Origin of the sequence: Halobacillus sp. ACCC02827, from assembly GCF_030291935.1 — a bacterium.
Classification (GTDB): domain Bacteria; phylum Bacillota; class Bacilli; order Bacillales; family Halobacillaceae; genus Halobacillus.
The window spans coordinates 460,009-690,694 of the sequence record NZ_CP128168.1 but is presented as its reverse complement, the minus strand read 5'-3'; the positions used below and the strand labels follow the sequence as shown (position 1 = coordinate 690,694).

At 47.7% G+C, this 230,686-nt stretch carries 199 protein-coding genes, 1 pseudogene and 8 riboswitches (2 of these 208 running past the window's edge); of the genes and pseudogenes, 47 read left to right on the top strand and 153 right to left on the bottom strand.

Going from position 1 to position 230,686, the window contains the following annotated elements; all coding sequences use genetic code 11:
• The 9 genes from QRD89_RS03485 to mmuP all read right to left on the bottom strand — a co-directional run.
• Window positions 1-975, bottom strand: partial view of a YhgE/Pip domain-containing protein gene (locus tag QRD89_RS03485; RefSeq protein ID WP_286096336.1) — the 5' end (the start) only. The gene continues 1,254 nt to the left of window position 1, outside the view; the window shows 975 of its 2,229 coding nt (coding positions 1-975); the start codon lies at window positions 973-975; the stop codon falls past the left edge of the window.
• Between the two features lie 25 nt (window positions 976-1,000).
• Complete coding sequence (locus QRD89_RS03480) at window positions 1,001-1,441, bottom strand: MarR family winged helix-turn-helix transcriptional regulator (protein ID WP_286096335.1); 441 nt, start codon at window positions 1,439-1,441, stop codon at window positions 1,001-1,003.
• A gap of 159 nt (window positions 1,442-1,600) precedes the next feature.
• Complete coding sequence (locus tag QRD89_RS03475) at window positions 1,601-2,029, bottom strand: MarR family winged helix-turn-helix transcriptional regulator (protein WP_008633915.1); 429 nt, start codon at window positions 2,027-2,029, stop codon at window positions 1,601-1,603.
• A gap of 162 nt (window positions 2,030-2,191) precedes the next feature.
• Window positions 2,192-3,604: an NAD-dependent succinate-semialdehyde dehydrogenase gene (locus QRD89_RS03470; RefSeq protein WP_008633916.1), complete on the bottom strand. Its 1,413-nt coding sequence runs from the start codon at window positions 3,602-3,604 to the stop codon at window positions 2,192-2,194.
• Between the two features lie 15 nt (window positions 3,605-3,619).
• Entirely contained in the window at window positions 3,620-5,011 is a 1,392-nt protein-coding gene (locus QRD89_RS03465; protein ID WP_008633918.1) for an APC family permease, read from the bottom strand.
• Window positions 5,012-5,029: 18 nt separating this feature from the next.
• Window positions 5,030-6,388: a 4-aminobutyrate--2-oxoglutarate transaminase gene (gene gabT / locus QRD89_RS03460; protein ID WP_286096334.1), complete on the bottom strand. Its 1,359-nt coding sequence runs from the start codon at window positions 6,386-6,388 to the stop codon at window positions 5,030-5,032.
• A 19-nt stretch (window positions 6,389-6,407) separates the two neighbouring features.
• Complete coding sequence (locus tag QRD89_RS03455) at window positions 6,408-7,058, bottom strand: GntR family transcriptional regulator (protein WP_008633921.1); 651 nt, start codon at window positions 7,056-7,058, stop codon at window positions 6,408-6,410.
• 187 nt (window positions 7,059-7,245) lie between these two features.
• Complete coding sequence (mmuM, locus tag QRD89_RS03450; protein ID WP_286096333.1) at window positions 7,246-8,196, bottom strand: homocysteine S-methyltransferase; 951 nt, start codon at window positions 8,194-8,196, stop codon at window positions 7,246-7,248.
• Entirely contained in the window at window positions 8,162-9,568 is a 1,407-nt protein-coding gene (mmuP, locus tag QRD89_RS03445) for an S-methylmethionine permease (protein ID WP_008633923.1), read from the bottom strand. The genes mmuM and mmuP overlap by 35 nt, the downstream gene beginning before the upstream one ends.
• An 89-nt stretch (window positions 9,569-9,657) precedes the next feature.
• Window positions 9,658-9,767: riboswitch (SAM riboswitch) on the bottom strand.
• Window positions 9,768-9,969: 202 nt separating this feature from the next.
• Here mmuP and QRD89_RS03440 point away from each other — a divergent pair.
• From QRD89_RS03440 to QRD89_RS03425, 4 genes are read left to right on the top strand one after another with little or no spacing between them, the layout of a single operon-like run.
• The gene (locus tag QRD89_RS03440; protein WP_286096332.1) at window positions 9,970-10,605 is read left to right on the top strand and encodes a hypothetical protein; all 636 of its coding nucleotides are present in this window, start codon (window positions 9,970-9,972) and stop codon (window positions 10,603-10,605) included.
• 17 nt (window positions 10,606-10,622) lie between these two features.
• Entirely contained in the window at window positions 10,623-11,171 is a 549-nt protein-coding gene (locus tag QRD89_RS03435; protein WP_026578693.1) for a DUF4247 domain-containing protein, read from the top strand.
• A 23-nt stretch (window positions 11,172-11,194) separates the two neighbouring features.
• Window positions 11,195-11,617, top strand: coding sequence for a DUF350 domain-containing protein (locus tag QRD89_RS03430; protein ID WP_008633930.1), 423 nt, complete (start codon window positions 11,195-11,197; stop codon window positions 11,615-11,617).
• A 22-nt stretch (window positions 11,618-11,639) separates the two neighbouring features.
• The gene (locus QRD89_RS03425; RefSeq protein WP_286096331.1) at window positions 11,640-13,175 is read left to right on the top strand and encodes a polyamine aminopropyltransferase; all 1,536 of its coding nucleotides are present in this window, start codon (window positions 11,640-11,642) and stop codon (window positions 13,173-13,175) included.
• Window positions 13,176-13,217: 42 nt separating this feature from the next.
• On the opposite strand, the gene QRD89_RS03420 is transcribed toward QRD89_RS03425, so the two are convergent.
• The 4 genes from QRD89_RS03420 to QRD89_RS03405 all read right to left on the bottom strand — a co-directional run bounded on the left by QRD89_RS03420 (window position 13,218) and on the right by QRD89_RS03405 (window position 18,241).
• The gene (locus QRD89_RS03420) at window positions 13,218-14,732 is read right to left on the bottom strand and encodes an alkaline phosphatase (protein ID WP_502875647.1); all 1,515 of its coding nucleotides are present in this window, start codon (window positions 14,730-14,732) and stop codon (window positions 13,218-13,220) included.
• Between the two features lie 140 nt (window positions 14,733-14,872).
• The gene (locus QRD89_RS03415) at window positions 14,873-16,312 is read right to left on the bottom strand and encodes a protein adenylyltransferase SelO (protein ID WP_286096330.1); all 1,440 of its coding nucleotides are present in this window, start codon (window positions 16,310-16,312) and stop codon (window positions 14,873-14,875) included.
• A gap of 102 nt (window positions 16,313-16,414) precedes the next feature.
• Entirely contained in the window at window positions 16,415-17,257 is an 843-nt protein-coding gene (locus tag QRD89_RS03410; protein WP_008633940.1) for an aldo/keto reductase, read from the bottom strand.
• A 90-nt stretch (window positions 17,258-17,347) separates the two neighbouring features.
• Complete coding sequence (locus QRD89_RS03405; RefSeq protein ID WP_062515456.1) at window positions 17,348-18,241, bottom strand: LysR family transcriptional regulator; 894 nt, start codon at window positions 18,239-18,241, stop codon at window positions 17,348-17,350.
• A gap of 110 nt (window positions 18,242-18,351) precedes the next feature.
• Between QRD89_RS03405 and QRD89_RS03400 the strand changes: the two genes are divergently transcribed.
• A complete protein-coding gene (locus QRD89_RS03400; protein WP_286096329.1) occupies window positions 18,352-18,903 on the top strand; it encodes a flavodoxin family protein in 552 nt (183 codons plus the stop codon).
• Between the two features lie 76 nt (window positions 18,904-18,979).
• Here the strand turns inward: QRD89_RS03400 and QRD89_RS03395 are convergent, their stop codons facing one another.
• The 5 genes from QRD89_RS03395 to QRD89_RS03375 all read right to left on the bottom strand — a co-directional run bounded on the left by QRD89_RS03395 (window position 18,980) and on the right by QRD89_RS03375 (window position 24,415).
• Window positions 18,980-19,951 carry an ABC transporter ATP-binding protein gene (locus QRD89_RS03395; RefSeq protein WP_286096328.1) on the bottom strand — a complete coding sequence of 324 codons (972 nt, stop codon included), beginning with the start codon at window positions 19,949-19,951 and terminating at the stop codon, window positions 18,980-18,982.
• Window positions 19,948-20,919 (bottom strand): ABC transporter ATP-binding protein, encoded by a 972-nt coding sequence (locus tag QRD89_RS03390; protein WP_286096327.1) that lies wholly within the window; start codon window positions 20,917-20,919, stop codon window positions 19,948-19,950. The genes QRD89_RS03395 and QRD89_RS03390 overlap by 4 nt, the downstream gene beginning before the upstream one ends.
• Before the next feature lie 13 nt (window positions 20,920-20,932).
• Entirely contained in the window at window positions 20,933-21,811 is an 879-nt protein-coding gene (locus QRD89_RS03385) for an ABC transporter permease subunit (protein ID WP_286096326.1), read from the bottom strand.
• Window positions 21,811-22,740, bottom strand: coding sequence for a nickel ABC transporter permease (gene nikB, locus QRD89_RS03380; RefSeq protein ID WP_286096325.1), 930 nt, complete (start codon window positions 22,738-22,740; stop codon window positions 21,811-21,813). Before nikB ends, QRD89_RS03385 begins: the two co-directional genes overlap by 1 nt.
• Window positions 22,741-22,819: 79 nt before the next feature.
• On the bottom strand, window positions 22,820-24,415 hold the full coding sequence (locus tag QRD89_RS03375) for a glutathione ABC transporter substrate-binding protein (RefSeq protein ID WP_026578700.1): 1,596 nt from the start codon (window positions 24,413-24,415) through the stop codon (window positions 22,820-22,822).
• A 167-nt stretch (window positions 24,416-24,582) separates the two neighbouring features.
• Here QRD89_RS03375 and QRD89_RS03370 point away from each other — a divergent pair, with 167 nt between their 5' ends.
• The gene (locus tag QRD89_RS03370; RefSeq protein WP_026578701.1) at window positions 24,583-25,326 is read left to right on the top strand and encodes a gamma-glutamyl-gamma-aminobutyrate hydrolase family protein; all 744 of its coding nucleotides are present in this window, start codon (window positions 24,583-24,585) and stop codon (window positions 25,324-25,326) included.
• Window positions 25,327-25,373: 47 nt separating this feature from the next.
• On the opposite strand, the gene QRD89_RS03365 is transcribed toward QRD89_RS03370, so the two are convergent.
• From QRD89_RS03365 to QRD89_RS03335, 7 genes are all read right to left on the bottom strand, one after another.
• Window positions 25,374-26,783, bottom strand: coding sequence for a DHA2 family efflux MFS transporter permease subunit (locus tag QRD89_RS03365; RefSeq protein WP_026578702.1), 1,410 nt, complete (start codon window positions 26,781-26,783; stop codon window positions 25,374-25,376).
• A 33-nt stretch (window positions 26,784-26,816) separates the two neighbouring features.
• Window positions 26,817-27,401 carry a TetR/AcrR family transcriptional regulator gene (locus QRD89_RS03360; protein WP_008633966.1) on the bottom strand — a complete coding sequence of 195 codons (585 nt, stop codon included), beginning with the start codon at window positions 27,399-27,401 and terminating at the stop codon, window positions 26,817-26,819.
• A gap of 98 nt (window positions 27,402-27,499) precedes the next feature.
• A complete protein-coding gene (locus QRD89_RS03355; protein ID WP_286096324.1) occupies window positions 27,500-28,447 on the bottom strand; it encodes a nucleoside hydrolase in 948 nt (315 codons plus the stop codon).
• An 83-nt stretch (window positions 28,448-28,530) separates the two neighbouring features.
• Entirely contained in the window at window positions 28,531-29,439 is a 909-nt protein-coding gene (locus tag QRD89_RS03350; protein ID WP_286096323.1) for a branched-chain amino acid transaminase, read from the bottom strand.
• Between the two features lie 126 nt (window positions 29,440-29,565).
• A complete protein-coding gene (locus QRD89_RS03345; RefSeq protein WP_008633973.1) occupies window positions 29,566-30,381 on the bottom strand; it encodes a GGDEF domain-containing protein in 816 nt (271 codons plus the stop codon).
• 133 nt (window positions 30,382-30,514) lie between these two features.
• Window positions 30,515-31,366, bottom strand: a complete 852-nt coding sequence (locus QRD89_RS03340; RefSeq protein WP_008633974.1) for an amidohydrolase family protein — start codon at window positions 31,364-31,366, stop codon at window positions 30,515-30,517.
• Entirely contained in the window at window positions 31,353-34,439 is a 3,087-nt protein-coding gene (locus QRD89_RS03335) for a GNAT family N-acetyltransferase (protein WP_286096322.1), read from the bottom strand. Before QRD89_RS03335 ends, QRD89_RS03340 begins: the two co-directional genes overlap by 14 nt.
• 150 nt (window positions 34,440-34,589) lie before the next feature.
• Here QRD89_RS03335 and QRD89_RS03330 point away from each other — a divergent pair, with 150 nt between their 5' ends.
• Entirely contained in the window at window positions 34,590-34,967 is a 378-nt protein-coding gene (locus QRD89_RS03330) for a hotdog family protein (RefSeq protein WP_008633978.1), read from the top strand.
• Between the two features lie 26 nt (window positions 34,968-34,993).
• On the opposite strand, the gene QRD89_RS03325 is transcribed toward QRD89_RS03330, so the two are convergent.
• From QRD89_RS03325 to QRD89_RS03295, 7 genes are all read right to left on the bottom strand, one after another.
• On the bottom strand, window positions 34,994-35,458 hold the full coding sequence (locus QRD89_RS03325; protein WP_008633981.1) for a divergent PAP2 family protein: 465 nt from the start codon (window positions 35,456-35,458) through the stop codon (window positions 34,994-34,996).
• Window positions 35,459-35,576: 118 nt separating this feature from the next.
• A complete protein-coding gene (locus QRD89_RS03320) occupies window positions 35,577-37,169 on the bottom strand; it encodes a glycoside hydrolase family 32 protein (protein ID WP_286096321.1) in 1,593 nt (530 codons plus the stop codon).
• Window positions 37,170-37,256: 87 nt separating this feature from the next.
• Window positions 37,257-39,833 (bottom strand): glycoside hydrolase family 68 protein, encoded by a 2,577-nt coding sequence (locus QRD89_RS03315; RefSeq protein ID WP_286096320.1) that lies wholly within the window; start codon window positions 39,831-39,833, stop codon window positions 37,257-37,259.
• 359 nt (window positions 39,834-40,192) lie between these two features.
• Window positions 40,193-41,200, bottom strand: coding sequence for a FecCD family ABC transporter permease (locus QRD89_RS03310; RefSeq protein WP_062515469.1), 1,008 nt, complete (start codon window positions 41,198-41,200; stop codon window positions 40,193-40,195).
• Window positions 41,197-42,213: a FecCD family ABC transporter permease gene (locus QRD89_RS03305; protein WP_026578708.1), complete on the bottom strand. Its 1,017-nt coding sequence runs from the start codon at window positions 42,211-42,213 to the stop codon at window positions 41,197-41,199. The genes QRD89_RS03310 and QRD89_RS03305 overlap by 4 nt, the downstream gene beginning before the upstream one ends.
• A 65-nt stretch (window positions 42,214-42,278) precedes the next feature.
• Window positions 42,279-43,214, bottom strand: a complete 936-nt coding sequence (locus tag QRD89_RS03300) for an ABC transporter substrate-binding protein (protein ID WP_286096319.1) — start codon at window positions 43,212-43,214, stop codon at window positions 42,279-42,281.
• A 142-nt stretch (window positions 43,215-43,356) separates the two neighbouring features.
• Window positions 43,357-44,850, bottom strand: a complete 1,494-nt coding sequence (locus tag QRD89_RS03295) for an FAD-binding domain-containing protein (RefSeq protein WP_286096318.1) — start codon at window positions 44,848-44,850, stop codon at window positions 43,357-43,359.
• A 169-nt stretch (window positions 44,851-45,019) separates the two neighbouring features.
• Window positions 45,020-45,123: riboswitch (SAM riboswitch) on the top strand.
• 54 nt (window positions 45,124-45,177) lie between these two features.
• Window positions 45,178-45,361: riboswitch (cobalamin riboswitch) on the top strand.
• A 146-nt stretch (window positions 45,362-45,507) separates the two neighbouring features.
• On the opposite strand from QRD89_RS03295, the gene metE reads away from it, so the two are divergent.
• Complete coding sequence (gene metE, locus QRD89_RS03290) at window positions 45,508-47,808, top strand: 5-methyltetrahydropteroyltriglutamate--homocysteine S-methyltransferase (protein WP_286096317.1); 2,301 nt, start codon at window positions 45,508-45,510, stop codon at window positions 47,806-47,808.
• A 46-nt stretch (window positions 47,809-47,854) separates the two neighbouring features.
• Here metE and QRD89_RS03285 read toward each other — a convergent pair whose 3' ends face one another.
• Window positions 47,855-49,384: a cryptochrome/photolyase family protein gene (locus QRD89_RS03285; protein ID WP_286096316.1), complete on the bottom strand. Its 1,530-nt coding sequence runs from the start codon at window positions 49,382-49,384 to the stop codon at window positions 47,855-47,857.
• An 83-nt stretch (window positions 49,385-49,467) separates the two neighbouring features.
• Window positions 49,468-49,605 carry a hypothetical protein gene (locus QRD89_RS03280; protein ID WP_008633998.1) on the bottom strand — a complete coding sequence of 46 codons (138 nt, stop codon included), beginning with the start codon at window positions 49,603-49,605 and terminating at the stop codon, window positions 49,468-49,470.
• 171 nt (window positions 49,606-49,776) lie between these two features.
• On the opposite strand from QRD89_RS03280, the gene QRD89_RS03275 reads away from it, so the two are divergent.
• The 3 genes from QRD89_RS03275 to QRD89_RS03265 are packed head-to-tail and all read left to right on the top strand — an operon-like array spanning window position 49,777 to window position 52,087.
• Window positions 49,777-50,208, top strand: coding sequence for a type IV pilus modification PilV family protein (locus QRD89_RS03275; protein WP_008634000.1), 432 nt, complete (start codon window positions 49,777-49,779; stop codon window positions 50,206-50,208).
• Window positions 50,205-50,627, top strand: a complete 423-nt coding sequence (locus tag QRD89_RS03270) for a prepilin-type N-terminal cleavage/methylation domain-containing protein (RefSeq protein ID WP_286096315.1) — start codon at window positions 50,205-50,207, stop codon at window positions 50,625-50,627. Before QRD89_RS03275 ends, QRD89_RS03270 begins: the two co-directional genes overlap by 4 nt.
• Before the next feature lie 5 nt (window positions 50,628-50,632).
• Window positions 50,633-52,087: a DUF7305 domain-containing protein gene (locus QRD89_RS03265; protein WP_286096314.1), complete on the top strand. Its 1,455-nt coding sequence runs from the start codon at window positions 50,633-50,635 to the stop codon at window positions 52,085-52,087.
• Window positions 52,088-52,164: 77 nt separating this feature from the next.
• On the opposite strand, the gene QRD89_RS03260 is transcribed toward QRD89_RS03265, so the two are convergent.
• Window positions 52,165-54,420 carry an ATP-dependent helicase gene (locus tag QRD89_RS03260; protein WP_286096313.1) on the bottom strand — a complete coding sequence of 752 codons (2,256 nt, stop codon included), beginning with the start codon at window positions 54,418-54,420 and terminating at the stop codon, window positions 52,165-52,167.
• Window positions 54,421-54,582: 162 nt separating this feature from the next.
• Between QRD89_RS03260 and QRD89_RS03255 the strand changes: the two genes are divergently transcribed.
• The 5 genes from QRD89_RS03255 (at window position 54,583) to QRD89_RS03235 (ending at window position 59,808) form a co-directional block, all read left to right on the top strand.
• Window positions 54,583-56,082: a spore germination protein gene (locus QRD89_RS03255; RefSeq protein ID WP_062515483.1), complete on the top strand. Its 1,500-nt coding sequence runs from the start codon at window positions 54,583-54,585 to the stop codon at window positions 56,080-56,082.
• Window positions 56,079-57,278 carry a Ger(x)C family spore germination protein gene (locus tag QRD89_RS03250; protein WP_286096312.1) on the top strand — a complete coding sequence of 400 codons (1,200 nt, stop codon included), beginning with the start codon at window positions 56,079-56,081 and terminating at the stop codon, window positions 57,276-57,278. Before QRD89_RS03255 ends, QRD89_RS03250 begins: the two co-directional genes overlap by 4 nt.
• Window positions 57,262-57,429 carry a hypothetical protein gene (locus tag QRD89_RS03245; RefSeq protein ID WP_161484932.1) on the top strand — a complete coding sequence of 56 codons (168 nt, stop codon included), beginning with the start codon at window positions 57,262-57,264 and terminating at the stop codon, window positions 57,427-57,429. Before QRD89_RS03250 ends, QRD89_RS03245 begins: the two co-directional genes overlap by 17 nt.
• Window positions 57,429-58,538: a GerAB/ArcD/ProY family transporter gene (locus QRD89_RS03240; protein WP_286096311.1), complete on the top strand. Its 1,110-nt coding sequence runs from the start codon at window positions 57,429-57,431 to the stop codon at window positions 58,536-58,538. Before QRD89_RS03245 ends, QRD89_RS03240 begins: the two co-directional genes overlap by 1 nt.
• A 100-nt stretch (window positions 58,539-58,638) precedes the next feature.
• On the top strand, window positions 58,639-59,808 hold the full coding sequence (locus QRD89_RS03235; RefSeq protein ID WP_062515488.1) for a DUF4317 domain-containing protein: 1,170 nt from the start codon (window positions 58,639-58,641) through the stop codon (window positions 59,806-59,808).
• Window positions 59,809-59,849: 41 nt separating this feature from the next.
• Here the strand turns inward: QRD89_RS03235 and QRD89_RS03230 are convergent, their stop codons facing one another.
• Window positions 59,850-60,566 carry an ATPase gene (locus QRD89_RS03230; RefSeq protein WP_286096310.1) on the bottom strand — a complete coding sequence of 239 codons (717 nt, stop codon included), beginning with the start codon at window positions 60,564-60,566 and terminating at the stop codon, window positions 59,850-59,852.
• Window positions 60,567-60,709: 143 nt separating this feature from the next.
• Here QRD89_RS03230 and QRD89_RS03225 point away from each other — a divergent pair, with 143 nt between their 5' ends.
• On the top strand, window positions 60,710-61,885 hold the full coding sequence (locus QRD89_RS03225; protein ID WP_286096309.1) for an iron-containing alcohol dehydrogenase: 1,176 nt from the start codon (window positions 60,710-60,712) through the stop codon (window positions 61,883-61,885).
• Window positions 61,886-61,980: 95 nt separating this feature from the next.
• Here the strand turns inward: QRD89_RS03225 and QRD89_RS03220 are convergent, their stop codons facing one another.
• Window positions 61,981-63,282: an aldehyde dehydrogenase gene (locus QRD89_RS03220; RefSeq protein WP_353477949.1), complete on the bottom strand. Its 1,302-nt coding sequence runs from the start codon at window positions 63,280-63,282 to the stop codon at window positions 61,981-61,983.
• Window positions 63,283-63,754: 472 nt separating this feature from the next.
• Here QRD89_RS03220 and katG point away from each other — a divergent pair, with 472 nt between their 5' ends.
• From katG to yxiS, 5 genes are all read left to right on the top strand, one after another.
• Window positions 63,755-65,986 carry a catalase/peroxidase HPI gene (gene katG / locus QRD89_RS03215; protein ID WP_286096307.1) on the top strand — a complete coding sequence of 744 codons (2,232 nt, stop codon included), beginning with the start codon at window positions 63,755-63,757 and terminating at the stop codon, window positions 65,984-65,986.
• A gap of 126 nt (window positions 65,987-66,112) precedes the next feature.
• Entirely contained in the window at window positions 66,113-67,012 is a 900-nt protein-coding gene (locus tag QRD89_RS03210) for an ABC transporter ATP-binding protein (RefSeq protein WP_286096306.1), read from the top strand.
• A gap of 13 nt (window positions 67,013-67,025) precedes the next feature.
• Window positions 67,026-67,793, top strand: coding sequence for an ABC transporter permease (locus QRD89_RS03205; RefSeq protein WP_008637704.1), 768 nt, complete (start codon window positions 67,026-67,028; stop codon window positions 67,791-67,793).
• 95 nt (window positions 67,794-67,888) lie between these two features.
• Window positions 67,889-69,085: an MFS transporter gene (locus QRD89_RS03200; RefSeq protein WP_353477948.1), complete on the top strand. Its 1,197-nt coding sequence runs from the start codon at window positions 67,889-67,891 to the stop codon at window positions 69,083-69,085.
• Between the two features lie 164 nt (window positions 69,086-69,249).
• On the top strand, window positions 69,250-69,492 hold the full coding sequence (yxiS, locus tag QRD89_RS03195) for a protein YxiS (protein WP_369815276.1): 243 nt from the start codon (window positions 69,250-69,252) through the stop codon (window positions 69,490-69,492).
• A gap of 1,025 nt (window positions 69,493-70,517) precedes the next feature.
• Here yxiS and QRD89_RS03190 read toward each other — a convergent pair.
• Window positions 70,518-70,958, bottom strand: a complete 441-nt coding sequence (locus QRD89_RS03190) for a hypothetical protein (protein ID WP_286096304.1) — start codon at window positions 70,956-70,958, stop codon at window positions 70,518-70,520.
• Between the two features lie 42 nt (window positions 70,959-71,000).
• Window positions 71,001-71,648 carry a DUF6037 family protein gene (locus QRD89_RS03185; RefSeq protein WP_201029325.1) on the bottom strand — a complete coding sequence of 216 codons (648 nt, stop codon included), beginning with the start codon at window positions 71,646-71,648 and terminating at the stop codon, window positions 71,001-71,003.
• A 636-nt stretch (window positions 71,649-72,284) separates the two neighbouring features.
• Here QRD89_RS03185 and QRD89_RS03180 point away from each other — a divergent pair.
• A complete protein-coding gene (locus QRD89_RS03180) occupies window positions 72,285-72,572 on the top strand; it encodes a hypothetical protein (RefSeq protein ID WP_062515510.1) in 288 nt (95 codons plus the stop codon).
• 20 nt (window positions 72,573-72,592) lie between these two features.
• Here the strand turns inward: QRD89_RS03180 and rlmD are convergent, their stop codons facing one another.
• The 16 genes from rlmD to QRD89_RS03100 all read right to left on the bottom strand — a co-directional run bounded on the left by rlmD (window position 72,593) and on the right by QRD89_RS03100 (window position 93,264).
• Window positions 72,593-73,978 carry a 23S rRNA (uracil(1939)-C(5))-methyltransferase RlmD gene (rlmD, locus tag QRD89_RS03175; protein WP_286096852.1) on the bottom strand — a complete coding sequence of 462 codons (1,386 nt, stop codon included), beginning with the start codon at window positions 73,976-73,978 and terminating at the stop codon, window positions 72,593-72,595.
• Between the two features lie 381 nt (window positions 73,979-74,359).
• Window positions 74,360-75,265 (bottom strand): diacylglycerol kinase, encoded by a 906-nt coding sequence (locus tag QRD89_RS03170; RefSeq protein ID WP_008640224.1) that lies wholly within the window; start codon window positions 75,263-75,265, stop codon window positions 74,360-74,362.
• A 152-nt stretch (window positions 75,266-75,417) separates the two neighbouring features.
• Window positions 75,418-76,848, bottom strand: a complete 1,431-nt coding sequence (gene gatB, locus QRD89_RS03165; RefSeq protein WP_286096303.1) for an Asp-tRNA(Asn)/Glu-tRNA(Gln) amidotransferase subunit GatB — start codon at window positions 76,846-76,848, stop codon at window positions 75,418-75,420.
• Window positions 76,848-78,317 (bottom strand): Asp-tRNA(Asn)/Glu-tRNA(Gln) amidotransferase subunit GatA, encoded by a 1,470-nt coding sequence (gene gatA, locus QRD89_RS03160; protein ID WP_008640228.1) that lies wholly within the window; start codon window positions 78,315-78,317, stop codon window positions 76,848-76,850. The genes gatB and gatA overlap by 1 nt, the downstream gene beginning before the upstream one ends.
• 12 nt (window positions 78,318-78,329) lie before the next feature.
• On the bottom strand, window positions 78,330-78,620 hold the full coding sequence (gatC, locus tag QRD89_RS03155) for an Asp-tRNA(Asn)/Glu-tRNA(Gln) amidotransferase subunit GatC (RefSeq protein ID WP_008640230.1): 291 nt from the start codon (window positions 78,618-78,620) through the stop codon (window positions 78,330-78,332).
• Between the two features lie 180 nt (window positions 78,621-78,800).
• On the bottom strand, window positions 78,801-80,312 hold the full coding sequence (gene putP / locus QRD89_RS03150; protein WP_286096302.1) for a sodium/proline symporter PutP: 1,512 nt from the start codon (window positions 80,310-80,312) through the stop codon (window positions 78,801-78,803).
• A 494-nt stretch (window positions 80,313-80,806) separates the two neighbouring features.
• Entirely contained in the window at window positions 80,807-82,357 is a 1,551-nt protein-coding gene (pruA, locus tag QRD89_RS03145; protein WP_026578736.1) for an L-glutamate gamma-semialdehyde dehydrogenase, read from the bottom strand.
• 163 nt (window positions 82,358-82,520) lie between these two features.
• On the bottom strand, window positions 82,521-83,666 hold the full coding sequence (locus tag QRD89_RS03140) for a CamS family sex pheromone protein (RefSeq protein WP_008636356.1): 1,146 nt from the start codon (window positions 83,664-83,666) through the stop codon (window positions 82,521-82,523).
• A 61-nt stretch (window positions 83,667-83,727) separates the two neighbouring features.
• Window positions 83,728-85,728, bottom strand: a complete 2,001-nt coding sequence (ligA, locus tag QRD89_RS03135; protein WP_008636357.1) for an NAD-dependent DNA ligase LigA — start codon at window positions 85,726-85,728, stop codon at window positions 83,728-83,730.
• Between the two features lie 13 nt (window positions 85,729-85,741).
• On the bottom strand, window positions 85,742-87,979 hold the full coding sequence (pcrA, locus tag QRD89_RS03130; protein ID WP_286096301.1) for a DNA helicase PcrA: 2,238 nt from the start codon (window positions 87,977-87,979) through the stop codon (window positions 85,742-85,744).
• A 16-nt stretch (window positions 87,980-87,995) separates the two neighbouring features.
• Window positions 87,996-88,685: a heptaprenylglyceryl phosphate synthase gene (gene pcrB, locus QRD89_RS03125; protein WP_286096300.1), complete on the bottom strand. Its 690-nt coding sequence runs from the start codon at window positions 88,683-88,685 to the stop codon at window positions 87,996-87,998.
• 253 nt (window positions 88,686-88,938) lie between these two features.
• The gene (locus QRD89_RS03120; RefSeq protein ID WP_153017444.1) at window positions 88,939-89,535 is read right to left on the bottom strand and encodes a YitT family protein; all 597 of its coding nucleotides are present in this window, start codon (window positions 89,533-89,535) and stop codon (window positions 88,939-88,941) included.
• 71 nt (window positions 89,536-89,606) lie between these two features.
• A complete protein-coding gene (locus QRD89_RS03115; RefSeq protein WP_008636376.1) occupies window positions 89,607-90,089 on the bottom strand; it encodes a GNAT family N-acetyltransferase in 483 nt (160 codons plus the stop codon).
• A 60-nt stretch (window positions 90,090-90,149) separates the two neighbouring features.
• Window positions 90,150-90,452, bottom strand: a complete 303-nt coding sequence (locus QRD89_RS03110; protein WP_008636379.1) for a YerC/YecD family TrpR-related protein — start codon at window positions 90,450-90,452, stop codon at window positions 90,150-90,152.
• 14 nt (window positions 90,453-90,466) lie between these two features.
• The gene (locus tag QRD89_RS03105; RefSeq protein WP_286096299.1) at window positions 90,467-91,480 is read right to left on the bottom strand and encodes a DUF3048 domain-containing protein; all 1,014 of its coding nucleotides are present in this window, start codon (window positions 91,478-91,480) and stop codon (window positions 90,467-90,469) included.
• A 38-nt stretch (window positions 91,481-91,518) separates the two neighbouring features.
• Window positions 91,519-93,264 carry an adenine deaminase C-terminal domain-containing protein gene (locus tag QRD89_RS03100; protein ID WP_286096298.1) on the bottom strand — a complete coding sequence of 582 codons (1,746 nt, stop codon included), beginning with the start codon at window positions 93,262-93,264 and terminating at the stop codon, window positions 91,519-91,521.
• A gap of 74 nt (window positions 93,265-93,338) precedes the next feature.
• Here QRD89_RS03100 and QRD89_RS03095 point away from each other — a divergent pair, with 74 nt between their 5' ends.
• Together QRD89_RS03095 and QRD89_RS19215 are read left to right on the top strand one after the other, a co-directional pair.
• A complete protein-coding gene (locus tag QRD89_RS03095) occupies window positions 93,339-93,584 on the top strand; it encodes a YgaP family membrane protein (RefSeq protein ID WP_008633540.1) in 246 nt (81 codons plus the stop codon).
• Between the two features lie 59 nt (window positions 93,585-93,643).
• Complete coding sequence (locus QRD89_RS19215) at window positions 93,644-93,751, top strand: EYxxD motif small membrane protein (protein WP_353477930.1); 108 nt, start codon at window positions 93,644-93,646, stop codon at window positions 93,749-93,751.
• Here the strand turns inward: QRD89_RS19215 and purD are convergent.
• The 14 genes from purD to QRD89_RS03025 all read right to left on the bottom strand — a co-directional run bounded on the left by purD (window position 93,716) and on the right by QRD89_RS03025 (window position 107,385).
• Window positions 93,716-94,990 carry a phosphoribosylamine--glycine ligase gene (purD, locus tag QRD89_RS03090; protein WP_008633543.1) on the bottom strand — a complete coding sequence of 425 codons (1,275 nt, stop codon included), beginning with the start codon at window positions 94,988-94,990 and terminating at the stop codon, window positions 93,716-93,718. The two genes, QRD89_RS19215 and purD, sit on opposite strands and share 36 nt — an antisense overlap.
• A 22-nt stretch (window positions 94,991-95,012) precedes the next feature.
• Window positions 95,013-96,545, bottom strand: coding sequence for a bifunctional phosphoribosylaminoimidazolecarboxamide formyltransferase/IMP cyclohydrolase (gene purH, locus QRD89_RS03085; protein WP_286096297.1), 1,533 nt, complete (start codon window positions 96,543-96,545; stop codon window positions 95,013-95,015).
• Window positions 96,542-97,120, bottom strand: coding sequence for a phosphoribosylglycinamide formyltransferase (gene purN / locus QRD89_RS03080; protein WP_008633546.1), 579 nt, complete (start codon window positions 97,118-97,120; stop codon window positions 96,542-96,544). The genes purH and purN overlap by 4 nt, the downstream gene beginning before the upstream one ends.
• Window positions 97,117-98,127, bottom strand: a complete 1,011-nt coding sequence (gene purM, locus QRD89_RS03075) for a phosphoribosylformylglycinamidine cyclo-ligase (RefSeq protein ID WP_286096296.1) — start codon at window positions 98,125-98,127, stop codon at window positions 97,117-97,119. Before purM ends, purN begins: the two co-directional genes overlap by 4 nt.
• Window positions 98,128-98,145: 18 nt before the next feature.
• The gene (purF, locus tag QRD89_RS03070) at window positions 98,146-99,558 is read right to left on the bottom strand and encodes an amidophosphoribosyltransferase (RefSeq protein ID WP_008633552.1); all 1,413 of its coding nucleotides are present in this window, start codon (window positions 99,556-99,558) and stop codon (window positions 98,146-98,148) included.
• Window positions 99,534-101,762 (bottom strand): phosphoribosylformylglycinamidine synthase subunit PurL, encoded by a 2,229-nt coding sequence (gene purL / locus QRD89_RS03065; RefSeq protein WP_062515531.1) that lies wholly within the window; start codon window positions 101,760-101,762, stop codon window positions 99,534-99,536. The genes purF and purL overlap by 25 nt, the downstream gene beginning before the upstream one ends.
• Window positions 101,746-102,429: a phosphoribosylformylglycinamidine synthase subunit PurQ gene (gene purQ, locus QRD89_RS03060; protein ID WP_008633556.1), complete on the bottom strand. Its 684-nt coding sequence runs from the start codon at window positions 102,427-102,429 to the stop codon at window positions 101,746-101,748. Before purQ ends, purL begins: the two co-directional genes overlap by 17 nt.
• Before the next feature lies 1 nt (window position 102,430).
• Window positions 102,431-102,676, bottom strand: coding sequence for a phosphoribosylformylglycinamidine synthase subunit PurS (gene purS, locus QRD89_RS03055; RefSeq protein ID WP_008633557.1), 246 nt, complete (start codon window positions 102,674-102,676; stop codon window positions 102,431-102,433).
• On the bottom strand, window positions 102,664-103,386 hold the full coding sequence (gene purC, locus QRD89_RS03050) for a phosphoribosylaminoimidazolesuccinocarboxamide synthase (RefSeq protein WP_026578746.1): 723 nt from the start codon (window positions 103,384-103,386) through the stop codon (window positions 102,664-102,666). The genes purS and purC overlap by 13 nt, the downstream gene beginning before the upstream one ends.
• Before the next feature lie 66 nt (window positions 103,387-103,452).
• On the bottom strand, window positions 103,453-104,745 hold the full coding sequence (gene purB / locus QRD89_RS03045) for an adenylosuccinate lyase (protein ID WP_008633561.1): 1,293 nt from the start codon (window positions 104,743-104,745) through the stop codon (window positions 103,453-103,455).
• A gap of 18 nt (window positions 104,746-104,763) precedes the next feature.
• On the bottom strand, window positions 104,764-105,891 hold the full coding sequence (purK, locus tag QRD89_RS03040) for a 5-(carboxyamino)imidazole ribonucleotide synthase (RefSeq protein ID WP_286096295.1): 1,128 nt from the start codon (window positions 105,889-105,891) through the stop codon (window positions 104,764-104,766).
• On the bottom strand, window positions 105,881-106,372 hold the full coding sequence (purE, locus tag QRD89_RS03035) for a 5-(carboxyamino)imidazole ribonucleotide mutase (protein ID WP_026578748.1): 492 nt from the start codon (window positions 106,370-106,372) through the stop codon (window positions 105,881-105,883). Before purE ends, purK begins: the two co-directional genes overlap by 11 nt.
• 93 nt (window positions 106,373-106,465) lie before the next feature.
• A riboswitch (purine riboswitch) is annotated at window positions 106,466-106,566 on the bottom strand.
• An 80-nt stretch (window positions 106,567-106,646) separates the two neighbouring features.
• On the bottom strand, window positions 106,647-106,847 hold the full coding sequence (locus QRD89_RS03030) for an NETI motif-containing protein (protein WP_286096294.1): 201 nt from the start codon (window positions 106,845-106,847) through the stop codon (window positions 106,647-106,649).
• Window positions 106,816-107,385 carry a DUF2179 domain-containing protein gene (locus QRD89_RS03025; RefSeq protein ID WP_008633569.1) on the bottom strand — a complete coding sequence of 190 codons (570 nt, stop codon included), beginning with the start codon at window positions 107,383-107,385 and terminating at the stop codon, window positions 106,816-106,818. The genes QRD89_RS03030 and QRD89_RS03025 overlap by 32 nt, the downstream gene beginning before the upstream one ends.
• A gap of 143 nt (window positions 107,386-107,528) precedes the next feature.
• On the opposite strand from QRD89_RS03025, the gene QRD89_RS03020 reads away from it, so the two are divergent.
• Window positions 107,529-107,957, top strand: a complete 429-nt coding sequence (locus tag QRD89_RS03020) for an Hsp20/alpha crystallin family protein (protein WP_286096293.1) — start codon at window positions 107,529-107,531, stop codon at window positions 107,955-107,957.
• Between the two features lie 152 nt (window positions 107,958-108,109).
• On the opposite strand, the gene QRD89_RS03015 is transcribed toward QRD89_RS03020, so the two are convergent.
• The 15 genes from QRD89_RS03015 to QRD89_RS02945 all read right to left on the bottom strand — a co-directional run bounded on the left by QRD89_RS03015 (window position 108,110) and on the right by QRD89_RS02945 (window position 126,887).
• Complete coding sequence (locus tag QRD89_RS03015; RefSeq protein ID WP_026578750.1) at window positions 108,110-109,444, bottom strand: NCS2 family permease; 1,335 nt, start codon at window positions 109,442-109,444, stop codon at window positions 108,110-108,112.
• A gap of 158 nt (window positions 109,445-109,602) precedes the next feature.
• Window positions 109,603-109,705: riboswitch (purine riboswitch) on the bottom strand.
• Between the two features lie 78 nt (window positions 109,706-109,783).
• The gene (guaA, locus tag QRD89_RS03010; protein WP_008633576.1) at window positions 109,784-111,322 is read right to left on the bottom strand and encodes a glutamine-hydrolyzing GMP synthase; all 1,539 of its coding nucleotides are present in this window, start codon (window positions 111,320-111,322) and stop codon (window positions 109,784-109,786) included.
• Between the two features lie 116 nt (window positions 111,323-111,438).
• Window positions 111,439-111,540: riboswitch (purine riboswitch) on the bottom strand.
• A gap of 31 nt (window positions 111,541-111,571) precedes the next feature.
• Window positions 111,572-113,773 carry a transglutaminase TgpA family protein gene (locus tag QRD89_RS03005; protein WP_286096292.1) on the bottom strand — a complete coding sequence of 734 codons (2,202 nt, stop codon included), beginning with the start codon at window positions 113,771-113,773 and terminating at the stop codon, window positions 111,572-111,574.
• Window positions 113,770-115,035, bottom strand: coding sequence for a DUF58 domain-containing protein (locus tag QRD89_RS03000; RefSeq protein WP_286096291.1), 1,266 nt, complete (start codon window positions 115,033-115,035; stop codon window positions 113,770-113,772). The genes QRD89_RS03005 and QRD89_RS03000 overlap by 4 nt, the downstream gene beginning before the upstream one ends.
• Complete coding sequence (locus QRD89_RS02995; protein WP_008633584.1) at window positions 115,032-115,997, bottom strand: AAA family ATPase; 966 nt, start codon at window positions 115,995-115,997, stop codon at window positions 115,032-115,034. Before QRD89_RS02995 ends, QRD89_RS03000 begins: the two co-directional genes overlap by 4 nt.
• A gap of 316 nt (window positions 115,998-116,313) precedes the next feature.
• On the bottom strand, window positions 116,314-117,054 hold the full coding sequence (locus QRD89_RS02990; RefSeq protein ID WP_286096290.1) for a cytidylyltransferase domain-containing protein: 741 nt from the start codon (window positions 117,052-117,054) through the stop codon (window positions 116,314-116,316).
• Between the two features lie 13 nt (window positions 117,055-117,067).
• Window positions 117,068-118,117 carry a pseudaminic acid synthase gene (gene pseI / locus QRD89_RS02985; protein ID WP_008633590.1) on the bottom strand — a complete coding sequence of 350 codons (1,050 nt, stop codon included), beginning with the start codon at window positions 118,115-118,117 and terminating at the stop codon, window positions 117,068-117,070.
• On the bottom strand, window positions 118,108-118,626 hold the full coding sequence (gene pseH / locus QRD89_RS02980; protein WP_286096289.1) for a UDP-4-amino-4,6-dideoxy-N-acetyl-beta-L-altrosamine N-acetyltransferase: 519 nt from the start codon (window positions 118,624-118,626) through the stop codon (window positions 118,108-118,110). The genes pseI and pseH overlap by 10 nt, the downstream gene beginning before the upstream one ends.
• A complete protein-coding gene (gene pseG, locus QRD89_RS02975) occupies window positions 118,619-119,665 on the bottom strand; it encodes a UDP-2,4-diacetamido-2,4,6-trideoxy-beta-L-altropyranose hydrolase (RefSeq protein WP_008633592.1) in 1,047 nt (348 codons plus the stop codon). Before pseG ends, pseH begins: the two co-directional genes overlap by 8 nt.
• Window positions 119,662-120,819, bottom strand: coding sequence for a UDP-4-amino-4,6-dideoxy-N-acetyl-beta-L-altrosamine transaminase (gene pseC / locus QRD89_RS02970; protein WP_286096851.1), 1,158 nt, complete (start codon window positions 120,817-120,819; stop codon window positions 119,662-119,664). The genes pseG and pseC overlap by 4 nt, the downstream gene beginning before the upstream one ends.
• A gap of 59 nt (window positions 120,820-120,878) precedes the next feature.
• On the bottom strand, window positions 120,879-121,823 hold the full coding sequence (locus tag QRD89_RS02965) for a dTDP-glucose 4,6-dehydratase (protein WP_008633594.1): 945 nt from the start codon (window positions 121,821-121,823) through the stop codon (window positions 120,879-120,881).
• Between the two features lie 72 nt (window positions 121,824-121,895).
• Window positions 121,896-123,371, bottom strand: a complete 1,476-nt coding sequence (locus tag QRD89_RS02960; protein WP_286096288.1) for a hypothetical protein — start codon at window positions 123,369-123,371, stop codon at window positions 121,896-121,898.
• Between the two features lie 22 nt (window positions 123,372-123,393).
• Window positions 123,394-124,398: a UDP-N-acetylglucosamine 4,6-dehydratase family protein gene (locus tag QRD89_RS02955; protein WP_008633596.1), complete on the bottom strand. Its 1,005-nt coding sequence runs from the start codon at window positions 124,396-124,398 to the stop codon at window positions 123,394-123,396.
• A gap of 179 nt (window positions 124,399-124,577) precedes the next feature.
• Window positions 124,578-125,816 carry a surface carbohydrate biosynthesis protein gene (locus QRD89_RS02950; RefSeq protein WP_286096287.1) on the bottom strand — a complete coding sequence of 413 codons (1,239 nt, stop codon included), beginning with the start codon at window positions 125,814-125,816 and terminating at the stop codon, window positions 124,578-124,580.
• Between the two features lie 87 nt (window positions 125,817-125,903).
• A complete protein-coding gene (locus tag QRD89_RS02945) occupies window positions 125,904-126,887 on the bottom strand; it encodes a ring-cleaving dioxygenase (RefSeq protein ID WP_286096286.1) in 984 nt (327 codons plus the stop codon).
• 236 nt (window positions 126,888-127,123) lie between these two features.
• On the opposite strand from QRD89_RS02945, the gene QRD89_RS02940 reads away from it, so the two are divergent.
• The gene (locus QRD89_RS02940; protein ID WP_286096285.1) at window positions 127,124-128,518 is read left to right on the top strand and encodes an L-cystine transporter; all 1,395 of its coding nucleotides are present in this window, start codon (window positions 127,124-127,126) and stop codon (window positions 128,516-128,518) included.
• A gap of 411 nt (window positions 128,519-128,929) precedes the next feature.
• Here QRD89_RS02940 and QRD89_RS02935 read toward each other — a convergent pair whose 3' ends face one another.
• The 5 genes from QRD89_RS02935 to QRD89_RS02915 form a co-directional block, all read right to left on the bottom strand.
• Window positions 128,930-130,111 carry an NAD(P)/FAD-dependent oxidoreductase gene (locus tag QRD89_RS02935; protein ID WP_008640430.1) on the bottom strand — a complete coding sequence of 394 codons (1,182 nt, stop codon included), beginning with the start codon at window positions 130,109-130,111 and terminating at the stop codon, window positions 128,930-128,932.
• Window positions 130,112-130,134: 23 nt separating this feature from the next.
• Window positions 130,135-130,560 (bottom strand): helical membrane plugin domain-containing protein, encoded by a 426-nt coding sequence (locus QRD89_RS02930; protein ID WP_008640429.1) that lies wholly within the window; start codon window positions 130,558-130,560, stop codon window positions 130,135-130,137.
• A 230-nt stretch (window positions 130,561-130,790) separates the two neighbouring features.
• Window positions 130,791-131,303 carry a GrpB family protein gene (locus tag QRD89_RS02925; RefSeq protein ID WP_286096284.1) on the bottom strand — a complete coding sequence of 171 codons (513 nt, stop codon included), beginning with the start codon at window positions 131,301-131,303 and terminating at the stop codon, window positions 130,791-130,793.
• Between the two features lie 75 nt (window positions 131,304-131,378).
• Entirely contained in the window at window positions 131,379-133,400 is a 2,022-nt protein-coding gene (locus QRD89_RS02920; protein WP_286096283.1) for a penicillin-binding transpeptidase domain-containing protein, read from the bottom strand.
• Window positions 133,401-133,537: 137 nt separating this feature from the next.
• Complete coding sequence (locus tag QRD89_RS02915; RefSeq protein WP_008636440.1) at window positions 133,538-133,909, bottom strand: VOC family protein; 372 nt, start codon at window positions 133,907-133,909, stop codon at window positions 133,538-133,540.
• 119 nt (window positions 133,910-134,028) lie between these two features.
• Between QRD89_RS02915 and QRD89_RS02910 the strand changes: the two genes are divergently transcribed.
• On the top strand, window positions 134,029-134,709 hold the full coding sequence (locus tag QRD89_RS02910; protein ID WP_286096282.1) for an alpha/beta fold hydrolase: 681 nt from the start codon (window positions 134,029-134,031) through the stop codon (window positions 134,707-134,709).
• Window position 134,710: 1 nt separating this feature from the next.
• Here the strand turns inward: QRD89_RS02910 and QRD89_RS02905 are convergent, their stop codons facing one another.
• From QRD89_RS02905 to QRD89_RS02875, 7 genes are all read right to left on the bottom strand, one after another.
• Entirely contained in the window at window positions 134,711-135,442 is a 732-nt protein-coding gene (locus QRD89_RS02905) for a ZIP family metal transporter (RefSeq protein WP_286096281.1), read from the bottom strand.
• 417 nt (window positions 135,443-135,859) lie between these two features.
• Window positions 135,860-136,312, bottom strand: coding sequence for a DUF6376 family protein (locus QRD89_RS02900; protein WP_008636432.1), 453 nt, complete (start codon window positions 136,310-136,312; stop codon window positions 135,860-135,862).
• Window positions 136,313-136,385: 73 nt separating this feature from the next.
• Window positions 136,386-137,117 (bottom strand): LytR/AlgR family response regulator transcription factor, encoded by a 732-nt coding sequence (locus QRD89_RS02895; RefSeq protein ID WP_286096850.1) that lies wholly within the window; start codon window positions 137,115-137,117, stop codon window positions 136,386-136,388.
• Window positions 137,117-138,430 (bottom strand): sensor histidine kinase, encoded by a 1,314-nt coding sequence (locus QRD89_RS02890; protein ID WP_286096280.1) that lies wholly within the window; start codon window positions 138,428-138,430, stop codon window positions 137,117-137,119. The genes QRD89_RS02895 and QRD89_RS02890 overlap by 1 nt, the downstream gene beginning before the upstream one ends.
• A gap of 145 nt (window positions 138,431-138,575) precedes the next feature.
• Entirely contained in the window at window positions 138,576-139,319 is a 744-nt protein-coding gene (locus QRD89_RS02885) for an ABC transporter permease (protein ID WP_286096279.1), read from the bottom strand.
• A gap of 11 nt (window positions 139,320-139,330) precedes the next feature.
• Window positions 139,331-140,050, bottom strand: a complete 720-nt coding sequence (locus tag QRD89_RS02880) for an ABC transporter ATP-binding protein (RefSeq protein WP_286096278.1) — start codon at window positions 140,048-140,050, stop codon at window positions 139,331-139,333.
• Window positions 140,051-140,247: 197 nt separating this feature from the next.
• Window positions 140,248-141,645 (bottom strand): CDP-glycerol glycerophosphotransferase family protein, encoded by a 1,398-nt coding sequence (locus QRD89_RS02875; RefSeq protein WP_062515559.1) that lies wholly within the window; start codon window positions 141,643-141,645, stop codon window positions 140,248-140,250.
• A 290-nt stretch (window positions 141,646-141,935) separates the two neighbouring features.
• Window positions 141,936-142,037, top strand: a riboswitch (purine riboswitch).
• 120 nt (window positions 142,038-142,157) lie between these two features.
• Here QRD89_RS02875 and QRD89_RS02870 point away from each other — a divergent pair.
• From QRD89_RS02870 to QRD89_RS02860, 3 genes are all read left to right on the top strand, one after another.
• On the top strand, window positions 142,158-142,745 hold the full coding sequence (locus QRD89_RS02870) for a xanthine phosphoribosyltransferase (RefSeq protein WP_062515561.1): 588 nt from the start codon (window positions 142,158-142,160) through the stop codon (window positions 142,743-142,745).
• The gene (locus tag QRD89_RS02865; RefSeq protein WP_008636428.1) at window positions 142,742-144,034 is read left to right on the top strand and encodes a nucleobase:cation symporter-2 family protein; all 1,293 of its coding nucleotides are present in this window, start codon (window positions 142,742-142,744) and stop codon (window positions 144,032-144,034) included. The genes QRD89_RS02870 and QRD89_RS02865 overlap by 4 nt, the downstream gene beginning before the upstream one ends.
• Before the next feature lie 86 nt (window positions 144,035-144,120).
• Complete coding sequence (locus QRD89_RS02860; protein WP_286096277.1) at window positions 144,121-144,588, top strand: GNAT family N-acetyltransferase; 468 nt, start codon at window positions 144,121-144,123, stop codon at window positions 144,586-144,588.
• Window positions 144,589-144,634: 46 nt separating this feature from the next.
• On the opposite strand, the gene QRD89_RS02855 is transcribed toward QRD89_RS02860, so the two are convergent.
• The 4 genes from QRD89_RS02855 to QRD89_RS02840 form a co-directional block, all read right to left on the bottom strand.
• Window positions 144,635-144,919 (bottom strand): hypothetical protein, encoded by a 285-nt coding sequence (locus tag QRD89_RS02855; RefSeq protein ID WP_152413366.1) that lies wholly within the window; start codon window positions 144,917-144,919, stop codon window positions 144,635-144,637.
• A gap of 100 nt (window positions 144,920-145,019) precedes the next feature.
• On the bottom strand, window positions 145,020-145,610 hold the full coding sequence (locus QRD89_RS02850) for a class I SAM-dependent methyltransferase (protein WP_026578766.1): 591 nt from the start codon (window positions 145,608-145,610) through the stop codon (window positions 145,020-145,022).
• 102 nt (window positions 145,611-145,712) lie between these two features.
• Window positions 145,713-147,113 carry a glycosyltransferase family protein gene (locus QRD89_RS02845; protein WP_286096276.1) on the bottom strand — a complete coding sequence of 467 codons (1,401 nt, stop codon included), beginning with the start codon at window positions 147,111-147,113 and terminating at the stop codon, window positions 145,713-145,715.
• Complete coding sequence (locus QRD89_RS02840; RefSeq protein WP_286096275.1) at window positions 147,106-148,569, bottom strand: CDP-glycerol glycerophosphotransferase family protein; 1,464 nt, start codon at window positions 148,567-148,569, stop codon at window positions 147,106-147,108. The genes QRD89_RS02845 and QRD89_RS02840 overlap by 8 nt, the downstream gene beginning before the upstream one ends.
• A gap of 457 nt (window positions 148,570-149,026) precedes the next feature.
• Here QRD89_RS02840 and QRD89_RS02835 point away from each other — a divergent pair, with 457 nt between their 5' ends.
• Window positions 149,027-149,533: a hypothetical protein gene (locus QRD89_RS02835; RefSeq protein ID WP_008636419.1), complete on the top strand. Its 507-nt coding sequence runs from the start codon at window positions 149,027-149,029 to the stop codon at window positions 149,531-149,533.
• Window positions 149,534-149,753: 220 nt separating this feature from the next.
• On the opposite strand, the gene QRD89_RS02830 is transcribed toward QRD89_RS02835, so the two are convergent.
• The 17 genes from QRD89_RS02830 to QRD89_RS02750 all read right to left on the bottom strand — a co-directional run bounded on the left by QRD89_RS02830 (window position 149,754) and on the right by QRD89_RS02750 (window position 171,232).
• Window positions 149,754-151,115, bottom strand: coding sequence for a GntP family permease (locus QRD89_RS02830; protein WP_008636418.1), 1,362 nt, complete (start codon window positions 151,113-151,115; stop codon window positions 149,754-149,756).
• A gap of 42 nt (window positions 151,116-151,157) precedes the next feature.
• A complete protein-coding gene (dgoD, locus tag QRD89_RS02825) occupies window positions 151,158-152,306 on the bottom strand; it encodes a galactonate dehydratase (RefSeq protein WP_286096274.1) in 1,149 nt (382 codons plus the stop codon).
• Window positions 152,303-152,947 carry a bifunctional 4-hydroxy-2-oxoglutarate aldolase/2-dehydro-3-deoxy-phosphogluconate aldolase gene (locus QRD89_RS02820; protein WP_008636416.1) on the bottom strand — a complete coding sequence of 215 codons (645 nt, stop codon included), beginning with the start codon at window positions 152,945-152,947 and terminating at the stop codon, window positions 152,303-152,305. The genes dgoD and QRD89_RS02820 overlap by 4 nt, the downstream gene beginning before the upstream one ends.
• A 14-nt stretch (window positions 152,948-152,961) precedes the next feature.
• Window positions 152,962-153,915: a sugar kinase gene (locus QRD89_RS02815; protein WP_008636415.1), complete on the bottom strand. Its 954-nt coding sequence runs from the start codon at window positions 153,913-153,915 to the stop codon at window positions 152,962-152,964.
• A 12-nt stretch (window positions 153,916-153,927) separates the two neighbouring features.
• Window positions 153,928-154,677: an IclR family transcriptional regulator gene (locus tag QRD89_RS02810; protein ID WP_286096273.1), complete on the bottom strand. Its 750-nt coding sequence runs from the start codon at window positions 154,675-154,677 to the stop codon at window positions 153,928-153,930.
• A gap of 179 nt (window positions 154,678-154,856) precedes the next feature.
• Window positions 154,857-156,182, bottom strand: a complete 1,326-nt coding sequence (locus QRD89_RS02805) for a copper amine oxidase (protein WP_286096272.1) — start codon at window positions 156,180-156,182, stop codon at window positions 154,857-154,859.
• 153 nt (window positions 156,183-156,335) lie between these two features.
• Window positions 156,336-157,454 (bottom strand): D-alanyl-D-alanine carboxypeptidase family protein, encoded by a 1,119-nt coding sequence (locus QRD89_RS02800; RefSeq protein WP_286096271.1) that lies wholly within the window; start codon window positions 157,452-157,454, stop codon window positions 156,336-156,338.
• A gap of 193 nt (window positions 157,455-157,647) precedes the next feature.
• Window positions 157,648-158,382: a TspO-related membrane protein gene (locus QRD89_RS02795; RefSeq protein WP_026578773.1), complete on the bottom strand. Its 735-nt coding sequence runs from the start codon at window positions 158,380-158,382 to the stop codon at window positions 157,648-157,650.
• 183 nt (window positions 158,383-158,565) lie between these two features.
• A complete protein-coding gene (locus tag QRD89_RS02790; RefSeq protein ID WP_008636410.1) occupies window positions 158,566-158,940 on the bottom strand; it encodes a nuclear transport factor 2 family protein in 375 nt (124 codons plus the stop codon).
• Window positions 158,941-159,070: 130 nt separating this feature from the next.
• Window positions 159,071-160,810: a glycoside hydrolase family 35 protein gene (locus QRD89_RS02785; protein ID WP_008636409.1), complete on the bottom strand. Its 1,740-nt coding sequence runs from the start codon at window positions 160,808-160,810 to the stop codon at window positions 159,071-159,073.
• Window positions 160,811-160,884: 74 nt separating this feature from the next.
• Window positions 160,885-163,986 carry a beta-galactosidase, LacZ type gene (gene lacZ, locus QRD89_RS02780; RefSeq protein WP_286096270.1) on the bottom strand — a complete coding sequence of 1,034 codons (3,102 nt, stop codon included), beginning with the start codon at window positions 163,984-163,986 and terminating at the stop codon, window positions 160,885-160,887.
• Window positions 163,987-164,016: 30 nt separating this feature from the next.
• Window positions 164,017-164,844: a carbohydrate ABC transporter permease gene (locus QRD89_RS02775; RefSeq protein WP_008636407.1), complete on the bottom strand. Its 828-nt coding sequence runs from the start codon at window positions 164,842-164,844 to the stop codon at window positions 164,017-164,019.
• Window positions 164,841-165,773, bottom strand: coding sequence for a carbohydrate ABC transporter permease (locus QRD89_RS02770; protein WP_008636406.1), 933 nt, complete (start codon window positions 165,771-165,773; stop codon window positions 164,841-164,843). Before QRD89_RS02770 ends, QRD89_RS02775 begins: the two co-directional genes overlap by 4 nt.
• Window positions 165,774-165,898: 125 nt before the next feature.
• Window positions 165,899-167,194: an ABC transporter substrate-binding protein gene (locus QRD89_RS02765; protein WP_008636405.1), complete on the bottom strand. Its 1,296-nt coding sequence runs from the start codon at window positions 167,192-167,194 to the stop codon at window positions 165,899-165,901.
• 123 nt (window positions 167,195-167,317) lie between these two features.
• Window positions 167,318-169,123, bottom strand: coding sequence for a cache domain-containing sensor histidine kinase (locus QRD89_RS02760; RefSeq protein WP_286096269.1), 1,806 nt, complete (start codon window positions 169,121-169,123; stop codon window positions 167,318-167,320).
• Between the two features lie 9 nt (window positions 169,124-169,132).
• The gene (locus QRD89_RS02755; protein ID WP_062515591.1) at window positions 169,133-170,674 is read right to left on the bottom strand and encodes a response regulator transcription factor; all 1,542 of its coding nucleotides are present in this window, start codon (window positions 170,672-170,674) and stop codon (window positions 169,133-169,135) included.
• 201 nt (window positions 170,675-170,875) lie between these two features.
• Window positions 170,876-171,232 (bottom strand): hypothetical protein, encoded by a 357-nt coding sequence (locus QRD89_RS02750; RefSeq protein WP_286096268.1) that lies wholly within the window; start codon window positions 171,230-171,232, stop codon window positions 170,876-170,878.
• A 223-nt stretch (window positions 171,233-171,455) separates the two neighbouring features.
• On the opposite strand from QRD89_RS02750, the gene QRD89_RS02745 reads away from it, so the two are divergent.
• Window positions 171,456-172,229: an alpha/beta hydrolase gene (locus QRD89_RS02745; protein WP_286096267.1), complete on the top strand. Its 774-nt coding sequence runs from the start codon at window positions 171,456-171,458 to the stop codon at window positions 172,227-172,229.
• Between the two features lie 43 nt (window positions 172,230-172,272).
• Here the strand turns inward: QRD89_RS02745 and QRD89_RS02740 are convergent, their stop codons facing one another.
• The 3 genes from QRD89_RS02740 to QRD89_RS02730 form a co-directional block, all read right to left on the bottom strand.
• Window positions 172,273-173,223, bottom strand: a complete 951-nt coding sequence (locus QRD89_RS02740; RefSeq protein WP_008636400.1) for a ribose-phosphate diphosphokinase — start codon at window positions 173,221-173,223, stop codon at window positions 172,273-172,275.
• A gap of 155 nt (window positions 173,224-173,378) precedes the next feature.
• The gene (locus QRD89_RS02735) at window positions 173,379-174,614 is read right to left on the bottom strand and encodes an MFS transporter (protein ID WP_286096266.1); all 1,236 of its coding nucleotides are present in this window, start codon (window positions 174,612-174,614) and stop codon (window positions 173,379-173,381) included.
• Complete coding sequence (locus QRD89_RS02730; RefSeq protein WP_286096265.1) at window positions 174,611-175,657, bottom strand: ArsR/SmtB family transcription factor; 1,047 nt, start codon at window positions 175,655-175,657, stop codon at window positions 174,611-174,613. Before QRD89_RS02730 ends, QRD89_RS02735 begins: the two co-directional genes overlap by 4 nt.
• 232 nt (window positions 175,658-175,889) lie before the next feature.
• Here QRD89_RS02730 and QRD89_RS02725 point away from each other — a divergent pair, with 232 nt between their 5' ends.
• Window positions 175,890-176,135, top strand: coding sequence for a hypothetical protein (locus QRD89_RS02725; protein WP_008636395.1), 246 nt, complete (start codon window positions 175,890-175,892; stop codon window positions 176,133-176,135).
• Window positions 176,136-176,235: 100 nt separating this feature from the next.
• Here QRD89_RS02725 and wrbA read toward each other — a convergent pair whose 3' ends face one another.
• From wrbA to QRD89_RS02700, 5 genes are all read right to left on the bottom strand, one after another.
• The gene (gene wrbA / locus QRD89_RS02720) at window positions 176,236-176,847 is read right to left on the bottom strand and encodes an NAD(P)H:quinone oxidoreductase (protein WP_026578777.1); all 612 of its coding nucleotides are present in this window, start codon (window positions 176,845-176,847) and stop codon (window positions 176,236-176,238) included.
• A gap of 172 nt (window positions 176,848-177,019) precedes the next feature.
• On the bottom strand, window positions 177,020-178,426 hold the full coding sequence (locus QRD89_RS02715; protein ID WP_286096264.1) for a HAMP domain-containing sensor histidine kinase: 1,407 nt from the start codon (window positions 178,424-178,426) through the stop codon (window positions 177,020-177,022).
• A complete protein-coding gene (locus tag QRD89_RS02710) occupies window positions 178,416-179,090 on the bottom strand; it encodes a response regulator transcription factor (RefSeq protein ID WP_026578778.1) in 675 nt (224 codons plus the stop codon). The genes QRD89_RS02715 and QRD89_RS02710 overlap by 11 nt, the downstream gene beginning before the upstream one ends.
• Before the next feature lie 142 nt (window positions 179,091-179,232).
• Complete coding sequence (locus QRD89_RS02705; RefSeq protein WP_286096263.1) at window positions 179,233-180,105, bottom strand: peptidylprolyl isomerase; 873 nt, start codon at window positions 180,103-180,105, stop codon at window positions 179,233-179,235.
• A 12-nt stretch (window positions 180,106-180,117) separates the two neighbouring features.
• Complete coding sequence (locus tag QRD89_RS02700; RefSeq protein ID WP_026578780.1) at window positions 180,118-181,281, bottom strand: S1C family serine protease; 1,164 nt, start codon at window positions 181,279-181,281, stop codon at window positions 180,118-180,120.
• Between the two features lie 315 nt (window positions 181,282-181,596).
• Here QRD89_RS02700 and glpT point away from each other — a divergent pair, with 315 nt between their 5' ends.
• Complete coding sequence (gene glpT / locus QRD89_RS02695; protein ID WP_062515616.1) at window positions 181,597-182,958, top strand: glycerol-3-phosphate transporter; 1,362 nt, start codon at window positions 181,597-181,599, stop codon at window positions 182,956-182,958.
• A gap of 82 nt (window positions 182,959-183,040) precedes the next feature.
• Here glpT and QRD89_RS02690 read toward each other — a convergent pair whose 3' ends face one another.
• From QRD89_RS02690 to QRD89_RS02635, 12 genes are all read right to left on the bottom strand, one after another.
• Window positions 183,041-183,568 (bottom strand): VOC family protein, encoded by a 528-nt coding sequence (locus QRD89_RS02690; RefSeq protein WP_286096262.1) that lies wholly within the window; start codon window positions 183,566-183,568, stop codon window positions 183,041-183,043.
• 81 nt (window positions 183,569-183,649) lie between these two features.
• Window positions 183,650-184,621 (bottom strand): Gfo/Idh/MocA family protein, encoded by a 972-nt coding sequence (locus QRD89_RS02685; protein ID WP_286096261.1) that lies wholly within the window; start codon window positions 184,619-184,621, stop codon window positions 183,650-183,652.
• Between the two features lies 1 nt (window position 184,622).
• Complete coding sequence (gene rpiA / locus QRD89_RS02680) at window positions 184,623-185,303, bottom strand: ribose 5-phosphate isomerase A (protein ID WP_286096260.1); 681 nt, start codon at window positions 185,301-185,303, stop codon at window positions 184,623-184,625.
• 4 nt (window positions 185,304-185,307) lie between these two features.
• A complete protein-coding gene (locus QRD89_RS02675; RefSeq protein WP_286096259.1) occupies window positions 185,308-186,285 on the bottom strand; it encodes a sugar-binding transcriptional regulator in 978 nt (325 codons plus the stop codon).
• Between the two features lie 74 nt (window positions 186,286-186,359).
• Complete coding sequence (locus QRD89_RS02670; RefSeq protein ID WP_286096258.1) at window positions 186,360-187,514, bottom strand: amidohydrolase; 1,155 nt, start codon at window positions 187,512-187,514, stop codon at window positions 186,360-186,362.
• Window positions 187,511-189,643: a helix-turn-helix domain-containing protein gene (locus QRD89_RS02665; RefSeq protein ID WP_026578785.1), complete on the bottom strand. Its 2,133-nt coding sequence runs from the start codon at window positions 189,641-189,643 to the stop codon at window positions 187,511-187,513. The genes QRD89_RS02670 and QRD89_RS02665 overlap by 4 nt, the downstream gene beginning before the upstream one ends.
• Window positions 189,644-189,693: 50 nt before the next feature.
• Window positions 189,694-190,362 carry a DUF1028 domain-containing protein gene (locus tag QRD89_RS02660; RefSeq protein WP_008634474.1) on the bottom strand — a complete coding sequence of 223 codons (669 nt, stop codon included), beginning with the start codon at window positions 190,360-190,362 and terminating at the stop codon, window positions 189,694-189,696.
• Between the two features lie 4 nt (window positions 190,363-190,366).
• Window positions 190,367-191,329 carry an ABC transporter ATP-binding protein gene (locus QRD89_RS02655; RefSeq protein ID WP_286096257.1) on the bottom strand — a complete coding sequence of 321 codons (963 nt, stop codon included), beginning with the start codon at window positions 191,327-191,329 and terminating at the stop codon, window positions 190,367-190,369.
• The gene (locus QRD89_RS02650; RefSeq protein WP_008634471.1) at window positions 191,280-192,305 is read right to left on the bottom strand and encodes an ABC transporter ATP-binding protein; all 1,026 of its coding nucleotides are present in this window, start codon (window positions 192,303-192,305) and stop codon (window positions 191,280-191,282) included. The genes QRD89_RS02655 and QRD89_RS02650 overlap by 50 nt, the downstream gene beginning before the upstream one ends.
• A gap of 11 nt (window positions 192,306-192,316) precedes the next feature.
• Complete coding sequence (locus QRD89_RS02645; RefSeq protein ID WP_026578789.1) at window positions 192,317-193,156, bottom strand: ABC transporter permease; 840 nt, start codon at window positions 193,154-193,156, stop codon at window positions 192,317-192,319.
• Window positions 193,157-193,171: 15 nt separating this feature from the next.
• A complete protein-coding gene (locus QRD89_RS02640) occupies window positions 193,172-194,113 on the bottom strand; it encodes an ABC transporter permease (RefSeq protein ID WP_008634467.1) in 942 nt (313 codons plus the stop codon).
• A 72-nt stretch (window positions 194,114-194,185) separates the two neighbouring features.
• Window positions 194,186-195,751 carry an ABC transporter substrate-binding protein gene (locus tag QRD89_RS02635; RefSeq protein ID WP_008634465.1) on the bottom strand — a complete coding sequence of 522 codons (1,566 nt, stop codon included), beginning with the start codon at window positions 195,749-195,751 and terminating at the stop codon, window positions 194,186-194,188.
• A gap of 234 nt (window positions 195,752-195,985) precedes the next feature.
• Between QRD89_RS02635 and QRD89_RS02630 the strand changes: the two genes are divergently transcribed.
• The 3 genes from QRD89_RS02630 (at window position 195,986) to QRD89_RS02620 (ending at window position 199,561) form a co-directional block, all read left to right on the top strand.
• Entirely contained in the window at window positions 195,986-196,879 is an 894-nt protein-coding gene (locus QRD89_RS02630) for a fructose bisphosphate aldolase (protein ID WP_286096256.1), read from the top strand.
• A 168-nt stretch (window positions 196,880-197,047) separates the two neighbouring features.
• Window positions 197,048-198,241 (top strand): cytochrome P450 family protein, encoded by a 1,194-nt coding sequence (locus tag QRD89_RS02625; RefSeq protein ID WP_286096255.1) that lies wholly within the window; start codon window positions 197,048-197,050, stop codon window positions 198,239-198,241.
• 102 nt (window positions 198,242-198,343) lie between these two features.
• Complete coding sequence (locus tag QRD89_RS02620; RefSeq protein ID WP_026578793.1) at window positions 198,344-199,561, top strand: DUF819 family protein; 1,218 nt, start codon at window positions 198,344-198,346, stop codon at window positions 199,559-199,561.
• A gap of 102 nt (window positions 199,562-199,663) precedes the next feature.
• Here the strand turns inward: QRD89_RS02620 and QRD89_RS02615 are convergent, their stop codons facing one another.
• The 3 genes from QRD89_RS02615 to QRD89_RS02605 form a co-directional block, all read right to left on the bottom strand.
• Complete coding sequence (locus QRD89_RS02615; protein ID WP_286096254.1) at window positions 199,664-200,617, bottom strand: ATP-dependent 6-phosphofructokinase; 954 nt, start codon at window positions 200,615-200,617, stop codon at window positions 199,664-199,666.
• A gap of 183 nt (window positions 200,618-200,800) precedes the next feature.
• Window positions 200,801-202,612 (bottom strand): YhgE/Pip domain-containing protein, encoded by a 1,812-nt coding sequence (locus tag QRD89_RS02610; RefSeq protein WP_286096253.1) that lies wholly within the window; start codon window positions 202,610-202,612, stop codon window positions 200,801-200,803.
• A gap of 3 nt (window positions 202,613-202,615) precedes the next feature.
• Window positions 202,616-204,556 (bottom strand): efflux RND transporter permease subunit, encoded by a 1,941-nt coding sequence (locus tag QRD89_RS02605; RefSeq protein ID WP_286096252.1) that lies wholly within the window; start codon window positions 204,554-204,556, stop codon window positions 202,616-202,618.
• Between the two features lie 274 nt (window positions 204,557-204,830).
• On the opposite strand from QRD89_RS02605, the gene QRD89_RS02600 reads away from it, so the two are divergent.
• Complete coding sequence (locus QRD89_RS02600; RefSeq protein WP_008634452.1) at window positions 204,831-205,397, top strand: TetR/AcrR family transcriptional regulator; 567 nt, start codon at window positions 204,831-204,833, stop codon at window positions 205,395-205,397.
• Window positions 205,398-205,465: 68 nt separating this feature from the next.
• Here the strand turns inward: QRD89_RS02600 and padC are convergent, their stop codons facing one another.
• The gene (padC, locus tag QRD89_RS02595) at window positions 205,466-205,966 is read right to left on the bottom strand and encodes a phenolic acid decarboxylase (RefSeq protein WP_286096251.1); all 501 of its coding nucleotides are present in this window, start codon (window positions 205,964-205,966) and stop codon (window positions 205,466-205,468) included.
• 116 nt (window positions 205,967-206,082) lie between these two features.
• Here padC and QRD89_RS02590 point away from each other — a divergent pair, with 116 nt between their 5' ends.
• Window positions 206,083-206,637, top strand: coding sequence for a PadR family transcriptional regulator (locus QRD89_RS02590; RefSeq protein ID WP_286096250.1), 555 nt, complete (start codon window positions 206,083-206,085; stop codon window positions 206,635-206,637).
• Window positions 206,638-206,682: 45 nt separating this feature from the next.
• Here the strand turns inward: QRD89_RS02590 and QRD89_RS02585 are convergent, their stop codons facing one another.
• The 8 genes from QRD89_RS02585 to QRD89_RS02550 form a co-directional block, all read right to left on the bottom strand.
• Entirely contained in the window at window positions 206,683-207,849 is a 1,167-nt protein-coding gene (locus QRD89_RS02585; RefSeq protein WP_008634447.1) for an FtsW/RodA/SpoVE family cell cycle protein, read from the bottom strand.
• Window positions 207,850-207,901: 52 nt separating this feature from the next.
• A complete protein-coding gene (locus tag QRD89_RS02580; protein WP_062515640.1) occupies window positions 207,902-208,537 on the bottom strand; it encodes a DUF1232 domain-containing protein in 636 nt (211 codons plus the stop codon).
• Window positions 208,538-208,614: 77 nt separating this feature from the next.
• Window positions 208,615-209,730 carry a putative lipid II flippase FtsW gene (ftsW, locus tag QRD89_RS02575; RefSeq protein ID WP_062515642.1) on the bottom strand — a complete coding sequence of 372 codons (1,116 nt, stop codon included), beginning with the start codon at window positions 209,728-209,730 and terminating at the stop codon, window positions 208,615-208,617.
• A 111-nt stretch (window positions 209,731-209,841) separates the two neighbouring features.
• Entirely contained in the window at window positions 209,842-210,831 is a 990-nt protein-coding gene (locus QRD89_RS02570) for a LacI family DNA-binding transcriptional regulator (RefSeq protein ID WP_008634438.1), read from the bottom strand.
• Between the two features lie 20 nt (window positions 210,832-210,851).
• A complete protein-coding gene (locus tag QRD89_RS02565) occupies window positions 210,852-211,640 on the bottom strand; it encodes an alpha/beta hydrolase (RefSeq protein WP_008634435.1) in 789 nt (262 codons plus the stop codon).
• Between the two features lie 24 nt (window positions 211,641-211,664).
• The gene (locus QRD89_RS02560) at window positions 211,665-212,486 is read right to left on the bottom strand and encodes a carbohydrate ABC transporter permease (RefSeq protein ID WP_008634433.1); all 822 of its coding nucleotides are present in this window, start codon (window positions 212,484-212,486) and stop codon (window positions 211,665-211,667) included.
• A gap of 11 nt (window positions 212,487-212,497) precedes the next feature.
• Window positions 212,498-213,382, bottom strand: coding sequence for a carbohydrate ABC transporter permease (locus QRD89_RS02555; protein ID WP_008634431.1), 885 nt, complete (start codon window positions 213,380-213,382; stop codon window positions 212,498-212,500).
• Window positions 213,383-213,489: 107 nt separating this feature from the next.
• Entirely contained in the window at window positions 213,490-214,734 is a 1,245-nt protein-coding gene (locus QRD89_RS02550; protein ID WP_286096249.1) for a sugar ABC transporter substrate-binding protein, read from the bottom strand.
• 277 nt (window positions 214,735-215,011) lie between these two features.
• Here QRD89_RS02550 and bglX point away from each other — a divergent pair, with 277 nt between their 5' ends.
• Together bglX and QRD89_RS02540 are read left to right on the top strand one after the other, a co-directional pair.
• Complete coding sequence (bglX, locus tag QRD89_RS02545) at window positions 215,012-217,192, top strand: beta-glucosidase BglX (RefSeq protein ID WP_286096248.1); 2,181 nt, start codon at window positions 215,012-215,014, stop codon at window positions 217,190-217,192.
• On the top strand, window positions 217,189-220,521 hold the full coding sequence (locus QRD89_RS02540; RefSeq protein ID WP_286096247.1) for a GH36-type glycosyl hydrolase domain-containing protein: 3,333 nt from the start codon (window positions 217,189-217,191) through the stop codon (window positions 220,519-220,521). The genes bglX and QRD89_RS02540 overlap by 4 nt, the downstream gene beginning before the upstream one ends.
• Window positions 220,522-220,559: 38 nt before the next feature.
• Here QRD89_RS02540 and QRD89_RS02535 read toward each other — a convergent pair whose 3' ends face one another.
• Window positions 220,560-222,341 carry an SLC13 family permease gene (locus QRD89_RS02535; protein ID WP_286096246.1) on the bottom strand — a complete coding sequence of 594 codons (1,782 nt, stop codon included), beginning with the start codon at window positions 222,339-222,341 and terminating at the stop codon, window positions 220,560-220,562.
• 274 nt (window positions 222,342-222,615) lie between these two features.
• On the opposite strand from QRD89_RS02535, the gene QRD89_RS02530 reads away from it, so the two are divergent.
• Window positions 222,616-223,089, top strand: coding sequence for a YusW family protein (locus QRD89_RS02530; protein ID WP_286096245.1), 474 nt, complete (start codon window positions 222,616-222,618; stop codon window positions 223,087-223,089).
• Between the two features lie 134 nt (window positions 223,090-223,223).
• Complete coding sequence (locus tag QRD89_RS02525) at window positions 223,224-224,030, top strand: AAC(3) family N-acetyltransferase (protein ID WP_286096244.1); 807 nt, start codon at window positions 223,224-223,226, stop codon at window positions 224,028-224,030.
• Window positions 224,031-224,075: 45 nt separating this feature from the next.
• On the opposite strand, the gene QRD89_RS02520 is transcribed toward QRD89_RS02525, so the two are convergent.
• The 3 genes from QRD89_RS02520 to QRD89_RS02510 all read right to left on the bottom strand — a co-directional run bounded on the left by QRD89_RS02520 (window position 224,076) and on the right by QRD89_RS02510 (window position 228,206).
• Entirely contained in the window at window positions 224,076-225,989 is a 1,914-nt protein-coding gene (locus QRD89_RS02520; RefSeq protein ID WP_286096243.1) for an LTA synthase family protein, read from the bottom strand.
• 245 nt (window positions 225,990-226,234) lie between these two features.
• The gene (locus tag QRD89_RS02515) at window positions 226,235-227,416 is read right to left on the bottom strand and encodes an alanyl-tRNA editing protein (RefSeq protein ID WP_286096242.1); all 1,182 of its coding nucleotides are present in this window, start codon (window positions 227,414-227,416) and stop codon (window positions 226,235-226,237) included.
• A gap of 139 nt (window positions 227,417-227,555) precedes the next feature.
• Window positions 227,556-228,206, bottom strand: coding sequence for an SDR family oxidoreductase (locus QRD89_RS02510; RefSeq protein WP_008634412.1), 651 nt, complete (start codon window positions 228,204-228,206; stop codon window positions 227,556-227,558).
• A gap of 165 nt (window positions 228,207-228,371) precedes the next feature.
• Window positions 228,372-228,568, top strand: a riboswitch (cobalamin riboswitch).
• A gap of 164 nt (window positions 228,569-228,732) precedes the next feature.
• Here QRD89_RS02510 and QRD89_RS02505 point away from each other — a divergent pair.
• The 3 genes and pseudogenes from QRD89_RS02505 to QRD89_RS02495 form a co-directional block, all read left to right on the top strand.
• A complete protein-coding gene (locus QRD89_RS02505) occupies window positions 228,733-228,933 on the top strand; it encodes a hypothetical protein (protein WP_286096241.1) in 201 nt (66 codons plus the stop codon).
• A gap of 38 nt (window positions 228,934-228,971) precedes the next feature.
• A pseudogene (mmgD, locus tag QRD89_RS02500) lies at window positions 228,972-230,088 on the top strand (citrate synthase).
• Between the two features lie 64 nt (window positions 230,089-230,152).
• Window positions 230,153-230,686 carry the start of a bifunctional 2-methylcitrate dehydratase/aconitate hydratase gene (locus QRD89_RS02495; RefSeq protein WP_286096240.1) on the top strand. It continues 909 nt past the right edge of the window, so only the first 534 of its 1,443 coding nucleotides appear in the window; its start codon is at window positions 230,153-230,155; its stop codon lies beyond the right edge, outside the window.

The window sequence follows — 230,686 nt, the reverse complement described above, 5'->3', positions numbered from 1 at the left end:
TTGCTTCAGAAGCTGCTCTACCTCATTCAGACGTTCCACGGATGCATCCGTCTGTTCACCGATTCGATCCTTGATGGCGTTGACCGTATCCAAATCCAAATCAATGGAGCGCACATCAGTAAGAAACGCATTTACATCCTCTGCTGTCTGCTGGGCAGCTTCGAGATCCTCTTGTACTTGTGGTGCCAGTTCATTTAGTCGTGCCTCTGCATCATCTATGAATCCTGTCGTTTCATCAATGGTGGAAATACCGTCTTTCGTCACTTTCGTGGCTTCCGGAAGCAGAGCCTGCACGTCATTAATGACGTCCACCGCACTTTTCGAATCTTCATAGGAACTGCTGATCATATCATGGATTTCCGGTAAATTCTCTTCCAGTTTAAACACATATTCTTCAAAGCGTTCAATATCCGGAAGGTCCTTCTCAAGCTCTACGCCTAAATCGTTGAACAGCTCTGCGATCGTGCCGTTCACTTCCGATATAAAATTACTTTTCACTTCTTCGACGATGACGCTGGCACCTTTTTCCGTAATTTTCGGTGCGATGGCGTTCACTTTCTCATTGACGTAATATTCGACTTCCGATTTCTCAGGGCTGTCACTGATAACCGTTCCAAGCTTCTCAGAGAAATTCTCGGGGATGACGATAACCGCGTAATAATCGCCGTACTCCAGCTTATCCATCGCCTCTTCTCTGTCATCAAAATGCCAGTCCATGCTGTCGTTATCCTTCAGGTTATCCACTACTTCCTGACCAACGTCAATATCGGTATCCCGGACAGTAGCTCCGGTATCCTCATTGACGATTCCGACAGGCAGCTGGTCCGTCTGGCTGTATGGGTCCCAGGATGCTTTAATGTTAAACCAGGCATATAAAGACGGTAGAACGATTAAGCCGCCGATCAGGATCATCGCGACCCAGTTCTTCGATATATTTTTCCAATCTCGGCTGAAAATGCGCCATATGTTCTTCATAAGGATGCTCCTATTCTCATTTCCGTTATTCTTCCCGCTCTTTTAACTTCTTTTTGACATGCTCGAACAAATGGATGAAAGTGGTGACGTCTTCATCCTTCACCCCCTCAAAAAGAAACGAAAAGCTGTCATAAATCAGTTCATCTGCACGGTATACAATCTCTTCCCCTTTTTCCGTAAGTTGTACGAGTTTGGAGCGCTTATCTTCCTTCGTTTCACTCCATTGAATCAGTTCCTTCTCCATCAACTTCTTTATCCGGTTCGAGATCGCACTTTTATGGACACCTTGTATGTTGCTCAGCCTCCCTGGCGTAAGAGCCGCTTCTACTTTGATGATTTTTAACGTTTGCAGTTGTTGGGAGGATACATTCTTCAAAGGTCCGCTCTCCTCCAGCTTTCTCAAATGTTCACTCGCACCGAAATACACTTCTATGAATAAGTCGATGACTTTCCTCGAATCAGGCATGTGTGTACTCCCTCCATAAAATAGTTCACACCTATAAACTAAAAATAGTTTACACCCATGAACTATTTGCGTCAATGATTTTATCGTCCACTGATCCAACTATTTTTATGCAAAAAAAAAACGACCGGATGGCCGTTCCTTTGAAAAACAGCTGCTTCCTCACTCGTCTATGCTCTGCTGCATTTTGAGGAGGAGCCTGTCCAGTTCATTCATCTCTGCTTCTGTCATCGTCTGATTGACAACCTCGTTAATTTCATCGGTAACTGCTGTGACTTTCGCTTCAAGCATCCGCCCGCTTTCCGTCAAGTGCAGCTCCAGAGAACGCATGTCGTCAATCCGAAAGCATCGTTCAATATAGCCTTTCTTCTCCAGACTGGAGGCCATTCTGGCAATGTTAGCCTTATCCTTACCTAAGTAATTGGCGATCTGATTCTGGGTCAACCCGTCTTCCTCCCAAAGAAGCATCATGATCAAATTCTGCTCCGGCGCCAGATTGTAAGGGGCGAGCTTCGCTTTTATGAAGCTTGTCAATTTTAAATCGGTTTGATGGAGTTTTATACTGATGTGGTTCTGAAAGCTACGTTTCATGGAGGCTTTTTACCTTTCTCACGTACGGTGGACGTTATTTTTCAAAAACATAATTATAGGCAGAAAGAATTCCATTGTCAAAGGTATTAATTGGATAACAGCCGAAGAAAAAAATAAATCTCGCAAATGATAAAACCGCCCCTTAGCAGGGACGGCTTTTTATCATAGTCCGATAGAGATATATTTCGTTTCTAAGTATTCTTCAATACCGAAGTGACCGCCTTCTCGACCGAGTCCGCTTTCCTTAAACCCGCCGAACGGTGCTTGAGCCGTAGATGGAAGTCCATCATTTAACCCGACAATACCATAGTCCAATTCCTCAGAAAGACGCATCGCTTTGGAGAAATTCTCTGTGTACAGATATCCGGCCAAACCGAATGGAGACTCGTTTGCACGGCGAATCGCATCTTCTTCATCAGAGAAAGAAGCGATTGGAAGCACAGGCCCGAACGTTTCCTCCTTCATACAGATCATGTCATCCGTCGTATGAACAAGCACGGTCGGTTCAACGAAATACCCCTTATCCGATTGCGAAGATCCGCCTGTTACAAGCGTTGCTCCATTATCCAGAGCATTCTGGATATGCTTATTGACCTTATCAAAACCGTCTTTATCAATAAGCGGACCGATGTCCGTATCAGGATCGAGGCCATCTCCCACATTCAGCTGCTCAACAGCAGTTTTCAATTTCTCTGTAAATTCATCCAATACAGATTCATGCACATAGAAACGGTTGGAGCAGACACAAGTTTGTCCAGCATTTCTGAATTTTGATGCCACTGCGCCTTCCACTGCCTTATCCAGATCCGCATCCGCAAGAACGACGAATGGAGCCTGACCGCCGAGTTCCAGTGAGATACGCTTCATCGTATCCGCCGACTTACGCATCAAGAGCTTTCCGACCTCTGTCGAGCCTGTGAAAGAAAGTTTACGTACGCGGGAATCAGATAACCATACATCGCTGATGGTCGCAGCATCTCCTGTAAGGATATTAATAATTCCTTCCGGCGCTCCCGCTTCCTGAGCCAGCTCCACCAGACGAATCGCAGTCAGAGGCGTCTGCTCTGCCGGTTTGATCAGGACGGTACAGCCTGCAGCGATTGCCGGCGCCACTTTTCTTGTAATCATAGCTGCCGGGAAGTTCCATGGCGTAATGGCTGCCATGACTCCGACCGGCTGTTTTTGGACAAGAATGCGCTTGTCCCTGCTCGAAGCGGGAATCGTTTCACCGTAGATACGCTTCCCTTCTTCTGCATACCAGGCAAGGAAGCTGTTCGCATAACCGATTTCACCGGCTGCTTCCTTCAGCGGCTTTCCCTGCTCTTTCGTCATGATTTCCGCTAACTCTTCTTTATGAGCTTCTATCAGTTGATGCCAGCGCATCAAAAATTCAGCACGCTCATAGGCGGTCGTCTTCTTCCATTTAAGAAAAGCAGCATGGGCGGCATCCACCGCCTCCTGCGCTTCTTTCTCTCCCGCATCCGGAACGTGATCGATCACTTCCAGTGTGTAAGGATTCGTTACTTCTATCGTCTTCTCTGAGGTCCATTCTTTCCCGTTCACAATAAGATTCAACTGGAATACCCCTTTCTAAAGTGCTTTCTTCTGAATAGTAGCATTTTTCTTTTCGTAAGTCCCACGATTCATCTGAATGAAGAAGTACGCACCGATAAGCGCCCAGCCGCCGACCATGATCCACTCATACGGCCAGATAAGAGCAGCAGGCATTCCAGGCAGGTACAAGACGATGAAACCAAGACTAAGTATTAAAGCTAAATACCCGAACACCGGAGATTTACCAGCGCGGAACGGACGCTCCATTTTCGGTTCTTTCTTCCTTAATAGAATAAAGGACATAGCGACAAGGAAGTAGGCGACAACAATGCCAAGGCCACCGGCATCGACAATCCAGACCAGGGCAGATCGCCCAAGGAGTGGAGCAAGCGCAGATAGAATACCGATGAACAGAACGGCGTTGGAAGGTGTTTTATATTTAGGGTGCAGTTTGCCGAACCATTGTGGTATCATTCCTGATTCAGCCATCGCATAAAGAACCCGGCTGCCGCCGATGACAAAGGAGTTCCAGCTCGTGACAATACCTGCTACACCACCGAGAATCAAGATTTGGGCGAAACGTTCAGATCCGAACAAAGCTGCCATCGAATCGGCAGAAGCAAGTTCTGAAACGGCAAGTTCTTCCGGACTCAGCGCAAGGCCTACACCGAGTGCGATCGCCAAATAAAATACAATGGCTGCAATGACAGATATAATAAGGAAGGAACCGATTTTCCGTCTGGGGAGGTTCGCTTCTTCTGCTACTTGAGGAATGACATCAAAACCGACAAATAAGAAAGGAACCATGACGAGCACAGTCATAATGCCACCCGCTCCACCTTCAAATAAAGGCGAAAGGTTGGAAGGTTCTCCGTAGGCAGCGGACCCGAAAATCAGCACAAGTCCGACAGCAACAATCATTAAGGTAAACACCGTCTGCAGAACCGCTGCCTGCTTTAGACCTATAAAGTTGATTGCTGTGATAATGACGGCTCCTAGTGAACCGATGAGTACCCAGTTCAGGTGCACGTCCCAACCGGCAATCGTCCATAGATAGCCGGCCTGGTAGTCAGGAAGCAGGTAGTCGATAACCGTCGGTAGTGCAACTGCTTCAAAAGTCGCTACCGAAATATATCCGAGCGTAATTGCCCACGAAGCAACGAACGATGCTTTCTTGCCAAGTGCCCTGTGGACATATTCGTGCTCGCCGCCTACTTTAGGCATCGCCGAAGCTAATTCCGCATAATTCAAGCCGACACAGATGACCAGGAATCCACCAATGATAAAGGCAATGACCGCCCCTAGCGAACCTGCTGACGTGATCCACGTACCTGAAAGAACGACCCATCCCCAGCCGAGCATCGCACCGAGAGCCAGAAACAACAGATCAAAGGACGATAATACCTTCTTTAATTTCTTATCTTCCATTAAGCATCCCCCCTTATTTTATACCGAAAATTCCGTCTTCTTTTCCAACACGGACTCCATTGCGTCACGCAGGATATCCAACCCTTCGTTCAATTCTTCATTCGTAATGACGAGCGGCATCAGGAAGCGGACGACATTTCCATAGACTCCTGCACCAAGTACCAGCAAACCGCTGTGTTGAGCTTTTGAAATAATTTCAGACGCAAGTGCTTTATCCGGTGTTTTCGACGTACGGTCTTTGACAATCTCTACAGCCACCATAGCTCCAAGACCGCGGATATCACCGATGCAGTCAAATTCTTCTGCAAGCTTGGTGAACCTGTCTTTAACCGTTGCACCAATTTCGACAGCACGCTCGTTCAAGCACTCTTCTTCAATGACATCAATCGCCGCAAGGGCTGCTTGACAGGCAACCGGGTTACCACTGTACGTACCTCCAAGTTCTCCCGGACCGGCAGCATCCATGACTTCCTGACGTCCAATGACTCCACTGATCGGCATACCGGCACCCAATGATTTCGAAACCGTGATCAAGTCCGGAGTAATACCAAAATGCTCAGAAGCAAAATAGCTGCCCGTTCTTCCGAATCCCGTCTGGATCTCATCTGCCACGAACAAAATACCGTGCTCCTCACAAAGCTGCTTGACCGCATGGACGAAACGCTTCGCCGGTACGATAAAGCCGCCTTCTCCCTGGACAGGTTCCATAAATACAGCAGCGATTGTTTCCGGTGCGACTTCTTTCAGGAAGAAATCATGGAACTGTTCGATCATGAAATCGATATAAGCCTCTTCTGACATTCCCTCAGGACGGCGGTAACTGTACGGGAAAGGAGCCTTGTACACTTCCGGTGCAAATGGACCGAATTCATATTTATACGGCTTTACTTTGCTCGTCATGGACATCGTCATCAGCGTACGCCCGTGGAACGCATTGGCAAATGTGACGATGGCTTGTCTGCCAGTATATTTTCGAGCAATCTTAACGGCATTTTCTACAGCTTCTGCACCACTGTTCTGCAAAAGCACCTTCTTCTTATGAGATCCAGGAGCAAGCTGTGTCAATTTTTCAGCAAGAGCGACGTACGGTTCATACATCATTACATTGAATCCGGTATGAATGAATTTTTCAATTTGATCATGGAGTGCCTCTTTTACTTTCGGGTGACAGTGGCCGACGTTGATCGTACCGATCGCACCTGCAAAGTCGATGAATGTATTACCGTCCACATCCGTGATTTTGGCTCCTTCCGCTTTCTGTGCAAATGTTGGAATGCCGTAGCTTACTGAATCAGGAATTACTTGATGACGGCGTTCCAGCAGCTCGCTCGCTTTTGGACCTGGGATGTTTGTTTGGATAGATACGTGCTTAGACATGTTTAACCACTCCTTTTAATTAATAGAAAACCGATGTTCGTTCAGACAAATCACTCAGTGTCGAGAGCAAATGGTTACGAATTGCTGCCTCCGCTGCTTCAGAATCCCTCTCCTGCAGATGTTCGAATATCACCCGATGTTCGGGAATTGATTTAACCTCATCCATTGGTGTCGAGTAAAATTCATCTCGGAGGATTAAATAACAGTCCGACCACTGATTCAACTTGTCGACTTCCTGTAGAAGGAATTCATTGCCGGATACCTCGGATAAGAACGTATGGATCAAACCATTGACCCGAAGGAATTCCTCGAAATTCTTGGACTTGTAGGTTTCCAGTTCATCGGAAAGTAGAATTTCAAGCTGTTCCAGATGAGCATCATCCAGATTAGGAACCGCAAGTCTCGCTGCATAAGTTTCTAAAACAATTCTCAGTTCAAAAACGTCCCGAAGCTCTTTGTTGGACGGTTTGTAAACAATCGCCCCCTTATTGGGAACCAGTTCTATCAATTTCTCACTTTCCAATCGCTTGAAAGCAGCTCTTATCGGAGTTCTGCTCATATTTAACTCTTTACTTACCCAATCTTCCGTAATTCGCTGTCCCGGAACAAGCCGTTTCAGCATAATGGCACGTTTCACCTTTTCATATGCTCTCTCTTCACTACTACTCATTTTGCATCCCACCATTGTATTCGAAGATTGTATACAATTTACTTCTAACAACATGTTATCTTAAAATTCACAAAGTTTCCACATAATTTTCTGAATTTAGTGATTATTGCATAAAAATTCATCTGCTTGTCTAGTGCTTTTTACACATAAAAAAAAGACCTTTCCAATCAGAAAGGCCTTTCTCTTTTTATCTATTCTGCCAGCGCCTTGCCAGCGATTGAATGTGATCAGGAGTCGTACGACAACAGCCACCGATAATCGTTGCCCCGGCTTCCACCCATCGATCCGACTGCTCATCGAAACGCTGGCAGGAGCGTTCCCCGTACCAGTCATTCGTGTCGGGATCGTATGTTTCTCCCGAATTCGGGTATAAAATAATCGGCTTATCTGTAAGAGCCCGGATATGGCCGACTGCCTCTGTCGCATCAGGAATCGGAGCACAGTTCACTCCGACTGCTACCACCTGCTCCCTCCCTTCGATCACATCTATACAACGTCTCCATTCCGTTCCATCGCTAATTTGGCTTCCATTCTTCAAGGAAAAGGAAAGCCACGCACTGGCGCCCGGATACTCGCCCAATAATTCCGTCAGTACTTTCGCCTCCTGGAGGGAAGGAATCGTTTCAAAGGCAAGCACGTCGGCACCCGCTTCGATGAGCGCTTCTATTCTGGGACGGTGAAATTCTTTCAGCCGCTCATCCGTGACACCATAGTTCCCGATATATTCTGAGCCGTCAGCAAGGTAGGCGCCATAAGGGCCAACCGAACCTGCAACGACAGGATAAGCTCTGTCATCCGCTTCCCTCCAGACATCCGAGCGTGCTTCCTGTGCCAGGCGAACGGTATCTTTAATTAATGTGCGCGCCTTATCTTCGTCGATCCCCCGCTGCTTAAACCCATCAATGGTTGCTTGATAACTAGCGGTGATGGCAATATCCGCACCATTACGGAAATAATCGGCATGAACCTTACGGATAGCATCCGGATTCTCAAGCAGCACACGGGCGGACCAAAGTGGATCATCAAGGTCGAAGCCGTATGTCTCCAATTCTGTCGCCAACGCCCCATCGAGAATAATCGTTTTTTTTGTTTCCAATAGTTGTTTAATAGGATTGCGCTTGTTGATTTTGTTCGACATGTTCTACTCTCCGTTTCTTCTTGGATTGTGACAGATAATACCCTGCATAACAAAGGATGATGAATGGAATTCCACAATACAGGGCGATCCGCTGTGTCGGATCAAAGGCGATTCCGATGCAGGCGGCAAGACAGAGCAGGAACGATGCGATCGGCACCAATGGATAAAGCGGCGCCCGGTATCCCAGGTCCTCCACCTTGTTCCCAGCTTTCACATAAGCCCGCCGGAAATTAAATTGAGCAAGACTGATGCTCATCCATACGATAACGACTGCAAGTCCTGAAATCGATACCAGCACGATATAGACGGTATCGGGCGCAATGATGCTGGACAACAGAGCCAGTCCCCCACCAAGCATGCTGAATAAGATGGCGTTCAGCGGAATGCCTTTCTTCGTCATTTTCGCGAATTTCGGAGAGATCGTCTTCCGATCCGCGAGAGACCATAGCATACGGGAGGAGGCATATAACCCTGAATTCGCTGCAGACAAAATAGCCGTGATGATGACAAAGTTCATGATATCTGCGGCAAATGGAACACCGACTCTTTCCAAAACGGCAACGAAAGGACTCTCAATGACTCCGGCTTCCGAACTCGGAAGCAGCGCGGAAAGCACAATAATTGTTCCTACAAAGAAAAGAATGAGCCGTACGAGCGTCGTCCGGATGGCTTTCGGGATTGTTTTCGCGGGATCGACCGTTTCTCCCGCCGCAATACCGATCAACTCTGTACCGGAGAATGCGAAGTTGACCGCCAGCATCGTCATTAAGATGGCGAAAGCCCCATTCGGAAACAAACCGGCTTCTGTGAAATTAGAAAAGAACGGAGCTGGTTCAGAATCTGCAAGCGGCACAATACCGAAAATTCCAGCCAGACCAAGTAGAATAAATAGAAAAATAGCGATGACTTTGACAGAAGAAAACCAAAACTCTGATTCTGCAAAAAACTTCACGGTGAATGCATTCAATCCGAAGATCAAAATCGCGAATAAAGCGCTCCATATCCATACACTTATATCCGGGAACCACCGCTGCATCATCAGTCCGGCAGCTGTGAATTCCGATCCCAGCGCCACTGTCCAGGTGAGCCAGTAAAGCCAGGCAACCGTAAACCCCGTTCCCGGACCGATATACTTCGCGGCATAACTGTGAAACGCACCAGTCTCCGGCATATGTACAGACAACTCACCAAGACAGAGCATCACTAAGTAAACGACCAACGCACCAATCAAATAGGCAAGCACCGTCCCGAATGGTCCTGCCTGCTGGATGGTGTATCCGGAACTGAGGAACAGCCCGGTTCCGATGACTCCACCGAGTGACAGCATCACAAGGTGGCGTGTTTTCATTTCTCTTTTGAAGTTCTGTTCCATTTTCTCTTCCCCTCCACTTTCTCTTCATCTAAAAATACATAAAAAAACGCACCCTGGAGCGGGTGCGTTTACCGACAAATAAAAGGAAGCTCCTATCTATCAGGGTTATTCAACACCCGCTGGAATTAGCACAGTGTCTGCATTCAGACCTGTTGCTGAGGCTTCAAAGGGCCAGTCCCTCCACCTCTCTGGATAAGAAATATGTATTTTTTAAATACTCTAACAACGCAAATAAAAAATGTCAACGCTGAATTTTATTCTTACGCTGCAACTTGAATGTTCCGAATATCCTCGAATTTTGTTGTTTCTAGATTCATAGGAACGTATAATGAGAGTGGTTAAAATGGATGAAATTGCCTTAACACTCACGTTCCGTTCCCTTTCTGAGGAGGTGATAGACAATGAAAACCTTCATAAAAATACTAAAAATATCAGGAATCGTCATCGGCTCCATATTCGCACTGCTCGTGCTCATTGGTATGTTCATGCCGGGAGAAATTGATGTCTATGGAGAAGGAGATTCAGAGAAACCCGACAACCTGACTGTATCAATGGATACCTACATCACAGATGAAGACTATGAGCCTACTGAAGTTGCTTTTCTCACTCATACGATAGCTGCGTTAAACGAGATCGACAATCAAAATTGGGGTGCTTTGGATGCCTATTTTTTGTATGAACGGGTTTATGAAACCGCTCTTCGTGACGTTTATATGAACAAAGAAGTCGATCCGGAGCACATCACAGATGTCCATTACACCGTACGGAACAAGCAATTTCAATCTTATTTGGATGAACAGCCGGTGAGCCCGCTCAGCATCGAAACCGATCACGGGGTGGAATGGGCGACCTTCCAATATGATGTGTGGGTAACCTTCTCCTTCGAATTGGAACGGGTCATCACGGATGATGAAGACCGGACATATACCGATCGCTTCGAGGTGCAGGGAGACTACCCTCCACATTGGCAGTCCAGTATGAAGGAAACACACTGGCGCTTGAATTCCTTAATGCTACGCCCTCTAGAAAATGAATAAAACAGGAGATGAAGAGTATGAAACTCAAATCCATCCCGGTTATTCTGCTCGGCCTGCTGTGTTTGACGGCATGCTCCAACGTAGTGGATGCAGTCGGGGATCAATACCCAATGGAGGATATCGTATACGATGATGTGGGCAACAAATCGGAAATCTTCCGCGCTTATGATCAGAAGCCGGAGAAAGTGGCAGCCGGCATCACCGACTCTGAAGAGGCCGTACATAAAGCCTCCAAAGACGGTCGTGATTTAATGCTCTACGACGATTACCTCGTGCAGGTCTATCAGGACACCCAGAAAGAAGAAGATACCATCATCGAAGTATCGGATAAAGAATTCGTCCGGAACAATTATGATAGTGATTTCTTTTCGGACTACGGCATAGAAGAGGAAGCAGAAGAGGTTTATGCTATGGACCTCGATAACCGCGGCGGCTTCTTTTATACAGGGTATATCGGCGGCAGCGGTGGAAGTTATGTGAAAAATGCCGGGAGCAGTCCATCCGTACGCCAGTCATCCAGCACATCCTCCGGTGTCCGCGGCGGCGGCCCCGGAGCAGGAAAATAACAAAAGAACAGGAGCGAAAAACCATGTTTGAATTCGATATTTCGGAAGTACTGAATGTTTATGACCTTCTATTGACCTTGCTGTATTGGATCGTCATGCTTGTCCTGGCAGGAATTTGTATGGCCATCTTTGAAAAATTCACCCCTTATAACGATAAAGAAGAGCTGCTGAAGGGCAACGTCGCTGTCGCTTCTCAGTTCGCCGGGAAGTTGATCGGTCTAGGTATCATTACAGAATCTTCTATTGCCCACAATTTAAGTATTTGGAGCGCCTCTATCTGGATCTTCATCGGCTTTCTGTTGATGATTGCCGGCTACTATTTGTTCGAGTGGATCACTCCGTTCAAAGCGGAAGAGGAAATAAAGAAAAACAACATCGCTGTCGGCCTTGTAGCGGCATCTGTCAGTATCTTCATCGGTTTTGCCGTAGCAGGAAGCATTACATAAGAAGAATAAAGGAGGACCAACCGTGAACGCACAAAAGTATCTTTATCTGTCATCAGGAATCGTTTCAATCTGCGGAATCGTCTTCCAAGTTCTTTATGGTGCTGCAGGCAGCTACTTATTCGGGGACAGCGTTCTTTATTACTGTATAACCATCGGGCTGTTCATGATGGCCATGGGAATCGGAGCAGCCCTGAGTGAAAAACTAAAGAACTGGCTCGTCACCCGCTTCGTTCAGGCAGAGTACTTGATCGCTCTCGTCGGGGGCTTTTCCGTCTTTGGATTGTTTTTTTTCACTGCTTACTTCGATGACGGCGTTGCCCAGATCTACTTGTACACCGTCATATCTTTAACCGGGTTTCTGACAGGTCTGGAGCTCCCGATCCTGATACGAAGGGTTCAGGAAATCCGTGAAGATATAAGTAAAAGCACAGCGAGGGTGCTGTTTTTTGATTATGCCGGCAGTCTGATCGGGTCCGTAGGATTCGCTCTCGTCCTGCGTCCTCTGCTCGGTCTGATCAATACTGCCTTTTTCATTGCCATGATCAATGCGATTGTCGCTCTGTTCATCACATTAAGGTTCCGAGAAGAGATGTCCAGGCCCAAAGTCCACCAAGCGGCCGGCTTCCTCATTCTCCTTCTGCTTGTCGCGGGATTCTTATTTGGAGAGAAGTATGCCAGTGTCTTTGAGCAGAAATCTTACGCAGACCCGATCGTTTACACAGAAGAAACAAAGTATCAGAAGATCATTTTGACCAAGGAACCGGGAGATGTACGGCTGTTCTTGAACGGACAGCTGCAGTTCGCAGAAAGTGACGAGTTCCGTTACCACGAAGCGCTCGTCCACATTCCGATGGCGCTTGCCGATCAAACGCGCTCGGTTCTGATTCTCGGTGGAGGCGATGGTCTTGCTGTCCGGGAAGTATTGAAGCATGAAGACGTGGAACAGATTACCCTGGTCGACCTCGACCCTGCCATGACGGACCTTGCCAACACCAACCATGAGCTGCTCCGACTGAATGAAGGTTCCTTGAAAGATAGCCGTGTTCAGGTCATTCATGAAGATGCCTTCCAATACTTGCGCGATTCTAAGGAGCTTTATGATGTTATCCTTGGCGATCTGCCGGATCCCAACGATGAAGGCCTCAACAAGCTGTACACGAAGGAGTTCTACTCCCTTGTACGGAACCACTTGTCACCAGGCGGGAAAGTGAGTATCCAATCAACGAGTCCGGTTTTTGCGACCAAAGTGTACTGGACCATTAACAAAACGGTACAAGCCACAGGCCTTGAAACCGCCAATTATCATCTAGACGTTCCAAGCTTCGGAAACTGGGGATTCACTCTGGCCTCCCGAGAGCCTATATCCATTGACAAGTTGGGTTTCGGTGGACTTGATTTAAAATTTCTCAATGAGGAAGTCGCCCCTTCTCTATTTGAGTTTGGTAATGACACGGACGAAGTCATTGAAGAGAAGGGAAAGACATTCGATATCCCCGTCAACAGTCTCAATCGTCCAAACCTGATACAGCTGTATCAGGAAGCATGGGAAAATTACTAAGATGCTGCAAAAAAGCCAGCCCGGGAGGCTGGCTTTTTTGATTCATGCTTTATTCATTTGACGTCTGCGAAACAACAGGATTCCACCGGCACCGGCTATTACAGCACCGATCACTATCCCCGCCGGATAAGCTGCACTTGTATCCGCAAGCTCTCCGCCTTCTTCTGCTTCAGAGGACTTATCCATGAGCTGGAAAATGTTTTTGGCATGATCTGTGTTATCTATTTGACCGGTGAACAAATCCGCACCGGGTCCATAGGCATAAACAGGAATGTCTTCTCCTGTATGGCCATCCGTCGTCCATCCAGTTCCAGATCTTTCGTTGAAGATAGCTTCAATACTGTTGTCTACTTCCGTCACTCGATCATCGCCGGATGCGGACTCTATCGCTTTCTCAACAGATGCGATTTCTTCTTCTGTCACATCAAACCCGATATTATCCTGCAGGGTCTTCTCCACGTCTGCTCCATCTTCCACGATTTGACGAGCCATATAGTCAGGCGTATGTTTCGCCGCTTTGACAGGTTCTGCATCCCAGTTGTAAGGACCACCTGCCCCTACTGTCATGCCTCCTGTAGAATGGTCGGCGGTCGTAATGACAAGCGTTTCCCCATCTTTCTGAGCGAACTCAATTGCTTTCTTATGAGCCTTTTCAAAGTCTTCCACTTCACTCATAGCCGCTACAATATCATTATCATGACCTGCCCAGTCTACTTGGCTTCCCTCCACCATCAGGAAAAACCCTTCGTCGTTTTTACCCAAAGTATCCAACGCTTTCGTCGTCATTTCAGCCAACGAAGGTTGTTCTTTAGGCCGGTCGATGGCATAATCCAACCCAACTGGTGCGAACAGGCCTAGAAGTTGGTCTCCATCCGCAGCTGCCAGCTCATCAGCTGTGGTTGCATAATCGTATCCATCCTTTTTGAATTCCTCTGTCAGATTACGGTCTTCCCGAGCAAAGAAGTCTGTTCCCCCGCCGAGCAGGACATCGACTTTATGTTCACCATTTATTTTTTCATCATAATAATCATCAGCAATTTCATTATAATTTTCCCGGGAAACGTTGTGAGCGGCATAAGCAGCCGGTGTCGCATGGTTAATTTGAGCCGTCGCTACAAGTCCAGTGGATTTACCAAGCTCCTTTGCTTCCTCCAACACCGTTTTGGTCTCCTTATGCTCCAAGTCAACGCCGATGGCACCGTGATAGGTTTTCACACCGGAAGACATAGCCGTACCGGCTGCGGCAGAATCGGTAATGCTTTCTTTTTCATCTTCTGCGCCTCCATCGTAGTACTTGTCCAATGACGATACATCATGCATTCCAACTAGATATGGATCGAAGAGATTACTTTCGACTTCCATCGTCTCTGGATTATCTTTCATATACCGATGGGCGGTAGTATACGAAGTACCCATTCCGTCACCAATCATCATAATGATATTCTTAGGCTTTTCAACCTTCTGTTCCTCAGCGTTTATGTAGTTGGCGGACGAACCAAAAACCATAGCCGACACCGCAGCTGCCATCATCCATTTATGCACTTGCTTGTTACCCATAGTACAACCCTCCATATGTATTGTTTTCCCATCCCCCATACTAGGGTTTGATTGTAAATAGAAAAATAACCGTCTGTTAAAACATCGTAAAAAAAAAGAAGCATGTAATTAACTACATGCTTCTTGCAATAGATACCTATTTACGTCCCACAAAAGGTCTGATAGGGTCCGGGCGGGACAGGGATCACAGCGTATTCGATTTGTTCCTCTGAATAAGCGTAGGGATCAGAAAGGAGACGGATGAGTTTCTTTACCGGACCGTAGTCCTCTTCCGATACGGCCGCAGCCAACGCTTCTTCTACAAGGTGGTTACGCGGAATAAGAGCGGGATTTGTCCGCTTCATCGTTTCATATGCTTCCGTCTTGGATGCTGCCTGGCTGTCCAGGCGAGCCTGCCACTGTTTATACCACTGCGTGAAAGCAGTGGTGTCACTCAAAGAGGACTCCTCCATCCTATCCTGTGTTAATAAGCGGAACGTTTCCGTGTAATCGGCTTTATTCTTCTCCATAATATCAAGCAGGTCCTCAATTAAAGGCTCATCCTGCTGCTGATTCTCAGTCAGTCCAAGCTTGGAGCGCATTCCATTGAGCCAATGCTCCTTAAACAGCGAGCCAAAACCACTGAGGATCTCCTGGAGCTCTTCGACTGCTGCTTCCTGCTTTTCGTCAAGGAGAGGAATCAATGTCTCTGCGAAACGGGCCAGGTTCCACATCGCGATAGCCGGTTGATTCTTATAGGCATACCGGCCGCTTGTATCAATCGAACTGAAAACGGTATCCGGATTATAAATATCGAGAAACGCACATGGACCATAATCCATTGTCTCTCCACTGATTGTCATATTATCCGTATTCATGACGCCGTGCACGAAACCGACGAGCTGCCACTGGGCAATCAGCTGCGCCTGTCTCCGGACCACCTCTCTATAGAAACCGAGGTAATCTCCTGCTTCCAACTCTGGAAAATGGCGCTCCGTCGCATACTGTACAAGCACTCGAAGATGTTCGGCATCTCCTTGTTTTGCTGCATACTGGAATGTACCCACGCGCAGATGGCTGGCTGCTACTCTTGTAAGTACAGCTCCGGGCCATTCTGTCTCCCTCTGCACCGTTTCACCAGTCGTAACAACAGCCAGGCTGCGGTTCGTAGGCACTCCCAGTCCATGCATCGCTTCACTGATCACATATTCCCTGAGCATTGGTCCAAGCGACGCCCGTCCGTCTCCTCTCCGGGAATAAGGAGTCGGGCCGGCCCCCTTCAATTGAATATCGCATCGCTCTCCACCCGGGGTCATCTGCTCCCCTAGAAGGACGGCTCGTCCGTCACCGAGCATGGTAAAATGACCGAATTGATGACCGGCATAAGCTTGGGCTATAGGTTGAGCACCCTCAGGTATCTCATTACCTGACAGCTGCTCTGCATGTATATCATGCAGTCCAAGAATTCCTGCCAGCGGTTCATTGTACAGGACCAACTGCGGGTCCGCCACCGGTGTCGGGGCCTGCCGGGCATAGAACACCCCGGGAAGTTTTGAGTAGCTGTTAAAAAGATTCCAACCTGCTTTATCGGAATGTGTCATGTTATCTCCTTTATAAGTGTGTCCTACGTTACTTATCATTCGTATGCCCATCCTAACATACCCCAATAAAAAAAGCGCACCCTTGGAGGTGCGCCTGTTTCCTTAAAACTCTTCATAGACAGCAGGATCCTGGTCGTTCATTCGACCATCCGGAACGGACAAGGAGGAAATCTTATTCATTTCCGTATCCGTCAGAGAAAAGTCGAAGATTGCACAGTTTTCCCGTTGACGCGCCGGTGAAGTTGAACGTGGAATCGCTATGGCCCCTAACTGGTAATGCCAGCGGAGGACGACCTGCGTCACCGATTTGTTATAATGGGAGGCGATTTCCTGTAACGTTTCTTCCTCCATCACTTTTCCGGCTCTTGCAAGCGGACTCCAGGATTGAGTCGCAATCGTATGCTCTTCATGGAATGCCCTTTGTTCTTCCTGATTAAAGAAAGGATGAAGTTCCACCTGATTGATACTAGGAAGCACTCCCGTTTCCTTCTTCAGACGTTCCAAATGTTCGGGCAGGAAGTTACAAACACCGATGGAGCGGACAAGCCCCCATCTCTTTGCATCAATCAACGCCTGCCAAGCTTCTACATACATGTCCTGCTTCGGGTTCGGCCAGTGAATCAAATAAAAGTCATAATAATCCAACCCCGCGCGGTAGAGGGATTCCTGGATTGTCGTGAGTGCTTTGTCATACTCGTGGTATCTGCCTGGAAGCTTGGAAGAAATCAAAAGCTGATCCCGCGATACAGAAGAGCGTCGGACAGCTTCTCCTACAGTTCCTTCATTTTCATAATTGTACGCACTGTCGAGCATCCGATAGCCTGCATGAATGGCGCTCCCGATTGCCTCCGCTCCCTTATTGCCGTTCAGTTCATATGTACCGAAACCAAGTGCCGGCACTTTCATTCCATCATTCAGTGTTATTTCAGGAAAGCCATTACTCATTACCATCTACTCCCTTCCATTTTAAACCACCATATCACCCACAAGAAAATATATCCAAAATAATGCATCCGTCTCTGCCGTTGAATGTGCTCAGGAAGTACAATAGATTTTTCTCGTTAAATCAATAAAACCGCTTAACGGAACTGACATCCACTTCTCTTTATGCCATGCTATCTGCGTGTATAGGGGAGGCATGTCCTTTGTCCAGGGAAGTTCGACCAACCGTCCCTCCCTGATTTCTTTCTCTACTACCATTTCTGGAAGTGCAGCCAGCCCCAAGCCCGCAACGGCACACTGCTTGATGGCTTCTATGCTCCCAAACTCCAACAGGTTGGACAAAGAATATCCGTCTTGGTGAAACGAGTGTTCCAACAGCTCCCGATAAGAGCAGCCTGACTCGGTCAACAGAAATGTTTCGTCTGCTAATTCATCCACTCCTACCTTCTTTTTCACAGACAAAGGATGATCTGCAGCAGCCACCACCATCAACTTTTCCTCCCGAAGGGCTTCGGTCACTAAGTGATCTGCTGATTTTTCTTGATCCAACAGAACGGCCACATCCAGCGTCCCGTTCCTTATTTCTTCCCTCACTCGCGCTTCGGAGTGGGCCGGCTTGAATATTACCTTCACTTCAGGGAAGTGTTTTCTGAAGGCAGACAGCACGGGAGGCAGGCGATAGGTGCACTGACTTTCCTGTGCACCTATGACGAGCGTCCTCTGTAATTTTTGCTCATCACCCACAACAGCCTTTGCTTCTGCATATATTCGGACAAGCTGATCCGCGTATTCCTTGAACCGATGCCCTGCGTCTGTCAGGAATAGTCTTCTTCCCAAACGCTCAAACAAAGGCTGACCCAGCTCCTCTTCCAATGCTTTTATCTGTGCCGTTACACTTGATTGAGCAAAATTAAGCTGCTTCGCCGTCTTTGTAAAATTCAGCATCTCAGCCGCTGTTATAAATGTCCGCAACTGCTTGAAATCCATCATCATTCTCCTTAATCATAAATTCCGATCGTTCCAATCATAATAATCCGTTTTTATGTTCAACACATTCATTATACACTGGAAACGGAATATACAAGGAGGGAAGTATTATGAAACTTGCCGTTATATACGGTGGAGGACGCAGGGAAGGAAATACCAGGTATTTAACAGAACGCATCATTGCCGGTATGAAGGTGGACCGGATGGAATTAGACGCTCACCATATTCTGCCGGTCATAGACGGACGTCACGCTGCAGAGGGATTTCCATCTGTACAAGATGATTATGATGGACTGATGAGACGTGTCATGGAAGCAGACATTCTACTCTTCGCCACCCCCATTTATTGGTACAGTATGACCGCTGCCATGAAGCTCTTCATTGATCGTTGGTCGCAGACGATGAGAGATCCGGCTTTCCGTGATTTCCGGACAAAAATGGCTGAGAAACAGGCATACGTCGTCGCTGTCGGAGGGGATTCTCCTCGCACGAAAGGTCTTCCAATGATCCAACAGTTCCAACATATCTTTGATTTTGTCGGTCTCCCCTTTGCTTCCTATCTAATCGGAGAAGCAAACAAGCCCGGCGAGATCACCACAGACAAGCAGGCACTCTATCAAGCGGATCTATGGAACAAAACGTTCAAACAGATTCTGAAGTAAACCATGATTTCTAAACAGATAAAACACACAAAAAAGACCGCCTGGATATTCTCCAGGCGGTCTTTTTGTTTTTGTATCATTGATCCAACAAGTGACAAGCAGCCGTTTGACCAGTTCCAGACGTCTGAAGCTCCGGAACCTCTGCCTTACAGCGATCAAAGGCAAATGGACACCTCGTATGGAAAGGACATCCGGAAGGTGGATTGGATGGACTCGGGAGGTCTCCCTCCAGAACGATCCGTTCCCGTTTCGCTTTCGGATCCGGTACCGGTACGGCAGACAGCAGCGCCTTCGTGTAGGGGTGCTGCGGGTTTTGGATGACCGCATCCCGCTCTCCTACCTCCACCAGTTTCCCTAAATACATGACGCCGATCCGATCGGAAATGAAGTCCACAACGCTTAAATCATGAGCGATGAACAAATAAGTCAAATCCAGTTCCTGCTGTAAATCCTTCATCAGGTTCAACACTTGCGATTGAATGGACACATCGAGTGCAGAAACCGGTTCATCCGCAATAATGAGCTTTGGATTGACGGCCAGAGCCCGGGCGATTCCAATCCGCTGACGCTGACCCCCACTGAACTCGTGCGGATAACGATCGGCGAATTTTCGGGACAAGCCGACCGTGTCCAACAATTCGTTTACTCTCGCATCGATGGCCGGTCCCTTAGCGAGCTGGTGAACGATCAATGGCTCACCAATAATTTCCCTTACCGTCATTCTTGGGTTCAACGAGGCATAGGGGTCTTGAAAAATCATTTGAAAGTCTTTGCGCGCCTGTTTCAGTTCGCCTCCCGAAAGCTGGTCCATCCGCTGTCCATCAAAGGTGACCGTGCCCTCCGTCGGGGAGAGCATCTGCATAATCATTCGTCCGGTCGTCGATTTGCCACAGCCGGATTCGCCGACAAGACCGAATGTCTCCCCTTTTTTAATATCGAAAGAGACTCCGTCCACCGCTTTTACCACTTGACGGGATTGCTTCCTGAAACCTTTCTGGCTTACGAAATGCTTTTTTAGTCCTTCTACCTGCAGTAAGGATTGATTCATGATGACACCTCCTCCTCATGAAGCCAGCAGCGATTCTCTCCGTTGAACAGAGGCGGCTCTTCTTTCCAGCACCGTTCAAAGGCGAAAGGACAGCGGTTAGCGAATTTACATCCCTCAGGCCGGTCCTCTACAGTAGGAACCTGGCCCTGGATAGAATCCAGCCGTTCTTTTCTTTCTCCAAGTTTCGGAATCGACCCGAGTAATCCTTGTGTGTACGGATGCTTAGGATTTTCAAAAATGTCGATGACGTTTCCCTGTTCTACGATTCTTCCTGCATACATGACGGCAACTCTGTCACACATTTCCGCAATGACACCAAGATCATGCGTAATGAACAAGATAGACGTATCGTGCTCTTTTCTCATGTTTCTCATCACATCGAGAATTTGAGCTTGAATCGTTACATCGAGCGCCGTCGTCGGTTCATCCGCAATCAGCACATCCGGATCACACGACATAGCCATGGCAATCATTACGCGCTGACGCATTCCTCCTGAGAGTTGATGGGGAAACTCCTTCATGATTTCCGCTGCTCTCGGAATACCGACCTGTTCCAGCATAGAAACAGCATGACGCTTCGCCTCCTGCTTCGTAAGAGACTGGTGTTCCAGAATCGCTTCCACTAATTGCTTGCCTATCTTCACAACAGGATTCAAGGAAGTCATCGGCTCTTGAAAAATCATCGACATACGGTTTCCACGCAGTTTACGTTTCTCCCTGGTGGATGCTTTCGCTACATCCTTCCCGTCAAAGAGTACTTCACCGCCGACAATCTCCCCCGGTGTATCTTCCAGCAGCTGCATAATGGATAAGGAGGTCACACTCTTACCGCTCCCGGACTCCCCGACAAGGCCGACGATTTCCCCCGGATACAGCGTAAGATCGATTCCTTCTACAGCTGGAATCATCTCTCCGTCCACCCGGAAGCTTGTGTGCAGCTGATTAATAGTTAAAATTGGCTCTGTCATTTCGTCTTCCTCCTTAATCACGGATTTTCGGGTCGAGCGCATCCCGTAATCCATCTCCTAAAAGATTGAAAGCAAGAACGGTCAAGAAAATTGCAAGCCCCGGAAAGAACGTGACATGCGGAGCATCATTCAGATAGTTACGCCCGTCACTAAGCATGGCTCCCCACTCCGGTGTGGAAGGATCAGCCCCAAGACCGAGAAAACTCAGCCCCGCAGCGATCAAGATTGCTGAACCGATCCGCATCGTGAAATATACAATCAGCGTCGAGACAGTCCCCGGGAAAATATGCTTCCAAATGATCCTCCAGCTGGATGCACCGATAGACTGCGTCGCCTCTACGTAAAGCGTCGATTTAATAGAGAGCGTGGTGCTCCGGAGGATCCTCGCAAAGACCGGCACACTGAAAATGGCTACAGCCATGACGACATTAAACAGCCCCGGTCCGAGAATAGCGATAATTCCAATGGCAAGCAGCATTCCCGGAAAAGCGAGCAGGACATCCATAATGCGCATAATGGCATTATCGATCCACTTACCGAAATAGCCGCTGATGATACCGAGAGCGGTACCGACAACTGCACCAATTAAAACAGAAGACAGTCCGACGGCTAATGATATTCTCGCTCCATGAAGAATCCGGCTGAAAATGTCTCGACCGAAATCGTCCGTTCCAGCAAGGTGATCCATGGACGGAGAAGACAACAGTTGATTATAATCCGGTTCATTGGGTTCATATGGAGCAATATACGGTCCTAAGATCGCAATAAGAAACAGGAATAAAAGGAAGATTCCCGCAAAAAAGGAAACCTTCTGTTTCTTAAATGATTTCCAAAACTGCCGGAAGGGCGTCACTCTTTGCTCCGTCTGCTGTTGTTCTGCTGATTCCACCATTATGCCCCCTCCTCATAACGAATTTTCGGATTCAAGAAACCGTACAAGAGATCTACAAGCAGGTTGATCAATAGAAATTCAAGAGAGAATAATAGAATTTCCGATTGAATGACCGGGTAATCTCTAGCAGTAATAGAGTTGATCAGAAGTCTTCCAAGCCCCGGCCAGCTGAAGATCGTCTCGGTTATAATGGATCCACTGAGCAGGAATCCGAATTGGAGTCCAGACATGGTCACTACGGGAATTAAGGCGTTTCTAAGTGCATGCCCATTAATGACTTTGAACTCTGACAGTCCTTTGGAACGGCCGGTACGGATATAGTCTTCTTTTAAAACATCCATCAGCGAGGACCGCGTAAACCTGGCGATAATGGCCGCCACCCCTGCTCCGAGTGTAATCGATGGAAGAATGTAAGATTCCAACCCTCCGATGCCGCCTGTTGGAAACCATCCGAGCTGGACAGAGAAGACTTGGATCAACATAAGTCCCAGCCAAAAGGAAGGGATGGATACACCGGAAACGGCAAGGAACATGGTGAGATGATCCTGCCAGCGATTACGTTTGACTGCTGAAACTACTCCAATAAGAAGGCCGAATAAGAGCGCCCAGAACATGCTGGCAAGCGTAAGAGTAAGTGTTGGACCAAAACGCTCCTTCAGCATATCCAGAACAGGTTCACCGCTGACGATCGAGGTGCCTAAATCTCCTTGGAACAGATTTGCCATATAGTTCAAATATTGTTGATAAAGGGGCGCATCAAGACCATATTTCACACGGATATTCTCGATTTCTTCCAAAGTGGCGTCCGCTCCGGCTATCAATCTGGCGGGATCCCCCGGTATCAAATGCACGAACAGAAATGCAATGACGGAAATGATGAAAAGCAGCGGAATCATACTGAGAATCCGCTTGATACTGTATTTAAGCATATTCTCCCTCCTTCATTTTTCGTTTCCTTCTCTTAATCAGTAAAGAGGCTGAGCGCTGTCCGCGCTCAACCTCTGGAAGTTATTCTGATACGATTTCAGCGTTTTTCAAGTCCAGGACTCCGGAAGATAACATAGTAATCCCCTTCACGTAATCCTGATGAGCATAGAGCAGGTCAGGAACCGCAAGGAATACCCAAGGTGCATCGTTCCAGATCATTTCCTGTGCCTCTGCATAATACTCTGCACGCTTATCATCATCGGCTGTATTTAATGCCTTCTGCAACAGCTCGTCTACCTGATCGTTCTTATAATAGGAAGTGTTATAAGACTCCGGCGGGAAAGATTCTGAGCTGAATAACGGACGAAGTCCCCAATCTGCATCGGCTGTTGAAGGAGACCATCCTCCGTTGTAAAGCTCGAGTTCCGTATCTTCCGGCTTCTCGACACCCCAGATGTTGTCTCCAAGTGTACCGCCTTCCATAGGGACGACGTTCAGCTTAATACCGACTTGGCTCAACTGCTGTTTATAGAACTGCATCATCTTCGTCTTGTCAGAACTTGTACCGCCCCAGATCGTCGTTTCAAATCCGTCCGGATAACCGGCTTCTGCAAGCAGCTCTTTCGCTTTCTCCGGATCATATTCATAGACTTCCTGACCAGAGTAGTGTTGTGTATCAGGTGCAATGGAAGACTCGGCAACAGTCGCATAGCCGTCATAGATGACATTGACATACGCTTCTTTGTCGATTGCATAGTTGATGGCTTGACGAACTTTTGGATCGTCAAACGGTTTCTTCATGGTATTCATAGAGAAATACTTAACGACAAGAGACGGCTTGTTCTCCACCGTTACACCTGCTTGATTCTCTAATGTATCCACCTGGCTTGTAGAAACAGGGAAGACGAAATCCGCTTCGCCTGTCTGAAGCATTGCGGAACGAGAGCCGCTTTCAGGAACCGGTTTGAATACAAGCTGGTCCACTTTAGGAACTTCCGGATCCCGGTAATCATCAAACTTCTCTACAGTCAGGTGATCCCCGCTCTTCCATTCTTTGAATTGGAACGGGCCTGTTCCTACAGGATTTCGGGCAATCTCCTCTTCGCTTTCTGAAATCGATTCCGGACTGATCATTGCTGCAGCCGGATGGGCGAAGTTGTTCGGCATGGCGCCGAACGGCTCTTTCAATGTAACTTTCACTTCGTATTCTCCGAGAACTTCTGTGCTGTCGACAAGCTCGAATAGAGAGCTTCTCCGCAACTGACTGTCAGGGTCGGCAAGCCGGTCGATATTCGCTTTGACCGCTTCCGCATTGAAAGGCGTACCGTCATGGAAAGTGATGCCTTCTTTCAGTTGGAAGGTAAACTCCGTAGAGTTCTCATTTGCTTCATAGCTTTCTGCTAATACCGGCACGATGTTCAGATCTTCATCGAACCCGAGCAACCCTTCGTACACAGCGGACTGAGCCGAATAGGACTGGTTGTCGTTCGTATCATGCGGATCCATGCTCGTAAAGTTTCCGTCTACGGCAATGGTCAAACCTTCTTCCTTAGAAGGCGCCTCCGCTTTTTTACTGCTGTCTGCTGTTCCATTCCCGTCTCCTTCTCCGTTACCGCATCCGGCGATAACAAGGACAAGGAGAAGGGAGAGAACCGGTAAAAAACGTGATAATTTCAATTTCTTTTCCCCTTTTCTCCGTTTTTTCTCTTGAATTCCTACTAACATCTTCCGTATAATTCGATAGTATGGAATCCATACCAGAATACTAGGATTTTAGTACAGAAAAATCTTTATGTCAAAGAAAATTTTATATAAATAGGAAGACAAAGGAGAAAAAATTACAAATGAGACCACTCATAGGCATATCAGGAAGTATTATAATCGACCAGGGCGGGCGGTTTCCAGGCTATGACCGCGCCTATGTTAACAACGATTACGTCCAGTCTGTCCTCCGCGCAGAAGGTATTCCATTCATCCTTCCCGTGCTGGAAGATGACGAAGCGGTTAAAGCACAGGCGCAGGCAATGGACGGCCTTATCCTTTCCGGGGGACACGATGTCCAGTCTCTTCTTTATCAGGAAGAGCCGTTACCGAAGCAGGGATCTCCCTTCCCTGAGCGGGACCATTCAGAGGGAGTGCTGGCAGTAGAAATGATCCGGCAGGGTAAACCTGTATTTGCCATCTGCAGAGGCGTGCAGCTTTTAAACGCTGTGTATGGAGGAAGTATGTATCAGGATACCTCCTATATGAAGGGAAATATTCTCAAACACGACCAGGTCCATACGCCCGCACAAGCGACGCATACAATACAAACAGAGCCGGAGAGCTTTATGCGTGAACACTTCGGTACAACGACGTTGACGAACTCCTTCCATCATCAAGCGATCAAAACGGTGGCGCCGGGATTTAAAGCAACCGCTTATGCGGCGGATGGCGTTATCGAAGCAATTGAAATGGAAGACACCACCGCTTTTGTCATCGGTGTACAATGGCACCCGGAAATGATGACAAAAAAACACGAGCGGATGCAGCGACTATTCGATCATTTTGTAAACCAAGCCTCCCTCACTAAACAACCGACACCGTAAATAAACGAAAAAATCCATACGCCAGGGCAGCGTATGGATTTTTTTCATTATACTTTGACACGTTTAATGAAGAAGGAAAGAATCAAACCTACTCCTGCAATAATCGTACCGAACCAGAAAGCACCTTGAACCCCTGAGGTGAAACCAAGGACCTGGTTCATCGGATCAGCCGGATTGTCGACCGTATTCATAAAACGGGCGGTTCCGGATGATAGAATAGAAATAGCAACCGCTGTTCCAATCGCACCGGAAACCTGCTGGAGCGTATTCATGATAGCTGTTCCATCCGGGTATAAATCAGCCGGCAGCTGGTTCAAACCATTGGTCTGAGCCGGCATCATAACCATGGAGACACCAATCATCATGACGATATGGAGGCCGATAATCCAAGCGGATGTCGTTTCCATATCGACAGTCGTAAACCCAAGCATTGCTGCGAGAATGATGACGAACCCTGGAATGACAAGGAACTTAGGACCGAACCGGTCGAATAATCCACCCATGATCGGAGAAATCAAACCATTGATAATTCCCCCAGGAAGCAGAAGCAGCCCTGCCGCAAACGTCGTCAATGCAAGGGAAGTCTGCAAATACAACGGAAGAAGAATCATAGATGATAGAATGACCATCATTGTAATGACAATAATAATCAAACCGACGGTGAACATCGGATAACGGAACGCACGCAAATCAAGGATCGGTTGTTCCAGTTTCAGTTGACGATGAATGAAGAATGCAAGCCCGATCGCTCCGACGATGAGCGGCAGGACAACGACCAAATGTCCCCATCCTTCGCTCGTGCTGCTGAAGCCATAGACGATTCCGCCGAATCCGAATGTAGAATAAACGATGGACAGAGCGTCAATTTTTGGCTTCGTTGGTTCTGTCACGTTCTGCATATAAACAAAACCGAACAAGAGCGCTGCGATTAATAGCGGCAGGGAGAACCAGAAAATCCAATGCCACGTGAAATTGTTAAGAATCAGTCCGGATAACGTCGGACCGACAGCAGGCGCAAACATGATCACCAACCCGATGACTCCCATAACTTTTCCGCGATTCTTCGGTGGAATGATGACAAGGATCGTGTTGAACATAAGCGGAAGCAGCAACGCCGTTCCAGCTGCCTGAACAACCCGTGCGATCATAAGAACTCCGAATACCGGGGCCAGTGCCGCAATTAATGTTCCTATAATCGACAGGATAAGAGATGCTGTGAAAAGCTGTCTCGTCGTAAACCATTGCAGGATCAAACCTGATATAGGAACAAGAATTCCTAGTGTCAACAGGTATCCAGTCGTTAACCAATGGACGGTCGTTTCCTGAATCCCGAATGTGGTAATTAAACTATTGAGCGCCATATTAAGCGCCGTTTCACTGAACAGCCCCACAAAGCCTGCGACCACAAGTGAAATAATGATCGGCATCGGCTTTATGGCCTGTTTTGAAGTATTCATTTCTTCCGATGCTGCTGCATCCATCTGCATTGCTTATCTCTCCTCTTTTTCTTTACTCAACAAATACGGCATTTGTCTGGCGATTGCTCGGAGCGGTTCTCCGTTAACCATCGTCTTCGCCAAAATAAACGCACCCTCAATCATGGCGTGGATGCTTATTCCCAAGTCTTCCGCACGCTCTTTACTGTAACCCGACGCTTCCAAAGCCTGCACATAGAAACGATTCCAATGTTGATAGGTCTGCTTGCATGCGAGCCTTAGGTTCTCATTGCAAATAGAAGTCTCTGAGGCAATCAGGCCGATGGGAACGCCCTCTCCAGGTTCCCCTCTTTCGAACATGTCGGCGATGTCCAGTATGTGCTGCTTCAAAGCTTCGCCGACATCCATTCCAGGCCTGAGGCTCTTCTCCAAGTCTTCCGCGACCGCAGTCCGCATCCGGGCAATGGCTTCCAATGCGATTTCTTCCTTCCCACCAGGGAAATGGTAGTACAAAGAACCTCTTGGAGCCCCACTTTCTTTTATGATCTGACTCAAACCTGTACCGTTATATCCTTGTATATGGAAAAGGTTGGATGATGTATTCAGAATGATTTCTTTCGTATCTGCATGCTTGCTCATTCTTACTCCTCCCTCAATAATTATGACGAACGGTCTATATAAATTTAATCGTATTTGAAGGCAAAGTCAATAAAAAAAGACCGTAACAAACGGTCATTTTAATTGATGGCTCTCAACACATCCACCAGCTGCTTTTTAAACCTTTTCCTGTCTACCTGTTCACAGACACGCACATTCGGTGCCTTTCCGGAACGATTGTTAATATCGACAAGGCTGTATCCCCTCGTGAGCTCTCCTTTTGTTTCTATATCCACAAAATATTTATGCGACTTCGTCATCAATCCTTCGTCGGCTGCAACCGCCATAAGCAACGTATCCGGATGAGTCGTTCCTGTTAATCGGTGCACTTCTTTATTGAATTTCTTGACGACTTCGTTTATCTGCACGAAGAAGTCCGCCCCCTTCGTACCAAGCGCCGCTATCTCCTCATGATCGGAATCATCCATGATAGAATACTCCAAGCACATATCCCAGCCGACCATTGTAATGGGTATGCCTGAGTGAAGAACAATGCGCGCAGCTTCAGGGTCCACCCAAAAATTATATTCTGCTGCTGCTGTAATATTCCCAAGAGAATTATTTGTTCCTCCCATTATGTACAAGTGCGGGATCGCTTTAATAATGCTCGGATCCTTCTTGATCGCCAACGCAATATTCGTTAACGGCGCAATCGCAAGCAGTTCAATCTCGCCGGGGGAACGCTTCACCCGCTCAATAATGAAATCGACGGCATGTCCTTCCTCCGGCCGCTGCTCCGCTTTCGGAAAGTGCGCCCCGCCCATTCCATCTTCGCCATGTACATCCTCTACGGTGCGGTGACCAGCCTCCCCGTTCATTAAAAGCGGCCTCTCGCATCCCTTATAAACAGGAACATAGCGTCCGCCTCCGGACACCTCGATCGTATACAACGCATTTTCCACTTCCTGATCGAAGTCTACATTTCCTCCTGTAATGGTGACCCCTTCCACTTGAAAATTGTGAAGAGCCGTAAGAATAGCAATCGTGTCGTCTCCGGCTGTGTCTGTATCAATAATTACTTTTCTCATGAACAGTCCCCCAAGGTTTTCTTCTATGTACAACCTTTATTGTACACCAAATCCCCCTGACTTTTTCCAAAAAGCCGGGGTTCTTATAGATAAATCGGTGTACAATAATGATCGTATCCGGGCATGTCATTGCGAACCACCGCTTCATACATACGCTGGACGGCCAATGTGATGGAACCGGGTTCCCCTGTCCCCACCCTTCGTCGATCCACTTCAACCACCGGCTTAATACCGATGGCTGTACCTGTAAAGAAAACTTCATCAGCCCGGTACAGCTCGGCTCTCGCCAAACTCTGCTCTTTTACCTTGATCCCCATCTCCTTCCATAAAATCTCCATAACCGTAGCACGTGTAATTCCCGGTAAGATGTCATCCGCAACAGGAGGCGTCCATACACAGTCCCCTTGAACCACAAATATATTCTCTGTCGCCCCTTCACTCACGTTTCCGTCTTTCGTCAAAAAAATCGCCTCATCATATCCATCTGCCAACGCTTGACTGACAGCAAGGGCTGAATTCAAGTATCCGGCCGTCGGCTTCGCCTGAGGGGGGATCATATTACTTCCAATCCTGTTCCAGGAAGAAACACAAGCTCTTAAAACCGGCTTCGGCTCATATTCCAAATAGCTTGTGAACACAGCCACTCGGTTGTTGACACCAGCTATATCTGGACGTAACATATCCGCCCCGTGGAAACAGAGCGGACGAATATAAACATCCTGTTTTACGTGATTAAGCACAAGCAGCTTCCTGACAATCGCGATCATTTCTGGTACGGCATATGGAATGGGAAGGAAGAGCAGTTTCCCGGATTTGTAAAAACGATCGATATGATCTGCCAACCGAAAAACATACAACTGCCGATGCTCCTCATTCCAAAAAGCCCGGATACCGTCAATGCATCCTAAACCATAATTCAGTCCTTTATTCCTGACATTCACCGTGGGAAGTGTCTCCTCTACAAAACGACCTTGATCAAACATAAATGGCATCTATCTCCACACCTTTACTATCAGCTCAGCAAAAGCCTGAGAATTGAAGTTGACGGATTAGTTTCAAGACATACTCTTCTTATATCTATCCTTTCCGGTCCTTTTTCAGAACCAGCCCCCCGCCTGTTATAAAGTCAGGATCTTTTGTACACTTTTTCCTTGTTTTACTTCATACATCAAATTGTCTGCTTCATTAATAACGGACAAGAGATCCTGCTCGCCTGCAGTGAAGCTGCACAATCCTATACTGACGTTTATACGCAGTTCTTGTTCATGAAAAAGGAGCGGTTCTTCCAAAGCAAGGTGGACCTTGCTGCGAACGTCATTCGTATCGGCATTCCCTTCATAAATGAGAATGAATTCATCTCCGCCGTACCGGTAAAGTGTACCTGCTTCATCCATAGTTTCGTGAAGAACAGCTACAAAATGTTTAAGAGCAGCATCCCCCGCCAAATGACCATGACGATCGTTGATTTGTTTGAAGTCATCCAAATCAAGAAAGAACAGGTGCATCCGTTCTCCTTTCTTAAGCTCCAATACATCTCTTTGGAGCGCTGAACGATTCAGAAGTCCTGTTAAATCGTCGGTCGTGACGAAACGCTGCGTCGTTTGAAGCGTATCCAACGTATCATTCACCCCGTTTGTGAATAACGCCAGTGACCCGGAGGAACGCATATGGGACCGTACGGACAGATCCCCTTCCTTGATAGATCGGAAAAGTCGTTTATGGTAATTCAAAAACCAGTGAATGAAGAAGTAGAATACAAAGAAATTGATTAAACCGAGCAGAAGGCCTGCTGTGATGGATGAGAATGTGAAGAACCATTGCAAATCCTGTGGAATCGGAATGACTTTGGGCATAAACTGCACAAACAGCCCTCCGATGATACAGCCGAGCACTAAGTAAAAAGCAAACATGATCCATAAATAGTTCCACTTCATCCTTTTCACCACCATGTCTTTATTCCTATATCGGCATCTTCCGAATAATATTATATACCCATGCCGGTTACAGAAGAAAACAATAAAAAGCACCTCCAAGCATATGGAGGTGCTTCCTATATTTTCAACGGAATCAAAACTGCCCGTTTAATTTAGGAAATAAACGCATGGCATTATTATAAAAGACGTTTTCTACATGAGCAGAAGGAAGAAAGGAACCGATGAATTCTGCGTACGGCTTCATCGGAGCGAGCGGCCAATCCGATCCGAACAACAGTTTCTCATAATGACCACAGTACGTAAGGGCGTGACGGACGTGGTCGAAATAATTATCTACCTGTTTCCCTGCAAGTACCGCTTTCGTGCCTACCACCCAGCCCGACAAATCCGCATACAAATTCGGATTCTTATAAACCAGTTCTGCCCCGGTCAGTACCCACGGATCACCAAGGTGAGCCATCATGAACTGGACATCTCTTCTCTGCACGGCCGTTTCATCAAGAGTCAGCGGGTGTGAGTATTTTAATAATCCTCTCTCTGAATACGTATCTCCTGTATGAAAAACTACCGGAACATCATAAGCCGCGGCCAGGTCATACACAGGTTGATAGACAGCGTCGTATGCATAGAAAGGATAATAGCCCAAATAGATTTTTATGCCAACCACGCGTGGTTCTTTCAAACGTTGTTCCAACTGGTCAAGAGCGGACGCATCGAGATGATAAGGATTTATCCCTGGACACTCCAAAACATTCGGAGGAAGCACTGGTTCCAAATCCAATGACATCGGCGTCTTTGTCCTGTGATCGGGAAACCCACCGGATTCTGATTCCGTCACCCCCATACCTATCGCATAGAGAGCATCGGCTTCTGCCATCTCTTTCTGTAGGCCGAGACCGGAATAATCGACATGGGAAAGCTCTTTTGCCGTTTGTTCAAAGCTCCGGATCGCTGAAAAGTGGATATGCGCATCAATAATCTGCATCGGCATTGTCCCTGAACGCTATTTTCGGAAACGAGGAACGATCTTTCGCTGCTATCTCCCCAAACATAAGCACAGAAGGATCGGTGGTCACCCTGCCCTTATCCGCCGCCCTCCAGCTCCTTTTCGCTGCTAATAGAAGCACCTCTTTATTCATATAAATATCCGCCCCTGACGCATCTTCCGGTATAACCATCGTCATCGAATTTCCAGTATCTTTCGAACCGATCCGTGCAATATCGGATACAGAGAGATCGAATTCCTCGACGCTTGCATAAAAGGTCTGCGGCGGACCATTCGTATCTATGACAGCATAACAGGAGTCCAGATTGTCCGATGGTTTCCAAAAGGATTCCATTGTCAGCTCATCTTCCGTAAATGTCCGACCAGAGTCTTGTTCTATATCGGCGTAGGCGGCTACCACCGGGACTTCCGGCAGTGTCAGCATATATTGATGAAGGGTGGTGCCCTTTCGCTCCTTATGCACCTGGAACGTAGTGCTTAAACAGATCCCTTCCCAAATGGATCCCTCCTGGTCTGTCCTCTTCACCTGCGTGACCCTTGTCTCTTCCTTTAATATTGAGAAAGGATTGACACCGCGCAGGCTGTAGCGCAGTCCCCCTCCCCATGGATTCCACCAGGACTTCGGCTCGGCTTGAGGATATTGGTGGTGAAGGAACTCCCGTCCATCCACAACCAAGGAGAAAATGCCTGGGAAATAAGCAGAAGATGCCTTATAAGCCAGGACACCATTCTGTACAGTCCACACGCCGTCCTTTTCCGACACTTCGACTTGCTTCGCTCCCTTGACCAGTTCCACTTTATGAAATTCCGTCTCCCTGCCTGACGCCTGATAGAATCCTTTCACCTCATAAATGCCCGCCTGACGTGTTTGAAAGGAGAGGTCAGCCTCGTGCCTCTGATCCGCTTTGTCTATGGGTCTGCTTGCTATCTCCTGCCGTCGCTCCACTCGGAACGTTCCATCCAAATAAGAGTTCATCCGGGACTGCAATGTATAAACGACGTCTCCTCCTACCATTGCTGTCGAGTCTGCCTTCATATCAAATAAAGGTACAATCGGCAGGATCTTCCCAGTGCTTCCTTCCGAATACCGGCGCCATTCAAGCCAATCCCGATCTGTCTGAATGCCTATTTGAAGAGGTCCGATCCGGCACGCCTCACCGGGATGCAGCACGTCCGTATAAGACTCCAAACTGAATTTCCAATCATCCTTTCTTCCCTTCCAATCATCGGACCAGGCATAGCCTGTCGTTTCTCCTGTCCGAGGAGAAGTGAACAACCAGTTCTCAGAAAGATCTTTTATCGGAAGGTCATCGACGAAAGGCACGAGAGAATCATCAGCGGTTAGGGCACCATCAGCTACCGGCATCACCAACCCTTCGAACTTTGGATACACAGGCTGGAGTAGAGAGACAGCCTCCTTGGCTTCCAGTCCTTCATTAATTAATTCGTGATAGACTTTCACCAATCCATCCCCATGTAAATGCATGTACACATTCATCCGCAGCCCTGTCATACTGTCGGATATCATCGTTGTTTTCAGGACGATGCATTCCGGAAGCTCAATGAACTCGACATCATGAATCATTTTTTTCGAGAATTCTTCTGTGTAAGGGAGTCCCAACTTTGGCGTCATCAGGACGACCGGCTCATTATCAGCGCCTGTCTTTCCGATTTCTACAATATGATTTCTGTTTTCCACTTTAAGGAAAAAAGGGCCGTTGTAGGCATACATATGTGTATCCGATTCCCCGCCGAATTTTGCCCCTTTTCCGGGAAAAGAAGCGTGGAGAAAGGAAGTGAACTTTAGACTTTCCCCATCAGGAGCTTCCATCGTCACATGGATGTTTCCTTCAAGACAGCCATTTCTTACAAGTCGGACAGGTACAGGAACAGAACAGCGGCCGTTCGCTTCCACAAACGTGCGGATTACCTTCTCCTCCCAGTCGATCAACGGCTGGTTCGGAAGGTGGATTGTCCAGTGGGAAGGCTCTTTCCATTCACTCTCTAAATCGAGATAAACGGTCTCTTCTTCCCCCGGCAGCCAATGGTCCTTAAGCGTCCGGACACGCACCCGGCCTGCTTTCACCGGAAAGAACCCCATCCGAAGCGGTGTCATACACCCATTTAATTCTATATCCATTCCGGCGACAGGGTGCGCCTGCCACGGGTTGGGAGCAACACCGGCCGCCTCGAAGTCGAGCGGGACCGTTTCTTTCCACTCATCACTCACCTGTACATCCTTCTGCCATCCTTGCCGGACAGAGGTATCCCCGGCTCCACGCAAATGAACGGTGAGAGGCTCCGGATCATAATTCCGAATCCGGTATGTAATCGAACTGTCTCCTCCCTCCAGAACTCGAAAATCAGAGGCAGTCATTTCCACCAGTAAACGCTCTGTTTCCACCAGTCTGATTTTTCGCCCCGTCCGCTCAAATTGGACCCGTACATACGAGCCGTCTGCTTCCCACTTATATTCATAGCACGTATGTTTTCCCTCTTCGATGCCATCAGGTCTTACCTCAATGAGACGACTGCTCGTTTCGTACCAATCGTTCTTCTCGAAAAAGGGCTTCAGCATCTCCAACTGGAGGATGGACGGGAGGAAGTTCATCAAGTGAGTCGTATCATCCCTGTCCTCCCAAAAGAAACCGCACTTCTTGTACAACGGGACAGCTTTCGTATTTCCGGGCCATGTAAATAAGTCCAGTCGAGGCCAGCCGTAGGCAACGGTTTGGTCGATAGCTTTCTTCAGCAGCATCTTACCGATCTTCTTCCCATGGTAATCGGGATGGACATTCAAGAGTGGGATATAGAGCGCTCCTTTGTCTTCTCTGTACTCGGATAGTCCGCAGTAACCGACGACTTCTTCCTCAATCACGGCAAGAAAAAGGTTGAGGTTCGAAGATTTCCCCTCTTTCTCCATCACATCTTCTTCCGTCGTTACAGCCGAATCTCCTCCCCATTCGTCTCTACTCTCATTCCACATCTTCGCAATCCCTGCGGCATAACGATCTTCATACTCCACGACTTTCACCTGATTTAGCGTCTGCATAACAGCATCCTCCATTTGGGAAAATTTACTTTTCTACCTATCAGTGTAGAAGTATCTAATAATAAAGTAAAGAATATTCCGTCAAATACACTTTTTAAACTGAATGGTGATTCATTGTATGGTAGACTATAGAGAAAAGGAGGCGGTCTTATGAAGATTGGAGACACATTCAGGAAAGAAAGAAGCTTTACGAAGGAGGAAGTGCTGGCTTTTGGTGAATTATCTAAAGACCAGGGAAGGCATCATCTGGAAGAGAACGAACAAGGACAGCTGATGGTCCACGGTTTACTGACTGCCAGCATCGGAACAGAAATCGGCGGCGACCTGAACTACATAGCGAGGAATATGGACAGCGAATTTCTGCGGCCCGTTTTCACAGGAGATCTCATTACGTGCGAAGTCATGGTGACAGATGTCGAAGTGCTTGACCAAAAGACAAGAGTGGCGATGTCGTCCGTTTATCGTAATCAAAAAGGAAAAGAAGTACTCGTGGGTTCCAGTAATGGAGTCATACTGAATCAGGCATAAAAAATAACAGCACGATATACGTGCTGTTATCCCTCAATTTTAGCGGAAGCGACACCAAGCAGAATGCCGAGGACAGCTCCTCCAAGCACCTCGACCGGCTGATGACCGAGGAGTTCCTTCAATTCTTTATCCCGTTCGACGAATTCAAGACTTGGGAAATCCCCGGAAAGCTGGGCGACGTTATCCTCGAGGTCATTGACAAGCTGGGCAATCTCTCCGGTATGACGCCTGATCCCTTGAGCATCATACATGACGATGACACCGAAGATTGTCGCGAGCGCCGTCTCCGTATGTCTCGAACCGCGGTTGGATGCGATATAAGAAGCAAGTGCCGCCACTCCGGCAGAGTGGGAACTCGGCATCCCCCCTGTCGTAGCGACCTGTTTCCAATCCCACTTCCCTGTCAGGCGCTTATGTGTCAATATCTTCAACCCTTGAGCAATTCCAATAGCTGAAAGGGCTGTAACGATTCCCCTGTTCATTTTCTGCATGATCGTCCTCCTTCACAAATACCACTCTTCTTTTCATTACCCGAAGCACAAAGTTTTATGCAGCAGACTCCCACTTTTTCATTAGAAAAGCCTGCTCCGGGGAGCAGGCTCTTTTGTTTCAGTGAATCGTATTCATTTCATAAATCTGCATGGATTTAATGGTGACCTCTCCATCTTTACTGTACATTTCCAATCCGTTGCTTTCCATGAACGGGAAGATCCGGTTCGTCATAACCTGCCGTCCGCCATTTGCGAATAGTTCCACAGAGGAACGATCGACAAACAAATGAAGCTTCACTTTTCCATCCTCTGCAGAAGAAGGAGCACGGTAAACCCCGGGGAAGTTCTCATGAAAGTCTGTTTTCCCTGAATCCGCACGGTCTGTGAATACAAGATCATTTTTCGCATCGTAACCGACGATAGTGCCTTCTTTCAAATCATCCGAGTTGCGGACCCGGAATCCAAACTCTCCAGCAGACCCGACTTCAAATTCCGCTACGATTTCATACGTCTGGGATTCTATATCAGACAGAGGTTTCGCTCCACCCAATGTCTCATCCGTCGTTTCGTATAAAAGATCCCCACGCAGCTGCTCCAATTCCGGAGCCGGCTGTTGGACAAGCTGCACCTCATCATTCTTATCTTTCGTAAGCGTCACTTCTCGAGGAATGGACATCGCTCCGCGCCACGGGTCGGTCGGAATATCTGCCGCATACTCCCAGTTGCTCATCCAGGCCATCCAAACGGTGCGGTCGTCCATGCCGTTAAAGGCTTGGGCAGCGTAAAAGTCCTTGCCGAAGTCAACCCAGTTAATGTCGTCCGTCTTCTCCTGACGAATGAACTCTTTCCCGTTAAAGTCACCGAGGAAGTACTGCCCTCCTGATCCACCGGCGATGCTGCCGGGATTCATATCCACCTGAAGGACCCAGCGGGTGTCCTCTTCGTTACCGTCGACGGGCAGCTCGAACAGTTCCGGGGTTTCCCAGACACCGTCCTGGGCGCCGACATTCCCGAACTCGCTCAGGTACTCCCAGTCCACCAGGTTTTTAGATCCATAGAACATCACTTTCTTGCCGGCGGCAAGCAGCATGATATACTGCTCTGATTCTTCGTGCCAAACGACCTTCGGATCACGGAAATCCTCTATACCAGGGTTCGGGACGACTGGATTCCCCTCGTACTTCGTCCATGTTCTGCCTTTATCCGTACTGTAGGCGATACGTTGATCCTGCACGTCTCCTGCACTGGTGTAAAAAGCGATTAAACCGCCTTCTCCATCCGGGAAAAGTCCACTCTTATTGTTTTCATCGGCGATAATACTGCCCGAGAAAATCATTCCATTCTCATCAGGCGTCATCGCCACTTCTTCTTCTTTCCAATGGACAAGGTCTTTACTTGTCGCATGGCCCCAGCTCATATTACCGAACTGGTCCCCCTCCGGATTGTACTGATAGAAAAGGTGGTATTCCCCTTCATAATAAACCATTCCATTCGGGTCATTCATCCAGTTCTCTGCCGGAGTGTAATGGAATTGAGGGCGGAATGATTGATCATATTCAGCAGGTATCTCCTGATTTCCAACTGGATTTTCCTGATTTTCCGATAGATCCTTGTTCCCCTCAGAGGAGATGTTGGCGATGAGATAGATGAGAAGGGCAATCAATAGAAGGACGATTCCTCCAAGTAAGGTGAATCGCATTTGTTTCGACATGTTAAACCTCCTGCCTTATTGTCAGACGTAACTTTAAATAAAGCCTCTCCACCTTAGTGAAGAGGCTCTATTTATGCTTTCAGACTGTTATCCGTTATGCTTTGGACCTTTTCCTTTGTGCTTCCCATTTCCTTTTTCATCCGAGATGACTCCAGGATCAAGGATGTCTTTGATTTTCGTCTTCTTACCACTCAACTGCAGCTCTACGGTCGGTGCCAAAGTCCCGCCGAAGTGATCGAACTGGTAAGCTTCGGACTGGCTGCCGATTTCATCGATGGTCAAGCCGTCCAAGTCCGCGAAGTTTGCGAAGCTGATGACTTTCCCGTCCGGCATTACGGTCCAGGAGTATGTCTGGTAAGGTTCATCTGCCGGGTTAGTCAACACGAGTCCACTTTCATTAAGCGGTTCGTAATCCCCTTGCAGGTCTTTGGCATAAAAGCCGTACAGGCCATCTTCTCCGCTGATTCCCGGAGCGAACTTATTCGTATGAGTGCTTGTGAACAAGTAATATTTTCCGCCTTTAACGACGATGTGCGGACGTTCCAGCTCCTGGTTGACCTCTTCTGCCTCCAGAAGTGGATCCTGTGCCTTGAATTCCGTTAATTCGTCGTTTTGTGCTTTAGCAATTCCGATGCTTCCGTTATAAAGAGTCGATTCGGACTGTTCTTTTCCGTCTTTCTCAGCGCGCTCTGCAGGAGTTCCACCGGAGTTCGCTTCAAAGAGAATATACTCTTCCTCTGTCTTAGGATCCTGGAAGAACCATGGATCACGGAAAGTATAAGCGATGTCTCCCTCTTCGGACTGTTCCATCGTCTGGTACGTTTCGCCATCCGGCTCGAGAATGACTTCATGGTCGGACCAGTTATCGAAAGAAATCTTTCCATATCTGGACTTGATATCTGCGGAAGCCGTCGCCAGTCTTTGCTCATACGACAATTTCTCTTCGCCTTTGCGTCCTGTCGCTGTATAGAACATGTGAAGCTCTCCGTCATCTACCATAGCAGAGCCGGCCCATTGACGGGAACCCAGTGCTTCACCGTCTTCAAAGACTTTACCGCCAAGCTCCCAGTCTCCTCCATCTTCACGATAGAAGAAACGGATTTCAGCAATGTCATGGCGCTTGCCAGGAAGGACATCCGCCGGTGCAGTCAGTGAGAAAATAATTTCCTTTCCATCGATTTTCGCAATGGATCCGTCACGTTCTCTCAGCGGCCATGTGTCCCAAATGTGAAGGTCCGGAGCGATTTTCTCTATTTCTTTCAAATCGATTTCGTCGACCGTGTTATCCTTGGTACGCTTGAATTTATCTGCGTCTTCAGCAGACCATTCCTGTGTCTGCTCTTTCTCTTCGTTCTCGTCTTCCTCTTTGTTATCCGGGTACTGGATCTGCCCGTCTTCCAATTCGCCAACGATCTTTGTTTCGTCACCATCCAGATCCAATTGCAATGTAGGAGCAAAGGATCCTCCTACTTGATCTTCTCCGTTCTCATCCTTGTATTCATTCACGAATGAAATGACGTTCTCATTCGGAAGAACGGCCCAGGAGTATGCTTGGAATGGGTCATCTTCCGGATTCGCTACAACCAAACCGTTGTCATTAAGCGGTTTGTAATCCCCACGCAGGGAGTCATTAACAAAACCGTAAAGTCCGTCCGGCCCTTCCAGTCCAGGAGCGAAGGTGAATTTGTGACTGATGGTAAACAAATAATAATTGCCGTCTTTATAAACTAAGTGTGGTCTTTCCAACTGTTGGTTTACACAATCTGCTTCCAACAGTGGAGGCAGCAGTTCAAAATCACTTAAATCTCCGTCATCAGCAACGGCGATTCCCACGTTCCCATTATAATCTTCCGCACCTTCCGGAACATCATGATTCTTCTGGAAGGATGTACTTCCGATATCTCCAGCTTCACATGCTTTTTCCGTACCTCCGGAATTTCCTTCGAACAACAGATATTCTTTGCCGGATTTCGGATCTTTGAAGAACCATGGATCACGGAAAGAGTAGATGATATCTCCTGTCTTCTGTTCCTGTGTTTCATAATACTTTCCATCTGCTTCCAGCAGAATTTCATGCTTTCCGGAAGGGTTCGCTTCCACCCCGTTCTCATCTGTGTCGAAAGTCAACGTCGTACGAGCCAACCTCTGCTCATATGTAGTTTCCTCATCAGACTTTCTTCCAGTTGCTGTGTAGAACAAGTTGACCTTTCCGTCTTTCTCCATCATTGCAGATCCAGCCCATTGGCGGGAGCCGTATGCTTTGTCAGGATCATAAGCAAGGCCGCCAAGTTTCCAATCCTTGCCGTCTTTAGAGTAGAAGTAACGGATCTTCGCAACATCGTGACGTCCGTTCCATGTATAATCTTTCGAAGCCGTCAAAGCAAAAATGATTTTGTAGCCGTCGATTTCAGCCAGTGAACCATCGCGGTTCCTCAACGGCCATGTATCCCAAATCCAATAATCTGGTGCTACGTCCTTGAAGTTATCAATATTTTCCGGTGTATTTTCAGGCGTATTCTTATAGTTTTGCGCCATTTCTCTTGTCCAGTTTGCTGTATCATCCTGCTCTTTGGCAGAGACCTCTGTCTGTAACCCCACGAACAGACCGAGAAGCATGGTCAAGATCACACCGACTTTCGAATATGTCATTCCTTGTGAATGCATTCGAACATCCCCTCCTCAATAATTCTCGAAAAAGTTTTTTTACGTCCTCATATTACGGATTGTAATATAGTTGCGCAAACCCCTAATCAAGACAGTCCGTATGGATTATGTCCGTTGACAAACCAAGGATGAAACCCTTTACTTTTCAATTGCAAACGGTTTTATGACAAAGTGAAAAAATTACCTGCGATCTACAATTGTAAAAAATTTATAGGGAATCGTTCACACATCACTGTCAGTTTGTGGATGTTATGTAACAAGAGGAGGAGGAGCTCGTTACATTGCGTCAAAACACCTGTTACATGATTGTAAAAAAACAGTCGGTAAAGAGGTTTTCACTCCTCTTCCGACTGCTTGTATCAACTTTCCTTCAACTCTCTTCGAATGAGATATAAGAAATATGGGACACCGATAATTGCCGTCAAAATACCAGCAGGAATTTCAATCGGCGGACGTATGGTCCTGCCTGCCGTATCTGCGACAACCAAAAGGATCGAGCCTAGTATCATGGATCCGGGAAGAAGATATTGGTGTCTTGATCCGAAGATCCCTCGTGCCATATGGGGAGCGACCAGACCGATAAAACCGATGGCGCCGATCGTTGCAACGGCCGCCCCTGCCAATGCCACTGCAAGTGTTAACAATAATAAACGCGTAGATCGGACGTTCATACCCAGACCGATAGACGCTTCTTCGTTCAGGCTGAGAATATCGAGCCTGCGATAAAGAAGGAGACAGGTTGGCAGCAGGACGGTCATCCAGGGAAGGAGACCATATACATCATCCCACCCTTTCCCCCATAAACTCCCGGCCAGCCACACAAGGGATTCATTCGCTTCCATCGGGTATTTTGTCAGAATATACTCTGTCAATGCCTGGAATCCCGCACCCAGACCTATTCCAATCAATGCAAGCGTTGCTGGGTTCATCCCGGATTTCCTGGCTAACGCTACAAGCAGGACGGCAACGAGCGCAGCTCCGAAAAATGCGGCTGCCGGCAGGAGACCGATCGGTGCCTGTGGGAGCAGTATAAGAACAATGACGGCGAATAAACCGGCACCATTTGTCAATCCGACGACGTCCGGCGAGATGAGCGGGTTGCGGATCACTCCTTGGAGAATTGCTCCGGAAACAGCAAGTCCTGCACCTCCCAAAACAGCGATAACCGTCCGAGGCATGCGAAGATTATTAATCAAAAAGGAGAGCTGTTGATTCTCTTCTGTCCAAATGGCCAACGTTTCTCCGGGTGTAACATATACCGTTCCGAATCCAAGAGATAAGAAGGCGATCCCTGCTAGCAGGATGGTAAGAAAGACAAGTATCGCCTTCGACTTATAATCCCGACTTCTTTGTTGTTTCCTGTTCATTGTTCCTCTCCTTTCCCGGCGTTGTTTCTTGCGAGATACAGGAAGAACGGAGTTCCGATCAGCGCTGTTACAATCCCTACAGGTGATTCATAAGGATACGCGACGTACCGTGAGACGACATCCGCATACAAAAGCAGCACCGCTCCGGCAAGCGCGGAAACCGGTATTAAAATCCGATGGTCCTCGCCAACCAGCTTCCTGGTAATGTGGGGAACCATCAGTCCGATGAATCCGATTGCGCCCGCCACCGCTACCGCAGATCCTGCGAGCAGGATGACGGCGATACTCGCTGTGATTCTAATCCGCTTCATTCCTTGTCCCAGCCCGATTGCCACTTCTTCTCCAAGTTGAAAGATCGACAGGGAGCGTGACAGAAGAAACGCTGCGACAAGACCGATGATCGACCATGGCAGGATCACGCGGACGTCTCCCCAGGATGCTCCGCTGATGGAACCGGACAGCCAGGAGAGTACATCGGATATCTCTTCATTGAAAATAATCAACCCTTTTGTCATGGAAGAGAACAGCAGGTGAACAGCCATACCTACAAGAGCAATCTTGACATTGGTCATCCCCCGGGAAGAAGAAAAGGAAAAGACGACGAAACCTCCGAACAAGGCACCTGCGAAGGCAAAATAAACGAGGTTTGTGCTTCCGATCGACGGAAGGAAAACGATGGAGGCCACAACGACAAGCGATGCTCCGGCGTTTACACCGAACACTTGTGGAGATGCCAGCGGATTTCTCGTAATCGCCTGCATAATGACACCTGCTACAGCCAGATTCGCTCCGAGCACGACGCTGAGTACCGCTCTCGGAAACCTGAGCGTCTGGAAAACGAGCAGCTCTTTCGTTTCCTCCCCCTGCCACCATTGCTTTATTATGGTTCCGGCATCAATTTTCGTAAGTCCAGTGAATAAACTGAGCGCTACTCCTCCAATCAAAAGGACAAGCAATAGCCCCACCGTCAGGCTGACTCTCTTTCCGGACGGGCGGTCATGGATACCTTCCATCTTCCATTCCTCCAATCTATACAAAGAAAAAAGCCAGACACAACATCTGGCTTTCCTCCCGCTGCCTATTTGTCATACAGGATTTCCGTCGCTTCATCTACAATCCGTTCCGCTGACTTTAAGCCTCGATAGCGCGTCCATAAAGCACGATCGACTTCGTAGATTTCTCCGTTCTTCACGGCCGTAATGTTGTTCCATAGCGGGTTCTGCTTCCACTCTTCCAGAAGCGCTTCATCTGCTTCCACCAGGAAGATGACATCCGGATCCCATTCCACCATCTGTTCCAGGGTGATTTTCACTGTCGGTTCCTTGGCATCTTTGATGGCGTTCGGAATACCGACCTGACTCAAGAGCTGGCCGTCAAAGGATTCCGCCCCGTGCGCACTCAAAGAATCAGAACGGAAGACGCCGAGCATAATTTCCCTGTCTTCGTCCGGATCGACTTCTGATTTATAGCTCTCAATCGTCTTCTTATGCTCCTCGAGACGTTCCTCTGCTTCCTTCTCTTTGCCTACAGCTTTACCGATTGTTGAGAACGATTCCAGATTCTCTTCATATGTAGAGTTCCTGCTCTTTAACACAATCGTCGGTGCAATTTCCTGCAGCTGATCGTATATCGCGGAGTGACGATTCTCATCGGCGATAATCAAGTCCGGCTGCAGCGAAGCGATCACTTCCAAACTTGGCTGCTGTCTAGTTCCGACAGATGTATAGTCGATTTTCTCACCAAGCAAACCTTCCACATCGTCATCGTTCTCATGAGCGATTCCAACCGGTGTCATACCAAGCTCCCATAAGCTGTCGACGAAGGAAAATTCGAGAGCAACTACACGCTCTGGAGTTCCTTCTATCTCCGTCTTTCCCAGCTGATGTTCAATCGTTCTTGTGTCTTCCTTCGAATCTCCTTGATCTTCCTGATTTGCGGATTCAGCGCCGCATCCAGCAAGAACAAAACCGGCGATACAAAAAATAGTAACTAACCAAAACTTCGTTGCTTTCACTTTGACTACCTCCAACTTCCAACATCTATAATGATAATCATTCTTAATTAACTTCGTTAATTGTAGCAGTAATTCCCACCGTTGAAAAGCTTCCTTAGGAAAATTTTTGAACAAAAAAGCGGCCGCTTTCTTAAAAGGCCGCTTAGAATAAATCAAAGGAAAGCTGCTCCGAATCCACCGTCTCTCTTTTCCTTACACCCTTGCGAGATCCATGTTTCCTAAGCTGTTTGCCAGCCTCGTCTTCAGCTGTTTGCGACTCCTTCACAGCCCATAAGGTATCCCGTGCTTTCTTCGTTGCTGCTTGGATATCGATCATGGGAGCCGGATATTCCAAGGAGGCAAACGAAGGAAGCTTCCATGGCTCGTGAATGAAAGACGCAGGAATGCCGCGAAGCTCCGGAATATAAGTCCGGATAAAAGCCCCGCCCGGGTCGTGGTCGAGTCCCTGTTTGACAGGATTATAGACTCGGATGGTATGGAAACCTGTCGTACCAGCCTGCATCTGCATTTGGCTGTAATGGATTCCCGGTTCATAATCGAGGAACAACCCCGCCAGTGCACGGGCCGGTTTTCGCCAATCCAGTCTTAATGTATGACAGGCAAAGGAAACGACCATCGCCCGGGAACGAAAATTGATCCAGCCAGTCTCATGAAGGGCACGCATGGCGGCATCGATCATCGGGAATCCGGTACTTCCTTGATACCAGCGGCGGAATGCTTCTTCATTCCATTCCTCGTACACTTGATCAAAAGCAGGATTCATCGACTCTTCCGCGATTGCGGGCTCATCCTCCAAACGCTGGATGAAATGGCAGTGCCAGTAAAGACGGGACAAGAAATTCTCCAGCTGCTTTCTTTCTCCGGCATCGCTGCATGCCCTGATCTTCATCCAAGTCTGCTGGACAACGAAGCGGAGGGATATGTTTCCCCAGGCAAGATATGGAGACAGACGACTTCCAGATCGTGCTGATTTCAGTGGTTTCGATATGTGATAAGAATAGGAATGGAAGCGTACCTTCAAAAAGCTGTCCAACGTCCGATGTGCTTCTTCCACTCCTCCCTTCTGTCCTTTATCAAGCGTCGAACCTCCGACATACAGCGAGTCCAATTGGTCCAGATTCAACGTCAACACGGATTCCTTTTCCGGGACGCACGGGATTTTTTCCGGTACAGGAAAGACCGGATGCTTCATGAACTGTTCCCAGCGCTCAGAAAATCCGTCCCTTGAGTTCAAGCCACGGAAGACTCCGAATGGTTGATCTTCTTTCATGGTTAACCCCTTTTGCTTCATCCACGACCTTACTCTCTGATCCCTTGAAAACGTGACCGGTGTTCCATTTTCTTCATGCGCATGCAGAGAAAACGGACCATATGTCTCGTATATCTCTTCCAGCACTGTTTCCATCTCCCCGACAGCGACGAATAACCGACCGCCTCTCTGCTTTAACTCCTTCTGCAGATCATGGAGGCTCTCTTTCACAAACTGATAATGGCGGGCAGACAGCTCCTGCCCCTGCCAGATGGAAGGTTCTGCAACGTAAAGCGGAAGCACCATGTCTCCCGACTGTACCGCATTATATAATGGTGCATGATCATGGAGACGAAGGTCCCGCTTGAACCAGACGACACGCAACAAAATAACCAGCTCCCGAGTAGTAATACCCTACATTCTACCTTTTCGATAGATTTTTTTCACCCGTTGATACTCGCCCCTCTCTATCCTTTTTCTAGAAAAAATTGTAGAAGAGCGGATTGACACCCTATTTTTCTCATGCTAGTATGCTTGTAATCAATCCAATAGCAATCTCTTATTCAGAGTGGTGGAGGGACTGGCCCTACGAAACCCGGCAACCGATCGATATGATTGTGGTGCTAATTCCAGCAGAGCAGATGCTCTGAAAGATAAGAGAGGTCCGTACAATCAGAACCTCTCATACAAGAGGTTCTTTTTTTATTATTCAACTGAATAATCTGTTCCACAGGTGCCGGGGTGTCCCCCGGCTTAAAAGGGAAGACCGGTGAAAATCCGGCACGGTCCCGCCACTGTAATTGGGAGCGGAGCTGCAGCAGCCACTATCATAGTCGATGGGAAGGCGCAGCCCGCCGTGATCATAAGTCAGGAGACCTGCCTCTGGAACCCGCACTAGGTCCTACGAGGAATAGGCAGGTGTTGACAACGGGATTCGTCTACCCTTTTTTCGACGTATCCTTCCCATGTCACTCCGTCGTCTCTCTTTGTAGGTAAGAGAGATTTTTTTATTGGATTGAAAAACAACTGCAGGAGGAATGGGAAATGAAACAAGCACGAAGTTCAGCAATTGGGTACCCGCGTATCGGGGAGAAACGGGAATGGAAGAAAGCTCTGGAGCGCTATTGGAAGAAAGATACGACAGAACAGGAGCTTGTGGAAGAACTGACTGCCCTCCGACACAAGGATTGGAAGAAACAAAAAGAAGCAGGGCTCGATTTGATTCCGGTCGGTGACTTCAGCTATTACGACCACGTTCTGGATACATCCATCATGTTCGGGATCATTCCCAAGCGTTTTCAGGATACGGAACCTACTTCACTGGAAACGTATTTCAACATCGCCCGTGGCACAGAATCAGCGGTAGCCTCCTCCATGACAAAATGGTTTAATACCAACTATCACTATATCGTCCCGGAAATTGAAAAGGATACAAAACCGGTGCTTCTGGAGAACAGGCCTCTCCGCTATTATAAAGAGGCGAAGGAGCAGCTCGGCATTGATGGAAAACCGGTGCTGCTAGGGCCTGTGACCTACTTGAAGCTTGCCAAGGGTTTTGATAAGCAGCCGTTCGAACAAGTGCTGCAGACACTGGTACCGCTCTACATACAAGTGCTTCAAGAATTGGCCGCAGAAGGAGCAGCTTGGGTTCAAATCGATGAGCCGATTCTTGTTACTGACTTATCGGAAGAAGACCTCCGCTTCGTTCAATCGGTTTATGAGACCATTTCTAAAGAAGTGAGCGGCATCAAGCTTTTGCTTCAAACATACTTTGAAGCGGTGGAAGCTTATGATTCCGTCATTCAACTTCCTGTAGATGGCATCGGCCTTGATTTCGTGGATGATAATGGCCAAACCCTGTCCCAGCTCGCTGAACACGGCTTTCCGAACGATAAAGTATTGGCGGCGGGAGTGATTAACGGCCGAAACATCTGGCGAAACGATTGGAAACACACATGGCAGATCACGGATGCTGTCAGAAAGATCGTGCCGGAAGACCGCTTGATTCTCCAGCCTTCCACCAGCCTGCTTCACGTGCCGGTGACGACCGAATCGGAAACGAAGCTGGCATCTGACCTGAAACAGGTCCTTGCCTTCGCTGATCAGAAACTGGAAGAAACGGTTCTTCTGACGAAGGGCGTCAATCAAGGAAAAGCAATCATCCTGCCGGAGGTGGAGAAACATTCCCGGAACTGGAGGTCCTTTGCGGATTCCGAAGGCCGCTCGAACGAGAACGTACAGCAGGAAGTAAAACGTTGGAAAGACAAACATCCGTCCCGTGCCTCCGAATTTTCCAATCGAAAGAAGGTACAGGAGGAAAAGTTCGCTCTGCCTCTGCTCCCGACAACGACGATCGGCAGCCTGCCCCAGACGACAGAAATCAGAAAGGCCCGCGCCAACTTCCGAAAAGGTGCATGGAGCGAAGAAACATACGATGCATTCGTAAAGGAAAGGACGGCCGAATGGATCGCCAACCAGGAAGAGGTCGGCCTCGACGTCCTTGTTCACGGCGAATTCGAGCGGAATGACATGGTAGAATATTTCGGTGAGAAGCTGAACGGTTTCGCCTTTACGGAATACGCCTGGGTGCAGTCCTACGGCTCCCGCTGTGTGAAGCCTCCCATTATATTCGGAGATGTATCTCTACCGGCTCCTATGACGGTGAAAGAGAGCGCTTATGCACAGTCATTGACCAACAAACCGGTCAAAGGGATGCTGACTGGGCCGATTACCATCCTGAATTGGTCATTCGTGCGGGAGGATATCCCTTTTGCAGAGGTTACGGAACAAATTGCTCTTGCTCTCCAAAAGGAAATCCGTGCTTTAGAAGACGCAGGCATTGGAATGATTCAAGTAGACGAGCCGGCACTACGTGAGGGGCTGCCGCTGAAATCCAATAAACAAGCGACGTACCTTGACCAATCTGTCCGCGCCTTTTTACTTGCGACCGCTGCAGCGGCAGATGAAACGCAAATCCATACGCACATGTGTTATTCGGAATTCGGCAGAATCATTGCCACGATTGACAAACTGGATGCGGACGTCATTTCCATTGAAACTGCCCGCAGCCATGGGGAACTGATTGAAGCTTTCGAAACGTTCGCATACGATAAAGGTATCGGACTCGGCGTTTACGACATTCACAGCCCGCGGATTCCAAGTGTGGAAGAAATGGAACAAAGCATCCGTCGTGCTCTGAAAGTGCTCGATCCACGCCAGTTCTGGATCAATCCCGACTGCGGATTAAAGACACGCGGGATCAAGGAAACACTTGCTTCCCTTCATCACATGCAGCAAGCTGCTCAAAACATACGCGAGCAGCAAAAGACAACCATTCACCAATAATATAGAAGAAACCAAACGGCACACCTTCCATCGGTGTGCCGTTTGGTTATGCCTCAAGTGTCCCTTTCGTCAGCTGCTGCTTAAGGGACGCTGCTTTCTTCTTAATTTCTTTTTTCTTCTCTTCCTCCCGCTTCTGCCATTGACTGTAGATCAATTTCATTCTTGGATTATCCTGCAGCTTATCGGCATGCCTGTCCAGGAAATCCCAATACATCGCGTTGAACGGACAGGCATCATCTTCTGTTTGATGCTTGACGTTAAACTCGCAATGCTTACAGTAATTACTCATTTTCTTAATGTAAGACCCTGAAGAAACATACGGCTTCGTCGACAGCAATCCTCCATCAGCATAAAGAGCCATGCCGAGCACATTCGGAAGGACAACCCAGTCATAGGCATCGACATACATTTCATTGAACCAATCCGATACCGCCTGCGGAGAGATACCGAACAAATTGGAGAAATTCCCGATGATCATCAACCGCTGGATATGATGGCCGTAACCTACATCGATCACAGGACGGATCGCTTGTTCCATGCATTTCATTTTCGGCTTTCCTGTATAAAAAAATGCCGGTAGTTCAGCCTCGTGACCGAGTTCGTTTACAGAAGCGTAGCCGGGCATTTTCTTCACATACACAGCACGCATATATTCCCGCCATCCTAGTATCTGGCGGATGAAGCCCTCCACGGCGTTCAGCGGTGCTTCCCCTGCAGCATAGGCAGCTTCTGCCTTTTCAATTACTTCCTCAGGATTCAGAAACCCTATATTAATAGAAGAAGAAAGCAGTGAATGGGACATGAACGGATCATCCACCAGCATGGCATCCTGATACGTTCCGAATGTCGGGAGCCGCTCATCGATGAATTGATTCAGCTTCTTCAACGCCTCCTTACGCGTCACCGGCCATGGAAATGCATCGAGATTCCCGGGGTTATCACCAAAATCCCGTTCCACTTCCTTTATCACCTGTTTCGTGATGTCATCCGTACGAAAGGTCCTTGGTTTCACAAAATCCGTATCTTCATCCGCAGGCTTCCGATTATCCTGGTCAAACGACCACCTGCCGCCGACAGGATTCCCATCTTCCATCAATATGTCTCTTTCTTTTCTTAACCTTCTATAGAAAGCGTCCTGCTTCCACGGCCCTTCGCCTTTCAGCCGGTCGACTGCTTCCTCTTCTGAGAGCAGGAACAGCGGCTTCTCGGAATGGTAATGAACCGCTACCTCGCCGTTTAGATTGTTTTCCCATTTCTTCAGCGCCCGCTTCATCCTGTGATCGGTTACGGTAGTTACGTGTACTTCATCCGGGTGGTAGCGCTCCCGGTGGCTTTCCCAAGCTTCCGTAAAAGATTCCGCTTTGCGGTAATCGACGGTGAAGCCTTTTTCCTCCAACTCTTCTGCGAAGTGGCGCATGCCGGAGAAGATCAGGACGAGCTTCTGTTTGTGGTAGGACTGCCAAAGGGAACGCGATTTCGCTTCAACCATCAGAATGACGTCGTTTTGCTTGTCCGCTTCGTTCAATAAAGGCAGCTGATGACACAGCTGATTTCCGAAAATCCACCTCGTCTTCATCTCATCACCTCTGAAAGATAAGTACCACAAAAGGTACGTTGTGAATCCTCCCATAAAAAAACCCCGTCACAACGACAGGGATTTCACTCTTTTTCCGACTGCATCCGCTCTGCAAGCAGCTGTTTCACTTCATTGTAGGACCGCCCGGATTCCGCATTAAGACGTTTGACTTTCTCGATGTCCGTTCCGGAGCTTGTTACAGATTTGTGTTCCTCCGACACCGCTCATCACCTCCTCCTGTTAATCTCCGCTGCTGTTCTCGATATTATACATGTAGAACAAAGACTATATGCCTGAATCTAAAGATCCAATGAAACAGATTAAAACCACTCACCAAAACAAAAATATGGTACTATACTCTTAAAAGTCTAATCAAAAAGGAGGCCGGGTAAATGAAGTGGAAAGCACTCCAATCAGAACGTGGTGTCACCCTTCTTGAAATCGTCGTCTCTATGACCATCCTATTCATCGTATTAATCGTTGCTTTCCCTTTGTTCACCCAATCTCAACGGTCCTCTTCCGTATCATCAAACATGCTAGATGCGACTTATATAGCACAGAAGAAGATGGAAGATGTTTATCACTTAAGTACATCGATTCCTTTCCAACAGGTAGAAACGGCGCTCGCCCCTATGAAGCGCATGGCGGAAACAGAAAAGACACTTCAAATGGAAGAAGCCGCTGACGGTTATTACATAGAGCTGACTTTGACGAAACCGGATGGCGGGCTGTCCACCATAATCGTGAAGGTATTCCAGAATTCCGACAAGCAGGATTTGGAAGCGCAGATGGAGACGATCTACCGATGGGAGACAGAGGCATGAAGTCCTTTTTTCGGAAAGAAGACGGTGTCACGCTTGTAGAACTGCTTGCAGCCTTGAGTCTGGCAGGCATCCTCCTCCTCTTGATCAGTAACATCTTCTTCACAAGCCAACATCAATATGAGGTGCAGACAAAACAGATCGATCATGAAGCAGATGTACGCTATGCGATGAATGCCATTACCAAGGCGGTTCGTAAAACCAACGAGGTAAGCATAACGGACGAGCGCTTGAAGACGGATTCGTCCACTTTTGAACTGAACGGTTCCGAATTGTTACAGGATGATTCCCTCCTGGCACAGAACATCGACTCTTTCAAACTGGAGAAAAACGGAGACCAGATCCGTATCACGATCGAGAGCACATCCAACGGACAAGGGAAAACGACCTCTTTGACAACCGCTCTGTATATAAGGGAGTAACCATTATGAATGGAAAACGATTTACCAATGAACAAGGAATGATCTTCGTGTTTGTCCTGATGGTTCTGATGATCCTTTCGATCCTCGGTTTGAGTCTGCTCGGCCTTGTTGCAGGCAATACCAAGATCAGCTCGACGGAGCGGGACCAGCAGTCTGTTTATTACATCGCGGAAGCAGGAGCGGTCCAGCGGCTGCAAGATATGGAGGAAGCCGTCGATTTATCGTACGCTGACGCTGATGACGAACGTTCTTTCTACGAAGTATTAGAAGAGAAGGTGCTGGGGACCGTCGATATTCAATCGTTCACACCTGCTTTTGGGAAACAGCCGGAAGCGGAAGTCACGATAACCAGGGACCAGGAAAATAACCCTGGAAGTTACCAAATCACATCGACAGGGAGGATTGGGGCGCGGACGAGGACAGTCACCCAGTCGGTTCACATCCAATGGCAGGAAAAAGGCGGCATGACCGTACCGAACGCGATGGCCGTCTTCACAGAAGAAACGATTACCTTATCCGGCGGAGCTCTTGTTGAAGGGAATATCGGAACGAATTCAGAAGCGGCAAACACCGTGTCCTTTAATGGTGGGGCGAGCGTAACCGGAGACATTTACGTTCCATCAGGCGCAGAAGATCAAGCAGTCAATGCTCCTGCCTATATGAATATTCCACCACCGATTCCGACTAATACGCACGTTCCGTTCGAGCTGCCCCCCTTCCCGGTCTATCCGGACTATCCGGTTCCTGATGACGAACGTCTTCAAAAGACCGAATGGAACGGCTATGACGTCATCAAGGACGGGAAGCTGAAAATCGACAACTATATTTCTGATGGATACACGCTCCATCTAACAAACGATATCCACTTCAAGGAAATCATCCTTAACAGCAACTACACGTTGACCATTGATGTCGGGGACACGGACAAAGCTATCGTCGTCGACCACCTGAACGTAAAGAACGGACATATAAACATAACCGGCACAGGGAAACTGACTTTATATGTGAAAGATGCGCTTACGATGGGTTCCGGCAGCACCATCAACGAAAATGGTTCCATTGAGCAGCTCGGTGTTTATGTCGCTGATTCCGACGAAGCCCGACGTATTAAACTGGCAGGAAGCCAGAAAATCTTCGGCTCTCTCTATGCGGAAACAGCGGATATAGAATTGACCGGAGGCGGCGGATTTCAGGGACATATTTTTACCGGAGGCGGAAGCTTCATCATTTCCGGGGGAGCGAGAGCTTACGCGTCCCTCCTCTATGCTCCTCATGCGGACTTCCGGATAACCGGCGGGGGTAAGGTCCTTGGTTCTATCTTATCGAAAACGTACCGTTCAGACGGAGGGGGGACGGTGGAATATCAACCGTTCGACATTCCCTCCATCCCGTTCGTACCGGATGGAGACAAGAAGACACCGGACGATCTCCTCACTGCCGGCCCTGTAAGGGAAGCTTAATAAAAAGAAAGAAGCAGAGATACTCCTCTCTGCTTCTTTCCTTTGCTGTCGAACGGTTAAGGTGAGTACAAGGAATCCTATTCTTTCTGCAGGAGCCCGTTCTCCAGACAGAAGGCAAGCATCAGCTCTTTATAACCAGCGCTATGAAACTCAATTCCGATCTGATCTCCTCCATAAGCCTTGATGATCCCTGTCCCGAATTTCTTATGAACAATCCGTCTGCCGATCTCGACCTCATCAAGCGTAAGCAGCCGCTCATCGGATAAGTCAACGTCCGCATGCTTCGGTCTCTTTTTAACAGTCGAACCCCCTGGCTGGATGATTCTGCGGACGTTCATGACGAAGAGCGATTCCGTCACGCGCTCGTTTCCTTTGTAGCTGTATGTCAGCAGCTGCAAGTCCTTCCGCGCTCTCGTCATCCCTACATAGAAGAGTCGGACCGCTTCTTCCATCGGCCCCTGATCCTGACTTCGGTACCGCTCCATGTCATCTTTGGAAGGCACGACCCCGTTGATCAAATCAATCATAAACACCTTGTCGAACTCCAGTCCCTTCGCGCTGTGAAAAGTAGTGAGCGTAAGCGGGCTTGTCTCTTTGTTGAACTTGGACGTTTGAATCAGATGCTCCAATTCTTTCAAGCGATCTGCGAAGCCCTTTAACGACCCGAGGCCCTGAGCAATTTCCTCCAGCGTATCGAGGATCCCGAACAACTGCTCCGCCTGAAACCCGAACTTCTCGACCATTTTCTGCAGGGCATGATCATAGCCGAGCTTTTCACGGATTGTCCGGATTGCTTTGTCCGGTTCCATTTCATTGATGGCGTGGAAATGTTTCTTCGCAAGCTTTAAATTCTTCTCCTGATAAGATGGGATATCGGTGTCAAGAAGCGTATCAAATATGGAACCGCTCCCTGTCCTCTTTAAGTAAGCAACCTGCTTCTTCGATATATATCCGTTAAATTTCGTATGAATCCGCTCCAACACATCGACACGTCCATCGTTGTAAGAAAATCGCAGGAAGTTGAGAATATCTTCGACGACCCAGTGTCTGAAGAACTTGGCGTCGATGTCCTTCATATAAAAGGAAACTCCTGCACGGTCCAGCTTATCCGCCAGTGGGACGGCGGAAGCGTTATTTCGGTACAAGACCGCGACCTCTTCGGCAGAGCCGCTTTTCCTGATTTCTTCCGTCACATAATTCAACTGCTCCTCATAGTTTTTCAACGCTTTAATTTCTACTGGTTTCCCGGAAGGATTCTCTGTGAACATTTCTTTCTGGAAACGGTTCTTGTTGCGCTTGATGAATTGATTGGAAGCTTGGACAATTTCTTTGGAGGAACGATAATTCTGTGCCATCGTCATGACCGTTCCTTCCGGATACGCCTTCTCAAATTGCAGCAGCTTCGTCACGTCAGACCCGCGCCACATGAAGATGGACTGGTCATCATCTGCTACGACACACAGATTGTTCTGCGGTTTTGCCAGAAGTTCGATGATTTCATGCTGCACGACCGAATTGTCCTGACTCTCGTCTGTTAAAAGGTAAGAAAACCTCTGCTGGTATTTCTTCAAGATGTCGTTCTCTTCCAACAGCAGTTGATAGCCGTAAGTCAGCATATCATCAAAGTCGAGCAGCCGTTTCTCTGCGCCTGTCTTCTTAAAACGTTCATACGCTAAGTAAATATCAGACGCATGCTTTACCGTACAGGCGACACTTTCCAGCTCCTTCCCTTCCACCATCCGGTTCTTAACGAAGCTGATATACGTCATAAGTTCATCCATTTCCTCCTCTGTAATCGCAGCCCCGTTCCGCTCTTCAAAGAGGCGCTTCAGAATGAATTTCTTATGAAGAGGAACGTCCGGGCCATCGAAGCCCTTCTTCCATTCTTCCTCGCTGACGCTTCCTTCGATCAATTGAAAGTCCTCGCCCCGCTTCCTGAGAACTTCGCGAACCACCTGATACGCAAAGCTGTGAATGGTTGAGAAATGGACTTTCTGATCCGTCATCCCGGAGAAGAATCGATCGAAACGCTCCGCCATGTCCCTCGCAGATGCTTTACTGAAGGTGACAGCAAGAATTTGTTCCGGTCTCACCCGCTTCTCCAGTAGTAAATAACCGATTTTCATATTAAGGGTCGTCGTTTTCCCTGCCCCTGGGGACGCAAGCAGAAGCAGCGGTCCGTTTGTGTGGGTCACCGCCTGTTTCTGGACATCATTTAAGCGGACGCCCGTCTGTTCTTCCATTCGTGTAAAGAAGTCCATGATCGTGTTCCTTTCTTCTATATACTCAGCAAGAAAAAATAGATGGAAGAAGGCCGAAGTCCCCTCTTCCATCTATTCCTTTCCTCCGTAACAAAAAAGCCATCCTCCATTATAGCTTCTACAGCTCTATACATCCACCACGTATTTTCCTTTATTCGCTCCAAGCTTTATCGTATAGAAACGCTGTATCCCTCCATACTAACCATAATAATGTAAAAGAATGGGAGGGCTACCATGGGTAAAGGACAACCATTAATTCCGGCAGACATCGCAAAGAAAGCGGTAGATAACTATGAGCTTTCCGGTGAATTATTGAAGGATATCCGTCAAATTGAACAATGCCTTGGAAACCCTCTTGACCTGGTCGTCAAAAAATATGCTTTTAAACATAATGCATTTGCTGTTCTTTATATTGATGGAATGATCAACATAGATGATTTGGATGTTACCGTCGTCCTGCCGCTGATGGAGTGGTTCAAAGAGAACAAGTCTCCGGAAGACTTTATGAAAAAGGACTTTCAGCAACACATACAGACACCAAAGAATTTCAGTACGACAGCTGTTTTCTCCAACCTTATCGATCAGATTCTTGTTGGAAACGTCATTCTTCTTGTCGCGGGACGAAAGGATACCTATATCATCGCTGATCAACGAATGCAGACAAGGTCCATTGAAGAGCCAAGCTCACAGTTAATGGTTCGGGGGCCTCGGGAAGGGTTCGTTGAAACCTTGAATATAAACACGACATTGATACGGAGAAGAATTATGAACCCCGCCCTCCGTTTTATGACATTTAAAGTAGGAGAAGTTACGAAAACACCAGTTATTATCGCTTACGTAGAAGGGCTGGTGGATAAGAAAGCGTTGGAAATTGCAATTGAACGGATTTCCTCCGTTAAACCACCGGAAATATATGAATCAGGAATGCTGGAAGAATTGATTGATAACAACCATTACTCTCCTATTCCTACACTGACCAACACAGAACGGCCGGATGTCGTCTGCTCCGCCATCACCGAAGGCAGAGTAGCAATCCTTATGGAAGGGACCCCGTTTGCACTGATCGGGCCGGTTAACTTCATCTCCTTCTTCCAAACGGCTGAAGATTATTATAACCGGTTTGATATGGCTTCGTTTGTCCGGGTTATTCGCTTTTTAGCCTTTTGGGTCGCCTTCACTTTACCGGCCACATACATTGCTCTGACGACTTTTCACCAGGAATTAATCCCGACGGACCTGTTAATCAGTTTGACAGCACAACGGGAGGGTGTCCCTTTTCCAGCATTGCTGGAGGCATTAATTATGGAAACCGTATTTGAGATCCTTCGCGAAGCAGGGTTGCGGATGCCCCGCCCGATCGGCCCTGCGGTATCTATCGTTGGAGCAATCGTTATTGGGGACGCTGCAGTATCGGCAGGGCTCGTATCTCCCGCTATCGTTATTGTCGTCTCTTTGACCGCCATATCAAGCTTCGTGAGCCCCTACTATTCTCTGGCCGGTTCTGTACGGATTTTACGTTTTGTATTGATGATCTTCGCTGCTACTACCGGAGTATTCGGTATGCTTATTTTCACCCTGGCTATGTGTATCCATCTCGTCTCTTTAAACTCTTTCGGAAGACCGTTCATGGCTCCTTTCGCGCCGCTTTCCGTCAGCGGATTGAAGGATACTTTTATCCGTTTCCCCCTATGGTGGTCCAGCCGTAAAAATAAATCCGGGGGGCAGAATCAATGAGAAAAAAACTTCTTCTCCTTTGTATGTTCTTCCTTCTCCTATGCGGATGCAGTGCTCAAAACGAGTTGGATGAGCTGCTCGTCCTGACCGGTATTGGTATCGATGAATCAGAGGATGGAAATGTCAAACTTATCTTCCGTGCCGTCAACCCTCATGGAAGCAAAAGCGGGATGGAGGGAGGAAGCTCGAGTCAGAGTCCGAACTACACCTTCACCAGCGAAGGGAAAAATATCATAGAGGCATTTTCAAACATGCATTCCATTCTCGGCAGACAGCCGTTTTATTCTCATGTGACAGCACTCGTTATTGGAGAAGCGTTTGCGCGTAACAAAGGATTGAAGGATATCGTCAACTATATGGAGCGTCATGATCAACTCAGGGACAGTTACTTACTATTCGTAGCCAAAGAAAGCTCGGCGGAGTCCATCATGAATGTGTTTACACCAATCGAGAATTCTTCCGTCTTTACCATGGAATCCATGTTTAATATTACCGGAGGGGCAAACACGATGGCGGACGGAATCAAGCTCGAAGATTTTATCAAGTGGGTGTACGGTGATGATCGCGCAGGCGCAGCCATGGGAGTCGAGAAGGTCGATACCCATTCATCATCGAATTTGGATACGCTGAATAATATTGATGGGAATTTGAACGCCATTCGTTTGACAAGTCTGGGTATCTTTAATAAAAGCCGTTTGACAGAATGGTTGAGTATAAAGGATACGAGAACATTTGCCTTCTTGACGGATACTGCGAGTTCGTCTGCTCCCTATACGATTGCATGTCCGGAAGGGGAAGGATCCATCAGCTTTCTTTTGAAAGAAAGGAACATAAAAGCCGAACCAAAGTTGGAAGACGGCAGAATTGTTTATCACGTCGATTTGAAGGGCGGCGTCATTCTTGATGGTCTCACCTGCCCTCCATCTCTGGCCAGTCAAGATGGAATATCCAGCTTACAGAATTGGATTAAGGAATCGTTGAAACAAGACTTCCTTGAAGCCTTGGAAAACGCGAAAAGATCGAACCTGGATTACTTTGGAATTAAGAACCACTTGTACCGTAACGACACGAGACAATGGGAGCAAATGAAAGACAACTGGGAACAATTGTATGCGGAAATGGAAATCAAAGTGAACATCCGCATCTTTATGGAATCCCCGGGTGCAAGGGTGGATAACAATGAAGATGAATCTTAAATCAAAGAAAACATGGTGGGTGGCAGGTCTTTGGGTTTTCACGAGTTATTACACCTTTGGATTTCTATCTGATAAACAGCTGTTCCCGATTACCGACTGGTTGAAAGCTGTCTATCTGCCCGTTTATCACACATGGTTCGGAGGTCCATGATGAATACACAAATCACTAAATACCAGCTTTTCAGCATTGTCACCAACTTCATCATCTTCAGCTCGATTCTGATGGCTCCGGCACTTACCGTAACAGCAGCTAAGCAAGATGGGTGGATCTCGATGCTTTTCGCTGTCATCATCGGTGTCCTGTTAAATGCGCTCTACTTGCAGCTGTTGAAAAAACACCAATACCCGACCCTCTTCTCTTTGATCGACCGGTCTATCGGGAAGTGGGTCGGCACCATCCTTAACCTGGTGCTGATTTTTTATGCTTTTCATTTAGCTGCTATGGTGGTCCGTAATCTGAGTAACTTCATGGTTGCAAGTGTCTTTCCGAATGCTCATCCATGGACGTTTCAACTATTAATTTTGTCCCTTTGTATGTTTACTGTCTTCTATGGGATGAACAACTTATTTTTAGTAAGCGAGTTGTTAACCCCTATCATTATCCTGACCGTACTCATATCGGTCTTCCTGGTAATCAAGGACTTTCAATTCATAGAACTCAAACCGATGTTCCACACACCGCCTGGCGACATTTTCGAAGGAACGTATGCCACCCTGGGATTTCCCTTCATCGAATCCCTGCTACTGGGCAATTTCATGCACTATGTCGCTGTAAAAAAAAGGGCCATGACCATTCATCTTGCAGCTATCGGCTCTGCCGGTTTAGTCCTTACAGCAGCTGTCTTCCTTATCGTCGGCAATGACGGTGCCTACATCGTCGCACGGGAAACGTACCCGACGTACTCGGTTCTTCGTGATGTCAAATTGTCGAGCATTATTGAAAGAGGAGAAATATTGATCGCTCTCGCCTGGCTTGTCGGACTGTTCTTTAAAATATCCATCTGTTTCCTTGTCATAATGGCTGGTTTTCAGCACTTGTCCGGCTCCAATAATTATAAGCCCTTCATTCTTCCAACAGCCATTCTCATTTGGGCAATGAGCAACCACCTTCATAAGACCGTTACAGATTTCACAGAATTCGTTACCAGTACCTGGACGTTGTACTGGTTTACTTTCTATTGTGTGTTGATCCTCGTCTTCACCATCGGTCTTTTTCGAACAAAGCCGCCTTCTCTGTCCACTAGTAAAGGAGGGAATTGACCAGTTTCAGCTGGTCTTTTTCCTGTACATCTTTCGTTACCCTGATTAGAACGCTGTGATAAAATAGAGAAATCACAGCCTGATTAGGAGTGGACGTAGGATGGATAAAAAAGATATTGCCGGTATTCGCAGGCAGTTGAAAGTAGAAAATGACCTATTGAAAATATCCGATATTTTCAATGTGTATATTATGAAGGAATCGACGGACATTTATCATCATCAAAGTCAGCCCTTTGATCTGCTCGACCAGGATCAGCAGGAGCTGTTCATGAACAATTTCAAGAAACTGCTGACAGGGCAGCTTGATGAGAAGCTGTTCGAATTGAAGTTTCAGCGTGAAGCGGAAGATCACACCCAGCTCCTTCTCCATAAAGGACTGCTGAGTACGGACGTAGAAGATTGGAAGGCGCAGATGCTGGCCATGACAGAGAAGATGATTCGCGACCGACCGAATGAAAAAGACACCGTCATCACCTTCATTCGAGCGGAATACCGAAAGCCGATGAAGGCAAGGAACGAAGAGGCGGAGGAAAGCGAACGCGATACCGTTTATTCGAACCCCTTCCTCCTCTGCAGCGTCAACCGGACGGAGGAACCGAAGAAAGCGATCCAATTCGACTACATAGAGAAGGAATTTAAATATAAAATCGAAGTGGACCCCGTCATCGATTTGAAGAATCCGATGACCGGCTTCTTGTTCCCATGCATTACAGACGGTGCTGCCGACGTTAATCACATTCTTTACGCAGCCGGTAAAGCCAACGAACCGGACTACACCTTCATCGAGGACGTGTTGAACGGAGAAGAGATTATGACGGCGAAGGAGGATAAAGCCGTATTCGAAGAAGTAATTAAAGATGTTGTCGGAAACCAGCTTAACCCTTCCACTCTTGCAAGCGTCTACGGCGAGATCAACCGCGTCGTCGAAGAGAACGAAGAAGATGAGGCGCCGAAACTGGATTACAGAGACGTTGAGCGTGTCCTATCCCAGAGCGGGGAGCAGGTCGATTCCGAGAAGGTGAAAAGCGCCTTTGAACGAATTACCGACGATGGGGCTTATGAGCTGAAAGCAAGCAGCATCGTGCCACGCTACAAGTCAAAATCGATTAAGATCAACACAAAAGTCGCCAACATATCCATCAGCCCGCAGGACTTGGAATACGTCCGGCAGGTCAACTATAAAGGAAAACGGTGCATCATGATCGAAATTGAAGAAGATGCGGAAATCGAAGGTTTTAAAATGCTTCCGGAAGCATTCGGAGACCAATAAAAAAAAGCACGCCTGCCGTTTCTGCGGCAGGCGTGCTTTTTTCAAGAAACATATAGAGGATGGAACAAACCTTTGCAGCATGCGCGAATCCTCGCTTCTTCCTTCTCTTCATATGTAACGACAAAGCACGTAGCAGGACCGCCTGACTTCTCGATATCCAAATCACAGTGGAAGGAGACATCCGACAAAAGGTTATTGTCCTCCAACAATCCCCTCGTCTCACCGGCAATTCCCTTGGACCCTACAGGAAGCACTTCATAGACCCCGTCCAACTGAAGCAGTTGATCGAACAAATGAAGCGGAGCAATGGATTCACGCTTCGTCCGTACCTCTTCTCCGACCAATGGCTCACCGATAACGGCAAATTTGGCGGTTTTCGGTGTCTTCCTCACTTTCTTACTTTCGTAATTCACCTGTCCAAGAATGGCAATAGCAAAGGCGGACTGAGGCAATGGAAAGTTCGATTCCGTACTCCCTGTAACCGGAAGATGATACCCCGTTTTCTTCCCCAGCTCTTCAATGGCGCCGGAAATCCTCCGCCACCCTTCTCCACCGGAGAAATCGTACAAAATCACCGATACAGGATCAGCACCGACCGCCCTGTTTTCCATATAAGCGACACGGAACAGCGCCTCGGCCACCACTTCATAAGGAGCATTTACCTCATCCGCTTCCTTCTCACCGATAAACGCTGCATTATCCGAGCTGATCACAAGCTCCCGTCCTTCTCCTAAAGGAACAAAACTTACATCCCTCATGCTGCTTCCCCCTTTTATCCCTATCTTCCTAAGTGTACCTTACCACATCTCTGATTCCATCGTCCCTTGTTAGATAATCTTACAAGATTTATACTGGAATCTTTCCTATAGATTATGTCAACTATACAGGAGGTACAAATAATATGAACCATTTCACCTATCACAATCCTACAAAGCTGATTTTCGGAAAAAATCAGCTCGATGCATTGAAACAGGAAATACCTAAGTACGGCAAGAACATTCTCCTCGTCTATGGTGGCGGTAGTATCAAGCGGAACGGCTTGTACGATCAAGTCGTGAAACAATTGAAGGAACTCGATGTCACCATTTCCGAATTGAGCGGAGTCGAACCAAACCCTCGTCTTTCCACGGTAAGAAAAGGAATCGAAATCTGCCATCAGGAGAACATCGACTTCCTGCTTGCCGTCGGCGGAGGAAGCGTCATCGACTGTACAAAAGCAATCGTTGCCGGCGCAGCGTATGACGGAGATGTTTGGGACATCATCAATAAGAAAGTGACAGCTGAGGAAGCCCTTCCGTTCGGAACGGTGCTTACCTTGGCTGCGACCGGTTCCGAAATGAACCCGGATTCTGTCATTACGAATTGGGAGACAAATGAAAAATACGTATGGGGAAGCCCCGGGGTCACCCACCCTGCCTTCTCTATTCTAGATCCCGTCCACACGATGTCCGTCCCGCGCGACCAAACGATCTACGGAATGGTGGACATGATGAGTCACGTGTTCGAGCAATACTTCCACAACGTCTCCAACACGAAGCTGCAGGACCGTATGTGCTTCTCTGTCCTGCAGACTGTCATCGAGACAGCTCCGAAGCTGTTGGAAGACTTGGAAAGCTATGAGCACCGGGAGACGATTCTTTACTCCGGTACCATCGCTTTGAACGGAACCCTGCAAATGGGCTATTTCGGAGACTGGGCTTCCCACACCATCGAGCATGCGGTATCCGCTGTCTATGACATTCCTCACGCCGGTGGACTCGCCGTCCTGTTCCCGAACTGGATGCGCCACGTTGTCGACCATGATGCCGAACGGATGATGCGAGTGATGCTTGCGATGTTCGATATCGATACGACAGGTAAAACCGACAAAGAAATTGCACTGGAAGGTGTCGATAAGCTGAGCGCCTTCTGGTCCAGTCTCGGTGCCCCATCGCGCCTCGCCGACTATGAAATCGGCGAAGACCGTCTGGAAGAAATAGCAGAGATTGCAGCGAAAGAAATGCAGCACGGCGGATTCAGCAACTTCCGCAAACTGAACAAAGAGGACATCCTTTCCATCCTGAAAGCATCGTTATAAAAATGCAGACAAAAGCCATGGCGGATCATTCTACCGCCATGGCTTTTTGTCACGAAAAAAAGGAGGACCAATGAATTGGTCCTCCCGTGCCTTCTTTATTTGTTCGAGCGTTTCAACACACTCTTATAATGAGTGAACGTATCAAAGCTCGCTTTTCCGTGGTACGCGCCCATGCCGCTGTCACCGACACCGCCGAACGGAAGGTAGTGAGACGTCATATGGTTGATGGTATCATTGATCGCTCCACCCCCGAAGGACAGATTGCCGAAGACGTCATCCTGAACCCCTTCATCATCAGAGAACAGGTAAAGAGCGAGCGGTTTGGGACGATCCATAATTTTCTCCACCGCTTCCGGAAGCTCGTCATAGGTCAGCACCGGAAGGATCGGTCCGAAGATTTCATCCTGCATGACCGCATCATCCCAGGAGACATTATCAAGAATCGTCGGCTCAATGAACAGCTGGGAACGGTCAGACCCGCCTCCTGCCGCTAACGTCCCGTTATCCAGGAACCCGTGCAGACGATCGAAGTGTCGTTCACTGACCACGTGAGGGAAAGTGTCCGCAGATACTTCCGTCCCGTAGTTGTTCGTGATCACTTGTTTGATTTTAGCAATGAGTTCATCCTTCACACGGCTGTGTGCAAGCACGTAATCCGGTGCGACACATGTCTGTCCGGCATTAGCATATTTGCCGCGTGCAATCCGTGCGGCCGTTTCATCAAGATCGGCATCCTCGTGCACGATCACAGGGCTCTTGCCGCCGAGCTCCAGTGTCACAGGAGTCAAATGCTTGGCTGCCGCCTCTGCAACGATGCGGCCGACACCGGTACTGCCAGTGAAGAAAATATAATCAAAATTCTCTTTCAGAAGCGCCGTACTTGTCTCTACTTCCCCTTCCACGACACGAAGATAGTCCTCGTCAAAATGGTCGTTGATCAAGGCTGCAAGCAGATGCGACGTGTTCGGTGTCAGCTCGGATGGCTTCAATACGGCTGTATTCCCTGCAGCGATCGCTCCCGCCAATGGGTTCAATGCAAGCTGGAACGGATAATTCCAAGGCGCAATGACAAGGGCCGCTCCATATGGATCAGCCATAATGAAGCTGGACGCTCCCTCATGCGTCGCAGGCGTAGGAACTTCCTCCGGCTTCGTCCAATCCGACAGGTGCTCGAGCATGAAGTCGATTTCCGATACAACGAGACCGATTTCCGCCCGTTTCCCCTCTACTTCCGGTTTATTAAGATCCGCTTTCAGCGCATCAAGAATGTTCTGCTCGTTCGCTGTGACGAGGTTCTTCAATTTATTCAACGCCTGTTTACGGAATTCAACGGACTTCGTCTGTCCTGTCCGGAAAAAGGCTTTCTGTTTTTCAAGCAGTGATTGATAGTTTTCCATGATGTATTCTCCTCTCATCATTCTATTCAAAGGCAGCCGGTTCCAGCCGCCTCGTTTTGTGTGAATGACCAACAGAGCGTGGTCTTTGGTGTGCGCCATTAAAGATACGCCTCCTCAGGTAAATGGTCAAACCATTTGTTTCGGAAGGCGAAAGAGTAAATACCAACCATATCTCAGTTGAGAACCATTCCATACCCAACCAAAGTAACGAGCAGCTTTATTAAAAAATGTAAAAGATACTTTCTTTTCTGATAGTTTGTTAGAATGATAGTAACAACACATACTGCATTTACTACACAAACCTTTCAACCGCCTTGATAAACCCTTCCCTTGTCTACCAATCCTGTTATACTCTCAATTTTTTTCTGAATGTCAGAGGTTCTTTCTTTTATTTCTATTCTCTTTTTATTATAATTATAATCTGAGATTAGTTTTAATTATGTTTCTATTATATAGAGGAGGAGATTTGAACATGGATAAGAACGAAATGCACGACAGCAAAGCTGGCAAGTGTCCGGTATCTCATGGCAAAACGCAGGAAGAAAACGCCGTTACAACGACGAAAGTCGGTACGACGAATAAAGACTGGTGGCCGAACCAGTTGAACCTGCACATCCTTCGTCAGCACGACACGAAGACGACACCGATGGGAGAAGACTTCGATTACGCAGAAGAATTCCAAAAATTAGATTACGATGCACTCAAACAGGACCTTCATAACCTGATGACCGACAGCCAGGATTGGTGGCCGGCCGATTACGGTCACTACGGCCCCCTCTTCATCCGTATGTCCTGGCATGCGGCAGGAACATACCGTACCGGAGACGGCCGTGGTGGTGGAGCAACCGGGAACCAGCGCTTCGCACCGTTGAACAGCTGGCCTGATAACGCCAACCTCGATAAAGCCCGCCGCCTGCTCTGGCCGATCAAACAGAAGTACGGCAACAAAATTTCCTGGGCAGACCTGCTCGTCTTGACCGGTAATGTAGCTCTTGAATCCATGGGATTGAAAACGTTCGGGTTCGGCGGCGGTCGTGAAGACATCTACCATCCGGAAGAAGACATCTACTGGGGTACGGAAACAGAGTGGCTGGGTGACAACCGCTATTCCGGTGATCGTGAACTGGAGAACCCGCTCGCAGCTGTACAAATGGGACTGATCTATGTAAACCCGGAAGGACCGAACGGCAAGCCGGATCCTTTGGCAAGCGCCCGTGACATCCGCGAAACGTTCGCACGAATGGGAATGAATGACGAAGAAACTGTCGCTTTGACAGCAGGCGGACACACCTTCGGTAAAGCCCACGGTGCCGGTGATGCCGAAGCACACGTCGGCGCTTCCCCTGAAGCCGCAGACATCGAAGATCAAGGCTTAGGATGGAAGAGCACTCATGGCAGCGGAAAAGGCCGCGATACAATTACGAGCGGTGTCGATGGTGCCTGGACAGCAAATCCTACGCAGTGGGACAACGGCTATTATGACTTGCTGCTCGGATATGATTGGGAACTGACGAAGAGTGCAGCCGGTGCCTACCAATGGAAGCCGGTCAATCCCAAAGAGGAACACCTCGCCCCGGACGCGGAGGATGCTTCCATTAAGGTGAATACGATGATGACGACGGCTGATATGGCACTCCGGGAAGACCCTGAGTACTTGAAGATTTCCCGCCGATTCCATGAAGATCCGGAATATTTCGCTGACGTCTTTGCACGCGCATGGTTCAAACTTCTCCACCGTGACATGGGACCGAAAGCCAGATACCTCGGCCCAGAGGTACCTGATGAAGACTTGATCTGGCAGGATCCGGTACCGGAAGCCGACTATGAACTATCCAGTGCAGAAACAGCGGAGTTGAAAGAGAAAATTCTTCGATCCGGACTGACGACGAGCGAGCTCATTACGACGGCCTGGGCTTCCGCAAGCACCTTCCGTGGATCAGACAACCGCGGGGGCGCCAACGGAGCACGCATCCGGCTTGAGCCTCAGAAGAACTGGGAAGTGAACGAGCCCGAACAGCTGGATCACGTCCTCTCCGTTTACGAAGATATCCAAAAAGACTTGGATAAGAACGTCAGCCTTGCTGATTTGATCGTCCTCGGAGGAAGTGCGGCGGTAGAAAAAGCAGCCAAAGAATCCGGCTTCGAAATCACCGTTCCGTTCGCCCCGGGGCGCGGCGATGCTTCCCAGGAACAGACAGATGTCGAAAGCTTCGATGTGCTGGAGCCGATGGCAGACGGGTTCCGTAACTATGAGAAGAAGCGCTATACGCTGAGCCCGGAAGAGCTGCTTGTCGACAAAGCCCAGCTCCTCGGACTTTCCGCACCGGAAATGACGGTTCTCGTCGGCGGCATGCGCGTCCTCGGCGCGAACCACGGCGGTACAGAGCACGGCGTATTCACCGACAACGTCGGCACACTGACGAACGACTTCTTCGTCAACCTTCTCGACATGGGCATCGAATGGAAGCCTGCCGGATACAATGAATACGAAGGACGCGACCGCATGACCGGTGAACTCGTTCGGACAGCGACCCGCGTCGATCTCGTCTTCGGATCCAACTCTGTTCTACGCTCTATCGCAGAAGTCTACGCGCAGGATGACAGCAAAGAAAAATTTGTCCAGGACTTCGTGAACGCCTGGGTCAAAGTCATGAACGCCGACCGTTTCGATTTGAAGAAGAAGAAAAACCTCGCCTATAACTGATAGGATCCCCCCCCTGAAAGCATCGCGCTTTCGGGGGTTTTTTCAATCATTTCCCCTATACGAAAGAACCATCCCCTTCTTTTTTGATATAATTCCATTAATAGTAAAAAGAGAGGAGCCCCGCTTTTGAAAGAAATCATCCGCTTTGAGAACGTCACAAAGAAATATAAAGAAACCACGGCCATCGAGCCGCTGAATTTCCATATCGATCGTCAGGATATCGTCGGCCTGCTTGGACCGAACGGTGCCGGTAAAACGACGATATTGAAAATGATCGCTACACTCACCTACCCGACGAGCGGCGATATTTACATAAATGGAAAACCCAACAGAAAGAAAAACCCAATCATATCCTGCATCATGGAGGGAAACAGGAACCTCTATTGGAAATTGACGGTCAAAGAAAACATCGAATTCCTTTTGACCTTGAAAGGAACCAATTATAAAACGAAGCAGGATCAGATTACTACGCTGATGGACGAGTTTGCCCTGACATCGAAGCGTAACGAACTCGTCCAAAACCTTTCAAGAGGGATGCAGCAGAAACTTTCCATCCTGATCGCCCTCGTCGAAGATACGCAGATCATTCTCCTTGATGAACCGACGCTCGGACTCGACGTGTCCACACTGAGAGATTTAGAGAAACTGCTTCCTTCCATCCCTCATCAAATGAATAAGTCCTTGTTGATCACTTCTCATGATATGAGATTCGTCGAGAAAGTCTGTAACAGAGTTATGATCCTTCAAGAGGGAAAGCTTGTTGCCGAAAAACACGCCGAAGAACTCAAGACAATGATGGATGCGAAAACGGGGACGGTCACCGTAAAAGACATGGGAGGCATGGAAGGTGTGCTTGAGCAGCAATGCCTTGCTTTTGTGAAGGATAACGATGGACTTCACATCACATTTCACAACATGGAAGAGTTCATGGGCATTCTTGAGCTCGCCGGAGACAAAGGGGAAATCATAGCATTCCATTATGGTCAGACGGCGCTTGAGGACTTATTCTTGGAAGCCATCCAATAAGGGGGACAGGTTCATGATGTTATGGAAAGCTTACATAAAGAAAGAAGCCATTCTCGCTAAACGGTACATCACCGATACCATCGGCGGTGGAATCACGATCTTCCTCGTGTTCCTGCTCATCTTCTATGGATACTCCGGCATCGTCGGCTTCAACCTCGGAAGTGATACGAAGGAAAGTTTGATCCTGAGCTTCATCATCTGGATACTGGCGATATCGATTTATCAGAATATCACCGATTCCATTGAGGATGAAACACGGATCGGCACGATTGAACAACTCTACTTATCTAAATACTCCTTCCTCACGGTCATTACGTTCAAGTCATTCGCCATGCTGTTGATCGACTTCATTCAGATCTTTGTACTCTTAATGCTTATGATGCTCGTCACCCAGACGTTTCTTGATTTCCACAACATCGGATCCATTCTTCTCCTCACCTTCTTTGTTTCACTGAGCTTCTGGGGCCTCGGCTATGCCCTCGCCGGCGGCGTGCTGCTGTTCAAGAAAATCGGAACTTTCCTGCAGATCATCCAGTTCGTGCTGCTTGGACTGATGTTCCTTCCTGCCGAGGCAAGCCCGTTTTTCAAGCTGATTCCATCGGTTTGGGGATTGAATCTGCTGCGCGATGTGATGGTGCACGGTACGCAGCTTTCCGCCTTTGGATGGACGGATTATCTGTATCTGACCCTCCCAAGCATCGCTGCCCTTCTCGTCGGGATACTCCTGTTCCGCAAGTGCCTGACGAAAGCGACGGAGCAGTCCATTCTCGGTTTTCATTGATCAGGCAGGGGTTAAAGAGAGAAAAATAGAAGAAAGTCGTTTTATTCCAATAGAATTAGGATAAATATCCTACACCGAATAAAATGACAAAGCTGGTGATCCTTTTGACTGCTTCCATTAAAAAAGTAGGGTTGGTCGCTGCACCAGGCTACCCCGATAAGCTTGGAGCGATTCTCGAGAACGAACTGCCTGACATGCTTGCATACTATGTAGATGAAACAGCCGATTGGCAGGTGGAATACAAGGTCCTTTCCCTCACCGGAGCAACGGAAGATCCCCGGGAAGTACTGGAGGCGACACTTGACGAAAAGCAGGAACAGGGATGGACGTTCGCCATTGCGCTGACCGACCTGCCCCTCTTCCATGATAAGAAAACCTTGATTGCAGAAACGCTCGCCCGGGGGTGCACCGCCCTGATCAGTCTTCCCGGGTTAGGAGCTGCGCCGATGGTCAAACGCGTAAGGGAAGCGATTCTGCAGCTGATCAACGAAATGTATTACGGAAGCTCAGATAAAGACAGGGAAAAAGCCGAGGAGCGAATCCAATCCAAGGACGAAGACAAATACCCCGAATTAAAAAACAAGAGTTCGACAAAGCTGATGCGGCGAAGAGGTCTGGAACTGTTTTCCCCGATTCTGCGGGAGGCACCGGTCGAAATGGACAGCGACGTCGACGTCCGCTTTACGATCCGCTCCCGCGTGGTAGGCCTGCTCCGGCTGATCACGGGAATGGTCCGGGCGAACCGTCCGTGGTCGATGTTCCCGGCATTCATGAAGGTTATTGTGCTCGCCTTCACCACAGGTGCCTATGCTCTCGTCTTTCCGACCTTATGGAAGCTTAGCGACCACTACAGTACGTGGCGCATGCTCCTCTTATCTGTCTTGTCAATTCTTGCAATGATCATCTGGATCATCCTTGCCCACCATCTGTGGGAACGGAAAAAAGATAAAGAAAACAGCCATCTGCGCCGGCTCTACAACACGGTGACCTTCTTCACGCTCGCCGTCTCCGTGATGCTCTATTACGCACTCTTATTCCTGATTTTCCTCGTCACCGTCTTTCTTCTTATTCCGAAAAGCATGCTGGAATCCCAACTGTCCGCCGAAGTCGGCTACATGCAGTTTTTCTATATTGCCTGGACCGCCACAAGCGTGTCCACCATCATCGGAGCACTCGGTTCGGCTTTGGAGAACGAAGAAGTCGTCCTTTCCGCTACGTATGGATACAGACAGCGCCAGCGCTATGAGCAGATGAAAGAGGCTGAGGAGAATGAAGACAAGGAGCGTTATTAAAGGAAAAGGAAGGACTCGACCAGGCGATTTATGAATCTCTGATTATTAGGTATAATAGCCGTACCGGGTGAGGAAAAAACGAGTCTCCCCGAATAAAGGAGGCATGTCGTGTGGACCGCAGCCGTGAAGAAGCCGTAATTCATAATTATCAAAAAGGCGAAAAGATGATGATTCTGCTTTTTGCCCAGTGGTGTATCAATCATGAATTGGACCCTGCCGCCATCTATACAGAGGCCTATCCGTACCAGGATAAAAATAAAGAATTAGTGGAAGCTTTGGAGCTTACGGTAACGAAAGAAGAGTCGGACTTCATTGATTCAGGGATGCTGCTTGAAGCGCTGTCTCTCTATGGAAACGATGATCTCGCTTTTGTTGTGTCGGAGTTGGTAAGTAAGAAGAATTTGTAAGGACGTTTAAATGGGAAGAGGGTATGCCTTTAAGCATACCCTCTTCCCACTTTTATTTTAAGTGACAGATCGAAGTAAGAACTACATTCCATAACGAGTAATGCAGGAACTACGCAAAAAAAAAGACCCAAACATCGAAGTTCAGGTCTTGTTAGAAAAAGTATATCTTTTACTGGGAAAGGTTTATTTTAGTTAGACACCTTCTTCTCCAGCCACGTCACACACTCCACATGTCCGGAGTGTATGTGGCAATACAATGGGATGTCGGTGGGGTTATTGATATTCATACGTATGAATGAAATCCACTTCGACTATTTTAGCAGAATAGATCATAAAGCTCTTATTATACCTTTAGCTTTTTTTAGTTAGTGCGTTTTAAGTATTTTACCTTCACTAAAGCCACCCTTTAGTTTAAGACAAAGAATTCAAAAGTTAAAAGTGCTAACACGGCATCAAAAGAACTTCCATACAACAAGCTGTTGCCACCAGCCAAATTTATAAGGACCTCGATGTCTTCCACTTCACGTTTAACTTTTATAATTTGGGCTTACTCTTTAAATAAAAAAGCAATCCTTTTTGGGATTGCTTTTTTATTTAAAGAATATCCGTAACACCACTCTCAAGTTTCTCTCTTACATCTGAATAAAATTTAGTGTAGTCCGTTTCCCTTACTGCTAGAATAGCAAGTTGTGTATTCGTGTTTAGAGGCTTCTCTTCATCTAGAAAACTAATCATTTGCTTATTATTTTTTACCTCATTGTACATTGATACAAACCAATAATTTAAGAGAACAACTCTCACAAATTCTTTAAGTTCCTCGTATAAGGCGTTTGTTATTCTATCAGTTCTTTGTCCGTGAATATACTTCGATCGTTCATCATACAATTTTTTTATTCTTGAATAGATTTCATCTTTCTTATCTTCATCAAAATTTAACCTACTTGTATAAGTTGAAACTTTTTCAGGAATTTTCTCTTTGTCGTAATTAAATAACGATTCAAGTGATGCGAATAGACATAAAAGTTTTACTGATGTGTTATTAACAGAAAAAGTCTATCAGATTGTAATTCCAAGTTATTTTTTGAAAACTGATAAGTAGGGTTCAAAGGTGAAAAATTTTGCATAAAAAAGAACCTTTCTTCTATAAAGTCCATTTCTTCATCGTAAACTTCAAGTTTTATTACTGGGATAAAAATATCAAGGTTTGTTACCAATCTAAGTACTTTTTCAAGGTATAGGAATTTATTAACTAATTCATTAAAGTTCTTTTCAACGTATTTTTTTATACGATTTTTTAATGCCCCAATTTTATTTGAAACCTCAATTTCAATTGGATTATCATTTTCAAAGCAACAATAATAATGTTTTTCATCGCCATTAAATTGCATACACCAAGAAAAGAGATTAGGATTCCTGTAAGTGTGGCGAATGGATAAAGGTGTGTATATTATATATTTGTCTCTCAAAGGACACCTTCTTGGCCTTACCTCAGTTGTTATATAGAAAAATTACCGTGTAGAAAATGCCCTCTTTATCTCATCATCACTTTTCTCATCTTCTTTTTTATCGGAGAAGTAGAAACTTAAATTGGGATCTGCAGAATATATTGAATAAAGTTCAGGACGAAGGATTTGTGCTTTATTACTATTACCTATACTTCGCTTATTTGGTTTGCCATCTTTTTTAGTTCCATTGCGACGCACATCGTAGCAGTAGATAGCATTGGGATTAGTTCCCTCTGCCCGACTTCCAACTAAACGTTTTTCAATTTCGCATTCCTTGTTAATTAATTTACTTTTTGGAATAAACTTTGAAAAGATTAGTGAAAAATCATCAAATAAATCTCTATTGGCATTTCCTATTTCAATATCAAAGAATGTACAAAATTCAGAGGCACTGTAAAATTTAACATTGTAAAAGTCTATATATCCCTTGATTGTTTTTGCTGTATTCTTCCATAATATAAATTCCACACTAGCTTTAGCATACTTGCTTGGCTTTCGCTCACTATTATTGTATAAAGTTAAAATCACTATATACTTTTTTCCTTTATATTGAAAAGGAAAAGAATCTATAACCCATCCTTTCTTTTTCATATCTTTCAGTAAAAAGGGTAGATTTTTAAAACGCAATTCAGTTTTATTATCATTCCCCACTAAAAACACTCTCCCCATTCAACAAAATAATTGCCATATGTAAATCTTACCATAAATAAAAAGCGTATTTTCCTCTATGGAAACTTCCATAAAAATTTTGCTTTGACATAAAACAACTTATTCATAAGATTAAAGTAGGTTGTAGAGTGTAAGTTCTCGAAATTTAGATATTATTACATTTAGAATCCAAAAAGGACGGCAAACCTATTATCAACTACCGGTTTACCGTCCTAACATTTATATATTTGCAATTTATTAAATTTCATTGAGTTTAACTCTTCTTGTAATACTAAATGGGTAACTATTTCCGTATGTCCGGAGTGTATATGAAAATACATGAGATGTTGGTGAGTTTACCTGTTATCAAACGTATGAATGTCTTCCATTAACTTCTCCTTTATATGAAGACTAGAAACCGAGATATCTAGAAGGAACGGTTACTTTATATCGAGGGTTCCATCCAAACATTCGTTCAATGCAGGCTTTTTTCCATCGATTCACTCCCAATTCATATACTCTTCCATTGAAATTGTTACAGCAGAGCTCACCAAGACTAAACATCTGCTTCAAAAAGACATCATCAACGCACAAGACGAATTAGTGGATCTGAAGAATAAAAAACAGGAATACGTAAATTTGTACACAAACAATGTGATATCTAAAGAAGAACTGTCAGAATATCGAGAGTTAACGGATAACAAACTAAAGGCGATACAACTCACCCAGGCTCAACTGGAGGAAAAATTGCAGGAATGCGAAAGTGAAAACTACGCTGTTCATATCGGTAAAAAACTTAAAGATGTTTTAACACTGAAGGAACTGACACCTAAAATCCTACACTCCCTAGTTGAGAAAATAACCTGCAGCCAAGATGGCACTGTTAATATCCAGTATAGCTTTGTTAATCCCATGCATCTCCAATAAAAAAGGCAACACCCAGAGGGTTAGTTGCCTTTTCTTTTAATGAGTTGCGAGACACACTCTACATGACTCGTCTGCGGGAACATATCGACCGGCTGCACTTCCTTCGTTTCATAACCACCGTCTTCCAGCACCCGCAGATCACGCGCAAGCGTAGACGGATTACAGGATACATACACGATCCGCTCCGGCTCCATGTCGAGCATCGCTTTCAGAAGCTGCTCGTCACAGCCTTTACGCGGAGGGTCGACGACGATGACGTCCGGGCGAAGGCCTTGATTACGCCACCACGGCATGAGCTTTTCTGCTTCCCCGACGAAGAATTCGGCGTTGTCCATCTTGTTCAGACGGGCGTTCTTCTTCGCGTCTTCCACGGCTTCCGGAACGATTTCCACTCCATACACCTTCTCTGCCTTCTGGGCGAGGAATAAGGAAATAGTTCCGATTCCACAGTAGGCATCGATGACCGTTTCTCCACCACGCAGGTCGGCATAGGAAAGTGCCTGGTCGTACAACGTCTTCGTCTGGGTCGGGTTGACCTGGTAAAACGATTTCGGGGAAATCATAAAACGGATATCTCCGATCGTATCGTAGATGTATTCTTCTCCCCATAGTGCGTTCGTTTCTCTTCCTAAAATGACATTCGTCTTTGCACTGTTGATGTTGTGGACGATTGATTTTACATTTGGGAACGCATCGCGGATTTCGTCTACGATTTTTTCTTTGTGAGGAAGTTTCTTCGTCTTCGTAACGATCACGATCATGATGTCCTTCGTCGTCTGTCCCGTCCGGACCATGATGTGACGAAGTACGCCGCGGTGCGTCTGTTCATCGTAGGCATCGATTCCGTATCTGGAAGCGATACGGCGTACCGTTTCAACCATCCGGTCATTCACTTCATCCTGAATCAGACATGTGTCCATATCGATGATGTTATGGCTTCGCTTCTGATAAAAGCCTGTCATCAGTTCCCCGTCTTCCTTCTGGCCGACTGGAATCTGAACTTTGTTGCGGTAGCGCCACGGATCTTCCATACCGATTGTCGGATGCACCGGTACGTGCTCCAGGTGTCCGATCTTCTTCATGTTATCTTTGACCTGCTTCTGCTTCATGTCCAGCTGCATTTGATAACTCATGTGCTGAAGCTGGCACCCGCCGCACTGATAGAAAACATCACATGGAGGTTCCACTCTGTCTTCACTTGCTTCTTTCACTTCAAGAATCTTTCCGAATCCGAAGTTCTTTTTCACTTTGACGACCTTGACCGTTGCCGTCTCACCCGGAAGACCATAGGGAACAAACAGAGGATAGCCGTCCACTTTGCCGACCCCGTTCCCCTCATGCGTCAAATCCTCAAACGTAAGCTCGACTGTCTCATTCTTCTCAACCGGCGGTTTCACTTTCGCCATCATTCATCCGTCCTTTTTTTCTATATTCTATACGTAGTTTATCATATCTGACCATTAAGTGCGGAGTCGCCCCGGGAGCTGCGACAAGCATAAGAACATTGATGGAGAAAAGTGCTCTTCCTTTTTGCCGTCGATGGACTTATGACCTCGAGCAGCTGGGCGACGCAGCCGGATAACACTAAGTGCGGAGTCGCCCCGGGAGCTGCGACAAGCATAAGAACATTGATGGAGAAAAGCGCTCTTCCTTTTCGCCGTCGATGGACTTATGCACCCATTCATGTCCCGGGAAATGCTCTCTCTTCCAACTGATATTCCCAGAGATACACCGACCTTCATCCAACATGGAAAAAGCGCCACTGCTTTATACAGTAGCGCTTCCTATTATTCCTCCGTCTTGAAATGCTGTTCAGGCACGAAGAAATCCAAGTGACGGTATAAATTGACAAATTCCCCGGGCAATAATCCGCCAAATTCCCCGTCGATATTCAACTGCATCTTCTCGTCCGTCTTCACCTTCACGCGGCTGGCGGTGAGGTGGACAAACTTCGGATGGTTGAGGTGATTCCCTTGGATCGCAAGAGTTGCGAGCCGTACGAATTCTGCAATGTTCATTTTTTCAATGATCATCAGATCGAAAAGACCGTCATCCATACGGGCAGCCGGCGCAAGCTTCTCGAGCCCGCCGACGGAATTGGTGTTGCTGACGAGGAAGAGCATGATCTCGCCTTCGTACCATTTGCCGTCGTATTCCATCTCGACACGGGTCGGACGGATGGATGGCAGCATTTCGATCCCTTTCAAGTAGTAGGCGAGCTGACCGAGCATCGTCTTCAGCTTGCTTGGTACTTCATAGCTGATTTCGGTGATTTTCCCTCCACCGGCAATGTTCATGAAGTAATGATCGTTGACGCGTCCGATATCCAATGGATGGGTATAATCCTCCAAAATGATGTCGACCGCTTTATGAACGTTTCTAGGTATGTGCAGTGCACGTGCAAAATCGTTGGTCGTCCCGACTGGAATGATGCCGAGCTTCGGTTTATGTTCTTGTTCGGCTAGTCCATTGATGACTTCGTTGATGGTTCCGTCTCCACCCGCTGCCACGACTACATCGAATTTTTGTTCGACGCAGTACTTCGCGGCATTGATCGCGTCACCTGCACAGGTCGTCGCATGGGCGGAGGTTTCGTATCCGGCTTGTTCGAATCGTTGCAGGATGTCCGGGAGAACCTTGCGTATGACTTCTCTTCCAGAGGTCGGGTTATAAATTATTCGGGCACGTTTCATGTTTTGACCCCCTCATCCAGATTGCTCCAATTATCATCATAGCTTGTTTTCCTCTTTTTGCAAACTGTTTTTCTAGTATATGACTGGATGTCCCAAGTCATACGAAAGCACGCACTCGCCGTTCGGTGCGTGCTTTCTTCCTTCTATAGGCTTTAGCGCTTCTCCATTTCAGAAAGGATGATCTTGTTGACCATCGGCGGGTTCGCCTGTCCTTTTGTTTCTTTCATCACTTGACCGACAAGGAAGCCGAGGGCACGGTCTTTCCCGTTCTTGAAGTCTTCAATGGATTGAGGGTTGTTATCCAGAATCTTTACGATGATTTCCGTCAGTTGACCTTCATCGGAAATTTGGACAAGCCCTTTCTCTTTAACGATCTTCTCCGGCTCGCCGCCGTTTTCTACAAGTTCGTTGAAGACTTTCTTCGCAATCTTGGAGGAGATTGTACCGTCTTCGATCAGCTGGATCATCTTCGCAAGAGAATCCGGTGTCAAAGCAAGATCAGAAAGCTCTTTATAATGCTTGTTCATGTAGGCAGACACTTCACCCATCAACCAGTTGGAAGCCTGCTTGACGTCGGCTCCCTGAGCGATCGTTTCTTCGAAGAAATCGGAAAGCTCTTTGTTGTTCGTCAGGACCATCGCATCGTAGGCAGGAAGCTCCAGCTGCTCGATGTAGCGCTTCTTACGGGCATCCGGAAGTTCAGGGATTTCCGCGCGGATACGCTCTTTCCATGCTTCGTCGATGTGAAGAGGAACGAGGTCCGGCTCCGGGAAGTAGCGATAGTCGTCGGATCCTTCTTTGATACGCATCAGGATCGTTTCCTTCGTCTGCTCGTCATAGCGACGTGTTTCCTGAAGGATTTCTCCACCTGCCATCAGTTCCTTCTGCTGGCGCTTCTCTTCGAATTCCAAACCTTTTTGTACGAAGGAGAAGGAGTTCAGGTTCTTAAGCTCCGTTTTCGTACCGAATTGATCCTGTCCGATCGGGCGGATGGACAAGTTGGCATCACAGCGAAGGGAACCTTCTTCCATCTTACAGTCGGAAACGCCTGTATATTGGATGATGTTCTTCAATGCTTCCAAGTAGGCGTACGCCTCTTTCGGAGAGCGGATGTCGGGCTCGGATACGATCTCGACAAGCGGTGTACCTTGACGGTTGTAGTCGACAAGGGAATATCCGTCGTCGCTGTGCGTCAGTTTACCGGCATCTTCCTCCATATGAAGGCGCGTGATTCCGATCCGCTTCTTCTTACCGTCTACTTCAATATCGATATACCCGTTCTCACCGATCGGCTTATCAAACTGAGAAATTTGGTAGGCTTTCGGGTTGTCCGGGTAGAAATAGTTTTTGCGGTCAAACTTCGTATCTGTTGCGATTTCACAGTTGAGTGCCATCGCTGCTTTCATAGCGAAGTTGACAGCTTCTTCGTTCAGTACCGGCAGAACACCCGGGTACCCGAGGTCGATCGGGTTGATGTTCGTATTCGGATCATCCCCGAACATGTTCGGAGACGGACTGAAGATTTTAGAGTTCGTTTTCAATTCTACGTGGACCTCTAGTCCAATAATCGTTTCAAAGTTCATTAGCGCGCACCTCCAAGGGACGGGCGTTGTTTATGGAATTCTGTCGCCTGCTCAAAGGCGTGGGCTGCACGGTAAACGGTGCTTTCGTCGAAGTGTTTCCCGATGATCTGCAGACCGATTGGAAGTCCCTCGCTGGAGAAGCCGCAAGGAATGGAGATTCCCGGTACGCCGGCAAGGTTGACAGGGATTGTCAGAATATCGTTGGCATACATCGTCATCGGGTCGTCGACTTTGTCCCCTACTTTAAAGGCAGGAGTCGGAGTCGTCGGTCCGACGATCACATCATATTCTTCGAACACTTTCTCAAAATCGTTTTTGATCAACGTACGGACTTGTTGGGCTTTCTTGTAATACGCATCATAGTAACCGGAGCTGAGCGCGAACGTTCCGAGCATGATCCGGCGCTTCACTTCGTCCCCGAAGCCTTCCGAGCGGGAGCGCATGAACATGTCAAGCATCGTTTCTGCGTCTTCTGCACGCTTACCGTAACGGACTCCGTCAAAGCGGGCCAGGTTGGCAGATGCTTCCGAAGAAGAAAGCAGGTAGTACGTAGACAAAGCATATTTCGAGTGTGGCAGGGAAACTTCCTCCCATGTCGCACCCATCTTTTCATACTCTTTCAAAGCAGCTTGGACCGCTTCCTTCACTTCCGGTGCTACACCTTCAGAAAGGTATTCTTTTGGAACAGCGATCTTCAGACCTTTGACATCGCCTGTCAAAGATTCGGTATATTTCGGAACGTCTACATTGGCAGACGTGGAGTCCATTTTGTCGTAGCCTGCAATAGTTTCCAGAAGGAAAGCATTGTCTTCGACGTTTCTGGTGATCGGACCGATTTGGTCAAGGGAAGACGCAAAAGCGATCAATCCGAAACGGGACACACGGCCGTATGTCGGCTTAAGACCGACGACACCACAGTAAGCTGCCGGCTGACGGATAGATCCGCCGGTATCGGACCCTAGAGAATAGGGAACTTCTCCTGCCGCTACAGAGGCTGCAGATCCACCACTGGAACCACCCGGTACGTAATCCGTATTCCAAGGGTTACGAGCAGATGCGTAGCTGGAGTTCTCATTGGAAGAACCCATCGCGAATTCGTCCATGTTCAGTTTCCCAATGGTGACGGCTTTCGCATCGTTCAGTTTGTTGACGACCGTCGCATCATACAATGGGTCCTCAAAGTTAGAAAGGATCTGACTTCCCGCCGTCGTGCGCAGACCTTTCGTCACGATGTTGTCTTTCACACCGATCGGCAGACCGAAGAGAGCCGCGTCACTGTTCCCCTGCTCTTTGTCCAGTGCCGCCGCCTGCGCTTTCGCTGCTTCTTTATTCAACGTGATGAACGCCTGGACTTCCCCGTCCACTTCATCAATGCGCTTGTAGGATTCTTCTACTAGATCCGTGACTGTGATTTCCTTGTTATGTAGCTTCTCTTGAAGCTCACGTAGTGAAAACTCAAATAAAGACATCGTCGTACCTCCTTATTCCAATATGGATGGCACTTTGAACTGACCATCCTGGTGGTCCGGTGCGTTCTTCAGCGCTTCCTCTTGTGTAATCCATTTCTTCGGCTCGTCCTTGCGAAGTACGTTCTTCAGGTCAAGAACGTGCGTCGTCGGTTCTACACCGGTTGTATCTAATTCATTCAATTGCTCTGCATAGGTGATGATATCATCCAGCTGCTTAGAGAATGTCGTTGCTTCTTCATCCGTGATCGCCAGACGCGCAAGATTCGCGACGTGCTTCACTTCTTCTTTACTGATTCTAGACATAATGCGACCTCCATTTCGATCTCACATAATATATGATCATACCAAAGATTCGAATCAATTATCAACGTTCGTTGCACATCTTTCTTATCTTAACATACCGGCCCCATCCATGTCTTTTCTCCAATAAGGAAGACAGGAATAAAAAAACCCCCGGCACATTGCCGGGGACCTTTGGTTTTATTAATGCTTCTTCGCTTCTTCGAAGAATTCTTCTGCGTTGGCCGGCGGGTTCCCGAACATACTTACAACAATGGTTGCAAGAGCACTCAGGATGAATCCTGGTACAAGTTCGTAGAGCTCGAAAATACCGCCGCTCAGCACATCAGCCCAGACAACGACTACGACAGCACCGACGATCATACCGGTGAGCGCCCCGTTACGGGTGATCCCTTTCCAGAACAGAGACAGGATGATGATCGGACCGAAGGCGGCGCCGAATCCTGCCCATGCATAAGATACGAGATCAAGGACCGTGCTGTCCGGATTTCCGGCAAGCAGAATCGCAATAAGAGCGATACCCGCTACTGCGATACGACCGATCCAAACCAATTCTTTCTCCGTCGCGTTTGGACGGAACAGTGCTTTATAGAAGTCCTCCGCCAGTGCAGAAGAAGATACAAGCAGCTGAGAGTCAATAGTACTCATGATTGCAGACAAGATCGCTGCAAGCAGGATACCTGCAATGATCGGATGGAACAGAATTTGAGAGAAGGTGATGAAGATCTTCTCAGAGTCGGCAAGCATCTGAATGCCGCCTTCTGTCATAACTTCTGCATTAAAGGTGGATAGATCCGTAACATCTGCTGTATTAATGTAAGCAAGTCCGAACAGACCCGTGAAGATTGCTCCGTAAAGACCAAGGATCATCCAACCCATTCCGATGAAACGCGCTTTCGGAACGTCTTTCGGTGAACGAAGGGCCATAAAGCGGACAAGGATGTGCGGCTGACCGAAGTAGCCGAGTCCCCAGGCAAGAGAAGAAATAATAGCCATCGCGCCTACGCCTTGAACCATGTTCAGGTGTGTCGGATCGATTTGAGCGACAGCATCTGTCGCTTTATCCCAGCCGCCCAGTTCGGATACGGCTACGATCGGTACGGCAATCAATGCAAGGAACATCAAGATCCCTTGAACGAAGTCCGTCCAGCTGACGGCAAGGAAACCGCCTAAGAAGGTATAAGAGATGGTGACGACTGCACCGATCCATAGTGCTGTTGTGTAGTCAATGTTGAAGGAAGCTTCAAACAGCTTCGCCCCGGCAACCATACCGGAAGATGTGTAGAAGGTGAAGAATAAAAGGATAACAGCTGCGGAAATGACTCGTAATGTATGGGATTTATCCTGGAAACGATTCTCCAAATAGTCGGGAACCGTAATGGAATCGTCCGCCACCTCTGTGAAGACACGAAGTTTACGGGCAACGAATTGCCAGTTCAAATAGGCACCGATAGCAAGACCTACCCCGATCCACGCTTCCGATAAACCGGATGCATAAATAGCTCCAGGCAGACCCAGCAGCAGCCAGCCACTCATATCGGAGGCTCCGGCGGATAAGGCGGCAACTCCCGGCCCCAGACGACGACCACCTAACACGTAGTCGGATAAATCACTTGTTAGACGATATGCGGCGAAACCAATTCCGAGCATACCGATCAAATAGACGATGAATGTTATTAACGTAGCAGTACTCATGTTTTGTTATTCGCTCCTTTCAGTGAATAGTGTAATGATGGATAGAATGATTAGTAATGGCATTGGGACAAATAACCAGAACCACGTTGCCCCGGAAATTGTTACGGATGATGCTGCAGCGAGTTCCAACACGTCAATCACCTCCCAAAACTGTAATATACAACTCTATACAACCATACCGTTTGTCGGATTCTCCTGATGAATTCCATCGAAAAATCCAAATGCAGGTACAACTATATCATATAACTTTTGTTTGAACATTGCAAAAATTGATATAATTTACCTATTGTGAATAAATATTCACTAAAGTCGAATAGATATACATATATAGGTGTTTGAAGTAATAAACATTCACAAAAGTTTTTTAATTATTTTTCATGTTTCTGTCACAAACGACACCAATCTGTAACAGGACATACGAATAGTATGTTCCTTTTTCGCAAAATAATGAAACCCCTTTTTCCTCCTGCATCAGGAAAAAGGGGTTTGTCTATTTAGAGCATTTCCGATGTCGTTTTACCCTGCATATGGTGGATTAAGTAATCCGGTCCGCCTGCTTTGGAGTCGGTTCCGGACATGTTGAATCCGCCGAACGGATGATATCCGACAATCGCAGCGGTGCAGCCGCGGTTGAAGTACAGGTTTCCGACATGGAAATCCTCGCGTGCTTTTTCTATATGTTCCCGGTTATTGGAAATAACGGCGCCTGTAAGGCCATAGTCCGTATTGTTGGCAATATCGAGAGCTTCATCGAACGACGAAGCTTTCGTGAAACCGACGACAGGGCCAAAGATTTCCTCCTGCATGATCCGGGAATCCGGTGCGAGATCGGCAAAGACGGTCGGTGCGACGAACCACCCTTTAGAATCGTCTCCCTTGCCTCCTGTCATCAGCTTTCCTTCCTCTTTCCCGATACCGATGTATTCCAAGATCTTGTCGTAGGCTCCCTGATCAATGACCGGCCCCATGTAGTTGCTGTTATCAGTCGGGTTGCCGTAATTCACTTCTTCCTTCGTCTTCTGAACGACTCTGTCCAAGAGTTCATCATAGATTTCTTCATGTGCGACGACCCGGGAGCATGCGGAACATTTCTGTCCGGAGAACCCGAAGGCAGAATAAGTGATGGCATCAGCGGCAAGCTCAAGATCCGCCTCCTTATCCACAACGATCGTATCCTTGCCTCCCATTTCAATGATCGTACGCTTCAGCCACTGCTGACCGTCATGGACCTTGGCCGCTCGCTCAAATATCCGGGTACCGACTTCCCTGGAACCCGTGAAGCTGATAAAGCGTGTCCGTGGATGATCGACAAGGTAGTCCCCGACTTCCTTTCCGCTGCCCGGAACATAGTTGATCACGCCGTTCGGAAGTCCCGCCTCTTCAAGTACCTCCATCATCTTATAAGCGATGACCGGCGTCGCGCTGGCAGGCTTGAGAAGGACCGTATTCCCCGAAACCATCGCTGCGACCGTCGTCCCGCACATGATGGCGAACAGGAAGTTCCATGGAGAAATGACTACACCGACGCCGAGTGGTATGTAATGGAACCGGTTGTTCTCGATCGGTCGGGAGTTGATCTCCACGCCTTTATCAATTTCCAGCATTTGACGTCCGTAAAATTCGAGGAAGTCAATCGCTTCGGCCGTATCGGCATCCGCTTCTTTCCACGGTTTTCCGCCTTCTTTGACTAAGTGCGCCGTAAATTCATGCTTACGGCGGCGGACGATTGCCGCGGCACGGAACAGGATATCCGCACGGAACTGCGCTTTCGTCTTTCTCCACCACTGGAACGTTTCGTCCGCTGCTTTATGTGCTTTTTCTGCAAGTTCCTGGTTCGCCTTAGAAACATATCCGATGACTTCTTTCTTATCTGCCGGGTTCACGACTTTGATCTTGTCATCTGTCATGATCCGCTCGCCGCCGATAATCAGCGGATACTCTTTCCCAAGGTCCGCTTCTACCTGCTTGATGGCAGATTGCAGCGCTTTCCGATTTTCTTCCACCGTGAAATCCGTGAATGGTTCATGCTTGTACGGGACTACCATACTTAAACCGCCTCCTTGAGATTAAATAGGTCGCACGCTTTATAATTGTTTGAAAATTAACACTTCAAGCGTTTCCATCCATATTTTAGCATAGTGTGTAGGGGTTTAAAAGGAACAGAAGGAACAAAAAAACCGCCCGGTACACCCGGACGGTTGCTCTCCTTTATTTGTAGACATGGACAAACGGCTCTTCGTCTCCTGCTTTCTTAACGATCAAGCTTTCCGGTTCGTCCAGGCTATGAATGTTCACCTGCACAGAGTAGTGGTCCGGGAACATCTCATTTACAAGACTATACACGTACTGCGTAAATCCGACCACTTCCGATTCGGATTGGAATTGAATCGGTATTTCGATGGTAATATCATGCAGTTCGCCGTCTTTGTAAAATCCATTTCCGATCATTCCGACGAAGTTAGGGAAGTAATTCGATACCTGCGTACGGAATTCAGAGAAAATCTGGGATTGATCGAAGTGCTCCTTCTCTGCCTCACTTGATGGGAAGAGGACATGTTCTTCGTCGATATTATCCCAGCTACCGACACTACCCGAAGAACCTTTGACATAGGTCTTCGCAAGGAACTTACCGGGAACTTTCGAACTCGCTTCCTCTTCTTCGTAAATAGCGAAGACGACAGGAACATCCTTGAGCTCTTCTTTGGCACGTATGCGGGTCAAGATTTCATCGGCATATTCTTTCCCTTTTTGAAGCAGCTCTTCAGTGGAGTGATCCTCTTCGAAGTTCTTTCCTTCCGTTGTGAACTTATAAACGGTACGGAGAGAGATACCAATGGTGACACCCTGCAGTTCGACGACGTTGTCGTCTTTCTGCACTAAGTAGTCCTGCTCAATAATATTGGAAATGTACCGCGGGCTTTCACGGAAATCCTCTTCCGATGCTTCATCTTCGTTCAATTCCGGATTCAAGCCTTCTTCTTTATCAGCGGACTTCCTGCTGAGCCAATCTAACAATGTCTGATCAGTGAGGTACTGTCCCGGCTGGAAATAATAGTCCTCCGGATCGTAATATTCCTTAGAATGACGGCGCAGTCCGCTCTCAAATTCATCGATATCGAGCCGGTTCCCCATCTGGTTCGTCGTGATTCCTCTTGCTGATGAAACTTTCGGGCTGCTTTCTGTCAGAATCATCCGGTAGTCCTCGTCGGACATCGAGTAGTTCGGGACAATTGCTGCCTGGTTGTTCGTTTCGTCTGTCGTCTCCTGAATGACTTCTTCCTGATTATCAAATACAGGTGTACACGCGCTCATAAACAGAACGGAACTCAACAATAGTGCGTGCATCTTCCTCATGTTTCCACTCCCTTATCTTTAACAAGCGACAGGCCCGGACACGGGCCATGACGTTCTTCCTTCAGGATAAAGCGCTGCGAAACTGTGCTTCATCCCAAATTTCAATCCCCAAATCGGATGCTTTTGTGTACTTGGAACCCGCATCTTCCCCTGCAATCAGCAGATCGGTTTTCTTACTGACACTTCCGGTGACACTGCCGCCGAGTTCTTCCACGAGCTTCTTCGCCTCAGATCTGCTGTAGTGCTCCATTTTTCCTGTCAGGACGATTGTTTTGCCCGCAAATGGTGAATCTGCCGGCTGATCGCTTTTCTTCGCGCCTAAGTATTCCATGTTCAATCCTAATTCTTTCAGATCATCAATCAATTCGATGACGTGTGGTTCATGGAAGTAGCTGGCAATCGAATCAGCCATCTTACTGCCGATCTCCGGCACTTGCTCCAGCGTTTCGACATCTGCTGCGATCAACGCATCGATGTGCTCGAAATGCTGGGCGAGGGTGCTTGCCGCTTTCGATCCTACATAACGGATTCCAAGTCCGAATAACAGCCGCTCCAAAGAGTTCTGTTTCGATGCTTCCAAAGCGTTCAATAGATTCTGTACCGACTTCTCCCCCATACGCTCCAACTGAAGGAGCTCTTCCTTGTCCAGTTTATATAGATCCGCGATATTGTGGATGAGGGACTCCTGGAAAAGCTGAGCGATCACCTTTTCCCCAAGGCCGTCGATATCCATAGCATTACGGGAAACGAAATGGATGAGTCCTTCACGAAGCTGAGCCGGGCAGTTCGGGTTGATGCAGCGCAGTGCCACTTCTTCATCCAGACGGACAAGCTCACTGCCGCACTCCGGGCATGTATCCGGCATCTGGTAAGGCTCTTCTTCCCCTGTTCTCTGCTCTGTCAATACACGCACCACTTCTGGAATAATGTCGCCGGCTTTCTTGATGACGACGGTGTCCCCGATCCGGATGTCTTTTTCCTTGATCAGGTCCTCGTTATGGAGCGAGGCACGCTGTACGGTCGTTCCTGCAACTTTGACAGGCTCAAGCACAGCCGTAGGTGTCACTGCGCCCGTGCGGCCGACGCTCAATTCGATATCTTTCAGCTTCGTAACCGCCTCTTCTGCCGGGAATTTATAAGCGGTGGCCCAACGCGGGCTTTTTGCTGTAAAGCCGAGGGTATCCTGCTGATCCAGACGGTCTACCTTGATGACGATGCCGTCAATTTCATAATCCAAATCAGGTCTCCGTTCGACCCAGCTGTGAACATAGTCGATTACTTCCTCGATATTGTTACATTTTTTCCATTCTGGATTCGTTTTAAGTCCATAGTCCTTCATTCTTTCCAGTCGTTCGCTGTGCGAGCTTGTCGGGTCTTCTTCCCAGACACCGACTCCGTAAAGGAAGACGTCCAAGTTCCGCTTGGCAGCAACCTTCGGATCAAGCTGACGGAGTGATCCTGCCGCTGCGTTCCTTGGATTGGCAAACGGTTCCTCACCATTTGCCTCTTTCGCTTCGTTCAGACGGATAAACGACTGCTTCGGCATATAGGCTTCTCCGCGAACCTCCAGTGTGACCGGCTCTTTCAAGCGAAGCGGAATGTTCTTGATCGTACGAAGGTTATTCGTTATATCTTCCCCTGTCGTACCATCCCCCCGGGTTGCCCCGCGGACGAACACCCCGTTTTCATACTTAAGGCTGACGGCAAGACCGTCTATTTTCAATTCACAGACATAGCTGACTTCTTCTTCTGTCCCGTTCCTTACACGACGATCGAAATCACGTAATTCCTGATCGTCGAATGCGTTCCCGAGGCTGAGCATCGGAATGTCGTGCTGCACCTTCCGGAAGGCGTCGAGAGGTTCGCCCCCAACACGTTGAGAAGGCGAATCCGGAGTCTTCAAATCGGGAAACTCCGCCTCTAAGTCCATCAACTCCCGCATCTTTTGATCATACACGGCATCCGGGACACTCGGTGTGTCCAACGTATGATACTCGTAGCTGTATGTTTCCAGTTCTTGTCTTAAAGCCTCTATGCGCTGCTGCGCTTCCGCTGCGTTCATGCTTTTCACTTCCTTAAGCTTTCGTTATCGGAGCAAACCGGGCTAACAATCGTTTAATGCCTGTCGGAGCAGGGAAAGCAATGTCCAGTTCCATGGAATCTCCTTCTCCCTGAACCTTCACAACTGTCCCTGTCCCCCACTTCTTATGCTCTGCTTTATCACCAGGCTGCCAGCCGATCTTCTCTCCACCAGTCGACCCTGGTTTCTTCTTCGCCGCCCGTTTCTTCGGTGCAGGCGCAGCCATCGGTTTCGAACCAAACGGCATACTCTCCCTCTTCTTGTTGAAGAACGGAAGCTCTTCCTTCTCTTCTTTTCCATCCAGAAGGTCATCTGGAATTTCGCCGATAAAGCGGCTGACCGGGTTCATATTCGTCCGGCCGTAAAGCGTCCGCATTTTCGCATGAGAGAGGTAAAGTTCCTTCTCTGCCCTTGTAATACCGACATACGCGAGACGGCGCTCTTCTTCCATCTCCGTTTCATCCATCAGCGCACGGCTGTGAGGGAAGACATTCTCCTCCATCCCGATCAGGAAGACGACAGGGAACTCCAGGCCTTTGGCAGAGTGGAGCGTCATCAGTGTGACCGTGTCATCACTATTAGGGTCTTCATTCATAGAATCAATATCCGCAATAAGCGCCAGGTCAGTCAGGAATGCGATCAGAGTCTTGTCCTCTGCACTCTCCTCGAAGTTCTTGGTAACGGATTTGAATTCTTCAATGTTCTCGAGGCGGCTCTGTGCTTCAATACTTTTCTCGTTCAGCAGCATCTCCTCGTACCCGGTTTTGTCGATTACTTCCTGAACCATATCGGTGGCGGACAGAAACTCCTGCTGACTCGTCCAGTTCTGGATCATCTTCCGGAAACCGATGATCGCTTTTGCCGCTTTTGCACTGACACCGACAAAGTCGACTTCCGCCGCCGCTTCATAAAGCGAAATGTCATGATCCGCTGCATACGCAAGCATCTTATCCATACTCGTTTTCCCGACGCCGCGCTTCGGTTCGTTGACGACACGCTGGAAGCTGAGGTCATCATTCGGGTTCGCAATCAAACGGAGATAGGCGAGCATGTCTTTGATCTCTTTCCTGTCATAGAACTTCGTGCCGCCGACCATTTGGTAAGGGACGCCTGCTTTCACAAACGTTTCCTCGATGGTACGGGACTGGGCGTTCGTCCGGTAGAGGATGGCGATATCCTTGTAGCGGTATCTGCCTTGCCGGATCAGATCCTCGATCTTATCTGTGACGAACAGTCCTTCTTCCCGTTCCGTTCCAGCTTGATGGTAACGGATCTTTTCTCCACCTTTGTTGTCTGTCCACAAATGCTTCGGTTTGCGGCCGCTGTTGTTGTCGATTACGTTGTTGGCAGCATTCAGGATCGTCTCTGTCGAACGGTAGTTCCGCTCCAGCAGAATGGTCCGGGCTGTCGGATAATCCTGTTCGAAGTTCAGGATGTTCTGAATATCCGCTCCGCGCCATGCATAAATGGATTGGTCCGAGTCACCGACGACACAGAGGTTCTCATAACGGCTCGCCAACTGTTTGACGAGTTGATACTGCGCATGGTTCGTATCCTGATACTCATCGACGTGGATATATTGAAAACGGCGCTGGTAATATTCCAGCACTTCCGGTACTTCATCAAACAAACGAAGCGTCTGCATAATCAAGTCATCAAAATCGAGCGACTGGTTCTTTTTCAGTTTCTTCTCATAGCCTTTATAAATTTCAGCGATCTGCTCTTCATGGACATTTCCTGCCTGTCGTGCATAATCAGCAGCCGTCATCAGCTCGTTCTTGCTGTTACTGATCGCACCAAGCATCGCCCGCGGGTCCCATTTCTTTGGATCAAGGTTGATTTCCTTCAGCACCTGTTTGATGACAGAAAGCTGGTCGCTGGAGTCAAGGATAGAGAAATTACGATCATAACTGATCCTGTCGATGTCCCTTCTCAACATCCGTACACACATCGAGTGGAACGTGGACATCAGTATCTTTTCTCCATCCTGACCGACAAGCGATTCCACACGTTCTTTCATTTCACGTGCTGCTTTATTAGTAAAAGTAATCGCCAGAATATTTCTAGGCGCTACGTCTTTTTCGCTGAGTAAATAAGCAATGCGGTGTGTCAAAACACGCGTCTTTCCACTTCCAGCACCTGCCATGATTAAAAGCGGCCCTTCTGTGTGAGTAACCGCATTCCTTTGTTCTTCATTCAAGCCTTGAATCAATGCGTTCAATGCCTGTGTCATAGGGGTCCACCATCCTTCAATGTATTGTTTTCACTGCTTCGACCGTCCCGATAGCAGATTCCATATCTTCATAAATCACATTACCGACGACGACGATATCGGCATGGGATGCCATCTCTCCGGCCTGTTCCGCCGAACGTATGCCCCCGCCGTATATCAGCGACGTCTTTTCCAATCGTTCTGATACTTGTCTAACCAGATCAGGATCGCCGTACATCCCGCTGTACTCCATATAAAAAAACGGCAGTCGGAACATATGCTCCGCCATCTCTGCGTAGGCAAGCACATCTCTGTCCTGCGGCATGGTGCAGTTAGTCCGCTGGAATACTTTGGCCTCCGGATTGAGAACACAATACCCTTCCGGCATCATATCCTCCCAAGCGATGGCATCCGCATATTCCACAATTGCCTGGTGCTGCACGTCAATCATCCATTTCTTATCCTGGCTGTTCAACACCATCGGGATCAAGTATTTTTGAAAACCCGGCGCAATCGCTTCAATATCGGAAACTTCCAAATACAGAGCTATATCATACTGCTGTACCCGGTCCTGAAGATCCGTTACATTCTCAAAAGTCACTCCATCCGTTCCGCCGATGATGATCCCATCCGTTCCCGACGTGCAGACCTTCCTCAACGCATCCTCCGACAAATCTTTGTTTGGGTCAAGCTTGAACATATGATGGCACGAGCGTTTTTTGTACATTTCCGTCCTCCAAAACAGTTATCCATTCACTCATTATAGCAAATTTTGAAGCGTGGGTTGAGTGTTTCCACAGGGAAAATTGTCGACTCCGTGACATCAGGACATACAAAAAGCCGCCCCTTAAAAGAAGAGGCGGCTGTAAAGGCTGTCGGGAAGCTCTATGTCATAAAAAAAGAAACCATCCCTTCCTTTTTGGATGGTTAAGTAAAAAGAAAGGAAACTATGTGAGCCTTCCCTTCATGGGAAGGTGGATTTACTTGATTACGTGTGGCAGCAGTCTGGATGACGTGAACAACATCGTGACGAGACCGACACTCATGATCGTCATAGCGGAAAGGAGCAGCGTTTCCAGGGAAAACAGGTAGCCGCTCGCCCCAATGATCAAGGCGTCCAGCAGAAGAATGATAAAGCCGACATTGACTTTAAACCAGTCTGCAATCATCTGCGCAAGGAGGTCGGTCCCTCCGGTACTGGTATGATGCCTGAGCATTAACCCGATTCCTCCCCCGACAAGAGCCCCGCCGATGATCGAACTGATCACCGGGTCGAGAGGCAGATGATAAAAGCGGAGACCGCTGAACAAATCAATGGAAAAAGAAGAGATTAACAATCCATGGAGGCTGTTATAGAAGTAGGGACGGTAAAAGAACCAGGCAAGCAGAAAGATGGGAATACTGCAGCAAATTATCGTCAGCCCGACCTGCAGTCCCCATATGTAGTTAAAAATCATACCAAGACCAATGATCCCCCCGTCCAGCACATGATCAGGGATGAGAAATAAGTTGATACCGACGGATAGAACCAAGCTCCCGATCACGATCATCATCCCTTTTACCCACATCTCTCTCATCTCCCCGTCCCCCTCCTCTAATACAGTCTATGCCTGTCCGGAATGGGTTAGAAGAACGAGAGCGAACCTTCCTACATCCTTTTTATCAGATTGTACCACGCGACTCCACCATGGACGGAATTTGACCTTCCACAATGGACATAACCAAGCTTCTCATAGAAAGATATCAGCTCTTCTTTGCACGTCAAGGTGACTCCCTCCCTTCCATTTTCCTTCGCCAGCCGCTCTATCTCATGGAAAAGGGAAGCAGCGATCCCCTGCCTTCTTGCTTGTTCAGAAACGGCGACACCGAGAATTGCCTGGTACCCTCCGCGCGATGGATTCGTTGTAATTCTTTCAAACAAATCATCTGTAATGAACGGGTTGTCTATGACAGGACCGTTGATGTAGCCTAGAACGACTCCTCCTTTTTCTGCTACCAAAAAGGTATCCGCAATTAAGTGGATCCGTTCCAGCATCGCCTGCTTCGTTGCAGCTTCTCCCTCTGTAAACCCTTCTCTTTCAATCGTCATCAGCGAATCCAAGTCCGTCTTCCGGACATTACGTATTTCCATGACTGATCCCTGCTCCTTTTGAATAAAAAAAGCTGCCGGGTTGTCGGCAGCCTTTCTCCTTTATTCTACATGTTTCGCCTGAACACGGTCGAGTGCCTTCGTGTAGGCATCGTTCCCATAGTTCAAGCAGCGCTTCACGCGAGAAATCGTCGCTGTGGAAGCTCCTGTTTGTGTTTCAATTTTATGATACGTGTACCCTTCTCTCAGCATGCGGGCAACTTCCAGCCGTTGTGCCAGGGACTGGACTTCATTCATTGTTGCAAGATCATCAAAAAATTCATAGCATTCTTCGAGGTTCTGCAGGGACAGCACCGCTTCAAACAGCTGATCAAGCGTCTTCCCTCTCAGTTTATCGATCTGCATTCCCGTTTCCCTCCTTAATCAAAACGGACCTCCACCGATGACGGGATGATATTCACCCACGTTTTCCCCGGCAGGAAAGCAAGTGCTTTGCCGTCCGCAAAGGGGAGGAGGCGTCCGTCGATATTTCTCCATTGTATTTCTTTCCGGATTCCTTTTTGCAGAAGCCAGCCGTCTCCACCGGACTTCAAATCGACTGCACGCCGCCCTTTCGTATCTATTACTTTATGGCCGGCACGGATGACCAGGACATTTTTGACCCCGATGGCAGTTCCATCCGCCGCATCTATCGTCGTTTCTCCATCACTTGAGCGCTGGAAAAAGCCGGATCGCTCTTTCCAATTAAATAGAACCTGCTGCGTCTCCGCATATCTAATGGCCATTCGATTTACCGGCTTCCCGTCCAGTTCCTGCTCAGAATCAAACGGCAGCGGTTCGTGTCTCTTGAAGGAGGTATATCCTTTATTTGAGGCAGCTTGCAGTATCCCATCTGTGATTAGATAGGAGTTGTGGGGCGCTTTCCTATCTGAAGTACGCTGGAAGAGCCAGCCGTTGTTATCGTAGATGGAACCGTTCAAGTAGGACACACCGCTCGCCGTCACTTGCTTCTGGATGGCAGTGGATGCCCCGTGATAGATATAGAGAGCATTCCACCCATCCGCAAGTTCAAGAAAGTAAGGCCTTGCACTTCGGACCGGACCTATTGTATCAGGAATATCACTGTGGAACAAAGCTAGGAAGCGAGTGATCGACCCTTCCGCCAGCGCTTCATAGACGACATCCGCCTTACTGAGCCCTGCTTGGGGTCTTGCATTCTGATGGTTGTTAATCATGACAGCTACAATTGGATCGTTCTGTTGATCCGGATTGATTTCTCCTGTCAACGGGAAAACGGTCTGCTCTCCTTCATTGATAATCACTCGTTCATCGTCCGCCGTCTGGTCTGTCACGGACCCTTCCTCTCGATCAACTCCGAACCAGCCGCAGGCAGCCAGCAGCGTGAGCACAAGTAAGAAGGTAAGTTTTCTCATGGAAGCACTTCCCTTTGTCCTATATTCCCTCTTCTATTTTAACGCATTATAGAAGGAAAGAGTACCTCTTTCTTTTTCACATCCATAATTCCAAGCGGTGTAATGCGGATATACGGCAGGTGCATGGATGATAGGAAAAGCAAGGTGTACACCGGGTCCGAAAAGGAAAACCCGTGTTCGTTCAAGCATTGTTTCATCCGTCTCTCCTCCTTCATTAAGTGCGGCAAAGAAAGATCAGACATCACCCCGCCCAACGGCAGTGAAAGCTCGAACAGAACTTCTCCTTCATTAACAAATACGATACCGCCGCCGATTTCATTCATCCGTTGGAATGCTTTTTTCATATCGGTCCTTGATTTACCAATTACGAGGATATCCCCGGTATTGCTGAACGAGCTGACCAACCCGCCAAGGGACTGTGTGAATCCTTTCAGCAGAGTGTTGACCATCCATTCGCCATCTCTGTCCATCAACATGATGAATGCTTCCTTGTTCTCATCAGACAAACGCTCCACGGAAGCATCCGTATCTATCGCATATGGTTTCATAATAACGTCATTGACCAGTTCAAGCCCGATCGGCATGGAGAACTGCATGTCCTTATCCGCGAGCTCCCAGTCGAGGGAAAGCTTCTCTATCCCGTTCTTTTCCCACGGAATCTCGATGCCTGTCGGGACAACCTCTCCCTCTTTCTTCACCCACTCCCCTTTGGCGATGACGGAGTGAGGGGTCGGATCTTTAGGATCTCTAAGGAAATTAAGGTGGGCGGCACGTCCTGCATTAAGACTGCCGACCCTGCTTTCGATTCCGAAGTGCCTCGCAGCCTGATACGTGGCCATCATATAGGCATCAATTTCAGGAACGCCCGCTTCTATAGCAATTCGAATGCACATGTTAATGATCCCCTCCTCATAAAAGCCGGGGGTGGATCCATCCGTCGTAAACATCATGTGGTCATACTGGGTATGCCCCATTTTCTCAAGTCCCTGTAAAATGTCAGGAAGATCCGGACGTATCGAAGAATAACGCAGCCCCGTATGGTAGCCGATCGACAGCCGTGTAATGACGTCCTCCGCCGTCATGGATTCATGCTCAGAATCCATCCCGAGGAGACGCATCTTCACTAACGTTTTCTCCGATGCACCTGGAAGATGGGCTTCCAGCGGCTTCCGTGATCGTTTCGTTTCCTGCATCCAGTGCAGAATCTGCTCATTTCTTTCATATAGCACATCCGGCCAGGCCGTCAATTCCCCGCCCTGAATGACCGCATCATGCTCAATCCAATCCAGCACCTGTTCGTCGAAAGACTCTCTGTCTTCCTCCCTTAAAACCGTCTGAGGATCGAAGCGCGCCCACCAGTACATGGTTGCAGGAAGATGCATGAACTCTTCCAATAAAGAAAACGCTTTCTTCTTTTCAGTTAAAAAAAGCCACATAAGGTTATCATTGATCAGCGTGGTCGTACCCGTCTCCGCTGCATATTCAGCAAGGGTCTGGGGATTATATAATTGAAACGGATGGGCATGCGGCTCGATATAGCCCGGGACGATATAACTGTCCTTCCCATCGATGACTTCCGTATTTTCCATATTGGAAGGGAGCTCCTTACCCGTATAAATGATCCGGTCTTCGTAAATCCATATATGACCTGTCATCCATTGCTTTAAATAGACGTTCAGGTACGTAGTATTTTTTATCAATTTCGTCGGTGCCGCGTCACCGTCCAAGACAGATGCATGTACTCGCAACTGGCGGTTCCGCCACCGGAATCGTGCTTCATTCATGGAGGATCCCTCCCTTAATCAGATTATCTATTATCGTAACACAGCAGAAGCCATACTTGTAAGGAGGAGCTTATATGAGACAAAATATCGGCACAATTAACAGCATGATACGTATTGCGACAGGGTTGAGCATGCTCACCCTTCTCACAATTCGCGGATCCAGAGATCATGGATCTTCCCATCCTTTTCTAATCGCTCTCGCATCCATGAAAGTAGCAGAAGGCATCGTGCGTTACTGCCCGATGGTTGAAGCAATCGAGAAGATGACCGTCGAAACAGACGGCAAAGAAGAAGGCTGGCAGCAAAACTTCCCTAAATAATCAACAAAAATGAAGAGCGGAAGCATAAGCTCCGCTCTTATAAGTAAAGGATGAGAATAATGGACTTCATGGAATACTTTACAGACGTAGGTTTCGTCATCGTAACCGTCATCGGCACAATTACAGCCCTCTTACTCGTCGCTTCCAGAAGAAGACGTGATCGATGATCTGCCAATATCACGGCGATAGAAAAAATCTTCATTTGCATGTAACGGACGCAGCGCTTCATAAGCACAATCAAGCGCACGTGAAAGGTCATTCCCCTTGCTGCCAACAAGCAGGACACGTCCTCCGTCCGATACATAGGTTCCGTTCTCAAGTGCTGTACCTGCATGGACAAGGAAGGCTGAATCGGACGTTTCGAGTGCAGGAAGCGGGCGCCCTTTCACATATCCCCCCGGATATCCGCTCGATGCGACGACAACTCCTGCACACGATTCTTCCGACCATTGAAGTTCGGGGTCTTTTCCGTCCATGACATCCAAAAACACCTGCTCCAGGTCATTCTTCAGCAAAGGCAGGACCACCTGGGTCTCTGGATCTCCGAAACGAGCGTTAAATTCAATTACTTTCGGTCCTTTGTCTGTTTCGATCAGTCCGGCATAAAGAATTCCCGTAAACGGACGTTCTTCCTGGACCATCGCTTCAGCGACCGGACGTACAATCGATTCCACTGCTGTATCATAGGAAGACGAGGCCAGTCCCGGGACGGGAGCGAATGCCCCCATACCTCCTGTATTCGGTCCTTCATCCCCGTCGAATGCCCGCTTATGATCCTTTGCAGGAATCATTGGATAGACGTTCGGACCGTGGACGAAGGCCATCAAGGAGAATTCATCCCCTGCTAAAAACTCTTCCACAACGATTTCGCTGCTTGCTTCTCCGAACTGCCCTTCGCCGAGCATGGAATCGGCCGCTTCCAACGCTTGTTCCAGCGTTTCGGCGACAACGACACCTTTTCCAGCAGCCAGGCCGTCTGCCTTGATGACGATCGGAGCGCCTTTTTCTTTAATGTACGCTTTCGCTTCCACCAGGTCGGAGAAAGCCTGATATTCCGCTGTGGGAATATCATATTTGTCCATCATCTGTTTCGCGAAATGTTTACTTCCCTCGATCAGCGCCGCATCCTTGGTGGGTCCGAATACTTTCAGGTCATTCGCTTGAAAATGGTCGACGATCCCTTCAAGCAAAGGAACTTCCGGACCTACGACTGTCAGATGAATGTCGTTTTCCTTCGCAAAAGAAACGAGGGCATCATGATCCCCTTCTTCAATCGCCACGCAGACGGCTTCTTTCATACCGGCGTTACCGGGAGCTGCGTAAATTTTCTCTGTCTGTTTACTTGCTGCTAATTTTTGAACAAGGCTGTGTTCACGGCCGCCCCGTCCGATTACCATGATATTCATCGTCGTCCATCCTCCCTTGTTCTTAGTGCTTGAAATGACGCATGCTTGTGAAGACCATTGCGATGCCGTGTTTATTGCAGGCATCGATCGAGTCCTGGTCACGCTTCGATCCACCCGGCTGGATGATAGCAGTAACGCCTGCTTCAGCTGCCGCTTCTACCGTATCCGGCATAGGGAAGAACGCATCAGAGGCGAGAATACTGCCTTTTGCTTTTTCACCCGCTTGTTCAAAAGCGATTTTGGCTGCGCCTACACGATTCATTTGTCCGGCACCTACTCCAAGGGTACGATCCCCTTTCGCTACTACGATGGCATTCGACTTCACGTGCTTCACGACCTTCCAGCCGAGCTTCAAGTCTTCCAGCTCCTGTGCAGATGGTTCCCGTTCCGTCGCTACAGTCAAATCCACCCCGTCAAGATTCCCTTCATCCGTATCTTGAACAAGCAGTCCACCGTTGACGCTCGTCAGCTTGTGCGCAGGACGATCGGATTTCTTCAGATCGATTTTCAAGAGGCGAAGGTTTTTCTTCTTCGTAAGAATTTCGAGCGCTTCCTCACTGAAAGAAGGAGCGAGAATGATCTCCAGGAAAATCTCTTTCAGCTTCGCTGCTGTATCAGCATCGACTTCACGGTTCAAGGCGACGATTCCACCAAAAATGGAAACCGGATCCCCTTCGTATGCTTTGGTGAAAGCATCGTATAGATTCTCCCCTACTCCGACGCCGCAAGGATTCATATGTTTGACAGCTACTGCAGCCGGCTGGCCGAATTCAAGAACCACTTCCAATGCAGCATTAGCATCCTGAATGTTGTTATAAGAGAGCTCTTTTCCATTCAGCTGTTCCGCATTCGCAAGCGACGTCCCTTCCGCATTAGCCTGCTTATAGAACGAAGCGGTCTGGTGCGGGTTCTCTCCGTAACGCAGGGATTGTACTTTCTCATATGTTACGGTGTATGTCTCCGGATAAGCTTCCTCTGTAAGTTCCGAGAAGTAACCGGCGATCATCGCGTCATAATTCGCCGTATGGCGGTACACTTTCGCAGCAAGCCTGCGACGTGCTTCATAAGAAAGGCTGTCTGCTTTAAAGCCTTCGATCACCGTATCGTAATCGGAAGGATCGACAACGACAGCGACGTCTGCAAAGTTCTTCGCCGCCGCGCGGAGCATGGTCGGGCCCCCGATATCGATATTTTCGATAGCATCCGCCTCGGTCACTCCCTCTTTAGCGATCGTTTCCTTGAAAGGATACAGGTTGACTGCGACGAGATCGATCGTTTGGATATCCAGCCCATCCAACTGTTCCATGTGGTCGGCGTTGCCGCGCTTGGCAAGGAGGCCTCCATGGACCGCCGGATGAAGCGTCTTGACACGTCCATCCATAATTTCCGGGAAATTCGTCACTTCAGAAATAGACAGGACAGGAACCCCTGCTTCTTCGATCGCGCGCTTCGTTCCACCTGTGGAAACAAGCTCGTAATCTAGTTCGTGGAGTTGTTTAGCGAAATCAGCCAAACCTTCTTTATTGGATACGCTGAGTAGGGCACGTTTTTTCATTTGGATTCCTCCTTGGTGAATAATGACTCGATGACTTGCGGGTATAAGCGGTGTTCGACCGCCTGAATTTTCCGTTTCACTTCTTCCGGTGTATCGTTGTCTTCGATCGTCACCGCCTCCTGGGCGATGATCGGGCCTGTATCCATTCCGTCATCAACGAAATGGACGGTCACACCAGTCACTTTTACCTTTTTATCTATCGCCTGTCCAATGGCATCCTTACCGGGAAAAGCAGGAAGCAGGGACGGGTGGATATTGATGATCCGTTTCTCATATGGCTGAAGCAGCGTCGGGCCGACGAGACGCATATAACCAGCAAGAATGATGTAGTCAACGCCGCGCGAACGACAGTCTTCCAGCAAGGCGGCTTCATAGGCTGCTTTATTTTCGTAGACTTTTGGGTTGAAAACAATGGTATCCACGTCGTGACGCTGCGCTTTCTCAATGACAGGAGCGCCTACTTTGTCACAGACAAGCAGCTTGATGTCTGCATGGAGGGTTCCATTTTCGACGGCTTCGACAATGGCATCGAAGTTCGATCCTGTTCCGGAAGCAAAGACGGCAAGGTTGATCATGTCCACTGCACTCCCTCTTCGCCTGTCACTCGTCCAATGATGACACCATTTCCGATAGCTTCCGCTGCCTTCTCTGCGTCCGCTTCCGAAACGATGGCAATCATACCGATTCCCATATTGAAGACCCCGTACATTTCATCGGCAGGAATGTCTCCTTGTGCTTGAAGGAACGGAAAAATCGCCGGCACGTTCCAGCTTCCTTGGTTGATTGCTACACCTAAGCCTTCCGGAAGCGCTCTTGGAATATTCTCATAGAAACCGCCGCCGGTAATATGGGCAAGTCCTTTGATGCTCACCGCTTCCTTCAGCTGTTTGACAGCTTCCACGTAAATGACGGTAGGAGTTAGTAATACTTCCCCAAGCGGGCGGTCGAATTCTTCATAAGTTTCCTGGAGGCTCAGCCCCTGATTATCGATAATTCGGCGGACAAGCGAGAAACCGTTGGAATGAACCCCCGAGGAAGGAAGTCCGATGATGACATCCCCTGCTTCTATTCCTTCTCCGGTGATCAGCTTCCGTTTATCTGCCATTCCTACAACAAAGCCGGCAAGGTCATATTCTTCTTCCTCATACATGCCGGGCATTTCTGCCGTTTCCCCGCCGACGAGCGCAGCGTGCGACTGCTGGCAGCCATCCGCGATGCCCTTGACGATTTGTTCGATGCGGGCAGGCTCATTCTTTCCACAAGCGATATAATCAAGGAACAAAAGCGGATCTGCTCCTTGTGCCGCGATATCGTTCACACACATAGCCACGACATCGACACCGATCGTATCATGCTTGTCCATTTCAAAAGCGAGCCGAAGCTTCGTCCCGACACCGTCCGTTCCAGTGACAAGGACGGGCTCTTCATAACTCATTCCGCTGATATCGAACAACCCGGCAAAAGAACCGAGACCGCCGATCACTTCCTTGCGCATCGTTCTGGCTACGTGCTTCTTCATCCGTTCGACCGCTTCATAACCAGCTTCGACGTCGACTCCTGCCTGTTTATAGGATTCACTCATCATTCTGCCTCCTCATCGTCACGCTTTCTCATACGGGTGGACCGTATTAGGATATATTTCTGTAGGATAATTGCCTGTAAAGCAGGCCATACAGCCGCCATGCTCCAGCGATTCATCCCCCTGATAGATGCTGTCGTTCAAACCATCCACGGATAGAAAAGCGAGACTGTCAGCCCCGATCAATTTCTCCATTTCTTCTACAGAGTGGTTTGCCGCAATCAACTCTCCACTGTTCGAGGTGTCGATTCCGTAGTAACATGGGTTCTCAATCGGCGGAGATGCAATACGGACATGCACTTCCTTCGCTCCTGCTTCTTTCAGCATTTTTACGATCCGCCGGCTTGTCGTACCCCGGACGATGGAATCATCGACCATGACGACACGTTTCCCTTCGACAATACCTCTTACAGCAGACAGCTTCATCTTGACCCCTTGTTCCCGCAGTTCCTGAGTCGGCTGGATGAACGTACGACCGACATAGCGGTTCTTGATCATACCAAGCTCATAAGGAATGCCGGACGCCTCTGCATATCCGATGGCAGCAGAAATACTGGAATCCGGTACTCCTGTTACGACATCCGCTTCGATGGGTGCTTCCTCCGCCAAGGCTTTCCCCATTCGTTTCCGTGATGCATGGACGTTTTTACCGTCCAGATTACTGTCCGGACGAGAGAAGTACACATATTCCATGGAACACAATGTACGTTGAATCGGGGCAGAGAAACGCTTCGTCTCTACTCCTTCATCAGAGATGATCAGCAGTTCACCAGGCTTCACTTCCCTGTCGTATTGGGCTCCGATCACATCAAACGCACACGTTTCCGAAGATACGACCCAAGCATCACCAAGGTGTCCAAGGCTGAGAGGGCGAAGGCCACGCGGGTCATTGGCAACGAACATCTTGTCTTCCGTCATCACAAGGAACGCGTAAGCTCCCTTGATCATGGACAATGCCTCTCCAATAGCCTGGTCAAGCGGGAGATGGCGCGCTCTCTTGATCAAGTGGGCAACTACTTCTGTATCGGAATTGGTCTGCAGAATGCTCCCTTGTGCTTCCAGCTGGCTCTTCAACGCGTGGGCGTTGACCAGGTTTCCGTTATGGGCAAGCGCAAGCCCCCCTGTCTGAGAACGGAACATCAGAGGTTGGATATTCTCATATGCACCGTCCCCTGCAGTTGCGTAACGGACGTGCCCGATGGAGGCGTGTCCTTGCAAGTCTTCCAGCTGATTTTCGGAAAAAACTTCATTGATCAATCCGTGTCCTTTAGCAAGCTTCAGATGGTCTCCGTCTGTTGTGACGATTCCGGCGCCCTCCTGACCGCGGTGCTGCAAAGCGTGCAAACCATAATACGTCAGTTGGGCGGAGTCCGGGTGGCCCCAGACTCCGAAAATGCCACATTCCTCATTTAAGCCTTTGATTTCACCAAGCATGGAATAGCTCCTTTCCAAGTATCCTTCAACGTTGTTGTCTGCTCTTCCACTACGATTCGATCCTTATTGCTTACACGGTAGATGCCGTCCTCCGTCACTTTTCCGATCCGGACTGCGTCATTCACCGCTTGTTCGAACGCATCTTGCTGCTCAGGACTTACAGTTACAAGGAAACGGGACTGCGTTTCTGAGAACAAGGCTGCAAGGACATCCCCTTCTACCTGGACATCACAACCGAGTTCCTGATCGAAAAGCTTCTCTGCAAGAGCGACCGCAAGACCACCTTCTGCCAAATCATGAGCAGATTCGATCAGACCTTGTTGAATAGCGGATAGAAGAGCGTTCTGGCGCTTCGCTTCCACTTCCAGATCAAGCGCAGGCGCTTTGCCGAAGTGCTTTCCTTCCAACATCCCCTGCAGTTCACTTCCACCGAATTCCGGCTTCGTCTCCCCGATGACATAAAGGAGATCGCCTGCTTTCTTAGCGTGGGACTGGGTGATGTGAGCTACATCCTCAATCAGGCCGACCATGCCGACGATCGGTGTCGGATAGATCGCTTTGCCACCGAATGATTCGTTATACAAGGAAACGTTCCCTCCGATGACCGGTGCGTTCAGGACGCGGCACGCTTCACTCATGCCGTCGACGCTTTTCTCCATCTGCCAGAAGATTTCCGGATTTTCCGGAGAACCAAAGTTCAATCCGTCTGTGATTCCCAACGGACGACCACCGGAGCAGATAATGTTACGGGCTGCTTCAGCAACAGCGATTTGTCCGCCGACTTCCGGATCGACATAGATATAGCGGGAGTTACAATCCGTCGTCATTGCAAGAGCCTTTTCTGTTCCACGTACACGCAATACGGCTGCATCAGACCCTGGAGCGACGACCGTGTTTGTCTGTACCATCGAGTCATACTGATCGTAAACCCATTCCTTGCTTGCAATCGTCGGCTGTTTCAACAGACTTTTCAGCGTTGCTGCATAATCGTCGACGACAGGCGCGTAATCGTCCATTGCCTGAAATTCTTCGTAATACGTCGGTTTCTTCGACGGCTTATGATAGACTGGAGCGTCTTCGGCAAGAGAATCGACAGGCACGTCAGCGACGACTTCTCCTTTATGTTCCAGACGGAAGCGCTTCGTATCCGTGACTTCTCCGACAGCGACAGCTTCAAGATCATACTTGCGGAATACTTCCGCTATCTCGTCTTCCCGGCCTTTTTCTACGACAAGAAGCATGCGTTCCTGTGACTCGGACAGCATCATTTCATAGGCTGTCATGTTCTGTTCCCGCTGCGGGATAAGGTCAAGGTTCATCGTCATTCCCGTACCTGCTTTACTCGCCATTTCACTGGCAGAGGAAGTGAGACCGGCTGCTCCCATATCCTGAATCCCGACAAGCGCGTCATGGTGAATGACGTCAAGGCAGGCTTCGATCAGCAATTTCTCCATGAATGGGTCTCCTACTTGGACAGAAGGGCGTTTTTCTTCGGACTCTTCCGACAATTCTTCTGATGCGAATGTCGCTCCGTGGATCCCGTCCCGGCCGGTCTTCGCACCGACATACATGACCGTGTTACCGATTCCGGCTGCAATCCCTTTTTGAATATCTTTATGATCAATTAAACCAACACACATGGCGTTCACAAGTGGATTGCCGTTATAGGCATCGTCGAACTGGACTTCTCCACCAATGGTCGGTACACCGACACAGTTTCCGTAGCCCGCGATTCCGCGTACGACTTCTTCAAACAAGTATTTCACACGAGGCTGTTCCAATGAACCGAAGCGCAAAGAGTTCAGAAGCGCAACCGGACGGGCACCCATGGAAAAGACGTCCCGAAGAATCCCTCCGACACCTGTTGCAGCGCCCTGATACGGCTCGACTGCAGAAGGGTGGTTGTGGCTTTCAATTTTGAAAACGACGGCCTGATCGTCACCGATATCGATGATGCCGGCTCCTTCCCCGGGACCTTGCAGCACGTGAGGGCCTTCTGTCGGGAATTTCCTTAGAAGCGGTTTTGAATTCTTATAACTGCAGTGTTCGGACCACATGACCGAGAACAAACCGATTTCTGTATAATTCGGACGGCGTCCCAGGATGGTTTTGACCGATTCATATTCTTCATCCGTCAGACCCATTTCCGCATAGACGCGCTGTTCTTCAATCGTTTCCGGGGTGATCTCAAGCATTGATGGCATGGTGTTCCCTCCAGTGTGTAAGAATGGATTCAAATAAGCGCAGACCGTCATCGCTGCCAAGCAGCGCTTCCACTGCCCGTTCCGGGTGCGGCATCATACCGAGGACATTCCCCTGCTCATTCATAATGCCTGCGATATCCCCTACAGAGCCGTTCGGGTTCTCTTCATAAGTAAAGACAATCTGATTATTTTCGCGCAGCTTCGCATATGTTTCTTCATCACAATAATAGTTTCCTTCGCCATGAGCGATCGGAATCTGGATTTTTGCTTTCTCTTCATAGTGGTGGGTGAAAAGGGTATCTGCATTTTCCACAGTCAGTGTTTCATAATGGCACATGAACTTCAGGCGTTCGTTCGCGAGCATCGCACCTGGAAGCAGCCCCATCTCAAGCAGGACCTGGAATCCATTACATACACCAAGAATCGGTTTTCCTGCTTCGGCAGCTTCACGAATTTGTTCGACAATCGGAGCCGTAGAAGCAATCGCTCCGGAGCGAAGGTAATCTCCATATGAGAATCCTCCTGGCAGAAGGATGGCATCATAGTCTGCTAGATTCGCTTCCTGGTACCAAACCAAGTCCGCTTCCTGCCCCAAACCGTCCTTGACAGCGTGGTACATGTCACGGTCACAGTTGGAACCTGGAAAAACAACGACAGCAAATTTCACGTCAGCCTACCTCCTCGATCGTGTACGTATAGTTCTCGATGACAGGGTTGGCAAGTAGTTGATCACACATCTGATCGACCTGCTGATCCAGATTCTCCGAGTCTTCTAAAAGGACCTCCATGTATTTACCGACGCGTACGTCCTGGACATTGTTATATTCCAAAGACTTCAATGAGTTCTGAACAGCCTTTCCTTGTGGATCTAAAACGCCCTCTTTGAGTGTGATGTGGATCTTTACTTTGCGCATACGTTCTCCTCCAGTCGTTGTAGTATGTTCTCATAAACCTCGATCAGGCTGCCGATTTCTTCCCGGAATACGTCTTTGTCCATTTTCTGACCTGTTTTGATATCCCATAAGCGGCATGTATCCGGTGAAACTTCGTCCGACAATACGATTGTCCCGTCCGGCAGACGGCCGAATTCCAATTTGAAATCAGCGAGTTCCAAGCCTGCGGATTGGAATAATGCAATCAATTGTTCATTTATAATCAGGGCTTGTTCTTTGATGAATGTGAGTTCTTGTTCTTTGACGTCTGTCAGATGATAGGCATGAACGTCGTTGATTAGTGGATCATTCAATTCGTCCTTTTTGTAGAACAGTTCGATGATCGGCGGGTGGAAGCGCGTCTTCTCTTCAATACCGAGCCTTTTCGTAATACTTCCGGCTGCTTTGTTCCGGACCACGACTTCCAGTGGAATGATCGTCGTGCGCTTTACCAACTGCTCTGTATCGTTCAGCGCTTCAATAAAGTGGGTGGGAATTCCTTGCTTATGCAAGTATTGAAAGACTTTAGAGGTGATCAAGTTATTCAGGCGGCCTTTGCCTGCAAACTCGCTTTTCTTTTTACCGTTGAATGCTGTCGCATCATCTTTATAGGATAAAACCAGACGCTCCTGGTCATCAGTCGTCACATACACACGTTTCGCTTTACCTTCATACAATAAGGAACCTTTCATGAAGAACACCTCACTCATGGGGATTGGCCGGGGATGTCCTCGACATCCCCGGATAAAACAGTTTACTTACAGACCGATACGGTCGAAAATACGATCCACTTGCTTCAGGTGATGCTTGTAATCGAAGCAGGCATCAAGCTGGGATTCAGACAGGGCAGCCGTAATCTTCTCATCTGCCTCAATCAGCTCACGGAACGGCACTCCACGCTCCCATGCTTCCATCGCTTTCGGCTGGACAAGGTCGTATGCTTCTTCGCGTACCATGCCTTCATCAATTAATGTAAGCAGAACACGCTGGGAGAAAATCAAGCCGTACGTTTTCTCCATATTTTCCTGCATACGATCAGGGAATACCGTCAAATTCTTCACGATATTTCCAAAGCGGTTCAACATGTAGTTCAAAGCAATCGTGGCATCCGGCAGAATAACGCGCTCTGCAGAGGAGTGGGAAATGTCCCGTTCATGCCAAAGAGGAACGTTCTCAAATGCTGTCAACATGTGTCCGCGGATCACACGTGCCATCCCTGTCATGTTTTCGGATCCGATCGGGTTACGTTTGTGAGGCATAGCAGAAGAACCTTTCTGTCCCTTGGCAAAGTACTCTTCCACTTCCCTTGTTTCCGTCTTCTGGAGACCACGGATCTCTACAGCGATCTTCTCGATGGATGTTGCAATCAAGCTCAGTGTGGAAACGTAATGAGCGTGACGGTCGCGCTGAAGTGTCTGTGTAGAAACAGATGCCGAATCAAGGCCCAGCTTCTCACATACATAAGCTTCTACGAAAGGATCGATGTTCGCATACGTTCCAACTGCGCCGGAAAGCTTTCCGACTTGAATATGCTTGATTGCAAGGTCCAGGCGCTCCAGGTTCCGTTTCATTTCTTCATAGTAAAGGGCAAGCTTCAACCCGAACGTCGTCGGTTCTGCGTGAACCCCGTGCGTGCGACCCATCATGACCGTGTGCTTATGTTCCTTCGCTTTCTCACCAAGGATTTCGATGAAGTTGACAAGGTCTTTACGAATGATCTCATTCGCCTGCTTCAATTGGTAAGAGAGTGCCGTATCTACCACGTCTGTAGATGTAAGTCCGTAGTGCACCCATTTCCGCTCATCGCCGACCGTCTCGGACACAGCACGTGTGAACGCTACGACATCGTGACGTGTTTCCAATTCAATTTCATGAATACGCGCGATATCAAAGGAAGCTTTCTCACGCAGTTTCTCTACATCTTCTTTCGGGATGACTCCAAGCTCACTCCAAGCTTCACAGGCAAGCAGCTCGACTTCCAGCCATGCTTGATAGCGGTTTTCCTCTGTCCAAATGGCGCCCATTTCCGGTCTTGTATAACGTTCTATCATCGTCTTCCTCCTTGGTTTCTACCATAAATGTATCTGGTTGGTTTCCATGTATGTTGCAATTTCTTTTAGATCATTACCGATAAAAGTCAGGTGCCCCATCTTACGGTTGGTCCTTGCTTCTCCTTTACCGTAATCGTGAAAATGACAACCCTCATATTGCTCGATCTTGTCAATTAGTATCCCGCGGTGCTTGCCTAGGACATTGACCATCACTGCCGCTCCGAATGTATGCACCGGAAGAAGCGGAAGACCGCAGATTGCACGGACATGTTGTTCAAACTGGGATACGTTGCAAGCCTCGATCGTGAAGTGACCGGAGTTATGCGGCCTTGGTGCCATTTCGTTGATATAGATGTCGTCTCCTTTGACGAACATCTCCACTGCGAACGTTCCGACGACTCCGATCTCATCTGCCAGCACTCGAACCGCCTCGTCCGCTTTCTGACGGACGGCCTCTGATACGTTGGCAGGGACTCTTGTTTCATGAAGGATATGATTCTTATGGATATTTTCTGCAAGCGGGAAGGTCCGGATGATTCCGTCCATGCCTCTAGTGAATACTTGAGAGATTTCTAAATCAAATAGCAGCCACTGTTCGACAATATAGATGCCGCCCTCTTTAATGAAAGAAGATAGCTCGTCCAGGCTGCTCTCATCTTCCAGCTTCAGCTGTCCCTTACCATCGTACCCCCCGCTGATCGTCTTAACGACGGCAGGGTAACCGATGCTTTCCAATGCTTCTTTGCATTGGTCATAGGATTCGATAATCCGGTATTCCGGAACAGACAAGCCTGCATCGACCGCTGCCTGCTTTTCTTTGGAACGGTTCTGCGTAACGGCGAGGGCCAGAGATCCTTGAGGCAGTTTGCCGGCTTCTTCAAACAGCTTGGCGACTTCAAGGTCGACATTTTCGAATTCGTACGTAATGACGTCACTGACTTCACTCAGTTTTTGAGCAGCTTCTTTATCGTCATAAGCAGCGATGATCTGCTTATCTGCAAGCGGTGCACACGGACAGTCTTCCGCCGGGTCCATGACGGCGATTTTGTATCCCATGTATCTGGCTGCGACCGCCATCATTCTTCCGAGCTGGCCGCCTCCAAGAATTCCGATCGTCTGACCTGGTCGAATAACCTTAGGACTCACGCAAATCCCTCCTCATTCCTTCTACTTTCTCCATCATCTGTTCTCTGTACACCGACAATCTGCCGGCCACCTCTTCATCAAAAGCTCCGATGATTTCCGCAGCAAGAAGACCTGCATTCTTTGCACCGGCACTTCCGATCGCTACAGTCGCCACAGGAACTCCTCCAGGCATCTGTACTATAGATAGAAGGGAATCCATTCCTTTCAATGCTTTTGATTCAACAGGGACTCCGATGACAGGCAGGGTCGTTTTAGAAGCAACCATTCCCGGAAGGTGGGCTGCCCCTCCCGCTCCGGCAATGATGACCTTCAACCCTCGTCCGCGCGCATCTTCTGCGTAAGTGAACATATCCTCCGGTGTCCGGTGAGCTGATATGATTTCCTTCTCGTATCCGATCCCAAGTTCATCCAGGACGGCACATGCCCCCTGCATTGTCTCCCAATCGGAAATGCTGCCCATGATTACGCCAACACTAGCCATTCATATTCATCCCTTTCTTCATAAAAAAACCTGCTCGACGCTCTCAACTAATGAGAGGAGTCGAGCAGGCACACGTGTCCCACTTGAAAGCATCCAAGCTTAAACTCCCCTCATAGTCCGGGAATTTACGGTTCCCAGGTAGAGACGAACGGGCCTTATTCCCGTCTTATATGAGGTCGCCTATGCAATTCTGCTTTCATCATATCAGGAGAAACTTGTCGATGTCAACGCAAAGTCGAACATTAAAGAAAATAAAAATACTAATCGTTCGGTTTTATTCTTTCACTGCGTGAAAAACAATCCTTTTCTCTATCGGTTCCATTACTTTTTCCCCATTTCGGGTTTCCTCCCGAAAAATCGGCTCCTCCGCCCGGCGGATCGGCGTGTAGCCTTCCCGCTTCATCCGATCGAGACACTGGCCGATGGATTCATTCTCCTGCACTTCAAAGCGCTTCTTGCTGTTCTTGCTGGGCATGACGTATCTTTCCTTTCTTAACGGATTTCACCCAGAACCCGCCATGGATCTGTTTCGGTTCATAAGCGACGATAAACGCTTTCGGATCGATATGACGAATCGTTTCATATAAGGAAAGCTCGTATTTCCTTGGAGTCAGAATCTGCATGGCCAGCCGATCCCCTTCCATTCCATAAGCATACCAACTCGTCACGCCGTACCCCTTATCCCGGAGCTTCCGCGTGAATTCGATATCCGGATCGGACGATATCACGTTCACTGTAATATAACCGAGAGCCAATTTCTCTTCAATCTTCATACCAACGATAACACCAAGACCATAACCAAGAGCATAGGCAAGGACATTCTCTATCTGATCCAGACGATCAAGGACGAGCCCAAGACCAAAGACGTAGGTAACTATTTCAAATGTACTGATGAACGCGGCAATATAACGACGGCCTTTCAACGTAAAAATCATCCGTAATGTAAAGAACGAAACATAGACAATGTTCACGGCTAAAATGATCACAATGAGCAATAATGGGTTTTCTAACATGGATGCATCCCCCTACTTATGTTGCAAATATAGACCCAAGAAATTCTTCTCGTCGATATTCATGCATACACTATAAACCATGGGAATGTCCATACACAATCTTTTTTTACCGCAATTAATGACAATTTACGGAGGCTGATGACATGAACCAATTCAAGGATTGGAAAACCAACATGGACCGCTTCTTCGGCCATGAATTCTGGGATGATTTCGACGGGATGATGAAGCCCCCCATTCCAGCTGTCAACATCTATCAATATGACCAGGAGCTCTTATGCTATGTGAATATTCCCGGAATGGATAAACCAAAGAACATCGACGTGCTTGTCGATCATACGACACTAACCTTAAAAGGGAAAATTTCGTTCAACAAGCGCGGCGGCAAGCAGGTCAAATCCGAAATTCCGGATGGCATGTTTGAAAGGACGATCGATCTCCCGTTCCCTGTTCGTCATGATAAAATCGACGCGACTTATCAACACGGGCTGCTGATTATCAAGCTGCAACGTTATATCACAGATGCCACCAACCAGCGCCCTGTCCAGATCCGCCACCTGGAAGAAAAGGAATAAAAGGAGAGAAGAGTATGCGGCAGCTCTCCGGATCTCCCCCTATATACTTGTCCGTATCGGGAAGGAACGAAAACCGTCTCACGGGAGCCCGTCATCCCCTTTCAAAAGAAACCGCCAGCCTGCGGCTGACGGTTTCCCTCATCCTTTCTGCCTTACGCAAGGAAGATGAAGTACAAAATAAAGATAACGAACAAGAAGTACATGATCGGATGAATTTCTTTTGTTCTCCCTTTTAGAAGCATCGTAATCGGATAGAAGATAAACCCGATTGCAATCCCCGTCGCAATACTGTACGTCAACGGCATCGCTACGATTGTGAAGAAGGCCGGAACAGCAACTTCGAACTCGTCCCAATCAATGCTCTTCAAAGCAGAAGCCATCAATACACCGACGATGATCAAGGCAGGAGCCGTCACTTCAGCAGTCACGATGGACAAGAGAGGCGAGAAGAACAATGCAAGAATAAAGCACAAAGCCGTCACAACAGAAGTGAATCCGGTACGCCCGCCGGCCCCGACCCCTGCAGTCGACTCGATGTAAGAAGTCGTCGTAGACGTTCCTACAATAGCACCTGCTACAGTCGCTGTAGAATCAGCAAATAGAGCTCTATCCGCTCTTGGGAGCTTGTTATCCTTCATAAATCCAGCCTGGGTCGCCACTGCTACGAGCGTTCCAGCTGTATCAAAGAAGTCAACGAACAAGAAAGTCAAAATGACGACAAGCATCTCCATCGTGAAGATATCTCCGAAATGCTCCAATGCTGCCCCGAACGTCGGCGCAACCGAAGGTGCAGAACCGACGATATCGCTCAACCCGGAAGGCGGTGCAATCAGTCCGGAAACCATACCCGCTACAGCTGTCAGCACCATACCGTAGAAAATACCGCCCTTCATCCCCAACGCCATCAAGATGACGCTGATGACAATTCCGAAGACAGCAAGCAGTACAGGGCCTGAAGTAAGATCCCCCATTTGAACAAGAGTCGCATCACTGTTCACGACAATTCCTGCATTCTGAAAGCCGATAAAAGCAATGTAGAGGCCGATTCCGGCACCTACAGCAAGCTTAAGGTTTCCAGGAATGGCATCAATGATTAATTGGCGTAGTCCTGTAAGAGTTAAAACGATAAAAATAAGTCCGGAAGCCAATACACCGGCAAGTGCCGTTTCCCAAGGAATTCCATAGCCAAGAACAACCGTATAGGCGAAGAAGGCGTTCAAGCCCATACCCGGAGCGAGAGCAATCGGATATTTCGCGAATACCCCCATGATTAATGTTCCGATAGCAGCTGCGATCGCAGTAGCTGTAAAGATAGCCCCTTTATCCATCCGCGTAACACCTTCAGGAAGCTGATCGATTCCATCCAACGCAAGCGTCGATGGATTGACGAACAAAATATATGCCATAGCCAGGAAGGTCGTTAGTCCTGCTATGATTTCACGACGATAGGTCGTGCCGTTCTCCTTGAATTTAAAATAATTGCGCACGTTCTTTTTCCTCCCTTTTCTTTCCCTGATCCTTCTTGAAATGCCCGGCATTCCAAGAACATGGTTGAACAAATAAAAAAGACACCCCGGGAGATTCCCGAGAGTGTCTACGAAAACGAAGGAGATGGACGAGGGCCCTGAAGTAAATTCACATAACCACAACATCCATCCACCAACGTAGTCAGACCAATTTACGGCGGTCTGGTAGAAACTCATGGGCCCTATCCCCAAAATTATACGACGGTGATGCTTTATTATTTGATTCTATCTTACTAGGTCAGAAGAAGAGAGTCAAGCCTATTTCCGAACATTACACTTAATAAAATTAAAATCGTTCGCTTATTCCCATTCAATAGTTGCCGGCGGCTTGCTCGTTACATCATACACAACGCGGTTAATATGATCGACTTCGTTGACGATACGCGTGGAGATCCTCTCCAGTACATCCCATGGGATACGCGCCCAATCAGATGTCATACCGTCAATGGATGTTACGGCACGAATGCCGATCGTGTGATCATACGTCCGTTCATCTCCCATGACACCGACGGACTTGATGTTAGGAAGAACTGTGAAGTACTGCCAAATGTCGCGGTCAAGCCCTGCCTTCTTGATTTCGTCACGAAGAACAGCGTCCGACTCGCGAACGATTTCCAGCTTCTCTTCCGTCACTTCACCGAGGACACGGATGGCAAGGCCGGGACCAGGGAACGGCTGGCGCCAAACGATATGTTCCGGCACACCAAGTTCAAGCCCGAGCGCACGGACTTCGTCTTTAAACAACGTATTCAAAGGCTCAATTAATTCAAATTCCATATCTTCAGGAAGACCACCAACATTGTGGTGGGATTTAATCGTCTGCGCTGTTTCCGTACCACTTTCGATAATGTCCGTATAAAGCGTTCCTTGAGCAAGGAAATCGATGTCTTTCAGCTTGGCTGCTTCATCATCGAAGACATAGATGAACTCGTTACCAATGATCTTACGTTTCTTTTCCGGGTCGGAAACGCCTGCCAACTTACTCATGAAACGTTCTTTAGCATCAATTTTGATAATGTTCATTTGGAATCCTTCTCCAAGGAAACGCATGACATCATCCGCTTCGTTTTTTCTAAGAAGACCGTGGTCAACGAAGATACAGGTTAATTGGTCTCCGATCGCGCGGTGAATCAAAGCGGCGACGACAGAAGAATCGACTCCTCCGCTTAATGCACAGAGTACTTTACGATCTCCTACCTGCTCACGGATTTTCTCCACTTCCATTTCAATGACGTGCTCCATCGTCCAGTCATCTGTCGCTTCACAAACGTCGAAAACGAAGCTGCGCAGAATATCGTTTCCATATTCAGAATGACGCACTTCCGGGTGGAACTGGACGCCGTACATACGTGCATCATCATTGCTGATCGCTGCTACAGGACAGGAAGGACTTGTCGCGTCGACGCGGAAACCTTCCGGCGCTTCAATTACCTTATCACTGTGACTCATCCAAACGGTCTGCTCTTTAGGAGTTTTACGGAAGATGACCGGGCTCTCTTTAACAGTGATATCCGCTTTGCCGTATTCCCGTTCTTTCGCACGCTCTACTTTGCCGCCGAAGTGGTGCGTCATCAGCTGCATGCCGTAGCAGATTCCCAGTACTGGAATGCCTAATTCAAAGATCTGCTCATCGCAACGGAAGCTGTTTTCCCCGTATACACTGTTCGGTCCACCGGACAGGATGATCCCGCTGGGATTCAATTCCTTGATTTCTTCAATAGTCATTTTATGAGAATGAAGTTCACTGTACACTCCGAATTCACGGATTCTCCGGGTGATCAACTGGTTGTATTGACTTCCGAAGTCAAGCACTAGAATCATGCCTTTCACTTGTTCCATACTCTTCCACTCCTTATTTATGTTCGACTGCCTTCTTTCCTGCCGGCAATAAAAAAATGGATTCCCGCCTCGTCTAATATAAACGAAGGCAGAAATCCATCCCATGCCGAGACATGTCACGTGATTTCCACCTTCATAGTCAGGAAATTTACGGTATCCCGGTAGAGACTCTCGAGCCATATTCTCGAGGATATACGAAGGAAGAACGCATCTAATTGCCATTCATTCTATCAACCGCAACAAAAGTAATCAAGACAATGTCCTTTTAATTAAATTTTCCCATAATTCAGTGACTTCCGGCCAGCGCTTCATAGAGTCCCCTCCTCCATAGAGGAGACGTTCATAATGATTCGTCAGTCGGCGCATCTCGTTCGACTGATAACGCCGGTCCACCTCTTCCGCATATTCCCGGAGGGTTTGATCCTGTTTGCGCTTCAGACCCTTATGGTGCAGCGCTTTTAACAGAAACGCATAGGCCATCTCAAACGTATCTTCCTTATTCGTCTGACGAAGCCTGCGGATATAGAAAAAGGCAAGCAAACGATATCTCATCAAGAAAACGAGGACAGCGGCCAGAATCACAAGGACAAACAGTATGATCCAACCCCACATTCCGTTCTGCTCGGAAGATGTACCTTCCAGCGCAGCAGAATCCGAGCTGTTCTCTTCCTCTTCCATCTCCTGAGGATTGCCGGCTCCTTCTTCAGGAGTCGTCTCCTGCTCACGAGCATCGCTTTCTTCCGTCTCCGTATCCTGCTCGATATCTGTATAAAAATCGGCGTTATTGGAAAACCCTTGCGTCGGTTCGAATGGAACCCACCCAATTTCAGGGAAATAAACCTCCACCCAGGAGTGGGCATTGGCACTTGTCACTTCATAAACGTTCTGGACTTCGTTTTCTGCGAAAGGATTCTCCTCCGCACCGAGACGCTCCCCACCAGTGAACCCTTTCACCCAACGGGCAGGAATCCCTTCCGACCTCAGCAGCACCACCATAGAAGTGGAGTAGTTATCACAATACCCTACTTGTGATTCAAACAGGAATTGATCGACATAGTCCTGATTATCTCTCGGAACGGCAACATCCGTCGTCGAATATTCGAACCCGTTTGCTGCAAAGTAGGACTCCACCGCTTTGGCACGATCATACCTGTTGTCTTCCCCTTCGACAATTTGGGAGGCAAGATTCCTGACTCTGTTCGGAAGATTATCCGGAAGCTGCAGGTAATGGTCCTGAATCTCTTCCGGATCTTCCCCGTCTGCTTCCCGCAGCTGGTTGTATTCAAAGGAAGGATAGTCATAATTCAGCACATACGTATTCATCTTCGCTTCCGACCCGTTGTAAATCGTATCCATTTCCCCGGTATTTTCATGGACTGCAAGGTTATATTGCTCCGGATACTCTACAAGTCCGGTAATTCCGTATGGATAGACGAGCTTACGGAAAGGAGCATCCTCCGTCATTTGCACGAGAGCACTCTGTTCTTCGGATTCCACGGCGTTCGTGAACGTTTCAAAAGGAATCGAGGATGGGTTTACCGTGTCCACAGGCTCAGCGAGTGTATCTTCCCAGCCTTTTCCTGTGTAAGTATCCTTCGATTCGATTCGCCAATAACGATCTCCGTCCACCGTAGCACGGAACATCGGTGTATCATCCTGGACGAAGGAACCACCAAGCGAGCTGTCATCTTCCCCGTACCCTACTTTCCGGACCGTTCCACTGCCACCCTCACCGCCTGTCGCACTCTGCAGGTATGGAAGTGGATCGGGCCACTGAGGGGAAAGTTTCGGAGCTGCGTATCCTATTGCGGAAGACAGGAGGATAATTCCAATCAGGGGAAGGATCCAGACATTCGCACGCCTGAAATCCTTGAAAGGAATCTCTTCCCTGTCCATCTCTCTGGAGAAACTCGAGACACCGAGTGCCGCCATTCCAAGAATGAAGGTTCGTATGATAGCCCAATCAGCTTCATACGTTGTAAACGTATCGGTTACGGTTATAAACACTAAGGTAAGAACAACGAAAAAGAACATACGTCTTGCAATAACGAACCAGTAATACAATAAGTAACTCATTAACCACAGAAGAATAAGGAACAACAAGCTGCGAAACAGCGGCGTCATCTGCCACCATTCCTGGGAAAGCATCATCTCAAAATTGAAAACGGTTTGATCATAGAGGACCGAAAACCACTCCGGCGAGAAAATTCGTTCCGCTATATACATCCCGTCGAGAATAAAGGCAAGTCCCAATCCTTTCAGCGGGACTGAAATCCACCAAGGCACCTGCAGAAAAGAGAGGAAGAAGCAGAATCCCGCATAGAGGAAGAAGATCCTCGTATCATTCGTTTCCGAAATTTCTTCCAACGGCCGCAACCACTCACAAAACAGTAAAAAACCAATTACATATAAAGCCAGCCGATAGTAGAACGTCTGCCGGTCCTGCATCATGTACTCACCTCAAATCCAGGCTTCACAAGCTGCTCTTCCGTCAGCAGTTCCACCGTCACACCTTCTCTTTTCAACTGCTTTAACGTCTGGTGCTCCTGAAGTCCGATTCGATTGTATGGATGTACGTAATAAAAGAGGAGGCGCTTGCTCTTCTTAGCCAGTTTGACAAGAGCTACCTGCAGATCTTTATCCAGATGATGGCTGATAATCATCATCATAATTCCAGCGGGCACCTGTTTCTGTCCCCGCTCCAGTTGTTCAGCAAAAGAAGCACTCTCCATCGGACGGACTTCCGCCAAATGTGCCTGTATCTGGCTGTGATGGGAATGGTCCTGGTGAAACGGAAAGTACTTCCTCTCTCCCCCGAGAGTCATAAAAGCGAGGGGAGCGGCTTTTTTGTGGAAGGTATTCAACAGAGATGCTGTAAACTCTACAGCTCCTTCAAAGCTCAACTCGTTCATTCCTTCTTCCCGGACCGTATTCAGAATGAGCACCATGTCGACGCTCTTCTCCTGTTCAAATTCTTTTGTCATCATTTCATTTTTTCTGGCTGTCGTCTTCCAATCGACCCAGGCAAATCTGTCTCCGGGCATGTATTCCCTTACTCCTGTTACCATGTTCGTATGCTTCTCATTCAATTTGAAAGAGGGACTTGCTCCTTGTTCAAAGCTGTACACGCGCTCCTTCATTTTGACCGGACGAATAAAAGGAAAGACCAAAAGAGCGCTCGCTTCCCTGTACACGTGTTCTTTTGTGACAAAACCAAAGAAGTCCCCGGTTTTAATCCGGACGGCTTTCCATTGATGCTCGCCCCGGGGAAGCTTGTCTAATTCATATCGATAGCTGATTTTCCTTCTAAACCAGGGAAAAACGACACGCTTTACCTTTCTGTCTTCCAGAAGTGCCTCGTCCCGCTCCAAATCTTTGAACTTATCAAGATGCTGATCCATTCGTTTCAAAGATTCCGGCAGGTATTCCTCGATGACGCAGTAATAGATCGGATAAGCAAACCGGCGCGTCATCGTCACTTCTACTTCCACCGTTTCTCCTCCCATCGCCGTTCGTTTGGACAGGCGGCGGTCGATCTTCCAGTTGTTAATCGGATAAAGCAGGACGCCCAGCATATAAAGAAGAAAAGGAAGAAAGGCATAGAAGAGAAACCAGCTGACAAAGCCGCCTTGAAACATTGCATAGGAAAACAGGACACCAAAGAGCAGGAGGACGATCGCGAGTTTTACAGTGAAGGACACCGTTTGTCTCATTCACCTACGTTCCTGTTCACTGGAATCGATGTAGCCGTCAACAGCTGATCAATGATCGACTCGGCGCTCGCTCCTTCGAATTGTGCTTCGGAAGTAAGGATCATCCGATGGGAAAGGACATACGGAGCCAGGTACTGTATATCGTCCGGAATGACATAATCCCGGTCATGGATGAACGCATAGGCCTTCGCCGCCCGCATAAGGGCGATCGAACCACGCGGACTTACCCCGAGATACACCCCTTCATGGCTTCTCGTCCCTGTCACCAAATCTACGATATATCGGTTGACTGTCCGATCGACATAAACACGGTCGACATCTTCCTGAAGCATAACGAGCTCCTCGCGGTTGAGTACAGAAGTAATCTCCTCGATCGGATGTCCTTCCGATGTCCTTGCCAGCATTTCCATCTCCTGTTTGGCAGATGGATAACCCATTTTCATCTTGAGCAGGAAGCGGTCAAGCTGTGCTTCCGGCAGCGGATAGGTCCCTTCATATTCGATCGGGTTCTGTGTTGCCATGACAAAAAACGGATCGCTGAGCGGCACCGTATTGCCATCCACCGTAATACTCGTTTCTTCCATACCTTCCAATAAGGCAGACTGTGTCTTCGGGGATGTCCGGTTGATTTCATCTGCCAGGACGATATTACCGAGAATCGGACCGGGACGGAATTCGAACTCTAATGTTTTCGGATTATAAATGGATACACCCGTCACATCGCTCGGCAGAAGATCCGGAGTGAACTGGATCCTTTTGAACTGGCAGTCGAGCGACTTCGCCAACGTCTTTACAAGCATCGTTTTCCCTACACCGGGAACGTCCTCCAGAAGCACATGGCCTCTGGCAAGCAGAGCTACAACACTCAACAGTGCCGCCTCTTCTTTCCCAATCATGACCCGTCTCATATTTTTAAGTACTTCCGATATTTTCGGTTGATACAGAAATGTCTGCTGCGTCATTCGGTGTACCCCTTTCAAACGAACTATTTTTCTGAATTATCACGCTTATCTTTAACTATACTATATTGGTTCTTAATGGACAAAAGATGCGAACATCTGGATATAATCGACAAAAAGGTCGCCCCAGCCGTCCTATGCTTCATTGGTAAAATTTATTAAATCTATTAACATTATTTACCCAATATGGTATCTTTGATTCAAGCCATCGCAAATAGAAATAAAAAAGTACGCCGCAGAAATAAGAGACGAAGGTTATAGACATATAAATAAGGTGGCAAAACAGCCCCGGCCAAAATGGCCGGGGCTGTCTGTATAGTCAGGACGATCCTGGGTCCTTCTGCTCGATATGACGGTTGATATCCTCCCAATCCGGGTGATCAGCGATGACTTTAAGGACATCTTCCATTGAAAACCCCGGGTTGCTTGGGTAAAGGTGTTCGATAATTCTTTTCACAAGCTCGAAATCTTCGCTTGTATCCACCGTCCACCGATGAGAACTGGCATTCCGCTTATATGTCACGTGGAAACTCGAGTATCGTTCAGAATGGCGGATGATGAACGGCGTGACATGTTCCCGTTCCGCCGGCTGCACCGCTTCCTTGTATGCTTCCTCCAGCGCTTGGAAAGAGAACACGCTTGTATCCATCCCCCGCGGATAAGTCCGCACCTCCGTGTTCGAACCATACTGAAACGCAGGTGCACGGTGGACGTAAGCAGCGACGACATCGTCTATCACGTTGGGGTCGATCAGCGGGCAGTCCGCTGTCAGCCTGACGACAGCGTCTGCATCGAAAGCCGCTGCCGTTTCATAGTATCTCTCCAGCACATCATCCTCCGACCCTCTGTAACAAGCCACTCCTACAGATCGGCACAGCTCGACAATCGGGTCATCCCTGACATGCTCGGTCGTAGCGATGACCAGTTGATCGATCAGCTTCGAACGCTGCATCCGCTCGATTTGATAGACAAGCATTGGTTTTCCCAGAATCGGCTTTAATACTTTACCGGGCAGACGAGTCGATCCCATCCGCGCCTGCACGATGGCGACGACTTTCACGTGACTCCTCCCTTCATCCAATCCACTTCCAGGACATCGGGGTCCCTTTTACCAGATCGGCATTGATTTTCTTCCCGAGCAGCACTTCCATATATTTCACCGGCATGCCGAATCCTGGGCGGATAGCCCGGAGATTCGACTCTGTCAACACATCACCGGCTTTCATATCTTCTGTAATATAGAGAGAGCGCCGGTATTTGCCCGACCCTTTTTCGCTGTCTGTCGGTCCGTAACGAACAGATCCGAGCGCTTCCCATGCCCGTTCCGTTTCCGTGACGAGTGCTTTCATCTCCTCCGGTTCCAGGGAGAATTGAGAATCCACGCCTCCGTCCTTACGATTTAAGGTGAAATGCTTTTCGATGACGGACGCACCTAAAGCGACACTTGCAACCGCCGCCCCTGTACCGAGGGTGTGGTCCGATAGACCGACTTGACAACGGAACACTTCTTTCATATTAGGTATGGTTCGGATATTGGAATTCTCCGGAGTTGCCGGGTAGCTGCTGGTGCACTTCAGAAGCACTAAATCCCGACAGCCGGCTCCCCGCGCAGCAGCCGTCATTTCTGCTATTTCGGCGACTGTCGCAAGCCCCGTCGATATGATGACCGGTTTCCCTGTGGCAGCGACCTTCTCGATCAATGGCAGATCCGTATTTTCAAAGGATGCAATCTTATACATAGGGACATGAAGCGATTCGAGGAAATCGACCGATGAGGCGTCGAACGGGGTACTGAACCCAATGATACCTCGTTCTCTGCAGCGCTCGAATATCTTTTTATGCCACTCCCACGGTGTATAAGCTTCCTTATAAAGATCATACAGGCGCTTGCCCTTCCACAAACTGTCCTGCTGGTTAATTTCAAAGTCTGCCCCTTTATGATCCAGCGTCATCGTATCTGCCGTGTATGTCTGGATTTTCAATGCATCAGCACCGCTGTCCGCCGCGCGATCAACGATTTCAAGGGCACGCGTCAGCGATTGATTGTGGTTCCCGGACATTTCTGCGATGATGAACGGCCGATGGGCTTCACCGATATACCGATCGCCCACTTTCATCTCCATTCCTTCCCCTCCCAATCTTCCTTGAATAGTGCCAGAAGAATCACGTCAAGAAACACGCCCCCTCTGTTCCAATGGCTGCAAAGTCTTCCTTCCTGCACGAAACCAAGCTTCTCATGATAACGAACGCTGCCTGTATTCGAAGACAAAACCTCTGCACATACTTTATGGACAGGTTCCTGCTTGAAAATGTAATCAAGGGCAAGCTTCCCCATCTCTGTCCCTGCTCCTTTAGGCGCGGCCGGGTCTCCGATATAGAAACCCCAAAGACACCGCTTATGCACACGATCGATATCGGAAAATCGAACAAAGCCAAGCGGACGTTTGCCGGAGACGAAGATCTTCGCATGAGCCTGGGTATTTTTCTGCTCTTTCTTCATCCATTCGAGATGACTATCCCACTCAATGGGTTGATTGTTATACATATGTCGGCGGATTTCCTCTCTGTTCCGCCACGTCCAAATCTGCCTCCAGTCCTTCTCTTTCACATCTCTAAGCGTGTACTCAGTCATCAGGAGACCTTCCTGTCAAAAAGTCTGCAACGGCATGCGGTCGATGCTTCTCCATTAAAGCCCCCGCCGCTCTTGACAGATTCACGAGAAGGGACGGATCGTTCTTCAACAGGGCAAGCTGTTCATAGATTTGATCGGTCGTCACCTGCTCACTCCTCCCTAAGTATAAAACCGCTCCCCTCTCTTTAAGGGCCGATAGTACACCCGTCTGATTATCAGCAGCTTCGATGACAACAGTCGGGAGTTTCATATAACACCGCTCCCACACAGAACTCCCACCTGCACCGAAAGCTACATCTGCCTGCTGCATCAGCCGAGCCATCCGTTTCGTCTGGACGTGCAGGGACATTTTCTCCTGTTGGCAGAATTTGCGGAGCTCCTGTTTATAAGGATAAGCGCCTCCTACCACGACATCGACTTTCGGTGTTTCCGCAAGCCGCTTCAACGCCTGCACAACTTTCCAAGTATCGTTATTCGGATCACTGCCACCGAAGGAAACAAGCACTCGATCAAGACGTCCCAAGCGTTCTTTACGCTTCTTGTCATAATGATAGAATTCTTCACGAAGCAAGGCATACGCAGGACCGAAAAGGCAGGTGGCGCCTTGTGGAAGGAGATTGGCATACCCCGCTTCCCCAGCCTTGTGCAAATTCTGATCAAGCAGCACACCACACCTATGAGGCCTGTCAGCCAAATCATCGATGACCATCACCCCGCCGACACGGGCAGACAAGACTTCCTCCCACCGGGCATCCAGCAGATAATGATCGACAACGAGCCAATCCACCGTTCCTATATTATCCAAAACCTGCACGCATCTAGCCGCGTCCTCCTCCCAGGACACCGGGTCTGCACCTGTGATCATATGAACATCCATACCGGCTTCCATCAGCCAATCCACAAGGTCCCCGGGACGTTTTCTGCACATAAAAAAAACATCCACCCCCTGCTTCTTCAACTGTTCGGCGAGCGTGGCACAACGCATCACATGCCCGGTCCCCAAGGAACGGGACGCATCAGCCCGGAAACCGATCCTCATGGTTTCCCTGCTTTCCCGCTGAAGTGACCGGCGACTTTTCGGACGGCTGTAATGACATCCTTCACGTCCTCGTCTGACATTCCAGGAAATAGAGGCAGTGTGAGAATGTGTTCGTACAGTTCCTCCGCAACAGGGCACTGGTTCGGCCCATATCCAAGTCGTTGGTAATGAGGTTGAAGATGGACAGGCATGTAGTGGACATTCACTCCGATATTTTCCGCCCGCAGGGATTCGAACACTTCCGTCCTCAACGGAGCAAGCTTCCCACTTAAACGAAGAACATATAAATGCCAGCTTGATTTCGTATCTTTCAGCTGGCATGGGATTTCGACTCCTTCCAAGTTGCGGAAAGCCTCGTCATATTTCGCCGCATAAGCCCTTCGCAAAGTAAGGAAGCGTTCCAATTTATTCAGCTGACTGCTTCCTAAAGCTGCCTGGATATCCGTCATGCGGTAGTGATAGCCGAGGAACTGCATTTCATATTCCCAGGACTTCCGATTTTGTTCGAGCTGATGTGTGTCACGAGTGATGCCATGGGTCCGGAACAGCTTCAATTTCTCATAGAAAACCGGGTTATCCGTCGTGATCACACCACCTTCTCCCGTCGTAATATGTTTGACAGGATGGAAGCTGAACATCGTCATATCACTGAACGAACCGACTTTCTTCCCTTCGTATTCCGCTCCGAGGGCATGGGCACCATCCTCGATGATCACCAGCCCGTTCTCGTCGGCGATTCTTCGAAGCTCTTTATAGTCTGCCGGCTGTCCCGTAAAGTCGACAGGTATGATGGCTTTCGTTTTCTCCGTCACCAGCTTTTCCACGGATACTGGATCGATATTGTAATGAATCGGATCGACGTCCGCAAATACAGGTGTCCCACCGCTGTAAAGGACACAGTTGGCACTTGCGACAAAAGTGATCGGCGTCGTGATCACCTCCGCTCCCTCTGTCACACCGGCAGCGAAGCATGCGGCGTGCAGGGCAGCCGTTCCGCTTGAGAAAGTAACGGCATACGAAGAGCCGACATATTCCGAGAGTTCCTTTTCGAAGCGCTCGATGGTCGGCCCAGTCGTTAAATAATCACTTTTCAAGACGTTCACGACAGCGTCGATATCGTCATCATCAATAAACTGCCTGCCGTAGGCAAGCATCGAATCACGGACAGGCTTCCCCCCTACTATCGCTAACTTTCCCAATGGACCGTTCCCCTTTAAATGAGTTTAGTCGTCTTGATCCACTCTTCCGTCCGACGGATGCCTTCCTCTAATGTAACGGCAGGCTCCCAATCCAGAAGTCTCTTCGCCTTCCTGTAATCACAGAGAAGTTTCGGAATCTCGCTTTGTGGATGGATATGCTCGATATGTTCAATACGCGATTCATCTTCTACGATCAATGCGGCCAGATCATTAACGGAAATGTCCCTTCCTAAACCGGCATTGACGATTTCGCCGTCCACTTCACTCTGGTACCCCGCCTCCACGACGAAACCGGCACAGTCTTCTACATACAATAAATCGCGTGTCTGACGTCCATCTCCATAAATTTGCAGCGGCAGACCATGGAGTTTGTTCTTAATGAAGATGGCCACTACGCCGCCTTCTCCTCCCGTCTTCTGAAAAGGCCCATACGTGTTGAACGGCCGCACGACTGTCACAGGGAGATCGTAAGCGTAATAATACGACAACACCATATTTTCCGCTGCAATTTTAGCGCCTGCGTACGGGGATGCAGGCTTGATCGGATCGCTTTCAGCAATCCCTTTGTCGTCCACAGCCCTGTCATAAACCATACAGGTACTCATGAATACCATTTTCACGTTACGTTTACGGCATTCTTCAAGCAGATAGAATGTACCGATAGTATCGTTATGGAACGTCGTCACCGGATCATCGATGCTATCCTGGACATTGATGCTTGCAGCCAGATGATAACAAAGGTCGATCCCCGGATAAAACAAGGCTTGCACGGTTGCTTCGTCTTTGATATCGCCATGGATGAACGCTCGAAAGTTCTTATGGGACAATAATTCTTCCATATTCTCAATACGTCCATTTGATAAATCATCCAGCACCCATACTTGGTGCCCGTCTTCCAGCAGTTTTCGGACGACCCATCTGCCGATGAAACCGGCGCCGCCTGTCACAAGAATGTTCAAAATGCACACCCCTCCCTTATATTGTCCATACATATTTCTAAGAAAAGGGCTTTATTCATAGAAAGAAGCGTCTTAATTAGTCATATGATGAATGAGACCAGCCAGCCGCTTGCCGGCAGGGTGTTTTTGATTATAAGAACGGTCAAGAAACGCTTTCTCTTTGTTACGAACATATACTTTCATATCGTTCGTATGAAAGTAGGACGTGACGAGATCCGCCAGCCGCACCGGGTTGCTTTGGACTAATTTCCCAAGAATCGTATAGTATCCCGAATAGCCGGGGAACGGTTCATTCAGAATGAATACCGGTTTCTTTGCAAGCATCGCTTCCAATCCGACCGTCGAGGAGTAGGACACAACAGCATCGGATAAATGAAGGAGGTCATAAAGTTGAAGACCTTGCGCGGAGAATATATAGGGGTTGGATTTGACGAGACGCTGGGACTTGGAACTCGGATAGTCCTTCACGATGATATTCACTTTACTCTTCCCTTGCAGACGATCGAGGAACTTCCGCCAGCTTTTCACTTGGGAACCGCCGCGTACGATAACAAGTACCGTCTTCTTCTTCGGATCCAGCCCCAGCTGACGGACCAGCTTCGCTTTGGAGCTTTTTGCCGGCTTATGAATCAAATCGAAGCGAGGATGACCGATAATGGCAACGCCCTTCGGTTTCACCCCTTTCGATATATACCAATCCACTTCGAATCTGCCGTAAACAGCATCCACATCTGCAATTTTCGGAAGGTATCCGAATTCACCGGAAACGATGCCGTGCTGCATACAAATGGTCGGCACTCCATGTTTGGCAGCGACCATAACGAACGTTCTGCTTTCCGGATAGTGCGTAGAAGGAACGACGATGGCGGATACAGATAAAGAGCGGAACAGCTGAGTCGCTTCTTCCACACGTAAAATGATTTTACTGATTTGAATCCAAAGTACTTTTCTGAAATTGGCATCTTGATATATTGGATGGTTTGGAAATTTCTTCAGCAATTTCGTCGCATGCAGTTTCGCCTGACTGATCGCAGATGTCCGGGGATGCTTCTGGTACGCATCGAAATACTGAACCGGTGGCGAAGCACTCTTCACCGTCTTCGAAGGTGCTTTCTTCTTCATCCGCGCACCTTTTTTCATGGCGCTCTTCTGTTTCAGCTTCTCTTCTTTTAATTTGCTTGCCTTCTCTTTTACTATAAGCGTTCGATGCTTTTGGAAATATTTCGTGTACGTTTCATTCGGAATTCTCATCAAGTTGTACACGTCATGAAAGATGATCTTGCCATTCGGTTTCTTATTCACAGGTACTTGATGACTCGCTTTAAAGTGGTTGAAAACTGCCTGCACCTGCGTAGAGTCTGTCACTCTATTACGCAGCACTTTCCTGAATGTTGCTTTCTCAAGAGCCGCCAGCACTTTAGCATTCTTGCCGATGAGACTCCGGAAGTGACAAAGATGGGCAATGGTGTACCCTTTATATTGAAGACTTTGAAAATCTTCCAAAAAATCTAGATAAGCAGACCAATAATTGCTTTCAAATATATTCATACGAACCTCCTCTCTTTCCTGTTTACAGTAATCCCTCTTCTTTTAATAAGCGATATAATTCCTCTATGGTAATGGGAGGAAGACCGGAGGAGCTGTACGTACCCGGCTTCGCCTTCCTGGCGCTGCGATATGCTTGTTCTTTCTTGATCGGGTGCGGGATGACATACATCCCCGGGAGCTCCCATGCCGTCACCGACTCTTCCTCTGTCATCAGCTCTTCATACATTTTCTCGCCCGGACGAAGGCCGATTTCCTCAATTTGAATGTCTGTAGTCTTCCATTGATACTTCCGACACATTTCCTTAATAACGAGCGTGTAGAGATCTTCCAGGGCAATGATCGGCATTTTGAGCACAAACACTTCGCCGCCCTTCGCTTCCTTCAACGCCTGTATCGTCAAATTTGTCGCTTGATCGAGCGTCATCATAAACCGGGTCATCCGCCGATCCGTCACCGTAATTTTCTTCTTATCGACTACTTGTTTCTTAAACAGCGGAATGACGGATCCTCTGGAACCCATGACATTCCCGAAGCGTACACTGGCAAAAACCGTACGGCTGCTCCCTTTGCTGTATTCCGCCGATGTGATCAGACGTTCTGCGGTCAGCTTGGTCGCCCCATACGTATTCGTCGGGGAAATCGCCTTATCTGTACTTGTAAATACGACTTTCTCTACATCCTTTGCCAGTGCTGCCTTAATGACATTATGAGTCCCTTCCACATTCGTAAGCACCGCTTCATATGGATTGTATTCACAGGCAGGAACATGCTTCATCGCTGCCAGGTGAAACACATAATCGACATCATGCATAGCGGTATGAACTCGGTCATAATTTCTTACATCCCCGATAAGAAACCTGAGATTCTGCCTTGGACCCAGTTCATTATGCAGCTCATGCTGTTTATGTTCATCACGGCTGAATACCCGGATGACAGCAGGAGACTCCTGCAGCAACTGCCGCACGATACTGGAACCAATTGTTCCGGTACCTCCAATGATTAAAATCTTCTTTCCTTTAAAAAACATTCCATCCCTTCTTCCTTCCATCAAATCAAACTAGTGAATCATTCGGGAAATAAGGCATACTTTTATATCTCTTGACTACTATATATATTCCAAAGGAAGGACTCGGTGAAAATAATAGATTGCAGCCTACCAAAGAATTAGAAAAAGCGCTCAACCCTTGAGGTTCAACGCTTTCAACTTCAGGATGGTGACAGAAGAAAGAGGCGGTCGGCAAGCATCTGTGTCTTTACAGGAATCGGATCACCTTCCTGAAAACTGATTTTGTAAAGAAACGCATCCAGCTCACGCTTCGTCAATGAAGGAAAAACATGCCGTATTTTCTCTCGGTTATCCGGCACGAAGCGAAGACGGCGTATATTAGGCACTGCAGCCTTGGGAGGAGATATACGCTTTATGATATCGAGCACATACGGCCAGGATACATCCCCTTTCGTCAGCCCGTAATACCGGGAAAAGATTCGTTCTGCTTCTTTCGAAGGAGGTGGTTTCTCATCCAGACACTTCTGCAGCTCTTTGATCGTTGCTGCACGCGTACTGATATCATTCGGGAAGTCAACATCGAATGGGGAAGAAAAAGGAACATATGCCAGCACCAATTTGTCGAGCAGGAAAGCCTCTATTCCCGTCGTACATCCATTATGAATAACAGCCTCCGCCCCGAGCAGCCAATGAATCACATTACCATCACTGATGACTCGCACGTTGGGCAGATGGTTGAAAAGCCGCTCATATGTCGTGCTGTTCTCTCCAGGGTGAGGTCGGACAATAACCGTTCGGTCGCTGCATTCTTTGCTCATCTGCCTGACCAAGGAAACAAAGGCATGAAATAAGTCCTTCATATAGGCAGTCTCCGCCGAGAGATCTCCTTCTTTTATTCCTTTATTTCCGTTATATAAGGGGAATCTAGTGTTTATTAATAGATAGTTTCCGTGTGTCTTCTTCAGCAGATCGGCCTCTTCCTGATAAATACCCCGATATCCCGGACTAAGAAGGTCGAAGCGGGGATTGCCCGTGATGGTGCAGGGAACAGAAAGATTCGGATAAGCCCGTTCAATGGTATGTTTTTGATACGGACCCCAACAGCAGATATAATCAAGGTTTTTCAACTGCCCGGCACTCATCCGCTGCCTTATATACCTGGAGGCATCAGAGAAAATCAAACCTTCTTCATCCAGTTCCATAACACCGTGACCATTGGCCTTTGCAGAGGTCAACACTTTCTTCCGGTAACCCGGAGTACATCCTTTTGCAAGAAAAACGCCCGGCGGAAGCTGCATGGACGCTTCTTCCACTTTTCTATGTTCACCGATCAGCACGGAGTACCCTTCCTTCAAGGCATGATAGCCTAATAGAAGCTTGGCGTGCAGTTCCCGGGCTTTCATTTCTACAGGCAGATACAACCAATGTGTGCGTACCACATGCCTTCCCTCCCCGACCGTTTACTCCAACCGTATGAGATTGGGAATAAAAATATCCCTGATGCGGGATGCATCAGGGATATCTTCTTATTCCTGTTCTTTTTCCAATACCTTGGTACTGCGGACCGTATCGATCGGTCGGACATAATTTTCTATTTCTTCCCGCTTCGGCTCCAGCTTCGGTGGCAGAGAAAGCTTCTCGCCAAGCGTTTCATACGGCTCGTCCCCCATGAACCCAGGACCGTCCGTCGCGAATTCAAACAGAATCTGTGGTGCAACATTAGCGTACAGCGATCCGAAGTAATGGCGGTCCACAAATCCGGAGGTGCGGAATCCGAACCTCGGCAGACGGTCGATCCATTCCTGCAGCGCCTCTTTGTCCTCGACACGAAAAGCGGCATGGTGAACCGTACCGAAGCCTTGTCTCGCCGGAGGGAGAATCGTATTGTACTCAACGATCACGGCAGCACCGTTCCCACCCTCTCCAACTTCAAACAAGTGGAAAGATCCTTCTTGATCGACTTCGCGGAACAGCAGTACCTTCTCCAGCATTTCTTTGAAATAGGTAACATTATCTACCCGCACGTGCAGAGGGCCAAGGCCGCGGATGGCATATTCCAGTGGAATCGGTCCTTTCTTCCAAGGCTGCCCCGGAGCGACGCCGTTATCCTTCTCGTCGGACACAAGCTCATACGACTGATCATCGAAATCTACGAACGGGAGCACCCTGCGCCCGAATCTCTCTTTAATGCCGCTGTGTTTCACATCCAGACGATCGAATCGTTTCACCCAGTATTCCAGCGCCTCATCATCAGGCACACGGAAGGAAGTCCTCGCTATTTCATTCGTTCCATGTGTTCCTTTCGGTATGCCCGGAAAGTCAAAGAAGGTCATATCCGTTCCGGGATTCCCTTCATCGTCGGCAAAGAACAAATGATACGTCTCAATATCGTCCTGGTTCACCGTTTTCTTCACAAGACGCATACCAAGTACGTACGTGAAGAACTCATAATTCTTTTCTGCACTACTCGTGATCGCAGTTACGTGGTGAATCCCTTTTAATTCGTTCATTTCATTCCCTCCTGTATAGTAAAACGCCCTTATTTATCTCAGTTTCAAGATAAATATATTACATGTGGCCTCTCTTGTCAATCAAACGTCTTTCATACCCTGATTTACCGTAACATATCTTTTTATACAGATATGCTGAATACATGGTTGACAAGGACTGGTTCATCCTGTAAGTTTAAATCCTGACAAAGTTGATAAGGATTAAAGGTTTTAAAAAGTAAAAGGAGGTCAAAAATATGGATACATTTTTTCTTCTATTGAATATTGCCATTTTATTAGGTTTTATTTTCGTACTTATCCGTATGCAGCAAAAACACGTATCGTTCAGTAAACGCGTGTTTACAGGTTTAGGATTAGGAGTACTGCTCGGCGTGTACCTGCAGCTCGTCTTCGGAGCTGATTCCAACGTCGTTTCCCAAACATCTGATTGGTATAACATCGCAGGGCGCGGGTATGTCCGCCTCTTAATGATGATCGTCATCCCACTCGTTATGGTTTCGATCATCCAATCGATCATTAACTTGGAAAAATCTTCGGAACTCGGCAAGATTTCCTTGTGGATCATCGGGATCCTTGTAGGTACGACAGCAGTCGCAGCACTCGTCGGTATCGGAAGCTCTCTACTCTTCGGTCTGGATGCAGGCGAAATCGAAGCCGGTCAAGCCGAACAGGATCGCGGTCTTTACTTAGAAGACACGCTAACAGAAGTTGCTGACTTGAGCACGCCGCAGAAAATTTTGGAATTCCTTCCTGCGAACCCGTTCCTTGATATGACGGGAGACCGTGCAACATCTACGATTGCAGTGGTTATCTTCTCTGCTATCGTCGGGATCGCCGTCCTCGGCGTCCGTCGGAAACAGCCGGAACAGGCAGCAATCTTTATTAAAGGGATCAACGCTGTCTACGCAGTGGTCATGCGTATCGTTACCCTCGTCCTTCGTCTGACGCCGATTGGTATTCTCGGTCTTATGGCAACGACCGTTGCACAGACGGACGTCGCCGGAATATTGGAATTAGGTAAATTCGTGTTAGCTTCTTACGTTGCATTAGGTGTCATGTTTGTTATCCACCTGATCTTGATCGGAGCATTCGGATTAAATCCGATGACCTATTTGAAGAAAGTCATCCCTGTACTCGGGTTCGCCTTTACTTCCCGCTCCAGTGCCGGAACGATTCCGCTTAACATCTCTGCCCAGAAGAACAGCCTCGGTGTAGATGAAGGAGTCGCCAATATGTCTGTTTCCTTCGGTGCCACGATCGGCCAGAACGGCTGTGCAGGGATTTATCCGGCCATGCTCGCTGTCATGATCGCACCGAGCGTCGGTATCGATCCACTCAGCCCCGGATTCCTGATCCAGCTGGTACTGATTGTCGCCATCAGCTCCTTCGGTGTCGCAGGTGTCGGCGGCGGGGCAACATTTGCAGCCTTGATTGTCCTTTCTTCCATGAACCTGCCGGTCGCGCTTGCCGGACTATTGATTTCCGTGGAGCCGCTGATCGACATGGGACGTACAGCACTTAACGTCAATGGATCCATGACGTCAGGGACCCTTACTTCCCGCGTATTGAAAAAACTGAACACCGAACGGTTTAACGATAAAAACGCCGTTGAAAAAGATATTGCAGTCTAACACCAAAGAAGCACGGTCCCCTTTAAGGAACCGTGCTTCTTTTCTATTTACACAATAACACTCAAAAATAAAACCGCCGTGCATACAAGCACTATGGTTCTCTAGTTGTCTACAAACTTAAACGTTTAAGAATCTATATGGAATTCAATACAACCTTTTCTTCCTCAAGTGTAAACTCACCTTACCTGTAACTAAGTAAAGGAGGTCAATTTCGGTAGAGGGTGGAGGGAAATGGGCAGACTCCGACGGGATTAGCGGAACAGGTGAGACCCCGGAAGAGCAACGCGATGAGGAGGCTCACCGGCCGCCCCGTGGAAAGCGTCCCATTCCCCGGAGCCCGATCTCTCCCCCACCCTGAAAATAAAACCGCAGTGCATACAAGCACTGCGGTTTTTATACTTTCCTTATTTCTTAATAAGCAAGTCCGAAAAGACCTTTAATGTGGGAAAGGTAGCGGACGTTACTCGCTTCTTTCATAACAGAAGCAGGAAGTCCTTTCAGTGGTGTTGCGTTGCCACCTACAGAAGCTACCGCATCTTTACGGCCAAGACTTGCAAGCGTACCTGAGTTAACAGGGCTGAACTCTTCGAAGTCTTTCTTGTTCAAGTAAGCGTATAGGTTGTAGCCGATCAGCTCACCCATCTGCCAAGCGATTTGGGCAGTTGGCGGTTGAGGACGCTCCTCACCCGGTTTGAAGTAAACAGCGCTGTCTCCGGCAACGAATACGTCTTCGTGAGAAGTAGACTGAAGGTAGTTGTTGACCGTTGCACGGCCGCGGTTAACTTCCAAGCCTGATTCTCCGACAAGCGGATTCCCCTGGACTCCACCAGTCCATACGAATGTGTTTGTAACGATCTTCTGACCATCTTTCAATTCGACAACGTTTCCTTCTACGTTCGTGACAGGAAGGTTCGTCAGGAATTCCACGCCGCGCTTCTCAAGGCTTTCCGTTGCACGCTGGATCAAGTTGTCCGGAAGCATCGGAAGGATCTTAGGCATAGCTTCAACAAGCTTAAGCTTGATGTCAGACGGGTTCACACCGTATTTACGGGCAAGTTTCGGAGTTTCGTCAGCAAGTTCACCAACAAGCTCGACACCTGTAAGTCCGCCGCCGCCGATAAGGATCGTTGCATCAGCTTCGTCCTTCGTTTGCGCATACGTACGAATACGATCTTCTACGTGGTTACGAATACGGTTGGCTTCTTCCGCAGACTTCAATACCATGCTGTTCTCTTCCAGACCAGGAATACCGAAGTAAGCCGTCTTACTTCCAAGTGCTACAACAAGTGCATCGTAAGTAAGCTCGGAGCCATCATCCAGTTTGATTTGCTTGTTATCTACAGAGAAGGACTCTACTGTAGCGATCTTGATATCAACAGACTTATCTTTAAGCAGTTTCTCAAGTGGAAGAGCTGCTGCTTTTTCAGAGATGTTACCCGCTGCAAGACGGTGCAGTTCCGTAATGATTTGGTGAGTAGAGAATTTGTTGATCAGCGTGATGGACGCTTCTGATTCACTCATATATTTGCGGACATTTTGAGCAGCCAGCAATCCGCCGTATCCGCCGCCTAGAATGACTATGTTTTTTGACATGTTGGTTCCCCCATTTCCAGAATTTATTTGTGGTTACGTTCTGCTGAAACTTTCAAGTACGCATTAACGAAACGGAAAAGCTTCTGAGCCTGTGGATCCTTCAGCATCTTAAGAAGACCGAATAGTCCGATGACTTCGTTGCTCTTCTCTGCCTGATCCTTCGCTTCGATGGCTGTAGCAGCTACATCTTTCACAGAAGTTTTCACAGGTTCTACGATTTCAGAAAGGAATCCTGCCGTATCTTCTTTCAACACTTCATCTGTCGCAAAAGACTGCACCGTGTCATAAGAAGCTGAAAGGATCGTTACCAATTCTGTAAGCTTAGGAAGTTCTTTCACCAAAGTGGTCAAAGATTCCTGGACCTCTGGATTGGAAAGTTGATCCAACAGTTCACGTTCATCTTGAGTGACGGCTTTCTGTTCGCCTTGTTCTCTAGTCAATTCTGACATATCCACTTCTCCTTTTTTTAGCATATAGCTAATTTATAATTAGATAATTTATATCTCGTAAAATATTTTCTCCGACTATAATAGAGTAAAATATAATTATGTGAATTACAACACATACAAGCAAAATAAGTCATTTTATGTTAGAATGCTGGGTTAACAAAATGTTATAAATGTATTTTTTTTACTTTTTAGTTCTTTTCTGTACGGCTGCACCGGTTCTCCTTGTACTTCTATTCCCTGTCACGCCTCCATGCAAGCGCCCTTCTTTCCAATTGCGCAACGTAATTCTTTTTTGCGGGACTGTATCCGCTCGTGCTTTCATGAATGGCAGCCAGTTTTTCCTTGAACCGGCTGTACGCCTCCACTTCCTCCGGGTGTTGAAGCAGGTAATCTCTTAGAATTAAATGTCTGTCAATCTGGGAATTATCCTGCTGGTAGAAATGAAGGTGATGGGTTCGCTGATGGCCGCCCTTACGGAACAGCCTTCTTCCCTCAATCCCCCATTCCCCTGCTGCTTCATATCCCTCTGCTTCCAACAACGATGCATAGCCATCGACCGTTTCTATCCTGCGTACAAGCCCCATCATATCGATGACCGGTTTAGCTTTCATGCCAGGAACGGCGGTACTCCCGAAATGCTCGATGGAGATGATCTCTTTACCGAATATCCGCTTTAACAGCCGGGCCTCTGCCTCAAATCTTGTTTGCCACTCTTTCTGATAATCGGTCAGACGCACTTTCAACGTCTTTCCCCCCTTTTTTAATATGTTCCGCAAAAAAGCCCGCATATGGATAACCACATGCGGACGTAACTGCTTCTAAGAGGACTGCTCGAATACTTTTTTCACTTTGGGAACGACTTCCGCACTTCCTTTATCAACATCCTCGATCATCATCGAAACGAGGAGATCCCGGGATTCCGTATCCCAAGCGACAAACCAACCGTTTTCTTGACCATTCTCATCTTCCAGTGACTGTTTCAACTCGGCTGTACCTGTCTTACCGGCAAGCGACAAGCCCTCTGTCACCGGCTTATGGGCAGTCCCTTCTTCATCAGCGACAACCGCACGCAGGTCTTCTTTAATGGTTGCTGCCGTCTCTTCCGATAGCACGTTCTCATGCCACGGTTCTCCTGCTCCTTCGTCTTTTATCAACGTCGGTTTCAGAAGCGTACCGTCCGTTATAAACGGCGTGTAGGTCATCGCCAGATGCAGCGTGCTCATCTGAACCTGCCCCTGCCCATAGCCGGTATCGGCAAGCAGCGGCTCCTGCTCCTTGAATGCATCAGCATTCAGAATCTGAGAGGACTCGACTGGATAAGGGAAAGGAATATCTTCTCCGAAGCCGAACGGTTCTGCCCCTTTAAGGAACGCTTCGCCTCCGATTTCCAGGATGGACCGGGCAAAATAAATGTTGTCGGAGCGGACGAGTGCATCACGCAGATTCACTTGTGTATCGACGGCGGCTCCAGGAACCCGGGTGACAGAGTATCCTCCCCAGCCGTCCTGTGTGTATGTGCGATCAGGAATGGAAAGCTCTTCTGCCGGATCAATGGCTCCCGTTTCAAGACCGATTGCTGCGGTAATTGGTTTGAACGTAGATCCTGGTGAATAGGTCCGCGTGAACTTGTTCAGCAATGGACTTCCCTGTGCCTCCTGAAGCTTCTGACGCTCTTCAGCCCCCATGCCGAGTATGAATTGGTTGGGGTCATAGGCAGGTGCGCTGACCATTGCCAGCACTTCCCCTGTCGTAGGGTTGACGGCAGAAGCGGAGCCGGAGTCATCCTTCATTTGGTTATAGACATTCTTCTGGACATCGGATGAGATGGTCAACGTAACATCTTCTCCAGCTACCGGTTCTGTTTCAGCCAATACCTCTTCTTCGTTGCCTTTCTCGTCTCTGATGGCGACCTTTCCTCCCGGTGTCCCGCGCAGTCGATCTTCGAAAACAGCTTCCAGTCCTGCCTGACCGATTCTGCTCGTACTGGAGTACCCTTCGCCTTTTCTATCCTCCAGCTGCTCCGCGGTAATCGCTCCTACGTACCCCGTCAAATGGGCGGCAGCTTCTTTCAGTGGATAAACTCTTGCTTCTTCTGCCTTGAATATGAACCCTTTCGGAAGTTTTTTCAACGCCTCGATTTTCGCTTCGTCATCCGCTGCAACTGCTCCAATCGGCACGAAGGAACTAGGCTCGACCCAGGACTGATCGAGTTTCGCGTCAATTGCCTCGACCGTCATTCCAAGCTCTTCCGAAAGCCCTTCCTTCAATGCTTCTTCCTGTCCTTCTTCGATCTGCTCCGGTACCAAACCGACGCGTTGGACTTCTCCGTTAACGGCAAGTCCCTGACCATCCGCATCAAATATTTCCCCACGCTCGGAAGAAAGCGAATCGGCATAGACCGTATAGCCTTCCTTCATTCCAGGAAAGATCATGGAAGAGTCCCAATCGATTGCCCAGCGTTCTTCTTCGCCTTCTTCAAACACGAGATTTGCTGCATGAGTGAAATCAATCTCTCCACCGATCGATCCCATTTTCACTCCAAAATCGAAGGAAGGTTCCTCTCCCTCTCCATAGTCTTCCGACTCCTCGGGCAGATCATATGTAACCGCCAAGTCCTCCATGGAGATCCCGTCATAGATGGTTTCATAACGATCCACAAATTCTTCTTCTGTCATCAAACCCTGGGAACTTTCACTTAACAATCCGTACATTTTGTCGTACTCTCCGTTTTCCCAGGCATCCATATAGGCCGTGAACGTATCTTCAGGCTTCGGCTGCTGACTGCAGGCAACAAGGCTTAAAAACACCAAGACTGCAGCCCATAGCTTCCAACTCCTCATAAACTCTCCCCTTCTTCTGTCATCTTCTGACAAAACTCTAGTATCTCTTACATAGTATATCAAAATATTCTGTATCAAAAAGAATCCAGCTCGTAAAAAAGCACGCGGCCCTTTTTCCTGGTCCACGTGCTTTCTGTTTATCGATTGAATTCAATAAGATTGCCGTCCGGGTCGGAGATAAACACTTGATGCCACTCTGTTTTGTTGTGCGGCTTATTCAGCATGGCCACATCATTCGCTTCCATCTTCTCTATGAATGCTTCCACATTATGTACACGTACAGCAAAGTGGGCATCGCGTGAGTCAATTTCCGTCGTATCTCTCCTCGCTTGTCCTGCCTCGTGCTGAATCAAATGGATTTGGGTCTCTCCTAATTGATACCAGGCACCGGGGAAGCCGAAGTCCGGTCGTTCCTTACTTTCTTGAAATCCCAATACTTCCCCGTAAAAATGTTTCGCCCTATCCAGATCCGTTATTAATATAGATACATGATGAATCCCTTCATACATTTCCAAACACTCCTTCTTTCTCTTACGTCTACCCTTTTTACATTCCATATATCCATACTAAATCCCTTTTAGAAATTTGCTATACTAAATAATGGAATGGATGAAGGAGGAGGAACCGAATGAAACGACTATATTTCCTGCACGGGTTCATGGGGACAGCAGAAACGCACTTCCAAAGCCAGCTTATTCATTTAAAAGAAGAGTTTGAACTTGTTCCCCTCGATTTACCAGGACATGGATCCTGCTCAACAGATGCTGGTGATCCATACTTCCCGTCAGCCCTCCAATGGGTAATCGAACGGATACAGGAAGAAGGAAAGGGCTTCCTATGGGGATTGTCCCTCGGAGCTTCGCTTGCTGTTCATACCGCGATCAAACTTCCACAGTATGTAGAAGGAATCATCCTGACAGGCTACACTCCCAGGATCCCCGAGTCGCTGACAGAGGTGATGAACAAGCAATATGACTACTTCCTTCACATCGAAGAACACGAGAGAAGCCTCGCCGACCAGTTCAAAGCCCTGCATGGGGACAGGTGGAAATCCACATTGAGAAACGTACTTCACGGGATGACCTTCCACTACCCTGCATTAGATGATGAAGCAATCGAGCAATTAACCGTTCCGACGCTCGTATTAAACGGAAGCACAGAGAAGCACGAACGGGAAGCTGCCATACATATGAAAGCACGTAACGCTGCCATCCAGATCGGTCTGCTTCCGAACGCCGGCCATACTGCAAATATGGACCAACCGGAAGCATGCAGTAAATTGGCATCGTCCTTCCTGCAAGGCTTGTAGACTAGCGAAACCATTCGACAAGGCCGATCATACTTAACAGTCCAATAAGAAAGGAAAAGGTCGCCAGGCGCTCGTATCCATGACCGTGTGTTTCCGGAATTAATTCTTTATATACGATGAACAACATGGCACCGGCGGCGAACGCGAGCCCGTATGGAACGATCCATAGCGCTGCACCAACGGCGAAGAAACCGAAGACGCCCGCAAAGAACTCAATACAGTCGGTAAGTGTCGCAAATAAAAATGCCCGCAGCTTGGACACTTCCTGATTCATAAGAAAGAGCGCGACAAGAAAACCTTCCGGAGCGTTCTGTAAAGCCATCGACAAAGCGACCACAAGCCCGAGATTGTCGACATCACTGGCAAGGCTGGCTCCGACTGACAGTCCCTCCGGAATATTATGAAGCGTCATGGCAACGACCAGCATCATCCCCTGAAACGGAAGCATCCGCCCATGCCTTTCATGGTCTGCATCGATGTGGGGAAGGACGTATTCCAAGGCATTTAATAGAAGCGCCCCCAGCAGGACTCCGAAACAGAGGACATATAAATTCGTCAGTTTAAGCGATGCCGGGATCAGTCCGTATGTAGAAGCAGCTACCATGACTCCAGCTGTGTAAGCAAGAATTGTATCCATACCCCTGTGGGAAATCTGTCTGATGGCAAGAACCGGCAGTGCCCCGGCCGCCGTTGCGAAAGCAGATATCAACATAATTCCGATATTCCAGTCCATGCCGCTCCCCCCACATTCGTCCTGCTTCCACTATACGTAACAGCATGTCCGGATAGAAGCTCTTTTCCTTTCACACAAAAAAGCCCCCTTTAAGGGAGCCTTTTTCACAGACTGTCTAGAAACTCCGAGAAAGGATCAAAGGGAGAAAAACCTTCCTCTCATGAAAATTTCAAAGCAACCATCGATAACTATAGGATACAGGAATGAAACGAAAGATAGACATGTATAACAAAGGGTGGAGGGGAATAGAGCAGACTCCTGTGGGAATAGTGGCACAGGTGAGACCCCGGAAGAGCGCAGCGATGAGAAGCCGGCCACCCCACGGACAGCGCTCTATTCCCCGGAGCCCGATTTCTCCCTCTGAAAAGTACTTCTTCTACAAGCTGAAAAAAGGCTCCCTGTAAGGAAGCCTCATCGTCATTCACCCAGCTGCTGAATTTCTTCGATTTGATCAACGATCTGCGACAGCTCACTCATTGTCTGAAACAGTTCTGTGTTTTCAATGACGGACGGGTCGAGTGTTCCGTTCTCCACGTTATCCAAGTAAACTTGGATACCCTCCAATGCCTTGTCATTCTGTGAAACGACCTGTTGATGCAGATCTTCCGCAACAGAAGGCGCATCCAGCTCATTGAATTCTTCTATATCCGCCTTCATTTCTTCCAGCTTTGTCTCCAGCTCACCAGCTGCATCCGGATCTTGAACTGCCTGTTCCGCAAGAGACGGTGCTTCTTGTGCAAAAGAACTGGCTTCATTGGCATATTCCGTCGCTTCATTGACGTACGACAGGGAATTATTCACTCCCTCCAGCATCGAACAACCGCCGAGCACGCCGATTGCTCCTACTAAAGCTGCCGATAATTTCTTCATGTCATCCCTACTTTTTTCTTTTTGTATAGCACGAACCCCATAAAAATAGACCCTCCATCCGAGGGCCTTCCTGCTATTGGAGCGCTTTGCTTAACCCTTTCAAATACCGGCTCGAAGCAAAACATGTCTCCCCGTTAATCATATGTACTTCCCGCGTTTTCTTATCAACGGATTTAATATTATCTTTATTTACGACATAAGAATTGTGACAGCGGTAGAAGCGCTCATCCAGTCCTTCCACTTCCTTCAGCTTCCCGTAGAATTCCACTTGGCGCTTTTCGGTGTGCATGATGATTTTGTGGAGTTTTGAGGACGTTTCAAAGAAAAGAATATCCTTGTAATCCTCACTGATCATTTTATCACCGCTCTTGATCTGGAACCGGGTCGAAGAGGAATCCTCGGAATGCGCCAGGTAGCGTTCACCGGCAGTTTTCACACAGTCGACGATTCGCTGCTGCAGATTCGTGAAATCATCCTTGATAATGTAGTCCATCGCCTCGACTTTATACAGGAAAGTGAGGTAAGTCAGCTCAGAGTGGGAAGTTACGAAGACGATGGCGCCGCGCGGATCATACTTTCTGATTTCAGCTCCAAGCACAATACCTGTCTTCTCGTGATTCAAATCAACATCCAGAAAATACAAACCATTTACGCGATTATCCGACAAGTATGTAAGGATCTCATTGGGATCGTCGGTAGAAAGGGCAACCTTCATATCCAGTTCTTCCATCATGATATAATTTTCTATGTACGTTCTCATCCGTTCTTTCTGCTGTGGGTCGTCCTCACAAATAAATACCTCTATCATATGAATCCCCCCTCTTCAAAAATCTCTAACTGCTGGAAGAACAACCTTCCTTCCATTTTCGTTTCCAGCGTCACATTCTCAAGTTTTGACGTGATTTCTTTCAAGTTAGTGAGCCCTATGCCTCGATTACTTCCTTTTGTGGAAAATCCGTCTTGATAAACTTGAAACAGCTTAGGGACTTCCCCTTTCAACGTGTTAACAACGGCGATCAAGGTGGAACTTTCTTTTCTGACGAAGGCGATGTGCATCCTTCCCTGTTCCTGCTTTTCTGTTTCCTCCACTGCATTATCTAAAAGGATTCCGAGACATCTGCTGAGTAGAATAGCATCCATAGGCATATCCTCGATCGGTTCCACTGCTTCAAGATTCACATCCACCCCCGCTTCCTGGGCTTTGACAAGCTTGGAAACAAGTACTCCCTTGATCTCTAACATCTTAATGTGCTTTAGATCCCCAAGCTTATATTCATGCTTCTCCATGTCCTTCCCGGTAGGAAGTACTTTGTCATGAAAGAAACCTTTTAAGCCTTCCATATCCTCCTTCCTTATGAATTCTGATAACGAAGAGAGGATATTTATATAATCATGCTTAAATTTCCTAAGCTCTCCATACATTTCTTCCAGGTTCTCGGAATGGTTTCTTAACTGACGATATTCCTCCTGCTTATTCTTCCACTTCCACTCCTTCACGACCGTCGAGAGAAGGAGCAGACCAATGCCGATGAACAATATGAAATAAGCCAGGAACACGAAGCTGTTAAGAAGAACGATGTCTCTCGAAAACCCGTTCTCCCCGGAGATCAGAATCGTAACATAGACGAAAATAATAGTAAGGAGGAGCAGACCGGACAAGAAAGCCATATGCCTCCGCTCCAAAACCACCTTCGCCTTAATCTTTTTGAAAAAGTGTAAAGATACGAAAGTAAAACCAACAGCAGCTGCCGAAAAAACCACAACGTGAAACAACGAAGGGATCGGCGCTGTACCGATTTGGTCTATAGAAAAATCGAAGATGTAGAAGCCCACCAGGGAACTGACTTGATCACTTAATACGAGAATTAACAATGCAAAAACCGGGGAAGACAGACTCTTGATCACAGCTTTCGTTAGTAGATAGTTATATCCAAGAAGAATAACTAAGGGAATTACAATGCCCAAGGTGTCTATAAAGTAAAAAGAACTCATAGCAATAATGCCTAAGAAGATAGAAACAACTGCTTTGTGAAGCGTGGTAGATTTCAAGTCTACGAAGACAAAGTTGATACAACACAGTGCTGCGACTTGTATGAAGCTGATGATCAATGCAATCAAGAACGACGCTCCTCAAAAATCTTTTAGGAGCATTTTACCATTATCCGTTCTTTTTGGAAATGCAGATTAACAGATCTCGCTTCTTGACTTATCAAGGACCCGTGGGTAAATTTCATCTGCATCTTTTTCTCTTCTCCCTTCCATTTTAGTCCTGCTTCCTTCTCGTCACACGTAGAATAATTATAGAAATGCTCACAACAAAAGCAATGACTACGAGAGCCTGCCAAGTATCTGTATCGAAACGGAACTGCTGATTCCAAACATCAATGAACAAATGATTCATATGGTAAAGTGGATTGAACATTGCAATTGTTTGAATGATCGGCGGCATCAGGCTCACAGGTACAGAAAAATCTCCGGTAAACAAAACTACTTGAAATGTTAAAATCGAAAAGACTAACGCACTCCTCATATCATTGAACAACGCGTAGACAGCAGACGAAAGAAGGAGGAGAACCGCATTCAATAGAATGAAAAAGACGTAGGAGACCAGATAAGCAGCCGGCTTAAACGGCAGCCCATATAAGAAGATACCGATAGAATGGATAAGTAGGAAGCCGCAGCTGGTAATGATGACGGACTTCAAAATAGCCGAAAGTAACAAAGTTCTCTCCGGGACAGGAGAAATCTTAATCCTTTTTTCTACGCCTGTCGTCCGGTTCATCACCTTATCAAATCCAAAAGCGAAAAACACAACAGAAAAAGTAATGAACAGAATGAAAGACGGGGTGTATGTCTCGGCATAACCCAGACCGTCTATGTACGTACGGTCCCCCACCAGCTGCCCCATGAAAATATAGGCAACCGGCGGGACAAGGATAGTGAAGATCAAGTAGAACACTTCTCTTGAAAACATTAATAAATCATACCTAAGCTGAGTCGCCAGCATGATATCCCCCCTTAAATCGAGATGTTCGTTAAGTAATAGTCGTTAATCGAAGGGAATCCTTCAGAGAGTATGTTTGCGGTCGTATCAAACATCTCCACCTTCCCCCCTTCTAGGAAAAGCACTTTTTCACAATACTTCTCTACTTCGTCCATATCGTGTGTCGTAAGGATGACTGTCCCTTCATTCCGCTTGTTATAGGAGACAATGTAAGACCACAAAACATTCCTCATATGAGGGTCTAATCCTGTTGTCGGTTCATCAAGAATGAGGAGCTTGGGCTCTGATAAGAAAGCCACAGCAAGGCTCACCTTCTGCTTCCAGCCCCCAGAGAGCTTATCAAATAAAGTTTTTCGATGATCCTGCAGGTGGAAGTCTATGATTATCTGATCAAGGTCCACACTCGATTGATAATAGGCTTGAAATAGTTTCAACAACTCCTCTACCTTTAACGTCTTATAGAAATGGGTTGGTTGAAGCACGACAGAGATATCCCGACGAATCCTTTCCAGATCGTGCATAGATAGGTCACGTAGATTCTCCTGCATCACGAAAACGTCCCCGTCATCATAATTTTTCATAGTCATTAATATCTCCAGAAACGTAGATTTACCCGCTCCGTTCTTTCCAATCACACCGATGATTTCACCAGATTCTGCTTCAAAATCCATATCCTTTAATACATGGTTGTCTCCATACCATTTATGGAGCCCTCTCACGTTCAAAATCTTCATCTATAACCCTCCACTCGCTTCCATGACTCTCTTGCTATGAAAATCATAAAGCAGTGAAGCGTACAAACTCCGTTTCTGTCCTAAGATCATCGATCATCCACGTAACTGCTGATCCACCTCTGCACAAAGAACACTTATTCAGTCATAAACGTAAAAAAACTCCCTGGCGGTTGCCAGGAAGCAGAAATTTCTGGTATTCATAGTGTGATTTGGGTGATCAAAGCTTTCAGTTTCGTAATCGACAGCGGTGGTGCGACAGGATAATGCTTCTGGATAAAAGCATCCTTCTTCTTATTCCAAGCCTCCGGACCGACCTTTCCATCAAGAACGGCCATCATCTTCCCAATCAAGAGATTCGGATCCTGAAAAATGTATTCGCTCAGGTCGCTGTAGTAATTCGTAGTGCTCGACGCTAATGCTTTCAACTTCCAAATGAATGCTGGTTTACCAGCAAGCAGTGCTTCCATCACGATCGTCGATTCGTAACTGACGACCGCATCCACATTTTGCAGCAGATCATATAAGTGCACACCATTTGCGAACTTGACCGTTTTATATTTTTGCTGGAGGGCAAGCGTTTGGGACGTTCTACTCTGTTTGCCGTTCCTCGGCTTGATCAGAATGTTGTATTTCCCTGTTTTCAAGAGCTTATCAATGATGATTTGTGGAATTTCCGTCTCCTGATGATGCAGAACCAGCAGAATGGTCTTTTTAGTCGGTACAAGTTTGAACTTCGCCTGAAAGACTTTGGGAGACATCGGTTTTCTCTTCACCATTTCGTCGAACCTAGGATGGCCGACCACTTTGATGACTGCCGGAGGGACACCTTTACTGGTGTACCAGGCTACATCTTTCGTCCCGTACACACCGAGATAGGTAGCGGCACGCGGGAGGTAGCCGAATTCAAGCAATGGAATGCCGTGCTGAAGACAAATGGAGGGAATCCCTTTACTTGCAGCTGTCAATGCCAGTATCCTCGTGTCACTGCTGTTCGTCGTACCAAGCACGAGACAGGAAGCCGGGTAGCTCGCGAAGAACTTATTGGCAGCGAAGATCTGCTTCATGACGACCGGAATCTGTCTCAGAAATCGTTTCTTGAAATGTTTATTCCCGTAAATCAGATGCGATCGTTTGGAGAGAAGAATACGATTTGCTTTCTTTTTGAAATTATCTATCATCTTCTTAGGAATCGTTTCATATTTGCTTAATGCAATAGACGGAATGGATGATTTCACCTGGGACGGCCTGTGCATGAGCAGGAGAGCTTTACCAGGCTTGAATTGTTCAGCGATCAACGAAGAAGGGATGCGAAGGACATTGTCATAGAAGACGACCCTCCCTTTCCTCTTCACTACTTTCTTCCGGTAAGGGGCCAGATGTTTTTCAAAATGAGCCTGAATGCTTTTTTCTTTGACGATTTTTGTGCGAAGTATTTTCTCCGCTCCTCCGCCTTTTAATTTATGGATGGCATTTTCATGAATAAGGACATAATATGGCATGACGAGAGGCAGGGAAATCCCAAGGTAATTCAATGCTTTAAAGTCATTAATGAAATCACAATAGGATGACCAATACCTTCGTTCGAATTGATTCATGGTAGTCAAAGAACCTCCTTTCTGAAGGACCCGTGCAGCCATAGGTCCCTACCATTTATGAGTCCTTAACTATCTTATGCCGGGATGCTGATTCTGTATGGTTGTGTGACTATGGTTGCAGAAGGGAGAAAAATTTAATCACGAAGGAGCTTGGGATGAATGTTTGGTTGTTACATACACCTCTTTGATTTTCCTCCTTTATTACAGACTGAATATTCCCTCTATTCATCCGGTTGTACAAAATGACGAATTCGGTATTGTCTTCCAGTTTTCGCGTGCTATACTGTGGATATTAACTGAATAACCGATTTCATATAATAGCAGGGATACGGCCTGCGAGTTTCTACCGGTTCACCGTAAATGAACCGACTATGAAAGGAAGAAAAGAAGATGGATGATCGTGTTTGTCATGGTCGTTCTCTACGTTACATGCGCAGCAGCTTTGCTCCCTTCATAGTCAGGGAATGAAGCTGCTGCGCATTTTTTACTTTCCATAAGGAGTGATCCATTCTATGCATCTACTAGAAGAAAAGATAAAAAAAGAAGGCCGCGTCCTTTCCGACACGGTTATCAAGGTCGATTCCTTTCTCAATCATCAGATCGATCCACAGTTGATGAAGGAAATCGGTGAAGGCTTCGCCGAACGATTCCAACAGGCCGGCATTACCAAAATCCTGACGCTGGAATCCTCCGGCATCGCACCGGCCCAAATGACCGGACTCAGCCTTGGAGTACCCGCCATATTCGCAAGGAAGCGGAAATCCCTGACGCTGAATGACCATCTCTATTCTGCCGAAGTCTATTCGTTCACGAAACAGCAGACGAATGAGATATCTGTTTCGAAAGACTACTTGACTGCCGAAGATACCGTCCTCATACTGGATGATTTCCTCGCCAATGGACAGGCAGCACTCGGGCTTGTTGATATTGTTGAACAAGCCGGGGCAGCGCTTGCAGGTGTCGGAATTGTCATAGAGAAGGGATTCCAAGACGGCAGGAAGCGGCTTTTGGACAAAGGCATCCGGGTGGAGTCGTTAGCCATTCTATCTTCCCTTGAGAATGGAGAAGTACGCTTCGCTGAAGAGGAGGCGTCCGTATGAAAACAGGTGCACTGGCTGTCCAACACCTCCTTGCTATGTATGCGGGAGCCATTCTCGTCCCACTGATCGTCGGTGCTTCTCTTGGTCTGAATTCCGAGCAGCTCACTTACCTCGTCGCCATAGACATCCTTATGTGCGGCGTGGCGACGATCCTCCAGGTACTGAGGAACCGCTTCTTCGGGATTGGTCTCCCGGTCGTTCTCGGCTGTACGTTCACAGCCGTCGGGCCGATGATCGCCATCGGCGGCGAATACGGGGTATCTGCGATATACGGGGCGATTCTAGTATCCGGTTTGTTCGTCATCCTCATCAGCTGGTTTTTCAGTAAATTGGTCCGCTTCTTCCCTCCTGTCGTCACGGGTACGGTCGTTACGATCATCGGGATTACCCTGATCCCTGTTGCTATCAACAATATGGGAGGCGGCGAAGGAGCAAGCGACTTCGGATCCGTTTCAAATATTGCCCTTTCTTTCGGTACGCTCTTATTCATCGTGCTCTTATACCGTTTCACGACTGGCTTCACCAGATCTGTCGCTATTCTGATCGGCATCATCGCCGGCACCGCGGCGGCATCCTTCATGGGGAAAGTCGATGTCACTTCCGTCATGGAAGCTTCCTATTTCCATATGGTCGAGCCCTTCTATTTCGGTACGCCCACCTTCCATTGGTCTGCCATCCTGACGATGATCCTCGTTGCCATGGTGTCTCTCGTTGAATCGACGGGTGTCTATTTCGCTTTGAGTGACTTGACGAAAAAAAAGATCGAAGAGAAGGATTTAGCCAACGGCTATCGAGCAGAAGGGATCGCCATTCTGCTTGGAGGAGTGTTCAACGCTTTTCCTTATACGGCTTTCTCCCAGAACGTCGGTTTGATGCACATGACAGGCGTAAAATCACGGAAAGTCATTTTCGTCACAGGCGCCATGCTCATCACCCTCGGATTCATTCCTAAAATTGCAGCCCTGACCACAATCATCCCGGAACCTGTGTTAGGGGGCGCGATGGTTGCGATGTTCGGCATGGTCATTGCACAGGGAATCAAGATGCTCAGCGCTGTCATCGCGGAATCACACGAGAATTCCATGATCGTCGCCTGTTCTGTAGGGATGGGGCTCGGCGTAACGGTCGTGCCCGAGCTGTTCGCCAAGCTCCCTCAAAGCTTCCAAATCCTCACGAGCAACGGCATCGTCGCTGGAAGCGTAACAGCGATCGTTTTGAATATCCTATTCCATATGCTCCCTTCCAAAGCCTCTAAGAAGGTTACGGTACTAAGCGAACGAGGAGCTTGAACAAATAAGGGGAGCGTAAATGCTCCCCTTGTTTATTTCCATAGAATGTATATACTTATTAAAAAAACAACCAGGGAGAGATGACCATGAACATCCACCAGGCTACCATGGAAGAAGTGGAAGCAGCCGCTGTCTTATTCGATCAATACCGCCAATTCTACAAGCAAGATCCGGATTTAGAAGGAGCGAAAGCCTACATAGAACAACGAATGACGCGGAAGGACTCTGTCATCTTTCTCGTAAAAGAAAAGGATAACTACGTCGGCTTCACCCAGCTCTATCCGACCCATTCTTCCATTTCCATGAGGAACGCTTGGATATTGAATGATTTGTATGTCATACCAGCAGCCCGCGGCAAAGGCATCGGAGAACTTCTGTTGAACAAAGCCAAAGACTTTGCCAAAGATACCAGAGCCGTCAGCCTCAGCCTGTCGACTGCTTTTGATAATTATACGGCGCAAAAGCTGTACGAGAAAAAAGGGTACAGCAAGGAAGCTGATTTCTTCCACTACAGTCTTCCCCTGGACGAAGCCGCAACTATACAAAATCCCTGATAACAGGTAAGGTCAGGCACAGGTCCCGACCTTACCTGTTTTTTTGTCAAAAGGCCCTCATCACCTTCTTCCTCTTCCCGCACCTCCTGCATTCATAGATTGCTCCCGACGCCATTTGCTCATCCCAACCGATATGAACGAAACTGTGCCAGCCGACCCGGCAGCGAATGGCGGTCTCTTTATTAATCCTTACAGCATAGACGGTGAATAAGAACACAGCGGCGAAAAGACAGAGAAAAGGGAAGAAGATGAGGGCATCCCCCGTGATCCATCCCCATAGAAACAGAACCAAAGCTGCGAACAAGAAGACACCGGCAGACTTCTCTATCATGATATCCTCTCCAGACTTAAGCAGAATGTTCCTTTTATTCCCTTCCTTCAATCAGAAAAACTCTTCCTGGGAATATCCCAACAAGAGTCGCTTTCTGCTGTTATTTCAATTTTTTAAAGACCCGAAGCGTATACGCCTTCAATCCGGCAGCTTTTGCATTGCTTTCCGTCACTTGTTTAAAACCGAGATCTTCAAAGATAGCTTTGTAATTACGAGGGAAAATGTGCCAACCTGATGCTTGTTCTGCCTCAACCGTGATGATGTAATCCCGGGATATCCTTGCCATCTCTTCGAAAACCCAGTCGCTGTCCGGGTGTATATGAAGGAGCACGGCCATGGAAAACACGAGATCATAGGAATTGGACGGCAGGCGTTTGATGATTTGTTCCACGGGTGCATTCATGATGTGCGCCGCTTCGGCTAATTCCGGAAACGTCTCCTTCATCGCCATTACCGCTTCCTCGCTGATCTCAATTCCACTCAGGTTCTGGTAGCCCTGCTCTCTTAAATAGTTCAAGTTTCGACCGACGTTGCAGCCGACCTCCAGAATTTGTCCATTTCGGACGATGCATTTGCGGATATATTTGGTCAGGAACTCACTTCTCTCCACTCTTGGAGCATACAAATCGGGTGTACTGCTGCTCTTCCAGTGGTCATGAAGCTCTTCCATCGTTTTTTTCTCTTCTTCCATTCTCTTTATCCCCCCTTCTATTTTCAAGCATACGTTATTCTATGAAAGTTATGGAAAAGCGTATTGGTAGATGACTAAGATACTCTATCTTTTTATCGTTCGTTACAGAATTAAAGATCGAACAAGCTCTGCCAGAACCTTTGTAGAGGTTCCACTGCGGTTCTGGTAAAGGGATGCAATCGTCTTTTCCCTTACAGCATGATACCCCTGTTTATACGACCCATCCTCAAGTAAAAGACAGAGGGCTTCAACGAGCTCTTCCGGCTTCTCAAATCGATAGTATTCCAATGAATCGTAATAATTGGTAGAACTGCGGGACAGGCTGTTCAGCGACCAAAGCAGGACAACCTTTCCAGCAAGCATCGCCTCAAGAACGATCGTAGAGTCATAACTGATCACCGCATCCACATGACGGAGAACGTCATGCAAAGGCAGATCATCGACATAAGTGAGTTTTTTATATTTCTTGGCAAGTGCAAGCGTTGCCTCCGATTGGCGTTGTCTGCCGTTTCGTCGCTTGACTACTATGTTGTACACCGCATTCTTTTGCAGCTCAGAAAGAATGGAATCCACCATCTCCATCTCTTCATGATGAAGCACCAAAAGGATAGTCTTCCTCTTTTTATTCAACGATAATCGATGACAGAAGGCTTCTCTGCTCATCCCTTTCCTCTTATAAATATCATCCATACGCGGGTGGCCGATCATCCGCAGAGTAACGGACGGAACCCCCCGGCTCTCATACCATCGCTTGTCTCTTTCCCCATAAACGGCCTGGAACGTGGCCACTTTAGGAAGATAACCGAACTCCAGCATAGGAATACCATGCTGCAGACAGATAGTAGGAATTCCCCGCTGCGAGGCAGCAAGTACGAGACTGCGGCTGTCGCTGCTGTTTGTCGTACCGACGATCAGACAGGAAACTTCTGTCGTTTCAAAGAACTTGGCAGCTGCCGCGATTTGCATAAGCGCAGAAGGCAGCAGCATCCGGACCTTCTTCCGAAAATGAACATTTCCATAAATCGGATGGTCGACATACTGATCCATCGTACTATTCCATTCTTTGATAAACGATTTCTTCGTTTCCTTATCCACATGCTGAAGCGAGTAGAAGTACTTGGTCTTATAAGCTGTATAGGGATTGACCGACTGCTTCTGACACAGAATCAATGTCTCGCCAGGAGAGAAGGAAGACCGTAAGAGGTAATGGGGGATCCTTAATACCGCATCATAAAAAACGATTTTCCCTTTTCTTTTCATATTTCTTTTCTTATACGGCCTCAGTACTTGTTCAAAACGTGACTGCAGATCTTCTTCCTTCGCTAATGGGACAGACCACCTTCCCGCTGTAGCCGGGGTTCCTAACTTATGCAGCCCGCGATCCATGATCAGCACATAATAAGGGAGCACAAGCGCAGCAGGAATACCCATAAACTTCAACCCTTTAAATTTATCAAGAAAATCAAAATACGAACTCCAATAGTCTCTTTCATAATCATTCAAACGGAACCCCTCCTTGTTTCGAGAGACGCCGCAGGAGATCCATCAGTCTGGTACCGGACGGCTTGGCCGTTGGATACGCATGATTCAGAAACGACTGTCGTGTTTCTTTCACCTGCTGCTTCCACTGATCGTCGCTGAGGTATTTCCCTACCATACGGGCTACTTTCAGCGGACGCGGGTCTACTAACGGAGTCAGTTTGTCAAAATAACCTGTATAGGTTGGAAATGGGGTGGATAGCACGAACACTGGTTTATCCGCGATCATCGCTTCCAGACCTACGGTTGATAAATAGGTTAAGACGATATCGCTGTGGTGGATCAAATCATATAATGGAATCGATGCGGATGAATAGATATGAGGAGAAAGTTTCGTGAGCGGATGAGGTGTGCCCCGATAGAGGAAGTCTTTGATGATGATATTATAGTTTCCTTCTTTACTTAAGCTCTGGACCAGCGTCTCCCACTTATCGACTTGCTTATCTTCTCTTACAATCACAAGGATCGTTTTTTTGCCCGGGTTTATTTTCAACTGATGGACCAGCTCTGATTTCATCAGGGACGAACGGCGGAAGAGGTTATCAAACCGCGGATGACCAATGATTTCAACAGCCGTCTTCTTTACGCCGATCTTCTGAAACCATTCGGATTCAAAATGTCCGTACACCCCTTCCACGTCAGCAATTTGGGGCATGTACCCTATTTCATCCCCGATAATCCCATGCTGCATGCAGACCGTCGGAATACCAGCCTCTGCCGCTACCATAGCTATTGTCCTGCTCTGATAATAATGGGTGGATGCAAAAACGATACAGGATACAGGGTTTTTCCGGAAGAAACGATTCGTCTCTTCAATTCTCTGGACAATCCCTGCCAATTGTTTGTGGAAGTTCACTCGAAACGATGCATGGTTAAACATAGGGTGACCAGAGTATGCTTGAATGATTTTATCCGCTTGCTTTTGCAGCACCTGGACGCTTGCTTCTACAGGGACACGATAGGAACTCAAATAGTTGGACGGAACACCTTGGACCGGAATCCCTTTAACGATTTTCGGCTTCTTCTTTGCAGGAAAATCCTGAAGCAGTACGGTCTGGTCAGGCCGGAAATGCCGATCCATCGTCTCCTTTGGGAAGCGAAGGAGATTGGCCGCATTGTACAAGACGATTTTACCCTTTGGAGCCTTCATCCTTGGAAACAGTTTACTCTTTTTCTTTTTCACATGGGACTGCTTGTATTGATCGAATAGTGCCTGCAGAGTCTTTCTATCCTTCACATCATGGGATAAATGTTTACGGAATGCTGCATTCGGGAGGTTCTCCCATATATACGTATTCTCATGGTTCAAACTCCTGAAATGACACAGGTAAGGAATAGAGAACCCTTTATATCTGATCGACTGGAAAGCAGATAGAAACTCTGCATATAAGGACCAGTAATTTCTTGATGCGTCGTTCATGTCCACACTCCTTTCTGTTTTAGTGAGATTACTCCTAACTATATATATGAAGGCTCTATCAATCGTGTGAAGTTATCTACCTATCCTACGAACGGTTATCTATTAAAAATGAGCGAAAAGTAACACGTATGCACTCTTCCTGTTTCTTTCCGGCTTCCTTTTCCACAATAGGAACGTCACCTTCGACAGGAAGCCTTTTCAATAGACAAAATAGCTCAGCCCCTGCAATAGAAAAAGAGTAATTCCCTGCACCTAATAGTTCCCTGCGCCCATTCCCTTTCTGCCGTCAAAGGGATTAAAATGGTAGTAAGCCTCGATGGATGTCTGATGTATTCTGGGATTTTTTGCAATTAAAAGGGATATCAGGGAGGGGTTCTCCACCTTTTGTAGAACTATACATAATAGTACAGTTCACGCTTCACAGGTTCAGGCTTATACTAAAAGGAAGGTGACTAGTATGTTCAAAAATCCAGTATTTAAGAACGTTCTATTCAAATGGATGCCGCACAAGGAACAAAATATATGTGAGAAAAAACTTGAGAAAGTCATGAAACGTCTGAAGATTGACGATTACCACTTTAACTGGGACCGCAACAGCTGTTTTATCGAATTTGCATACCAAGGCGAACCTTACCGCCTGGAGCATTCGATCGAAAAGGCGAAAGAACGGGGAATTATTTTAAGAAACGGGTTGGACTGTTTGAATGAACTGACCCAGTCTCTCGAAGAGTTATGCGTCATTCTCGACCGTGGTATTTACAAATTCGAAATGTGGATTACAGGCATGAGGCTTCCTACTGCCAAACCGAAAGATGTCCCGGAGTTCCAGGAGGAATTCCACATTCGTTATAAATCAACCGGCACACAAGCTCCTCCCGAATTCCATAAGAACGAAGAAAACCTTCCGTTCCAAAACGAATTCGAGGAAGAAGCTCCGAATATCCAGCGTCACTCGCTGAAATAACAAAACCAGCCCTTTATGAAGGGCTGGTTTTCGTCTTGTTGAGAAAATCAAAAAATAGACTTCACTTCTATTTAGCTGTTAGAACCTCATCTTCAAGAACAAACGATCTCCACTTATCCAATAATGAAGAAACATTCCCGGCGCCCGCCCTCTCCCCACTGAATATCACTTCCTAAAAAATAAAAAAACCAGCCCTTTGCAAAGGGCTGGTTTTTCTTCCTTATGCTACAAACAAGCTGAGGATGAGCGAAACACCGAAACCGACAAGCGCGATGATCGTTTCCATCACCGTCCACGACTTCAACGTATCCTTCTCAGACAATCCGAAGAATCGGTTAACCATCCAGAATCCTGAATCGTTGACGTGAGAAGCAATAGTAGCACCAGACGCAATGGTAATAACCAGCAGCGCAAGCATCGGACCTTCGATTCCCATCGTGTTGATGACAGGAGAAATCAAGCTTGCTGCAGTAACCATCGCTACCGTTGCCGAACCTTGAGCGATACGGACAGCAGCAGCTACAAGGAAGGCGAAGACGATGATCGGCATATTCATGTTACTCATCGTATCGGCAAGGACATCGCCGATTCCTGTTTGTACAAGTACCTCACCGAAGACTCCACCGGCACCGGTGATCAAGATAATGACACCTGCAGGTTCCAGAGACTTCGTGGCAATCTTCTGGATTTCCTCTTTCGTATAACCACGGCGTGTTCCAAGTAGATAGAACGTAACTAAAGCGGTCATTGTTAAAGCAACACCGGGATCACCGATGAAGGAGAAGACCGTTACCCACGTGCTTCCTTCTGGTAAAGCGGCACTGCCGAACGTATTAAGTAGAATCAAGAATAGTGGAAGCAGGATAAGAAAAGCGATCATACCGAAGCTTGGAAGCTCCTTATCGTATTCTTTTCCTTTTGCTTCTTCTGCCATGTTCTTCAGCATTTCTGCCGGCACTTTGACATGAATTTTCTTACCGATGTACGTTCCGAATACCGGCCCTGCAAGGATCGCTGCCGGAATTCCGGCAATGAATCCGAAGAGGATAACCCAGCCGATGTTGGCACCGATCAAGGATGCTACAGCGATCGGTCCCGGAGTAGGCGGGATGAAGCTGTGTGTAACGGCAAGACCTGCAAGCAACGGAATACCGAAGTGCAGCAATGATTTCCCTGTTTTCTGTGCAAGACTATATAAAATAGGAACGAGAATGACAAAGGCTACATCTAGAAAAACGGGAATGGAAATAATGAAACCGGTAAGCACCAGCGCCCAGTTGACGCGTTTTTCACCGAATTTGTTCATCAAGGTCAAAGCAAGACGTTCCGCTCCGCCGGATGCTTTAAGAATTTCTCCGAACATAGCTCCGATACCGATGATGACCGCGACCTCAGCGACGGTACCTCCCATCCCTGCCTGAACCGCTTCCAAAACTTCCATCGGATTCATTCCGGACAAGAGCCCGACAATGTAACTGACAAGAATCAACGCGATGAACGCCTGCAGCTTCGTCTTCATGACGAGGAATAACAGCAGAGCGACTCCGAATACTGCAAGCAGGATCAATCCTGTTGTGGACATAATTATCTCTCCTTCATAGTTGTAAATACGAGTGAACTTTCTTTACCATTCAGCGACGGTACCGTCCGCATGCCGCCAGATCGGATTCTTCCAAAGCTCCGCCTGTTCCGACATTTCCTTGACTTTCTCTTCGTTGATATCGATTCCAAGCCCTGGTCCTTTCGGGATTTTCACCGAACCATTCTCATATTCAAAGACGGTCGGATCCACAAGGTAATCAAGCAGATCGCTTCCCTTGTTATAGTGAATACCGAGACTCTGTTCCTGGATGATGCAGTTAGGCGTACAGGCGTCGACCTGCAGGGACGCTGCGAGATTGATCGGTCCGAGCGGCGCATGCGGCGCGACTGCTACATCAAAGGCTTCTGCCATAGCGGCGATTTTTTTCGTTTCCAGAATTCCACCAGCGTGTGACAAGTCCGGCTGAATGATGTCTACTACTCCATCCGTCAATAATTGCTTGAATCCCCAGCGGGTGTAGTTCCGTTCGCCTGTTGCAATCGGAGTCGTCGTGTGCTGTGCAATCTCTCTAAAGGACTCTGCATTTTCTGTCAGAACCGGCTCTTCAATGAACATCGGACGATACTGCTCCAGCTCTTTGACGAGTATTTTCGCCATCGCTTTATGGACGCGCCCGTGGAAATCGATTCCAATTCCAAAATCCTGTCCGACAGCTTCACGAATTCCCGCTACCCTTGCTACTGCTGCATCGACTTTGGTATAGCTGTCTATGTAATTCATTTCTTCTGTACCATTCATCTTAATTGCGGTGAAGCCTGCCTCCGCTTTTTCCTTGGCAGCAGCTCCTACATCGCTAGGCCGGTCGCCTCCGATCCAAGAGTAAACTTGGATATTGTCACGGACAGATCCGCCGAGCATTTCATGGACAGGCATGTGGTAATACTTCCCTTTGATGTCCCACAGCGCTTGTTCGATACCGGAAATGGCACTCATCAGGATTGGTCCTCCACGATAGAAACCGCCTCGGTACAATACCTGGAAGTGGTCTTCAATGTTACGCGGATCTTTACCAATCAGATAGTCCATCAATTCTGTAACACAGGCAGCAACGGTATGCGTACGTCCTTCCACAACAGGCTCTCCCCATCCGCAGACGCCTATATCAGTTTCTATTTTCAAGAACAACCAACGTGGTGGCAGCTGATACAGTTTGAAATCTATGATTTTCATACTCTCTCCACATCCTTTATCGCTTCACTGAATTGTCTTGCCGTTTCTGTCAATTCCCTGAGTGCCGTTTCATCCATCGTCTTATTGGAAGGGACAAGCGAGCTGCCAAGCCCTGCGGCTACTGCTCCTTTATCAAAGTATTCGCGGACGTTGGACAGGTCGACTCCACCTGTAGGCATTAACGGGATGTGTGGCAGCGGTCCGTGTACATCTTTGATATACCCAGGTCCCATCGCTCCTGCCGGAAAGACTTTAATCATGTCTGCACCCTGCTCATAGGCTGTCAAAATCTCAGTCGGAGTCATTGCTCCCGGAATACTTACAACGCCGTACCGTTTCGCCATCGTGATCGTTTCTTTGTCGACCGTCGGCGAGAAGATGAACTGCGCTCCGGCAAGAATGGCTGTCCGTGCTGTTTCCGGATCCAGTACCGTTCCGGCTCCGACAATCATGCGCTCACCGAAAGCTTCCTTGACTTGACGGATATGCTCGTCGAATCGTGGAGTATCCACCGTGATTTCCATCATGTGCACCCCACCGTCATGAAGCGACTGGGCGATGTTCACTATATCTTCTTCTTGTTGCCCACGAAGAATCGCTACAAGCTTATGCTCTAACATTCGTTGAAAGACTGTTCCCATTTGTCCATTCCTCCTTATCGCTCTACATCCTCTTTGACATCCTGATTTTGAAACGCTTCGACACGTTCCTTCGTTGGCAGCCCTTCTACGTCACCCTCGACTAACGTGACCATGGCCCCTGCAGCATTTCCGCGTCTGCATGCCTCTTCTACCGGCAAACCGTCCAGCAGGCCTGAGAGACAGCCGGCTGCGAATGCATCGCCCGCACCGACCGGATCGACCACATCATCGATGGGATAACCATCGACATAGCCTGTGAATGAATGGTCTTTCACGTAAGCTCCCCTTTTGCCGAGCTTCATGATGACGACAGAAGCTCCAAGTTCATGAAATCTATCAGCCAGCTGCTCCGTAGAAGATGGTCCAAAAAGGAATTCTGCTTCATCGATACCGGGCAGCACAATGTCCGCCATGGAGGCAATTTCCAACAGAGCCGATCGTGCTTCTTCTTCTCCCCACAACTTCTTCCGCAGATTCGGATCGAAAACCACTGTTACGCCGTTACGCTTGGCATAATGAACAGCAGTTAAAACGCTTTCAAGACAACTTGAACTGAGCGCTGGTGTAATACCTGTAATATGCAGGAACCGGGCGCCGGCGATATAGGATTCGTCCAGATCGTCCGGAGTCATCGCACTCGCTGCAGATCCTTTACGGTAATACTGGACCCGCATCTCGTTCGGTGTCAGCTTCTCTTTGAACATGATACCTGTAGGAGCTCCTCCGTAAGAAGTAACTTTGTTGACGTCCACTCCTTCTCCTCGGATGAAGCTGCGAACCTTCTCACCGAATTCATCGTCTCCTACTTTGCTGATAAATCCAACATCATGTCCTAATCGTGCAAGGGCGATGGCAACGTTCGATTCTGCACCAGCCACTTTCATTGCAAAGTCTGAAGCGTAACGCATCAGTCCTGAAGATTTGGACGTGAAAGTAACCATTGTCTCTCCCAGTGTGACTACATCCATTTCGTACCCTCCTTATAAAACGTATCCATTCCTTTCTGAAATCGCTTTCGAAACTGTCAATAAAGATTCAGAAACGAATTCGTAACGCTCGAGGACCCTTGTTTTGGGACCGGCTGTGCTGATTGCCGCAACCATTTCGCCGGCAGCATTATAGATAGGAGCTGCCAAACAATACAATCCCACTTCATTCTCTTCATCATCAATCGCGAAACCCTGTTCACGAAAGCCCGCGAACTGCTCTTTCAGCACATGTGGATCTGTAAGAGTCTTACTTGTAATCGGTTCCATTTTCATGTTGGAAAGAAGATGATCACTGACAGGTTCCGGCATAAAAGCTAAGAAGGCTTTTCCAAGACCCGTACAGTACAACGGTTTCCGCATCCCTATCTGTGCAGTCGTCCGTATAGACCGATAATTATCGAACTTCGCCACATAGACAAGTTCTTCTTCAATCATCATTGCCATGAATACCGTCTCCTCGACCTTCTCCATCAATTCACGGAGATAAGGACGTGCATCGGCATAGACATCGAGTGTCTCTAAAGCTCTCGTTCCAATCTGTACGAGCTTCGGACCGAGTTTATATACTTTCCCTTCAGCCACCGTCAGGAAATGCCGTTTCTGCATCGTCTGCAGCAGTTGGAATGTACTGCTTTGCGGCAGAGCCAACTGGGCGGCGATTTCTTTAAGGGAAAGACCATTGGGATAATCCTTCAAGTGATCCAATATAGAAATGACTCGATCTGCTGATTTGACCGTCATTTTCCTCACCTTCCCATTCACATATGTAAATCGATTTCTCATATGTAAATTTCATACACAACACTATCACAATGAACCGCTTTCATCAATAGATTGACAGAATTTTTTAAATGAAAGTTTCATCTCTTCGTTTATACCAAATAAAAAAACTGCCAGTAATATACTGGCAGTTTTTTTATTTATTCTGTTGCTTTTTTACGATAGACGAAGCCTGCTCCTGCTGCAGCAAGCACTCCGAATGCGATCCACATCCAAATGTACTGGCCTTGATCACTCATACCGCCCAAACCTGTGTCAGGCATTGCATCAGGCATTTCTGTACCGAATTGTTCCGGCATCTGCATCACGATCGCATCGCCTAATGTTTCCCCGATACCGAACATGAATGCATACCCTTCGCGGAACGAATCGTATGCTGCTTCATAATCCTCTCCAGCATAGCTTTCGAATGTTTGCAGGACGTCTTCTTCATGAGACCAAACAGCTTCTGTTGCTGCATCTGCTGGAAGATTTCCTTCTGTCGCCGCATCCAGGAATGCACCGAAGTCTTTAGCAAACAACTGCAGACTGTCTTCAGCCATCTGCTTCGCTTCCTCGTCCCCTTCCAGCACGGCAGATACGACATCTGCTTGTGCATTGATGTGATCCTGCTGCCATACCTGCTCAAACTGTGCCGCACCATCTTCTCCGTAAATTGAGGCAATGGCTGCTGTGAAGTCTTTCGTGTGTTCGTTTTCTGCCCATGTCACGAAATCATAATCCTCCGCCTGGTCATAGCCCTTCTGCATTTCCAGGACGGCTAATGCAAAGTGTTCGGCTGCCAGTGCATTCAGATTAGAACGAAGATCTGCTGCCTTCGTATCGGCCTTCGTGCCTTCGAATTGATCCGGCATTTGAGTCACAATCGCAGTAGATAGCGCTTCACTGACCGTGAACATCCGTTGAAAACCTTTGCGGAACGCCGTATATGCTTCTTGGTAGTCTCCATTTACATAGTGATCGAAGACATTGACTACATCCTGCTCATGCGCTTTCAAAGCTTCTTTCGCTGCATCTTCCGGAAGATTTCCGTCCGTCGCGGCTGCCAGGAAACTGCCGAATTCATTTACGAACTCATCTACTTCCGCTTCCGCCATTTCACGTGCATCCGCATCATCATTCTTAGCTGCTTCCACAAACGCGTCTGAATAATCATTGTGGCCGCGGAAAATTTCTTCAAATTGCGCTGCCGCTTCCTCTCCATAGACGGAGGCAATGGCAGGTGTCATATCCGCTGCGTTTTGATCAAGCTTCTCCCACACCTGTTCCGCATCAGGTGCATCGTCATACGACTTCATCATATAAGTAGTCGCAAGGACGAAGTGCTCCGATAAAAGCTGATCCAGTGTCGATCGTAAATCTGCTGCCGGTGTTTTAACCGTAGGACTGTTTGATGCCATGGCGAGGGAGGGTACGAGGAGGACCAACGCCAACATCATGATCATGATTTTCTTCAAGTGTTTCATCTGACACTCTCCTTTATTAAATAGTTTCTACTCAGCTATCGGAAGAGGAAAAGAATTGGATCACTTTTTTAGAAAAAAATCATAATTTGTCTGAACAATAGAGGGAAAAGCAAATAAAAAAAGCCTCTCCTGTCTAAGGAAAGGCTTGTTAGATCAATATTTAAGTGCGGTAAGATCCTGATCGAGCGGATGACCCGTATAGTCCCATATGTCATCCACTTTCACAGCAGCGGATAGAGCGCCTGCTGTGGTATGCTTCCTGTCTACCTGCCGAAGCATACCGGATGTCAGGACGTCACCCATTTGGTTGGAAATAATCAAGACACCAGGCAGGATTACGTTCTGATCTATTGGATGATTAGTGGAATGGGTGTATATCAACGGCTCTTCGACGGCATAAGGCTCACCCATGAAGTCATAGACATCGTCCGGAGATACCGTTGTCGTCTCAAAGTTATCAAACCCATAATCCAGCAGTTTCTCCGTATCATGGTAAGCGCCGAGCTGCGTACTATTCTTCATCGTGATGGCAACAAGACTGGTACCGTCCCGTTCGGCACTCGTTGCCAATGTGAAGCCAGCCTGTCCGACATACCCCGTCTTGCCTCCAGTCACACCGTCATACGGCATTTCCCGCATCAACTTATGGTGTGTGTATAACGTCGTATCCCAAGACTCACTGTCCCAGTCTATCTGCTTCTTTCCGAACATTTCTTTAAAGGTATCATTCTTCATCGCATAAGCGGTTATCCGTGCCAAATCCTCCGCTGTCGTCATATGCCGTGGATCAAACAAGCCGTGTGGATTGAAGAAGGTTGTATTCTCCACCCCCACTTCCTCTTTCAGGTATACGTTCAGATCCTTAGCAAACTGCCCCGAGCTTCCGCTGAGGTGCTCCGCAATCGCTACCCCTGCATCGTTTCCTGAATTAAGCAGCAATCCTTGAATGAGCTGACCGAGCCTCATCTGATCGCCTTCTTTGAGGAAGACACTGGATCCGCCTGTTTCACTTGCCTGCTTACTCACTGTTACCGTATCATCCAAATCCCCATGCTCGATAGCGTAGATAGCGGTCGCAATTTTCGTCAAGCTGGCTGGGTACAAACGCTCTTCTGCATTTTTTTCATACAATATCCGTCCTGTATTCGCTTCCATGACAATGCCTGACTCACTATCGATCTGTGGAGTATCCCCGGCTTCTGCGGCAGCAGGAGAGGTTAAGATAAATGGTGCGATAATGAATGCAGCGATTATGGCTATAAATATTCTCACATTCCCTGACCCCTTATTTTTCAAAAATACGTACTTCCGATTACAAAAACTAGAACCTATTATAATAGTAAATCCCTGATGTTTCGACATGTTCCGACTCTTTGTAACATAAAATTAATTCCATTGTAATTTTCAATCCAAAAAAAAGAAATTCCAACTCTTATAGAGTGGAATTTCTTCAAGGTGTCGAAACTTATGATGTTCTCTTTTGTTTAAATCCGAATACAATCGTCAGGATGAAAATCAACGCAGCCAAAAGGTAAGCGGTATAGACGACAACCGTCTCATCGGAACCCTGGTTGCGCACACCAATGCCTATGAACGCCCAGACGAAGACAAGCGGATATACCCAATCCTCTTCGCTTACAAGGAAAAATACGGCTAATACCGTGGCGACAACCAGCAGAATAATCGTCCAGACGGTATCAGAAAGACCAAAGCCGTCCCATCCAATATCTGTTAGATAATAGCTGATGTTAGCGATCGTCGCTACACTGATCCACCCTAAATAGATGGAGAATGGCAGAAGATCGAAAAACGATGCCCCGCTTGCTTTCACTGTCGTATACAGCCGGATCAGAGTAAGCAATAGCAGCAGCATGACGATCACGGTCAAACCGAAGTAATTATAATGCCAAAGGAAGATCCATAAACTATTGAGCAGGCTGCTCAGGACGAAAAGTCCACTCGTATTTTGATAAAGCGGCAGATCTCTGCGGCTTGCCGGGAACTGACGCAGCACCCAGATTCCAAGCAGAAGATAAATTAGTCCCCAAATACTGAAGACATACCCTGCCGGTGTAAATAGAACATCGAGGCGGTTGGAAATTTCACCAGTCGTTTGTCCATTCAGCGGCAGCGCGTTCGCAAGTCCGTTAACGACGACGACAAGGATAAACGCCAGGAGATTCAAGATGAATTTACCCATGAAGACACTCCCTTTCCTTTTCCTTTTCTGTTACATAGTATTCCTCTCCTCGCCGGGTTAAAACATAATCATGAAATATCGGTCCTTTGGCCGCTGTAGATGATTTTGATCCTGATTGTACTCTCTCCATCCTTCCTCCATAAAAAAAGCGCAGCTTATGGAATAAGCTGCGCTTTATCATCTTTAATAGCCTTGGAACAAATCCTGTTGATCCGGGACGTTTTCCAAATAGCTGATCCGGCCCGCTTCGTCCAGACGGGCAATGTCCTTCCCTGTCTGCGTGTACACCTTTCCATTTGCAAGCTTTCCGCACACGGCCCACCGCGTTTCATATGCATCGGTTCCTTCGACTTTTTCCCAACCTTCATACATATGCTTAATGTCTGTATTATTGGTGAATACCTGCTTCATGAACAGCTTCCATTGATCCAGCCCCTGCTTCCTGCTGCCATTTAATACGAAGACCATGTCATCCGTGAACAAACCATTTAACTCTTCCATCGCCTCTTCACTTGTTCGGGAACGATCAAAAAGATCGAAATATTTATCTAAATTCATGCTTATTATTCCTCCTGCAAATCTCGCTGTCTTTTTTCCACTAGTAGGTACTTTACACCGCTATATGAGAAAAATCCAGCATCGTGCTTCCTCAAAAAAAGTCACCGCTGTAAGGCGGTGACTTTTCCATTTATGATTTCACAACGGCGGCAAGTTCAGGCTGATCCACCAACTGCACTTCTGAAACAGAAGAGTGCTCTAATTCCAGTATGACCAGTTCATTTCCTTGCTCCTTCAACAGCGGGCCTGGGACGTAGATCCGCTTTTGAGGACCGGCTGTGTTCCAATATCTCCCCAGATTGAACCCGTTTACGAAGAGATTCCCCTTCGTGAACCCTTCACTGTCGATGTAAGTGTCGTGTCTCCCCGGCGCATCGAACGTACCGCGGAAGAATTTCGGATAACGGGAGTCCTCCTGCTTTGCGTAGCTTTCAGGAAGGATATCCAATTCAACGGCGTACATCTCCCATTCAAAGAAATACTGCTCCCCGAGCCAAATATTCTTCGTCAAGCCTTTACGATCCTCCAGATGCTCACCGTAGTTGGCTCTTCCCATATTCTCGACGAGGATTTCCAGCGTATTGATCTTTTCCGGGAAAACGAGTGTCGTTTTCTTCTGTTCGTCATTGATATAAATGGTTTTCTGATACGTACCATTAACGTAAATAAACGCACGGTCATGAACGGCTTCGATCCCCATACTCAGCTCTCCGGAGCGGTTGACGGTCGTCTTATAAAGGGTGTAGCCATAAGCCTGGTCAATTTCCTCCATAGAGAGCGGCTTTATGTGTGCCGTCCGCTTCCCGATTTCGGCAAGGGTATCGAACAGACTCACGCCCTCCTCCACTTCCACCCTGCCGTAAGCTTCGGATGAAAGCACAGACTCATAGTCGGCCGGGACGGTTTGGTAGTCGGCAAGGATGGATTTCACTGCATTGTATTTCTCTGTGATCGCTCCACTCTCTGTCAACAAGCTGTCATAATCATAGCTTGTAATCGTAGGGTAGTAGACATCATAGTGGTTGGCTCCGTTCATGAACCCGAAGTTCGTGCCGCCATGGAACATGTAGAAGTTGACCGATGCTTTTCGTTCCATCAATTCTCTGAAGACAGCCGCAGCATCTCCGGCGTCACGGGTGTGATGCTCCCCTGTCCAATAATCGAACCAGCCGATCCAAAATTCTGCAACCATCTTCGGTGAACCCGTCTTGAATGCATCCAGACGTTCAAACGCCTGCTCCACCTTGGAACCGAAGTTCAACGTTGTCGTCACGTCCGGGAGTGATCCCTGTTCGATAAAGTCTGGACCGTCTGATGTGAAGAGGAAGGTATCCAGACCATGCTGCTCGTATTGTTTCTTAAGGAACGTCAAATATTTCTGATCATTGCCGTAAGCGCCGTACTCATTCTCAATCTGCATCGCGATGATCGGACCGCCGTTCTGGTATAGGTGCGGGACGAACTTAGGAAGTAGCTCTTTGTAATAACTTTCTACGTACGACAGATAAACGGGATCACTGCTTCTCATGACAACATCCTTGTCCTTCAGCAGCCAGGAGGGAAGCCCTCCCATCTCCCATTCGGCACAAATATACGGGGCCGGACGGACGATCACATAGAGTCCCAGATCGGCCGCTGTCTGTATGAAACCTTCGATATCGGCTAAGCCCGAGAATTCGAACTCCCCTCTGCGCGGTTCATGCAGGTTCCAAGGGACATACGTTTCTACCGTATTCAATCCGAGAGCCTTCAATTTTTCCAGTCTGTCTTCCCAGTGCTCCGGGACGGTACGGAAATAGTGAATGGCACCGGAAAGGATTTGAAAGGGCTTATCATTTAAAAGAAATTGACCGTTTTCAGCTGTAAGCATGGCGCTCCTCCTTCTTCATTTGGACAATCTTAAATGTCACACTTCTTCCTGAATACAAGCGAGGCGGATCGCTATCAGATGGTGGGCGCCATGGACACCCCGAACTGGAATGGCCCGCTCTTCAGCTGATACTTCTCCAATACATCCGGTCCACAGCTTGCAGACCCCAACCCATGCTGGCGATGGTCTATCAAAAGCGTCAGGAAATCTTCTTTCTTCAGATCATACGTATGTTTGGCAGCTTCCAAGTTTTCGACAGTGTAATAGTGGGCGTTGAAGTCGAACAAAGAAGCACTCTTCACCTGCAAACCTATCCCATCTAAACGATGAAGCTTCATCCAGCGGACTTCATGACGATTCCCGTTCTCCTGAGGGAAGACATAAGGGGTACGAAGCTCCTCTACATGCTTGGACCATACTCCGATACGGGCCGCCTGCCTGCTGTCGATATAAGCTTCACCCGGTCCACGTCCGAACCATTTCACGTGGTCCAGTCCGGCTGGGAGTTCCATTATCAAGCCAATCCTCGGGAAGGTTTCCAGGGGTTTTCCGTAAGGTTCCCCTTCCACCTGAAGGTCGATAATGCCATCTTCCTGTACAAGGTAACGATAGGTCACGTCCAAGCCCCAGTTCAGGGACGGTGGAGCCACACGTGTTTCTACCGTAACCTCCATCCGGTTATCAGCATGTGCTTGATAATGAAGCGATCGCAGGCGATGACGCATATCCGAAAGCCCGGCGTCTCTCCACTCTTTTATCGAAGGGGTTTCCTTCCATTGATCCTGTCCCCATAGGTCATTGTCAATAGGCGCCCTCCACAGATGAAGAGCAGGGCCTTTCTCGAGCATGGATATCCCTTGATACGTCCATTCCGTCAGCATGCCGTCCTTCTTCGACCATATGGCGGTGAAAGAATCTCCGTCCAAGCGAAGGTGTCGCTCGTCCTCTACCCGTGTAATCGGCGAATGGGTCTCTGCTTGATTATTAACCGCCAATCGCTGTGCCGGAAGCTCAAACTGTGCCCAGGCAATCTCGTGCCCAGTCTCCGCCCAGTCTGTTTCGTGAGCAAGCCTGCATTCTACTGTCAGCCATACTTCCTCTTCGAACGCTTTATCCTTCAGAGATAGAAAAGGAATGTCCACCGTTTTCGATTCGCCCGGCATGATCCCTTCTAATGAAACCACTCCACTATCCAGACAGCGTTCTCCTTCCATCACTTTCCAGGAAGCGTGCAGGTGGTCAAGAGAAAGGAAATCATAGCGGTTGGTTACGTCGATTGTCCCTTTTGCAAGGTCTGCCGCTTCCATACGTACAGGTTCTATCACCTTTTTGTATTCTGCAAGCGCCGGAGACGGGGTGCGGTCCGGCATGACCAAACCGTCGATAACGAAATTGGAATCGTGAGGACGTTCACCGAAGTCCCCTCCGTAGGCATAATACTCCTCACCGTCTTCGTTCGTCTGTAAGATTCCGTGGTCCAGCCATTCCCAGACGAATCCTCCCTGCAGACGGTCGTATCGATAAAAGGTATCCCAGTACTCCTGCAATCCTCCAGGTCCGTTCCCCATGGCATGGGCATATTCACACAATATGTGCGGCTTCTTCAAATCCTTACGTTTCCCTAATGCCTCCATTTCTTCTACAGACGTGTACATCGTTGTAAATACATCGGAAGCTTCCGGATCTATTTTCGGATCATAGAAGCGTTCCGAGGAAGCAAGGGCGCGACTCTCCCCTTCATAGTGAACCAGACGCGTGTCATCGTATTCCTTCACCCAGCGGGCCATCTCCTGATGGTTGCTTCCGAAACCGGACTCATTCCCAAGCGACCACATGATGATGGACGGGCGGTTCTTATCCCGGGCAACCATCCGCTTCATTCGGTCTACATAAGTATCTTTCCATTCAGGGTCATCACTCAGTGCATTCCAGTCCCCGATGACTTCGAAACCATGGCATTCCAAATCCGCTTCATCAATGACGTACAAGCCGTATTGATCACACAAGTCATAGAATCTTGGATCGTTAGGATAGTGGGCCGTACGGACGGCGTTGATGTTATGCTGCTTCATCAAAAGAACATCTTGTTTCATCCACTCGAAAGGAACGGCACGGCCTAGTTCCGGATGGTGATCATGGCGGTTGACGCCTTTCAGTTTCACAGCAGCGCCGTTGACAAGGAATTGTCCATCGACAAGCTCAATGGAACGGAACCCGACTTTCAAAGGGATAATCTCTACGGTCTTTCCTTCCCCGTCTTTCAAGGTAAGGAGTAACGTATATAAGTAAGGATCTTCTGCAGACCAAAGCCGTGGCTTCATTACAGAGAATTCACGGACAGGTGCCAGGTCTTCCAACGGATCATGGATTTCGGAAAATACAGGCTGCTTCTCTTTATCAAAGAATTGATAGTCAAGCGAATAACCGGATATGTCTTTTCCTGTTCCGTTCTCCACCTTGGTTTCCACGACCAACTCTGCGACATCGGACGATTGTTTCCATACCGTCTTCACGAAGATATCGTCGATATGTACTTTTGGAACGACAAGCAAATAGACATCCCGAAAGATGCCGCTCAACCACCACATATCCTGATCTTCTATATACGAACCGTCCGACCATTGATATACCCGAACGGCGATTCTGTTCGTACCTGCTTTAAGAAACGGAGTAAGGTCGAACTCAGAGGGGATACGGCTTCCCTGGCTGTATCCTGCCTCTTTTCCGTTCACCCATAAATGGAAAGCACTGTCTACTCCTTCGAATTTGACGAATACTTTCTCCTCCAGCCACTCCTCAGGAACATAGAATTCCCGTACATAGGACCCTGTCGGATTCTCATCCGGTACATAGGGTGGATCGACAGGGAATGGATAGACAACGTTCGTATAAGCCGGTTTCCCATAGCCGTGCATCTGCCAGGACGAAGGGACCGGAATCTCCTCCCAATCCATGACATCATAATTCGTTTCATAGAAACGTTCCGGGGCATCAAGCGGATTTTCAGCATAATGGAACTTCCAATTTCCGTTGAGAGATTGGAAGGAAGGCGAACACTCCCTGTCAAACGTCCATGCTGCCTGTTCCTTTTTATAAGGAAAGAAGTGTGCCCGCTCTCTTCTACGATTCCGTTCCAACACCTTGATATTTTCATAATCATGCGGCTTTAATTCCATGGATGAACCTCCTTATATCAGCTGTTTCTCTTAACCTTTGACAGAACCCATCATTCCAGCTACGAAATGCTTCTGCATAATGAAGAATACAAGCGCTGTCGGCAGTGTCGCGATAACAATGGCAGTCATGATTACTCCGTAATCCGGAGAATATCCTGCACCAAGATTGGAAATTAACAACGGGATCGTCTGGTTTTCAGGCGACTGCAAAATGACCAACGGCCATAGATAGTTGTTCCAGCTGTTCATAAATGCAATGATCGCTGCAGCTGCATACGTCGTTTTCATTGTAGGCAGGTAGATACGGAAGAAGATACCCAGCTCACTCAACCCGTCCATACGCCCGGCTTCCACTAATTCCTTCGCGAACATCTTCGTATTCTGACGGAAGAAGAAGATAAAGAATGCCGTAATGACGGTCGGCAGGATGGCAGCCGCGAGGGTATCGATTCCAAGAAACGGGATGGTGGAAGATACGCCTCCGAACAAACGGTAAAGCGGAATCATGATGGCTGCAAACGGAATCATCATAGAAAGAAGAAGAACATTAAATATGCGGTCCTTGCCCGGTGAGCGGTAAATTTCAAACCCATAACCAGCAAGGGAACCGATCAACAAAGTCAAAAATGTCGTGATGACGGCAATGATCGTAGAGTTTACGAGCGCCGTGACGACATCCACTGACTCGAACAACACACGGATGTTTTCAAATAGATGGGTACCCGGCAGCAAGCGCCCTTGAGTAACGTCCACCGACTTGTTGGTCATGCTCACAATCATCCACAAAAACGGGAAGATAGAGAACAACGCCGCGACACTCAAAAACACATAGACACCGATTCGTTTTGCTTTCTTCATTTTTCTTCACCTGCCACTTTAAATTGAATTAGCGAGAAGATAACCACAAGGATAACGATTACGTAAGATACAGTCGCTGCATAACCAAAATCAGGGCTGTACTTGAATGATAGATTATAGATGTACATGGAGATAGATAGGGTTGCGTTACCCGGTCCACCACCTGTGATGTTCATGATTTCATCAAAGATCTGAAGTGTTCCGATCGTAGACATGATGGAAGTGAACAAGATGATCGGCTTTAACATAGGGACAGTAATATAGAAGAAACGTTGAATGCTTGACGCACCGTCTATTTTTGCCGCCTCATACATGGACTTATCTACGTTCTGCAAGGCCGATAGATAGAAAATCATATTGTAACCCGTCCAGCGCCATGTGATGGCAAGAATGATCGTGATCTTGGCAAGCAGTGGATCCGCCAGCCAGTTCAACGGTTCCGAAATGAGAGAAAGATCCAACAGGAACGTGTTGATTAAACCATCGACACCGAATAAGTATTTAAAGATAACTGCATAGGCGACCAATGAAGTGACACACGGAAGGAAAATTGCCGTCCGGAAAAATCCTTTGAATTTCAACGTCGAATCATTCAGGATGACCGAAAAGACCAGAGCCAGAATGATCATGACAGGCACTTGCACAAGAAGATAAATGAACGTGTTTGTCAGAGCTGCTATGAAGGTGGGATCACTGAAGAGGCGAATATAGTTATCCAGCCCTACATATTCAAGATTGGCTCCCATACCGGATTGGAAGGACAGCAGCAAAGCTCGTAACATTGGATAGAAATAGAACACTGCGATTCCAAGAATGGCAATGATGATAAACAACCAACCGACATAATTCTTTTTAAACCACCGTTTCGTTCCGTTCTTCTTACTTTTCTCCACATAAGTAGAACTGGTACTTTCCATGGAATTGCTCATTTTGTACTTCCTCCTCTTTCCGCCTGATCCACACTTTTTTGTAAAGAAAGGGATTCTTCGAAAGCATGAACACTTCCCAAGAACCCCTTTTTTAGTGAATCAGTCCTGACTGATTTCTAACGGAATTATTTCAACTGCGCTTCTGCCTGAGCTTGAGCATCTGCGAGCACAGCATCCAATTCTTTTCCGTTCAAGTAGTTCTGCATTTCCGCTACAAGGATATCTTCAATGGCGTACGTGTGCGTTCCGTAATCGACAGCCGGGATCTCGTTTGTCCATTCAGACAAGTCAGAGACCAATTTCTGTCCGCCGAAGAATTCGCTTTCCTGCTGATAAGCTTCTCCCTCTGCTGCTGGAGAGTACGTAGCGACAGCTCCTACTTCCGTAATTAGATCCTGATAGAAATCAGTATTGCTTCCGAAAGTTTCACCCAGGAATTCAGCTGCTTTCTCTTTCCCATCGATGTTCAACACATAGAAGGAGCTTCCTCCAAGGTTCGATGCGTTGACGGCACCCTCTACATCAAGTTTTGGAATTGGAGCGACCGCCCATTTACCGGACTGGGATTCTTCCGCCATGATGCTTGCACCGATCCAGTTACCAGTCGGAACTGTCGCAATGTCTCCACTGTTAAAGGCAGCGACATATTGACTCCAGTCTGAATTCGCTTTCACAATATCCGCTTCCATCATGGACTTGTAAGTTTCGAACGCTTTCTTCAGTGCTTCGTTACCTTCAATGTTCAATGTTTCTCCATCTTCCTCGACATACCATTTACCAGCAGACTGGATCATGGCACGGACGATTCCAAGATCATTAGGATCCATGGAAACCATGTCTTTTCCTGTTTTCTCTTTCACGTCTTTACCGATGGCAATGAATTCATCCCACGTGATGTCTGTCAGATCTTCTTTCGTATAACCGGCTTCTTCCAAGTAGTCCGTACGGAAGTAAAGCCCCATAACGCCTGTATCAAAAGGAAGTCCGTACTGCTTTCCATCCAAGCTCGTCGGAGCGATCTTATAGGATGCGAAATCATCTGGATTCATATAATCATCAATTGGATAAAAAGCATCAGGATAAGATTTCAAGAAACTTTGAGCACGCTGGTCTTCAATCAGAACGATGTTCGGCATACCTTTCATTGTTCCGGAACTGAGTCCTGTATTCAATTTCTGTACGATATCATCTTGAGCATTTTCAATAATTTCGATTTCTGCATCGCCTTCGTAGGCATCTTTAGCAATTTCCAATGCTGCTATATTGAACTTCGGATCCCACGCCCATGCTGTGACTTTATTGGAATCTTCCCCACCTCCATCACTACCGCTCGATTCATCCGAAGAACAAGCAGCAAGTGTGAAAATAGCGATCAGAGCTAAAGCGAACACCCAACTTTTCTTAAAAAGAAAACCTTTCACAACGAAAACCCCCTTTTATTTGTAAGCGTTATCATTACGCCTATATTTATCATAACGGATAAAAAAAAAGACCGTTAGAACGATCTTTAGAAAATTATTTAACTATCTTTGGAGTTTCTATGATTACGATGGACCTATTTTGGTATTATTTATAGGTATGGTCATATCTTTAGGATTTCCTTCGAGTAATGGTAGAACTATTTTCACTTTCGTGCCCTTTTTCCACTCGCTGGCTATTTCTACTCCGTAATTTTCTCCGAATAACATCTGGATTCGATCATGTACGTTCCGAATCCCTATACCGCTGAACAACTTTCGTTTCTCCTTCTGATTTCGGAACGTTTCCATCCGCATGCCGTCTCCTGTATCCACAACTTCACAGACCAGTTTGTCCTCCCGCTGGGCAATGAGAATTTGAATGAAGCCTTCCTTTTTCTCCGTAAATGCATGAAAGAAAGCATTTTCCAGGAAAGGCTGGATCACCAGCTTAGGTAAATGATAGTGAAGACAGTCAGGGGAAATAAGCGTGTTCACCTTAATTTTGTTTCCATAACGCATCCGATTAATAAGGATATAGTGCTCGATGTTCGCAGCTTCCTGCTCTACGGTAATGGTTTCATCCACGTTCCCGAGTGCATTCTGCAGCAAAGGAATAAGCGCATCGATCGTATCGAATGCCTCTTCTTTCTTCCCTTCTTTCACCATGAATTTAACAGAAGTCAACGTATTATATAAGAAATGGGGATTGATCTGGTGTTGAAGGGCCTCAAGTTCCGCTTTTCTCGCCTGCCGCTGCGTTTTCAGCAGAATATCCACATGATCCTGAAGCTCGTTCAACATATAATTGAAAGCCTCGCCGAGCTTTCTGGCTTCGTATCCCCCCTCTTCGTCTACCGGCTTTCGGAAATCGTATTTTGACATATTGGAAATCTGTCCGACCAGCCTGCTCAAGGAATTGGTCATCCTCCTCGATATAATGAATACGATTCCTACGGCCAAGATGACGATTCCTACGCTGATCATCACCAGTTCCTTCGTATCAATCAAGTTATTGACGACGACCTCCTGATCGATCAGATTAATGACATACATGTCCAAAGCCGGCAGAGATTCTGACATCATTAAATAGTCCTTACCGAACGCCTCCGCATCTCTATATTCCTTACGGTTTACATCGGAAGCTTCTGCAACGGAAAGAAGGTGCGGGGTACGGCGTCCGATCCATTCAGACCTATTACTGGAAACGATCTCCCCCTGTCCGTTCATGACAAGCACACTATTCCCTTCACTCGTAAACCCTTCATAAAAGGCGTGAACGTCCCTTTCCCGGATGGGAATATATACATATCCATAGATATTGCCAGTCGACCTTTCCGTCAAGGCTTTAGAAGCAACGACCATATCTCTGCCATTTGAAATTTCACTGGCAGGAATGAATTGGTACAGAATTTCGTCCGGGTTCTTCCGCAGATTTTCTGTAATTGGATGGTTGATCAGAGCATCTGCAGTGACAGGCCAATGGTTATATTTCATATTGAACAGACGGCCGTTGTTGCCAAGTACGATCATATTAGCCTGATTCAGACTATCTGTATAAATGCGGTCCAGCTGTTCTGTAATCCCGTAGTACGACTTCGATTCTTCTACCGAATTCATATCCTCTCTCGTCAGCAGTCGCTTGATCGTCCCGTTATCCTGGACATTCATGGTAGTAGATGCGACTGCATTACTGAAAGATTCGAATTCCTGCTTGATCTGATTCAACACTTTCGTATTGGTAATACTGAAGGTTTCCATGAATAAATTATTGGACATTCGAATCGTACTGAAGGCAATTAAGACCGAAACAGCGACAATACTGATCACCATGACCAGAAACATCTTCATGAACAACCGATTGTTCCGAATAAATTCTCGCAGTCTTTTCATCTGGTTTCCTCAATTCGCTGCCATAGCTTTTTTACGATACTTTCCCGGAGAGGAACCGACCAGCCGCTTGAATACTTTACCAAAGTAGCTTGGATCAGAATAACCGACCTGCTCACTCACTTCGCTTACAGGTGTATTCGTCGATTCCAGCAGCCGTTTCGCTTTCTCAATCCTCACCTTGTTCAAATAATCGCTGAAACCGATATGAAGGTGCGTACTGAAATACGTAGATAAATAAGATGCGTTAAAGTGAAAATAGTTGGCAAGCGTCGTCAAGGACAGCGGTTCCGCGTAGTGTTCTTCTATATATTGCAGCAGACGCTGGACATCGGTCGGGCATTCCCTCTGGGTATCCTCTTGAACGACCACTTGAACCTTCTCCAAAAAATCATAAAAAGGTGCGACCGCATCATTTACATTCCCAGCCTCGTTGATGACTGCAAAGTATTCATACTTTAACGTTTCCAGGTCATCCACCGGATATTTCATATTGCCGAGGAGAACAATGCTGTTAAAAATGACGTTCTCCATCCAGGATTTAAACTCAAAGATATCGAGAGTATAATCACTCGTCAAGGCATCGAGGTGCCTTCTTAAATTTTGTATGGCCGTATCGAATTTCCGCTGCTTGAAGCGATCAATGAAACCACTTAAATCGAATGGGCGCTCCTTCCGCTCCAAATCCGGCAGCAGCCCTTCCATAAGAATAGGAGCTTCCGGCATATAAAAGGCGTATTCTTTCAAGCGAATAACCTGGTCGCGATAGACTTCACCGACTTCCTTAAGAGAGAAAAACGGTGCACTGACGACCCACGGAGCGCGGTCTCCGACTCCTTCATATTCATCGGAGAAACGTACCAGCCTTTCTTGGACAGCAGCTGTATGAAGGGAGTCATAAATGAGCAGAGCCACGTTGAAATCGCTTTCAACGTCAGCGATCCACTCAATTCCTTTAATCGCTCCCTCTTCGGATAATTTTTGATGCAGGGATATAAGTGCCGAATTGCCGCCATTCCGTCGTGTCTCGGTCAATCCGAGAAGCGTGTAGGCTCCCTGCGGGAATGCCTGTAACTTCTCTTCTTCTTCCGCCGTCCACTCCTGTCCCTCCAATTTCTTACGCAAAAGATCTTCCAAGGAGATATCTTTTTCATATTCAACCGGGTTGTCTGCTGTATTCGGCGAAATCCGATTTAACGTCCGAATCAGCTCTTCCCCGTTCAATTTCGGCTTTAATATATAATCGGCAATACCGAATTGAAAGGCGGAACGCACATAGTCGAAGTTCTCAAAACTGCTCAGTACGATAATTTCAACGGACGGATGCCGTTCCTTGACGGCCTTCACTAATTCAATTCCGTTCATGCCAGGCATAACGATATCCGTAATAAGCAGATGTGGATGAAGCTCATCGACAAGCTGCAGCGCCTCTTTCCCGTTTGATGCTTCTCCCACAATACGGAATCCCTGACTCTCCCAGTCGATATAATTGATGATCCCCTGCCTGATCAGCATTTCATCATCTACAATGACCACTCGATATAAATCTTCCATACGAACCCCTCCCCGCTTTCATTCCCAAGGCTTGATCCTGTTTGCCTTTCTCTGTCAGCTGAACCCATCTTCACCAGGAAACCAGGGTTTTTGCAGAAAATTCTTTATACCTATATTCTAATGTCATTTTTTTAAACCGTAAACAGCAATCCATGCGAGGTCTCTGACAGAACAAAAAAAGGACCAGCATCCTGGTCCTTTTCATAAGCGGGGAGAAGGAATATCGACAAGGAAGCAGCGGAAACCGTCTTCCCTTCCCATCTTTTCTGTATAGTCTATCCATCTGACAGCTGCTTCCATCTCAAGCGTATGCTGATGGATGTCTCTCTCCAGATCTTTCATAGTTTGAAGAAGTTCAAACAACGTCATACCAAACCTTCGGGCGGCCTTCCGGTGTGGTTGATCGCTGCTTATCAATCGAATGAAATCGTCCGGGGTCGACACTGTTTCTGCAAGTTCATCCTCCATTTGAATGACATAGGTATATAATTCTCTTTTGTCAGGATTCATCTGAAGCAGGACATTCTTTTTTAGTATGTTGCGCAGATAATGACTCACGCCTTTTCCCTCGATTCTTTTGCTGAATATACATAACATAATTAAAGAGTAACGATTACTGTTTAAAATTATACAATATGCGCTACGTATGTAAAGCTGAAATTCCCAGAAGACAACCGAAGAATCAAAACATTTTTTAATACCTAGTTGACTGATAGGAATTATTGTAGTTTAATACCAATAATAGCAAATTCGATCCTCAAGAGGACAAAGGAGTGGAAGGATGTACGAATCATATCCGGTAATCAATGGAGCAGAATCGTTTACGTACGAAGGCAGTAACGGCGTCGGGATCCTTTTGTGTCATGGTTTTTTAGGTACACCACAAAGCATGAAGGACCTTGGGACGGCGTTTGCATCCAAAGGCTACACCGTTAAAGCACCAAGGCTTGCAGGCCATGGAACACATGGGGAAGATCTGAAGCACTGTTCTTTCTCCGACTGGTTCTTATGCTTGGAAGAAGCCTACAGCGAGTTAAGCGCCCAGTGCGGCCGGGTTTATGTTGTCGGTCAATCGATGGGCGGCACGTTGACGCTCGACCTTGCCAGCCGGCATAAGGCAATAGACGGTATCCTGTTGATTAATCCAGCTATGTCCATCCCCTCTTTCTCTACTTATAACAGGAATGATTGTCCGATGTGGATCGAAGAAGGACGTCCGGACATCAAGAAAAACGACGTGGAAGAAATCACCTATACCAGAACCCCGCGATTCGCATATCGACAGCTGCTTCAATACATGGAAGTGGTCCAGAAACGGCTTCCCGCCGTATCCTGTCCGATCAGCTGTTTCCAATCAAGGATCGATCATGTCGTTCCACCGGCAAACACCGACTTCATCCTCCAACGTGTTGGTTCGAAGCAGAAGTCCAAAGTGGTGCTTGAGGACTCTTACCACGTCGCATCGATGGATAATGATCAGGAAACGATCATTGATCACACCCATGCTTTCATTCAGAACCACCTGCACTACGCCTTACTAAAAGTCGATCTCTAACAAAAAAAGCTGCCATTGCCTGGCAGCCTTTTTTTGTCTTCTATTAATCGAACAGAACACTGACGGAGTGCTCGTGTTGGACACGAAGGAGTGCATCTGCAAGCAATGGTGCCACAGACAGCGACTTGATTTTAGAGATCCGCTTTTCCTCCGGAAGGAAAATAGAATTGGTTACAAGCAGCTCTTTGATCGGCGATTGATCGATTTTCTTCACAGATGGATCCGAAAGTACAGCATGAGTTCCACAGGCATAGATATCTTTCACATCATGCTTGAGGAGCGCTTCCGCAGCAATTGTAACTGTATCGGCGGTATCAATCATATCATCCACGATAATTACGTGTTTGCCTTCTATGTCACCGATGACATTAACCTGACCTGGTTCTCCTGGCCCCTGTCTGCGCTTATCTACGAAAGCAATCGGCAGATCCAGAATGTTGGCCATTCTTCTTGCGCGGCTTAAACCACTCGTATCCGGTGCAACGATGACTGTATCCTGCAGATTCTTATAATTTTCTTTGTAATACTGTGCAAGAATCGGAATACCAAGCAACTGATCCACCGGCGTATTGAAGAAGCCTTGGATTTGAGGCGCATGCAGGTCGAGAGTGATCACACGTGATATGCCCGCTGTTTCCAGAAGGTTTGCAATCAATTTCGCAGTGATCGGCTCACGAGGACGTGCCTTTCGGTCTTGACGTGCATAACCGAAGTAAGGAATGACGACGTTGATCGTCTTCGCCGAAGCACGTTTCATCGCATCAATCATAATAAGCAGCTCCATCAAGTTCTCGTTGACAGGCTGGGACGTCGGTTGGACGATATACACATCATCCCCGCGGACGCTTTCTTCAATGTTGATCGTAATTTCTCCATCACTGAAACGGATGACGGAACTCTTTCCTAAAGGAACTTCCAGAATGTCCGCTATTTCCTCCGCCAACGGCTCATTGGAATTCATGCTGAACAGCTTCATCTTTGATTCTGAACTCATATAGATCTCTCCCGTACAAAAAAAGTGAAAACCGGATTAAGGTTTATGAAAAAAATACAGCAGCGTTTTCCGCCCCTATAAATGGAAAGTACACCTTCTTATTATAGCATCAAAATCCCCTATGCTTAAATCAGACTCCTGTTCCATTTATTCCCTCAGATCCTCCTTCTCTTATCCAAGGCAGGATGAAGATAAAAAAAGGAGGCCGACAGGACAAGTAATCCTCCTGTCAGAATAGGAACAGTTGTCCCGTACACTTCCGCCAGCCATCCTGCAAATAAAGCGGAAACCGGCATGAGGGACCACGTCATGAAGCGGCTTGTCGCCTGCACTCTCCCGAGCAGATGCGCCGGACTCCCCTGCTGACGGATAGTAAGGATACATGGACTGCTGATGGAAGCTGTTCCTGTACCGACGGCATTCATCACAGCAAGCCACCAGAAAGACCCTCCTGCCGCGAAACCTGCAATAGACGCCCCGCCGAGAACGCCTGTGCAGAAGAGAAGCGTCCGGTATGTCATTCGTTTACTGAGCCAGCTGGACGCGAAGGATCCTGCCACAGCTGTAATGCCCCCAACAGAAAGAAGAAAACCAATGGGGACGGTGGCCATGTTAATGGTGGAATTCAAATGCACAATGTACATGGTAAGAAACATGGTCGTTCCGAACACAGAAAACAGCATAGCAAGGTTCGTGTGAAGAATCGCTTTGACAGACCAAACATAACGAAACCCTTCTTTCAACCCGGATATCATTCCGCCTTTGTTCTTTCCACTCCATGCCGGTGGTTGTATAGGAAGGCTCCAAACGACCAAAGCCCCGATCAGAAACGAGAAACTATTCAGGATCAATCCAACTCCGGGGTTCCAAATACTCAGAAGAATCCCTCCAAGCCCCGGGGACAGAAACACAGCAGCCTGAAAAGTTCCACTGTTGACAGCATTCATAGCCGGCAGCTCTTCCTCTTTTACTAATTCAGGAAGAATAGCAAACTGAGATGTTTGATAGAGTTGGGTACACACGCCCACAAACAGTGCTGCTGCATACAGATGCCAGATTTCCAGCTGACCCGTTATGTATAGAATCCCTAAAAGTCCAATAGCTGAAAATCGGGACAGGTCACTTCCCAAAAGAAGGAACTTCCTGTTGAAACGGTCCGTCCACACACCAGCCAACGGCTGAAGGAGAACAGGCAGCCTTTCCAATGCCGCAACGATTCCCATACTTAAAGGAGAACCTGTGATGGATAAGACAATCAGTGGCAGAGCAATCAAGTAGATTTGATCTCCGAAGAAAGATACAAGATTCCCTCCAATGAACCGGAAAGCCGGATGACGAAAGGTGTATCGTCTCTTATCTTCGACAACGTCCGGAACGGCTCCCCTCCTCATTTACATCCCAAATAAGCTATCATATCTGTTCCCATAGATTCAATTACTTCCGGATTTCCCTCATAAACATTCCCTTCCTGCTTAACAAGTCGCGCAGATTTCAACAGTTTCAAATGATGGTGAATGGTCGTCTTCCCCATCCCCAGCTCTGTCGTCAACGATTGGAGCGAATGCGGTCCCTCCATCAGCCGCTTCAATACCCTCAAACGTGTTTCATCCCCCAGCGCTTTGTATCTTTGCACCAGCTGTTTGTTCGGAACATCCGCTTCCGGATAGATGCTTCCATTCGCTGCTGCATAGTAAAACACCTTCACACCTTCCAAGTCCGCCTCCACATTCCACGGACGATAAATATAGTGAGGGATAAGGATAACTTTATGGACTCCCGGCTCCGGGAGATACTTCACTCCATCTGTTGCCCACTCCACAAGCTGTTCCGCATTCATCTGCTTCTGCCTCTTCTGTTTAGAAATATGATCTCTCGTTAAAATGGAAGAAAGCTTTTCCTTATCAGGACGTATCACGGTCTCAAACCAGCCTTCCATCACCTTCCCCAAGTGCTCCTTCAACTGTGTGCCGGAAACATGCATAATAAATGCCAAGTAGCCGGGCAGGAAAGGATGATTCTTTAATTCTTTCTGGAGCACATGCAGCGCTTCCTCAGAACCTTCCAAAAGCTCTTGTTTTCTGGCCTCATACTTTCTCCCAAGATAAGGAACAGCATAGGATTTCAATTCCTCATTCGACAGCCCCTCAATAAAGGACTGAAATTCACTCATCTGTGTAAAGTCCCCTTGATGAAGCAGCTGCAAAAGCGTCTTCCATGTATTATGTTCTTTCACATAGGATAGGTGGTCGATCATATCGCTTGAGAAAGAGGCAAGAATCAAATCCCGATCTTTCTCCTTCCATTCCAGCGTGTCCAATAAGGAATCGTTGGTAATGGCTGCAATGCCAAGAGCCGCTTCCCATAATAAAGAAGACTTCACCTCCACCTCATACGTCTCTCTGTTCAGCTTCGTCCCTGCAGAAAATAATTCCATATTATCCCTCCTATCTATATTCTATACATATAGAACATAATATTCAAACTATTTAAAATAAAAAACTCAAAAATCCTTTCTTGCTACTTTTCTAGTAAACAGCACATTCAGTTATAGGAATAAAGTGCCAAAATCCTCCTATTTCGTTGAAAAGCATGGAATCAATTGGTAAGGTGATAAAAACTTCCAATTAATCCTCATCCATGACAAAACAAAAGGAGAGTTATGTTTTATGAAGAAACTTGCAAAAGTAGGAATCGCTTTAGCCGCTGTAGGTATCTTGAGCTTTGGGGACGTTACAGGTTCGACCTCTTCCGTCGTGGAAGCAAAAAGCATGACATCCGACACCCTTCACCACGCAGGTTCCACTTCTTTCGGAAGCGATTGGAAAAGTGGACGCGTAGGATTCTGGGGCGGTTGTGCTCTATCCGGTTGGTTAGGGACATTTGAATGCCATGAGTCCCAACTTCCTTGGTAATAAAACGACTACTCATAAGAAATGATAATGGAATGAATCCAAAAAGCCCCTGTTTCCTTGTTGAGAGGAAACAGGGGCTTTTTGATATAGAGATCTTTTATTATTTATTACCTTGCTTGACCCATTCGGCTACAGAGATGGTCCGTTTCGTCTGATGTTTGACAGCTGCCTGAACATCTTCCACCATCTTGCCTTCCTGATCTACGGTCACGCTCGTACCATAAGGGTTGCCTCCTGCGCCGAACAGAACAGGATCTGTATAACCAGGAGAAGCGATAATGGCGCCCCAGTGCATCATGGACGTGTAAAGAGACAACAGGGTAGCTTCCTGACCACCATGTGGGTTTTGAGCAGACGTCATACCGCTGACAACTTTGTTGACTGTTTTTCCTGAAGCCCAAAGACCGCCCTGCGTATCAAGGAACTGCTTCATTTGAGCAGGCATGTTCCCGAATCGTGTCGGCACACTGAAGATCAAGGCGTCTGCCCACTCAATATCATCGGAGCTTGCAGTCGGAACGTCTTTCGTCGCATTTACGGTCGCTTTCCAAGCATCATTCGCCTCGATAACAGAAGCAGGTGCTAATTCCTCTACTTTAACAAGCCTTACCTCCGCTCCTGCTTCTTCCGCTGCTTCTTTCGCCCATTTCGCCATCTGATAATTCGTACCACCCATACTATAAAAAACAACAGCTAATTTTACATTTGCCATCTCTTCCATCTCCTTTTGCTTACCGAATAGTTTATTTAGAAATCCCATTGGAATCTTCCCTTCTTGAAATCTCGAAACTGAGATATGTCCTACAAAAAGAATTATACATCTCATTTATCTTGAAATCAAGATAAAAATTCATTATTAAAAAACCCCTTCTGATGGAAGGGGTCTAGTGTATGGGTAATTGGATACGGAAGGTCGTTCCCGCGGAAGAACTATCAAACAGGACAAGATCTCCCCCAAGAGACTGGGCGATCATTTTACTAAACGGGAGACCGAGACCGAGGCCACCGGTTTTATACTTCTTCTCTTCTCCCCTGTAAAACCGCTCAAAGATGAAGTCTCTTTCTTCTTCTTTGATTCCACCACCTGTATCCTCGACATCAATATAGATCCATTGTTCCCGCTGATCCATGCGGATATAGATGTCTCCTTTTCCCTCTATCGCATGAGAGGCGTTGTTGAGCAGATTCGTAATAATTTGTTGGAACCGCATAGAATCCATGGGTATGTCTACATCTTCAGAAAGAAGATCCACGGAGATGCTAAGGTTGTCCTTCTCCTGACCTACTTCCCAATGATGGACCGATTCCTTAACCGTACGATTGACGGACTGGATTTCCTTCGTTAGAGGAACGGAATTGGCTGCAAACGTGTTGAACGATAACAGATCGAGGACCATCCGCTCCAGCTTCTCTGTCTCCTTCAACGAGACCCTTATGAAGTCTTCCGCTTCCTCTTCCTCAACAATCCCATCCTGAACGGCTCGCAGCATGCCGCTGATCGACGTCACCGGTGTCTTCAATTCATGGGTAACTCCGGCAAGCAGCTGACTACGGAGCTCTTCCAGATGCTGCAGTTTCCCGGACATCTCCTGGAAAGACTGAATAAGGTCGTAAATTTCCGCTTCTTTCACCCGCTCATCATCGATATGGAATCCGTAATTTCCTGCCTCTACTTCTCTCGCTGCCTGAGCAACTTCCTGAATAGGCTTAGACAGCCGCTTTGACAAGAAGTAGATAGCCAGCCAGCCCAGCAGCGCAAGACAAACGAGGATGAAAAACAACTGCCAATACTCCTGATCGACCTTCGTCAAGTTCTCTTTCGATTCCAGAAGAATGACCCATCCGACGGTGGCATCGTTAATTTCGACAGGTTTGGAAACCATGTAAAACAACCCGGAGCTGGTGTCCAGTTTTTGAATAGTCTGCTCTTCATCAAGAAGGTCGACGGCAAAGCGCTGTGGAAGCCTCTGACCTCTGGGCCGGTCCTGGAACAGAATCGTACCCCGCTGATCAACGACGTACAAATCAGGACGGCTGTCCATGTTCATGAAGTCTTCCCTGCCTTGAATGACGACGTCTTCCTCTTCCTGCGGCTGGACCTGTCCATCATTCACCAGGCGGCCGGCCGTCTGTTCGGCAACGAATTGCATCATACTCAGGCGATTATCCATCGTCTGATGGCGGATCCAGGCGACCGATATGATCCCGATTACGAATAATCCGATGACAAGCGTCCACACATACCTGGTCGTCCAATAACGCTGTAACGGCACTTTCTTTTCAGTAAACACTGAGCTGATATCCTAACCCGCGCAGCGTGCGTATTTCCCCTTCCGAAGAAGGCCAGCTCTTCAAAGCATGACGGATGCGCTTGATACTGACATCGACGGCACGGTCACTACCCTCGTACTCCCATCCCCACACTTTCTCTATAAGCTGGTCTCGTGTAAATGTCTGATTAGGGTGCTCCGCAAGAAAAGTGACTAAAGAAAGATCCCTTGGTGTCAGCGTCACTTCTTCCCCATCCACCTTCACTCGATGACCGATGATGTCGACCTCCAACTTACCGAAACTCTTTACAGGCGATGTCTGCGTTCCAGCCCGTCTCAAAACTGCTTTGACACGCGCCACCACTTCATCTCCGACGAATGGTTTGGCAATATAGTCGTCCGCCCCGTGATTGAGTCCAGTAAGCCGGTCATCCACTTCACTGAGAGCCGTCAACATAATAACAGGGCATTCGCTTTCCTTACGAATATCAGTCAATAAATCCCAGCCATTCTTCCCGGGCAGCATGACATCCAGGATTACCAGGTCCGGCGAAGCACTCTGAAAGGTATCAAGGACCTCGTCTCCCCGAAACACCTGTATAGTCTCAAATCCTGCTTTCTTCAGATATGCCTTCAACACCTGGCTGATCGGCATTTCATCTTCTACAATCATGATCTTACTCACGGTATCTTCACCTTCTCCAGTTGAAATCTAGTTTCAGAATAACATAAGCGGTAAGGAAAGAAGGTGTCCGACCCTCTTACTTGAAGGACCGCATAAAATAATTCAAGAAAAGACCACCCTGTGGGCGGTCTCTCTACTGCTCTTAAAGATTGTTCTTTATTTCATATTCCTCCATCTTTTCATCAAGCCAGGAGGTGTATTCTTCATTAACTTTAGAGTCATATAACGCGTCCGTAACCTCTTCTTTTACGTCTTCATATGTCGCTTCTTCGGCATCCGTATGATCGGTTACTTCAATAATGTGAAACCCATATTCCGTTTCCACAGGGTCGCTCACTTCCCCTGCTTCCATGGAGAAGGCGGCATCGTCAAATGCATCCACCATTTCCCCTTTTCCAAACATCCCGAGATCCCCGCCGGAATCTTTCGTTGCCTCATCCGTCGAATACTCTTCTGCCAAATCAGCAAATTTCTCTCCGTCATTATATTTATCTAGAACCGTTTGTGCCTCTTCTTTCGTTTCCGTGAGAATATGCCTTGCCGTCACTTGCTCCGGCTGATTAAAACTATCTTTATTCTCTTCAAAATAAGTTTCCTTCTCTTCATCCGTAATGGAGACCCTGTCTTTTAATAGTTTCTCAAGCGTCAGGTATTCTTCCAAATCCGCTTGAAAATCCTCCAGGGACACCCCGTTTTCATTGAGGGCGCTCAGGAAGTCATCCTTGCTGCCATATTGATCGTAATACGTCTCCATTTCTTCCTTCATCTTGTCCTGATCCACTTGGATATCATTCTTCTCTGCTTCCATCTCTACTATTTTACTTGTTACTAATGAATCAAGGGCGTCGTCTCCATATTGACTGACGAGCAACTCATATAAATCATCTTTGGAAATCTCTTCTCCATCTACTGTGGCAACAGCTTCCTGTTTGGCCCCGACATTCACACTGAGCAGGATACAGAGCGCCACAACAACCAGCGCTCCTATCCCTCCGAACATAACCTTTTTATTCATTACATATCTCCCTTATGATTCTTCCTGTGAAGACAGGATGACCTGTACCGTCTGCGCTTGGCCGTCACGATAGTATTTCACAGACACTTTATCTCCTGCTTTGTGATCGGTGTACAGATATTTACGGAGATCACTGGAGCTTGTCACCTGCTGATCATCAATCGAAACGATGACATCCTCTTCTTTCAAACCTGCTTTTGCGGCAGCAGACATTTCATCAATGGAACCGATGATGACCCCTTCTTTCACATCTTCCGGCAGTGTCTGCGTGTAATAGGCAGGCACTTGGTCGATGCTCACTACCCCTACACCTAGATATGGGCGGTCAACCTTTCCATCATCTGTAATGTCAGCGATCAGATCCTTCACATCATTACTAGGGATGGCAAACCCTAAGCCCTCCGCTTCTTCACTGGCGATTTTCAGACTGTTGATTCCAATAAGCTGGCCTGCAGAGTTGATCAATGCACCACCGCTGTTTCCAGGGTTAATGGCTGCGTCGGTCTGAATGACGTCAAGATCCCACTCTCCGGCAGACGTGGAAGTAGTGATCGTACGACTCTTGGCACTGATAATTCCTTGTGTCACGGTTCTTGATAAGTCGAGTCCCAGTGGGTTACCGATGGCAATGACTTCATCACCGGCCCGGACATTATCTGAATCTCCGAAGGCAAGCGGTTTAATATCATAGTCTCCATCAATTTTCAGCACGGCAATGTCTGTCAAAGCGTCGGTCCCGATTACTTCGGCATCTACTTCGCTGCCGTCATTCAAGGAGATTTTCAATTCGGACGCTCCCTCCACCACGTGGTTGTTTGTAACGATATAGGCAGCATCATCCGTCACTTTATAGATGACCCCGGAGCCTGTTCCTTTTTCCGTCGTTTCTGCTGATGCCTGGAACGGGCTTTGCTGTGTTGTCATATTGACGACGCCGACGATTGCATCCGAAGCTGCTTCCGCAATGTCGGCCGTGGATTTACCGGAATCCGAAGCTATTGTCGACACATCTACATCCGCCGCCTCCTGCGTCGCACTTTCCACTACAGCATCTTTGCCATTATCCTGTGCTTGATCCCCGTACGACGTAATTCCTAATGTAAGCGCAGATCCAAGCACACCTGCGGATAGTGATAACCCGATTACTTTAAATAGTGACTGCTTTTTTTCACCCATTTGTATCCCTCATTCCGTAAGATTTTTTCTGATACGCTTACTATAAAACCGGAATGTGTCAGCTGTATGACAAAGAAGAATTTTCCCAATCCTGCTATCCTCTTAAAAGATGAGTCTTTTCTCCCTAAAACACTAGTATTTTTAATCCAAATATTGACAGCGCTTTCACTCGGTGGTAATTTGTTTATACAAGTTAAGACAAATGGGCGGAGATTTGGAGAAGCACCCTATGCATACATCGATTCTTGATGTACAGGGTGTTTTTTTATGGTCTGTTTCTATAACTTGATGACATTGATAAGGAGGAGTCCAAACATGTTAGGTTTATTTAAAGCAGCACCACACAAAGAAAGAATTCCTGAAGAGCGGATCGATGAAGAGTACAAGAAATTGAGGTTTCAGGTGTTCATGGGAATATTCCTCGGATATGCGGGTTATTATTTGATACGAAAGAATTTCACACTCGCGATTCCATACTTGACGGAAGAAGGTTTTTCAAAAGGGGAACTGGGGGTCGCACTTTCCGCTATATCCATTGCTTATGGAATCAGTAAGTTCGTAATGGGAACCGTTTCTGACAGAAGTAATGCGAGGTACTTTCTAGCAACAGGATTGATTTTATCTGCAATCATCAATTTACTTATGGGCTTTGTTCCTTTCTTTACTTCAACAGTCACAGTTATGTTTGTTCTTTTATTCCTTAACGGTTGGGTGCAAGGTATGGGATGGCCGCCTTCTGGACGGACGCTTGTCCACTGGTTCAGCGTCAGTGAACGTGGAGGAAAAACGTCAATTTGGAACGTCGCGCACAATGTCGGCGGAGGACTGATGGCCCCGCTCGCCATTTTCGGGGTCACGATTATCGGGTCCTACTTCACCTTCATGGAAGATTACAAGGGGATATTTATTCTGCCGGCAATCGTCGCCATCGTCGTAGCAGCCATCGCCTTTATGCTTATGAGGGACACACCACAATCCGTCGGCCTTCCACCTATTGAGGAATATCGCAATGATTACCCGAATAATTCAAAGACGACGTATGAGAAAGAGTTCACGACAAAAGAAATATTATTCAAGTATGTCCTGAACAACAAATGGATATGGATCATCGCTATTGCCAATGTTTTTGTCTATTTTGTACGCTACGGTGTGCTTGATTGGGCACCTACTTATCTAAGCGAAGAAAAAGGGTTTAACATGGAGGAATCGAGCTTCGCTTACTTCCTTTACGAATGGGCTGGAATTCCGGGGACCCTGTTATGTGGCTATATCTCTGATAAACTCTTCAAAGGACGACGCGGTCCAGCAGGATTCTTCTTCATGATCGGAGTTCTTCTGGCAGTCCTCGTTTACTGGTTCAACCCGGCAGGCAATCCACTGGTCGATAACCTGGCACTGATCGCCATCGGATTTTTAATTTACGGTCCTGTCATGCTGATCGGTCTGCAGGCGCTCGACTATGTACCGAAGAAAGCAGCAGGAACCGCTGCGGGACTGACCGGACTTTTCGGTTACCTAGGGGGAGCTGTCATGGCCAATGCACTAATGGGTTATATCGTTCAGTTCGCTGGCTGGAATGCAGGATTCGCTCTTCTGACCGGATCTTGTGCGCTCGCCACTATCCTGTTCGCGTTTACTTGGAACGTGCGCGGCCAGGAAGTCGTGAAGCATGGATGAACTAAAACAAGCTCTCTCCCGGCATTCGGGAGAGAGCTTGTTATTTGGATGTCGACAATAACACCTGTCTAATCCACTCGTTTCATTCTCTTGAGTTTTTCGGCGGCGTCCAGCGCGGTGCTTCACTTCCTTTTGGATAATCCACCCCGTCCGGATACTTGATCAATTCGACCAAGCTCCCCCAGGGCGTTTTCCCATACACTCCTGCATTATGAGGTCCGTCCTCTTCATCATCCAACGAATGGGGCGGGGACAGTAGAGAACCTCCAGCCGCTTCAAAACGTTCAGAAGCTTGTTCGATATTATCTACATAGAAGGCGAAATGGTGGATGCCTATATCTGAAATACGCAATGGTTCCTTATCCGGTTCGGTTCCCAGCTCAAAAAGCTCCAACGTAGGACCGTCGCCAATTCTCAATAACCGCATATGAATAATGGACGTTCCCTCCGGCAGTCCCAACTGCTTCTCCACTTCATCTCCTGCCATAGGTTCTTGTTCCGGGCGCTGCACATCATAGCTGACCTCGGCACCAAAGGCTTCCTGGAAAAAGGCGGTCGCCTCTTCTATACTGGGCACAGTCATTCCTATATGGTCGATTCCTCTTGTCATTACAATCTCCCCTTCCATCCTTACTTCCCCGTTATCCCCCTGCAGAAAAACGAGACATAGAATGGATCATGGAAGATCCGCTTATTCGAAATCGTACGTTAGGTTCCACTGTTGACGGGCATCATCCATTAAATCCATAACCTCTCGAGATAAAGCGAGCGTCCAATTGTCCCCTTTATTCAAGATCAAATCGTTCATAGCCTCCACTTCATATTGAAGCGCATCTGCTTCCACTCCGGCTTCGACTGTTTCCACAGAGCCGTCGGCTGTATAAGTGATGGTTGCTTGATCAGCTCTCGGGAAGTTATCCACCGTAATAAACCCTTCATCACCGGCGACAATGCCGCGTTTCGGCATTTTTGCCCGCATCGCAAGGGAAACGACTGCCATCTCATCATGGTCATTCTTCATGACGATACCAGACTGTTCGTCTACTCCTGTCTCATGCTTCTTCACCGTAGTATGCAGCTCCGTCGGCTGCCCTGAGAGGAAGAAACGTGTAAAGGAAAGAGCATAGGTCCCGATATCAAGCATTCCCCCACCGGCAAGATCCGGATTAAAGAAGCGGTTTTCCGGATCATCTTCCTTACAGCTTCCGAACGTCACGTTGACCATATTGATCCTGCCGATTTTTCCTTCTTCGATCATTTCACGGAGCTTCTTGTACAGCGGCATATGGTAAATGGTCATGGCTTCTGCTACTACCAATCCTTTCTCTTCTGCCAATTCCGCAATCGCTTTTAACTGCCTGCCGTTCATCGTAATCGCCTTCTCACAAAGAACGTGCTTGCCGTTCTTCAAAGCATCCATGATGTAAGAATAGTGAATGCTGTGCGGTGTCGCTATGTAGACGACATCGACTTGATCATCCCGGTACATATCCTCTGTATTCTCATAGACATGATCGACGCCCTCTTGTTCCGCGAACCGGCGGGTTTTGTCCATATTTCTTCCCCATACACCGTAGATATGCCCATTCACCGCTTTGATTGCTTTGGCGAAATCTCCAGCGATTCCTCCAGGTCCGACAATACCCCAATTAACTTGTCCCATTTCAATTCTCTCCTTTTATCGTGATTTCCCTTATCCCAGACGGTCCTGCCACCAATGCTTTCGTTACAACAGAGGTGAACAAGGACGTGTCGATCACACCCGTCAATCCTTTTAACCGGCCTTCCAAACCGGAATCTGCCTTATCCGGATCGACGTAGACATCCAGCAGCAGGTTCCCGTTTTCCGTTATGACGGCCCCGTCTTTATCTTCACTCATCCGAATATTCGCCTGAAGCACTGGGAACGATTCCAATTTGCGGCGGACGTAAGGAAGAGCCTGTGGGAGTACTTCCACTACCACCGGATGTTCGAAGGTCAACGCAGGAACGAACTTCGACTCATCCACAAGCAGCACGTACTCATCTGCCATATAACCGACAAGCTTCTCTTCCGTATGGATGCCGCCCCCGCTCTTAAGCGCATCCAGCTGCTGATCTACTTGATCACAGCCGTCGAAAGCTATATCGATAGAGGGGACGTCGGACAACGGAAGTACCTGCAGACCTTCGCTCACACAATGCTGTTTCGTTTCCCAGGAGGGTGTTACGACCTTTACAGAACGACCACTGTCTTTCAGAAAGGTGACGAGATGCTTTATCGTGCTTCCACCTCCCAGCCCGACAGTCATCCCGTTTTCTATATAGGTCAAAGCTTCTTCGGCACACTGTTTCTTAACATCCATTCGCTTACTCCCCTTCTCGTATCAATGCCTTCGCTGTCTCTTCGGTCGTGACAAGAACGTTGAGATGCCCTGCTGTCAAGGCCGCCTTGATCGCTTCCACTTTTTCATTCGATTCCGCTACTCCGATGGAATACCTCGTTTTATGAAGAGCTTGCAGGTCAATAGAGATCGTCCGGTGCAGGAGTTCCGTGTCCATCATCCGCCCTCTTTTGTCATAGAAATTGGAACAAATATCTCCTGCGACTTCTCCCTCTTCCATCTCTGGAGATAATGTTCCACCGTAGAAAGCTTTCCAATTATCGCCTTGATTGATCGCAGGTGATCCTATTCCAACAACCGCTATCGTCAGCCGGTCCCATAAAGCTTTTACTTCCTGAAAATGTCCGGAAGCGGCCAGTGCCGATTTTAATTCCTCATTGCCCGCAATCGCAGGGACATCGATCAATGTCGAATCCCCCTTCCATTTACGGGCAGCTTCGTAAACGATGGTATTCGCGTGATAACGACTTGCGAGCTTCCCGTCAGGTCCTCCGATTAACGGAACGCAAATAACTTCTTCCTGCGGTTTTTCAGGCTCCAGCTCTTCGGCCACCGCAGCAAGGGAAGTCCCCCACGAGAAACCGACGACATCACCGGCTTGAACGATTCGGTCAAGAAATTTCGCACATGCCTGCCCCATCGCTCTCCGCTTCTGATCCTTGGTTTGATTTTCCTTGTCAGGGACGAGAAGGACTTCCTTCAGACCAAACCTTTCTTTCAACTGTTCGCTTACCGCAATATCGTGGAAAGCCTCATAGTTGATCCGAATCTGGACAATTTCTTTCTCTCTGATTTTTTTCAACATCCGACTGATGGTCGTCCGGTAGATTCCTAGTTCTTTGGCAATTTGACTCTGCGTCATGTCCTGTTCATAGTACATCCGAGCTATTTGGTAGAGTTTCTTCAACTCTTCTCTCTCTTCCATAGACAACCCCCTTTGCACAAATGTATAACATTAAGGTCATTTGTGCAAACAAAAGAATTCCACAATATTCCACAAAATAAAAACCCGCCAGCCTAAAGAGGCTGACGAGTTTGATAGGTGATTTCTCCACCGGCCATCGTCAGGACAGCTGTACCGCCATCTTTCACCGGGTGCTTATCCCACAATACGAGGTCCGCATCCTTACCGACTTCAATACTGCCGGTTTGATCTTGCAGACCGAGCACTTCTGCAGCACGGATCGTTACACTCTCCAATGCTGTATCCGCATCCAGGCCTGCTTCCACCGCAAGCTTCACGGACGTCTTCAGCTGCTTGACCGGCACGACCGGATGATCGGTGATGATAGAGAAAGAAATCCCCTGTTCATCCAGGGCTCTATACGTATCCCATGACATGCCGCTTAGTTCGACTTTACTCCGCCCGGAAAGTGTCGGTCCGATGGAAAACTTGCAGCGATCCTTGTATTTCACCAATGCAGGTACAATCCGGTGGCCTTCGGTGACGTGTTCCAGGTGCAGGTCAAGATCGAATTCTTCTGCAATTCGTATGGCTGTCATGATATCGTCCGCCCGATGAGCATGAACACAGACAGGTATCCGACGCTCCAGCACTTCCCCAAGCGATTCCTTCCGTAAATCTCTCGGGGAAGGATTTTTCAAATATTCAGCGGCCAGCACCAATTGTTCCCGGATCATTCCGGCAATGCCCATTCGTGTCGAGGGCGTGCGTCCCTGCTGACCATGATATTTCTTCGGATTTTCGCCGAATGCCATCTTTAACCCGGCACGCTCACGAACGATGATGTCTTCAAGGATAAACCCGGGCTTCACTTTTACAACCGCGGTGATTCCACCTATGACGTTGGCACTACCGGGAAGCACCTGTGCAGTCGTCACACCACCTTCTGCCGCATCAAAAAATCCACGGTCGAACGGGTTGATGCCGTCAATGGCTCGAAGGTGGGGAGTGAGTGCTTCGGTCGTTTCGTTGAAGTCGGCCCCCTCCCAACCAATACCTTCTTCATCAATGCCAAGATGCGTATGGGTATCGATAAAACCAGGGGTCAGAATCATCCCCATGCCGTCGATCACTTGTTCATAGTTTCCGAGATCCGCTTCTTTTGCTGTGCAGATCTGTTTGATTTTCCCCGCCTCGACAAGGACGGTCGCGTCTGTTTCTCTTTTTCCTCTTACAGGTTCCAAAACGACATTACAAATGGCTATCATCGGACGTCCCTCTCTTCTATCTGTAAATATTCATAGACCCGGCAGGCCAACTGGACATTGAACCAGTCATCGAACCGGTCAAAGGTCACATCAAGAATTTCCTGAACACGGTTGATGCGGTAATACAATGTATTATGATGGATGTTCAGCTCCTTGGTCACCTTCTTCAAGTCTTTATCAAACCGGACATAAGTGATCAATGTGTGCAGCATGTCGTTATTCTTTTCTTTGTCATACCTCATCAAAGGACCAAGAAAGTCAGATACATAGAGAGAGAGGTCTTCCTCACTGTTCTGAAGAAGAAAGCGATAGAAACCTGCATCGACGAAGCTCATCACATTTTTCGACGGCTTCGTCTTTAAGACCTGGATGCACTTCTCCGCATCTGCATAGGACTTATTCAATTGGAAAAGATTCTTATGGACACGGCCGACACCAGCTTTAAGCGGCGCGGAGGATCGTTCCAACATGTGAACAAGCGCCTTCATCTTCTGACGCGCAGACCCTTTACCTTCTGATTCCGGAAAGCTGATCATAGCGAAAACATACGAGCGGTTCATGGAAACAATCCCGTTCAACTCAAGCTTCGTTACTACACTTTCGAGCGCGTCCCCTATCTCTTCCCGCTGACGCCTGGAATTGACCGTCATCATCTCTTCCCCCATCTTGTCCGGATCGACATGACAGAGCACCATCGCATAAAAATCGGCTGGGTAGAGGCCAAGGTTGGATGCCTGCACTTCGACCACCGGATCACGCTCCCCTGTCAGAATTCCTTCTACCAGCTGTCCCTTCGCCTGCTGCTCCGCCTCCCTTATGGAATCCTCTTTCGTTAATTCCAAGGAAAGAACGGTCGTCCCGTATTCAAATAAGACGATATCATTCTCGAAGAAATCGGCAGAATCAATCCACACACAGACAAATCCCCACACAGAGACCGGACCCGTGATCGGCAGAACGACGAGCTGCTCGCCTGCATGAGCAATCTGCTGCCATTTATTCATTTTAATAACTTTCTTGACCCTGTCATGACTGAGAAACCTGTCCGGGAGTCCCTTCTCCCCCGCTTCCTCATCGACGAACAGCGGCTTAAGGAGCGCATCATACACGGCGAAAGGGTACCGGACCATCGTTTTCATCGTTTGAATGATCCCTTGAACTCCGCCTCCACTGGCGGCTACGTTCGTCAAACGATGGTGGAAATCCGTTGTACGCTGCATCGTTTCGTGTTCTTTCCTTAACGCCAGATGGGTCTGCTGTAAGGCCTCCCGCTGCCTCTTCTCCTGACGGTACAACCGTGCATGCATGATAACAACAGCGATATGATCCGCCAGCGCCTCCACTAAGTGGAGGTCGTGCTCTGTCAGATAGGGATGGTCCCTGAAACTGTCCAACGTGAGGACACCGATTGTTTCCTTATGAAACAAAAGCGGGACCGACAGCATGCTCTCTGGTATGGAACGTTCCTCAGCCGCCTCCAGATAATGCTCGTAATTAAAAGCGGACATCGTTTCCATTGCTTCCTTAATGGATCCTGTACCTTGCAGAAGCGAAGCTCTCCCGCTTTCAAACACACGGCCGCTGACACCTTCTCCTGGTTTCAGTCTCGTCTTCTTATATCCGGAATCACGAAAACCGACAGCTGCTTCCACGAGGAGTTTCCCGATTTTCTCATCATAAAGAAACAGAAATCCGGAATCCGCCGCTGTGACAGCATCCACCACGGAATCCAAAATGATCTGCAGGAACCCTTCCTCATACATCCTCGAGGAGAGGGTATGAGAGACCCCGGTCAATACGTGGAGCGCATTCTTCCTTTTCTGTTCATTCGTATGATGAAGAAGCAGCTTCAGCCATGCTTCATGCTCTTTCAGGAAAGAGGCAGCTGCCCCTTCATCATACTTGTGACGCCCGATCAGAACGACCATCACATCTTCCCCGTTATATACCCATCGATCTCCCGTCTCCCTTATCGTTCCTTCTTCCATACAAAGGGAAAGGGAAACCCATTCAGAAATAGAGTCGGTGTATGTTTTCTCAGACACACTGGTCCTTGTATGTTTATCGACGATGACGATATCCTCCAACCGATACCTTGCCTTCAGTTGCTGCAATAGTTCTTTTTCCATAGGTGCCACCTCTAAAATAACTATAAGGAATTTTCAGAAAAAAGTGTATGTCAATCTAAGGGAATTCCCTCTTTGACTGCATCGATCCATTCATGATACCTGTCAATCAGGACAGATTTGTTCTTGTCATAAATCCGACGGAGCTCTTGTACCGGGTTCTCATGATCGTCGACGCGGAAGTCGACGAAAGGAAAGCCCTTTACCGAGGCTACCTTGATGACCGCAGACTGTTTCCCACGGATGTCTCCACCGGCTGCATCACCGGCATGAAGGGCTTCAAGAAGCTTTTCGGCGAGTGATCCCTCCGCCTCTTTAAAGGCGGAAACCATCTGTTCAAGGACTTCCGGTCCGGCAAGCAGATTTCCTTGGACCGCCCATTGGTCTCCGACAATATGTCCTTTATAATCATCGTTCTCCACCCCTGTATAGACGCTGCTGTTTCCATATTGGTCCATCACTGAAACTTGGCGCAGTTCTTTGCCCGGGTCATGAAAGAGGAGATGGTTGAGCGTTTCATTGGCCGTCCGCCCTTTCTTCAGATGGTCCACGCCCTCCTGGCCTAATGCCGGATTGACCCATCCCTGGGTGATGACGATCCCCACATTCGGTTCGATATGGGGAGAATAGGCACCGACGCCTGGAAACCGCGTGGCAACGGCAGCTCCGAAATTGCCCGTTTCCGGACAGCGGGCCATGATAGAAAATGTGTTTAGCTTCATAACGTTACACCTCATGACAGGCCACATAGTGACCCTTCTTTATTTCTCTAAATTCCGGTACTTTGGTTTTGCAATGTTCCTGTGCAATCGGGCAGCGGGTATGGAACCTGCAGCCTGACGGCGGGTTGTCCGGACTCGGTATTTCCCCCGCGAGCGTGATTTTCTCCCGCTTCGTATGAATATCAGGAACCGGAATGGAAGACAGGAGCGCTTTCGTATATGGATGGAGGGGATGTTCATATAGCTCATCACTATCGGTCAGTTCGACCATCTGCCCTAAGTACATAACCCCGACGCGATCGCTGATATATTGGACGACACTTAAATCATGGGCGATGAAAAGATACGTGAACCCGTATTCCTCCTGAAGGTCCATCAGCAGGTTAATAATTTGCGCCTGAATGGAAACATCAAGGGCAGCAACAGGTTCATCTGCCACGATGAACTTTGGATTCAACGCCAGGGCTCTCGCAATCCCGATCCGTTGACGCTGCCCTCCGGAGAACTCATGCGGGTAGCGATCTTTGTAACTCTCCGGAATACCTACATCCGCAAGCAGTTTCCCGACGCGCGCCTTCCGTTCCGCCTTCGTCATACCGATCGTTTTCAATGGCTCTTCGATAATATCTTCGACGACCATCCTTGGATTAAGAGAGGCGAATGGATCCTGGAAAATCATCTGAAAATCACGCCGCTTCTGCCTCAGCGTTTTCCTGTCCCAGTCCATAATGTTCTCGCCTTCAAAATATACTTCTCCATCCGTTGCATCCAGGAGACGCATAAGCAGACGTCCGGTCGTCGACTTGCCGCATCCGGACTCTCCTACAATCCCGAGCGTTTCCCCTTTGTAGACCGTAAAGCTCAAATCGTCTACTGCTTTGACTTCACTCTTCTTTCGAAATATGCCATTGGATACATTAAAATACTTCTTCAGGTTGTCGACGCGGACGAGTTCCTCTGTCGTCATCGTTTCTCTCCTCCTCCAGCCAGCAGGCGACTCTGTGTTGTTCCGACTCCGAAGCCTTTAACGCCGGTTCCTTATGCAGGCACTGTTCCATGACGAATGGACACCGCTCGGCGAAGCGGCAGCCTTCCGGTAAATCATGCAGGTTAGGCGGCTGTCCTTCAATCGGCTGCAGCCGTTCCCTGACACCAGGACGCGGCACAGACTTCAACAACCCTTGCGTATAAGGGTGCTTCGGTCGATCGAATAGATCTTCCACGGACCCTTCTTCGACAATTTTGCCGGCATACATGACCGCCACTCTGTCACACAGCTCAGCAACAACGCCTAAATCGTGGGTGATCAGAACAATCGCGGCGTTCGTTTCATCTCTAAGACGCCTTAATAAATCCAGCACTTGCGCCTGTATGGTTACATCCAAAGCGGTGGTCGGCTCATCAGCAATGATCAAATCCGGATCACAGGACAAGGACATAGCGATTACCCCGCGTTGCCTCATCCCTCCACTGAATTGATGCGGGTATTGATGCACCCGTTTGTCTGGAGAGGGGATACCGACTTTCTTCAGCATCTCCACCGCACGTCTCCATGCCGACTTCTTGTCTTTGTTCTCATGAATCATCGGCATTTCGGCAATTTGTGTACCAACCGTATAAGCCGGATTAAGGGAAGTCATCGGATCTTGAAAGATCATCGAAATATCCTTACCCCGGACGTGCTGCATTTCTCTCTCTGTTTTCTTGAGAAGATCCTCCCCACGGTACAGGACCTGTCCGCTGACTTCTTCGCTTTTCTTCTGACCGACAAGGCGCATGATCGATTGAGAGGTCACACTTTTTCCACAGCCGGACTCACCGACGACTGCGAGAATTTCTCCTTGCTTTACTTTTAAATCGACACCGTCCACCGCTTTAACTATCCCTTTCTTCGTATGAAAATGCGTCTTCAGATTTTGTACTTCCAGCACATACTCAGACATCGGCTTCCTCCTTATGCAGACTCATTCTTCAACCTTGGGTCAAGGGCATCCCTTAATCCATCGCCCATCGTATTGAAGCTGAACACGGCAAGCGTAATGGCGATGCCCGGGAATACCGCCGTCCACCAGGCCGTTTCCATCCAACTCTTCCCTTCACTCAGCATAATTCCCCAGGACGGTGTATCCGGAGAAACTCCGAGACCGAGGAAGCTGAGCGCCGCTTCTGCCAAGATAGCGAAAGCGAAGGAAAGAGTCACTTGCACGATAAGCGGGGCCACACTGTTGGGAAGAATGTGTTTCCACATGATCTTCATATTGCTCACTCCCATCGAGCGGGCCGCTTCGATATACAGAGAATTCTTGATGGAGAGCACCGATCCCCTTGCGATCCTGGCGAAAATAGGTGTGTACACAATCCCGACAGCGATCATCAAATTCGTGAGGCTTGGTCCTAAGATAGCCATAATGACTAGGGCAAGCAGAATATCCGGGAAAGCGAACATGACATCCGTCAGCCTGGACAGCACATGATCGACCCATCTGCCGTAATAAGCAGCAACGACTCCAATGATGGTCCCACAGACAAAGGACAGACCGACCGAAATAATACCGACTTGTAAAGAGATCCTCGTTCCATAAATGATCCGGCTCAAAATATCACGTCCGAATTGATCGGTACCGAGCAGGTGGGCCATACTCGGTCCCTCCAAAATAGCGTCCGTCATCATTTCGTATGGATCATAAGGGGCAATCAGCGGGGCAGCGACCGCCATCACTGCAAACAAAAGCGTCATGCCAAGTCCGAAAACACCGACTTTATTTTTTTTGAATTGATACCATAAATCAGACATCACGATTCTCCTTTCTTAATATCTGATTTGCGGGTTCAGGAATCCGTAAATAATATCCACAACCAGATTGACAAACACAAAGGCGCTTGCAATGAACAGAATCGTCCCTTGCAGCAGCGCGTAATCCCGGTTTGTTATCGCCTGCAGAGCGAGACGCCCGACACCAGGAAGACCGAAGATCTGCTCCACGACGACAGAGCCTCCAAGCAGATAGCCCGTTTGAATGCCGAGTACTGTCACAACAGGAATGAGCGCATTCTTCAGCGCGTGTCTCCAAATCATCCGAGAATTGGAAACCCCTTTTGCTTTTGCCATTTTGATATATTCCTGATTCGTCACTTCCAGCATCGAGGAGCGCGTCATCCGCATCGCGACAGCTCCTACAGCTGTGCCTAAGGCAACAGCAGGAAGCAGCATGCTCTTCAGATTTCCCCATACGCTGTCATAAAGGCCGACGAAGCCGCCGGAAGGAAACCAGCCGGCATAGAGACTGAAGAAGAGAATCATCAATGTACCAAGCCAGAAGTTAGGAACAGATATGCCGAGCATCCCGACAAAACTTGCTCCGTAATCAAACTTACTGTTCCTCTTGAGAGCCGCTATCGTACCAAGTGGAATGGCAAGAATAACAGCGATGATTACACTAAGCAGGGCAAGCTCGATCGTAATCGGAAGCCGGGCCATGATTGCTTCAAGCACCGGAGTGTTCGTAAATTGCGAATATCCGAAATCCCCTTGCAGAACGTTTCCGAGCCATAAGAGATATTGCTGAATGAGTGGTTCATCCAGCCCGTACTTATCTCTCAAGGCAGCTGCCTGATCCGGAGAATAACTGGTACCCAGCATGGCTGTGACCGTATCCCCGGGAACCAGCCGGACGATGAAGAACGCCACAATGGAGATTCCGAACAAGACCGGAATGGAAATAAGCAGCCGTTTGATGATGTATTGGATCATCCAATCGTCCCTCCTTGCACGTAAAGTGAAGGAAAAAGTGGCCGGAAGCCACTTTTTCGTTTTATCTATTTATTATTGGTCAACCTTCGTCTCTTCTAATGAAATCGTCGTCACCGTAGGATGAACATCAAATCCGCTTACACGATCGCTGAGTGCCGACGTCTGCGGGTTGGCGTACAAGAAGACCATCGGAGCATCTTCGGCAATCATACGCTGTGCTTCTGCATAGATTTCCGTCCGTTTCTCTTTATCCATCTCTTTACGTCCCTGTTCCAACAATGCATCGACATCCGGGTTGGAGTACGCCTGTTGGTTGTACATGCCGTCTGTATGGAAGATGTTATAAAGGAACTCATCCGGATCGACGAAACCGACCCAGCCCACAACAGTCATTTCAAAATCTCCATTACCGAGAGCATCAAAGAAGACACTGTCCTCCTGGGAGACGACCTCGACCGTCACGCCGACTTCCTGAAGCTGCTGCTTAATGACCTGCGCGGCATCGATCTGCGCTTGGTTCGTACTCACTTTCATTGTCAAACTCAAGTCAGAGACTCCTGCTTCTTCCAACAATTGACGCGCTTTGTCCAAATCCTGCTCTGGATACACGGCATCTTCCAGGTGTGCCCAGTGGTTGTCCGGAATCGGGCCGCTTCGTAGCGGAGTCGCCTGTCCCAGCTTCACGACGTCGTTGACAGCATCGCGATCGACAGCCCACGCAATGGCCTGACGGACCTTCGGATCGGACAATGGACCTGCCTCGGTATTCAAACCGACATACTCCCAATACGTTCCGGCGACAGTCTCCACATTGACGTTGTCTGCCTGCTCCAATACTTGGACATCCTTCGGCTGTGTTTGGAGAAGAATATCGATCTCCCCGTTTCGGATGGCTGTAGTTCGTGCTGTTTCATCAGGAATCGAACGCCACACGACTTTATCTAAGTACGGCAGTCCATCTTTAAAGTAGTCCTCATACTTCTCCAGGACCATTTCCTGATCCTTCGTCCACTCACCCAATGTGAATGGGCCGCTGCCGGCATCCGCACCAGCCAGGTCGCCGCCGTTCTCATCGACGATCGTTTTGTTGACAATGGCATTCATCGGATAAGCAAGGAATGTCAGGAACGGAGCGACCGGCTCGGCTAAAGTCAGAACGACTGTCGTGTCATCCGGCGTCTCGATACTTTCCAAGGACTCAAACTGAGCCGCCCTTACTTCGTTTTCTATAATTCTTTCAATGGAGTACTTCACATCTTCTGAAGTCAAAGCGTCCCCATTATGAAACGTCACGCCGTCGTGGAGGGTCAAAGTATAGACCGTACCATCATCAGAAACTTCATAATCCTCTACTAAGTCTCCTTCGATTTCTCCGTAGGTCCCTTTCTCATACTTGAACAAGGTGTTGTACATGTTCTCGATGTAGCGCATGGAGGCTGCATCTGTCACGACGTGAGGATCGAGACTCTGTCCTTCGGATAGATCTGTGATCGTCAATGTTCCACCTTCCGAAGCCTCCCCTTCCTGATTTGTCTCCTCCGAACCGGAATCAGATGAACCAGACTCCGTCGGGTCCTGACAGCCGGCAAGCAAGAGCAGCAGGGATACGAGCAGCAACAACCAGTAGATTTTCTTCATTCAATAATGGCCCCCTTTTTTATTTTCAGTAAATTTAAAAAATACAGTAATTTTATTATATTGTAGAAACCTGTCGTATTTATATGGGAGATGTTCCAAAGAAAAAAAGCAAATGTTAGGAAAGTTTACAAATCAGGTGATCTTCAAATTTTATGGATTTGAACGTTACATTTCGGAGAGGACAGGGAATGCTTACAATGGACATTCCATAAAATTCTGGAAGGAGCAGATAAGATGAACCAGCAACAGCTCGACCGAATTAAAAACGGAAAAGGATTTATTGCCGCTCTGGATCAAAGTGGCGGAAGTACGCCGAAGGCTCTGGCTGATTACGGCATTCCTGAAGATGCCTATAATAATGAAGACGAGATGTTCGATAAAGTCCACGAGATGAGGACAAGGATCATCACCTCCCCTGCTTTCGATTCCGAAAAAATTCTAGGAGCTATTCTTTTTGAGAAAACGATGGACCGTAAAGTCGAAGGGAAATACACAGGAGACTATCTCGCGGAGAAGGGCATTGTGCCTTTTCTGAAAGTCGATAAAGGGCTTGCCGATAAAGAAAACGGCGTCCAGCTCATGAAACCGATCAACGATCTCGACGAAACGCTTCGTCGGGCGAACGAGCGGAAAATATTCGGAACGAAAATGCGCTCCGTCATTCACGATCCGGATGAAAGTGGAATCGAAGCAGTGGTTCAACAGCAGTTTGATATTGCCAAACGGATCCTCGCTTCCGACCTGATGCCGATTGTCGAACCGGAAGTGAATATTCACAGCGAAGAGAAAGAGAAATGTGAAGAGCTTCTGCGCAATCATATTCTTAAACACTTGAACGAGTTGGAAGAGGATCAGCAGGTCATGTTGAAGTTGACGATTCCAACAAAAACGAATGCGTATAAGGAACTTGTCGACCACCCGAAAGTCATTCGTGTCGTCGCTCTCTCCGGAGGTTATGAACGGGAAGAGGCCAACGAGAAGCTGACAGCGAATGATGGGTTAATCGCGAGCTTCTCCCGGGCACTGGTCGGCGATGTGTATGCAGACCAGTCAGACGAAACGTTTGATCAGGCCCTGCAGAATGCCGTCGATTCCATTTACGCAGCTTCTATACAAAAAGGCAGATAACAGAATCCAGAAAAGGCGTACACCGTGGTGTACGCCTTTTTCATGAACGGGAAACCTATTCTAAGGAAATAGGAAATAGTAACGATATTCCTCTTTCCCTTTTCCTATCATTTGTTCATGATCCTTCCAATCTTTTATACTTTACTTAAAGAAAGGTGGTCCCCATTTATGGAAACGATGGAACAGCTTTACCAATCCAACTTCAAAGATAACGCCTACCCTTTTTATGAAAAAATGAGAGATAAACAACCCGTATTTCAAATGTCTGATGGCACTCCTGCTACGTGGCTTGTCACCAAATATGACGATGTCAAAGAAATGCTGAAGGCGCCGGGTTTCCTAAAAGATCAGACGAAGCTGATCCAAAGGACGCCTGACGATGACGATGTCAAAGAAATCACTATCTTCGAAAACATGATGCTTGATGTCGACCCCCCTGACCACACGCGCTTACGCAAGCTTGTCCAGCCCTACTTCCACCCGAAAACGATCAAGGAATTGACTCCACGGATCAGTGAAATCGCAGATGATCTAATCGAGCAAATGAAAAAGAAAGGAGGACCGGTGGACCTGATCGACGATTATGCCTTCCCTCTGCCGATCATCGTCATCAGTGAGATGCTCGGTGTACCGGCAGAAGACCGGGATAAGTTCCGGAAGTGGTCCAATTCCATCGTGGCCGCCTCCAACGAAGAGGACACGGATTTTGCAGCGGATGTGGAAGCCTTCACTACCTATTTGACCGACCTCTTTGAGAAGAGAAAGCAGAATCCGACCGACGATCTTGTTTCCTACCTTATCCAAACAGAGGAAGACGGAGAACAGTTGAGCCGGCAGGAGTTATATTCGATGATCTTCCTTTTGATCATCGCCGGTCATGAAACCACCGTCAATTTGATCGGTAACACGATGCTCGCCCTTTTTGAGCACCCGGACCAGCTGGATTCAGTCAAAAAAGATGCTTCCCTCATCCCGGGAGCCGTTGAAGAAGGACTGCGCTACTACAGTCCTGTCGACTTCTCGACAGCAAGATGGGCCGCCGACGACATGGAGTTTCGCGGGCAGACGATCCGGCGCGGCGATATGGTCTTAGCCTCCATCAGCTCCGCCAATCGGGATAACGATAAATTCGAAAAGGCAGACGCGTTTGACGTTACAAGGAAGAGCAACGGTCACGTCGCATTCGGCTTTGGCATTCACTTCTGCCTCGGTGCCCCACTCGCCAGATTGGAAGGGAACATTGCATTGGAGAAGCTGTTTGCATCGCTCCCTGCCATCACAATCGACCCGAACGGAGAGGCGCCCGAATGGCGCTCGATCTTTCTTCTACGCGGCCTGCGCAGTCTCCCTGTCACCTGGTAAACGAAAGAGGCACTCGTTATAGAGTGCCTCTTTTCCTATTTATCAAAAAATGTAAAAAAACCAGCTGAGATACGATAAAATGTAGAAAAAGGAGAGATGAAGATGGAACAAACGTTGATTCAAGCAGATGACACGTGGCTGTTGTGGGCATTTCTTGCCGGCTGGGCAGCTGTAAGCATTTATCTGGAGCAAAAATACAAATGGGCAGCCAAAATGACCGGAGCCATCATCGCCCTCGTCGGTGCCCTGATCCTCGCCAACATAAAGGTGATTCCGACAGACGCACCCGCCTACGATGCCGTATGGACATATGTCATTCCTCTGGCTATCCCGCTGCTCTTATTTCAAGCCAATTTAAGAAAAGTGATCAAAGAAAGCGGACGGATGCTGTTCATCTTCCTGATCAGCTCCATCGGTACCGTCATCGGTGCGTACATAGCCTTCTTCTTCCTGAAAGATACCATTCCAAACCTGGATAAGATAGCAGCAATGGAAACAGGCTCTTACATTGGCGGAGGTGTGAACTTCGCCGCCCTGTCCGGCAAGCTGAACCCACCCGGAGAGCTCGCCGCTTCCGCAATCGTTGCCGACAACCTGTTGATGGCTTTGTATTTCTTTGTGTTGATCCTGATCCCGGCCTCCTCCTTCTTCCGCAGGAAATTCCGGACTCCCTACATCGATGAGCAGGAACGCACCGTCGACTCGTCTAAAAATACGGCAGCAGATTATTGGAAGAGGAAGGACATCTCTCTTAAAGATATTGCGCTTGCAAGCGGGAGTGCGTTCGTTTTGGTGGGTGTTTCCTTCAAGCTGGCGGATTGGATCAGCGCCTGGATTCCATCAGGCGAAGGAGTACCGGTGTATTTAAACATAATGAACGGATTATTTGGAGATGGTTATTTGATGCTGACGACTATCACCGTTCTTGCTGTCACCCTATTTGATAAATTTTTCGATAACATACATGGTGCACAGGAATTGGGGACCTACCTTATATACATTTTCTTCGTCGTCATCGGTGTACCCGCATCCATTCCATTGTTGGTCCAGAATGCTCCGCTGCTTATCATCTTTGTCGCGATCATCGTTTTCTTCAACATGCTCCTGACATTCGGAGTCGGTCGTTTGTTCCGTTTCAGCCTGGAGGAAATGATCGTAGCAAGCAATGCCAACGTCGGCGGGCCGACGACCGCAGCAGCCTTTGCTATTGCAAAAGGGTGGCAGCGGCTGATTGTCCCTATCATGTTGGTCGGCACACTCGGATACATCATCGGCAACTACGCCGGCAGTATGATGTACTATGTCTTTCAATCTATGTAAACGGGACCTGACTGCCTGAACTATCCCTCAGGTAAAGCCTTTTTCCCTTCCTATCACTTTTCCAACAAGCGAAAGGCCCCTCCAGAGAGGGGCCTTTTTTACTTATATAGAAAGTTTCTTCGCGAGCGAATACATGGATTCATTCCGAACCGGCGTTTCTTTATCAATCTCTGACAGCTCATAAGTGATGAGCTCCTCTTCCTTCAAGCTGACATAGAAGCCTGTCTGGCCAGAATTCAGAAGTTCGACCGCATAGGCACCGAGACGTGTCGCCATCATCCGGTCTCTTGCAGACGGCGTTCCACCATATTGGGTATCATCCAAAATCGTTACCCTCGCTTCCACGCCGGCTTCCTCCTTCAACCTCGCTCCGAAATCCGCTGCATTTCCGACTCCCTCCGCCATGATGATAATGCGGTAACGGTGGTCCTCCTGATCTTTCATTTCCTCGATCACCTCATCAAGCTCCGCTTTTCTCTCCGGGATGATGATGGTTTCCGCACCACCGACCAAGCCGGCTGATAGAGCAAAGGTACCGGAATCTCTCCCCATCACTTCGACGATGGTCGTCTTCTCATGAGAATCCGCCGTATCCCGAATACGATCGATATTCTCCATGATCGTATTCAAAGCCGTATCGAAGCCGATCGCCGACGCTACATGAGGAATCGTAGAATTGATCGCAGCTGGGACTGCTATACAAGCGACACCCTTGTCTGCGAGAACCTGCGCCATCTGCAATGCTTCCAGACCGCCGATTACGATTAAGGAATCGATTTCAAATTTAGTAAGCTGCCGCTTGATTTGTTCCTGTGCTTCTTCTTCGAACATATCCATATCCTGAGAAGACTGTAGAATCGTGCCCCCTCGGGAAAGAATCGTCCGTACCGCTTCCTTGTCCAGTGTCTCTACGGATTCTTCTAATAATCCGTGAAATCCGTTATGGATTCCTACCACTTCCTTGCCGGAAGCCATTCCTGACTTCACTACTGCCCGAATGACAGCATTCATACCGGGAGCATCTCCTCCACTTGTCAACACGCCTATTCGATTCATTATCATCACTCACTTTCTGTCGTTCACATCTGGATGTTCAGAGGCAAAAGGAATTCCACCTTTTCCCTGACCTAATCCTTATGATAACATTTTGCGCCTTTCAAAGTCGTGGGAATGCTCTTCATCCATGATTTATAAAAAAAATCCCCCGCCCGGCAGGATCCCGGACGGAGGATTTCGTTCTTATTTAAATAATGCTAACAATCGCTCAAAGAACCCTTTTTCTTCTTTCTTTTTCGGTTTCTTCTCTTCTTTTTCCTCCTGCTTGACCGCTTCCGTCTTCATGACGAATTGGACAGAATTGACCTGCTCATTTTTCTCAGAAACGAAGGACACCGGTTCATAATCCGACTTGTCGTATTCCTCTACCATCTGATCGATTTCGGACTGCATCTGCCCCGGGAGATCACTCGTTGCAGAAGCCAGCTCTGAAGTGCCGCCTTTCAACCGGTCGGCCCCCTCTTCAAGCTCTGCCGTTCCATCCGTCAAACCGGCGATTCCCCCGTGGATATCCTCATAGGAATTCGTCAGTTCCGCTACGCCCCCCGTGTACTGCTTCAAACCCTGATGGAAGGTCGCATAATTGGAAGTGAGCTGATCGAAACCCGTCTGCAGTTCTGCAATGGACCCTGCAATATCCATTCTTTCAAGACCGGCTCCGACCTGATCTGCTACGTTGTAAAGCTGGTTACTCATCTCTCCGAGAGAAGCGGAGCTCTGTTCCAAAGCAGGCGTCACTGCTTGGAATGCCCCCTCTGCATCCGTGAAGGCTCCTTTAGCCGCTTGGGCTGCTCTGTATGTTTCCAAAAGCTGGTCAATGATATCCTGATCCGCCCCGCTGTCACGAAGTGCCTGAATATCCGCTTCTGTAATGTCATATCCCGGAATTGCTGCGATGGCATCAGCCAGTGCCTGATTCGCTTTTCCATACTGAGCATTCAAATCATCGATTTCCGACTGGGCGTTCTTCAGGCTGTCCGCCAACTCACGCAGCCCGCCCTCTACCTTCGTCAAATCATTTAAATCGACGTCACCAGTGCCGCCCTGAACCGCTTCATTCATCTGCTGAAGGGCGGATTGTATGGAAGCAGATCCTTCCACGAGTTCCGATGACCGGCTGTTCAGGCTTTCCATCCCCTGTTTGTATTGCACAGAGCCGTCATAGAGGCTCGCCACCCCGCCGTTCAATTCTTTAATACCATTCTGTAAATCGCCGACACCGTTATCAATGCTGGCGGTTGCCTCTGCTAAAGACCCCATGTCGTTTTTCACTCCACCGATATCCGGTGCATCAATGGCCATGGAGGAAGGTACAGCGGTGAACTCGATACTTTCCATCTCCATATTGTCAGCGTCCGCCGTAACGGTGAAATCACCTTCTTCTTCGGGGAGAACGGTAAAGGTCACTTGCCGGTCCTTCCCGGCATTGGCCACCGTTCCTTCCTCCGCTTCAATATTCTCGAATTTAGAAGAAGCCATCGGAATCGTAATCTGCATTAAATAGTTGTTGAAGAAACTAGCGTCCGCTTTCTCATTCTTCGTCGTCTTAATTTTAATTTCGAGCTTTCCGTCCTTACCGGCAAGTTGATCCGCAGAGATCTCTTTGCCATTAAGCACATAGGTCACGTCCAGGTCCCAAGGAAGAGGGGTATCGCCTTTCAAGTTGCCTTGGTAATAGAACTCGTCTTCTTCTGCTGTCCATTCGACCTTTTGACCTTCCTGTTTGATTTCATTAACATCGGTCAGGTTCTGCACGCTCGTATAAGGACCATAATCGACAATGCTTCCTTTATCCTTTATATCAAAATTGTTGATGACATAGAGCTTTTCCTGGTCTCCATCCGGTTTCAAATTGGCGTAGACCACCTCATGTTTTGCTGAAAAGGATCCTTTGTCTCCCTGATCCTTCCCACCTTCTTCTGCTGCAACTGGAGAAACAGCTGTCAGCAGGAGAACACACGCAGAGCCGACTGCCGTCATACGTTTAATACTCATCGCTCATTCTCCTTTATAGAAATTAGCTTTGTACGTCGTCTTCCTGATGATTGGATCAAGAACGACCATCAGAGCCGGAAGTACGAATACAACCATCAGGAAGGCAAGCAGCGCCCCTCGACCAAGCAGCAATCCGATAGATGAGACGATCGGGTTGGAAGAGGTCATCCATAAGATGAATCCGACGCTCGACAAAATGGCAGCCGACACGAAAATTGAGAAGATCTTCTCATCAATCGTTCTCTTGATGGCCTGCAGGGCCGGCATGTCTTTACGCAGATGGTTGTAATTCTCTGTGAACAGGATCGCATAGTCCACCGTAGCTGCCAGTTGAATCGTACTGATCAGCAGGTAGCCGACATAGACAAGTGGCGTATCCGAGAAATACGGAAACGATAAGTTAATCCAAACCGACAGCTGTATCGTCACAAGCAGAATCAGCGGAATCGAAATGGAACGGAACGTCAACAGCAGCACAAGCGCAACCGTAATGATCGTCAGTGCATTGACAAGCGTGTTATCCTTCTGCACGATATTCTTCATGTCATACAAGGTTACGCTTTCCCCAAGAAGGTGGTTCTCTTCATAATATTCATCCGCGGTTTCTTTCACCTTCTCAATCAGAGAGAACGCTTCCTCTCCTTCCGCGTCCGTTTCCGTATATAACGTGATGCGGGCATAATGCTCGGAATAAAAGGCCTCGGTCATCGATTCATCCAAAAATTCAGGCGGAATGGCCGGGCTTACGATATTCACGTAAGACATCACGCTCGAAATACCTTCCATATCCTCCAATTCCTGAACAATCTGCTCTTCTTTAGCCCTGTCTCCACGCGGGACGAGAAGCACCATCGGCATATTCTTGCCGAACTCCTGTTGAATCGCTTCGACATCCTGGCCTGCTCTCGTATTATCAGGCTGCTCCCCCGTTCCGTAGATGAAGCTCGTTTGCCCTTGCGCAAGGTATGCCGGGACAATAAGCAGGACGACAAGAATCAGACTGGGAACCTTGAACTTCATGACTCGGCGCCCGACATTCTTGAAATCAGGAATGAACGCTCTATGCTTGGTCCGGTCGATCCACTTATAGAACATAAGCGTAAGAGCCGGAAGGAAGATCATGACGCTGATGAAGCTGAGCAATATCCCTTTCAAAAGGTTCAGACCGAGGTCGGAACCGATTCCGAAATCCATGAATGTAAGGGCAGTGAACCCGAAGAACGTCGTGGAAGCACTGGCAATGATTGCGGGGAACGAACGTTTCATGGCCAACTGCATCGCTTCTTTCGGATCTTCCACCTGCTTGCGGTAATCGGAGAAGCTGTGCAGCAGGAAGATGGCATAATCCAGGGATACAGCAAGCTGCAGAATCGGTGCCACCGACTGAGTAACGAATGATACTTCACCAAGGAAGATATTCGTCCCTAAATTAATCAGAACCGATACGCCGATCGCCACCAGGAAGAAGACCGGCTCCATCCATGACGTCGTCGACAGCACGAGAATAAGAATGATGATCGGAACGAGCAGAGCCGCCGCGTAGGCTGATTCACTACCGGTCATTTTCTGGGATGTCGCGGTATTGACCGCTTCCCCTGCAACCGCATTACCCTCTCCGATCAACTCATAAATCGCATCGGTCGCATCTACTTCAAATCCTTCCGCTATGTTCAACGAAAACAAAGCGGCGTTATCTTTATAGTAGGAGTCCGTCATATCGGCATCTGCCATTTCCAATGGAACTTTTAAATCAACCACATCGTCGAGCCATGTGACGCCGCTGACTCCTTCAATCGCCTCCAGGTCTTCTTTATACTGAAGTGCCTCGGTGATGGAAACATCCTGAATCATCACTCGCGCATTCTCCACCGGCTCATCGAACTCTTCCTCCATTAAATCCATCGCCTCCATCGACGGTGAATCCTGTGGAAGATAATCGACCATATTATAGTTCACCGATACAGCGAACTGTGCCACAGCACTTAGTAAGGTAAGTATCGTAAATAGGATGACAATGCTTTTCTTATGTTTGATTACTGATGATGTCCAGCCTATAAGGCCTCCCCCTCTCTTGCAAAACGCGTTGGTACACTTTAATATTTTATTGACACTGTGTTGGATATTCAACAAACAGTTTTATAAATTACGTCAGTTTCCCGACACGAACATGCCTTTGTGTTGGATTGTCACATAACTGTAACGGTTAAGGAGTGAAATCATGAGTGGAAAACTGGACCGCAGAAAGAAATACACAAGAAAAGTTCTCAAAGAAAGCTTGATCATCCTGCTCGCAGAAAAGAAGATAGCCGACATCACCGTCAAAGAAATTTGTGAAATCGCCGATATCAATCGTTCCACCTTCTATACCCACTATACGGATCACTACGACCTCCTTCATAAAATAGAAGCAGAGATTACCGAAGATATGAAGCAGTATTTACAAAATTACAGCTATGAAAAAGAAGAAGAATCCCAGCAGATGACGGAGAAGATCCTGGAGTATATCATCGATAACAAGCGTATGTTCCAAACCCTTCTTACGAGCGACTCCGCTTCCAGCTTCGAACAGAAGATGATGGAGCTCGCCAGGAGCTTCATGCTGAATAATTGGATGAGCGACAGTAAGGTAGAGAAAGAAGAATCCGAATACTTCAGCTCCTTCGTTATCAGCGGCGCCATTCATGTCATTAAGGATTGGATCAGGAACGACATGACCCAGCCGCCAGGGCAGATGGCTGCCATGATCCACACCTTCATCAACCACGGCTTCTCTTATGTAGAATAACCTGCAGACAAACTACGATACAAAAAAGAGCGGTAGAACCCTTGAGTTCTACCGCTCTTTTTGCAAGTTCAGAAAGAGAGCTTGCCTGAACGGATATCATCCGTCATCCCTTTGTATGGAGCCTCAGAAACAACCGTCTCCTTATCTATTCCAACGTGCTTCTTAAAGGTGATATCCGCGAATTCAGGTACGACATATTTAGGATACGTCTCATACTTCTCTCTGGATTCCTCCATCAACTCGATATGATCGTTCTGATAACAAACTGTGATATCCGGACGTTCATGCACCCACTTAGGGAAGAAAATAACTCCGTGCATCCGGTCTTCATCGGGCATGAAATTCAGCGAAACGTCGGTACCTGTAGGCTCGGTCCAGGAAACCTTGAACACACCGTCGATAATTTTGACGATATCTGCTTTTTGGTTACGGACCCAGCGTCCTCCGACCATACCGCTGTGGATCCGGTAGTCGATCGTATCCGCATTCTTAATGTACATTTCATATTCCCAGCCGTTCTCGTACGTATAGATCATTTGCGTTCCAAGAAATTCATTCAAGTTTTTCATGCTGATTTCACCTCTCCAATTATTAAAACATGTAACTATTTACATGTTTTATTTTACATGTAAAACTTTACTCTTATGCTATAATGTTGTCAAACGATCGAATCAGGAGGTCTCGGATGGGACGCAGAGTATTAAAATATGCAATTTTAGGTTTACTGAGTAAAGAAGATAAGAGCGGTTATGATATCACTGCTGAATTTAAAGGGGCGATCGGACAATTTTGGAGTGCCAAGCACAGCCAAATCTATGTAGAATTGAAAAAGCTCCTGGAGGAGAATTTAATTTCTCTCTATATTGAGATGGCAGGAGCCAAGCTGGAGAAGAAAATGTATCACCTTACCAGTGAAGGAGAGGAAGAATTGAAGAAGTGGCTGACCGCCCTGCCGGCGGAGGTCGAAACAGAAAAAGATACTTTCGCTCTCCGGATGTATTTCCTGAAGGATATCCCCGTGAATAAACGGACAGAGGTATTTGAAAACCAGAAGAAGCTTCGAAAAGATAAGCTGTGTGAGCTTAAATCAGAATTCCAGAGCCTTTTCGGGCCGGATACCGACCCACTTCAATTAAATGCAGAAGAACTCGGTCATTATTTCGTATTGACGAAGGCCATTACCAGAGAAGAAGGCTATGTTGCCTGGCTCGAAGAGAGTATTCACTTCCTTCAGAGATGATCATAAGAAAAGGAAGGCATCATTACAGCAGATGCCTTCCTTTTCTTAATTACTAAACATGTATTTTCCGTGATTTTTACGGAGCGACAGAGCGATTCCCACCATCATCATCGTCGAGAACAGGGAACTTCCCCCGTATGTAATGAAAGGAAGTGCGATCCCCTTCACCGGCATCAAACCGATGACCATTCCGATATTCTGAAAAATTTGCGCAGACATGCTGACCGCTATAGACACCATTAAACAAGTTCCGAAGAATACCTCCGTTTCTTCCGCAAACTTGAAGAACTTGTAGATGAGCAGAAAAAAGAGGAGTACAACGATAGTGGCTGCAATGAATCCTCCCTCTTCAGCAATGGCGGCAAAGATGAAGTCGGTGTGTTTCTCCGGAATGTAAATTTCTCCGTTCATCAGCCCTTTTCCGGTGAATTGACCACTTCCCGCTGCCAATTGCGCCCTGTGACTCTGATAAGACTGATCCTGACTCGTCGAAGGATCGAGAAAACCGACAATCCTATCCTGTTGGTGCGGCTTCAAAAGAGGCAGCACATATTCCTCCATCACTTCAGGCTGATACAGGAAAAGAGTGACCACCGAAACAAGGAGCACCACTGGGACGATCACTAAAACAGCCAAAATTCGTTTCGAAATGTTCGAGAGAAAGATCATACTCCCGATTCCGATGAAATAGAGTATGACCATTCCCGTATCCGGCTGCTGGTACACGAACAAGGCAGGCGGAACGGTCAACAACATAAGTTTCCCTAACATCCTTATATCTGTCCAGATAGTACGGGCTTTCCCGGCCTGGTAAGTGGCAAGGATGCTCGCGGTTAAAATAAACAGACTGATCTTCAGAAATTCCGACGGCTGTATGGAACCGATCAACGGGATATTGAACCAGCGCTTCGCTCCATAGATCACAGGCGCAATCCCCGGCGGTGCCCACCTCAACACGAATACCGATGCAAACGAACCGATGTAAAGCGGCCACGCCAGACGCTCAATTTGATCGATATCCAATTTAGCCACGATCAGCATTAATGTGACACCAATTGCATAATTGATGACTTGTCGACCCGCAAAGTTGATCGAATATACGCCTGCATTCTGACTGCTGTATATAAAAACAACACTGATCACAAAGAATGAAACGATTATACATAAAATCCCTTGGTCCAGCTTCTCCCAGTACGAAGCTTTTGTAGTCAATGATGCGCTCCTTCCGACTGTCCGAAACGCCGGAGTCCGTTCTTACCTTAGGTCATGACTTCGTAACCATCGACAGATACAACTGAACAGCTAACGCGTCATCCACATACCCGATTGGGAAGAAATAATCAGGGATGACGTCAACCGGGGCTATGAAGTACAGAAGAACTCCTCCAATAACCATAAGCTCCCGTCTACTCTTCTCTTTTTGAAAGAAAGCGTCATACATACGTTCCAGCTGTTGTATAAACGGGCCGGCGGCGCTTCCGACTTTCATTAATTTTTGTTTGAAATTTTCTTTTATGGACGCTTTTCCTTCCTCTGTATCGGCATAGGCCTGGTAAGAGGATAACTCTCCTTTAAGACGATCAAGGGAAAAATCACCATCATAACCTTCACTCACCTTCAGTAACTGATGGATCGTTTCGACGGATTGTGCAAGCTCATCGCTTCCCTTCTCCTCCTCATCCAAAGGATAATCCGCCAACCTATATAAATCTTTCAAAGGCACATCTAAAACTCCAGCGAGTTTTTCCAGATGTGCCGGTGTCGCTCTTCTTCTGCCGTTCATGATTTTAGAGACAACAGCAGGGTCGATGCCCGCCCTTCGTCCGATTTCTCTCATAGAAAGAGCAAGCAGCCCCATTCGTTCCTTTAAATATTCACCAAGTTTTGTTGATGAAGACAACAGCTTCACATCCTTACCGATTCATACATTTCATTTCTTTATTATAACATCTCAACCGTAGACGAATTGTCAACATTTTAAGCATACCTTTTCCTGACAGAAATCCTGCGGTATGTAGAGATATTAACAAGGATGCCTGCCGAGAGCAATAGAACGATCAAAGAAGAGCCTCCATAACTGATGAACGGGAGCGTTATTCCGGTAATCGGGAGTAATCCTGATACGGCGCCGAGATTGAAGACCGCCTGCAAACCGATTTGGAAGGTCAGTCCGACAGCCAGCAGCTTCCCGAACGTATCCTTTGTTTGGACAGCGATACGTACCCCGCGGTACAAAATCGTCACATATCCCCCGAGGATGATAAGCAAGCCGATCAAACCAAGCTCTTCCAGTACAATCGACATAATGAAATCCGTGTGCGCTTCCGGTAAATAGCCCATTTTCTCCACGCTGTTTCCAAGTCCTCTTCCTGTCCACCCCCCGGAAGCAATCGCTTTGTAAGAGCCGATTAGTTGATACCCTTCCCCATTCGGGTCTGCCAACGGATCACGGAAAGAAAGGATGCGATCAAGACGATAAGAAGCAGTAAGGGCGAAATAGACGACGGCACTCCCGGCAATGGATCCAAGTATAAACAAATGCTTCCCCTTAACACCTGCACTCCATACGATGAACCCGCATGGAATGGCGATCGCGGATGCTGTCCCCAGATCCGGCTGCTGAAGCACGAGCAGGAAGACGACTGCCAGAAGAATCAAGGGAGGGGCGACCCCTTCCCGGAAATGATGGATCACCCGCTGGCGTTTCGAATAGAAATAGGCAAAATAGAGAAGCATGACAAGCTTAATCATTTCCGTCGGCTGAAGCAGAACGGGACCGATATGCAGCCACCTTTGAGAGTGGTTCCTCTCTACGCCCACTGTCAGCACGGCAACCAGCAGCACGAGGGAAACGACGACCATCATGGTTATCCACTTCCCGTACCATCTGTAAGGGAGATAAGATGCTAAGGCCATGACAGAAATGCCGATTACAAGAGAGAACAGCTGCCTTTTGAAGAAGAACTGAGCATCTCCAAACTCCATGTACCCTTTGACGAAGCTCGCACTATATACCATCACCACACCGAAGGCTGCCAGAAGAATGACTACGACAATCAGCGCGTGGTCCATTTTCTTAAATTGATTCCACATCTCCTGTCACCATCTCACCGTTATATTTATTCCCTGGTGCTCGTTCATTATGGTACAAATGTAGACAAATTGTCAACAATGATCCGATAAAAAATAGACAGACCGAGCTGCCTATTTTAACTTTACAGAATTTCGTTGGACCAATTTCGTATGAAGCGTATATTTAGAATCGACATCCTGATTCTGGAGTGCTTGAAAGATGATATGGACGGCAAGTGCACCCACCTCATACTTCGGTTGAGATACCGTCGTCAGCGGCGGGGAAACGAATTCAGATATCTGGATGTCATCAAACCCGATGATGGAGATGTCTTCCGGCACCTTAATCCCGTATTCCTCAAAGGCCTTCAATCCACCGATCGCCATTTCATCATTTGCGAAAAAGACAGCTTCCGGCATCTCCTGCTGGGCAATCAACAATTTTGCAGCTCTGTAACCACCCTCCCTGGTAAAATCACCAGAGACCTTCCACTTGGATTGAAAAACGATGTTGTGCATATCCAATGCTTTCTTGAAACCCTCCAAGCGCCTCTTGTTATCATACGAATTCGAAGGGCCGCTTACATACCCGATTTTTTTGAAGCCGTACTTAATTAAATACTCGGTCGCAATGAAACCACCATGTTCGTTGTCTACCTCTACATGATAAATATTATCGTTATTCAACTTCCTATCGAGAACGACCAAAGGAAAACCTTCTCTCGCAGCTTCGACGGCGATATCATCGTCAATGTTGTGCGCGAGTATAATCGCTCCGTCGACTCTCTTTTCCCGCAGAAATTTAACCGCAGTAGACTCTTTTCCTCCCACGGAACTGCAGGCGATCAGGTCATAGCCGTTCGATACGGCAACATCCTGAACTCCTTTAATTAACTCGGAATAATACGGACCGGATAAATCACTTAATATCAACGCGATCGTATTCGTCCGATGCTTCTTTAAGTCGGAAGCAATGCCGTTTTTCTGATAGTTCAAGGCGCTTGCTGCTTCTTTCACGCGACGCTTTGTTTCCAGACTGATTTTATTACTGTCATTTAAAGCGTACGATACCGTCGATACAGCTACCCCGGCTAATTTAGCTACATCCTTAATCGTTGCCATTGTTCGTGCCCCCATCAAACTTATTTCTTCTGGTTCCTTATCGGCAACCACTCGAGCACGTGTCGAATAGCATAATCCCAATATTCCCAGTTGTGATCTCCCGGCTCGAAAGCAGAATCAATTTCTACTCCTTCCTGCTTACATTGCTCCAGGAACCGTACGTTATGTTCAAACAGAAAGTCATCTTCGCCGCACCGCTGATACAACAGCGGCAGACGTTTACCCGACTGTGAGATTTTGCTGACTCTATCCATTATATCGTTTTCCGTACCTCTTACATCCCCGTCCCCGAAAATCAATTGCAGCCAACGGGATTTATCACTATCTTCTTCTCGCATTTTGTCCAGGTGGAACACCATATCCGTCACCCCGGACATCGATGCGACTGCTTTAAATTGCTCCGGGCGATTCAATCCCCATTTCAACGCTCCGAACCCGCCCATGGAATGGCCGGCAGCGAATGTATCCTCCGCTTCCCCCGATACAGGAAACATGGACTGTACCCGCCTTGGCAGCTCTTCTGTCAGGAACGTCCAATATCTTCCACCGTATTTCATGTCGGTATAGTAACTGTTATCCACTCCAGGCATAACCACAGCCAAACCGAGTCCTTCTACATAACGTTCCAGAGAAGTACTCCCTGTCCACGTGCGGTGATTGTCACTAAAGCCGTGAAGTAAATATAAGACCGGATATTTACTACTGTCTCCCTTTTCCAATTCTTCCAAAGACGGCTGCGGCAGCAGGACCGTGATCGTGGTTACTTTAGACAATACTTCTGAGAAAAAGCTGCACTCCATTTTCTGCATCGTCCTCGCTCCTTTCTTTTTTCCTCACTTAATTCCGGACACATTAAATCCTTCGACGATATACTTCTGAAAGATGATAAAAATAATTAAAATCGGGAGAACCATGAACGCTGAACCTGCCATCTGCAATCCATAGTTCGTTACATTTTCATCTTGAAGCAGCGCCAATCCTACCGAAAGGGTATAAAGCGACTCATCATTCGCTACGATTAACGGCCATAAGAAACTGTTCCATGATCCGATAAAGGTCAAAATGACTTGAACAGCAAGAATAGGTTTAGACAGAGGAATGATGATACGGGAGAATATATAAAACTCCCCGGCCCCGTCCAATCGGGCCGCCTCGATTAAATCATCCGGGATCGTAACCATGAACTGTCGAATAAGGAATATATTAAATGCAGCGATCAACCCAGGAAGAATAATACCAGCCATCGTATTGGTCAATCCCATTTCATTCAGAATCAAATAAGTAGGAATCATCGTCACCTGACCAGGCAGCATCATCGTAATCAATACCACCATAAACCATGCTTCTTTCCCTTTAAATTCGAATTTGCCGAACCCGTAGCCGGCCATTGTATTAAGGAGCAGCCCGAACATAGAAAATACAACAATAATTAACGTATTGATCAGATAAACATCGAAATTCAGTTCCTGAAACAGCTGTAAGTAATGCTGAAAGGTAGGATTTTCCGGAAAAATAGTAGGCGGAATCGCCAATACTTCGGTTTCCGTTTTAAACGAGCTTAGAATCATCCACAAGAAAGGCAAAGCCACCAATATACCGCCGATCAGCATGATTGCAACGACCAGCGTCTTTTCAAACCTATTCCTTAAATACATAGGAATCCTCCTTACACCGTTTGGTCTTTCCTGAATTTGAACTGCACTAAGGTTGCAATAATGACGATTGCAAACAAGACGAAGGAAGCGGCAGCTCCATATCCGAACTCACTATACTGGAAGCCTTCCTGATAGATGAATAAAGCGATAGAGTTCGTCCCGTTCAAAGGACCACCCTCTGTCATGACGAAAGGCTCCTCGAAGAATTGAAGCCAGCCGATCAAGGTCGTCACGGTAACAAAGAAGGTAGCAAAACTCATGGAAGGCAGAGTAATGTGAATGAGCTTGTGCCAACGGTTCGCACCATCAATATCAGCCGCTTCATAGTATGTACGAGGAATGGACTGTAATGCAGCAAGGAAGATGAGCATGCTTACACCATTACTCTTCCATACAGCTAAGAGAATGAGAGATAACTTCGCGATAAAAGGATCTTCCAACCACGGAACCGGATCGATGTGCAGCGTGTTAAGTACAAAATTAAACAATCCATACTGCTGGTTATACAGAAAGCCCCACACTACCGCGACTGCCACTATGTTGGTAATGGAAGGCATATAGTAGATAACCCGGAAGGTAGAGGAAAGCCATGAACTCAACAACTGCAGAAACAATGCAATAATAAAAGAACTACCCACCGCAAGCGGTACACCGATCATGACATAAATGAATGTATTCCCTAAGGATTGTATAAACACAGGGTCTTTAAACAGCTCCACATAGTTGCTCAGTCCGGCAAAACTGATTGACGACCAGTCTGCAAGACCAGCGAGGTTCATGTCTGTAAAGCTGATTCCAAGAGCAATGATGATAGGTAAGAAAGCGAAAACCATTAATAATAAAACAGCCGGTCCTATAAATAGAAACGGCGTCCACTTTGTCTTCATGTGATTCATCCACGATCCCTCCAAGCCTCTTCCTTAATGTCTGAAAGACTCAGGTCATCCAGGCAGGTATCCTAGTACCCGCCCGATCGACCTGTCATGCAGATGTTTCCTATTAGTCAGTCTGCTAAGACCCTTTCCGTGTCAGCTTTATATTCCTGGATGGCATCATCTATATTCTTCCCGCCGCGATTGATTTCTTCGAGCTTTGTGATCAATTCCTGTCCTAGTCGTTCAAACTCCGGAATCAACGGAAGCGGCTGGGTGGACTCTAACTGTTCTCCGAAAGTACTGACCATCGGATCCTCGGAAAGCAACGGATCTTCCCACGCTTCTTTGTTAGCCGGGAGCTCACTGTTTTCTTCATACCATTTCAATTGCGTATCCTTATCAGCCATCCAATCAATAAATTCAAGAGCAAGGTCTTCCTTATCAGAATTATGGAAAACGGCCAAGTGCGCTCCGCCCATCATCGATTTGTTATTGTCTGCTTCCGGCATGACATGCACGTCCCAGTTCCCTTCAATTTCCGGGGCACGCTCCTTGATAGTCTTAATATCCCATGGTCCGCTGAAGAACATCGGTTTAGATCCGTCCGCAAAAGATTGGAAGAATTCTTTTCCCTCTTCCATTTGAGACAGTCCTTCATCATAGAATAAGTGATGAAGCTCTACCGCTTTCTTAAAGTCAGGACTGTCAAAGTTGTCCGCTCCTGCTCCGACTTCATACTCCCATCCCTGCTGCCATGCCATCATGAAAGGGAATTGAGGATCATTTGCAGGCAAATCGACGGCGAACTGATCATCCCCGCGATCAGCCAGCTTACGGGAAGCATCGATCATATCCTCCCACGTTTCAGGCCCTTCCGGATAGCCGACTTCCCCCAGGATATCTGTACGATAGAAGAGAAGACGTGTATCTACATACCAAGGAACAGCTATCGTTTTGTCTTCATAAGTAGTGGTACCGATCGCTCCTTCATAGAAGTGATCCGGTTTCAAATTTTCATAGTCCCCGATTTTGTCTGACAAATCCATAAAGGCGCCGGCTTCTGCAAACTCAGCCACCCATGTCGTTCCGATTTGAATGACGTCCGGTCCTTTTCCGGAAGCAACCGCTGTTAATAGTTTGTCATGAGCATTCGCCCAAGGGATGGTCTGCACCTCCACCTTGGCACCGTTCGCATCTTCAAATTCCGTCACAAACTCCTTCAACCCGCCGGACATGGTCCACACTTGGAGTGCGTCGGAATCTTCCCCTTCCCCGGAACTTTCATTGGAAGAACATGCCCCCAGAATGAATAGTCCACCGATAAATAAACATAAAACCAATCCTCTTTGCCACTTACTTATTTTTCTCTCCATTTCCGCACACCTCTCACTTTTTTTAAAGAATTTAAAACCGAACCGTCGTCTAAACTCTTGTCATAAACAGGTGAAACGTTTCAATAACCAAAGTATAAAATAGCTTGCAAGCGGTTTCAAGTTATTTTTTAAAATATTCCGTATAATACTTTAAGTATCAGTTATATCAGCTAAAAATCTTTTTATATCCGTGTAATGTTATATAAAAAACCAATTGAAACGTTTCAACAAATCCCGTATAGTTATCTACAAGTTCTTGGAAAGGAGACAGATTATCTTGGACATTACATCGATCTTGAACCAAATGACGTTGGAAGAAAAAATAAATCAATTGATGCAGTTGGCTTCTCCATTCTTCCACGGATCTATCGATAGAGGGGAAATTACGGGGCCGATGAAAGCTATGGATGTATCAGAATCTGCAATTATCCAAGCCGGTTCTGTATTAGGCGCTTCCGGTGCAGAGCAGACCATTTCGATTCAACGGGAACATTTAAAACGCAATCGTCTCGGAATCCCACTCTTGTTTATGTCAGATATCGTACACGGATACAAAACCATCTTCCCGGTACCATTAGCATTAGGCTGTTCCTGGAATTTGAATCTTGCGGAAGAATGTGCCGAAATCGCAGCTAAAGAGGCGGCTGTATCTGGAACCCATGTAACGTTCGCACCGATGGTAGACCTTGTCAGAGATCCCAGATGGGGAAGAGTGATGGAGTCTACCGGCGAGGACGCCTATTTGAACAGCGAATTCGCCAAAGCCCAGGTAAAAGGTTTCCAAGGAGATCATTTGAAAGATGATCCTTACCGGGTCGCGTCCTGCGTCAAACACTTCGCAGCGTACGGTGCTGCAGAAGGCGGACGTGATTACAATACAGTAGACCTGTCGCCGCGTGAGCTCATGGAGTCCTATGTACCGGCTTTTCAAGCGGCCATTGACGCAGGCTGCGAAATGGTGATGGCGGCTTTCAATATAGTGGATGGCGTACCCGCTACGGCTAACGAGCCCCTGTTAAAACAGTTACTTAGAGAACAAATGGGGTTTGGAGGTGTCCTGATTTCCGACTGGGGAGCAGTCAAAGAACTCCTCCCGCACGGGGTGGCGGAAGATGAAGCCGATGCTGCCAGACTGGCCATGCAGGCTGGGATAGATATTGAAATGATGACGACCTGCTACTCCAACCATTTGCCAACGAAGGTAAAAGAAGGGACAGTCGAAGAACACCAGTTGGACGAGGCCGTACTTCGCATCCTGCGGTTAAAAGAAAAGCTGGGCTTATTTGAAAACCCTTACAGAGGGGCGGACATCGAAAAGGAGAAGGAATTTGTCCTTTCAGAAAAACATAGAGAGACCGCTTATGATGCGGCTGTACAATCAATCGTCCTTCTTAAAAACAAACGCCACCTTCTCCCTCTCGATCCAAAACGATCCCTCGCATTGATCGGACCATTCATCGACAGCACCGATATACTTGGTCCATGGTCATGGAAAGGATCACCGGAGGATACGGTCTCTGTATACGACGGGATTGGTAAACATTGCGAATCAACCAGGTTGGTATCCGCCGAAGGTTCCCATATCGAGAAGACTTCCTCTTCCCTTTTGGAAGACGCCCTGAAGAAAGCGGCACATGCAGATACCATCTTGTTAGGACTCGGGGAAGCATCCGAAATGAGTGGAGAGGCAGGCTCCAGAACGAACATCCAAATACCCGAAGCTCAAATGCTGTTGTTCCGGGAAATACAGAAGCTTGGGAAGCCGATCGTCGTCGTCTTGTTCAATGGGCGTCCCCTTGATTTAACGGAGATCGAAGCCGGGGCCGATGCCATTCTTGAAGCATGGTTCCCGGGTACAGAAGGCGGGAACGCCATTGGTGATATCCTGTTCGGACAGGCCAATCCCAGTGGAAAGCTTACAATGTCGTTTCCGAACTCAGTCGGACAAGTTCCTCTTTACTATAATCATTTCAATACGGGAAGACCGAAAGACGCTCCTGATGCACAGGAAAGGTACGCGTCCCAATACTTAGACAGTCCGAATGAACCGCTGTTTCCTTTCGGATACGGCCTTAGTTATACAAGCTATCGGTACGATAACATCAAGTCTTCTTCGAGCACTTTATGTTCCGGTGAGAGCATTACATTTTCTATCGATGTGACAAACACAGGAAACATGGCCGGTACAGAAATTGTTCAATTATATATTCAGGACCTCGTTGGAGAGGTCGTACGTCCGGTGAAGGAGCTTAAAGACTTCCAAAGAGTATCTCTGCTGCCGGGTGAAACGAAATGTGTATCGTTCACTATTACAGAAAAGCACCTCCGGTATGTCCATGCCGACCTGTCACGCTCCAGTGATCCAGGTGAATTCAAGACGTTTATCGGAACAAGTAGCCGGGATTTGTCCGAAGTATCCTTCCGTTTAAAAAAAGATGTTAAGGAGAGCCTCCAATGATAAATCACACGCACGAATTAGAAGCAGGACGTTTGAAATTCACTTTTCTCCCAACGGGCGATCTATACAGCATTCGTTATAACAACCTCTTAATCAACCAAGTTTTATCAAACGGAATAGATGGATCGTTGAATAACCTTTACCTCCGCATCCATCAAGATGATGGCACGTATGCAGCCACCCCTCTCCTCGGCATTCAATCACCCAGTACCGTCTGTTTCGGAAACGAAGCAGTAAGCTGGACCGGTGTTTTCGAATCTGTCGCGTATGAGGTCGTATTCCGGCTGTCCGACGATCATCTATGGTTTTGGGATGTGACATTGAAAGGAAATTCCAGAGCGGATCTTTTCTACACACAGGACGTCGGACTTGCAGATATTCAAGCCGTACGATCCAATGAAGCGTACACTTCTCAATACATCGAGCACACGATTTTCAATCAGGAGGAGAAGGGATATATTGTCTCTTCAAGGCAGAACCAGCCTCAAGGTGGTTCGTTTCCTTATCTGCAGCAAGGAGGATTGAGCAGAATTGCCGGATTCTCAACAGATGGATTTCAATTCTTCGGGTTATCCTATAAAACAACCAACCGTCCGGAAGCTCTTGAAAAACCCACCCTGGCCAACCAGAAATATCAATATGAATTTGCCATGTGTGCCCTTCAGTCGGAGACCGTAAAACTGAACGGAGAGGCCACTTACACGTTTTACGGTTTATTCAAAGAAAACCATGCCGAAGCAGTGGAAGAACCGTTTCATCCCGACCATATAGAGAAGGCCTGGAGCAAACCCCTCAATTCTGTACCAGACACGTCTTCCCCTGGACAACCAAGGTTCAGCGAAATGATCGGTTCTCCTTTAATAACGACAGAACTATCGGAAACAGAACTGCAGGACCTTTACAGCGATCGCATATTGGAGGAGGAAGCAGACGGCACATTATTGTCCTTCTTCACACCGGACTATGCACATGTTGTCCTCAAGCAGAAGGAAGAAACGATGGAACGCCCGCACGGCCATATTTTAATGGATGGGCACAATGATCGCATCCGAAATGATGTGCTCACAACTACTTCCTACATGTATGGCATTTTTAATTCTCAAGTGGCCGTCGGCAATATTTCTATGAACAAGATGATGTCCAACAGCCGCAATCCTCTCAATCTGATTAAGACAGCCGGACAGCGGATATATGTGGAGATGGAAGGAACATACCGTCTCCTTACCATGCCTTCGTTATTTGAGATGGGGCTTAATTATGCGAAGTGGATATACAAGACCTCAGATGAGGTTTTTCTCGTTACGAATTTCATCGATACAGACGGCAGAGGTATTCAGATGGACTTCCAGGCTGAAAGCGGCAAAAGCTATCGCTGCATCGTGACGAGTCAAATAGTAATGAATGCAAACGAATACGACGCCCCCTTTCATTACGACGAGGAAGAAGGCTCTCTGATCTTCAAAGCGGATGAGACAGCGGCTAGTTATCCCGTCCACCCGGGCCTTCGTTATAGAATGAGTATCTCAGGAACGGATTACGAAGTAGTAGACGAAGACTTCCTGACATCGGGAGTAGAGAAAGGAAACACCTCCCTCGTCATCATGGCTCTGGAGTCTGCTTCAGAATGGACGCTGCATCTGGCAGGTCATTTAAGTAAGACCCCTGCCCCAACGAAGATGATGGACTTCGGTGTGGAAAAGAAACGCTATCGAAACTATATAAATCAGGTCAGGAACCATTTCCATTTATCTCATGCGGATGAACGGATCAATCGGGAAATGGAGAAGTTCAATGCTTTGAGCTCCTGGTACACCCACAACATGCTGGTCCATTTCTCCACTCCCCATGGTCTGGAGCAATACGGAGGAGCTGCCTGGGGGACAAGAGATGTCAGTCAGGGACCTTTTGAATTTTTCTTGGCGACAGAGAACTATCAAACAGCAAGAGATATCATTCTTCATGTGTATGCCCATCAATACGCCGGAGACGGCAACTGGCCCCAGTGGTTCATGTTCGATGAGTATTTTTCCATACAGCAGGCGGAAAGCCACGGGGACATTATTGTGTGGCCGTTAAAAATGGTTAGTGACTACCTGAAAACAACCGGGGATTACAGCATTCTGAAGGAAGAAATCCCATATACAGAAGCAGACACATATTCCTTCACAGAATCGAAGTTTCCGTTAATCGAACACATGGATCGACAACTATCCTATATGGACCAACACTTCTTACACGACACCTGCCTCCCCTCTTACGACGACGGGGATTGGGACGATACGCTTCAGCCGGCTAAGGAACAGTTGAAGAAGTACTTGGTAAGCAGTTGGACGACGGCTCTGATGTACCAGGCCGTCCATTCCCTTTCCAGCCTGCTCACCGACAAGGATCCCACACGCGCGGAACGTACAAAGAAAATGGCCGACGGAATTCGAAGAGACTACCACCAATTTATTAATAAGACGGATGTCATTCCAGGGTTCATTTATATGGAAGACAAGGAGCACCCGGAATACATGCTTCATCCCCAGGATCAAACGACCGGCATACACTACAGACTGCTCCCGATGCAGCGAAGCATTATCAGTGAATTATTTACGCCGGAAGAAGCTGCTCGTCATTATGAAATCATAAAAAACCAGCTTACTTATCCTGATGGAGTGAGACTGATGAACCGTCCCGCTACTTATCGGGGAGGAGTGAGCACACACTTTAAGCGGGCAGAGCAGGCTTCCAACTTCGGACGGGAGATTGGTCTACAGTATGTTCATGCACACATCCGCTTCATAGAAGCAATGGCGAAGCTCGGAAAAGATCAAGATGTGTGGGATGGGTTGGCCGTGATTAATCCTGTCCGCATACAAGAAGTCGTACCGAACGCCTCACTACGTCAAAGCAACGCTTATTTCAGCAGCTCCGACGGGGCTTTCCTGGATCGTTATGATGCCCAGGAGCACTTCCATCAATTGAAGGACGGAAGTGTACCAGTCAAGGGCGGATGGCGGATCTATTCCAGCGGTCCCGGTATCTATATGAACCAGCTGATCAGTCAGGCTCTCGGGGTACGGCAGGAAAAGGACAGCATCGTCATCGATCCAGTCGTTCCACCCAATATGGACGGCTTACATTTTCATTTCGATCTTCTCCACCGGCCCGTTACATTCATCTACCATCTGAATTCCGAAGCATCTATGATCACGGCAAACGGAAATAAACTCACATTAAAAAGTACCTCCTCCCCTTACAGGCAAGGCGGATGGAAAATTGCAAAAGGAGAATTAGAACCATACCTTAGCAGCAAAGAAAATACGATCGACATCTATCTTTGAACAACAAAAAGGACTTCCGTCTCCGGAAGTCCTTTTTATTATATCCAGATCCAATCAACCATCCATATCGTCGATGCCATGACAAGAAAGCTCAAAGGCAGACCAACCTTTAAATAATCTTTGAATCGATATCCCCCCGGTCCGTATACAATCAAGTTCGTCTGGTATCCGATTGGAGACAGGAAGCTTGCAGACGCCCCGATGGTTACCAAGATGACAAAGGCCATCGGTTCTACTCCCAGCCTGTTGGCGGCCTCGACAGCGATTGGGAACATTAAGACAGCGGCAGCATTGTTTGTGATCATTTCTGTAAAGAGAGCCGTCAGAACATACAACAGAACGAGGGCTCCGAAAATCCCGAATGGATCGGACAGTCGGATCAGTCCGCCGGCTACCCATTCGGCAGCGCCCGTTTTGAACAAGGCCTGCCCGATTCCAAAGGCACTTGCGATGAGCAGAAGGACGTGGAACTGGACATTCTGCTTGGCTTCATCAGGAGTAACAATCTTGCACAGGAGATAAAAGACGACCAATATACTCATTGCCGTAAACATGGACAGGGCGTTCATGGTGACAAGGCCGATCATTGCGACCAGGGACAGGAGTGCCGTCCACGCCTTCCAACTGCTCATCTTATTTAAGAGCGGGTGTTTCTTAAGCGGTGTAACGACATAAAAATCTTTTGACTGAGCTGCTCTTTCCTGAAAATCAGCTCCTGTCAAAAGCAGGAGCGTGTCTCCGGCTCTCAACTCAATGTCACCAATTTTACTTTCAATCCGTTCATTGTTCCGATGAACAGCGACCACTCCTGCATCAAACGTCGCCCGGAATTGTGTTTCTTTTATCTTTCTATGCAGCAGAGAGGACTGGTGAGAGACGACGACTTCCACAAGTCGGCCGTGTCCGTTCTCCAATTGTTCCAGGGAGACGTCCGTTCCTGTTTTGATCGTCAATCCTTTCTTATCCTGCAGCTCAGCGATCTTGGAAATGATACCAGTGAAAATAAGGCGGTCCCCCGCTTTTATCGTTGTAGAATTCTTAACCGGACACACTTTATCTTTGGAGCGCGCAATTGCCAGCAGATAAACTCCTTCCAAATTACGGAGTCCTGCCTCTTCAACCGTCCGATTGACGGCTGGAAAGTGATTCTCTACAACCACTTCCATCAAATATTGCTTCCGTTCATCCCCGCTTCTTTTATTCAAAGGTTTGTAGTCAGGAAGAATACGGTAACCGACCGTCACCAAATAAACCAACCCGATCAAGCTTGCGGGAAGACTGACTTGTGCAAGAGTGAAAAGACTGTATCCCTCCATCCCCCGCTCCAGCAGCAATCCATGGACGACAAGGTTGGTGGACGTACCCATCAAGGTAAGTATTCCTCCCAAGATGGAAGCGTAAGATAATGGAATCAGAAATTTAGACGGTGATATATTATGATCGGCACACCATTCGCGAACGATCGGTGTCAGCGTTACGACGATCGGTGTATTATTCAAAAATGCCGAAGCACCGGATATCGGTACAAGAAACCGGAACAACGATCTCCTCTCCGACTTCCCTTTCCCGAGCAGGGCTGCCACCGATCTCTCAACCAACCCGCTCTTCTGAATGACACCAGCTATGACGAACAGCATAGCAACCGTCAGCATACCTTCATTGGAGAAGCCGGAAATCGCCTCTTCCGGTGTAATGATGCCCACTGCAAGAAACGCAATCAACGCGACGAACACGATAATATCCGGCCGCGCCACCTCTTTAAATAAGCAGATCATCATCACCAAGACGACCAGCAGCACAAACCCCATCTCCCAGGTCATTGTCAATCCTCCATACCCACCTGTTTATAGTCTTACGAAATTAAATATTCAGAATAATCATCAATTGATATTTAAGTCTATAGGTTTACTCGGAATTACGCAACTCTTTTATAGTAAAATATTTCAAAACTATTGGCAGTGTTCCTTAATTTTGAAAAAAATACGTACCTTCGCCCTGTCTGCAAGCAGGATATGTGGAGAAAATCGCGTCATATATATGAATTCTAGAGATTGGGTACACTACGAATACTTTCAAATCAAAGGAGATGCAGGAATGATGAATAACTGGAAAACACTATCCTTGCTGGCGGCAGTCCCTTTTTTCCTGTTAGCAGGATGTAACGATAATGATGAGGTAAGCAACCCACCTGAGGATGCACCTCAAGAGGAGCAGGCAGAAAATGGTGCAGCAGAGACGGATGAACAATCTTTTCCGTTCACCAGCTTCGACTTAGAGGTCCACTATCCGGAGAACAATACATTTGATGTGGATTATGAAAAGGAGAAAGATGGAATGGAAGCGAGTTATCAAGATGACATGGACGACCAAAACCTTCAGTCCGACGAGGCATTGGCACAAATGACACCTCTGTTCCAGGAGCTGACGTTCGACAAGGACACCGCAGACGATGAGGTCATCAAGCAAGTGAAGGAAGCCTTCAACCTGCCGGATGATTATGAGTCTTTCGAGCTCGACGTCGATTTCCCGGATGGTACGGAGAAAGAATACAGGGATAAAACAAAATAAAGGAAGAACACCTCCGGCAGGATGATCGGAGGTGTTCCTTTTTTATGAAATTATCCCCTCCTAAACTCCTGCCATTCATTGTAAAATAAAAGGAGTACATCCATTACATAATGGAAGCAGGAGGTCGTTCGACTATGTCGGAAGCAAACGCTGTCCAATTTTCAAAGCAGCCACAAACAAGGAAATCCCTCGCGGAGGACCTTAGAAATCTAGGAGTGGAGGAAGGCATGACGGTGCTTGTTCACAGCTCGATGAGTTCGCTGGGCTGGGTGTGTGGAGGACCTGTCACCGTCATCCATGCTCTGCAGGACGTTCTGACACCGACAGGGACCTTGGTCATGCCTGCCCATAGTGCCAACATGTCGGATCCAGCCGGATGGGGGAATCCACCCATCCCTGAATCGTGGTGGGAAACGGTGCGCGCAGAAATGCCCGCCTTTGATCCGGTCATCACTCCTAGTTACTTCATGGGACAGATCGCGGAGGCGTTCCGTTCTTTTCCTGATGTCAAGCGGAGCAACCATCCGGTCTCTTCCTTCGCAGCCTGGGGGAAATACAGCGAAGAAATCACGAAGGACCATTCGCTTGATTTCGGACTTGGGGACCAGTCTCCACTCGCCCGGATTTATGACCGGGACGGGTATGTCCTTTTACTTGGTACGGACTATGAGAGCAATACGTCCATGCATCTCGGGGAATATCGTTCCAAGTGTCTGAAAGAATGTACGAATGGAAGTCCGGTTTATGAAGATGGAAAGAGAGTATGGCGGACTTACAAAGATTTAGAGTATGAGGAAGAACGTTTCCCAACAATCGGAGAAGCATTCGAAAAGGTGCACCAGGTGAAGAAAGCACCGGTCGGAGAGGCAGAAGCCCGTCTGCTTCCCCAGCCCGCAGTGGTGGACTTCACAGAAGCATACCTCCTCCACGCACACCAATAAAAAAAAGAGCTTGCGGGATTCAGCCCGCAAGCTCTTTCTCTTGTCTTATTCTTTTTTATCTGAGGAAGCTTTCTGCTCAATCATTTCTGTTTCGTCTAAATAGCGAAGCAGGTCGCCGTAGACGACAGAGTCAGATAGAGCAAGCTCTTCTTCCGCTTGTTTAAATCCGGATGTACAAGCATCTTCCCCTTCTACCGGTTCGCCGGTCTCCCTGTCATAGCAGTTGCCATTGACACCGACGTACTCTTCATTTGCGAAGTTACCATCACGGTCGATCATCAATTCCTGACGATCTTCACTGAAGAGATCCTGTCCGAATTGAACGGGATTGTCATCTTCCACACCGAGCAGATTCATGATTGTCGGACGCAGGTCGATTTGACCACCGACTGTATCATATTCTTTCGGCTCAATGCCTTCTCCGATGATGAGAAGCGGTACGCGTTGAAGCTGGAACTGTTCGTATTCATTGATATCTTTATCCAAATACTCACCCATGGCTTTCTTATGGTTCTCAGAAATACCGAAGTGGTCCCCATAGATGACCAACACCGTGTCATCGGCCAGATCAGATTTCTTGAATTTCTCTACAAACTGTTTCAATGCTTCATCCTGATAACGAATCGTCTGGAAGTAGTTATTCAGCGTCTTACTGGATGTTTGTCCAGGCTCGATCATCTGTTTATCTTCCGGAAGCGTAAACGGATGGTGGTTCGTCAGTGTAATCATCTTATTATAGAAAGGCTGATCGATCTGTTCCATCTTATCCAGGGATTCATCAAAGAAGTACTCATCGAGAAGACCCCAGTTATAGGATTTATCCTCAGTTACATCAAAATCCTTCTTGGAATAGAAACGATCATATCCGAGTGAATCATACATCGTATCACGGTTCCAGAAGCTGGCATCGTTCGCATGCATAACAGAAGACGTGTACCCTTCTTTGCCTAGCACTTCCGGCGTTGCCTCATATTCATTCCCCGCATGCGTAAAGAATGCAGATCCACGGTTCAATCCATACAAGGAGTTATCCAACAGAAACTCGGAATCGGATGTACGCCCCTGCTTCACCTGGTGATAGAAGTTACTGAAATAAGCCCCTTCTTCTTTCAGGTCGTTCAAGTATGGCGTCAGCTCCTGTCCGTTCACCGTATTATCGACAACAAAGGTCTGCGTACTTTCCAAGGAAAGAGCAATAACGTTCTTCCCTTCTGCAATTCCCTTCATTTCTTCACTAGGCTCCGTCTTTTTCTCATTTAGATAATTCAAGACAGGCGCAAGTTCATTACTGTCGGCGAAAGAACGCTTCGCCTCTGTCTGTCCCTGTAGAACAAGGTCATACGCGTGGAAGTTCAGGACACCAAGGTACTTGACAAGCATGTTCCGGTCGAATGCCCGCTGCAGCAATTCCGTACGCTCAGTCTGTGCCCAGCCGAGGTTCACGACAAACAAAGGAACAGCGATCATCGCAAGGATCAAACCTTCCTTTCGTTTCGGCATGAAACTCTGCAAACGATTTTTTCTTAAGAAGAACAATAGAAATGCAGCGACGAAGACATCAAGGAACAGGAAAATGTCTGTGGCTGACATGATATCGGTGATACTTCCGCCAAGACCGGCAAGGTTTGCCGCCTGACCTAACATCGGAATCGTTAAAAAGTCGTTGTATTCTCTATAAAATAGGACGTTTACATACAATAGTAAGGACCCGAATATATACATCCCCAGCATTCCCTTACGGCCGCCAAGAAGAATACCGACACCGAATAGTAGGAAAATACTGCTCAGTGGGTTGAATGCAAGAATAGCCGCTTCATTGGCATTTTCAATATTCAACGTGAAGACACTGCCCTGAACGTAATACATCTTCGCCCAGAAAATTGCAATGACAGCAGCATAAATCATGAATTTCTTCTTGAATTCGGGGTTTTCCATCTTTGTTTTAAATTTAGAAAACATGATACAACCTCCGTAAATAGTGATCTAATTTATTTATGTTCCATCAATAGCTGATACCAATTAAAATTAAGCATGCGTAGGAGAACAAGATTGATAATACCACATTTACAATAAAAAAACGCAACAATAATGGAACTGTTATATGTTCTTAATACTATTACACCACTATTACACAACAGTTACCGTAAGATGATAAAAAACTCCAGAAAGCGACAGGCGCTTCCTGGAGTTCAGGGGGACTCTTTTTAAACTATATTCTTTACCAGCTCCACAAATGCATCCGCTTTGATTCGTTTCTTGCCGCCACCCTGGACAAAATGCGGTTTTCCTCCGCCTTTTCCCTCGATATGCGGCAACACTTGTTTCGCCACGTCATTCATATTTCTGTCCAGTCCGCTGCCACAGGCAAGTACAAACTGGAGGGCATCTTCCTGTTCACTGACGAGCAGGACACAGGCATCCGTCGTTTCGTTCAACACAGCCTGCCCTAAAGTCTGGAGCTGCTTAATGGAACGGTCCTGATATACTGCAGAGAGAAACTGTTTCTGCTCTCCTTGTTCCACAAGCTCCTTCGCTTCATAGCCGATCAGCTTACTCTCCAAATCCAAGATGTACTTATCCTTCTCTTTGCTTTTTTCATTCAGCTCAACGATTTCCTCCGGCAGCGCCTCCTCGGGACGGGCAACGAGCTGCTTCAACTCCGTCAACAGTCGATGTTTCTTCCCGAACTGTCCAAGCAGACGTTCTCCACAGACAAATTCCAGGCGCACCTGACCCTTATTCTTAGTCCAGCCCAGAAGCTTGACAGCCCTTACTTCCCCGGTCGCCTGCGGATGTGTTCCGCCGCATCCATTATAATCAACGCCCGGAATCATGACGAGACGGACATTTTCCGTGACGGCGAGTTTCTTACGCAAAGGATACTTCCCCGCCTCTTCCGCCGTCATCCATGCTGTTTCCACCTTAATATTTTTCAGGATCAAGCGGTTGACCTCTGCTTCCGCTTCTGTAAGCGTTTCTTCCAGAAGCTCAGAAGTATCCAAATCGATCGTGACCGTTTCCTCACCCAGATGGAAGCTGGTCGTCTGCCACTGAAAACGATCTTCCAAGACTGCAGAAAGGATATGCTGACCGCAATGCTGCTGCATATGGTCAAAGCGTCTGGCCCAGTCAATTTCCCCATGGACGGTACCTCCGACGACCATCGGCTCCTCCAAATAATGACGGATATCGCCGTCCACTTCTTCCACACCCGAAACCGGTGCTCCGTTCAAAGCTCCTCGATCACTCGGCTGGCCGCCGCCGGTTGGATAAAAGGCTGTTTCTTCAAGTATGACGAAAAATCCGTTATCATCCTGCCCGGTACGAGCAATGGTTGTATCAAATGCTGTCAAATAAGCATCTTCATAATATAATTTCCGTGTCATATACTTTCCTCCTATGTATATCCTACGGGAATCGTAGCATTTTTTCACATGGTGCCGCCACATATTTCCCGGGAAATCGACGAAACAATAAAGAAGACTCCGCTGTTTCCAGCAGAGCCTTCGAGAGTCTTCCTAATAATTATAAAGATCCTACAGCATCGCGGACGGTCGTATTTCCCCCGACCACTTGGAATTCCTTACCGATTGTCGCCTCATTTTCCAATGTCGCAAGAATGACGCTCGCCACGTCTTCACGGGAAATTTCCCCGCGTTCGACTTTCTCTGCCGCTTCCACTTCACCCGTACCCGCATCGTTCGTCAGCATTCCCGGGTGGATGATCGTGTAATCCAGATCCGTTCGTCGCAGCCAGTCATCTGCATAGTGCTTCGCAATGACATAAGGAGCGAAAGAAGCCGGTGCTTCCTGAATCGCTTCCCGCGTCGTATCGAAAGAACTGATCATGACGTAGCGCTTCACACCTGCCTGCTTCGATGCTTCGATCGTCTTCACCGCACCGTCAAGGTCGATCATTACTGTTTTATCAGGGCCGGTATTCGGACCGGATCCCGCTGTAAATACGACAGCGTCCACTCCTTTAAACGCTTTTGCAATGGTTTCCGTGTCGTCTTCCAAGTCAATAAGGACCGTTTCGGCTCCTAAATCTTTGAAGTAGGACGCCTGCTCCTCTTTGCGGATCATAGCGACAGCTTCTACTTTTTCGCTGTCCTGGATTTTCTCAACCAGATGTTTACCGACTTGACCATTTGCACCTACTACAAGAACTTTCACTCTCACTCATCCTTTCTATGGAAAACATACATGGTATAGTTTGTTCACCTGTAAGATATGTAACCTTTTTTTATAAAAAGCAAACATCCCAGCTGTTCCTACCATGGGGAAGAAAGGAAAATATTGTTTATTTATGGATTGTTTGATATATTGAACTGTGACAACTGAATACGTTTTGATTCGGGTGCAGGCGCACAAATGCTGCCTGCTTAAAAGGGAAACCGGTGAAAAGCCGGTGCTGTCCCGCAACTGTAATTGGGAGCGAACTGAAGGACCACTGTCCCCGTCATCGAGCGGGAATGGGAAGGGTTCAGGGAGCGATGATCATAAGCCAGGAGACCTGCCCGTTTCAGCGAACATCATGTACCTACGAGGATAGGGGGTGTGAAGTGCCGTTTCAGGAGAAGGATGGATACGCATGGCTGCGGATCTTATTTGCTTTTCCTAGGAAGAACGCAGCTTGACAACTTCTTGGGGAAGTTGTTTTTTTATTGGCTTTATTTCCGAATGAAATAGAGGTGTCTCTATGATTGATCCGATAGACAGCTATATCGACCTTTTTAAAGCATCTATTATGAATCAGTTCTACGCCGCTCTTCCAAGTACACTGGAGGAGACGTTCGAACAATGGCAGAAGGAATGCCGTGACTCGGAGGAACGAATTCGTTTAGAAAAAGCATACGTCCTTGTCCGCGAAGAACTTTTCGGTAAGCATTCGCTGTCCTGATCTTATTTTTGTAAGCGGTTACTATAAGGAGGATGTCTATGCCTGATCAAATGATCTATCGACCTGGTCTTGATGGTGTGATTGCTGCAGAGACGCAGCTTTCCTACCTGGATACAGAGAAAGAGGAAATTGTCATCCGCGGCTATGAACTGATTGAGCTTGCCGGCTGTAAGACCTATACAGACTTGATTCATCTTCTGCTTCACGGCAGTCTCCCTGCAGGTGCAGAACGATCAAATATCGAAGCTAATTTAATAAAGGAATATTCCCTGCCGCAAGGTTTTTTTACGCTTTTCGAAAAGCTTCCGTCCTCTACACACCCGATGGATGCGCTGCGCACAGGTGTTTCCGCCCTTGCCGGTCACGATGAAAGGCTGGAAGACCGCTCACCGGAGGTCATGCGTACGACGGCGCTGCGTTTACTGGCTAAAATTCCGAACATCGTCGCTAACAGTTACCACATCCTGCAGCAGAAACCGGTCATCGAGCCCACGGAGGAACTCTCTTACAGCGCGAATTTCTTATACATGATCACCGGTACGATACCCATCGGAGCAGGAGGTGAAGTTCTTCGACCGTTCCCTGTTGCTCTACAGCGAGCACGAAATGCCGAACTCGACCTTCACCGCCCGGGTCATCGCATCGACGAATGCCGACTTGTATGGTGCCTTGACCGGTGCCGTCGCCTCCTTAAAAGGGAATCTTCACGGCGGTGCGAATGAAGCGGTCATGCATATGCTGCTTGAAGGAAAAACGACCGACGGATTCCGTCACCTGCTCTATGAAAAGCTCCAGAAGAAAGAAAAGGTGATGGGATTCGGGCATCGAGTGTATAGGAATCGCATGGACCCACGGGCTTCCCTCATGAAAGAAGCTCTTCGGGAACTCGCAAAAGAAAAAAAACGTGAAGACCTGTTTGACATGTGTGAAGCAGGAGAAGCCGTCATGAAAGAAGAAAAAAATCTATATCCGAATCTGGATTACTACGCTGCTCCTGTCTATTACCTTCTTTCTGTTCCAATCGCTTTGTACACGCCGATCTTCTTTGCTGCAAGAACCCTCGGCCTCTGTGCCCATGTCACAGAACAATACGCCAACAACAAGTTGTTCCGTCCCCGTGTCCTTTATTCCGGCCCGCGGGATCTGCATCCATAAAGGAAGAAAGCCGGGCTGCCTGCCCGGCTGTATGGTACATATTCTTTGTAAAGGTGGAGATGAAATGGAAGAAGTGAAAATGAATACCCTCAAGGAAACCGATCCATTATTGGAGGAAATCGCTGCTTATGCGGTTCACGAAGAAGTTACCAGCGAGGAAGCGTTGCAGACAGCCCAGTACGTCCTGATGGATTCGCTTGGCTGCGGGTTTCTCGCCCTTCGATACCCGGAATGCACGAAACACCTCGGTCCCATCGTTCCTGGTACTATCGTTCCTGACGGCTCGCGTGTCCCGGGGACTTCCTATGAATTGGATCCTGTTCATGCCGCCTTCAATATCAGCTGTATGATTCGTTGGCTCGACTACAATGACACGTGGCTCGCTGCCGAGTGGGGGCATCCCTCCGACAACCTGGGAGGAATCCTGGCCATCGCCGACTATATCAGCCGGAGGCGACTGGCCGCAGGGGAAGCTCCGCTCCACATGAAGGACGTGCTCGTGAACATGGTGAAGGCCCACGAAATTCAAGGTGTCCTTGCACTTGAGAACAGCCTGAACAGAGAAGGTTTGGACCACGTCCTTTACGTAAAAGTCGCA

Excerpts from the sequence above, each read along its gene's own strand:
- QRD89_RS03475 (WP_008633915.1), bottom strand. The coding sequence starts at position 2,029 with ATGAAACGTAGCTTTCAGAACCACATCAGTATAAAACTCCATCAAACC.
- rlmD (WP_286096852.1), bottom strand. The coding sequence starts at position 73,978 with ATGGCGAAAGTGAAACCGCCGGTTGAGAAGAATGAGACAGTCGAGCTT.
- QRD89_RS03330 (WP_008633978.1), top strand. The coding sequence starts at position 34,590 with ATGAAGATTGGAGACACATTCAGGAAAGAAAGAAGCTTTACGAAGGAG.
- purS (WP_008633557.1), bottom strand. The coding sequence starts at position 102,676 with ATGCGCAAAGTAAAGATCCACATCACACTCAAAGAGGGCGTTTTAGAT.
- pcrA (WP_286096301.1), bottom strand. The coding sequence starts at position 87,979 with ATGACACAGGCATTGAACGCATTGATTCAAGGCTTGAATGAAGAACAA.
- QRD89_RS02835 (WP_008636419.1), top strand. The coding sequence starts at position 149,027 with ATGTTCAAAAATCCAGTATTTAAGAACGTTCTATTCAAATGGATGCCG.
- gatB (WP_286096303.1), bottom strand. The coding sequence starts at position 76,848 with ATGAACTTTGAAACGATTATTGGACTAGAGGTCCACGTAGAATTGAAA.
- QRD89_RS02755 (WP_062515591.1), bottom strand. The coding sequence starts at position 170,674 with ATGGAAGATTTATATCGAGTGGTCATTGTAGATGATGAAATGCTGATC.
- QRD89_RS03340 (WP_008633974.1), bottom strand. The coding sequence starts at position 31,366 with ATGCAGATTATTGATGCGCATATCCACTTTTCAGCGATCCGGAGCTTT.
- QRD89_RS03440 (WP_286096332.1), top strand. The coding sequence starts at position 9,970 with ATGAAAACCTTCATAAAAATACTAAAAATATCAGGAATCGTCATCGGC.
- QRD89_RS02900 (WP_008636432.1), bottom strand. The coding sequence starts at position 136,312 with ATGAAGAAATTATCGGCAGCTTTAGTAGGAGCAATCGGCGTGCTCGGC.
- QRD89_RS03410 (WP_008633940.1), bottom strand. The coding sequence starts at position 17,257 with ATGAGTAATGGCTTTCCTGAAATAACACTGAATGATGGAATGAAAGTG.
- QRD89_RS03030 (WP_286096294.1), bottom strand. The coding sequence starts at position 106,847 with ATGCCCAGCAAGAACAGCAAGAAGCGCTTTGAAGTGCAGGAGAATGAA.
- QRD89_RS03455 (WP_008633921.1), bottom strand. The coding sequence starts at position 7,058 with ATGAGTAGTAGTGAAGAGAGAGCATATGAAAAGGTGAAACGTGCCATT.
- QRD89_RS03335 (WP_286096322.1), bottom strand. The coding sequence starts at position 34,439 with ATGCAGACGCTAAATCAGGTGAAAGTCGTGGAGTATGAAGATCGTTAT.
- QRD89_RS19215 (WP_353477930.1), top strand. The coding sequence starts at position 93,644 with ATGGACTTCATGGAATACTTTACAGACGTAGGTTTCGTCATCGTAACC.
- QRD89_RS02550 (WP_286096249.1), bottom strand. The coding sequence starts at position 214,734 with ATGGAGAGAAAAATAAGTAAGTGGCAAAGAGGATTGGTTTTATGTTTA.
- QRD89_RS03115 (WP_008636376.1), bottom strand. The coding sequence starts at position 90,089 with ATGGAAATACGTAATGTCCGGAAGACGGACTTGGATTCGCTGATGACG.
- rpiA (WP_286096260.1), bottom strand. The coding sequence starts at position 185,303 with ATGGATGTTAAGAAACAGTGTGCCGAAGAAGCTTTGACCTATATAGAA.
- lacZ (WP_286096270.1), bottom strand. The coding sequence starts at position 163,986 with ATGGAATTAAAGCCGCATGATTATGAAAATATCAAGGTGTTGGAACGG.
- QRD89_RS02870 (WP_062515561.1), top strand. The coding sequence starts at position 142,158 with ATGCATCTACTAGAAGAAAAGATAAAAAAAGAAGGCCGCGTCCTTTCC.
- gatA (WP_008640228.1), bottom strand. The coding sequence starts at position 78,317 with ATGTCTTTATTTGAGTTTTCACTACGTGAGCTTCAAGAGAAGCTACAT.
- metE (WP_286096317.1), top strand. The coding sequence starts at position 45,508 with ATGAAACAAGCACGAAGTTCAGCAATTGGGTACCCGCGTATCGGGGAG.
- QRD89_RS03205 (WP_008637704.1), top strand. The coding sequence starts at position 67,026 with ATGATGTTATGGAAAGCTTACATAAAGAAAGAAGCCATTCTCGCTAAA.
- putP (WP_286096302.1), bottom strand. The coding sequence starts at position 80,312 with ATGAGTACTGCTACGTTAATAACATTCATCGTCTATTTGATCGGTATG.
- QRD89_RS03110 (WP_008636379.1), bottom strand. The coding sequence starts at position 90,452 with ATGCAGATCGATAAACTGAGAGGGAAGACGCTTGATCAGCTGTTTGAA.
- pseG (WP_008633592.1), bottom strand. The coding sequence starts at position 119,665 with ATGAGGATCGGTTTCCGGGCTGATGCGTCCCGTTCCTTGGGGACCGGG.
- QRD89_RS03345 (WP_008633973.1), bottom strand. The coding sequence starts at position 30,381 with ATGAAGTGGAACTATTTATGGATCATGTTTGCTTTTTACTTAGTGCTC.
- QRD89_RS02790 (WP_008636410.1), bottom strand. The coding sequence starts at position 158,940 with ATGAATTTAGATAAATATTTCGATCTTTTTGATCGTTCCCGAACAAGT.
- QRD89_RS03260 (WP_286096313.1), bottom strand. The coding sequence starts at position 54,420 with ATGGAAGAGGGGACTTCGGCCTTCTTCCATCTATTTTTTCTTGCTGAG.
- QRD89_RS02630 (WP_286096256.1), top strand. The coding sequence starts at position 195,986 with ATGAACCAGCAACAGCTCGACCGAATTAAAAACGGAAAAGGATTTATT.
- QRD89_RS02690 (WP_286096262.1), bottom strand. The coding sequence starts at position 183,568 with ATGACAAGAGGAATCGACCATATAGGAATGACTGTGCCCAGTATAGAA.
- QRD89_RS02600 (WP_008634452.1), top strand. The coding sequence starts at position 204,831 with ATGAGTGGAAAACTGGACCGCAGAAAGAAATACACAAGAAAAGTTCTC.
- QRD89_RS03465 (WP_008633918.1), bottom strand. The coding sequence starts at position 5,011 with ATGGAAGATAAGAAATTAAAGAAGGTATTATCGTCCTTTGATCTGTTG.
- QRD89_RS03140 (WP_008636356.1), bottom strand. The coding sequence starts at position 83,666 with ATGAGGAAGATGCACGCACTATTGTTGAGTTCCGTTCTGTTTATGAGC.
- QRD89_RS02810 (WP_286096273.1), bottom strand. The coding sequence starts at position 154,677 with ATGACGGTCAAATCAGCAGATCGAGTCATTTCTATATTGGATCACTTG.
- QRD89_RS02955 (WP_008633596.1), bottom strand. The coding sequence starts at position 124,398 with ATGTTTTTTAAAGGAAAGAAGATTTTAATCATTGGAGGTACCGGAACA.
- QRD89_RS03025 (WP_008633569.1), bottom strand. The coding sequence starts at position 107,385 with ATGTTAGAAAACCCATTATTGCTCATTGTGATCATTTTAGCCGTGAAC.
- QRD89_RS02915 (WP_008636440.1), bottom strand. The coding sequence starts at position 133,909 with ATGTATGAAGGGATTCATCATGTATCTATATTAATAACGGATCTGGAT.
- QRD89_RS03240 (WP_286096311.1), top strand. The coding sequence starts at position 57,429 with ATGAATACACAAATCACTAAATACCAGCTTTTCAGCATTGTCACCAAC.
- QRD89_RS03360 (WP_008633966.1), bottom strand. The coding sequence starts at position 27,401 with ATGAGCAAGCATGCAGATACGAAAGAAATCATTCTGAATACATCATCC.
- QRD89_RS02885 (WP_286096279.1), bottom strand. The coding sequence starts at position 139,319 with ATGCTGGCGACTCAGCTTAGGTATGATTTATTAATGTTTTCAAGAGAA.
- QRD89_RS03250 (WP_286096312.1), top strand. The coding sequence starts at position 56,079 with ATGAGAAAAAAACTTCTTCTCCTTTGTATGTTCTTCCTTCTCCTATGC.
- QRD89_RS02635 (WP_008634465.1), bottom strand. The coding sequence starts at position 195,751 with ATGAAGAAAATCTACTGGTTGTTGCTGCTCGTATCCCTGCTGCTCTTG.
- QRD89_RS02590 (WP_286096250.1), top strand. The coding sequence starts at position 206,083 with ATGGGACGCAGAGTATTAAAATATGCAATTTTAGGTTTACTGAGTAAA.
- QRD89_RS02620 (WP_026578793.1), top strand. The coding sequence starts at position 198,344 with ATGGAACAAACGTTGATTCAAGCAGATGACACGTGGCTGTTGTGGGCA.
- QRD89_RS02855 (WP_152413366.1), bottom strand. The coding sequence starts at position 144,919 with ATGATAGAGAAGTCTGCCGGTGTCTTCTTGTTCGCAGCTTTGGTTCTG.
- QRD89_RS03365 (WP_026578702.1), bottom strand. The coding sequence starts at position 26,783 with ATGAATACTTCAAAACAGGCCATAAAGCCGATGCCGATCATTATTTCA.
- QRD89_RS03400 (WP_286096329.1), top strand. The coding sequence starts at position 18,352 with ATGAAACTTGCCGTTATATACGGTGGAGGACGCAGGGAAGGAAATACC.
- QRD89_RS03120 (WP_153017444.1), bottom strand. The coding sequence starts at position 89,535 with ATGAGAGAGATGTGGGTAAAAGGGATGATGATCGTGATCGGGAGCTTG.
- QRD89_RS02640 (WP_008634467.1), bottom strand. The coding sequence starts at position 194,113 with ATGATCCAATACATCATCAAACGGCTGCTTATTTCCATTCCGGTCTTG.
- pseH (WP_286096289.1), bottom strand. The coding sequence starts at position 118,626 with ATGACTGAGTACACGCTTAGAGATGTGAAAGAGAAGGACTGGAGGCAG.
- QRD89_RS02940 (WP_286096285.1), top strand. The coding sequence starts at position 127,124 with ATGGATACATTTTTTCTTCTATTGAATATTGCCATTTTATTAGGTTTT.
- QRD89_RS03265 (WP_286096314.1), top strand. The coding sequence starts at position 50,633 with ATGAATGGAAAACGATTTACCAATGAACAAGGAATGATCTTCGTGTTT.
- QRD89_RS03270 (WP_286096315.1), top strand. The coding sequence starts at position 50,205 with ATGAAGTCCTTTTTTCGGAAAGAAGACGGTGTCACGCTTGTAGAACTG.
- QRD89_RS03170 (WP_008640224.1), bottom strand. The coding sequence starts at position 75,265 with ATGAAACGTGCCCGAATAATTTATAACCCGACCTCTGGAAGAGAAGTC.
- QRD89_RS02525 (WP_286096244.1), top strand. The coding sequence starts at position 223,224 with ATGTCGGAAGCAAACGCTGTCCAATTTTCAAAGCAGCCACAAACAAGG.
- QRD89_RS02820 (WP_008636416.1), bottom strand. The coding sequence starts at position 152,947 with ATGGGAACAGTCTTTCAACGAATGTTAGAGCATAAGCTTGTAGCGATT.
- QRD89_RS03105 (WP_286096299.1), bottom strand. The coding sequence starts at position 91,480 with ATGAGAAAACTTACCTTCTTACTTGTGCTCACGCTGCTGGCTGCCTGC.
- purN (WP_008633546.1), bottom strand. The coding sequence starts at position 97,120 with ATGATCAACCTTGCCGTCTTTGCTTCCGGAACAGGATCGAACTTCGAT.
- katG (WP_286096307.1), top strand. The coding sequence starts at position 63,755 with ATGGATAAGAACGAAATGCACGACAGCAAAGCTGGCAAGTGTCCGGTA.
- QRD89_RS02920 (WP_286096283.1), bottom strand. The coding sequence starts at position 133,400 with ATGAGGAGTTGGAAGCTATGGGCTGCAGTCTTGGTGTTTTTAAGCCTT.
- QRD89_RS02745 (WP_286096267.1), top strand. The coding sequence starts at position 171,456 with ATGTACGAATCATATCCGGTAATCAATGGAGCAGAATCGTTTACGTAC.
- QRD89_RS02655 (WP_286096257.1), bottom strand. The coding sequence starts at position 191,329 with ATGACGACAGAGGAACTCGTCCGCGTCGACAACCTGAAGAAGTATTTT.
- QRD89_RS02725 (WP_008636395.1), top strand. The coding sequence starts at position 175,890 with ATGAAGAAACTTGCAAAAGTAGGAATCGCTTTAGCCGCTGTAGGTATC.
- padC (WP_286096251.1), bottom strand. The coding sequence starts at position 205,966 with ATGAAAAACTTGAATGAATTTCTTGGAACGCAAATGATCTATACGTAC.
- QRD89_RS02805 (WP_286096272.1), bottom strand. The coding sequence starts at position 156,182 with ATGAAACACTTGAAGAAAATCATGATCATGATGTTGGCGTTGGTCCTC.
- QRD89_RS03350 (WP_286096323.1), bottom strand. The coding sequence starts at position 29,439 with ATGCCATTTATGTTTGATCAAGGTCGTTTTGTAGAGGAGACACTTCCC.
- QRD89_RS03370 (WP_026578701.1), top strand. The coding sequence starts at position 24,583 with ATGAGACCACTCATAGGCATATCAGGAAGTATTATAATCGACCAGGGC.
- QRD89_RS03020 (WP_286096293.1), top strand. The coding sequence starts at position 107,529 with ATGAACCAATTCAAGGATTGGAAAACCAACATGGACCGCTTCTTCGGC.
- QRD89_RS02610 (WP_286096253.1), bottom strand. The coding sequence starts at position 202,612 with ATGAGTATTAAACGTATGACGGCAGTCGGCTCTGCGTGTGTTCTCCTG.
- mmuP (WP_008633923.1), bottom strand. The coding sequence starts at position 9,568 with ATGGAACAGAACTTCAAAAGAGAAATGAAAACACGCCACCTTGTGATG.
- pseC (WP_286096851.1), bottom strand. The coding sequence starts at position 120,819 with ATGCTTGCCTACGGCAGGCAGTTTATTGATGATGACGATATCGACGCT.
- QRD89_RS02530 (WP_286096245.1), top strand. The coding sequence starts at position 222,616 with ATGATGAATAACTGGAAAACACTATCCTTGCTGGCGGCAGTCCCTTTT.
- mmuM (WP_286096333.1), bottom strand. The coding sequence starts at position 8,196 with ATGTCGAACAAAATCAACAAGCGCAATCCTATTAAACAACTATTGGAA.
- QRD89_RS03095 (WP_008633540.1), top strand. The coding sequence starts at position 93,339 with ATGAGACAAAATATCGGCACAATTAACAGCATGATACGTATTGCGACA.
- QRD89_RS02645 (WP_026578789.1), bottom strand. The coding sequence starts at position 193,156 with ATGTCTGATTTATGGTATCAATTCAAAAAAAATAAAGTCGGTGTTTTC.
- purM (WP_286096296.1), bottom strand. The coding sequence starts at position 98,127 with ATGAGTGAATCCTATAAACAGGCAGGAGTCGACGTCGAAGCTGGTTAT.
- QRD89_RS02830 (WP_008636418.1), bottom strand. The coding sequence starts at position 151,115 with ATGTCCACAACAGGATTGATCCTGCTTGCAGTATTCGGAGTCGCTCTG.
- QRD89_RS02605 (WP_286096252.1), bottom strand. The coding sequence starts at position 204,556 with ATGGTCGATTATCTTCCACAGGATTCACCGTCGATGGAGGCGATGGAT.
- QRD89_RS02840 (WP_286096275.1), bottom strand. The coding sequence starts at position 148,569 with ATGAACGACGCATCAAGAAATTACTGGTCCTTATATGCAGAGTTTCTA.
- QRD89_RS02535 (WP_286096246.1), bottom strand. The coding sequence starts at position 222,341 with ATGACCTGGGAGATGGGGTTTGTGCTGCTGGTCGTCTTGGTGATGATG.
- QRD89_RS03480 (WP_286096335.1), bottom strand. The coding sequence starts at position 1,441 with ATGCCTGATTCGAGGAAAGTCATCGACTTATTCATAGAAGTGTATTTC.
- QRD89_RS02660 (WP_008634474.1), bottom strand. The coding sequence starts at position 190,362 with ATGAAGCTAAACACATTTTCTATCATGGCCCGCTGTCCGGAAACGGGC.
- QRD89_RS02930 (WP_008640429.1), bottom strand. The coding sequence starts at position 130,560 with ATGTCAGAATTGACTAGAGAACAAGGCGAACAGAAAGCCGTCACTCAA.
- QRD89_RS02700 (WP_026578780.1), bottom strand. The coding sequence starts at position 181,281 with ATGGGTGAAAAAAAGCAGTCACTATTTAAAGTAATCGGGTTATCACTA.
- QRD89_RS03420 (WP_502875647.1), bottom strand. The coding sequence starts at position 14,732 with ATGGGTAACAAGCAAGTGCATAAATGGATGATGGCAGCTGCGGTGTCG.
- QRD89_RS03235 (WP_062515488.1), top strand. The coding sequence starts at position 58,639 with ATGGATAAAAAAGATATTGCCGGTATTCGCAGGCAGTTGAAAGTAGAA.
- QRD89_RS03430 (WP_008633930.1), top strand. The coding sequence starts at position 11,195 with ATGTTTGAATTCGATATTTCGGAAGTACTGAATGTTTATGACCTTCTA.
- QRD89_RS03225 (WP_286096309.1), top strand. The coding sequence starts at position 60,710 with ATGAACCATTTCACCTATCACAATCCTACAAAGCTGATTTTCGGAAAA.
- QRD89_RS02650 (WP_008634471.1), bottom strand. The coding sequence starts at position 192,305 with ATGTCTGAGTATGTGCTGGAAGTACAAAATCTGAAGACGCATTTTCAT.
- QRD89_RS02775 (WP_008636407.1), bottom strand. The coding sequence starts at position 164,844 with ATGAAGAAAGCAAAACGAATCGGTGTCTATGTGTTTTTGAGTGTCGCG.
- yxiS (WP_369815276.1), top strand. The coding sequence starts at position 69,250 with ATGATGATTCTGCTTTTTGCCCAGTGGTGTATCAATCATGAATTGGAC.
- QRD89_RS02625 (WP_286096255.1), top strand. The coding sequence starts at position 197,048 with ATGGAAACGATGGAACAGCTTTACCAATCCAACTTCAAAGATAACGCC.
- QRD89_RS02960 (WP_286096288.1), bottom strand. The coding sequence starts at position 123,371 with ATGAATATATTTGAAAGCAATTATTGGTCTGCTTATCTAGATTTTTTG.
- QRD89_RS03100 (WP_286096298.1), bottom strand. The coding sequence starts at position 93,264 with ATGAATGAAGCACGATTCCGGTGGCGGAACCGCCAGTTGCGAGTACAT.
- QRD89_RS03275 (WP_008634000.1), top strand. The coding sequence starts at position 49,777 with ATGAAGTGGAAAGCACTCCAATCAGAACGTGGTGTCACCCTTCTTGAA.
- QRD89_RS02795 (WP_026578773.1), bottom strand. The coding sequence starts at position 158,382 with ATGGGTAAATTCATCTTGAATCTCCTGGCGTTTATCCTTGTCGTCGTC.
- QRD89_RS03255 (WP_062515483.1), top strand. The coding sequence starts at position 54,583 with ATGGGTAAAGGACAACCATTAATTCCGGCAGACATCGCAAAGAAAGCG.
- QRD89_RS02865 (WP_008636428.1), top strand. The coding sequence starts at position 142,742 with ATGAAAACAGGTGCACTGGCTGTCCAACACCTCCTTGCTATGTATGCG.
- QRD89_RS02770 (WP_008636406.1), bottom strand. The coding sequence starts at position 165,773 with ATGAGCAATTCCATGGAAAGTACCAGTTCTACTTATGTGGAGAAAAGT.
- glpT (WP_062515616.1), top strand. The coding sequence starts at position 181,597 with ATGTTAGGTTTATTTAAAGCAGCACCACACAAAGAAAGAATTCCTGAA.
- QRD89_RS03385 (WP_286096326.1), bottom strand. The coding sequence starts at position 21,811 with ATGGTGGAATCAGCAGAACAACAGCAGACGGAGCAAAGAGTGACGCCC.
- QRD89_RS02995 (WP_008633584.1), bottom strand. The coding sequence starts at position 115,997 with ATGACGCAGCAGACATTTCTGTATCAACCGAAAATATCGGAAGTACTT.
- purB (WP_008633561.1), bottom strand. The coding sequence starts at position 104,745 with ATGATAGAACGTTATACAAGACCGGAAATGGGCGCCATTTGGACAGAG.
- QRD89_RS02735 (WP_286096266.1), bottom strand. The coding sequence starts at position 174,614 with ATGAGGAGGGGAGCCGTTCCGGACGTTGTCGAAGATAAGAGACGATAC.
- QRD89_RS02905 (WP_286096281.1), bottom strand. The coding sequence starts at position 135,442 with ATGGACTGGAATATCGGAATTATGTTGATATCTGCTTTCGCAACGGCG.
- pseI (WP_008633590.1), bottom strand. The coding sequence starts at position 118,117 with ATGGAGATGAAAGTGGGCGATCGGTATATCGGTGAAGCCCATCGGCCG.
- pruA (WP_026578736.1), bottom strand. The coding sequence starts at position 82,357 with ATGGTAGTCCCGTACAAGCATGAACCATTCACGGATTTCACGGTGGAA.
- purC (WP_026578746.1), bottom strand. The coding sequence starts at position 103,386 with ATGAAAGGTTCCTTATTGTATGAAGGTAAAGCGAAACGTGTGTATGTG.
- pcrB (WP_286096300.1), bottom strand. The coding sequence starts at position 88,685 with ATGTACAAAAAACGCTCGTGCCATCATATGTTCAAGCTTGACCCAAAC.
- QRD89_RS02740 (WP_008636400.1), bottom strand. The coding sequence starts at position 173,223 with ATGAGTTCAGAATCAAAGATGAAGCTGTTCAGCATGAATTCCAATGAG.
- QRD89_RS02505 (WP_286096241.1), top strand. The coding sequence starts at position 228,733 with ATGATTGATCCGATAGACAGCTATATCGACCTTTTTAAAGCATCTATT.
- QRD89_RS02760 (WP_286096269.1), bottom strand. The coding sequence starts at position 169,123 with ATGAAAAGACTGCGAGAATTTATTCGGAACAATCGGTTGTTCATGAAG.
- dgoD (WP_286096274.1), bottom strand. The coding sequence starts at position 152,306 with ATGAAAATCATAGATTTCAAACTGTATCAGCTGCCACCACGTTGGTTG.
- QRD89_RS02560 (WP_008634433.1), bottom strand. The coding sequence starts at position 212,486 with ATGTATTTAAGGAATAGGTTTGAAAAGACGCTGGTCGTTGCAATCATG.
- QRD89_RS02665 (WP_026578785.1), bottom strand. The coding sequence starts at position 189,643 with ATGGAAAAAGAACTATTGCAGCAACTGAAGGCAAGGTATCGGTTGGAG.
- QRD89_RS02850 (WP_026578766.1), bottom strand. The coding sequence starts at position 145,610 with ATGGAAGAAGAGAAAAAAACGATGGAAGAGCTTCATGACCACTGGAAG.
- QRD89_RS03000 (WP_286096291.1), bottom strand. The coding sequence starts at position 115,035 with ATGAGACAAACGGTGTCCTTCACTGTAAAACTCGCGATCGTCCTCCTG.
- nikB (WP_286096325.1), bottom strand. The coding sequence starts at position 22,740 with ATGCTTAAATACAGTATCAAGCGGATTCTCAGTATGATTCCGCTGCTT.
- QRD89_RS02785 (WP_008636409.1), bottom strand. The coding sequence starts at position 160,810 with ATGCTTACAGCTGAAAACGGTCAATTTCTTTTAAATGATAAGCCCTTT.
- QRD89_RS03320 (WP_286096321.1), bottom strand. The coding sequence starts at position 37,169 with ATGTCGAAACAAATGCGATTCACCTTACTTGGAGGAATCGTCCTTCTA.
- QRD89_RS02685 (WP_286096261.1), bottom strand. The coding sequence starts at position 184,621 with ATGGGACAAGTTAATTGGGGTATTGTCGGACCTGGAGGAATCGCTGGA.
- QRD89_RS03315 (WP_286096320.1), bottom strand. The coding sequence starts at position 39,833 with ATGCATTCACAAGGAATGACATATTCGAAAGTCGGTGTGATCTTGACC.
- QRD89_RS02565 (WP_008634435.1), bottom strand. The coding sequence starts at position 211,640 with ATGCAGAAAATGGAGTGCAGCTTTTTCTCAGAAGTATTGTCTAAAGTA.
- QRD89_RS03005 (WP_286096292.1), bottom strand. The coding sequence starts at position 113,773 with ATGATGCAGGACCGGCAGACGTTCTACTATCGGCTGGCTTTATATGTA.
- QRD89_RS02615 (WP_286096254.1), bottom strand. The coding sequence starts at position 200,617 with ATGAATCGAATAGGCGTGTTGACAAGTGGAGGAGATGCTCCCGGTATG.
- QRD89_RS03395 (WP_286096328.1), bottom strand. The coding sequence starts at position 19,951 with ATGAATCAATCCTTACTGCAGGTAGAAGGACTAAAAAAGCATTTCGTA.
- QRD89_RS02540 (WP_286096247.1), top strand. The coding sequence starts at position 217,189 with ATGATAAATCACACGCACGAATTAGAAGCAGGACGTTTGAAATTCACT.
- gabT (WP_286096334.1), bottom strand. The coding sequence starts at position 6,388 with ATGTCTAAGCACGTATCTATCCAAACAAACATCCCAGGTCCAAAAGCG.
- purD (WP_008633543.1), bottom strand. The coding sequence starts at position 94,990 with ATGAATATCATGGTAATCGGACGGGGCGGCCGTGAACACAGCCTTGTT.
- QRD89_RS03285 (WP_286096316.1), bottom strand. The coding sequence starts at position 49,384 with ATGAAGACGAGGTGGATTTTCGGAAATCAGCTGTGTCATCAGCTGCCT.
- QRD89_RS02555 (WP_008634431.1), bottom strand. The coding sequence starts at position 213,382 with ATGAATCACATGAAGACAAAGTGGACGCCGTTTCTATTTATAGGACCG.
- QRD89_RS03305 (WP_026578708.1), bottom strand. The coding sequence starts at position 42,213 with ATGGAAGGTATCCATGACCGCCCGTCCGGAAAGAGAGTCAGCCTGACG.
- QRD89_RS02880 (WP_286096278.1), bottom strand. The coding sequence starts at position 140,050 with ATGAAGATTTTGAACGTGAGAGGGCTCCATAAATGGTATGGAGACAAC.
- QRD89_RS02730 (WP_286096265.1), bottom strand. The coding sequence starts at position 175,657 with ATGGAATTATTTTCTGCAGGGACGAAGCTGAACAGAGAGACGTATGAG.
- purH (WP_286096297.1), bottom strand. The coding sequence starts at position 96,545 with ATGAAAAAACGTGCCCTACTCAGCGTATCCAATAAAGAAGGTTTGGCT.
- ligA (WP_008636357.1), bottom strand. The coding sequence starts at position 85,728 with ATGAACGCAGCGGAAGCGCAGCAGCGCATAGAGGCTTTAAGACAAGAA.
- QRD89_RS02670 (WP_286096258.1), bottom strand. The coding sequence starts at position 187,514 with ATGATAGCCATTTGTAATGTCGTTTTGGAACCTGTAAGAGGAAAAAGA.
- QRD89_RS03325 (WP_008633981.1), bottom strand. The coding sequence starts at position 35,458 with ATGCAGAAAATGAACAGGGGAATCGTTACAGCCCTTTCAGCTATTGGA.
- QRD89_RS02860 (WP_286096277.1), top strand. The coding sequence starts at position 144,121 with ATGAACATCCACCAGGCTACCATGGAAGAAGTGGAAGCAGCCGCTGTC.
- QRD89_RS02945 (WP_286096286.1), bottom strand. The coding sequence starts at position 126,887 with ATGAACGAATTAAAAGGGATTCACCACGTAACTGCGATCACGAGTAGT.
- QRD89_RS03405 (WP_062515456.1), bottom strand. The coding sequence starts at position 18,241 with ATGGATTTCAAGCAGTTGCGGACATTTATAACAGCGGCTGAGATGCTG.
- QRD89_RS03415 (WP_286096330.1), bottom strand. The coding sequence starts at position 16,312 with ATGACACATTCCGATAAAGCAGGTTGGAATCTTTTTAACAGCTACTCA.
- QRD89_RS03355 (WP_286096324.1), bottom strand. The coding sequence starts at position 28,447 with ATGAGAAAAGTAATTATTGATACAGACACAGCCGGAGACGACACGATT.
- QRD89_RS03310 (WP_062515469.1), bottom strand. The coding sequence starts at position 41,200 with ATGAACAGGAAACAACAAAGAAGTCGGGATTATAAGTCGAAGGCGATA.
- guaA (WP_008633576.1), bottom strand. The coding sequence starts at position 111,322 with ATGGAACAAGTGAAAGGCATGATTCTAGTGCTTGACTTCGGAAGTCAA.
- QRD89_RS03390 (WP_286096327.1), bottom strand. The coding sequence starts at position 20,919 with ATGACAGAGCCAATTTTAACTATTAATCAGCTGCACACAAGCTTCCGG.
- QRD89_RS03230 (WP_286096310.1), bottom strand. The coding sequence starts at position 60,566 with ATGAGGGATGTAAGTTTTGTTCCTTTAGGAGAAGGACGGGAGCTTGTG.
- QRD89_RS02515 (WP_286096242.1), bottom strand. The coding sequence starts at position 227,416 with ATGACACGGAAATTATATTATGAAGATGCTTATTTGACAGCATTTGAT.
- QRD89_RS02705 (WP_286096263.1), bottom strand. The coding sequence starts at position 180,105 with ATGAATAAAAAGGTTATGTTCGGAGGGATAGGAGCGCTGGTTGTTGTG.
- wrbA (WP_026578777.1), bottom strand. The coding sequence starts at position 176,847 with ATGGCAAATGTAAAATTAGCTGTTGTTTTTTATAGTATGGGTGGTACG.
- QRD89_RS02935 (WP_008640430.1), bottom strand. The coding sequence starts at position 130,111 with ATGTCAAAAAACATAGTCATTCTAGGCGGCGGATACGGCGGATTGCTG.
- QRD89_RS02520 (WP_286096243.1), bottom strand. The coding sequence starts at position 225,989 with ATGTTTTCTAAATTTAAAACAAAGATGGAAAACCCCGAATTCAAGAAG.
- QRD89_RS02875 (WP_062515559.1), bottom strand. The coding sequence starts at position 141,645 with ATGAATCAATTCGAACGAAGGTATTGGTCATCCTATTGTGATTTCATT.
- purF (WP_008633552.1), bottom strand. The coding sequence starts at position 99,558 with ATGCTTGGTGAAATCAAAGGCTTAAATGAGGAATGTGGCATTTTCGGA.
- gatC (WP_008640230.1), bottom strand. The coding sequence starts at position 78,620 with ATGTCTAGAATCAGTAAAGAAGAAGTGAAGCACGTCGCGAATCTTGCG.
- purE (WP_026578748.1), bottom strand. The coding sequence starts at position 106,372 with ATGGCTAGTGTTGGCGTAATCATGGGCAGCATTTCCGATTGGGAGACA.
- QRD89_RS02570 (WP_008634438.1), bottom strand. The coding sequence starts at position 210,831 with ATGGCAACGATTAAGGATGTAGCTAAATTAGCCGGGGTAGCTGTATCG.
- QRD89_RS03245 (WP_161484932.1), top strand. The coding sequence starts at position 57,262 with ATGAAGATGAATCTTAAATCAAAGAAAACATGGTGGGTGGCAGGTCTT.
- ftsW (WP_062515642.1), bottom strand. The coding sequence starts at position 209,730 with ATGTGGAATCAATTTAAGAAAATGGACCACGCGCTGATTGTCGTAGTC.
- purL (WP_062515531.1), bottom strand. The coding sequence starts at position 101,762 with ATGCCATCAATGCTTGAGATCACCCCGGAAACGATTGAAGAACAGCGC.
- QRD89_RS03435 (WP_026578693.1), top strand. The coding sequence starts at position 10,623 with ATGAAACTCAAATCCATCCCGGTTATTCTGCTCGGCCTGCTGTGTTTG.
- QRD89_RS02910 (WP_286096282.1), top strand. The coding sequence starts at position 134,029 with ATGAAACGACTATATTTCCTGCACGGGTTCATGGGGACAGCAGAAACG.
- QRD89_RS02815 (WP_008636415.1), bottom strand. The coding sequence starts at position 153,915 with ATGGATGTAGTCACACTGGGAGAGACAATGGTTACTTTCACGTCCAAA.
- QRD89_RS03220 (WP_353477949.1), bottom strand. The coding sequence starts at position 63,282 with ATGGAAAACTATCAATCACTGCTTGAAAAACAGAAAGCCTTTTTCCGG.